The organism is Sphingobium sp. TKS (assembly GCF_001563265.1).
Classification (GTDB): domain Bacteria; phylum Pseudomonadota; class Alphaproteobacteria; order Sphingomonadales; family Sphingomonadaceae; genus Sphingobium.
In genome coordinates, this window is record NZ_CP005083.1 from 4,071,221 (window position 1) to 4,249,857 (window position 178,637).

At 64.4% G+C, this 178,637-nt stretch carries 173 protein-coding genes, 4 tRNA genes, 1 pseudogene and 1 riboswitch (1 of these 179 cut by a window edge); of the genes and pseudogenes, 77 read left to right on the forward strand and 101 right to left on the reverse strand.

The genetic code is table 11. The features are described from left to right. The 8 genes from K426_RS20115 to K426_RS20150 form a co-directional block, all read right to left on the reverse strand. Nucleotides 1-337, reverse strand: the 5' end (the start) of a protein-coding gene (locus K426_RS20115) for a cysteine desulfurase (protein WP_066560751.1). 869 nt of this gene lie to the left of the window's left edge; only the first 337 of its 1,206 coding nucleotides appear in the window; the start codon lies at nucleotides 335-337; the stop codon falls past the left edge of the window. Continuing rightward, nucleotides 334-1,086 carry a SufD family Fe-S cluster assembly protein gene (locus tag K426_RS20120; protein WP_066560754.1) on the reverse strand — a complete coding sequence of 251 codons (753 nt, stop codon included), beginning with the start codon at nucleotides 1,084-1,086 and terminating at the stop codon, nucleotides 334-336. The genes K426_RS20115 and K426_RS20120 overlap by 4 nt, the downstream gene beginning before the upstream one ends. Then, nucleotides 1,083-1,829, reverse strand: coding sequence for a Fe-S cluster assembly ATPase SufC (gene sufC / locus K426_RS20125; RefSeq protein WP_066562063.1), 747 nt, complete (start codon nucleotides 1,827-1,829; stop codon nucleotides 1,083-1,085). Before sufC ends, K426_RS20120 begins: the two co-directional genes overlap by 4 nt. Nucleotides 1,830-1,847: 18 nt before the next feature. Then, a complete protein-coding gene (locus K426_RS20130) occupies nucleotides 1,848-2,303 on the reverse strand; it encodes a hypothetical protein (protein ID WP_066560757.1) in 456 nt (151 codons plus the stop codon). Beyond that, nucleotides 2,300-2,767 carry an endonuclease domain-containing protein gene (locus K426_RS20135; RefSeq protein ID WP_257721802.1) on the reverse strand — a complete coding sequence of 156 codons (468 nt, stop codon included), beginning with the start codon at nucleotides 2,765-2,767 and terminating at the stop codon, nucleotides 2,300-2,302. Before K426_RS20135 ends, K426_RS20130 begins: the two co-directional genes overlap by 4 nt. Nucleotides 2,768-2,799: 32 nt before the next feature. Next, entirely contained in the window at nucleotides 2,800-4,284 is a 1,485-nt protein-coding gene (gene sufB, locus K426_RS20140; RefSeq protein ID WP_066560766.1) for a Fe-S cluster assembly protein SufB, read from the reverse strand. Then, on the reverse strand, nucleotides 4,281-4,691 hold the full coding sequence (locus K426_RS20145; RefSeq protein ID WP_066562065.1) for an RrF2 family transcriptional regulator: 411 nt from the start codon (nucleotides 4,689-4,691) through the stop codon (nucleotides 4,281-4,283). Before K426_RS20145 ends, sufB begins: the two co-directional genes overlap by 4 nt. A gap of 104 nt (nucleotides 4,692-4,795) precedes the next feature. Continuing rightward, on the reverse strand, nucleotides 4,796-5,626 hold the full coding sequence (locus tag K426_RS20150) for a helix-turn-helix domain-containing protein (protein WP_082748951.1): 831 nt from the start codon (nucleotides 5,624-5,626) through the stop codon (nucleotides 4,796-4,798). Between the two features lie 466 nt (nucleotides 5,627-6,092). Between K426_RS20150 and K426_RS20155 the strand changes: the two genes are divergently transcribed. Together K426_RS20155 and ggt are read left to right on the forward strand one after the other, a co-directional pair. Continuing rightward, nucleotides 6,093-7,130, forward strand: a complete 1,038-nt coding sequence (locus K426_RS20155) for a quinone-dependent dihydroorotate dehydrogenase (protein WP_066562066.1) — start codon at nucleotides 6,093-6,095, stop codon at nucleotides 7,128-7,130. A gap of 48 nt (nucleotides 7,131-7,178) precedes the next feature. Next, nucleotides 7,179-8,879 carry a gamma-glutamyltransferase gene (ggt, locus tag K426_RS20160; RefSeq protein ID WP_066560771.1) on the forward strand — a complete coding sequence of 567 codons (1,701 nt, stop codon included), beginning with the start codon at nucleotides 7,179-7,181 and terminating at the stop codon, nucleotides 8,877-8,879. Nucleotides 8,880-8,928: 49 nt separating this feature from the next. Here ggt and K426_RS20165 read toward each other — a convergent pair whose 3' ends face one another. The 7 genes from K426_RS20165 to pspA form a co-directional block, all read right to left on the reverse strand. Beyond that, the gene (locus K426_RS20165) at nucleotides 8,929-9,423 is read right to left on the reverse strand and encodes a hypothetical protein (RefSeq protein WP_066560774.1); all 495 of its coding nucleotides are present in this window, start codon (nucleotides 9,421-9,423) and stop codon (nucleotides 8,929-8,931) included. 67 nt (nucleotides 9,424-9,490) lie between these two features. Beyond that, complete coding sequence (locus K426_RS20170) at nucleotides 9,491-9,928, reverse strand: SufE family protein (RefSeq protein ID WP_443018199.1); 438 nt, start codon at nucleotides 9,926-9,928, stop codon at nucleotides 9,491-9,493. 48 nt (nucleotides 9,929-9,976) lie between these two features. Continuing rightward, a complete protein-coding gene (locus tag K426_RS20175; RefSeq protein ID WP_066560779.1) occupies nucleotides 9,977-10,210 on the reverse strand; it encodes a hypothetical protein in 234 nt (77 codons plus the stop codon). A 36-nt stretch (nucleotides 10,211-10,246) separates the two neighbouring features. Continuing rightward, complete coding sequence (locus K426_RS20180) at nucleotides 10,247-10,498, reverse strand: hypothetical protein (protein ID WP_066560782.1); 252 nt, start codon at nucleotides 10,496-10,498, stop codon at nucleotides 10,247-10,249. A 154-nt stretch (nucleotides 10,499-10,652) separates the two neighbouring features. Further along, a complete protein-coding gene (gene pspC / locus K426_RS20185; protein WP_066560785.1) occupies nucleotides 10,653-11,033 on the reverse strand; it encodes an envelope stress response membrane protein PspC in 381 nt (126 codons plus the stop codon). A gap of 1 nt (nucleotide 11,034) precedes the next feature. Continuing rightward, a complete protein-coding gene (pspB, locus tag K426_RS20190) occupies nucleotides 11,035-11,316 on the reverse strand; it encodes an envelope stress response membrane protein PspB (protein ID WP_066560788.1) in 282 nt (93 codons plus the stop codon). Between the two features lie 3 nt (nucleotides 11,317-11,319). Then, nucleotides 11,320-11,988: a phage shock protein PspA gene (gene pspA, locus K426_RS20195; RefSeq protein WP_066562067.1), complete on the reverse strand. Its 669-nt coding sequence runs from the start codon at nucleotides 11,986-11,988 to the stop codon at nucleotides 11,320-11,322. Between the two features lie 64 nt (nucleotides 11,989-12,052). On the opposite strand from pspA, the gene K426_RS20200 reads away from it, so the two are divergent. Then, nucleotides 12,053-12,817, forward strand: a complete 765-nt coding sequence (locus K426_RS20200; RefSeq protein ID WP_001389365.1) for an IS6-like element IS6100 family transposase — start codon at nucleotides 12,053-12,055, stop codon at nucleotides 12,815-12,817. Between the two features lie 56 nt (nucleotides 12,818-12,873). Further along, nucleotides 12,874-13,128, forward strand: a pseudogene (locus K426_RS20205) (aminotransferase); the annotation flags it as partial. Here K426_RS20205 and K426_RS20210 read toward each other — a convergent pair. From K426_RS20210 to K426_RS20220, 3 genes are all read right to left on the reverse strand, one after another. Next, nucleotides 13,083-13,592: a hypothetical protein gene (locus K426_RS20210; RefSeq protein WP_066560792.1), complete on the reverse strand. Its 510-nt coding sequence runs from the start codon at nucleotides 13,590-13,592 to the stop codon at nucleotides 13,083-13,085. The pseudogene K426_RS20205 and the gene K426_RS20210 overlap by 46 nt on opposite strands. Nucleotides 13,593-13,678: 86 nt before the next feature. After that, entirely contained in the window at nucleotides 13,679-14,473 is a 795-nt protein-coding gene (locus tag K426_RS20215; protein ID WP_066560793.1) for an SDR family NAD(P)-dependent oxidoreductase, read from the reverse strand. A 55-nt stretch (nucleotides 14,474-14,528) separates the two neighbouring features. Next, on the reverse strand, nucleotides 14,529-15,359 hold the full coding sequence (locus K426_RS20220) for an alpha/beta fold hydrolase (protein WP_066562069.1): 831 nt from the start codon (nucleotides 15,357-15,359) through the stop codon (nucleotides 14,529-14,531). 127 nt (nucleotides 15,360-15,486) lie between these two features. On the opposite strand from K426_RS20220, the gene K426_RS20225 reads away from it, so the two are divergent. The 11 genes from K426_RS20225 to gltB all read left to right on the forward strand — a co-directional run bounded on the left by K426_RS20225 (nucleotide 15,487) and on the right by gltB (nucleotide 30,400). Further along, nucleotides 15,487-16,491, forward strand: coding sequence for a GlxA family transcriptional regulator (locus K426_RS20225; RefSeq protein ID WP_145907527.1), 1,005 nt, complete (start codon nucleotides 15,487-15,489; stop codon nucleotides 16,489-16,491). A 62-nt stretch (nucleotides 16,492-16,553) separates the two neighbouring features. Next, a complete protein-coding gene (gene rmuC, locus K426_RS20230) occupies nucleotides 16,554-17,987 on the forward strand; it encodes a DNA recombination protein RmuC (RefSeq protein ID WP_066560798.1) in 1,434 nt (477 codons plus the stop codon). Nucleotides 17,988-18,256: 269 nt separating this feature from the next. Beyond that, on the forward strand, nucleotides 18,257-18,934 hold the full coding sequence (locus tag K426_RS20235; RefSeq protein ID WP_257721803.1) for a nicotinate-nucleotide adenylyltransferase: 678 nt from the start codon (nucleotides 18,257-18,259) through the stop codon (nucleotides 18,932-18,934). Nucleotides 18,935-18,946: 12 nt separating this feature from the next. Beyond that, complete coding sequence (rsfS, locus tag K426_RS20240) at nucleotides 18,947-19,336, forward strand: ribosome silencing factor (protein WP_037462830.1); 390 nt, start codon at nucleotides 18,947-18,949, stop codon at nucleotides 19,334-19,336. A 43-nt stretch (nucleotides 19,337-19,379) separates the two neighbouring features. Then, a complete protein-coding gene (locus K426_RS20245) occupies nucleotides 19,380-19,802 on the forward strand; it encodes a 23S rRNA (pseudouridine(1915)-N(3))-methyltransferase RlmH (protein WP_066560804.1) in 423 nt (140 codons plus the stop codon). A 76-nt stretch (nucleotides 19,803-19,878) separates the two neighbouring features. Further along, nucleotides 19,879-21,114, forward strand: a complete 1,236-nt coding sequence (locus K426_RS20250) for a murein hydrolase activator EnvC family protein (RefSeq protein WP_066560812.1) — start codon at nucleotides 19,879-19,881, stop codon at nucleotides 21,112-21,114. Nucleotides 21,115-21,388: 274 nt separating this feature from the next. After that, nucleotides 21,389-21,582, forward strand: a riboswitch (yybP-ykoY riboswitch). 19 nt (nucleotides 21,583-21,601) lie between these two features. Then, nucleotides 21,602-22,180 (forward strand): TMEM165/GDT1 family protein, encoded by a 579-nt coding sequence (locus K426_RS20255; RefSeq protein WP_066560813.1) that lies wholly within the window; start codon nucleotides 21,602-21,604, stop codon nucleotides 22,178-22,180. Between the two features lie 70 nt (nucleotides 22,181-22,250). After that, nucleotides 22,251-23,189 (forward strand): complex I NDUFA9 subunit family protein, encoded by a 939-nt coding sequence (locus K426_RS20260; RefSeq protein ID WP_066560815.1) that lies wholly within the window; start codon nucleotides 22,251-22,253, stop codon nucleotides 23,187-23,189. A gap of 154 nt (nucleotides 23,190-23,343) precedes the next feature. Continuing rightward, nucleotides 23,344-24,153, forward strand: coding sequence for an undecaprenyl-diphosphate phosphatase (locus K426_RS20265; protein ID WP_066560818.1), 810 nt, complete (start codon nucleotides 23,344-23,346; stop codon nucleotides 24,151-24,153). A gap of 165 nt (nucleotides 24,154-24,318) precedes the next feature. Further along, nucleotides 24,319-25,770: an NAD(P)-dependent oxidoreductase gene (locus K426_RS20270; protein ID WP_066560821.1), complete on the forward strand. Its 1,452-nt coding sequence runs from the start codon at nucleotides 24,319-24,321 to the stop codon at nucleotides 25,768-25,770. 91 nt (nucleotides 25,771-25,861) lie between these two features. Then, on the forward strand, nucleotides 25,862-30,400 hold the full coding sequence (gene gltB / locus K426_RS20275) for a glutamate synthase large subunit (protein ID WP_066560824.1): 4,539 nt from the start codon (nucleotides 25,862-25,864) through the stop codon (nucleotides 30,398-30,400). A gap of 9 nt (nucleotides 30,401-30,409) precedes the next feature. Here the strand turns inward: gltB and K426_RS20280 are convergent, their stop codons facing one another. Next, nucleotides 30,410-30,880, reverse strand: coding sequence for a hypothetical protein (locus K426_RS20280; protein ID WP_066562071.1), 471 nt, complete (start codon nucleotides 30,878-30,880; stop codon nucleotides 30,410-30,412). A gap of 147 nt (nucleotides 30,881-31,027) precedes the next feature. Here K426_RS20280 and K426_RS20285 point away from each other — a divergent pair. From K426_RS20285 to K426_RS20340, 12 genes are all read left to right on the forward strand, one after another. Then, nucleotides 31,028-31,114 (forward strand) — tRNA-Leu (locus tag K426_RS20285). A gap of 336 nt (nucleotides 31,115-31,450) precedes the next feature. Next, nucleotides 31,451-32,236, forward strand: a complete 786-nt coding sequence (lptB, locus tag K426_RS20295; protein ID WP_013847841.1) for an LPS export ABC transporter ATP-binding protein — start codon at nucleotides 31,451-31,453, stop codon at nucleotides 32,234-32,236. Between the two features lie 48 nt (nucleotides 32,237-32,284). Further along, the gene (gene rpoN, locus K426_RS20300) at nucleotides 32,285-33,802 is read left to right on the forward strand and encodes an RNA polymerase factor sigma-54 (protein WP_066560829.1); all 1,518 of its coding nucleotides are present in this window, start codon (nucleotides 32,285-32,287) and stop codon (nucleotides 33,800-33,802) included. A 68-nt stretch (nucleotides 33,803-33,870) separates the two neighbouring features. Next, entirely contained in the window at nucleotides 33,871-34,722 is an 852-nt protein-coding gene (locus K426_RS20305) for a D-amino-acid transaminase (RefSeq protein ID WP_066562073.1), read from the forward strand. Nucleotides 34,723-34,964: 242 nt separating this feature from the next. Further along, complete coding sequence (locus tag K426_RS20310) at nucleotides 34,965-35,969, forward strand: MarR family transcriptional regulator (protein ID WP_082748730.1); 1,005 nt, start codon at nucleotides 34,965-34,967, stop codon at nucleotides 35,967-35,969. Between the two features lie 85 nt (nucleotides 35,970-36,054). Further along, nucleotides 36,055-36,130, forward strand: a tRNA-Val gene (locus K426_RS20315). An 86-nt stretch (nucleotides 36,131-36,216) separates the two neighbouring features. Further along, the gene (locus tag K426_RS32215) at nucleotides 36,217-36,390 is read left to right on the forward strand and encodes a hypothetical protein (protein ID WP_169576168.1); all 174 of its coding nucleotides are present in this window, start codon (nucleotides 36,217-36,219) and stop codon (nucleotides 36,388-36,390) included. Between the two features lie 57 nt (nucleotides 36,391-36,447). Then, nucleotides 36,448-36,675, forward strand: a complete 228-nt coding sequence (locus tag K426_RS20320) for a zinc-finger domain-containing protein (protein ID WP_066560832.1) — start codon at nucleotides 36,448-36,450, stop codon at nucleotides 36,673-36,675. Nucleotides 36,676-36,725: 50 nt separating this feature from the next. Further along, nucleotides 36,726-38,168 carry a metalloprotease TldD gene (tldD, locus tag K426_RS20325; RefSeq protein ID WP_066560833.1) on the forward strand — a complete coding sequence of 481 codons (1,443 nt, stop codon included), beginning with the start codon at nucleotides 36,726-36,728 and terminating at the stop codon, nucleotides 38,166-38,168. Nucleotides 38,169-38,222: 54 nt separating this feature from the next. Then, a complete protein-coding gene (locus K426_RS20330; RefSeq protein ID WP_066560835.1) occupies nucleotides 38,223-38,798 on the forward strand; it encodes a DUF924 family protein in 576 nt (191 codons plus the stop codon). A 153-nt stretch (nucleotides 38,799-38,951) separates the two neighbouring features. Beyond that, nucleotides 38,952-39,290 carry a P-II family nitrogen regulator gene (locus tag K426_RS20335; RefSeq protein WP_013847864.1) on the forward strand — a complete coding sequence of 113 codons (339 nt, stop codon included), beginning with the start codon at nucleotides 38,952-38,954 and terminating at the stop codon, nucleotides 39,288-39,290. A 13-nt stretch (nucleotides 39,291-39,303) separates the two neighbouring features. After that, nucleotides 39,304-40,728, forward strand: coding sequence for an ammonium transporter (locus K426_RS20340; RefSeq protein WP_066560837.1), 1,425 nt, complete (start codon nucleotides 39,304-39,306; stop codon nucleotides 40,726-40,728). A gap of 107 nt (nucleotides 40,729-40,835) precedes the next feature. Here the strand turns inward: K426_RS20340 and K426_RS20345 are convergent, their stop codons facing one another. The 4 genes from K426_RS20345 to crtY form a co-directional block, all read right to left on the reverse strand. Next, on the reverse strand, nucleotides 40,836-41,795 hold the full coding sequence (locus tag K426_RS20345; RefSeq protein ID WP_066560838.1) for a phytoene/squalene synthase family protein: 960 nt from the start codon (nucleotides 41,793-41,795) through the stop codon (nucleotides 40,836-40,838). 80 nt (nucleotides 41,796-41,875) lie between these two features. Next, nucleotides 41,876-42,457, reverse strand: coding sequence for a TIGR00730 family Rossman fold protein (locus K426_RS20350; protein WP_066560840.1), 582 nt, complete (start codon nucleotides 42,455-42,457; stop codon nucleotides 41,876-41,878). An 11-nt stretch (nucleotides 42,458-42,468) separates the two neighbouring features. Continuing rightward, the gene (locus K426_RS20355) at nucleotides 42,469-43,953 is read right to left on the reverse strand and encodes a phytoene desaturase (protein WP_066560843.1); all 1,485 of its coding nucleotides are present in this window, start codon (nucleotides 43,951-43,953) and stop codon (nucleotides 42,469-42,471) included. Between the two features lie 13 nt (nucleotides 43,954-43,966). Next, a complete protein-coding gene (gene crtY, locus K426_RS20360) occupies nucleotides 43,967-45,127 on the reverse strand; it encodes a lycopene beta-cyclase CrtY (RefSeq protein ID WP_066560844.1) in 1,161 nt (386 codons plus the stop codon). 75 nt (nucleotides 45,128-45,202) lie between these two features. Here crtY and K426_RS20365 point away from each other — a divergent pair, with 75 nt between their 5' ends. The 3 genes from K426_RS20365 (at nucleotide 45,203) to K426_RS20375 (ending at nucleotide 46,947) form a co-directional block, all read left to right on the forward strand. Beyond that, nucleotides 45,203-45,475, forward strand: coding sequence for a metal/formaldehyde-sensitive transcriptional repressor (locus tag K426_RS20365; RefSeq protein WP_066560846.1), 273 nt, complete (start codon nucleotides 45,203-45,205; stop codon nucleotides 45,473-45,475). Further along, complete coding sequence (gene dmeF, locus K426_RS20370; RefSeq protein ID WP_066560848.1) at nucleotides 45,472-46,461, forward strand: CDF family Co(II)/Ni(II) efflux transporter DmeF; 990 nt, start codon at nucleotides 45,472-45,474, stop codon at nucleotides 46,459-46,461. Before K426_RS20365 ends, dmeF begins: the two co-directional genes overlap by 4 nt. A gap of 234 nt (nucleotides 46,462-46,695) precedes the next feature. Continuing rightward, nucleotides 46,696-46,947, forward strand: a complete 252-nt coding sequence (locus tag K426_RS20375) for a hypothetical protein (protein WP_145907441.1) — start codon at nucleotides 46,696-46,698, stop codon at nucleotides 46,945-46,947. Between the two features lie 268 nt (nucleotides 46,948-47,215). Here the strand turns inward: K426_RS20375 and K426_RS20380 are convergent, their stop codons facing one another. The 4 genes from K426_RS20380 to K426_RS20395 form a co-directional block, all read right to left on the reverse strand. Beyond that, complete coding sequence (locus K426_RS20380) at nucleotides 47,216-48,400, reverse strand: NAD(P)/FAD-dependent oxidoreductase (RefSeq protein ID WP_066560859.1); 1,185 nt, start codon at nucleotides 48,398-48,400, stop codon at nucleotides 47,216-47,218. After that, nucleotides 48,400-48,828: a TIGR01244 family sulfur transferase gene (locus tag K426_RS20385; RefSeq protein WP_066560861.1), complete on the reverse strand. Its 429-nt coding sequence runs from the start codon at nucleotides 48,826-48,828 to the stop codon at nucleotides 48,400-48,402. Before K426_RS20385 ends, K426_RS20380 begins: the two co-directional genes overlap by 1 nt. Before the next feature lie 98 nt (nucleotides 48,829-48,926). Beyond that, nucleotides 48,927-50,699 carry a DNA helicase RecQ gene (gene recQ / locus K426_RS20390; protein WP_066560863.1) on the reverse strand — a complete coding sequence of 591 codons (1,773 nt, stop codon included), beginning with the start codon at nucleotides 50,697-50,699 and terminating at the stop codon, nucleotides 48,927-48,929. 53 nt (nucleotides 50,700-50,752) lie between these two features. Further along, the gene (locus K426_RS20395; RefSeq protein WP_066560866.1) at nucleotides 50,753-51,067 is read right to left on the reverse strand and encodes a hypothetical protein; all 315 of its coding nucleotides are present in this window, start codon (nucleotides 51,065-51,067) and stop codon (nucleotides 50,753-50,755) included. Nucleotides 51,068-51,105: 38 nt separating this feature from the next. On the opposite strand from K426_RS20395, the gene K426_RS20400 reads away from it, so the two are divergent. Then, a complete protein-coding gene (locus K426_RS20400; RefSeq protein WP_066560867.1) occupies nucleotides 51,106-52,227 on the forward strand; it encodes a serine hydrolase domain-containing protein in 1,122 nt (373 codons plus the stop codon). A 58-nt stretch (nucleotides 52,228-52,285) separates the two neighbouring features. On the opposite strand, the gene K426_RS20405 is transcribed toward K426_RS20400, so the two are convergent. The 6 genes from K426_RS20405 to K426_RS20430 all read right to left on the reverse strand — a co-directional run bounded on the left by K426_RS20405 (nucleotide 52,286) and on the right by K426_RS20430 (nucleotide 57,612). Beyond that, nucleotides 52,286-53,074 carry a PhzF family phenazine biosynthesis protein gene (locus K426_RS20405; protein ID WP_066560869.1) on the reverse strand — a complete coding sequence of 263 codons (789 nt, stop codon included), beginning with the start codon at nucleotides 53,072-53,074 and terminating at the stop codon, nucleotides 52,286-52,288. Nucleotides 53,075-53,428: 354 nt separating this feature from the next. After that, nucleotides 53,429-54,505, reverse strand: coding sequence for a chorismate synthase (gene aroC, locus K426_RS20410; protein ID WP_066560872.1), 1,077 nt, complete (start codon nucleotides 54,503-54,505; stop codon nucleotides 53,429-53,431). Continuing rightward, nucleotides 54,505-54,861: an IS66 family transposase gene (locus K426_RS20415; RefSeq protein WP_140404597.1), complete on the reverse strand. Its 357-nt coding sequence runs from the start codon at nucleotides 54,859-54,861 to the stop codon at nucleotides 54,505-54,507. The genes aroC and K426_RS20415 overlap by 1 nt, the downstream gene beginning before the upstream one ends. A 17-nt stretch (nucleotides 54,862-54,878) precedes the next feature. Beyond that, complete coding sequence (gene fabI / locus K426_RS20420) at nucleotides 54,879-55,685, reverse strand: enoyl-ACP reductase FabI (RefSeq protein WP_066560878.1); 807 nt, start codon at nucleotides 55,683-55,685, stop codon at nucleotides 54,879-54,881. Further along, the gene (locus K426_RS20425) at nucleotides 55,682-56,653 is read right to left on the reverse strand and encodes a YihY/virulence factor BrkB family protein (protein WP_066560885.1); all 972 of its coding nucleotides are present in this window, start codon (nucleotides 56,651-56,653) and stop codon (nucleotides 55,682-55,684) included. Before K426_RS20425 ends, fabI begins: the two co-directional genes overlap by 4 nt. A 14-nt stretch (nucleotides 56,654-56,667) precedes the next feature. After that, nucleotides 56,668-57,612: a DnaJ C-terminal domain-containing protein gene (locus K426_RS20430; RefSeq protein ID WP_066560888.1), complete on the reverse strand. Its 945-nt coding sequence runs from the start codon at nucleotides 57,610-57,612 to the stop codon at nucleotides 56,668-56,670. A gap of 125 nt (nucleotides 57,613-57,737) precedes the next feature. Here K426_RS20430 and pdxH point away from each other — a divergent pair, with 125 nt between their 5' ends. Together pdxH and K426_RS20440 are read left to right on the forward strand one after the other, a co-directional pair. After that, a complete protein-coding gene (gene pdxH, locus K426_RS20435; RefSeq protein ID WP_066560891.1) occupies nucleotides 57,738-58,313 on the forward strand; it encodes a pyridoxamine 5'-phosphate oxidase in 576 nt (191 codons plus the stop codon). Nucleotides 58,314-58,484: 171 nt separating this feature from the next. Continuing rightward, nucleotides 58,485-59,816 (forward strand): dicarboxylate/amino acid:cation symporter, encoded by a 1,332-nt coding sequence (locus tag K426_RS20440; RefSeq protein WP_066560898.1) that lies wholly within the window; start codon nucleotides 58,485-58,487, stop codon nucleotides 59,814-59,816. A 187-nt stretch (nucleotides 59,817-60,003) separates the two neighbouring features. On the opposite strand, the gene K426_RS20445 is transcribed toward K426_RS20440, so the two are convergent. Next, nucleotides 60,004-60,570, reverse strand: coding sequence for an NADPH-dependent FMN reductase (locus K426_RS20445; protein WP_066560900.1), 567 nt, complete (start codon nucleotides 60,568-60,570; stop codon nucleotides 60,004-60,006). 113 nt (nucleotides 60,571-60,683) lie between these two features. After that, nucleotides 60,684-61,568, reverse strand: coding sequence for an aldose 1-epimerase family protein (locus K426_RS20450; protein WP_066560902.1), 885 nt, complete (start codon nucleotides 61,566-61,568; stop codon nucleotides 60,684-60,686). 98 nt (nucleotides 61,569-61,666) lie between these two features. Here K426_RS20450 and K426_RS20455 point away from each other — a divergent pair, with 98 nt between their 5' ends. After that, on the forward strand, nucleotides 61,667-62,194 hold the full coding sequence (locus K426_RS20455; RefSeq protein WP_066560916.1) for a hypothetical protein: 528 nt from the start codon (nucleotides 61,667-61,669) through the stop codon (nucleotides 62,192-62,194). Here K426_RS20455 and K426_RS20460 read toward each other — a convergent pair. From K426_RS20460 to rpmI, 8 genes are all read right to left on the reverse strand, one after another. Then, nucleotides 62,139-62,855, reverse strand: a complete 717-nt coding sequence (locus tag K426_RS20460; RefSeq protein WP_066560919.1) for a DUF4386 domain-containing protein — start codon at nucleotides 62,853-62,855, stop codon at nucleotides 62,139-62,141. The genes K426_RS20455 and K426_RS20460 overlap by 56 nt on opposite strands. A 24-nt stretch (nucleotides 62,856-62,879) precedes the next feature. Beyond that, entirely contained in the window at nucleotides 62,880-63,548 is a 669-nt protein-coding gene (locus K426_RS33135; protein WP_082748732.1) for an energy transducer TonB, read from the reverse strand. A gap of 1 nt (nucleotide 63,549) precedes the next feature. Continuing rightward, a complete protein-coding gene (gene pheT, locus K426_RS20470; protein WP_066560923.1) occupies nucleotides 63,550-65,964 on the reverse strand; it encodes a phenylalanine--tRNA ligase subunit beta in 2,415 nt (804 codons plus the stop codon). Continuing rightward, nucleotides 65,961-67,052: a phenylalanine--tRNA ligase subunit alpha gene (gene pheS, locus K426_RS20475; protein ID WP_066560926.1), complete on the reverse strand. Its 1,092-nt coding sequence runs from the start codon at nucleotides 67,050-67,052 to the stop codon at nucleotides 65,961-65,963. The genes pheT and pheS overlap by 4 nt, the downstream gene beginning before the upstream one ends. 61 nt (nucleotides 67,053-67,113) lie before the next feature. After that, complete coding sequence (locus K426_RS20480; protein ID WP_066560929.1) at nucleotides 67,114-67,440, reverse strand: GIY-YIG nuclease family protein; 327 nt, start codon at nucleotides 67,438-67,440, stop codon at nucleotides 67,114-67,116. Between the two features lie 42 nt (nucleotides 67,441-67,482). Further along, a complete protein-coding gene (locus tag K426_RS20485) occupies nucleotides 67,483-68,103 on the reverse strand; it encodes a LysE family translocator (protein ID WP_066560932.1) in 621 nt (206 codons plus the stop codon). A 92-nt stretch (nucleotides 68,104-68,195) separates the two neighbouring features. After that, complete coding sequence (gene rplT / locus K426_RS20490) at nucleotides 68,196-68,558, reverse strand: 50S ribosomal protein L20 (RefSeq protein WP_007689504.1); 363 nt, start codon at nucleotides 68,556-68,558, stop codon at nucleotides 68,196-68,198. A 13-nt stretch (nucleotides 68,559-68,571) separates the two neighbouring features. Beyond that, nucleotides 68,572-68,775, reverse strand: coding sequence for a 50S ribosomal protein L35 (gene rpmI / locus K426_RS20495; protein ID WP_007689506.1), 204 nt, complete (start codon nucleotides 68,773-68,775; stop codon nucleotides 68,572-68,574). Between the two features lie 157 nt (nucleotides 68,776-68,932). Between rpmI and K426_RS20500 the strand changes: the two genes are divergently transcribed. Next, nucleotides 68,933-71,101 carry an AsmA family protein gene (locus K426_RS20500; RefSeq protein WP_066560940.1) on the forward strand — a complete coding sequence of 723 codons (2,169 nt, stop codon included), beginning with the start codon at nucleotides 68,933-68,935 and terminating at the stop codon, nucleotides 71,099-71,101. A gap of 61 nt (nucleotides 71,102-71,162) precedes the next feature. Further along, nucleotides 71,163-71,609, forward strand: a complete 447-nt coding sequence (locus K426_RS20505; RefSeq protein WP_066560941.1) for a VOC family protein — start codon at nucleotides 71,163-71,165, stop codon at nucleotides 71,607-71,609. A gap of 250 nt (nucleotides 71,610-71,859) precedes the next feature. Here the strand turns inward: K426_RS20505 and ssb are convergent, their stop codons facing one another. From ssb to K426_RS20530, 5 genes are all read right to left on the reverse strand, one after another. After that, nucleotides 71,860-72,414 (reverse strand): single-stranded DNA-binding protein, encoded by a 555-nt coding sequence (ssb, locus tag K426_RS20510; RefSeq protein ID WP_066560943.1) that lies wholly within the window; start codon nucleotides 72,412-72,414, stop codon nucleotides 71,860-71,862. A gap of 58 nt (nucleotides 72,415-72,472) precedes the next feature. Beyond that, nucleotides 72,473-73,024: a hypothetical protein gene (locus K426_RS20515; protein ID WP_082748734.1), complete on the reverse strand. Its 552-nt coding sequence runs from the start codon at nucleotides 73,022-73,024 to the stop codon at nucleotides 72,473-72,475. Between the two features lie 54 nt (nucleotides 73,025-73,078). Further along, complete coding sequence (feoB, locus tag K426_RS20520; RefSeq protein ID WP_066560949.1) at nucleotides 73,079-74,941, reverse strand: ferrous iron transporter B; 1,863 nt, start codon at nucleotides 74,939-74,941, stop codon at nucleotides 73,079-73,081. After that, on the reverse strand, nucleotides 74,938-75,210 hold the full coding sequence (locus K426_RS20525) for a FeoA family protein (RefSeq protein WP_066562076.1): 273 nt from the start codon (nucleotides 75,208-75,210) through the stop codon (nucleotides 74,938-74,940). The genes feoB and K426_RS20525 overlap by 4 nt, the downstream gene beginning before the upstream one ends. A gap of 88 nt (nucleotides 75,211-75,298) precedes the next feature. Next, nucleotides 75,299-75,964: a COQ9 family protein gene (locus tag K426_RS20530; RefSeq protein ID WP_066560952.1), complete on the reverse strand. Its 666-nt coding sequence runs from the start codon at nucleotides 75,962-75,964 to the stop codon at nucleotides 75,299-75,301. A gap of 187 nt (nucleotides 75,965-76,151) precedes the next feature. Between K426_RS20530 and K426_RS20535 the strand changes: the two genes are divergently transcribed. Beyond that, the gene (locus tag K426_RS20535; protein ID WP_066562077.1) at nucleotides 76,152-77,237 is read left to right on the forward strand and encodes an alkene reductase; all 1,086 of its coding nucleotides are present in this window, start codon (nucleotides 76,152-76,154) and stop codon (nucleotides 77,235-77,237) included. A 117-nt stretch (nucleotides 77,238-77,354) separates the two neighbouring features. On the opposite strand, the gene K426_RS20540 is transcribed toward K426_RS20535, so the two are convergent. The 6 genes from K426_RS20540 to yczE all read right to left on the reverse strand — a co-directional run bounded on the left by K426_RS20540 (nucleotide 77,355) and on the right by yczE (nucleotide 83,038). Next, on the reverse strand, nucleotides 77,355-79,151 hold the full coding sequence (locus K426_RS20540; RefSeq protein WP_066560955.1) for a heparinase II/III domain-containing protein: 1,797 nt from the start codon (nucleotides 79,149-79,151) through the stop codon (nucleotides 77,355-77,357). Further along, entirely contained in the window at nucleotides 79,148-79,810 is a 663-nt protein-coding gene (rpe, locus tag K426_RS20545; RefSeq protein WP_066560958.1) for a ribulose-phosphate 3-epimerase, read from the reverse strand. Before rpe ends, K426_RS20540 begins: the two co-directional genes overlap by 4 nt. 103 nt (nucleotides 79,811-79,913) lie before the next feature. Beyond that, nucleotides 79,914-80,399, reverse strand: coding sequence for a diguanylate cyclase (locus tag K426_RS20550; protein WP_066562078.1), 486 nt, complete (start codon nucleotides 80,397-80,399; stop codon nucleotides 79,914-79,916). Between the two features lie 68 nt (nucleotides 80,400-80,467). Continuing rightward, a complete protein-coding gene (locus K426_RS20555; RefSeq protein ID WP_066560961.1) occupies nucleotides 80,468-81,757 on the reverse strand; it encodes an RsmB/NOP family class I SAM-dependent RNA methyltransferase in 1,290 nt (429 codons plus the stop codon). Between the two features lie 65 nt (nucleotides 81,758-81,822). Next, nucleotides 81,823-82,329, reverse strand: a complete 507-nt coding sequence (locus tag K426_RS20560; RefSeq protein WP_066562080.1) for a DUF1993 domain-containing protein — start codon at nucleotides 82,327-82,329, stop codon at nucleotides 81,823-81,825. Between the two features lie 106 nt (nucleotides 82,330-82,435). Further along, a complete protein-coding gene (gene yczE / locus K426_RS20565) occupies nucleotides 82,436-83,038 on the reverse strand; it encodes a membrane protein YczE (RefSeq protein ID WP_066560964.1) in 603 nt (200 codons plus the stop codon). Between the two features lie 90 nt (nucleotides 83,039-83,128). Between yczE and yczR the strand changes: the two genes are divergently transcribed. Beyond that, nucleotides 83,129-84,592, forward strand: a complete 1,464-nt coding sequence (gene yczR / locus K426_RS20570; protein WP_066562082.1) for a MocR-like transcription factor YczR — start codon at nucleotides 83,129-83,131, stop codon at nucleotides 84,590-84,592. 112 nt (nucleotides 84,593-84,704) lie between these two features. On the opposite strand, the gene ribH is transcribed toward yczR, so the two are convergent. From ribH to K426_RS20615, 9 genes are all read right to left on the reverse strand, one after another. After that, nucleotides 84,705-85,127, reverse strand: a complete 423-nt coding sequence (gene ribH, locus K426_RS20575) for a 6,7-dimethyl-8-ribityllumazine synthase (protein WP_066560965.1) — start codon at nucleotides 85,125-85,127, stop codon at nucleotides 84,705-84,707. Between the two features lie 10 nt (nucleotides 85,128-85,137). Then, on the reverse strand, nucleotides 85,138-86,421 hold the full coding sequence (gene ribB, locus K426_RS20580) for a 3,4-dihydroxy-2-butanone-4-phosphate synthase (protein ID WP_066560971.1): 1,284 nt from the start codon (nucleotides 86,419-86,421) through the stop codon (nucleotides 85,138-85,140). A gap of 83 nt (nucleotides 86,422-86,504) precedes the next feature. Further along, nucleotides 86,505-87,119 carry a riboflavin synthase gene (locus K426_RS20585; protein ID WP_066560974.1) on the reverse strand — a complete coding sequence of 205 codons (615 nt, stop codon included), beginning with the start codon at nucleotides 87,117-87,119 and terminating at the stop codon, nucleotides 86,505-86,507. A gap of 67 nt (nucleotides 87,120-87,186) precedes the next feature. Then, a complete protein-coding gene (gene ribD / locus K426_RS20590) occupies nucleotides 87,187-88,200 on the reverse strand; it encodes a bifunctional diaminohydroxyphosphoribosylaminopyrimidine deaminase/5-amino-6-(5-phosphoribosylamino)uracil reductase RibD (protein WP_257721819.1) in 1,014 nt (337 codons plus the stop codon). After that, nucleotides 88,197-88,667 (reverse strand): hypothetical protein, encoded by a 471-nt coding sequence (locus K426_RS20595; RefSeq protein WP_066562084.1) that lies wholly within the window; start codon nucleotides 88,665-88,667, stop codon nucleotides 88,197-88,199. The genes ribD and K426_RS20595 overlap by 4 nt, the downstream gene beginning before the upstream one ends. A gap of 83 nt (nucleotides 88,668-88,750) precedes the next feature. Continuing rightward, nucleotides 88,751-89,437 carry an energy transducer TonB gene (locus K426_RS20600; protein WP_066560979.1) on the reverse strand — a complete coding sequence of 229 codons (687 nt, stop codon included), beginning with the start codon at nucleotides 89,435-89,437 and terminating at the stop codon, nucleotides 88,751-88,753. Nucleotides 89,438-89,621: 184 nt separating this feature from the next. After that, nucleotides 89,622-90,887, reverse strand: coding sequence for a DUF445 domain-containing protein (locus K426_RS20605; protein ID WP_066560982.1), 1,266 nt, complete (start codon nucleotides 90,885-90,887; stop codon nucleotides 89,622-89,624). Between the two features lie 163 nt (nucleotides 90,888-91,050). Next, complete coding sequence (locus tag K426_RS20610) at nucleotides 91,051-94,209, reverse strand: efflux RND transporter permease subunit (RefSeq protein ID WP_066560985.1); 3,159 nt, start codon at nucleotides 94,207-94,209, stop codon at nucleotides 91,051-91,053. A 109-nt stretch (nucleotides 94,210-94,318) separates the two neighbouring features. Continuing rightward, entirely contained in the window at nucleotides 94,319-95,491 is a 1,173-nt protein-coding gene (locus tag K426_RS20615; RefSeq protein WP_066560988.1) for an efflux RND transporter periplasmic adaptor subunit, read from the reverse strand. A 198-nt stretch (nucleotides 95,492-95,689) separates the two neighbouring features. On the opposite strand from K426_RS20615, the gene K426_RS20620 reads away from it, so the two are divergent. Next, nucleotides 95,690-95,938 (forward strand): GlsB/YeaQ/YmgE family stress response membrane protein, encoded by a 249-nt coding sequence (locus K426_RS20620; protein ID WP_066560991.1) that lies wholly within the window; start codon nucleotides 95,690-95,692, stop codon nucleotides 95,936-95,938. 68 nt (nucleotides 95,939-96,006) lie between these two features. Here K426_RS20620 and K426_RS20625 read toward each other — a convergent pair whose 3' ends face one another. From K426_RS20625 to K426_RS20635, 3 genes are all read right to left on the reverse strand, one after another. Further along, nucleotides 96,007-96,261 (reverse strand): GlsB/YeaQ/YmgE family stress response membrane protein, encoded by a 255-nt coding sequence (locus tag K426_RS20625; protein WP_066560993.1) that lies wholly within the window; start codon nucleotides 96,259-96,261, stop codon nucleotides 96,007-96,009. 160 nt (nucleotides 96,262-96,421) lie between these two features. Continuing rightward, nucleotides 96,422-96,721 (reverse strand): CtrA inhibitor SciP, encoded by a 300-nt coding sequence (sciP, locus tag K426_RS20630; RefSeq protein WP_066561002.1) that lies wholly within the window; start codon nucleotides 96,719-96,721, stop codon nucleotides 96,422-96,424. A gap of 109 nt (nucleotides 96,722-96,830) precedes the next feature. Beyond that, nucleotides 96,831-97,127 (reverse strand): hypothetical protein, encoded by a 297-nt coding sequence (locus K426_RS20635; RefSeq protein WP_046762224.1) that lies wholly within the window; start codon nucleotides 97,125-97,127, stop codon nucleotides 96,831-96,833. A 125-nt stretch (nucleotides 97,128-97,252) separates the two neighbouring features. On the opposite strand from K426_RS20635, the gene mnmA reads away from it, so the two are divergent. From mnmA to K426_RS20720, 18 genes are all read left to right on the forward strand, one after another. Continuing rightward, nucleotides 97,253-98,359 (forward strand): tRNA 2-thiouridine(34) synthase MnmA, encoded by a 1,107-nt coding sequence (gene mnmA / locus K426_RS20640; RefSeq protein WP_066561009.1) that lies wholly within the window; start codon nucleotides 97,253-97,255, stop codon nucleotides 98,357-98,359. A gap of 82 nt (nucleotides 98,360-98,441) precedes the next feature. Beyond that, complete coding sequence (gene hisG / locus K426_RS20645; protein ID WP_066561012.1) at nucleotides 98,442-99,104, forward strand: ATP phosphoribosyltransferase; 663 nt, start codon at nucleotides 98,442-98,444, stop codon at nucleotides 99,102-99,104. Further along, nucleotides 99,094-100,383, forward strand: coding sequence for a histidinol dehydrogenase (gene hisD / locus K426_RS20650; RefSeq protein WP_066561015.1), 1,290 nt, complete (start codon nucleotides 99,094-99,096; stop codon nucleotides 100,381-100,383). The genes hisG and hisD overlap by 11 nt, the downstream gene beginning before the upstream one ends. Nucleotides 100,384-100,469: 86 nt before the next feature. Beyond that, nucleotides 100,470-100,916: a transcription antitermination factor NusB gene (gene nusB, locus K426_RS20655; RefSeq protein WP_066562086.1), complete on the forward strand. Its 447-nt coding sequence runs from the start codon at nucleotides 100,470-100,472 to the stop codon at nucleotides 100,914-100,916. A gap of 66 nt (nucleotides 100,917-100,982) precedes the next feature. Beyond that, complete coding sequence (thiL, locus tag K426_RS20660) at nucleotides 100,983-101,897, forward strand: thiamine-phosphate kinase (protein ID WP_066561017.1); 915 nt, start codon at nucleotides 100,983-100,985, stop codon at nucleotides 101,895-101,897. A gap of 239 nt (nucleotides 101,898-102,136) precedes the next feature. Next, entirely contained in the window at nucleotides 102,137-104,260 is a 2,124-nt protein-coding gene (locus K426_RS20665; RefSeq protein ID WP_066561018.1) for a sodium-translocating pyrophosphatase, read from the forward strand. A 230-nt stretch (nucleotides 104,261-104,490) separates the two neighbouring features. Further along, entirely contained in the window at nucleotides 104,491-105,171 is a 681-nt protein-coding gene (locus K426_RS20670) for a DUF2490 domain-containing protein (RefSeq protein ID WP_145907445.1), read from the forward strand. An 86-nt stretch (nucleotides 105,172-105,257) separates the two neighbouring features. Next, nucleotides 105,258-106,382, forward strand: a complete 1,125-nt coding sequence (locus tag K426_RS20675) for an 8-amino-7-oxononanoate synthase (RefSeq protein WP_066561020.1) — start codon at nucleotides 105,258-105,260, stop codon at nucleotides 106,380-106,382. Then, nucleotides 106,379-106,993: a dethiobiotin synthase gene (bioD, locus tag K426_RS20680; RefSeq protein ID WP_066561021.1), complete on the forward strand. Its 615-nt coding sequence runs from the start codon at nucleotides 106,379-106,381 to the stop codon at nucleotides 106,991-106,993. Before K426_RS20675 ends, bioD begins: the two co-directional genes overlap by 4 nt. A gap of 182 nt (nucleotides 106,994-107,175) precedes the next feature. Next, complete coding sequence (locus K426_RS20685; RefSeq protein ID WP_066561024.1) at nucleotides 107,176-109,221, forward strand: M13 family metallopeptidase; 2,046 nt, start codon at nucleotides 107,176-107,178, stop codon at nucleotides 109,219-109,221. 216 nt (nucleotides 109,222-109,437) lie between these two features. Then, complete coding sequence (locus tag K426_RS20690; RefSeq protein WP_066561030.1) at nucleotides 109,438-109,848, forward strand: DUF4168 domain-containing protein; 411 nt, start codon at nucleotides 109,438-109,440, stop codon at nucleotides 109,846-109,848. A 44-nt stretch (nucleotides 109,849-109,892) separates the two neighbouring features. Then, nucleotides 109,893-111,182 (forward strand): adenosylmethionine--8-amino-7-oxononanoate transaminase, encoded by a 1,290-nt coding sequence (locus K426_RS20695; protein WP_066561033.1) that lies wholly within the window; start codon nucleotides 109,893-109,895, stop codon nucleotides 111,180-111,182. Between the two features lie 59 nt (nucleotides 111,183-111,241). Beyond that, nucleotides 111,242-111,460: a translation initiation factor IF-1 gene (gene infA / locus K426_RS20700; protein ID WP_003049127.1), complete on the forward strand. Its 219-nt coding sequence runs from the start codon at nucleotides 111,242-111,244 to the stop codon at nucleotides 111,458-111,460. A gap of 12 nt (nucleotides 111,461-111,472) precedes the next feature. Then, nucleotides 111,473-112,045, forward strand: a complete 573-nt coding sequence (locus K426_RS20705) for a Maf family protein (protein WP_066561036.1) — start codon at nucleotides 111,473-111,475, stop codon at nucleotides 112,043-112,045. 5 nt (nucleotides 112,046-112,050) lie between these two features. After that, nucleotides 112,051-113,040, forward strand: a complete 990-nt coding sequence (locus tag K426_RS20710; RefSeq protein WP_066561038.1) for a ribonuclease — start codon at nucleotides 112,051-112,053, stop codon at nucleotides 113,038-113,040. Next, nucleotides 113,030-113,224 carry a DNA gyrase inhibitor YacG gene (locus K426_RS30480; protein ID WP_082748736.1) on the forward strand — a complete coding sequence of 65 codons (195 nt, stop codon included), beginning with the start codon at nucleotides 113,030-113,032 and terminating at the stop codon, nucleotides 113,222-113,224. The genes K426_RS20710 and K426_RS30480 overlap by 11 nt, the downstream gene beginning before the upstream one ends. A 51-nt stretch (nucleotides 113,225-113,275) precedes the next feature. Next, nucleotides 113,276-113,351 (forward strand) — tRNA-Phe (locus tag K426_RS20715). 292 nt (nucleotides 113,352-113,643) lie between these two features. Next, entirely contained in the window at nucleotides 113,644-114,840 is a 1,197-nt protein-coding gene (locus K426_RS20720) for a tyrosine-type recombinase/integrase (protein ID WP_066562090.1), read from the forward strand. 12 nt (nucleotides 114,841-114,852) lie between these two features. Here K426_RS20720 and K426_RS32870 read toward each other — a convergent pair whose 3' ends face one another. Continuing rightward, entirely contained in the window at nucleotides 114,853-115,086 is a 234-nt protein-coding gene (locus K426_RS32870) for a helix-turn-helix domain-containing protein (protein ID WP_066561042.1), read from the reverse strand. A 100-nt stretch (nucleotides 115,087-115,186) separates the two neighbouring features. Between K426_RS32870 and K426_RS20730 the strand changes: the two genes are divergently transcribed. Next, nucleotides 115,187-115,441, forward strand: a complete 255-nt coding sequence (locus K426_RS20730) for a hypothetical protein (protein WP_145907448.1) — start codon at nucleotides 115,187-115,189, stop codon at nucleotides 115,439-115,441. 397 nt (nucleotides 115,442-115,838) lie between these two features. Here K426_RS20730 and K426_RS20735 read toward each other — a convergent pair. Next, a tRNA-Ser gene (locus K426_RS20735) sits at nucleotides 115,839-115,930 on the reverse strand. A 230-nt stretch (nucleotides 115,931-116,160) separates the two neighbouring features. Between K426_RS20735 and K426_RS20740 the strand changes: the two genes are divergently transcribed. Beyond that, nucleotides 116,161-116,973 carry a DUF1134 domain-containing protein gene (locus K426_RS20740; protein ID WP_066561048.1) on the forward strand — a complete coding sequence of 271 codons (813 nt, stop codon included), beginning with the start codon at nucleotides 116,161-116,163 and terminating at the stop codon, nucleotides 116,971-116,973. 4 nt (nucleotides 116,974-116,977) lie between these two features. Here the strand turns inward: K426_RS20740 and dinB are convergent, their stop codons facing one another. From dinB to K426_RS20755, 3 genes are all read right to left on the reverse strand, one after another. Then, on the reverse strand, nucleotides 116,978-118,060 hold the full coding sequence (gene dinB, locus K426_RS20745) for a DNA polymerase IV (RefSeq protein WP_066561058.1): 1,083 nt from the start codon (nucleotides 118,058-118,060) through the stop codon (nucleotides 116,978-116,980). Between the two features lie 72 nt (nucleotides 118,061-118,132). After that, a complete protein-coding gene (locus K426_RS20750) occupies nucleotides 118,133-118,657 on the reverse strand; it encodes a YceD family protein (RefSeq protein ID WP_066561060.1) in 525 nt (174 codons plus the stop codon). After that, a complete protein-coding gene (locus tag K426_RS20755) occupies nucleotides 118,654-119,169 on the reverse strand; it encodes a ubiquinol-cytochrome C chaperone family protein (protein ID WP_066562093.1) in 516 nt (171 codons plus the stop codon). Before K426_RS20755 ends, K426_RS20750 begins: the two co-directional genes overlap by 4 nt. Nucleotides 119,170-119,257: 88 nt before the next feature. Between K426_RS20755 and K426_RS20760 the strand changes: the two genes are divergently transcribed. Beyond that, a complete protein-coding gene (locus tag K426_RS20760; protein ID WP_066562092.1) occupies nucleotides 119,258-119,827 on the forward strand; it encodes an outer membrane protein assembly factor BamE in 570 nt (189 codons plus the stop codon). A 39-nt stretch (nucleotides 119,828-119,866) separates the two neighbouring features. Here the strand turns inward: K426_RS20760 and K426_RS20765 are convergent, their stop codons facing one another. The 11 genes from K426_RS20765 to K426_RS20815 all read right to left on the reverse strand — a co-directional run bounded on the left by K426_RS20765 (nucleotide 119,867) and on the right by K426_RS20815 (nucleotide 131,909). Continuing rightward, on the reverse strand, nucleotides 119,867-120,781 hold the full coding sequence (locus tag K426_RS20765; protein ID WP_066561062.1) for an NAD-dependent epimerase/dehydratase family protein: 915 nt from the start codon (nucleotides 120,779-120,781) through the stop codon (nucleotides 119,867-119,869). Beyond that, nucleotides 120,778-121,761 (reverse strand): ATP-grasp domain-containing protein, encoded by a 984-nt coding sequence (locus tag K426_RS20770; protein ID WP_066561064.1) that lies wholly within the window; start codon nucleotides 121,759-121,761, stop codon nucleotides 120,778-120,780. Before K426_RS20770 ends, K426_RS20765 begins: the two co-directional genes overlap by 4 nt. Continuing rightward, nucleotides 121,758-122,459, reverse strand: coding sequence for a metallophosphoesterase family protein (locus K426_RS20775; protein WP_237229852.1), 702 nt, complete (start codon nucleotides 122,457-122,459; stop codon nucleotides 121,758-121,760). Before K426_RS20775 ends, K426_RS20770 begins: the two co-directional genes overlap by 4 nt. A gap of 5 nt (nucleotides 122,460-122,464) precedes the next feature. Then, entirely contained in the window at nucleotides 122,465-123,601 is a 1,137-nt protein-coding gene (locus tag K426_RS20780; protein WP_066561069.1) for a glycosyltransferase family 4 protein, read from the reverse strand. 1 nt (nucleotide 123,602) lies between these two features. Continuing rightward, on the reverse strand, nucleotides 123,603-124,460 hold the full coding sequence (locus K426_RS20785; RefSeq protein ID WP_237229853.1) for a sulfotransferase domain-containing protein: 858 nt from the start codon (nucleotides 124,458-124,460) through the stop codon (nucleotides 123,603-123,605). A 2-nt stretch (nucleotides 124,461-124,462) separates the two neighbouring features. Beyond that, on the reverse strand, nucleotides 124,463-125,572 hold the full coding sequence (locus K426_RS20790; protein ID WP_237229854.1) for a glycosyltransferase family 4 protein: 1,110 nt from the start codon (nucleotides 125,570-125,572) through the stop codon (nucleotides 124,463-124,465). A 170-nt stretch (nucleotides 125,573-125,742) separates the two neighbouring features. Then, nucleotides 125,743-126,963 carry an outer membrane beta-barrel protein gene (locus K426_RS20795; protein WP_066561098.1) on the reverse strand — a complete coding sequence of 407 codons (1,221 nt, stop codon included), beginning with the start codon at nucleotides 126,961-126,963 and terminating at the stop codon, nucleotides 125,743-125,745. Beyond that, the gene (locus K426_RS20800) at nucleotides 126,963-127,538 is read right to left on the reverse strand and encodes a polysaccharide biosynthesis/export family protein (protein ID WP_066561101.1); all 576 of its coding nucleotides are present in this window, start codon (nucleotides 127,536-127,538) and stop codon (nucleotides 126,963-126,965) included. The genes K426_RS20795 and K426_RS20800 overlap by 1 nt, the downstream gene beginning before the upstream one ends. A 150-nt stretch (nucleotides 127,539-127,688) precedes the next feature. Continuing rightward, nucleotides 127,689-128,531 (reverse strand): sulfotransferase family protein, encoded by an 843-nt coding sequence (locus K426_RS20805; protein WP_066562094.1) that lies wholly within the window; start codon nucleotides 128,529-128,531, stop codon nucleotides 127,689-127,691. Nucleotides 128,532-128,545: 14 nt separating this feature from the next. Further along, nucleotides 128,546-129,769, reverse strand: a complete 1,224-nt coding sequence (locus K426_RS20810) for a DegT/DnrJ/EryC1/StrS family aminotransferase (RefSeq protein ID WP_066561104.1) — start codon at nucleotides 129,767-129,769, stop codon at nucleotides 128,546-128,548. 16 nt (nucleotides 129,770-129,785) lie between these two features. Beyond that, nucleotides 129,786-131,909 carry a polysaccharide biosynthesis protein gene (locus K426_RS20815; protein WP_066561111.1) on the reverse strand — a complete coding sequence of 708 codons (2,124 nt, stop codon included), beginning with the start codon at nucleotides 131,907-131,909 and terminating at the stop codon, nucleotides 129,786-129,788. Nucleotides 131,910-132,281: 372 nt separating this feature from the next. Between K426_RS20815 and K426_RS20820 the strand changes: the two genes are divergently transcribed. The 6 genes from K426_RS20820 to K426_RS20845 all read left to right on the forward strand — a co-directional run bounded on the left by K426_RS20820 (nucleotide 132,282) and on the right by K426_RS20845 (nucleotide 138,127). Continuing rightward, nucleotides 132,282-133,466: a glycosyltransferase family 4 protein gene (locus K426_RS20820; protein ID WP_066561113.1), complete on the forward strand. Its 1,185-nt coding sequence runs from the start codon at nucleotides 132,282-132,284 to the stop codon at nucleotides 133,464-133,466. Then, nucleotides 133,463-134,059: a sugar transferase gene (locus K426_RS20825; protein ID WP_066561115.1), complete on the forward strand. Its 597-nt coding sequence runs from the start codon at nucleotides 133,463-133,465 to the stop codon at nucleotides 134,057-134,059. Before K426_RS20820 ends, K426_RS20825 begins: the two co-directional genes overlap by 4 nt. After that, nucleotides 134,022-134,936, forward strand: coding sequence for a formyltransferase family protein (locus tag K426_RS20830; RefSeq protein WP_066561116.1), 915 nt, complete (start codon nucleotides 134,022-134,024; stop codon nucleotides 134,934-134,936). Before K426_RS20825 ends, K426_RS20830 begins: the two co-directional genes overlap by 38 nt. 4 nt (nucleotides 134,937-134,940) lie before the next feature. Further along, the gene (locus K426_RS20835; RefSeq protein ID WP_066561117.1) at nucleotides 134,941-135,624 is read left to right on the forward strand and encodes a PIG-L deacetylase family protein; all 684 of its coding nucleotides are present in this window, start codon (nucleotides 134,941-134,943) and stop codon (nucleotides 135,622-135,624) included. Between the two features lie 344 nt (nucleotides 135,625-135,968). After that, nucleotides 135,969-136,721 (forward strand): LuxR C-terminal-related transcriptional regulator, encoded by a 753-nt coding sequence (locus K426_RS20840; RefSeq protein WP_066561118.1) that lies wholly within the window; start codon nucleotides 135,969-135,971, stop codon nucleotides 136,719-136,721. Between the two features lie 26 nt (nucleotides 136,722-136,747). After that, complete coding sequence (locus K426_RS20845) at nucleotides 136,748-138,127, forward strand: lipopolysaccharide biosynthesis protein (RefSeq protein WP_066561120.1); 1,380 nt, start codon at nucleotides 136,748-136,750, stop codon at nucleotides 138,125-138,127. A 59-nt stretch (nucleotides 138,128-138,186) separates the two neighbouring features. Here the strand turns inward: K426_RS20845 and K426_RS20850 are convergent, their stop codons facing one another. Together K426_RS20850 and K426_RS20855 are read right to left on the reverse strand one after the other, a co-directional pair. Then, nucleotides 138,187-138,858 carry a helix-turn-helix transcriptional regulator gene (locus K426_RS20850; protein WP_066562097.1) on the reverse strand — a complete coding sequence of 224 codons (672 nt, stop codon included), beginning with the start codon at nucleotides 138,856-138,858 and terminating at the stop codon, nucleotides 138,187-138,189. Between the two features lie 56 nt (nucleotides 138,859-138,914). Beyond that, the gene (locus tag K426_RS20855) at nucleotides 138,915-141,188 is read right to left on the reverse strand and encodes a GumC family protein (protein WP_066562095.1); all 2,274 of its coding nucleotides are present in this window, start codon (nucleotides 141,186-141,188) and stop codon (nucleotides 138,915-138,917) included. Nucleotides 141,189-141,454: 266 nt separating this feature from the next. Between K426_RS20855 and K426_RS20860 the strand changes: the two genes are divergently transcribed. Further along, on the forward strand, nucleotides 141,455-142,435 hold the full coding sequence (locus K426_RS20860) for a 2OG-Fe(II) oxygenase family protein (RefSeq protein WP_066561122.1): 981 nt from the start codon (nucleotides 141,455-141,457) through the stop codon (nucleotides 142,433-142,435). Nucleotides 142,436-142,456: 21 nt separating this feature from the next. On the opposite strand, the gene K426_RS20865 is transcribed toward K426_RS20860, so the two are convergent. Then, nucleotides 142,457-143,785 carry an O-antigen ligase family protein gene (locus tag K426_RS20865; RefSeq protein ID WP_066561125.1) on the reverse strand — a complete coding sequence of 443 codons (1,329 nt, stop codon included), beginning with the start codon at nucleotides 143,783-143,785 and terminating at the stop codon, nucleotides 142,457-142,459. Between the two features lie 193 nt (nucleotides 143,786-143,978). Between K426_RS20865 and K426_RS20870 the strand changes: the two genes are divergently transcribed. From K426_RS20870 to K426_RS32915, 4 genes are all read left to right on the forward strand, one after another. Then, the gene (locus tag K426_RS20870) at nucleotides 143,979-144,992 is read left to right on the forward strand and encodes a sulfotransferase family protein (protein WP_206377504.1); all 1,014 of its coding nucleotides are present in this window, start codon (nucleotides 143,979-143,981) and stop codon (nucleotides 144,990-144,992) included. Continuing rightward, the gene (locus K426_RS20875; protein ID WP_066561126.1) at nucleotides 144,989-146,323 is read left to right on the forward strand and encodes a pectate lyase family protein; all 1,335 of its coding nucleotides are present in this window, start codon (nucleotides 144,989-144,991) and stop codon (nucleotides 146,321-146,323) included. The genes K426_RS20870 and K426_RS20875 overlap by 4 nt, the downstream gene beginning before the upstream one ends. Continuing rightward, nucleotides 146,320-147,501 (forward strand): glycosyltransferase family 4 protein, encoded by a 1,182-nt coding sequence (locus tag K426_RS20880; RefSeq protein ID WP_066561128.1) that lies wholly within the window; start codon nucleotides 146,320-146,322, stop codon nucleotides 147,499-147,501. Before K426_RS20875 ends, K426_RS20880 begins: the two co-directional genes overlap by 4 nt. Before the next feature lie 175 nt (nucleotides 147,502-147,676). After that, the gene (locus K426_RS32915; protein ID WP_066561130.1) at nucleotides 147,677-151,414 is read left to right on the forward strand and encodes a calcium-binding protein; all 3,738 of its coding nucleotides are present in this window, start codon (nucleotides 147,677-147,679) and stop codon (nucleotides 151,412-151,414) included. Nucleotides 151,415-151,417: 3 nt separating this feature from the next. Here the strand turns inward: K426_RS32915 and K426_RS20890 are convergent, their stop codons facing one another. Beyond that, nucleotides 151,418-151,918 carry a flavin reductase family protein gene (locus K426_RS20890; protein ID WP_066561136.1) on the reverse strand — a complete coding sequence of 167 codons (501 nt, stop codon included), beginning with the start codon at nucleotides 151,916-151,918 and terminating at the stop codon, nucleotides 151,418-151,420. 166 nt (nucleotides 151,919-152,084) lie between these two features. On the opposite strand from K426_RS20890, the gene cofE reads away from it, so the two are divergent. The 3 genes from cofE to cofC are packed head-to-tail and all read left to right on the forward strand — an operon-like array spanning nucleotide 152,085 to nucleotide 154,359. Next, on the forward strand, nucleotides 152,085-152,843 hold the full coding sequence (cofE, locus tag K426_RS20895) for a coenzyme F420-0:L-glutamate ligase (protein ID WP_066561138.1): 759 nt from the start codon (nucleotides 152,085-152,087) through the stop codon (nucleotides 152,841-152,843). Further along, nucleotides 152,840-153,775, forward strand: coding sequence for a 2-phospho-L-lactate transferase (cofD, locus tag K426_RS20900; RefSeq protein WP_066561140.1), 936 nt, complete (start codon nucleotides 152,840-152,842; stop codon nucleotides 153,773-153,775). Before cofE ends, cofD begins: the two co-directional genes overlap by 4 nt. Nucleotides 153,776-153,780: 5 nt before the next feature. After that, nucleotides 153,781-154,359 (forward strand): 2-phospho-L-lactate guanylyltransferase, encoded by a 579-nt coding sequence (cofC, locus tag K426_RS20905; RefSeq protein WP_066562100.1) that lies wholly within the window; start codon nucleotides 153,781-153,783, stop codon nucleotides 154,357-154,359. Nucleotides 154,360-154,474: 115 nt separating this feature from the next. Here the strand turns inward: cofC and K426_RS20910 are convergent, their stop codons facing one another. Continuing rightward, the gene (locus K426_RS20910) at nucleotides 154,475-156,736 is read right to left on the reverse strand and encodes an NADP-dependent malic enzyme (protein ID WP_066561142.1); all 2,262 of its coding nucleotides are present in this window, start codon (nucleotides 156,734-156,736) and stop codon (nucleotides 154,475-154,477) included. 283 nt (nucleotides 156,737-157,019) lie between these two features. On the opposite strand from K426_RS20910, the gene mutS reads away from it, so the two are divergent. After that, the gene (mutS, locus tag K426_RS20915; protein WP_066561145.1) at nucleotides 157,020-159,671 is read left to right on the forward strand and encodes a DNA mismatch repair protein MutS; all 2,652 of its coding nucleotides are present in this window, start codon (nucleotides 157,020-157,022) and stop codon (nucleotides 159,669-159,671) included. Nucleotides 159,672-159,680: 9 nt separating this feature from the next. Then, a complete protein-coding gene (locus K426_RS20920) occupies nucleotides 159,681-162,440 on the forward strand; it encodes a [protein-PII] uridylyltransferase (protein WP_066561147.1) in 2,760 nt (919 codons plus the stop codon). A gap of 42 nt (nucleotides 162,441-162,482) precedes the next feature. Here the strand turns inward: K426_RS20920 and K426_RS20925 are convergent, their stop codons facing one another. From K426_RS20925 to K426_RS20980, 12 genes are all read right to left on the reverse strand, one after another. Beyond that, entirely contained in the window at nucleotides 162,483-162,983 is a 501-nt protein-coding gene (locus K426_RS20925; protein ID WP_066561149.1) for a L,D-transpeptidase family protein, read from the reverse strand. Further along, the gene (gene ribA / locus K426_RS20930) at nucleotides 162,980-164,038 is read right to left on the reverse strand and encodes a GTP cyclohydrolase II (protein ID WP_066561151.1); all 1,059 of its coding nucleotides are present in this window, start codon (nucleotides 164,036-164,038) and stop codon (nucleotides 162,980-162,982) included. The genes K426_RS20925 and ribA overlap by 4 nt, the downstream gene beginning before the upstream one ends. Then, nucleotides 164,038-164,835 carry an exodeoxyribonuclease III gene (xth, locus tag K426_RS20935; protein WP_066561153.1) on the reverse strand — a complete coding sequence of 266 codons (798 nt, stop codon included), beginning with the start codon at nucleotides 164,833-164,835 and terminating at the stop codon, nucleotides 164,038-164,040. The genes ribA and xth overlap by 1 nt, the downstream gene beginning before the upstream one ends. Before the next feature lie 396 nt (nucleotides 164,836-165,231). Then, nucleotides 165,232-165,885, reverse strand: coding sequence for a LolA family protein (locus K426_RS20940; protein WP_066561156.1), 654 nt, complete (start codon nucleotides 165,883-165,885; stop codon nucleotides 165,232-165,234). A 522-nt stretch (nucleotides 165,886-166,407) separates the two neighbouring features. Then, entirely contained in the window at nucleotides 166,408-168,732 is a 2,325-nt protein-coding gene (locus K426_RS20945; RefSeq protein WP_066561159.1) for an FtsK/SpoIIIE family DNA translocase, read from the reverse strand. A 232-nt stretch (nucleotides 168,733-168,964) separates the two neighbouring features. Further along, nucleotides 168,965-169,456 (reverse strand): GNAT family N-acetyltransferase, encoded by a 492-nt coding sequence (locus tag K426_RS20950; protein WP_066561162.1) that lies wholly within the window; start codon nucleotides 169,454-169,456, stop codon nucleotides 168,965-168,967. A 10-nt stretch (nucleotides 169,457-169,466) separates the two neighbouring features. Continuing rightward, entirely contained in the window at nucleotides 169,467-170,375 is a 909-nt protein-coding gene (locus tag K426_RS20955; protein WP_066561163.1) for a DMT family transporter, read from the reverse strand. 14 nt (nucleotides 170,376-170,389) lie between these two features. Continuing rightward, a complete protein-coding gene (ispG, locus tag K426_RS20960; RefSeq protein ID WP_066561168.1) occupies nucleotides 170,390-171,535 on the reverse strand; it encodes a flavodoxin-dependent (E)-4-hydroxy-3-methylbut-2-enyl-diphosphate synthase in 1,146 nt (381 codons plus the stop codon). A 51-nt stretch (nucleotides 171,536-171,586) separates the two neighbouring features. After that, a complete protein-coding gene (locus tag K426_RS20965) occupies nucleotides 171,587-172,891 on the reverse strand; it encodes an OmpP1/FadL family transporter (protein ID WP_066561172.1) in 1,305 nt (434 codons plus the stop codon). 414 nt (nucleotides 172,892-173,305) lie between these two features. Next, nucleotides 173,306-174,685, reverse strand: coding sequence for a phosphoglucomutase/phosphomannomutase PgmG (pgmG, locus tag K426_RS20970; RefSeq protein WP_066561177.1), 1,380 nt, complete (start codon nucleotides 174,683-174,685; stop codon nucleotides 173,306-173,308). Nucleotides 174,686-174,704: 19 nt separating this feature from the next. Continuing rightward, nucleotides 174,705-175,133, reverse strand: coding sequence for a J domain-containing protein (locus K426_RS20975; RefSeq protein WP_066561179.1), 429 nt, complete (start codon nucleotides 175,131-175,133; stop codon nucleotides 174,705-174,707). After that, nucleotides 175,133-175,939: a division plane positioning ATPase MipZ gene (locus tag K426_RS20980; RefSeq protein ID WP_066561181.1), complete on the reverse strand. Its 807-nt coding sequence runs from the start codon at nucleotides 175,937-175,939 to the stop codon at nucleotides 175,133-175,135. The genes K426_RS20975 and K426_RS20980 overlap by 1 nt, the downstream gene beginning before the upstream one ends. A 109-nt stretch (nucleotides 175,940-176,048) precedes the next feature. Here K426_RS20980 and panC point away from each other — a divergent pair, with 109 nt between their 5' ends. Beyond that, complete coding sequence (gene panC / locus K426_RS20985) at nucleotides 176,049-176,894, forward strand: pantoate--beta-alanine ligase (protein WP_066561184.1); 846 nt, start codon at nucleotides 176,049-176,051, stop codon at nucleotides 176,892-176,894. 91 nt (nucleotides 176,895-176,985) lie between these two features. Here panC and K426_RS20990 read toward each other — a convergent pair whose 3' ends face one another. Further along, the gene (locus tag K426_RS20990) at nucleotides 176,986-177,426 is read right to left on the reverse strand and encodes a CopD family protein (RefSeq protein ID WP_066562102.1); all 441 of its coding nucleotides are present in this window, start codon (nucleotides 177,424-177,426) and stop codon (nucleotides 176,986-176,988) included. Then, nucleotides 177,426-178,502, reverse strand: a complete 1,077-nt coding sequence (hemE, locus tag K426_RS20995) for a uroporphyrinogen decarboxylase (protein ID WP_066561187.1) — start codon at nucleotides 178,500-178,502, stop codon at nucleotides 177,426-177,428. Before hemE ends, K426_RS20990 begins: the two co-directional genes overlap by 1 nt. Nucleotides 178,503-178,637 lie beyond the last annotated feature (135 nt).

Here is a 178,637-nt window from a genome sequence, read left to right on the forward strand (position 1 = left end):
GGATGCGGTCGCCGCTTTCAAGCTGCGTACCCGCCCAGCTTTGGGCGACGAGGTTGATGCCCTCGGTCGCGCCGCGGACGTAGACAATCTCGCTGTCCGACGCCGCTCCGATGAAGTTCGCGACCTTGCGGCGCGCCGCCTCATAGGCAAGCGTCATATTGGCCGAGCGCTCATAGACGCCGCGATGGACTGTCGCATAGTCCGGGCCATAGGCGCGGGCGATGGCGTCGATTACAGCGTTGGGCTTCTGCGCGGTGGCGGCGCTGTCGAGATAGTGCCAGCTGCCGACGCCGGGGAAATCATCCCGCAAGCGCAACGCTTGAGCCAGATCGGTCATACCAGCGTCTCCAGCTTGGCGATCGCGGCGGCTTCGAGCCTGTCCTTGACCGCTTCGTCGGCGACATCATCGAACACGCCCGCGACAAAGGCTTTCAAGAGCAGCGTCTTGGCCGTCGCCGGGTCCATGCCGCGCGAGGCCATGTAGAAGAGCGCTTGGCGGTCCAGCTCGCCCACGGTCGCGCCATGGGCGCATTTCACGTCGTCGGCGTAGATTTCCAGCTCCGGCTTGGCATTGGCCGTAGCGGTGCGGTCGAGCAGCATCGCCTTGACCGACTGGAAGGCGTCGGTGCGCTGCGCGTCGCGGGCGACATTGATGCTGCCCAGATAGCTGCCGGTAGCGTGCTGGCCCAAGATTGAGCGGATGGTCTGGCCGCTGGTCGAGTCCGGCTTCGCATGGGTGACGGCGGTGATGATCTCCAGAGTCTGGTCGCCGCCACCGATGATCGCGCCGTTCAGCTCGAAATGCGCGTTGCTTCCCAGCGTGACGGTGAAGGTCGCGCGACCGAATTTACCGCCGATGTTGAGGACATGGAAATCACAGCGCGCGCCGTCGGCGATGGTGATGACATAGTCATGCACCGCCGCCGCGCCTTCGGCCGCGTCCTGCAACAGATGATGGCGCGCCGTTTCCCCAGCGGCCACATAGATGCGCGTCGGCGCGGGCGTCGGCCAGATGGCGGCCAGCGCGTCGAGATCGCTGTAGCGCCATTCTTCAGCCTTGCGCGTGGGAAGGGTGAGCGTGGTCACGCGGCCACCACCTCCGCATAACCCTCGCGCTCCAACTCCAGCGCCAGTTCGGGGCCGCCCGACTTCACGATCCGACCGCCGGCAAGCACATGGACGAAGTCCGGCTTCACATAGTCGAGCAGGCGCTGATAGTGGGTGATGAGCAGCACCGCCTTGTCGGGCTTGCGCATGATGGCGTTGATGCCCGCGCCCACGATCTTGAGCGCGTCGATGTCGAGGCCGGAGTCGGTCTCGTCCAATATCGCCAGCCTGGGGTCGAGAATGCCCATCTGCACCATTTCGGCGCGCTTCTTCTCGCCGCCCGAAAAGCCGACATTCACCGGACGCTTCAGCATCTCCATGTCGAGGCCGAGCAGGGCGGCCTTTTCCTTGGCGAGCTTGATGAATTCGCCGCCGTTCAGTTCCTTCTCGCCCCGCGCGCGGCGCTGCGAATTGAGGCTCTCGCGCAGAAATTGCAGGTTGGAGACGCCCGGAATCTCGACCGGATATTGGAAGCCCAGGAACAGCCCTGCGGCGGCACGCTCATGCGGCTCCAGCTCGAACAGGTCTTGCCCTTCGAAGGTCGCGGTGCCACCGGTCACGTCATAGTTCGGACGGCCGCCCAGCGTATAGGCCAGCGTCGACTTGCCCGCGCCATTCGGCCCCATGATCGCATGGATTTCGCCCGCCTTGATGGAGAGCGACAGTCCTTTCAGGATCGCCTTGCCGTCGATTTCGTTCGAGAGATTATCGATCGTCAGCATCATTCACACCCCAAAAAATCAACGACTCTGCGCGCGCTGGAGCGTCCGCGCGGTCCAGAAAGCCATGTCCCGCACATCGCCCGGCGCCGGGAACAGCGTGTCGATGTGGCGCTTGATCGGCATATAGGGCCACCAGTCGGCGCCGGCTTCGGGCGCGCCCTTTTCCAGCAGGCCGGTCACGAATTCGGTCACCGGACCCATGCGGGCGAGATTGGGCGCCTTGGCCTTGTGGAAGGTCTTGTCGCTGCGCAGCTTCTCGGTGAAGGCGACATCGCCCTGCTCCAGCGCGGCGCGGCATTCGGCCTGATAGGCGTCGAGATCACCAAAATCCTTGGCGGCGCGGGCGGCAAGCTCGCCCTCTTCCAGCTCATAATCCTCGGTCAGGATGCGGATCGCGGCGGTCCATGCCTGGCCATTGCCGACATCCTCCGCAAAATCGGCGAGGGCATCCTGAATATCGTCTTCGTCGCTCAACGTGATTGTCCTTGAGAGTGGGAAAGCCCCTCCCCTTCAGGGGAGGGGTTGGGGTGGGGGCTCGCCCAACGATCCGGCGCCTGTTGGAGCGCGCCAAGGATCGCGGCGCAAACCCCTTCGATATTCTGCCTCACGTCATGGTTGGCGATGCGAATGATGCTGTAGCCCATTGCATTCAACGCCTCATCACGCGCCTTGTTCGATTCCACGCTATGCGTATCGCCATCGACTTCGACGATCAGCGCTTTTTGCGGGCAGAGGAAATCCGCAATGAACGGACCGATCACGGTCTGGCGGCGGAATTTGTAACCGCCGAGTTGTGAGCGGGACAGCTTTGACCAGAGGCGCTTTTCCGGTTCGGTCGGTTCGCGGCGCATTTCGCGAGCGAAAGCCGCTAACTGAGCGAGGCGTCCAGTCGACAGCCCCCACCCCCGGCCCCTCCCCTGAAGGGGAGGGGAGCCCAAGCGCTTTGCCTGATCGAGAGGCGTCAACTCCCTCAACCGACCGACCCTTCCAGCGAAATGCCCAGCAGCTTCTGCGCCTCGACGGCAAACTCCATCGGGAGCTGTTGCAGCACTTCCTTGGCAAAGCCGTTCACGATCAGCGAGACCGCGCTTTCCTGATCCAGCCCGCGCTGCATCGCGTAGAAAAGCTGGTCGTCGCTGATCTTGCTGGTGGTCGCCTCATGCTCGATCTGGGCGGAGGGATTGCGCACTTCGATATAGGGCACGGTATGCGCGCCGCACAGGTCGCCCAGCAGCAGGCTGTCGCACTGGGTGAAGTTGCGCACGCCCTCCGCGCCCGGCGCCACGCGCACCAGGCCGCGATAGGTGTTGTTCGACCGCCCCGCCGAAATACCCTTGGACACGATGGTCGAGCGGCTGCCCTTACCATTGTGGATCATCTTGGTGCCGGTGTCGGCCTGCTGCATGTTGTTGGTCAGCGCCACCGAGTAGAACTCGCCCACGCTGTTCTCGCCGTTCAGCACGCAGCTTGGATATTTCCAGGTGATGGCCGAGCCGGTTTCCACCTGGGTCCAGCTGACCTTGCTGTTGCGGCCCTGGCAGAGCGCCCGCTTGGTCACGAAATTATAGATGCCGCCCTTGCCGTTCTCATCGCCGGGATACCAGTTCTGGACGGTGGAATATTTGATCTCCGCATCGTCCAGCGCGACCAGTTCGACCACGGCGGCGTGGAGCTGATTCTCGTCGCGCATCGGCGCGGTGCAGCCTTCGAGATAGGAGACATACGCCCCCTCGTCCGCAACGATCAAAGTGCGTTCAAACTGCCCCGTATTTTCCGCGTTGATGCGGAAATAGGTGCTGAGTTCCATCGGGCAGCGCACACCCTTGGGAATGTAGACGAAGGTGCCGTCGGAAAAGACCGCGCAATTCAAGGTCGCGAAATAATTGTCGTGCATCGGCACGACCTTGCCCAGCCACTTCTTCACCAGATCGGGATATTCGCGCACCGCCTCACTGATCGAGCGGAAGATGACGCCCGCCTCCTCCAGCTCCTTGCGGAAGGTGGTGGCGACCGAGACGCTGTCGAACACCGCGTCGACCGCGACCTTGCGGCTGCCCTTGACGCCAGCCAGCACTTCCTGCTCGGCAATAGGAATGCCCAGCTTCTGATAGGTCGCCAATATCTCAGGATCGACCTCATCCAGCGAATTCAGCTCCGCCTTCTTCTTCGGCTCGGCGTAATAATAGGCGTCCTGATAGTCGATCGGCGGGATGTTGAGCTTGGCCCACTCCGGCGGGTCCATCGTCTGCCATAGGGCAAAGGCCTTCAGCCGCCATGCCAGCAGCCATTCCGGTTCCTTCTTCTTGGCCGAAATGAAGCGGACCGTATCTTCGTTCAGCCCCTTGGGCGCGAAGTCCTGCTCGATGGCCGAGGACCAGCCATGCTCGTAGGTGGAGGCGCGATCGGCGGCCTCATGCGCTTCGAGATTGCGAACAGTGGTTGCTTCTTCGGTCATGCCATTTCTCTGGTAAGGCTGGCGATCGTCACCCGGGCCAAAGCCGATCGGATCGCATTGTTCGCGACGTTCATATGCGGGCGCACGCGGCAGTCCTGCTCCAGCGAGCAGTCATGCGCGCCATGGTCCGCGCAGGCGGTCATGGCGATGGGGCCTTCCACCGCCTCCACCACATCGGCCAGCGTGATCGCGGCGGGAGGACGGCTGAGACGCACGCCGCCGCCGGTGCCCCGGCTCGATTCGAGCAGGCCGGCGGCAGAAAGACGGCTCACCAGCTTCTGCGCGGTGGGCAGCGGAATGCCGGTTTCGGCGCTCAGCGTGGTCGCGTTCATCTTCGCCGCACCGCAATGGCGAGCGGCGGCCGACATCAGCACCACGGCATAATCTGCGAAACTCGAAAGCCTCATGACCTGCGTCTTGCGAACCATTCTCAAATCGGATCGAATCAATCCGATTGGCATGTGGTCCCGCCAGCGGACGGAATCAAGGCATTTTTGCTTGGGTGAGGGCGCTAGCTGAAACGGTTGATCACAGCCACGTCTCCGCCCAGCGACCGGCGCAGCAAGGTGAGCTGCGCCACGGCGCTCGGTTCAGTCTGCAACTGATGCGGGGTCAGGCCGATGAAATGCTTGATCTCCCGAATGAAATGCGACTGGTCGTAGAAGCGCCCGTCATCGCACAGCGCCTGCCAGCTTTCATGGTCGAGCGCGATCCGCGCGCTGCACCGGAGCGCGCGATATTTCCGCGCCAGCAGCTTGGGCGGGCAGCCATAATATTTGTTGGTGAGCCGGGCGAGCTGGCGCGGCGACAGGCCGGTGATATCGGCCAAGGTCTCGATCCGCGGGGAGCCTTCCCCCATCAGCCAGCCGTCCACCGCCTCCAGCAGCCGCCATGTCGATTCGGGCAGCGGGACCAGCCTTTCCGCCAGGAAGGACCAGCAAAGCGCCGCCATCGCCTCCGCATCGGCGGCGGCGCGCAGCTTTTCCAGCAGATCCCGATATCCCGGAAGATGCCCCATATCCTTTACCCGATCGGTCAGGGCACTGGCATCGCCCCCATGCAGCGCGATCCATCCCGCCGGAAGCAGGGAAATGCCGACCACCCGGCCGGGGCCGTTCAATTCGAACCGGGTCGCGCCCAGGGTCGGACCCAACAGGCAGACTTCAGGGGTCGGCGCGATCTTTCCGTCGTGAAAATGATAGTCGCCGCTATTTTCCAGCATGAAGCGAAGTTGCGGCACGTCGGCGCGGGTCACATCGGAATAATGATCGGCCGTTTCGGTAAAGATATAAAGCGAGCCGAAATAGGCGTTGAGTTGTTCGGGCAGCGCGAAGTAGCGCAAACGCACCGGTCCTTGCGCCGCATCGACGGTATAGGACAATGGCGCCTGACCATCTTTTGCCGTGATATTTGGCGCCCCCCCGGGCGCTTCGCTGTTATGCGACCCCATATCTCACCCCAGCACGCAATATGCGCCATCGCCGCCAAGGTGCAAGGGCTATGCTTAACGGAATATCACTTTCCGTCCTGTCCGGAGACGATGGAACGGGACGTCTCATAAAAATGACCCGGCAGTTTTCACCGCCGGGTCAGGAAAAGGTCTCGTCAGCCAAATGGCCTAGAGCCTTCGGGTCGCAGGACTCTCTTACGTCCGAATCGGGGAAATTTTATTGGATGGATCGGACATTAGCCGGACCAAAACGGGACGAATCCCAATGAATCTTGTTAAGAAATGACGATCCTTCCCCACTGTTGCCGCGTTGCAACAGCGACTCGACGCCGGCCTTCCGCGCTGGCATAGCGCCGCCATGTCCTACAGCCTGATCCGCCCCCTGTTTTTCGCGCTGGAAGCCGAGCGCGCCCATCATCTGTCCATCAAATTGCTGCGCCTGATGCCGGTGCCTCCCGCGCTGGAACCCGATTCGATGCTGGCGCAGACGGTGGCGGGCATCGCCTTTCCCAATCCGGTGGGTCTGGCGGCGGGTTATGACAAGGAAGGGCTGGTCGCGCACAAGATGCACGGGCTGGGCTTCGGCTTTGCCGAACTGGGGACGCTGACACCGCTGCCGCAGCCGGGCAATCCGCTGCCCCGGCTGTTCCGGCTGGTCGAGGATCGGGCGGTGATCAACCGCATGGGCTTCAACAATGGCGGCCAGGCGGCGGCGGCGGAGCGGATCGCGAAGCGCAAGCGGCCAGGCGGTCCGGTCATCGGCATCAATATCGGCGCCAACAAGGATGCCGCCGACCGAATCGCGGATTATGCCACGGGCGTGATCTGCATGGCGCCGCTGGCCGATTATCTGACGGTCAACATCTCCTCCCCCAATACGCCGGGGCTGCGCGCCTTGCAGGATCGGGCCGCGCTGGACCAGTTGCTGGGCGCGGTCATGGCGGCGCGGGGATCGAATCGCACTCCCATTTTCCTGAAGGTCGCCCCCGATCTGGAACCAGCCGATGTCGAGGATATCGCCGCCGCCTGTCTCGACCACCGGATCGACGCGCTGATCGTTTCCAACACCACCATTTCCCGGCCTTCGCTGCGGTCCGCGCAGGCTGGCGAGGCGGGCGGCCTGTCGGGCGCGCCGCTGCACGATCTGGCGCTGCAAAAACTGCGCGACTTCCGCCGGGCGCTAGGCACGCGCCTGCCGCTGATCGGCGTGGGGGGCATCGCCAATGCGGAGCAGGCCTATGCCCGCATCCGCGCCGGGGCGAGCCTGATCCAGCTCTACAGCGCCCTGGTCTATGAGGGGCCTTATCTCGCCAAGCGGATCAATGCGGGCCTGAAAGCGCTGATGGCGCGTGACGGGGTCAGGAATATCAGCGAGATAGTGGGTATCAACGCCTGATCCGTCATATGGGTTGCAGACCGCAACGCAGCGATTAGGGTGCCGGACATGACTTCTCGCCTTTTCGGCCTGCTGGCTCCCTTCGCTCTTTATGCCCTCGTTCCTGCCCCGCTCGCGGCGCGGGAGCCGGTTTCGGTCAACGTCACCGTCTCCGCCGCCGATCCCCGCGCCGCCGAGGCCGGGCAGGAAATATTGCGCAGGGGCGGCAGCGCCACCGACGCCGCCATCGCCATGATGCTGACGCTCAATGTCGTCGAACCGCATAATAGCGGCATCGGCGGCGGCGGCTTCCTGATGCATCATGACGGGCGGACCGGCGTGCTGGAATCGATCGACGGGCGCGAAACCGCCCCGGCGGCAGCGCGGCCCGACCGTTTCATGGGGGCGGACGGCCAACCCCTGCCCTTCCGCCAAGCATGGCCGGGCGGCTATTCCGTCGGGGTGCCCGGCAATTTGCGGCTGGCCTGGGACGCGCATCGCAAATGGGGCAAGCTGCCCTGGGCCGACCTGTTCCAGCCCGCCATCCGCTTTGCCGAACAGGGGTTCGAACTGCGCCAGCGGCTCGACACGGCGATGAAGGCGGTGGCGCCGGTCTGGGCGGACTTTCCCGAAATCCAGAAATATTTCTGGATCGACGGCAAGCCCGCGCCGATGGGGACGATCCTCAAGAACCCGCCGCTCGCCGCATTGTTCAGGCGAATCGCGGCGGAGGGGCCGGACGCCTTCTATCTGGGTGACAATGCCAGGGCGATTGCCGAAACGGTCAGCAACGCGCCCAAAAACCCGGTGCCGATGACGGAGGCCGACCTCGCTGGCTATCAGGCCAAGCCACGCAAGCCGGTTTGTGGTCCTTATCGCATCTATACGGTCTGCGGCATGGGTCCGGCTTCGGCGGGCGGGATCACCGTTTTGCAGGTGCTGGGCATGGTCGAGCGATTCCCGTTGGCGCAATGGGGCAAGGACGATCCCCGGTCCTGGCATGTGATCGGGGAGGCAATGCAACTCGCTTATGCCGATCGCGACACTTATCTGGGCGATCCCGAGTTCGTGTCGGTGCCGATCGCCGGGTTGATCGATCCCGCCTATCTGAAGCAGAGATCGGCGCTGATTTCCATGGGCAAGGCGCTCAATGACTATCGCCCCGGCACGCCGCCTGGCGCGGGGAAGCGCACCGCCGCCCTGCCCCAGCCGGAATCGGGCACCAGCCATTTCGTCGCGGTGGACCGCAATGGCGATATCGCCGCCTGGACCTCCACCATCGAAAGCTTCTTCGGCAGCCAGCTTGTGGCCAATGGCGTGATCCTGAACAATGAGCTGACCGATTTCAGCTTCACGCCCGAAAAGGACGGCGCACCCGTCGCCAACCGGGTCGAGCCGGGCAAGCGACCGCTGTCGTCCATGTCGCCCACCATCGTCTATGACGCGGCGGGGACGCCCATCTTCACCGTCGGCGCGGCGGGGGGAAAGACCATCATCATGCAGGTCGCAAAGGCGCTGATCGCGCATTTCGACTGGGGGCTGTCCGCGCAGGATTCGATCGCGCTGGGGTTCGAATTCTTCGACAAGGACGGGCTAGTGCTGGAACAGGGCACGTCGCTGGAGGCGATGAAGGCGCCGCTGGAGAAGCTGGGGCACAAGGTATCGATCAACCGCTTCGGCCTGAAGGCCAATGCGGCGGAGCGGAGAGCGGACGGCCATTGGGTCGGCGGCGCCGATCCGCGCAGTCCGGGTGTGTCGTTACAGGAGTGAAGCGTCTTGGCGGGTCATGTTCCTGCGAAGGCAGGAACACGGCAATGCTTCACCCCTTCAAATCCAGCCCGGCGACATTGAACTGGAAGGGGAAGCTCTTGTCCTTCGGTCCCACCACCAGATTCACTTTGATCGTCTTACTGTCCTTGATCGCGCCATAGGCTCCGGCTGCGGGCAGGACTTCGATGCCGTCCTTATTATCCGTCATCCGTCCCTTCCATTCATGCGTCTTGCCGTCATCCGTGGTGGCCGTGACGCTGCAATCGGACAGGTCGCAGGTAAAAGGCGCGCCGACCAGCTTGACGGTGACGTCCGCCTCTCCCTTTTCCATCGGCTGGACCAGCAGGACGGAAAAAGTGTCCGCCGCCGTCATGGTCTGGACCGTGTTGGCGCTGCCGATATAGGCGACCTTGACCTTTCCATGCTCGCCGCTCTCATATTTCCAGACCTGCCCGATCTGGTCGCGCTGGGTCGGCGCCTTGTCCTCCGGCGAGGAGCAGGCAGCGACCAGTCCCACGGCGGCCAGTGCCCAGAGGGTGCGCATCTTTTCTCTCCTATCCCGTCGTCATTACGGGAGGAGAACGCATCAGCCGGGCCCGGTTTCCCTCGGTTCAGCTATAGCGCGAGGCGGTTTCCCGGATCAGCGCGATCATGTTGGGAATACCCTGCGTCCGGTTGGAGCTGAGCTGGTTGCGAAGATCGAAGGGCGAAAGCGCAGATTCGATGTCGGTCGCGGCGATCGCGGCGGGCGCCCGGTCCTGCACCGTCAGCAGCACCAGCGCGATAATCCCCTTGGTGATCGCCGCATTGCTGTCCGCCAGGAAATGGAGCCGGCCCCCATCGGCGGAATCGGCGTCCAGCACCGTGGGATAGACCCACACCGCCGCCGAACAGCCCCTGACCAGCGTCGCATCGGTCTTGAGTGCGTCGGGCATGGGTTCCAGAGCCCGGCCAAGATCGATCAGCAGCCGATAGCGGTCGTCGGCATCGAGAAATTCATATTCCTCGTAAAGATCGGCAAGGACGGCGTGATCGGTCATAGCCGCCATATAGGAGGAAAAGCGGCGGAAGAAAGCCGCTTTTCCTCCTTCGAAGCATTAGAGGTCCACGCCCGCGGCAATGGCTTCCAGCTTGCGGATGCGTTCCTTGAGGTCCGCCACCTCGATCCGCGTGGCGGCCGATGGCGGCGCGGTTTCATCCGTCCGCCGCGCCAGTTCCGCGCGCTTGAGATCCAGCCAGCCGTTCCAGCCCCGCAGGGTGGTCATGGCGACGATGACGAGTCCCGACAAACCCGCCACCGCCAATGTCAGAGTGATAAGGGGGTCCTGCATATTGTCCTCCCTAAGGCATGTTTCCTTCAGGCCGCGTCAGTCGCGGTCCCTGAGCTTGTCGAATTCCCGCTCCAGCGCGGTGGAGCCGTCGGTCGCCAGCCGTTCCAGCACGGCGACGCGATCCTTGAGCGCCTTCACCTCCGCCTGCAGCCGTTCCGCTTCCGGATCGGGGCCGCGAGACACGAAGTCTTCGCCCTTGTGCCGGCGCACGACGCCATATTTGGCGCGGACGACGCTGGCGATGGCGGTGATCGCGACGATGGCGACGACCATTTCGAACGGATTCATCTGTCTGTCTCCCTTGCTCCGCTTCGGCGCGCCCAAGGCGGCAAGCTGTGCGGCAACCGATGCGGCGCCTTCAGCTTTTCGTTTTCATGAAGTCACGCAGCCTGGTTTCGACCGGCGCCGCTATCGGTTCGATGAACGGCGTCCCCTTTGCCGCTCAACGCAGGCTGTCGATCTCATCGGCCAGGCGCGTGTTGCGGCTGGTATAATAGGTTTCGATGTCGGCCAGGCGCCGGTCGATGTCGCGGAACTTGGACCGCACATCGCGGGTGGAGCGCGCCGGGTTGGTGCGCACGCCCTGCCAGAATTTCTCGTCATCCCGGTCCGCATAAAGGCCCAGCGGCTTGTTCTCGGCAAAATAGGCGACGACGAAATAAGCGATCAGCGTCCAGGGAAAGGCTCCCATCAGCGTCACCAGCACCGCGCCGACCCGGACCCACAGCACGTCGATCCCCGTATAGTCGGCAATGCCGGCGCACACGCCCATCCACTTGCCATTCTGCTTGTCGAGATAGAATTTGGTACGACGGGCAGCCATCTCAATTCCTCCTGTCGGGATTTTGGCGGTCGAATTCATAGCCATCGTCTTGCGACGGACGGGCGGGACGGAAATCGGGATTGTCGGCGGCGACGATCCGTTCGACCGTCTGCAACCGCTCCTCCAGCCGCCGGGCGAGCAGGTGAAGATCGTCCAGCAGCTTCTCGTCCTCATCGGTGATCTTGGGCGCCTGCTTCCACTTGGTGACATAGTGGAAGATCAGCCAGGGCATGCCGATGAACAGCATGCCGCAGATCATGATGGGCAGGAACACGTCCTCCATGCGTCACTCTCCCTTTTGCATGCTGGCCTTGAGCGCGGCGAGTTCGGCATCGACCTTGTCGGACGCCTTCAGCTCGGCAATCTCTTCTTCCAGCGTCTTGGGCTGCTGGCCCAAAGTTACGGCGTCGGCGCGGCCTTCGGCCATGTCCACGCGGCGCTCCAGCATGTCGAAGCGGGCGAAGGCGTCATTCACTTTTTCACCGGCATAGGCTTCGCGGACGCGCAGCCGATTCTGGGCGCTTTCCATCCGGGTCACAAGGCTGTTCTGACGGGCGCGGGCCTCGCGCAGCTTGGCCTGGAGCTTGGCGATATCCTCTTCCGAGGCACGCAGCGCTTCGTCCAGCACCTCGATCTCGTGGGAAAGCTGTTCCGCCATGTCGGCCGCCTTCTGCTTTTCGACCAGCGCGGCCTTGGCAAGATCCTCGCGATCCTTGCTGAGCGCGAGCTGGGCCTTTTCCGTCCAGCTATCCTGCAAGCCCTGAAGCTTGGCGATATGGCGCCGCATTTCCTTCTGGTCGGCGATGGTGCGGGCGGCGGAGGCGCGCACCTCGACCAGCGTCTCCTCCATTTCGAGGATGATCATGCGGATCATCTTCGCCGGGTCTTCCGCCTTGTCGAGCAGGTCGGTGACATTGGCGGCGATGATGTCGCGGGTGCGGGAGAAAATACCCATTTGGGCTCTGTTGCAAAAATCGTGAAGCTTGAGCATGCTTGGCGGAGATTGGACGGACGGAACGATGACGGATTTCAAGTGGCGCCATTTCCAGGGTGATGTGATCCTGTGGGCGGTGCGCTGGTATTGTCGCTATCCGATCAGCTATCGCGACCTTGAGGAAATGCTGGCGGAACGCGGCATTTCGGTCGACCATACGACGATCTATCGCTGGGTCCAGTGCTACGCCCCGGAGATGGAGAAGCGGCTGCGCTGGTTCTGGCGGCGTGGCTTTGATCCGAGCTGGCGCCTGGATGAAACCTACGTCAAGGTGCGGGGCAAGTGGACCTACCTGTACCGGGCAGTCGACAAGCGGGGCGACACGATCGATTTCTACCTGTCGCCGACCCGCAGCGCCAAGGCAGCGAAGCGGTTCCTGGGCAAGGCCCTGCGAGGCCTGAAGCACTGGGAAAAGCCTGCCACGCTCAATACCGACAAAGCGCCGAGCTATGGTGCAGCGATCACCGAATTGAAGCGCGAAGGAAAGCTGGACCGGGAGACGGCCCACCGGCAGGTGAAGTATCTCAATAACGTGATCGAGGCCGATCACGGAAAGCTCAAGATACTGATCAAGCCGGTGCGCGGTTTCAAATCGATCCCCACGGCCTATGCCACGATCAAGGGATTCGAAGTCATGCGAGCCCTGCGCAAAGGACAGGCTCGCCCCTGGTGCCTGCAGCCCGGCATCAGGGGCGAGGTGCGCCTTGTGGAGAGAGCTTTTGGCATTGGGCCCTCGGCGCTGACGGAGGCCATGGGCATGCTCAACCACCATTTCGCAGCAGCCGCCTGATCGGCGCAGAGCGACAGCCTACCTCTGACTGCCGCCAATCTTTGCAACAGAGCCGGGCGGGCTATGCCGTCAATTCCAGCGCCGCCACCTGGTTCGTGACCATAGACCTGCCCGCTTCGGGCATCGCCATGGACGACGTCACCTTCTGCGAGCGGATCATCGATGAAGCCGGCGTCGCGGCGATCCCGATTTCCGCCTTCTACCCCGCCGATCCGGTGACGCACCTCGTCCGCCTCTGCTTTTCCAAGGCGGACGAGGTTCTGGATCAGGCGGTGGCGCGATTGGCGGCGTTCCGCTCGTCCTTGGCCTGAGCGCGCCGCAGGAGCGCTGCGCCGAGGACCAGCATCGCGATCAGCAGCAGGCTCTGCGCGGCGAGCATGACGCTGGGCGTCAGGGCATCCAGCACCGCCACCTTCTGGAATACCTGCGCCACCAGCACGAACAGGTTAAGCCACAGCGCCACGGTCGCGCTGATCGCATAGGCCGCCCGTGCCCAGCTTGCGCGATCAAGGGCGAAGAGCGCGACGAAGGCCACCACCAGATCGACGGTCGAGATCGCCCCCACCCCGATCGCGGGCGTGAAGCCGTGGAAGGGGAAAAGGAAGCCGGTGAGGCTGGTGAGCAGCGTCGTCACCAGAAACACCGCCTGCGTGCGCGGCACCCACCAGCCTCGCGCCATGGCCGGGAGAGCGACGAGGCCGCTCACGATGCCGATCAGGCTGATGCCGACATGCAGCGCGATGAACTGCGGCAGGGGGATGAGATCGAGGATCATGACATGCCTCCTTTTTAAAACTGCCGCTCTCCTCCCCGTCATTCCCGCTTTTGGGGGGAATGACGGGCAGGAGAGGTGACGACATATTACTCCACTGCTTGCGTAATCCCATAGCGGGGCGCCGCATGGGCGAGCGACAGATTGGGCCGCAACGCCGCCCGGGCGGCCAGATAGGCGTCGAGTTGCGCATTGTCGGGCAGGGCGGGAATGGTGATCGGCTCGCCCATGTCGAAACCGGCGAGCGCGGCATCCACCATCTCGCCCGCTTCCATCACCATGGACGGCGGAAAGTTGGCGAGTTGCTCGTCGCTCCAGATCGCGGTCCGCGTGATTCCGGGCAGCACCGCCTGCACGCGCACGCCCTTGGACCCCAATTGCGCCTGGAGGGCTTCGGTGAAGGCCAGCACGAACGCCTTGGTCGCGGGATAGACGGCACTGAAGCTCTCCGGCATCAGCGCCGTGACCGAGGTGATGTTGATGATCGCCCCCGCTCCCTTTTTCGCGAGGCGCGGCGCGATGGCGGAGGAGAGCCGCGTCACCGCCAGCACGTTGAGGTCGATCATGCCGGTCAGATGGGCGGGATCGGTGTCGACGAAGCTGCTCTCGCCCGCGATCCCGGCATTGTTGACGAGGCCGGTGATGCTGTCGTCATCGCGCAGCCGGGCTTCGATCCGGGCGAGGTCTTCTGGGTCAGCGAGATCGGCCGCCAGCACCTCGACATGCACGCCGGTTTGGGCGTGCAGTTGGTTGGCGAGATCGGCAAGCTTGTCCACGCGCCGGGCGACGAGGATCAGATTGGCGCCGCGCCGGGCGATCCGGTCGGCATAGATCGCGCCGATCCCGTCCGAGGCGCCGGTGATGAGGAATGTTTCCTGAGCCATGGTCGTTTCCTTGCAGTAAGCACAGCGTCGGGGGCGCGAAGTCCCCCTTCGCGGTTCAGCCGTTGATGAAATCCAGCAGGTCGGCGTTGAACCGATCCTGATGCGTCTGCGTCAGTCCATGATCCGCCCCTTCATACACCTTCAGCACAGCATGGGACACGATCTTGACGGTGGAGAGGGCCGAAGCGCCGATCGGCACGATCTGGTCGTCGCCGCCGTGCAGAACGAGCGTCGGCACATCGACCTTCTTCAGATCGGCGGTGAAGTCGCTTTCCGAAAAGGCGCGGATGCTGTCGAGCTGGCCCTTCAAGCCGCCCGCCATGCCCTGCCGCCAGAATTCTTCGCGAAGGCCTTCGGAGATCGCCGCGCCTTTCCGGTTATAGCCGTAAAAGGGGATGGTGAGATCCTTGAAGAACTGGCTGCGATTGTCGAACGTGCCTTTGCGGATACCGTCGAACACCTCGATCGGCAGGCCGCCGGGATTGGCTTCGGTCTTCAGCATCAGCGGCGGGACAGCGCCGATCAGCGCCAGCTTTGCGGCGCGGCTGGTGCCATGGCGGCCGACATAGCGGGTGACTTCGCCGCCGCCGGTCGAATGGCCGACCAATATGACGTCATGCAGGTCCAGCGTCTCGATCAGATCGGCCAGATCGTCAGCATAGCCATCCATATTGTTATTGTCCCACACCTGGTCCGAACGACCATGGCTGCGGCGGTCATGGGCGATGGCACGAAAGCCCTGATTGGCGAAGAAGACGAGCTGCGCGTCCCAGGCATCGGCGCTCAGCGGCCAGCCATGGGAGAAGATGATCGGCTGTCCGTCGCGCGGTCCCCAATCCTTATAGAAGATGCGGGTGCCGTCCTTGGCGGTGATGAAATGGCTCATGATGACTTCCCTTCCGATGAAGGGCGCTTCCGACGCCCTGTGCTTGCGGAAATAGGAGAAGCGGCTCATGGTCAGAATTGGCGGACCCGACATTAAACGGGCCGATTCCGACATGAGGGCGTCGATGATGGCTGACACGATGCTTCCCAGGGCGGAGGTCGGGATACTGCTTTATCCCGGTTGCCAGATGGCGATGGTCCATGGCGTGACCGACCTGCTGACGATCGCCGGGCATTTTTCGGCCGAGCATGGCGGCCCGGTCTTGCGGGTCAGCCATTGGGAACGGGACGAGGAGCACGGCTTCACGCGCAGCTATGACACGCATGAGGCCGAAGCCTTGGGCGGCACGCCCGAGATCCTGCTGATCCCGGGGCGCCTCACCGGCCCGCCGGATGCGGAGGAATCGGCACCCTATGCGCGCTGGCTGCTCGACCGCCATGCGCAGGGGGCGACGCTCGCGTCCAATTGCGGCGGCGCCTTCATGCTGGCCGCCACGGGGTTGCTGAATGGGCGGCCGGCGACGACGCACTGGCTGTTCGCGGACCGCTTTCGCGAACGCTTTCCCAAAGTGCGGCTCGACAGCGACCGGATGGTGATCGACGATGGCGACATCATCACGGCGGGCGGGCTGATGGCCTGGACCGATCTGGGCCTGCGGCTGGTCGACCGGCTGCTGGGGCCGACGGTGATGCTGGATACGGGAAAATTCCTGCTGGTCGATCCGGCAGGCCGCGAGCAGCGCCATTATGCCCGCTTCGTGCCGCGCCTCACCCATGGCGACGAGCCGATATTGAAGGTCCAGCACTGGTTGCAGGCGCGGGAGGCCAAAGTGGTCAGCGTCGGGGAAATGGCCGGGCAAGTGGGCATGGAAGAACGCACCTTCCAGCGCCGTTTCAAGGCCGCGACCGGCATGACCCCGATCGAATATGCCCAGCATCTGCGGATCGCCAAGGCACGCGAGCTTCTGGAATTCACCCGGCGCACGGTCGACCAGATCGCCTGGAGCGTCGGCTATGAGGACGCCGCCGCCTTCCGCAAGCTGTTCCACCGGTTGGTCGGCCTGTCGCCCGGTGATTATCGCCAGCGCTTCGCGGTGCCCCATGCGCAGGCTGTCAGCGCTAGGGCGGCATGAGGAGGCTTGCGGCAATGACGTCACGTCGCTAGGTTCACCTTTCGTTCCATAAAGGGGTATATATGGACAGCCTGGCCGTCATTCTTGTTGTTGTAGCCCTGGTCGCCGGGCTGGGGATCGGCTGGCTGTTGCGGGGCAAGTCCGTGACGCCACTTGTGGCGGAAAAGGCCGATCTGGCGGGCAAGCTCGACATGGCGGCGACCCAGCGCAACGCGGCGCTTCAGGAACTGGTGGTGGCGCAGGAGCGCGCGGCGCAGGCGGCGGATCTGGCGCAAAGGCTGGATGCGGAGCGATCGGCGCGGGAACTGGTGGCGCGGGAGCTGGCGGCGCTGCAATCCGACACACAAGCGCGGGCGGAAGCGTTCGAGGCGCAGATCGCTGCGCTCAAGGACGCCAAGGAGCAGCTTTCGGCCCAGTTCAGCGAGATTGGCGGCAAGCTGCTGCACCAGGCGCAGAGCCATTTCCTCGAACGCGCCGACCAGCGCATGGCGCAGGCACATGAGAAGAGCGAGGCGCAGCTCAAGCAGTTGCTGCATCCAGTCAATGAGACGATCCAGCGCTACGACCAGAAGATCACCCAGATCGAGCAGCAGCGTACCGAGGCCTATGGCATATTGCGCGGCGAGATCGAATCGATGAAGACCGGGCAGGAGGCGGTGCGCGCCGAAGCACAGCGTCTGGTCGATTCGCTGCGCCATGCCCCCAAGGCGCGCGGGCGGTGGGGCGAGCAGCAGTTGCGCAACGTCCTCGAAACCTGCGGCCTTTCCGAATATGTCGATTTCCATACCGAGGTCAGCGTGGAGGGCGAGGATGGCCGCCTGCGCCCCGACGCGATCCTGCGGGTGCCGGGCGGGCGGGCGCTGGTGATTGACGCCAAGGTGTCATTGAACGCCTATCAGGACGCCTATGGGGCGGAGGGCGACGAGGAGAAGAAGCGTTTCCTGTCCGCCCATGCCGCCGCGATGCGCGCCCATGTCGAGACGCTGGGGCGGAAAAGCTATGCCGACCAGTTCGAGGACGCGCCCGACTATGTGATCATGTTCGTGCCGGGCGAACATTTCCTCTCCGCGGCGCTGGAGCATGATCCGCAGCTTTGGGACCATGCCTTCGGCAAACGCGTGCTGCTGGCCACGCCGACCAACCTCATTGCCATCGCCCGAACCGTGGCGGCGGTCTGGCGTCAGGAGAAGATGGCGGACGAGGCCAAGCGAATCGGCATGCTCGGTAAGGAACTTTATGAACGACTGGCGGCGGCGGCGGGCTCGCTCAAGAAGCTTGGCAACCGGCTCACTGGGGCGGTGGCGGATTATAACAGCTTCGTGGGAAGCTTCGAAGGCCGCGTGCTAGTGACGGGACGCAAGCTGCGCGACCTCAATATCGAAACCGGTGGCAAGGAACTGGAAGAACTGGAGCCGGTGGAGGCGCTGGTCCGGGAGCCGGTGTCGGCGGAAGCCGTGCGGGCGTTGCCGGAGGCTCTGCCGAATGCGGCGGAATAGGACAGACAGGCTCGATCAAATATTAGGAAGCTAATTATACTTCCGGTCCATTCCATCTCCCAGCGTTGCATCAAGCGGTTAGGTCAGGAGATGGATCCCCGCCTTCGCGGGGATGACGAACTTCGAAAATGTCCGGAAAGACCAAAACCCGCCTTCCATTTCGCTAATCCGGCGAGAACCATAGATGAATGGCACGCAACCCAGCCTCCCAAAGCCCGGCCTTTGTCGAGACTACGACAATCAGCTTAGCTCGCTAAACATCTATCCACTTGCGCAGGAGATTTGCTCCGAACTCCGCCAACTGGCATGGGCGAATCATGAAACGCATCGGCCTTCTCGGCGGCTCCTTCAATCCAGCGCATGGCGGGCATCGGGCCATTTCCCTGTTCGCGATGGACGCGCTGAAGCTCGATGAAGTCTGGTGGCTGGTGTCTCCCGGAAATCCGCTGAAGCCCAAATCCGGAATGGCGCCCCTCCCCGCACGCCTCGCCCACGCGCAAAAAGTTGCGCGGCGCAACCCTATCCGCCCCACAGCGATCGAAGCGCAGCTTCGCACTCGCTATACCGTCGACACACTGAAATCGCTTCAGAGCCGCTATCCCCGGCACCGCTTTATTTGGCTGATGGGCGCCGACAATCTTGCCCAGTTCGGCCAATGGAAGGACTGGCGCGGCATAGCCCGGATTATGCCCATTGCCGTAATCGCCCGGCCCGGCTATGATGAGGTCGCCCGTGGTTCATCGGCCATGAGCTGGCTGCGGCGCTTCGTCCGGCCCGCACGCCAGAGTGCAGCATGGACGGATTGGAGACCGCCGGCGCTTGTGCTTCTGCGCTTTCGCCCTGATCCAAGATCGGCGACCCTGCTGCGGCAGGCAGACCCCCTCTGGCATCGCGAATATGAACAGAAACGCGTGCGCGACCCGCTCACGCGCCGGTTGATTGTCTAGAATGGAGCCCGTTTGACCAGACCGCATCCCGCCAACGACACGGCCCAGAGCGCCGACAGCGTTGCCGCCCTGCATGACCTTGTCCTCAAGTCGCTTGACGACGACCAGGCGCAGGAAACCATTTCCATCCCCCTCGAAGGCAAGAGCAGCATCGCTGATCATATGGTGATCGCGAGCGGGCGCTCGTCGCGTCAGGTCGCGTCGATGGCGCAGAAGCTGGCCGAGCGGATCAAGCAGGCCACCGGGCGGTCCGCCCGCGTCGAAGGTCTGCCTGTGGCCGACTGGGTGCTGATCGATGCCGGCGACGTGATCGTCCACCTGTTCAGGCCGGAGGTGCGCAGCTTCTACAATCTGGAGCGGATGTGGGGTTTTGTCGACGCGCCGGTGGCGGGAACGGCCTGATCCACCCTTCGACAAGCGCGCGTTGAGCCATTAGGGGGAGGACATGCTCCTCCATATCATCGCGCGCGGAAAGATCGGGCGCTCGCCCGAGGCGGAATTGGTCGACCGCTATGCCAAGCGGCTGACCATGCCGTTCAAGATCACCGAACTGCCGGATCGGGGCGGCAAGCTGCCTCCCGCCCCGCCGGCTTGCGTGACGGTGATGCTGGACGAGAAGGGCCGCCAGCTTAACTCCATGGATTTCGCCAAGCGGATCGAAGGCTGGCGCGATTCCGGAAAGCGGGAATGCCGCTTCCTGATCGGCGCGGCGGATGGCTTCGACGATGCGGAACGCGACAATGCCGACCTGCTGATCGCTTTCGGCGCTATGACCTGGCCCCATATGATGGCCCGCGCCATGCTGGCCGAGCAATTGTGGCGCGCCTGCTCGATCCTGGCCGGGCATCCATACCACAGGGAAGGATAGAGGCGCTTTCCTTCTATCGGAACAGGGCTTAGTTAGGCCCAGTCGGTCCCGAACCCGGAACCGGCAGGGGGCAAAGGTGAAACGGACGGCGATCATCGCGGCATTGCTCGCTGGGGCGGCGGCCCTCGCGTCCTCGCGCCTGCCCGCCGCCGATGGCCAAGCCATCATCATGCCTGGCACCGGCGGCACCAGCCTTGGCGAAGGACAATCCGCCCTCAAGACCGCGCGCCGCCAGTCGGATGAGGCCCGCGACCGCTCCGAACGGCTCGAACGGCAAGCCGCAATGGCCCGCGACGAAGCCGACCAGGCCCGCCGCCGCGCCGCCGCCATGGCCGCCCGCATCCAGCAGGCAGAAGCCGACATCCAGGCCGCCCAGGCCCGCATCGCCATCATCGCCCGGCTTCAGCGCGCCCAGGCCGCCCGCCTCGCCGCGAAACAAGAGCCCGTCGTCCGGCTGACCGCCGCCTTGCAAATGATGGCGCAACGACCGCTGGCTCTCGCCCTGGTCCAGCCCGGATCGATCAGCGACGCCATCCATATGCGCGCCGTGCTGGGCCAGGTACTGCCCGTCATCCGCGAACGCACCGCCGGGTTGCGCGCAGAACTGGACCGCAGCCATGCCCTGCGCGCAACGGCAGAACAGGCAGCGGATTCGCTCGCGCAGAGCCAGCAGGATCTGAAGCAGCGCCAAGCCGCGCTCCAGACGCTGGAAGCGCAAAAGCGGCTCGCCGCGCAGGATTACCGGGCCAATGCCGATCTGGAAAGCGATCGCGCCCTGGCGCTGGGCGAGCGCGCGCGCGATATCGTCGACCTGATGGACAAGCTGGAGGAAGCGGGCGACCTGCGCGACCGATTGGCGGCCTTGCCCGGCCCCTTGCCGCGCCCCGCCCGGCCCGACCAGGCCCGCGCCCCCGCGCCCCAACGCCCACGCGGCCTTGGCGCGGCGCCGCCCTATCGCCTGCCAGTCGTCGGACAGTTGGTGACGGGCATGGGCGAGGTGTCCGAAAGCGGCGTCCGCTCGCGGGGGCTTACCATCGCCACCCGGCCGGAGGCTCTGGCGGTGGCGCCGACCGCGGGGCGCATCGTCTTTGCCGGGCCGTATCGCGGCTATGGGCAGATCGTGATCATCGACCATGGGGGCGGCTGGACGACGCTGATCACCGGCCTGCTGCGCCTCAACGCGGCGGTGGGGGACAGCGTGCGGCAAGGCGATCCGATCGGCAATGCGGGACCGGGGCGGCCGAGCATCACCGTCGAATTGCGGCGCAACGGGCGGCCGGTCGACATCGTGCCGCTGGTAGGTTTGGGCTGATGATGGGCGAGTTCGGATTTAGGTGGAGGGTGGACATTGATGTTCGCCTTGGTTGAACCGTGCTCCTGCGAAGGCAGGAGCCCAGTCTTGCCCTCTGTGGATTATCGGACCGTCTGAACTGGGCTCCTGCTTTCGCAGGAGCGCGGCGCGCTTAACGGCAGCAAATGGCCATCTGCAGTCCTCATTCCATCCATCAAAGGAACGGAGGATAGCCGCAAGCCGTCATTGGGGCCGCGCGTGCGGCTTGCCTTCTTGCCTGATCTATCCTAGATGCCCGTGCGTCATCTGGGGAGTAGCCAGCCGTTCCGCATAAGGAGCGGGCCGTTCGTCAACATATTTGGCCGAGAGGTCATGGCGGGCGGGACGCGAGGGATGCAAATCTTTCGCATCGGGCGAGACCAATGGCATCGCCTTCCCCATCCGGCCGGGTGGGGGGAGGTGGTGACATTGTGTCCTTCATCCTTCGCCCGGCCCGGACAAATCCCCTATGGAAGCAATTTTCACCTCCACCACTCTCGTCGCGCTCGCGGAAATGGGCGACAAGACGCAATTGCTGGCGATGTTGCTCGCCACCCGGTTCCGCAAGCCGGTGCCGATCATCCTGGGCATCCTCTTCGCGACGCTCGCCAACCATTTCCTCGCTGCGCTGGTCGGCCATTCCATCGCCGGCGTGCTGACCCAGCCCTGGTTCCGCTATGCCGTCGCGGCGAGTTTCATCGGCATGGCCGCCTGGACGCTGATCCCCGACAAGTTCGACGAGGACGAGCCGCTGAAGGCCCCTTCCGGGGCAGGCGTGTTCATGACCACGCTTATCGCCTTCTTCCTGGTCGAGATGGGCGACAAGACGCAGGTGGCGACCGTGATGCTGGGCGCGCGGTTCGACAATATCTTTGCCGTCACCGCCGGAACGACTCTGGGCATGATGATCGCCAATGTGCCTGCCGTGCTGTTCGGGGACGTGCTGGCGAAAAAGGTGCCGATGCGCGCGCTTCAGATCGGCGCCGCTCTGCTGTTCCTGGGCCTTGGCCTGTGGATGATTGCTGATTTGCAGGGCTGGATCGGGTAAACCCCGGTAAACCAGTTGTCAGCGGGCAGCGGCTGTTGCAAGGGGATGCGCACCCCTATCAAAAACAGGCATGGGACGCGTGATGAAGGACAGTCTGGTTACGGTGTTCGGCGGCGGCGGCTTTCTGGGCCGACAGGTCGCACAGGCGCTGATGGCGCGCGGCGCGCGGGTGCGCGTGGCGCAGCGCGATCTGGCAACCGCCCTGCGCGTCAAGCCGCTGGGCGGCCTGGGCCAGACCCAGTTCGTCGCGGCGGACATCCGCAAGCCCGAAAGCGTCGCCCGCGCCATCGCCGGCAGCGATATCGTCATCAATCTGGTCGGCGTTCTCTCCGGCGATTTCGAAGGATCGCATCACGACGGCGCGGCCCATGTCGCCAAGGCGGCGGCGGATGCGGGCGTCAAGGCGCTGGTGCATATCTCCGCGATCGGCGCTGACGCGCAAAGCCCGTCCGCCTATGGCCGGTCGAAGGCCGCGGGCGAAGCGGCGGTCAAGGCCGCCTTCCCCAACGCCACCATCATCCGCCCGTCGATCATCTTCGGACCGGAGGACCAGTTCCTCAACCGCTTTGCAGAGATCATCCGCCTTGCCCCGGTCGTGCCGGTGATCGGCGCGAACACCAAATTCCAGCCCGTCTATGTCGCGGACGTAGCGCAGGCCATCGCCAATGCCGCCGAAAAGCCGGGCGCCCATGGCGGCAAGACCTATGATTTGGGCGGGCCGCAGACCTATTCGATGCTGGAACTCAACGCCTGGATCGCCAAGGCCATCGGCCGGAAGCGCAGCCTGTGCGCGGTTCCCGCTTCGCTCGCCTCGCTGCTGGCGATGCTGCCGGGCGGGCCGATCACACGGGACCAATTGGCGATGCTGGGCAAGGACAATGTCGTCGCAGAGGATGCGAACGGGTTGGCCGATCTGGGCGTCGCGGCCACGCCGATGCCGGCCGTCGCGGAAAAATGGCTGGTCCGCTATCGCAAGCATGGTCGCTTTGCCGGGCGGGTTCAGGCCTGATCGGGCAAAGCCGATCAGCCGGACCGACATCGGACCGCGACAGGCCGCCTTGCGCGCGCCTTTCGCTTTTGCACAATAGATATCACGCCTTCGCGTCCTCTCCCGTCTGGGGGAGGGCTTCTTCCCGTTCGCCCTACAAGGATCCGATCCACCCATGGACCTGCATTATCTGACAGTCATCCTGCTTGGCATTGTCGAGGGGCTGACCGAGTTTCTGCCTGTTTCCTCGACCGGCCATCTGATCCTGGCGAGTGAGTTGCTGGGTTATGATTCGTCCACTTGGGCGATGTTCAATGTCATCATCCAATTGGGCGCGATCCTGGCGGTGGTGGTGCTTTACTGGCGGACTTTCTGGGCGGTCGGCATGGGGCTGTTGCGCAACGATCCGACGAGCTGGCGCTTCCTTCGCAATCTGCTGGTCGCGTTCATCCCGGCGGCGGTGATCGGCCTTGCCCTGCACAAATATATCGAGCAACTGCTGGGCGCGCCGAAGGTCGTCGCCTGGGCGCTGATCGTCGGCGGCATCGCGATCCTGGCGATCGAGCGGATGGTGAAGGAAAACCGCTTCCACGGTATAGCCGACATCCCTTTCGTCCGGGTGATCGGCATCGGCCTGATCCAGTGCCTTGCCATGATCCCGGGCATCAGCCGGTCGGGCGCGACGATCATGGGCGCGCTGACGCTGGGGGTCGAGCGGCGCACGGCGGCGGAGTTCAGCTTCTTCCTCGCCATTCCGACCATGTTGGGCGCGACCACGCTGGAACTGCTGAAAAATGGCGACAAGCTGACCTCCGCCACGGTCGGATGGGACAGCATTGCCTTGGGCTTTATCGTATCCTTCATCGTCGCGGTGCTGGTGATCAAATGGTTCGTGGGCCTGGTGTCGCGGCACGGCTTCACCCCCTTCGCCTGGTATCGAATCATTGCGGGAATCACTGCATTGGTGTGGCTCTCCCTACGATAAGGCCGAATCGGACCTAATACGCGCAAGATTATTTCGCCATTTCTTCGCTTCTGCGGAAAACGAGTATAAATTAGGACATATAAGCTGACATAAATTGCAGAATCCACGTGACTCTGCGGGTTTTTCTGCTATGGGCACCCTGCAAATTCATTCTAGGGACTCACCATGGCTGACAATCCAATGCTGAAATTCGTGGGAACGGGCCAAGCCTATCCCGAGAAGCGTTCGGCCGACGATCGCGCCGACGACTTCCTCGAAATCAGTCGCAGCTTCATCTTGGACAAGGCGGAAGAACAGGCGTCGCGCTGCTCGCAATGCGGCGTGCCCTATTGCTCGACCCATTGCCCGCTGCACAACCATATCCCCGACTGGCTGCGCCTGACAGCCGAGGGGCGGTTGCGCGAGGCCTATGAGCTGTCGAACCTGACCAGCACCATGCCGGAAATCTGCGGCCGCATCTGCCCGCAGGATCGCCTGTGCGAAGGCAATTGCGTCATTGAATTTTCGGGCCACGGTTCCGTCACCATCGGCTCGGTGGAAAAGTTCATCACCGACACCGCCTGGAAGGAAGGCTGGGTCGAACCGCTGGCGCCAGGCGCAGCGACCGGCCAGTCGGTCGGCGTCATCGGCGCGGGTCCGGCGGGGCTGACCACAGCGGAATATCTGCGGGTCGCGGGCTATGAAGTGCATGTCTACGACCGTCATGATCGCGCAGGCGGCCTGCTGACCTATGGCATCCCCGGCTTCAAGCTGGAGAAGGACGTCGTCATGCGCCGCATCCAGCGCCTCAAGGACGGCGGCATCACCTTCCATGAAAGCTTCGAGGTCGGCCGCGACGCTACGATGGAGGAACTGCGCAGCCGCCACGATGCGGTGCTGATCGCCACCGGCGTCTACAAGCCCCGCGACATCAAGGCGCCGGGCGTCGGCGCGCCGGGCGTGGTCAAGGCGCTCGACTTCCTGATCGCCTCCAACAAGGCCGGTTTCGGTGACGCCGTGCCGGAGCATGAGGATGGCTCGCTGCACGCCAATGGCAAGAAGGTCGTCGTCATCGGCGGCGGCGACACGGCGATGGACTGTGTCCGCACCGCCGTCCGTCAGGGCGCGACTTCGGTCAAGTGCCTCTACCGCCGCGACCGCGACAATATGCCCGGCTCGCAGCGCGAAGTCGCCAATGCCGAGGAAGAGGGCGTGGAGTTCGTCTGGCTCTCCGCCCCCATCGCCTTCGAAGGCACGGAGCATGTCACCGGCGTCAAGGTCACCAAGATGCGCCTCGGCCAGCCCGACGCATCGGGCCGCCGCGCGCCGGAAGCCGATCCGGGCACGGAGCACACGCTGGAGGCCGATCTCGTGATCAAGGCGCTGGGCTATGATCCGGAAGAACTGCCCAAGCTGTTCGGCGCGGAGGATCTGTCGGTCACCCGCTGGGGCACGCTGCGCGTCGATCACAAAACGATGATGACCAGCATGGACGGCGTGTTCGCCGCTGGCGACATCGTGCGCGGCGCTTCGCTGGTGGTCTGGGCGATCCGCGACGGCCGCGACGTGACCGAGCATATGCACCGCTATCTCAAGGCAAAGGCCAAGGCCTCTGCCGGGGAAAGGCAAGCCGCTTAAGCCATTTCAGCCCGTTCGGTTCGAGCTTGTCGAGAACGTGGCGTGAGATTTGAGACAGGCTCGAACCGACGGATTTGACGAGGAGGCATTCATGGCCAACACCCCCTATATGGCGAGCCCCGAAGAGCGTGCGCGCCTTGCCGCTGAGGGCATGTATCATCCCGAGATGGAAGGCGATGCCTGCGGCGTCGGCCTGGTCGCCGCGACGGATGGCCGCCCGAGCCGCCGTGTGGTCGCCAGCGCGATCGACGCGCTGAAGGCGGTATGGCACCGTGGCGCGGTCGATGCCGACGGCAAGACCGGCGACGGCGCGGGCATCCATGTCGACCTGCCGGTGCGCTTCTTCGACGATGCGATCGCGGATTCGGGCCACAAGCCGCTGCCCAACCGGCTCGCCGTCGGCATGATCTTCCTGCCGCGCACCGACCTGTCGGCGCAGGAAACCTGTCGCACCATCGTCGAGGCCGAGATCATCGACGCGGGCTACACCATCTATGGCTGGCGCCAGGTGCCCGTCGACGTCTCCGTCATCGGGGAGAAGGCGCAGCGCACCCGTCCCGAGATCGAACAGATCATGATCGCCGGGCCGATGCCGGAGGAGCGCGATCAGGCCGAGTTCGAAAAAGACCTCTACCTCATCCGCCGCCGGATCGAGAAGCAGGTCATCGCCGCGCAGATCCAGGACTTCTACGTCTGCTCGCTGTCGTGCCGCTCGATCATCTACAAGGGCCTGTTCCTCGCGGAATCGCTGTCGGTCTTCTATCCCGACCTTCAGGACGAGCGGTTCGAGAGCCGCGTTGCGATCTTCCACCAGCGCTATTCGACCAACACCTTCCCGCAATGGTGGCTGGCCCAGCCCTTCCGCACGCTCGCGCATAATGGCGAGATCAACACGATCCGCGGCAACAAGAACTGGATGAAGAGCCACGAGATCAAAATGGCTTCGCTCGCCTTCGGTGAGCAGTCGGAGGACATCAAGCCCGTGATCCCGGCGGGCGCGTCCGATACCGCCGCGCTTGACGCCGTGTTCGAGGCGATCTGCCGTTCGGGCCGCGATGCGCCGACCGCCAAGCTGATGTTGGTGCCCGAAGCCTATCAGTCGGCCAGCCCCGAACTGCCGCAGTCCCATTCGGACATGTACGAATATCTCGCCTCCGTGATGGAGCCGTGGGACGGTCCCGCCGCGCTGGCGATGACCGACGGCCGCTGGGTCGTGGCGGGCGTCGACCGCAACGCGCTGCGCCCGCTGCGCTATACGCTGACCGGCGACAATCTGCTGATCGTGGGTTCGGAAACCGGCATGGTCGTGGTGCCCGAAACCACCATCGTGCGGAAGGGCCGCATGGGTCCGGGCCAGATGATCGCCGTCGACCTGCAGGAAGGCGTGATCTTCGATGACAAGGAGATCAAGGACCAGATCGCGGGGGAGCGCCCCTATGGCGAGCTGATCAAGGACTTCATGACGGTCAACGATCTGGCCGACGCGCCGAGCGCGCTGCGTAGCTGGGACAAGGCCGAACTGACCCGCCGTCAGGTCGCCGCCAACATGACGCTGGAGGATATGGAGCTGATCCTCGCCCCGATGGTCGAGGATGCGAAGGAAGCCGTCGGCTCGATGGGCGACGACACGCCGCTCGCGGTCATTTCCGACAAGCCGCGCACGGTCAGCCATTTCTTCCGCCAGAATTTCAGCCAGGTCACCAACCCGCCGATCGATCCGCTGCGGGAGCGGTATGTCATGAGCCTGAAGACGCGCTTCTCCAACCTGCACAACATATTGGAGCATGACGCGCAGAACAGCCATGTGCTGGTGCTGGATTCGCCGGTGCTGACCTCGTCCGAATGGGCGAAGCTCCAAGGGCATTTCGGCCCGGCCGTGGCCGAGATCGACTGCACCTTCCCGGCCGAAGGTAACCAGGAGCAGCTCCGCGCCGCCATCGCCCGCATCCGGGAGGAAGCGGAACAGGCCGTGCGCGAGGGCCGCACCGAAATCTTCCTGACCGACGAGCATCTTAATTCTGATAAGATCGCCATTGCCGGGGTGCTGGCGGCGGCGGCTGTGCATACCCATCTCGTCCGCAAGGGGCTGCGCAGCTACGCGTCGATCAACGTGCGCTGTGCCGAAGCGCTCGACACCCATTATTTCGCGGTGCTGATCGGCGTCGGCGCGACCACGGTGAACGCCTATCTGGCCGAGGCCAGCATTGCCGACCGCCATGCACGCGGGCTGTTCGGTGACCTGTCGCTCGACCAGTGCTTCGAACGCTATCGCATCGCCATCAACGAAGGCCTGCTGAAGATCATGTCCAAAATGGGCATCGCGGTCATCAGCTCCTATCGCGGCGGCTATAATTTCGAAGCCGTTGGTCTGTCCCGCGCGCTGGTCAACGATCTCTTCCCCGGCATGCCCGCGAAGATTTCCGGCGAAGGCTATGCTTCGCTTCACTATAGCGCGAAGCTGCGGCACGACACCGCCTATGATAGCGCCGTAGTGCGTCTGCCGGTCGGCGGCTTCTACCGTCAGCGCAATGGTGGCGAGACCCACGCCTATTCGGCGCAACTCATGCACCTGTTGCAGACCTCGGTCGCGACCGACAGCTATTCGACCTATCTGCAATTCTCACGGGGCGTGCGCGATTTGCCGCCGGTCTATCTGCGCGACCTGCTGGAGTTCAACTTCGCCCGCGAAGCCGTGCCGATCGACGAGGTCGAGGCGACCACCGAGATCCGCAAGCGCTTCGTGACGCCGGGCATGTCGCTTGGCGCGCTGTCGCCCGAAGCGCATGAGACGCTGGCCATCGCGATGAACCGCATCGGCGCCAAGGCCGTGTCGGGCGAAGGCGGCGAGGATGCGAACCGCTTCAAGCCCTATGAGAATGGCGACAATGCGAACTCGGTGATCAAGCAGATCGCGTCGGGCCGCTTCGGCGTCCATGCCGAATATCTGGGGTCGGCCGAGGAAATCGAGATCAAGGTCGCGCAGGGCGCCAAGCCCGGCGAGGGTGGCCAGCTCCCCGGTTTCAAGGTGACCGAGTTCATCGCCAAGCTGCGCCATGCGACGCCCGGCGTGACGCTGATCTCGCCGCCGCCGCACCATGACATCTACTCGATCGAGGATCTGGCGCAGCTCATCTACGACTGCAAGATGATCAATCCTCGCGCTCGCGTTTGCGTGAAGCTGGTCAGCCAGGCGGGCATCGGCACCGTGGCTGCGGGCGTGGCTAAGGCCCATGCCGACGTCATCCTGGTCGCGGGCCATGTCGGCGGCACCGGCGCATCACCCCAGACCTCCGTCAAATATGCGGGCACGCCGTGGGAAATGGGCCTGTCGGAAGCCAATCAGGTGCTGACCCTCAACGGTCTGCGTCACCGCGTGAAGCTGCGCACCGACGGCGGCCTCAAGACTGGCCGCGACATCGTGATCGCGGCGATTCTGGGCGCCGAAGAGTTCGGCATCGGCACGCTGTCGCTGGTGGCGATGGGCTGCATCATGGTGCGTCAGTGCCACAGCAACACCTGCCCGGTCGGCGTCTGCGTGCAGGATGAACGCCTGCGCGAGAAGTTCACCGGCACGCCGGAGAAGGTCATCAACCTCATGACCTTCATCGCGGAAGAGGTTCGCGAGATTCTCGCCCGTCTGGGCTATCGCAGCCTGGACGAAGTGATCGGCCGCACCGAACTGCTCAAGCAGGTCAACCGCGGCGCCGAGCATCTGGACGATCTCGACCTGAACCCGATCCTCGCCAAGGTGGACGCACCCGACGATCAGCGCCGTTTCTCGCTGACCGAATGGCGCAATGCCGTTCCCGACAGCCTTGACGCGCAGATGATGCGCGACGCCAAGGCGGTGTTCGAGCGGGGCGAGAAGATGCAGCTCACCTACACGGTGCGCAACACGCATCGCGCCGTGGGCACCCGCCTGTCGGCCGCCGTGACCGAGAAGTTCGGCATGTCTAGCCTGGCGGACGGTCATCTGACCGTGCGTCTGCGCGGCTCGGCTGGCCAGTCGCTGGGCGCCTTCCTCTGCAAGGGCATCAAGCTGGAGATCTTTGGCGACGCCAACGACTATGTCGGCAAGGGTCTGTCGGGCGGCATCATCACGGTGCGCACGACCGTCTCCAGCCCCTTGAGCAGCAAGGACAACACGATCATCGGCAACACCGTGCTCTACGGCGCGACCAGCGGCAAGCTGTTCGCGGCGGGACAGGCCGGGGAACGCTTCGCCGTCCGCAATTCGGGCGCGCAGGTGGTGGTCGAGGGCTGCGGCGCCAATGGCTGCGAATATATGACCGGCGGCACGGCGGTGATCCTGGGCAAGACCGGCGCCAATTTCGGCGCGGGCATGACCGGCGGCATGGCCTTCATCCTGGACGAGGATGGTAGCTTCCCTACGCGCGCCAACCCGGAAAGCATCGTCTGGCAGCGACTGGAAAGCGCCCATTGGGAAGCGGAGCTGAAGGCTCTGATCGCCCAGCATGCGGTGGCGACCGACAGCAAATGGTCGAACACCATCCTGGACGACTGGGACCGCTGGCGCCGTTATTTCTGGCAGATTTGCCCGAAGGAAATGGTGAACCGCCTCGCTCATCCGCTGAGCGACGCTCCGGCGGAAGTGGTCGCCGCCGAATAAGCGGCCGGTTCAGTAGGAAAAAGCAGCGTCCGCCGGGCTATCCTCGGCGGGCGGTTTGCTATTGGGAGCCTGGGCGATCTTCACGGGTTGCAGACTGCCTTCGCTTTCCCCAGCAACGAATCTTTCGATCGATGCAGGCAGGGTTCGCGCTGGCGGAGGCGGCTCGACATCATCGGCCTCGCTCACAACATCCTGCGCGGCGTAATCGCGCACCACGGGATCGTTCATCCCGTCCCAGCCCGCCATGTCCGCAGCCATTTGCCGGTCGGCCAAGGTGGGACCGCAACCCTTGCAATGAATGACCGCAGGGCCGGTCAGCTTTACCGGATCATAGGCGGCATCCTCCGGCAGGACCGCCTCCGGCAACGGCGTTTCGGTTGCGGTCTTGGGCGGTGTCGTGGCGTAAAGGCCAAGCCCATATCCTCCGGTCAGGGCAACCCCTGCACTCACACATGAAAACAACCAGAAGCGCGCGGACATGATCGTCTCCTCCTCCATTCTCGCCCGCTCCCGACTTTCTCTCTCCAAAATAACGCAGATGCAGATAGGTTGTTGCATGGCCCGAAAGCCTTTGCTAAGGGCCGCCTCCTACCAAGGCACCGGCCCCGCCGGTTTCCCTGTTGATGTGCGGTCGTGGCGGAATTGGTAGACGCGCAACGTTGAGGTCGTTGTGGCCGAAAGGCCGTGGAAGTTCGAGTCTTCTCGACCGCACCATTTTTCCTGAAAATCCAATAAGTCCTGTCATCACGCAATCCATGACGCAGCAATGCGTGCGTCGGCAGCAAATTGTTGACTTGTTGGAAAATGTTACTGATATGTTCTCGCCGTTTTGGAACGGAGTGAGATCATCGAAAGGCGGGCGGCTCTTCGCGCCATCGTCATTGAAAGCGGCCCTGTCAGTCCCAATCTTGCCGCGGGTCATGGCCTTCGTGCCGACAAAAACCATTTTCCCCCTTGCCCCGGCGGCGATCCCATGCACAAAGCTTGCCAATTGCCGCGCGGGTCATGGATTTATCCCGCGATCAACCATGCGGCAGCAAGGATAGTGTGATGGACGACGTCATGATGCAGGACCGGACAGCCCCGGCATCGCCCCTTCCCCCGCAGGAAGTGGGTGAAGGCCTGTCCGTCATCTCCATCGCCAAAAGCTATGACAAGCGCGTCGTGCTGGCCGACGTTTCGCTGACCGTCGGCAAGGGCGAGGTGGTGGGCCTGCTCGGCCCCAATGGCGCGGGCAAGACGACCTGCTTCTATTCGGTGATGGGGCTGGTGCGGCCGGACCATGGCCGCATCGTGCTGGACGGGCAGGACATCACCGGCCTGCCGATGTACCGGCGCTCCATATTGGGGCTGGGCTATCTGCCGCAGGAAACCTCGATCTTCCGTGGCCTCACCGTCGCGCAGAATATCGGCGCGGTGCTGGAACTGGCGGAACCGGACAAGGCGGCGCGGCAGGCGCGGCTGGAACAGTTGCTGGAGGAATTCGGCCTGACCCGGCTGCGCGATTCATCGGCCATGGCACTGTCGGGCGGCGAGCGGCGACGCTGCGAGATCGCCCGCGCCCTGGCGGCCAATCCGTCGATCGTGTTGCTGGACGAGCCTTTCGCGGGCATCGATCCACTGTCCATCGCGGATATTCGCGGTCTGGTGAAGCAGTTGAAGACCCGCGGCATCGGCGTGCTCATCACCGACCATAATGTCCGCGAGACGCTGGAGATCGTCGACCGCGCCTGCATCATCTACGACGGCAAGATGCTGTTCGCGGGCAGCCCGACCGAACTGGTGGCCAACGCAGATGTGCGGCGGCTCTATCTGGGCGAGAATTTCTCGCTCTGACATGACCGACAAGCGGCCCCTTCCACACAGCGGCAAGGGGAAGGGCTGATGGCGCTCGCCCCCCGTCTCGACCTGCGGCAGAGCCAATCGCTGGTGATGACGCCGCAGCTTCAGCAGGCGATCAAGCTGCTGGCGCTGTCCAATCTGGAAATCGAGGCGTTCGTTTCGGGCGAATTGGAGAAGAACCCGCTGCTGGAGGCCGGAGCGCCCGGCGATGATTTCGCGCCGCCCGCCGACGGCGTGGACCGGCCGGCGGAACAGCATGACCTGTCCGCGGAGACTGGCGATGCCGACCAGTTGATCGGTCAGGGACTGGGCGTCGCGGATTCGCCGCTGGATGTCGATTATGGCGCGGAAACCTTCATCGACGATGGGCCGGGCGACCGGGTAGCGAGCGCGGCTATCGGCTCCAGCGGCCTGGACATGCTGTCCGGCGGCAGCGGCGAAGCGCCCGATTTCGACAGTTTCGCCAATCCGGAACAGGGTCTTCAGGAACATCTGATGGATCAGGCCCGCAGTGCCCTGTCGGGCATGGACCTGACCATAGCGACCCAGTTGATCGGACAGATTGACGAGGCGGGCTATCTGGAGGCCAATCTACTGGAAACCGCCCATGGCATGGGGGTGCCGCTCTACCAGATCGAACATGTGCTGGCGGTGATCCAGAGCTTCGATCCCACGGGCGTCGGGGCACGATCGCTGGCGGAATGTCTGGCTTTGCAGGCCAAGGAGGCGGATCGCCATGATCCCTGCATGGCGAAGCTGCTCGCCAATCTCGATCTGCTCGCCAGGGGCGCGCTGCCGCAGCTGCGCCGGATCTGCGGCGTGGATGAGGAGGATATGGCGGACATGATCCGCGAACTGCGCGGCTATGATCCCAAGCCCGGCCTGCGCTTTTCCACGGAAAGCGCCGCGCCGGTGACGCCCGACCTGTTCGTGCGGCAGACCCGCGAGGGCTGGTCGATCGAGGTCAACAGCACCACCCTGCCCCGCGTCCTCATCAACCGGAGCTATTATGTCGAGCTGGCTTCCGGACCGCAGGACAGGACATCGAAAGCCTGGCTGGCCGATTGCCTCGCCAGCGCCAACTGGCTGGTGAAGGCGCTGGACCAGCGGCAGAAGACCATCATCAAGGTCGCGAGCGAGATCGTCCGTCAACAGGAAGATTTCTTCCGCAAGGGCGTGGAGCATCTGAAACCGCTGACGCTCAAAGCCGTGGCCGATGCGATCCAGATGCATGAATCAACCGTCAGCCGGGTGACGTCGAACAAATATCTGTCCTGCCCGCGTGGGCTTTACGAACTCAAATATTTCTTCACCAGCGGCGTTTCGGCGGCCAGTGGCGACGGCGCGGTGTCGGCCGAAGCGGTCAAGAGCCATATCAAGGCGCTGATCGCGGCGGAAACGGCCGACGCCATATTGTCCGACGACACGCTGGTCGACCTGCTGCGGGCCAAGGGCATGGATATCGCCCGCCGCACCGTCGCCAAATATCGCGAGGCCATGGGAATCGGATCCTCCGTGCAGCGGCGGCGGCAGAAGGCTTTGCGCGGGCAAGCGGCCTGACGAAACCTATGCTTGACCAGGATGCGCCGCCAAGCCAGATCGGCCGCCCCATATCAAGGAACGCCATCATGTCCGTCGCCTATCTGAACGGCCGTTTCGTGCCGCTGGAGCAAGCCCAGGTCTCCGTGCTGGATCGCGGTTTCCTGTTCGCGGACGGCATCTATGAAGTCGCGGCGGTGATCGACGGCAGGCTGGTCGACAGCGCGTCCCATCTCGCTCGGCTGGAGCGATCTACCGGCGCGATCGGCATCGCCCTGCCACTCTCCCTCGCGGAGATCGAGGCGGCGCAGAAGGAGCTCGTCGCCCGCAATGCGCTCACCGAAGGGTTGGTCTATCTCCAGATCACGCGGGGGGCCGACGCGACCCGCGATTTCCTGCCCTCGCCCGATATCCAGCCGACGCTGGTGATGTTCACCCAAGCCAAGCCTTTTCTCGACGTGCCCGCCGTGCGCAACGGCATAGCGGTCGTTACGATGCCCGACCTGCGCTGGGCGCGGCGCGACATCAAGAGCGTCGGCCTGCTGGCCCAGGCCATGGCCAAGCACGCCGCCGCCGAAGCGGGCGCGCAGGAGGCCTGGATGGTCGAGGATGGCTTCGTGACCGAAGGCGCCTCCTCCACCGCCTTCATCGTCACGCAGGAAGGCATCGTCACCCGGCCCTATAGCCAGGCGGTGCTGGCGGGCTGCACCGGCGCGGCGCTGACCGCGCTGGCGGAAGAAAGCGGCATCGCCATCATCCGCCGCCCCTTCACCGTTGCCGAGGCGTTGGCGGCAAGGGAAGCCTTCATCACCAGCGCCTCGACCCTCTGCCAATCGGTGGTGCGGATCGACGGCCAGCCCATCGGGGACAGCACGCCCGGCCCGGTGGCGATGCGATTGCGCGCACTCTATATCGACTTTGCCCGGCGCACCGCCGTTTGAGCAAAACAACGCGCAAAAGCTGATCCATTTCGGATGGAAAAAGATGCCGCCGTCATTTCCGCCATTTCGGCGGGGATCAAGGCTCCATTTTGGCAGTCCGTTATGGCGTTGCCGGAAAAGACCCGTTTACAGGGCGCTCGATGGACGCAATGGGCGGCACGAATCTCCATAATGGAGAATGGTCTGGCTGCGTAACGACGGCATTGCGATAAGCTGGAACAAACAGGACGGAGATTTTCGGCGTGGGTTTGGATCATGATGAGATCGGTTTCGGCGCATCCCTGGACCAACCCTTTGGCGCGCGGGATGAGCGGCCGGGACTGCTGATCCTGGCGAATGACATCTATCTGGACGATGCCGCGCTGCTGAGCCGGGCCGCGGGCCTTCGCCTGCTGGGCACGGTGCCGCTGGACCAGGCATCGACCCGGCTGGATGTGCAGATCGGCTGCGACATCATCCTGTGCTTCTGCCCGTCGCCCGATGCGATGATCGAGCGGCTGCTGGTGCAGATCGAGACATTGGCGTTGCAGAACGACATGCCGGTCATCCTGGTGGCTGATATGGAAACTGTCGACCTTGCTTATGCCTGCCTGCGCAGCGACCGGACGCAATTGCTTTGCAGGCCGGGCCATACGGACCTGGCCGCCGCCCTTCTGGCCGCCGCCCGCCAGACGCCGTCCGGATCCTTCCACGAAGCCAACCGGGACAATGAGGGTCTGCGGTTGCAGCAATTGAGCGATGAGGTGAGCCGCCTCGCCCGCACGCTGGAGGCGCTGACGCTTCGCCCCCGTCATGCGACGCCGTCCTTCGACCTGGGCCCGCGCATATCGGATGAGCCCAACGACTATATCGGCATGCCGTCGCTGGAGCCGATCGGCAGCGCCGCCAAATCCGCCGACGCCGCGAGCGTGGATGCGGCGCAGGTGCGCGACCTGCTGCGGGCGCGGCGGCTGCGCGACGATTTCCTGCCCGCCGATCTGTTCGCGGACCCCGCCTGGGACATGCTGCTGGACCTGCTGGCGGCGCGGCTGGAGCATGAGCGCGTGTCCGTGTCCAGCCTGTGCATCGCGTCGGCGGTGCCGCCGACCACCGCGCTGCGCTGGATACGGACGCTGACCGAACAGGGCTTTGTCGACCGTCAGGCCGATCCGCATGACGGGCGCCGCGTCTTCATCGCGCTTGCCGATCACACTGCCGAAGCGTTGAGCCGCTGGTTCACCGCCAGCCGCCGTTTCCTGTGTGCATGACGAATATGCCGTCATCCCCGCTTGACCCGCGCCCCGATTGCCGTAGATAGGCGCGCACCGGACGCCTGCGGTCAGGACGGGCATCGGGCGATTAGCTCAGTTGGTAGAGCGTCTCGTTTACACCGAGAATGTCGGCGGTTCGAGCCCGTCATCGCCCACCATGCCTTCCCCGGAGAAATCTGTTCCCGCTTGGGGCGCAATGGCGTAGGGTTCCGGCACCGGAACGCTTTGGTGAGGCAGTTGCATCATGTCTCTCACGCTTCTCTTTGCTGGAACGATAGCGCCCTTTCTGCTGATGGTGTCGCCGGTTTCGCTGGCCGTCACCCGCGATTGCCTGGATTGGAACGCGCCAGCCAAGGCGGTGGACATCGCTGCGGAAAAGCCCTGCCCGAAAAGGAAGCCGCCCTTCCTGCTCATGTAAGGCTCCTTTCGCCACGGATATTGCGGCGCAACGCCAGCGCTGCTAATCGGTGCCGCCATGATCCAGCCGCCTGAAATCATCCGAGTCACCAAGTCCCGCGTCTCCTGCGACGGTTCGGGCGACATTCCCGCAGCGCTCGGCCATCCGCGCGTCTTCCTTGAGATCGATGAGCATGGCTATATCGATTGCGGCTATTGCGACCGCCGGTTCGTGCTGATCGGCAGCGCCGCCGACACGCCGGAAATCGCCGGGTTGCCGGATATTTCCTCGGGCGCCAGCCTTTAAGCCTACGATTTTGATTGGGCTCGCGCCATGCCGCTCCTATATCGGACGGCATGACCGACGCTGCTCCCCAGTTCACTGATGCCCGTGGCCTGCTCTATCGCCCGGGCCTGCTCGATCCCGATGGCGCCCGCCGCCTGACCGCCGAAGCGCTGAAAAGCTGCGACGATGGCGAACTGTACCTGCAATATCGGGCGAGCGAGAGCTTCGGCTTTGATGATGGACGGCTGAAGACCGCCGATTATTCCACCGATGCGGGCTTTGGCCTGCGCGGCGTGTCGGGCGAGATGACCGGCTTCGCCCATGCCAACGACATCAGCGAAGCCGCGATCCGCCGCGCTGCCGAGACGCTGACCTTGCTCGATCCCGCCAAGGGCCAGCCCGCCCCGCCGCCGCAACACACCAACCGTCATCTCTACACCGACGTCAATCCGCTGGAGATCGTGCCCTTTGCCGAGAAGGTGACGCTCTGCGCCGCGATCGACGCCGCTGCCCGCGCCCGCGATCCGCGCGTCGCGCAGGTGTCGGTGAGCCTGGCAGGAAGCTGGTCGGTGGTCGAGATCGTACGCGCCGACGGCTTCACCGCGACCGACATCCGCCCGCTGGTGCGGCTCAACGTCTCCGTCATCCTGGAGGAAAATGGCCGCCGCGAGACGGGCGTGTTCGGGATTGGCGGGCGCTATCTCTATGATGAGGTGATGGACCCTGCGATCTGGAACCGGGCGATTGACGAGGCGCTGGCGCAGGCGCGGGTCAATCTGCGCTCGGTCGCGGCGCCGGCGGGCGAGATGACCGTGCTGCTCGGACCGGGCTGGCCGGGCGTGCTGGTGCACGAGGCGATCGGCCATGGCCTTGAAGGCGACTTCAATCGCAAAGGGACCAGCGCTTTCTCGGGCCGTGTCGGTGAGCGGGTCGCAGCGCCGGGCGTTACCGTGGTCGATGACGGGTCGATCCTGAGCCGGCGCGGCTCGCTCTCCATCGATGACGAGGGAACGCCGACGAAGGAAAATGTGCTGATCGAGGACGGCATTTTGAAGGGCTATATGCAGGATCGTCTGAACGCCCGGCTGATGGGCGTGGAGCCGACCGGCAACGGCCGCCGCGAAAGCTATGCCCATGCGCCGATGCCGCGCATGACCAACACCTTCATCAAGGGCGGCAATGACGATCCGGAAGAGCTGCTTTCCCGCATGAAGTCGGGCATTTTCGCGAAAAGCTTCGGCGGCGGGCAGGTCGACATCGTGTCGGGCAAGTTCGTCTTTTCCTGCACCGAAGCCTATAAGGTCGAAAATGGCAAGCTGGGCGAGCCGATCAAGGGTGCGACGCTGATCGGTGACGGGCCGACGGCGCTTACCAAGGTGATCGGCATCGGCAATGACTGGGCGCTGGACGAAGGGATAGGCATGTGCGGCAAGGCCGGACAGAGCGTGCCCGCGGGCGTGGGCCAGCCGACCCTGCTGATGGAGGGCCTCACTGTCGGCGGCACGGCGACCTGAGGCATCAACGCCACGGACGGAGGAACCAGCGTCACGGTCCGTCTTTATCCTTTCATGAACATGTTGACCGACAGCCATGATGCAGTGACTGCCGACTGGGCGGCCGCTTTGCTGGATTTCTGGTTCAATCAGATAGGCGAGCAGGGTTGGTGGAGTCATGATCCGGCGTTCGATAAAATCTGCCAGGCAAGGTTTCGCGCCTTATGGGAAGAAAAGCGGCAATTGCCCGCCGAGGAATTTCTGGAGCGCGCCGATGACGCGCTGGCGGCGGTGCTGCTGTTCGACCAGTTGCCGCGCAATATGTTCCGGGGTTCGCCGGCCGCCTTCGCCACCGATCCGCTGGCGCGCGATGTGGCACGCGGGGCCATCGCCCATGGCTATGACATTCAGATCGGCGGAGCCGGGCGGTTGTTCTTCTACATGCCGTTCCAGCACAGCGAGGCGCTGGACGATCAGAAATTGTCGATCAGCCTGTTCGAGGGAGCGGGCGATGCCCGGTCCCTAGCGTTCGCGCAGGAACATTATGCCACGATCGAGCGCTTCGGCCGCTTTCCGCATCGCAACGCCCTGCTGGGACGTCCAACCTTGCCCGAAGAGGCCGAGGCGGCGGCACGGGGCGCAGGCTGGTAAAGCTGCCCAATTTTTAGGCAGGCGGGCCTATATGCCTGTTTTTTTGGCGGCGCGTTCTAAGCCGCCGCATGAAAACCCCGCATTAACGCGCCTTTAAGAAACTGGCACGCCTCTTGCTGAGTATGTCGCCGCACACCAGTAACAGGGGGCGACATGAAACTTGTCATGGCTATCATCAAGCCGTTCAAGCTTGACGATGTCCGCGAGGCACTTTCCTCGCTTGGCATCGCCGGCATGACGGTGAGCGAAGTGAAGGGCTTCGGCCGCCAGAAGGGGCAGACCGAAATCTATCGCGGCGCCGAATATTCGACCAACATGGTTCCGAAGATCAAGATCGAGGTGGTCTGCGACGACGACCTTGCGCCGCGCGTCGTGGAAGCCACGCAGGCGGCCGCCAATTCGGGCGCCATCGGTGATGGCAAGATCTTCGTCCTCGATGTCGAGCAGGCGGTGCGCATCCGTACCGGCGAGACCGGCGAAACCGCACTGTAAGAAGGGGGAATTGATGACCTTTTCCAAGAAGCTTTGCGGCGTGATGGGGGCAGTCGGCCTGTCCCTGCTCGCAGCCGCACCGGCGCTGGCCGCGCCGATCAAGGGGCCAGACGCCGCCGCCATGGCCGCTATGGTCAACAAGGGCGACGTCGCCTGGATGCTCGTCTCGGCCGCTCTGGTCCTGATGATGTCGGTTCCCGGCCTCGCCCTGTTCTACGGCGGCCTGGTCCGCACCAAGAACATGCTGAGCATCCTGATGCAGGTGTTCATGATCGTCTCCGTCGCCGGCCTGGTCTGGTGCTGCTGGGGCTATTCGATGGCCTTCACCTCGGGCGGATCGAACCCGTTCTTCGGCGGCCTTTCCAAGGCTTTCCTGATGGGCGTCGACGGCACGACCTATGGCGCGACGTTCAGCAACAACGTCTATCTGCCCGAATTCGTGTTCGTGGTCTTCCAGATGACCTTCGCCATGATCACCCCGGCGCTGATCGTCGGCGCCTTTGCGGAGCGCGTGAAATTCTCTTCGCTGATCGTGTTCGTCGTGCTGTGGCTGACCGTGATCTATTTCCCGATGGCCCACATGGTCTGGTATTGGGCTGGCCCGGACTTCCTGGTTGATGCGCCTACCGACTACGGCCTGCTCTGGGGCTGGGGCGCGCTCGACTTCGCGGGCGGCACCGTGGTGCACATCAACGCCGGTATCGCCGGTCTGGTGGGCGCGCTGATGATCGGCAAGCGCGTCGGCTTCCCCAAGGAACCCATGCCGCCGCACTCGCTGACCATGACCATGATCGGCGCAAGCCTGCTGTGGGTCGGCTGGTTCGGCTTCAACGCCGGCTCCAACCTGGAAGCCAATGCCGTCACCGGCGTCGCCTTCATCAACACCATGGTCGCCACCTGCGCGGCGGCGGTGAGCTGGTCGCTGGTCGAACAGGTCCACCATGGCAAGGCTTCGCTGCTGGGCGCGGTCACGGGCGCCGTGGCCGGTCTGGTCGCGATCACCCCGGCTGCGGGCTTCGCGGCTCCGATGACCTCGATCGCGCTCGGCTTCGTCGTCTCCCCGATCTGCTACATCTTCGTGGCGTTCGTGAAGGGCAAGGTCGGCTATGACGACAGTCTGGACGTGTTCGGCGTGCACTGCATCGGCGGGATCGTCGGCGCCATCGGCACCGGCATCGTCGCGGCTCCCTCGCTGGGCGGTCAGGGCGTGTTCGACTACACGGTCTTCCCGGCGGCCTTCCATCCGGAAGCCTACAGCATCCCGGCCCAGGTCTGGATCCAGGTCAAGGCGGTGGTCTTCACCCTGCTCTTCTCCGGCATCGGCAGCGCGATCCTCTACTTCATCATCGACAAGACCCTGGGTCTGCGTCCGAGCAAGGAAGCCGAAATGGAAGGTCTCGACCTCTCCAGCCACGGCGAACGCGCTTACAACTATTAAGCTTCGGCAGGGCGGGCCGGAAAGAACGGCCCGCCCGCCTCACGATGTTCCTCCTGCGAACATGCCTCGGGACCGGTACGCAAGTATCGGTCCCTTTTTTTTGCCTGTCAGCTTCGGGGGCGGGTCCAGAGCGTGGCCGAACGAAGCGTCGCGGCAGGCCAGCGGTGGGCACGGCCTGGAACCTGGAGACCCGCGCGCAGCACCCAGCCCAGCTTGTCGCTCTTTGGGGTGGTGACACGGTGGTCCCAGGCATGTTCGCCCCGGCGGGCGACTTGGCGGGCGATATCGCCATAAATGCCGGCGGCGGCGAGGACTGCCCAGGCGGAACGGGGGGGCAAGGCTCCGGTGCCGTGGCGGGCGCTTTCCTCATAGGCGGCGGCCATGTCGGCCAGGCGGCGGGCAAGGATCGCCAGGCGCGGGCGGACCCAGGGCTTCATATGCTCACCGGGCGGGATGTCCATTTCGACCAGCCATTCTTCCGGCAGGTAGCAGCGGTCGCCGGCTTCATCCTCGCTGATGTCGCGGGCGATATTGGCGAGCTGAAAGGCCAGACCCAGGTCGCAGGCGCGGTCGAGCGTGGCTTCATCGCCGGGGTCGACGCCCATCAGGATCGCCATCATGCAACCGACTGTGCCCGCAACATGATAGCAATAGCGCAGCATGTCCGCCTCGCTGCGGGGGCGCCATTCGCGGGCGTCGAGGGCAAAGCCTTCGATCAGGTCATGGGCGTAGCGCTCCGGGATCGCGCATTCGCGCATGACGAGGCCGAAGCCGTCGAAGGCTGGATCGCCGGTGGGATCGCCCCGGAGGGCTGTGCTGGTGAGGACGCGGATGGTGGAAAGGCGGGCCTGACCGTCCGCGACCCCGCGCATCGTGCCACCATGGTCCTGGCCGTCGGCTATGTCGTCGCATTTGCGGCACCAGGCGTAGAGCAGCCAGGCCCGCTCCCGGGTCTGGCGGTCGAACAGCTTCGAGGCGAGCGCGAAGGATTTGGAGCCGCGAGCGATGCTCTCGCGGGCTTGAGCAACGAGGGTGGAGCGGTCAGGAAGAGAGGTGAGAGGAGGCATGTTCTGGACATGCCCTCCCCCGACCCTCGCGTCGAGTCACTTGCCTCACCGCGACGCAAGCAGGAGGGGAGGGAAAAAAGTCAGAGACGTCCAGCCTTCATAGCGAAGATCGTCTCATGCGGTTGATAGGCTCCCATCTTGTCCAGCAGCGCTTCGATCGCATCGGCATGGATCAGGATATGGGCATGTTGGGCACGGATGAAACCCGCGCCGACCATATGCTGGTTGAAGGCGATAAGTTGGTCATAGAAGCCCGCGACGTTGAGCAGGCCGACCGGCTTTTGGTGATAACCAAGCTGCGCCCAACTGATCGCTTCCCACAATTCGTCCATCGTGCCGACGCCGCCCGGCAGGGTGACGAAACCATCGGACAGGTCGGTGAAGAGCTGTTTGCGCTGGTGCATGGTCTGGACGACGTGCAGTTCGGTGCAGCCGCGATGGGCGACTTCGGCCCCCACCAGCGCTTCGGGAATAACGCCGATGACTTCGCCACCCGCTTCCAGCGCGGCGTCAGCCACTGCGCCCATCAGGCCGAGGCGGCCGCCGCCATAGACGACGCCGATGCCGCGCCGGGCAAGGACGCGCCCGACATGGCGGGCGGCCTCGACATAGATGGGATCAGCGGGGTTAGCCGAGCCGCAATAGACAGCCAGTCTCTTCATAAATCCTTCGCTTATTGAGCCAGATCTTCCAGCATCAGCGCGGCCGTCGCCTTGGCGCTGCCGACCACGCCGGGGATGCCTGCGCCCGGATGCGTGCCCGCCCCCACCAGATAGAGGTTGGGAATGACGTCGTCGCGATTATGCGCGCGGAACCAGGCGCTTTGGGTGAGCAGCGGCTCCAGGCTGAAGGCGCTGCCGAGATGCGCCGACAGGTCGTGGCGAAAATCAGGCGGCGCATAGTGGAATTGCGTGACGATGCGCGAGCGGATGTCGGGGATCAGGCGGTGCTGGATCTCGTCGAGGATACGTTCAGCATAGACCGGCGCGAACCGTTCCCAGTCGATCGGCAGCTTGCCCAGATGCGGCACTGGCGCAAGCGCGTAGAAGGTCGAATGGCCCTCCGGTGCCATGCTTGGGTCAGTGACGGTCGGGTGGTGCAGATAGAGCGAGAAATCCTGCGGCAGCACGCCATAATCGTAAATGTCGGTCAACAGCCCTTCATAGCGCGGGCCGAACAGGATCATATGGTGCGGGATACCCGGCCAGCTTCCCTTGATGCCGAAATGCAGGACAAACAGGCTGGGCGACCAGCGCTTGCGGGCGAGCTTTTCCGCCTGTTTCTGCCCACGCGGATGGTGGCCGATCAGGTCGCGATAGCTGTGCATCAGGTCGGCATTGGAGGCAACGGCGTCCGCCTCCCCCCGCCAACCCGAAACGGTGCGCACGGCGACGGCGCGGTCGCCATAGGTTTCGATCTGCACCACCGGATCGGCCAGGCGCAGCGTGCCGCCCAAGCGCTCGAAATGCGTCGCCATCCCCTGGACGAGGCGATTGGTGCCTCCTCGAGCGAACCAGACGCCGCCATCCTTCTCCAGCTTGTGGATCAGCGCGTAGATCGAACTGGTCTGCATCGGATTGCCGCCGACCAGCAGCGTGTGGAAGGAGAGCGCCTGACGCAGCTTCTCATTCTTCACATGGGAGGAAACGACCGAATAGACCGATCGCCACGCCTGATGCTTCATCAGCGCGGGTGCGGCCCGGACCATGGAGGCGAAGTCGAGAAAGGCGACCGAACCAAGCTTGCGATAGCCCTCCTCATACACGCCGTCGGCATAGTCGAGGAAGCTTTCATAGCCTGCGATATCTTCGGGATTGAGCTTGGCGATCTGGGCGCGGAGCGCGGTTTCGTCGTTGGAATAGTCGAAATTGGTGCCGTCACGCCAGTTGAGCCGATAGAAAGGCGAGACGGGGACGAGGCTGACATCCTCCGCCATGTCATGGCCGGAAAGGCGCCAAAGCTCGCCCAGGCAATCGGGATCGGTGATGACGGTCGGCCCGGCGTCGAAGACGAAGCCGTCCTTTTCCCACATATAGGCCCGACCGCCCGGCCGGTCCCGCGCTTCGACCAGCGTGGTATCGATTCCGGCGGATTGCAGGCGGATGGCGAGCGCAAGGCCACCAAAGCCCGCGCCGATGACGATCGCTTTCCGGTTCATCGGAGCCTGTGCATCAGGCGGGAGGGTTCAGCAATGCTCGCATGGCGTCCCTTATGGGCACCGGGGGCCGCCCGCACAAGATGCGGATGCGATCCCCGAGCGTGGAGCGCCCCGCATAAAATCGACCGATCAGGGAAGGGCCAAGCCGATAGAAACGCTCGAAGATGCGCCAGCGTTGCCCGGGCCGGGCCGCGCCGAACAGCATGCGGCCGAGCAGCCGGTAATAGCGCCCCTGCCGCCAATGGATGGCGGCCCATTCACGCGTCACATGCGCCAGCAGGCGCCCCTCCATCGGCCATTCGTCCGCCAGGCGCAGCGCGAAGCGCACCGCATCGGGCAGGGAATAGCCGGTCATGGGCTGGAACATGGCCGCCTTCACCCCCAGCCGCGCCACAGGGTCCGCCTCCGGCCAGAAGCGGTCGAAATCGCCGCCATGGACGACCGGCAAGACGCCGTTCTCGCTGTGGATGACCGCCTCGACCTGCCAGCCCTGCGCCTGCGCATAGGCGGCGATCCGGGCATCGAGCGCGGGCCCGTCAACGTCCGGGGTGTCGCTATAATAGGTATCCTCGACGAAGAGGGTTTGCTCATCCCAGGGCAGCAGATAGACGAAGCGATAGCCGTCCAACTGCTCGACGGTGGCGTCCATGATGACCGGGCAGGCAAGGCCGTGCGGGGCATGCAGGCGCAGGGTCTGGCCGACGAACTTCTGCCAGCCGCAGCGCAGGACGGAAAGATCGCCCCCGCCCCTGGCGTCGAGCACCGCCTTGGCGCAGATGATGCTGCCGTCGGACAAGGCGACGGTGGTGGGCGTCAGTTCAGCGGCCTGTGCGCCGGTCAGGACGGCATCGCCAAGAACTTCGCGGACATGGGCGTCGAGCCGTGCCGATGTGATGCTGTTATAAGGCATGGCAAGCCGACGGCTGTGACCAGGGAAGCGAACCTCATAGCCTTCGGGCCAACGATGGGCGATCAGGGGCTCGACAAGCCAGCGATCCCCGGCATCCACATCGCTGTCGAAAAAGGACCAGATATGATTGCCGCCCAGCGTGTCGCCGCTTTCCAGCAGCAGGAGGGAGACATCGGGATGGCGCGCGGCGAAGGCGAGCGCGGTCAGGCTGCCGGCAAGGCCACCGCCCACTATCGCCAGGTCGCAATCGGTCATGGTCGCCATCGCACCCTTGTTAGGGGGTACGCGGGGAAATGCACGGATTGATTTCCGGTAGAATATAGGATAGAGGGGTACCCTATGCATATCATAGCGGATCGGGACAAGCTGCTGGCGCGGGTGCGGCGCATCGCCGGGCAGATCGGCGCCGTCGAACGGCAATTGTCGGGCGATGCGGGCTGTTCGGAAACGCTGCAACTTGTCGCCTCCGTCCGGGGGGCCGTGGGCAGCCTGATGGAAGAACTGATCGAGCAGCATATGCGGGAACATGTCGCCCGCCCAGGCATCAGCGATGAAACGCGACAGGCCGCGGCAGAGGAAATGCTGGCGTTGATCCGGCGTTACGGGAAATGAGCATGCATGACGATCACCGCCATGGCGGCCATCACCATCATGAAGGTCATGACCACGCGCATGACGTCCCGGTGGCCAATATGGAAGATGGCGAGGAAAGCCATTATTTCGACCATATCTACCTGGCCCATGGGCATGACGAAAATGCCCGCAAGACGATGTGGGTGGTGTGGCTGACCGCGGCGACCATGGTGGTCGAAATCGTCTTCGGCTGGCTGACCGGGTCGATGGCCTTGCTGGCCGACGGCTTCCACATGGCGACCCATGCGGGCGCGCTGGCGGTGGCGGCCGCCGCCTATGGCTATGCCCGGCGGCATGCGCGCAATCCGCGCTACACCTTCGGGACCGGCAAGGTCGGGGATTTGTCCGGCTTCGCCTCCGCGCTGATCCTGGCCTTCACCGCTTTGTTCATCGCCGTCGAATCGACCATGCGCTTTTTCGAGCCGGTGAAGGTGGCCTTTGGCGAGGCGACGCTGGTCGCGGTGATCGGCCTGATCATCAACCTGATCAGCGCGTTTCTGCTGGGGCACGATCATAGCCATGACCATGGCCATTCCCACGATCATGATCACAAACCGGGCCATGCCGACAATAATCTTCGCGCCGCCTATGTGCATGTGCTGACCGATGCGCTGACGTCGGTGCTGGCGATCGTGGCCTTGCTGGCCGGACGCTATATGGGCTGGTGGTGGCTCGACCCTGCCGTGGGCCTGCTGGGCGCGGTGGTCATTGCCCGCTGGGCCTGGGGGCTGATGCAGGATACCGCCGCGATCCTGCTCGACACGGCCGAACCGGCGCTGATGGCGCGGATCAAGAGACTGGCCGAGGCGGAAGGGGCGACCATCCACGACCTGCACGTCTGGCGCATCGGGCCGCATGCCCATGCCGCGATCATCAGCCTGGCCCCCGGCGCCGATGTCGCCGCCGTGCGCCGTCAGGTCCACGCCTTGCCGCGCATGGAGCATGTGACGGTGGAGTGCGGATAGGAAGCGCGCCCGACACCCTTACCCCGAAGAGGTAATCCCTAAGGGTTAGGATGCCGAAACTACCGGACACACAGAGAATTTCCTGCGATAGCGGGTTGGGAATGGCTTGACTCGACTCAGGCAGCCATCCAATTTCCCCTACGGAAACAAAGAAAATACCGTCGGAGAGGAGGCCTTATGCCTGTTGCGAAGCCCTTTGCGGGAAGGATTTTCCACGCCCTCCTGATGGAATGTTTGGCCGAACAGCGACGGCCCACCGACGATGAGGTGGACTCGGTCGCTTCCAAGATCTGGCAGGACAGCCATGGATCGATGACCGGGCAGGACTGGCGCGATGTGGCCAAGGGAAGTGATGCGCACCGGCAGATGATCAACGCAGCCCTGATGGCCCTCGGCGCGGCTCCGTCGGCGCGGATGTCGACCCTTTCGAGCGGAAAGCAACGCCGTGAAGAATCCTGTTCGAGAATATTCTCCGTAGCATCTTGAAACGGAAAAAGACTTTCCTATTTCGTTCTTGTCCCGGCTCTCCTCCCCCCTTCCGCCGGGACATCCCTCTTTGTGGCCCCGGCGTCCCCTTGCGCCGGGGCTTTTTTTGGGTGAGCCGGTTTCGCTAGGGCCAATCGACATTCAGATGATGACGTGCCGAAAATGGTGGTTTTTCGTGACCCGGAGCGCAGCGTACTAAAAGTACGTGAGCACCGGAAGCACGGAAAAGCGCCATTTGCAGGCCGTCAGGGCTGAATGTCGATTGGCCCTAAATAAACTGGCCCGCCACCCAGCCGCTTGCCCATGCCCATTGGAAATTATACCCGCCCAGCCAGCCGGTGACGTCGACCGCTTCGCCTATGGCGTAAAGGCCCGGGAGGTGCCGCGCCTCCATCGTCTGCGAAGACAATCCGGCGGTTGAGATGCCCCCGATGGTGACTTCCGCCTTGGCGAAGCCTTCCGTGCCATTGGGGGTGAAGGACCAGGCCGAGAGGCGGCGTTCGGCGTCCTGGAGCTTGCGGTCCGGGATATTGCCGAGATCGCCGGGAAGCGCGAGCCGCTCCGCCAGGGCATCGGCCAGGCGATCGGGCAGGTGACCGCGCAAGGATTGCGTCACCGTGGCGCGGGGTTTGCTCCGCTTCACCTCCGTCAACCAGCCTTGCGGCCGGTCGGGCAGGAAGTCGAGGGTGATGGCTTCCCCATGCCGCCAATAGGAGGAAATCTGCAGAATCGCCGGGCCGGACAGGCCTCGATGGGTGAGCAGCGCGGCTTCGCGGAAGGCGGTCTTCCCATGGCGGGCGATGACTTCGGTCGACACCCCTGAAAGCGAGCGGAAAAGCAGGTCTTCGCCGCCCAGGGTCAAGGGGACGAGCGCCGGTCGGGGTTCGACGACCTTCAACCCAAATTGGCGGGCAAGGTCGTAGGCGAAGGCCGTCGCGCCGATCTTCGGTATGGAAGGGCCGCCGGTGGCGATGACGAGTGCGGGGGCCGTGGCGGTGCTGTCGCCATGGGTGACGCTGTAACGGCCGTCGGCGTGGGTGACGGAGGAAATGGCTTGGTCGAGCCGGATCGCGACGCCGCCCGCTTCGCATTCGGCCAGCAGCATGGCGACGATCTGGCGCGCGCTTTGGTCGCAGAAAAGCTGGCCCAGCGTCTTTTCATGCCAGGCGATGCCATGGCGTTCGACAAGCGTGAGGAAATCCTGCGCGGTGTAACGGCCCAGCGCCGATTTGGCGAAATGAGGATTGGCCGACAGATAGCGGTCGGGCGCGGTGTGGATATTGGTGAAGTTGCAGCGGCCGCCGCCGGAAATCAGGATTTTCTTTCCCGGCTGGTCGGCATGGTCGATGACGAGGACACGCTTGCCCCGCTGGCCCGCCATGGCCGCGCACATGAGGCCGGCGCCGCCAGCGCCCAGGACGATGGCGTCATAGGTTTCCGGTGTTGCGGGCATCAACCGGCGGCGAGCGCGTCCATGATCTGGCGGACCGGCGCGACGTCATAGCCAGCCGACGCGGCCTGTTCGGTGAGGGCGGCGGGGTGATCGCCTGCCTGGGCGCGGGTCAGCGCCCAGAGCAGGGTGCTGCGCGTGCCGGAACGGCAATAGGCCAGCACCTTGCCTTCGCCCGCCTGTTCGAGCGCGGCGGCCATGCCGTCGAGCTGCCAGGGGGCGAAGCCGCCATGGGCGACCGGGACGGCGGCGTAGGCGATTCCGGCGGCCTTGGCGGCGGCTTCGATTTCCGCGCCGTTGGTCTGGCCCGGTTCCTCGTCGTCGGGGCGGTTGTTGACGATCATCGTCACGCCCAGCGCCTTGGCCTCCGCCACCTGATCGACGCTTATCTGCGGGGCAACGTAGAGATTAGGCGTGAGCTGGCGGAACATGGGCGGGACTCCTTCTTCGGACGTGCCATGCTCCTAAGAAGCGAGCGTTTCAAGGGATAAGGCTGTAAAATGCCATGCTCCTATCCCTTGCTTTCCGGTCAAAGATAAGACCGGATCGCGGCGAGAAAAGCGTCGCCATAGGCGTCCAGCTTGCGCTGGCCCACGCCGCTGATGTGGCCCAGTTCGGTGAGCGTGGTGGGCCGCTGCTCCGCCATTTCGCGCAGGGTCGAATCGTGGAAGACGACATAGGGCGGCACGCCCGCTTCCTGCGCCAGTTCGCGACGGCAGGCGCGCAGGGCGTCGAACAGCGGGTCGCCCACGGGGTTCTCGGCACTGCCGTTGCGGGCGTTCTTGCGGCGGCGTTCCTTGCGGGGCGGAAGGACGAGGCTGACCTCTTCCTCGCCGCGCAGGATCGGGCGGGCATTGGGACCGAATTCCAGGCCGCCATGTTCGTTCGTCTGGAGCGCATCGCGAACCAACAGCGCGCGGGAGACGGGACGGAGCAGCGCCGTCTCCTCGCCGTCGACGATGCCATAGACCGAGATCTTGTCATGGCCGCGCTCGCGAATCTTGTCGCTGACGGCACCGGTCAGCACCTGCTCGATATGGCCGACACCGAAGCTCTGGCCGGTGCGATAGACGGCGGACAGGAATTTGCGGGCGGTCTGGGTCGCGTCGATGCTGGGCGGCGGATTGAGGCAATTGTCGCAATTGCCGCAGCCCGGCGGAGGATTCTCGCCAAAATGGCGGAGCAATATGGCGCGGCGGCAGGTGCCGGTTTCGACCAGCCCGCCCAGCGCCGTGATGCGGACGCGCTCGCCCTGCTGGCGGAGAGGGTGGAGTTCCCCAATCCTTTGCCGGGCGCGCGCGAAATCGTCGGCGCCCCAGAAAAGATGCGCTTCGGCGGGTTCGCCGTCGCGGCCTGCGCGGCCGGATTCCTGATAATAGCCTTCGATCGACTTGGGCAGCGCCGCATGGGCGACGAAGCGGACGTCGGGCTTGTCGATACCCATGCCGAAGGCGATGGTCGCGATCATCACCATATCCTCGCTGGCGATGAAGGCGGCCTGATTGGCGGCGCGGAGCTGGGGCTCCAGCCCGGCATGATAGGCGCGGGTCGGGCGGCCCGTCTTGGCGAGAGTCTCGGCCAGTTTCTCGGTCGCGGCACGGGTGGGCGCATAGACGATGCCGGGGCCGGTCCGGCTGGCGATCAGGTCGGAGAGCTGGCGTGGCAAACCGTCGCGGGGGTGGACGGCGTAGCGGATGTTCGGACGGTCGAAGCCCGCGATGATCAGGCCGTCGCGGGGGATTCCCAATTGGACCAGGATATCGTCGCGGGTGTGATGGTCGGCGGTGGCGGTGAGCGCAAGGCGCGGGACATCCGGAAATTCATCCAGCAACGGACGCAGCAGGCGATAGTCTGGGCGGAAATCATGGCCCCATTCGGAGACGCAATGGGCCTCGTCTATGGCGAAGAGAGCGATTTTGGCGCTGCGCAGGAGGTTGCGAAACCCCTCCCCGCTGGCGCGTTCGGGCGCGACATAGAGCAGGTCGAGATCGCCATTGCGCAGCCGGTCCTGCGTCTCGCGCCAGTCGGCGTCGACGCTGGTGAGGCTGGCGGCGCGGATGCCGACTGCCTGCGCGGCGCGAAGCTGGTCGTGCATCAGCGCGATCAAGGGGGACACGACGACGCAGCAGCCGTCGAGCGCGACGGCAGGAAGCTGGTAGCAGAGCGACTTGCCCGCGCCGGTCGGCATGATCGCGAGCGTCGGCTGGCCCGCCATGATGCGGCTGACCACCTGTTCCTGCACGCCCCTGAAGCCGGGAAAACCGAAAACGTCGTGGAGGAGGGTCGGGATGTCGGGACGCATGCGGGATGGCTCTAGCGGCTCAATCGGCAGAGGGCCAGCCCAAGGGTCTGAGTCTAGGGCTCCAGCAAACAGCCCCAGCCCTGGCGATAACGCGCCGTACGGGAGGCAAGCAGGGGAACCGCCGCGTTGACCGATTGCGATTCAGGCAAGTCCTTCAACGACACGGCCCACATGCCGGGTTCCTTGTCGCCCTTGCAGCTCTCCATCGAGCGGCCCTCGACATAGCGGCAGGAGCAGGTGACACGCGCGCCGAAGCCCGCGCCGACCTGGGCATGGGCGCGCAGGTCGCTCCAGTTCCACGCAAACAGCGCCAGCGGCAACAGGGCCACCGCCAAAGCCCCATAAATCCATTTCCGGCGACCGGACATACTCCCCTTTCCCGCGCTCCGTGCTAAGGCCGCGGCTTATGAGGCTTGAGCGGGAAAGCGTAAAGCGCCTTGGCGCGATTGGCGGCATGTTGGCCGCACTGGCGGTGGCCGGCCTGTGGACCGTGCGCGCCGCCGGGCCAGAGCCGGTCGTCCACATAGCAGGCGATTCGGATGTGGATGCGGCGGCGCTGGGTGCAGCCATCGATCCGCTGTTCGACGATTCGGTTGGCGAGACGCGGGCATTGGTCGTCATGCACGATGGGGAGATCGTGGCCGAGCGCTATGCGCCGGGCTATGGGCCGCAGACCCGGCTGCCGTCCTGGTCCACCGCCAAGAGCGTGACGGCGGTGCTGATCGGGCTGATGGTGTCCGACGGGCGGCTGGCGCTCGATTCGCCGGTGCCGGTGGCGGCCTGGGGCCAGCCGGGCGATCCAAGGGGACGAATCACCCTGCGGCAGTTGCTGGCCATGACCTCCGGCCTGGATCATGTCGAGGATGCGGAGCCGGTGGCGCAGGCCGATACGGTGCGGATGCTGTTCACCGACGGCGCGCAGGATATGGGCGCCTTTGCGGAGGCCAAGCCGCTCGCCCATGCGCCGGGGTCGGTCTTCTCCTATTCGACCGGCAGCACGATCATCCTCACCGACCTGATGGCGCGGATGCTGACCAACAGCGCCGACCCCGATGCGCGGCGGCGGGCGATGCAGATGTTCATCGACGGGCGGCTGAAGATTCCGGCGCGCCTCGACAGCCTGACCGTCGAATATGATGCGGCGGGCACGATGATCGGAGGCAGCTTCATGCATATGACGGCGCGGGATTATGCGCGCTTCGGGGAGCTGCTGCGCAACCATGGGCGCGGGGTGGTGGGGCACCAGATCGTGCCGGAAAAGTGGATCGACTTTATGCGCGCGCCATCGCCGCGCAATGCGGCTTATGGGGCGCATCTGTGGCTCAACCGGGATAGCGAGGAAAGCGCGCTGATGCCGGGGCGGGCGCCGCGGAGCCTGTTCGGCTGCGTGGGGCATGATGGGCAATATATTCTTGTGTCGCCTTCGCAGCGCCTGACCGTGGTGCGGCTGGGCATGTCGCCCGGCAAAGAGCAGCGCGATGCCCTGAAGGCGGGGCTGGCGAAGCTAGTCGGACTTTATTCGCGTTGAAGGTGGAGCTTCCGTCCGTCATCCCAGCTTTCGCTGGGATCTCGTGATTGCAGCCACGCTAAAGCAGGAAATTGCCCTCTATCACCGTCCGGCAAGCCCCGGTCAGGATCACCCGGTTGCCGGACAGGCGGCAGGTCAGGCGACCACCGCGCCTGGACGCCTGAAATGCGGTAAGCCCGCTCTTGTCGAGGCGCTTGACCCAATAAGGTGTGAGCAGGCAATGGGCCGAGCCGGTGACGGGATCCTCGTCTATGCCCGCGCCGGGCGCGAAGACCCGGCTGATGATGTCGCTGTCCTCGCTGGGCGCGGTGGCGATGAGGAGGATGTCTCCCGCCTGCTTGAGCGCAGCGAAATCGGGTTGCAGCGCCCGGATCGCAGCGGCGTCGCTATAGACGAAGATCGCATAGCCGCCCTCCCGCCAATGGGTTTCGAGGACATCGCCACCCATGGCCATGGCAAGGTCCGGCAACGGCTTGGGCTCGGTCGTCCAGGCGGGGAGCGAGAGCGCATAGCCGTCGCGGTCGCGCGATACGGTGAGCACCCCCGCATGAGTCGTGCGGAAACGCACGGCGGTGCGGCCGCCCATCAGCACATGGCCGCTCGCCAGCGTGGCGTGGCCGCAAAGCTTGACCTCCACGGCGGGGGTGAACCAGCGCAGCGCGTAATCTGCATCCGGATCATCAGGCGTGGGCATGGTGAAGGCGGTTTCGGAAAGATTGTTTTCCGCCGCGATCGCCTGAAGCGTGTCGTCGTCCAGCCATCGACCGAGCGGCATGACAGCAGCCGGATTGCCGGTGAAGGGGGCGCCGGCAAAAGCGTCGACCTGGATGAAAGGCAGGCTGGTCACGGGCGATCCTTTGGCATTTTCCCGTCATCATGCCGTTGCGATCGGCGCCGGGACAGGGCCGATCGGGCGGAACTGGTCTTGAGTGCCGTGCATGCGCAGACCCATCCGCCCGCAATCGAAAAACGAAATGGGCCAGCCATGCAAGATGGCTGGCCCGTGTTCGCGGCTGAAGGGGACGTTTTGACCGTCAATCCATGCTGAACCCGAAGGTTGCAGAGGAATGGCGCTCCCCAGGCTTACGCACTGCCGCTCGCCCTCCCGCGGGCGATCCATGCCGGGGATGTTACCGTAGATTGGGCGAGTCGTCTCGCGGGAATCGCGCCTTTGCCCGAATTATGGCTCCATTCGACGCGTTCAGTCCTCGCCGCACTGGGCCCGGTGAAGGAGTTTCTGGTCCGCCAGCACCAGCGCCATCATCGCTTCAACCACCGGCACGCCGCGAATGCCGACGCAGGGGTCATGGCGGCCCTTGGTGATGATGTCCGACGCACCCCCTTCGCGGGTGACGGTTTCGACCGGGATCAGGATCGAGCTGGTAGGCTTGAAGGCGATGCGAATCTTGACGGGTTGCCCCGTTGAGATGCCGCCCGCAATGCCGCCCGCATGATTGGCGAGGAAGACCGGATTGCCGTCATTGCCCGGCCGCATCGGATCGGCATTCTGCTCCCCGCGCAGGCGGGCGGCGGCGAAACCGTCACCGATCTCCACACCCTTGACCGCATTGATGCTCATCATCGCGGCGGCGAGTTCGCTGTCGAGCTTGGCATAGAGCGGCGCGCCCCAACCAGCCGGCACGCCGCTGGCGATGCATTCGACCACCGCGCCGAGCGACGAGCCGTCCTTGCGGGCGTCATCGACCAGTTTCTCCCAGCGCTTGGCCGCTTCCGGATCGGGGCAGAAAAAGGGGTTGTTGTCGATCTCGCTCGCGTCAAAGCGGGCAAGGTCGATGGCGTCGCCGCCGATCTCGCTGACATAGGCGAAGATGTCGACATCAGGGATGACGAGCCGGGCGACCGCGCCCGCCGCCACGCGGCTGGCCGTCTCCCGGGCCGAGGAACGCCCGCCGCCGCGATAGTCGCGAAAACCATATTTGGCGTCATAGGCATAGTCGGCATGGCCGGGACGATAGGCCTTGGCGACCTCCGAATAATCCTTGGACCGCTGGTCGGTATTCTCGATCATCAGGCTGATCGGGGTGCCGGTGGTCTTGCCTTCGAACACGCCGGAGAGAATGCGCACCTCGTCCGGTTCGCGGCGCTGGGTGGTGAATTTCGACGTGCCCGGTTTGCGCTTGTCGAGGAAAGGCTGGATGTCGGCTTCGGACAGAGGCAGGCCCGGAGGGCAGCCGTCGACCATCGCGCCAATGGCGGGACCGTGGGATTCGCCCCAGGTCGAGAAGCGGAAGACGCGGCCGAAGCTGTTAAACGACATCAGCCTGGATCCTTTTTGATCTTCAAACGCTCAGCGAGCGCTGCACAGGCGGCAGCCTCTCCATCACAGCGGAAGTCCGTCGTGATCTCGAGACCATCGGTTCCATAATGATAATCATAGCAGGCAATGGCCGGATGCGCCTTGTCCTTTGCGGAGGTCGCCATCCAGATACGGGTCCGGGGCATCGGGATGGACCGCTCATCCAGATTATAGATCCGCAGGCCGGCCTCATCCATGCGCACCATGGATCGCTTCGCCACCGCATCATCCAGTGCCTGGGAAAAGAGCTGGAGAGATATGGCTTCACGCCCGCATAGCGAAACGGGAGCATCCGGCTGAGCAACCGTCATTGCCATGGAGATGAGCAATGGACTCATTTGTCCAGTGCGATGTCGGGCGCATCCTCGGCCTTCATACCGATGACATTGTAGCCCGCATCGACATGGTGGACTTCGCCGGTCACGCCCGATGCCAGATCGGACAGCAGGTACAGGCCCGCGCCGCCCACATCCTCGATCGTCACATTGCGGCGGAGCGGGCTGTTCAGCTCGTTCCACTTCATGATGTAGCGGAAATCCCCGATGCCGCTGGCCGCCAGAGTCTTGATCGGGCCGGCAGAGATGGCGTTGACGCGGATATTTTCCGGACCCAGGTCCATCGCCAGATATTTGACGCTGGTTTCCAGCGCCGCCTTGGCCACGCCCATGACGTTATAATGCGGGATGACCTTTTCCGCGCCATAATAGCTCAGCGTCAGCAGGCTGCCGCCCTCCGCCATCAGTTCGCGCGCGCGCTTGGCGACGGCGACGAAGCTGTAGGCCGAAATGTTCATCGTCAGCAGGAAATTTTCCAGGCTGGTGTCGACATATTTGCCGCGCAGCTCATTCTTGTCGGAAAAACCGATGGCGTGGACCACGAAATCCAGCTTGCCCCAGCGCGCCCTGACCTCGTCGAAGGCGCCATCGAGCTTTTCCATGTCCGACACGTCGCAGTCGATCAGGAAATCGGAACCCAGTTCTTCCGCCAGCGGCCTCACCCGCTTGGCGAGCGCCTCGCCCTGATAGGAGAAGGCCAGTTCCGCACCCTGCGCATGCAGCGCCTTCGAAATACCCCAGGCCAGCGACTTGTCATTCGCCAGCCCCATGATCAGACCGCGTTTTCCCGCCATCAAGCCTGTCATCTCGTCGTCCCATTCCCTTTGTCGACCTGCGCGGCGGCGGCGGCTTCCTCTTCCGGGAACTCCGCCAGCGCCGCATTCAATTCCGCGCCAATTACCACGCCAAGCCCGACAAGGAAGAAGAAAATGAGGGTGATCATCACGCCGGCCAGGCTGCCATAGGTCATGTCATAGCCGCCCAGTAGCGAAAGCGTGGCCGGCAGCAACAATGTGACGCCATACCACCACAGGGCCGTGGCGATGGCGCCGGGCCATTTGGGGAAGCGCGGATCCTTGTACAGGCTGGGAGTCAGCGAGACGTAGAGATAATAGAGCGCGACGCACAATATCGCCATCGGCACCAGCTTGGTGAAGGCGACGATCTGGATCGCCTCGTCGGCAAAGGGCAGGATCTGGTGCAGGAACTGGTCGATGCCGGTGATGATGACCTGCATCGAGAAGGCGAACATCACCGCGAAGACGCTGATCAGGGTGATGCCGATGGCGGTCAGCCGATAATGCCAGAAGGGCCGCGTGCTTTTCGTGCCATAGGCGCGGCGAAGGATATCGCGGATCGTCTCGATCAGGCTGCCGACCGTCCACAGCCCGACCAGCCCGCCCAACCAGAGCAATGGCCCCGTGCGCGCGTTCAGCACGTCGATGATCGGCTGGCGCACCACGTCGGCAACCCCCGGCGGCACGGTTGCCAGAAAGGCGCCGACCGCCGCCAGCCCGTCCTGCGAATGGCCGAAGATGCTCGCCACCGCCGCCGCCACGATGAAGAAGGGGAACAGCGTCATCAGCGAGAGATAGGCGAGGTTCCCGGCATGAATGAAACCGTCGCTATAGGTGCCGACGGCCACGCGCTTGGCGATTTCAAAGGCATGGCTGCCCGGCCGCACCCGATCGATATGGCGGTTGAAATGGGCGCGGGCTTCGTCGGCAAGCCGCTGGCGGCGGGATTCGGGGGAATAAGGCGAAGGCTGCGGCATCCCCCTCTAACACCCTAGACGCCGAGATGGGTCCGCACGGCGCGGCTGTCCTGCCAGCCTTCGACCAGCGCCTTGATCGCCGGATCGTCGGCGGGCACATCGATCAGCAAAGTGACGAGCTGGTCGCCGCGCTGGCCGCCGTTCTTGCCGGTAAACCCCTTGCCGCGCAGGCGCAGCGTCTTGCCGGAGGATGCGCCCGCAGGCACGCCCAGCATCACCGGGCCATCGACCGTGGGCACCTTGACCTTCGCCCCCTTCACCGCCTCGTCGAGCGTGATCGGCAGGTCCAGCAGCACATTGTCGCCGTCGCGGGTGAAGAAGGCGTGCGGCTTGACCTCGATCGTGACGATCGCGTCGCCCGCGCCGCCGGAGCCTTGCTGGCCCTTGCCGGAAAGCCGCATCTGCGTGCCCGTCTCGACCCCCGCGGGCAGTTTCAGGTCGATGGTCTTGCCGTCCTGAAGCGTGATCCGCTGCGGCGCGAGCGTGGCGGCGTCGACGAACTGGACGGCCAGGCGATAGGTGACGTTGGCGCCCTTTTGCGGCGGCGCCCCACGGCCAAAGCCGCCAAAGCCCCCGCCCCCTCCGCCCCGGCGTCCCGCGCCGCCACCGAACAGGCCTTCGAAAATATCCCCGAAATCCCCGCCGCCTTCCTGAAATTCGAAGCCGCCGCCCTGTCCCGGCCGGCCACGGAAGCCCCCTGCCCCCCCGCCGCCGAAGCCGAAGGGCGAGGTCGGATTGCCCTCCCCGTCAATCTCACCCCGGTCGAAGCGCGCGCGCTTGTCCTTGTCCGACAGCAGGTCATAGGCGCTGGTAACGGCGGAAAATTTCTCCGCCGCCTTAGGATTGTCCTTGTTCCGGTCGGGATGCAGTTCCTTGGCCAGCTTGCGATAGGCGGACTTGACCTCTGCCTCGCTCGCGCCGCGCGCGACGCCCAAAATGGAGTAGGGATCAGCAGCCATCGCCGTTCATGCATCCTTGTTCGAAGAAAAACCCGTTCGCATTCTATGTGGCGAAAGGCGCGGGATCGTTCAAGCGTGGTAAAGCCTTATCGACACGGCTTTATGAGGGGGGTACATCACCGCGCATGACCAATCCCTTCGACCTGTTCGATGCCTGGTATGTCGAGGCGCGCGAAACCGAGATCAACGACAGCAACGCCATGGCGCTCGCCACCGCCGACGCGCGCGGTCGGCCCTCGCTGCGGATGGTGCTGCTGAAGGGGCATGGACCCGACGGCTTCATCTTCTACACCAATTTCGAGGGGCGCAAGGCGGAGGAACTGCACGCCAATCCCCATGCGGCGCTGCTGTTCCACTGGAAGTCGTTGCGGCGGCAGGTCCGTATCGAAGGGTCGGTAGGTCCAGTGGACGACGCCACCGCCGACGCCTATTTCGCCACGCGCAGCCGCGACAGCCAATTGGGCGCCTGGGCGTCCGACCAGTCCCGCCCGCTGGAATCGCGCGATGTGTTCATGGCGCGGTATGAGGAAGTCAGCCTGCGGTTCGAAGGCGGGCCGGTGCCGCGTCCGCCCCACTGGTCGGGTTTCCGCGTTGCCCCCGAACGCATCGAATTCTGGCAGGATCGCGAACATCGCCTGCATGAGCGCCGCCTGTTCGAGCGGACCGCCGACGGCTGGCGCGAGGGGCTGCTCTACCCCTGAGGGCATGGATTTGGGCGCGGGATGGGCGCGGAATATGATCCTTCATTCGTTTAATGCGATGACGGCTCGGGGCGCCTCCGATTGCGGGCGCTGCGGGTGCCTGTTAGGTGTGGCAGCCTTGCAGGACAGACCATGAATGCGGCGCGCCCACGCGCCGGTTAAAGGAACGAGATGCGAAATCGACTGACGGCGTTCATCCTGACAGGCATGGTTCTGGGGGTGATCGTGGGCTTCGCCACCAATATCTGGGCGGGCGGCGACAAGAGCTTGGCCAAGGATGTGGCAGGCTATTATCATCTGCTGGCCGACATCTTCCTGCATCTGATCAAGATGATCATCGCGCCGCTGGTCTTTTCCACGCTGGTCGCGGGCATCGCCCATATGGGCGACAGCGCGGCGCTGGGGCGGATCGGCGGGCGCGCGCTTGCCTGGTTCATCATCGCCAGCCTGATCTCGCTGACCCTGGGCCTTATCTTCGTCAATTTCTTCGCGCCGGGCGAGGGACTCAACCTCGTGCGATCGGGCGCGGATGCGGGGGTCAATACCGAAGCGCTCAATTTCCAGGATTTCGTGCTGCATGTCTTCCCGACCTCCATGGTCGGGGCCATGGCGGAAAATTCGATCCTGCAGATCGTCGTCTTTTCCCTGTTCGTGGGCATCGCGCTGACCGCCATCGGGGAGAAGGGCAAGCCGATCATCACCGTGATCGAGGCGATGGTCGAACTGATGTTGCAGGTCACCGGCTATGTCATGCGCGTGGCTCCCTTCGCCGTGTTCGGAGCGCTCGCGTCGGTGGTGACGACCGAGGGTCTGGGCGTGCTCAAGACCTTCGGTGAGCTGGTGGGCGAATTCTACCTGTCGCTGATCGCGCTGTGGGTGCTGCTGTTCGCGGCGGGATCGATCTTCCTGGGCAAGCGGATGGTGAAGCTGATCCGCTATGTCCGCGAGCCGATATTGATCGCCTTCTCGACTGCCTCGTCGGAGGCGGCTTATCCCAAGATGCTGGAGCAGCTCGACCGCTTCGGCGTGCCGCGGCGGATCTACAGCTTCGTGCTGCCGCTGGGCTACAGCTTCAATCTGGACGGGTCGATGATGTATTCGACCTTCGCCACCATCTTCATCGCGCAGGCCTATGGCATCGACCTGCCGATCGCGACGCAGATCACGATCCTGCTGGTGCTGATGGTCACCAGCAAGGGCATCGCCGCCGTTCCCCGCGCTTCACTCGTCGTCGTGGCGGCGACGCTGGGGCAGTTCGACCTGCCGGTGGAGGGCGTGGCCTTCATTCTGGCCGTCGACCATTTCATGGACATGGGCCGCACCGCGACAAACGTGCTGGGCAATGCCATCGCCACCTCCGTCATCACCAAATGGGAAGGCATGCTGGAGGTCGAGGAACCGGAATATGTGGCCCATCCCAAGGCGCCGTCGCACACGCCCGCGCATGGCCGCGCCGGGCTGGAACTGGCGTCGGACATGGTGGAGGAAGAAAAGCGCAGCTAAGACGTCACGCCACTCCCCTTTAGGGCCAATCGACATTCAGATGATGACGTGCCGAAGATGGTGGTTTTTCGTGACCCTTGAAGCGAGTCACGTGCCTCGCTTCAATGCAGCGTACTAAAAGTAGGTGAGCACCGGAAGCTCGGAAAAGCGTCATTTGCAGGCCGTCAGGGCTGAATGTCGATTGGCCCTAAGGCTTCTTCACCGCCTCAGCCCAATAGACCAGGCTCCGGGCGAAACTGGCGAAGCCGCGTTCCAGCGCGGCGCCGCTTTCGCCATGGGGGCGGGCTTCGGCGTCCAGCGTATCCCCGATCTGGCCGACGCTGAGGCGCTCGGGGATGACGGTCATGCCCATGGCGTTCAGCGTCACCGTCCAGGCGGCGTGGCTGTTGACGCCGGCATAGCGGCCCATGGAATAGCTGGCGATGCCCGCGGGCCGGCGATCGAATTCCTTGAGGAAATGGTCGGTCAGGTTCTTGAGCCCCGGCTGGACGCCGCGATTATATTCGCCCGCGACGAAGACGAAGGCGTCCGCAGCCTTGAGGCGCTGCGAGAGCGCCGTCATGGCGGCGGGCGCTTCGCCGGGCGGATAGTCGCTGTAGCGCAGGTCGAGCATCGGCAGACCGATCGCCTTTGCGTCGATGAGTTCGGCTTTGTGATCCAGAGCCTGAAAGCCGTTGATCAGATAATCGGCCAGGCGGATGCCGAGGCGGCCCCGCCGATAGGAGCCGTAAAGGACGAGGATATCGAGCGCCATGGGAGACTCCCTTCCCTGAATGGGTGGAGGGAGTGTCTCACTGACGCTCGATGACGTCCAGTGAGTTGAAGTGGATCGTGCTCCTGCGGAGGCAGGATTACGAAATCCCCAATTCAGCGCTCGACCACCGTCACATCCATCCGGAATGCCCGCTCCGTCCCCGGCCTGAGCCGCATGATCCCCTGCTTTTCCCACACATCGCCGGAAAAGCCGACCGGATCGGCCATCCCCGCCCAGGGCTCAACGCAAAGATAATGCGCGCCCGGCCTCTGCCACAGCCCCAGCCAGGGCGTATCGGGAAAGTCGATCTTCAAACCCGTCCGCCCCGGCACGCCCCAAAACAGGCTGCGGCTCTCCAGCCGGTCCCAGATCAACGCGTCCGCCTCGAACATCGCATGGGTCGGCGCGAGCACATTCCCCTCCACCGGGGTCGCCACATTCTCCAGCGCAATCAGCCCCGGCTCCTCGCCCACTTTGCGGATCGGCGCGGGTTCGGCCTTCTCGAACAGCACCCGATGCTCTTCCACCGCGCCGCCATAGGGCAGCGGCCAGGCGAAGGCCGGATGATAGCCGAAGGAAAAGGGCATGTCGGCCTGACCCTCATTCGATATGATGGCGGCCATCCGCAGCGTCCAACCTTCGATCGCAAAGCGCATGTCCATCCGGAAATCGAAGGGATAGACCGCCCGCGTCTCCGCATCCGCCTCCAGCCGGAAGGTCACGGCATCGGCGCTCCGCTCCACCGCCGCAAAATTTCTCAGCCGCGCAAAGCCATGCTGCAGCATCGGGTAGTCCTGCCCCTCGAAACGATAAACGTCGCCTCGCGATCGCCCGACAAAGGGAAAGAGCAACGGCGCATGCCCCGCCCACCAGCGCGGATCGGCATCGGTCATCAACTCGCGCCCTTGGCTGTCCTTGAGCGACCAAAGCTCCGCGCCGAGGGGATGGACGCTGGCGCTCAGGCCGTCTGAACCGATGGTGATGAATTCGTCCGCCATGCGCCAAGAATCTCCCATTGCCACGCCCCCGCATAGCGGCGAAGCAGGCCGGGAACCACGCCCTATCTTAAAGGTTTGAAAGTCAGGGAGAAAAAGGGATGAAATGGATATTCGTGGCTGCGCCGCTGCTTTTTTCGACTGCCGCTCCGGCGCAGGTGCAGGAGAAGAAGGACGACACCCTCAAAAAAGCCGGCAGCATCGCCACGCAACCGGCGCGGGATGTCGGCATCGACAAGGATAAGATTCCCCAAGTCCTGCAAAGGGCGGTCGAAGACCCTTATGGACGCCCAGCATCGCGTAGCTGCAAGAACCTCAAGGCGGCGCTGGACGAACTGAACGCCGTCCTCGGTCCCGACTTCACTGTCGGTCAAAAGGCCAATGAAAACCGCACCGGCAAGATCGCGGAGGCGGTCGGCAAGACGATCGTCAATTCAATCATCCCCTTTCGCGGCCTGGTGCGGGAGATCAGCGGCGCGGCCCCCGCCGAGCGCCGTCTGGAAGCCGCCGTCACCGCCGGCATAGCCCGGCGCGGCTATCTGCGCGGGATTGCGGCCGAAAGGGGTTGCAAGATCATGAGCCCGCCGCCGACTCCGCAGGAAAATGCCGAGGATGCGCCCCGGAAATAAGCAGCCATAGCGCAAATACCGCTTCGGCCAGCAACGCGACGATGTCCGCCTGGATCACCGTCGCATCGGCCAGGTCAGGCGCGATCAGCGCGACCGATCGCACCGCCATCTGGATGAAACCGCCCAGCGCCAGCCCGACGCCGACGGCTTTGGGCAGCCGCCCCGATCGAAAGGCAAGCAAGCCGATCAGCAGCAGATAAAGCCCGATGAAGATGCGTCCGATCCCCTGCACGGCTTGCCCCAGCGCAAGGAAAATCTGCACCAGCGAATGCACTTCCGCCATGCCGATCCCTGGATGCGGCGCGCTGTCGAGCAGGACCGGCGGCGCCATGGTCATGAGGCTGCTCGCGGCCAATGTGGCAATCCCGGTCAGCGACATCAAAGCCGCCACCCGCGCCAGATTGCGCGCAACAGGCGCGAACAGCGCGTAAAGCAGCGCCGTCGCCACGGCCATCCCGCACAACACGACGACATCGGCGGCTTCCCCGATCCGATAGAGCCAGGGATAATCCGCGATATTGCGCGCCGTCTCCCGCCCATTGCCGGGCACGACCAGCGCCGCCCGCGCCACCGCATCGCCAAGGATGCGGGCAGCCATCGCGCCGAGAATGAAGAGTCCGGCGAGCCGCGCTTTTCCGTCAACCCCGGCGAACAGCTTCATGCGCGGCGTGCCTTTCCAGCCCGTTCACCCAAAAGTGAATCGGATCGTTCCTCTGGTCGGTATGGCGCGGCCTTCGCTGTCGATGGCGGGCAAGAGCAAAGCATGCCTTTCGAGAACGGGGCATAGCTGTTCAGTAAAGAACGAAGCTCTGGCCCTATCTTCGACAAGGCAATTGTGCATCCGACCGGCGGTAGTGACAATGAAGCGAATCAGCACGTCCCTACCCTGGAAAGCCGCCAAAGCCGGTCTTTCTTGATATAATGTGTCAAGCCAATTCTCCGGTGAAATTGGCGTTGCTCCTCCGAAACCCAGAGCATCGGCGCTGTCTTTTGCCGCCGGCCCGTTGCTCATCCTCGCCCATCTCACAACGAGAGGGATATCAACGGATTCCGGTTTTCCGTTCGCGTCCAAAGCAGGCGAAAAGGGCCATCTATGTGCAACGAGAGAGCAACTTGGCTTGCGTAATATTTCCGGTCCTTCGTTGGCCATTACTTCGCACCGCACTTGGCCATCCGGCTCAACCCGCACCCGGATCGGAATATCACCGGCAAGCCCGTTTATCAGTGCTTCTGGAGGATAGTCATTCCTCTGAATCCTCACGACCAGCGCGGATGATGAAGCGCTAACCGCTTGGCCCAAGCAGCATATCGCCCAAAACAGCAGCATGCTTTTACACCAAGCCGACCGATTCATATTACCACCTCAGACTGCCGCCCAGCTTCTCGGCCGCCTTCACCACCGCCGCGCTGATCGCGTCCAGCTCCTCCTGGGAGAAGCTCTTTTCGCCCGGTTGCAGGGTGATTTCGATGGCGAGACTCTTCTTGCCCTCTTCCACGCCTGGGCCCACGAAGACGTCGAACAGCCGCGCATCGACAATGGCTTTCTTGTCCGCGCCCTTGACTGCACGTACCAGCGCATCGGCCTCGACCGCCTGATCGATGACGAAGGCGAAGTCACGCTTCACCGCCTGCAACGCGGGCGGCGCATAGGGCGCGCGCATGAAGCCGCTGTTCCGCTTGGTCGGGATCGCATCGAGGAAGATCTCACCCGCGACCACCGTGCCGGTCAGCCCGAACTGCTTGGCGAGGCTGGGATGCAGCACCCCGAACTCGGCCAGCACGACCTTCGGCCCCAACCGCAGCGTGCCCGACTGGCCCGGATGATAGGCGGCCGAAGCTTCAACAAAGCTCTGCAAATTCGCCACCGGCGCACCGGCAGCAGCCAGCAGCGCGATCACCTCGCTCTTGGCATCGAAGGCGGAGAAGGCCTGCGCCTTGCCCGTCTGCCAGCCCCGCGCAACCTTCTCGCCCGCCAGCACGAAACCGACCGTGGCCCGCTCCTTGTCGGCGAAATAGCGCCGTCCCAGCTCGAACAGCCGCACCGCAGCCGCGCCGCGATCCATGTTCCGCCGCGTGGCCGACAGCAGGCCCGGCAGCAGGGAGGGGCGCATCACCTTCAGATCTTCGGAAATGGGATTGGCGAGCGTCCAGTCGCCGCCACCGACCGAGGCCGCTTCCTTCTCCGAAATGAAGGACCAGTTGATCGCCTCGGCCAGACCCCGCGCCGCCGCCGTCCGGCGCACGCGCCGCTCGACATTCTGCTCGGGTGTGGCGGTCGGCTTGGCGACACCGGGCATGCGGGGCAGGGGGGTGGAGGGCACCTGATCCAGCCCGACGATGCGCACCACTTCCTCGACAATGTCGGGCCAGCCGTCGACGTCCCGCCGCCAGCTCGGTACGCTGACGGTCCAGTTGGCCGGCGTCGTCACCGGCATGCCGTCCTGATATTCGAAGGTGGAATCATTGCCCTGAATGCCGAAGCCAAGGCTTTCAAGGATGCGCTTCTGCTCGCCCTCGGACACATCGACGCCCGCCAGCGCCAGGCATTGTGACGGCTCGTAGGTCACGGTCTTGTTCGCCACGGGCGGCGAACCCGCCCGCGTCGCCTCGCTGGCCGTGCCGCCGCAAAGCTTGACCACCAGATCGGTCGCGATCGACAGGCCGTCATCGAGGAAGGCGGGATCCACCCCGCGCTCGAACCGCCCGCGGGCGTCTGAGGTCAGCGCCAGTTTCTGCCCCGTCACTGCGATCCGCTCCGGCGTGAAATAGGCGCATTCGATCAGCACGTCGGTCGTGCCGTCCTGCGCGCCCGAATGCTCGCCGCCCATGATGCCGCCAATGTCATGCACGGCCTCATCGTCGGCGATGACGGTCATCGTCTCATCGACGGTGTAGCTCTTGCCGTTGAGCGCCAGTATCTCTTCGCCGGCCTTGCCCTTGCGCGCCACGAGCGGACCTTTCAGCGTCGCCATGTCATAGACATGCAGCGGCCGCCCAAGGTCGATCATGATATAGTTGGTGATGTCGACCAGCGCGCTGATCGGCTTCTGCCCGATGGCCTTCAGCCGCTTCGCCATCCATTCGGGCGACGCGCCATTGGTCACGCCGCGAACGGTCCGCGCGAAGAAAGCCGGGCAGCCCTCTTCATCCTCGACCCGTACATCCGGCCCCGGCCCAACGCCCTCGACGGTCGGCACGACAATGGCGTTCAGCGTGCCGAGGCCCGCCGCCGCCAGATCGCGCGCAATGCCGCGCACGCCCATGCAGTCCTGCCTGTTGGGCGTGATCGACACATCGATCACTGGATCGTCCAGCCCAGCCCATTGCGCATAGACTTGCCCGACCGGCGCATCCGGGTTCAGCTCGATGATCCCGTCATGATCCTCGCCCAGTTCCAGCTCCCGGAACGAGCACATCATGCCGTTGGACTCGACCCCGCGAATGGCGGTCTTTTTCAGCACCATGCCGTTGACCGGCACCACCGCGCCCTCGGTCCCGAACACGCCGACCAGACCGGCACGCGCATTGGGTGCGCCGCACACGACCTGCAACGCGCCGTCGCCCGCGTCCACGGTCAGCACCTGCAACTTGTCCGCCTGCGGATGCGGATCGGCGGTCAGCACTCGGGCGATCCGGAAGGGGGCCAGCTTCTCCGCCGGATTTTCGACACCCTCGACCTCAAGCCCGATGTTCGTCAGACCTTTAAGGATCGTCGGCAGGTCGGCATCGGTCTTGAGATGCGTCTTGAGCCAGCTCAGCGTGAACTTCATGCGCCCACTCCTCCGCTGAGCGTCGGAACATCCAGCGCGGAGAAGCCATAATGTTTCAGCCAGCGCAGATCGCCGTCGAAGAAAGCGCGCAAGTCGTTCATCCCATATTTCAGCATCGCCAGCCGGTCGACGCCGGTGCCGAAGGCAAAGCCCTGCCATTCATCCGGGTCCAGTCCGCACGCCTCGATCACGCGGCGGTTGACCATGCCGCTGCCCAGCACTTCCAGCCAGCCGCCACCCGGCGCATCGCCGTCGCCGCCGATCACCCGCTGGCCGTTGGTCAGCGTATAGCCCACGTCCACTTCGACCGAAGGCTCGGTGAAGGGGAAATAGCTCGGCCGCAGCCGCAGCACGATATCGTCGCGCTCGAAGAAAGCCTTCAAGAAGGTTTCCAGCGTCCACTTCAGATGACCGAGCGTGATCCCCTTGTCGATCACCAGCCCCTCGATCTGATGGAACATCGGCGTATGCGTCGCGTCCGAGTCCGAGCGATAGACCCGGCCCGGCGCAATGATACGGATCGGGGGCTCCCCGTTCATCATCGTGCGGATCTGCACCGGGGAGGTGTGGGTGCGCAGCAGCATCTTTTTCCCGTCCTCAGCGTCGGGGAAATAGAAGGTGTCATGCATCGCCCGCGCCGGATGCGTCTCCGGGATGTTGAGCGCGGTGAAATTATGCCAGTCGTCCTCAATCTCCGGCCCGGTCGCCACGGAGAACCCCAGGTCCGCGAAAATCTCCGCCAGTTCGTCCATCACCTGGCTGACGGGATGAACCGACCCCTGCGCACCCAGCTCAGCAGGCAGCGTCATGTCGATCTTCTCGGCGGCCAGCTTCGCATCAAGCGCCGCTTGCTCCAGCGCCGCCTTCTTCTCCGTCAGCGCCGCTGTCACGCTCTCGCGCAAGTCCTGTATCGGCGGGCCTTTCTCCAGCCTCTCTTCCGGACTCATCGGCCCAAGGGTCTTGAGCAGCCCCGTCACCACTCCATTCTTGCCCATGGCGCCCACACGCAGCGCTTCCAGCGCCTCCAGCGTGTCCGCAGCCTCGATGTCGGCGATCAGGCCGGCTTTCAGATTGGCAATCTCACTCATCTTAAAGTCGTTCCCGCGAAGGCGGGAACCCATCTCCCGCACTATCCAAATTCCAAGGCGCTCAATCGATGCGCCGACTCTCCAAAGCCTCAAAACCCAAATCGAGAGCGAAATCACGCCATTCGGGATTATCCCGCTCGATCAGGTCGATCTTCCACTGCGTGTTCCACTTCTTGATCTGCTTCTCGCGCCGGATCGCCTCTTCCATCGAACCGCCGCTCTCGAACCAGACCAGCCGGTGCACGCCGTAGTCTTTTGTGAAGCCATCAATCAAGCCGGAACGATGCTGATGCAGCCGTTGAATGAGGTTTGAAGTGGCTCCGATGTACAGCGTGCCATTCTTATGACTGGCCAAAATGTAGACTGTCGGATCGAAGTCGCGTTGCATGGCCAGTCCGGAGATGGATTCCCGCCTTCGCGGGAATGACGATTAAGCCCGCGCGCCCAGCAGCGCCCCACCGAAACCGATGAACATCAGCCCCGTCCCTCGGTTGAACAGCCGCTGCCGGTTCGCGGGCGTCAGCCAGCGGGCGAGCTTCACCCCGCCCAGCGCATAGACGCACTGCCAGCCGAACTCGATCGCGACGAAGCTCATCACCAATATCGCCAACTGCACCGCAAAGGGCCGGTCCGTATCGATGAACTGCGGAAACAGCGCGGCGGCGAAGATGATGAGCTTGGGGTTGGACAATCCCGTCAACAGCCCGGTCCCATAGAGCGCCCGCAGCGACCGCGCCCGCGTGGCGCCGATCTCGCCCGCTTCGCCCACCGGCGCACACCAAGCCTTGACGCCCAGCCAGAGCAGATAGGCGACCCCCGCATAGCGCAGCCCGTCGAACAGTCGAGGCGAGGCCTTCAGCAACGCTCCCAACCCCAGCGCCGAAGCGATCAGGCAGAGCAGGATCGCGCTCATCAGCCCCGCCATGGTGGCGATGGCCCGTCGCGGCCCATGGTGAATGCTCTGCGTCATCACATGCAGCATGTTCGGTCCCGGCGTGGCCGAGATCAGGAAAACCGCCGTGACGTACAACCACCAGACATGCAACGACATGGGATCAAGCCTCCGAAAAAGGCAGAAACGAAAAAGGGCGCCGAAGGCATCTGCCCCGGCGCCCCTTTGGACGATCTTGCGACCGATCCGGCTCAGGCTGCGGGCAGCGCAGCCTTCGCCTGGGCGATGATGGCGCTAAACGCCTCGCCTTCGTGCATCGCAATGTCGGCCAGAACCTTGCGGTCCAGCTCCACACCGGCCAGCTTCAGGCCGTGCATGAACTGCGAATAGGTCAGGCCTTCAGCGCGGACGCCAGCGTTGATGCGCTGGATCCACAGGCCACGGAAGGTCCGCTTCTTGACCTTGCGGTCGCGATAAGCGTACTGGCCGGCCTTTTCGACGGCCTGGCGAGCGATACGGATCGTGTTCTTGCGACGGCCATAATAGCCCTTCGCCTGATCCAGAATCCTCTTATGCTTCGCCTTGGTGGTCGTACCACGTTTTACGCGTGCCATGTGCCTCTACTCCTTACTTCAGGCCGTAGGGCGCCCAGAGGCGCACATGTGCCACGTCGGCGTCGGACATGACCGAGGTGCCGCGGTTCTGGCGGATATACTTGGCGTTGTGGCTGATCAGGCGGTGACGCTTGCCAGCGACGCCGTGCTTGACCTTGCCGGAAGCGGTGAACTTGAAGCGCTTCTTCACACCGCTCTTGGTCTTGAGCTTGGGCATTTTCGTCTCCTTCTTCAGCGCGACGATTACGGACAGCCACGGCAGCCCTAGTTAGCCGGGCGGTCCTTCCGAATATCGCGAAGGGCGGCCCATAGTCGGAAGATCGCGCCAAAGCAAGCGATTCGGACCCAAAAGCGCTGCCCGGCGTTGAACCGCCATGGCCGACGCCGATCCCCTCCGGCCGGACATGCCGGCGAACGAGGTGCCGCGCCCCGGCGGCGCGCGCTATCACCTGTACCGTGCCCGGGAAAATTGGCGCAAAATCCCGCTGCCCTTCCGCGTCCTGCTCTGGATCGTCGGCATCATCTTCGCGCTGTGGCTGATCCTGTTCGTCACCAAGGGCCGCTTCCTCAAACACCCCTTCGAGCGCTTCCTGACCAGCCGCCTCGAACGCCCCGTCAAGGTCGGCGGCGACTTCCAGCTCTATTTCGATCCCGTCACCATCAAGTTCCGCGCCGAAAAGATGACGGTCGCGAACACTCAATGGGCAAGCCGCCCCGATTTCTTCCGCGCCGACCTGATCGACAGCCGAATCGCGCCTTTAAGCCTCCTCTTCGGAGACAAATATCGCGTCGGCTGGCTCGAACTGCGCAATGCGGCGGCCGACCTCGAATGGTCCCGCGACGGCAAGAGCAATACATGGACTTTCGGCGACCCCAACAGGAAGGGCGAGCCGCTCAACCTTCCCCTGATCCGCCGCGCACTGCTGGCGGGTACGACGCTGCGCTATCGCGATCCCCGGATGCAGCTCGCCACCGATATCGGCTTCGAAACGGTGAAGGCGCAGGACAGCCGCTTTGCCAGCGACGTGCGTTTTTCGGGCACCGGCACGATGCGGCAGCGACCCTTCACCCTGCGCGGCGGCCTGCTCTCGCCCAATGAAACGGTGATGGGCGGCAAAAACAGCTTAGCCCTTCATGCCGAGGCTGGCGCCACCATTCTCGAAGTCAGCGGCACCCTCCCCGGCGCGACCGAGATCAAGGGCGCCGATCTGCGCCTCATCACCCACGGTCCCAATCTCGCCCGGCTGTTCGACTTCCTGGGCGTCGCCATTCCCGAGACCCGGGATTACCGCCTGACCTCCGCACTCACCAGGCAAGGCGGCGAATGGCGATTCACGCACCTCAAGGGCCGCTTTGGCGATAGCGACCTCGCCGGGCGGCTGACCGTCTCGCTCCCCAATAACCGCTTGCTGCTGAAGGCTGCCCTGACGACCCAGACGCTCGACATCCTCGATATCGGTCCCTTCATCGGCTACGACCCGCAGAAGCTGGAGGCCCAGGGCGCGGACGGCGCGATCAGCACCGTGGGCGGCACGCCGCGCATCCTGCCTGACGCGCCGCTTCGGGTTGAAGCGCTGCGCAATTTCGACGCCCGGCTCCAATATGACGTTCGCCGCATCCGCGCGGAACATGTGCCGATCTCCAATATCGGTCTCACTTTGGCGCTCGATCACAGCCTGCTGAAGCTGTCGCCGCTGACCTTCGACATGTCCGGCGGCCATCTGAGTTCCGATATTTCCATCAATGCGCGCGGCCAGCCGGTGCGCACCACCTACGACATCCGCCTGTCTCCCACGCCCATGGGCAAGCTGCTCGCCCGCTGGGGCGTCGAGGAATCCGGCACCACCGGCATGATCAAGGCCCGTGTCCAGATGACCGGCCTGGGCGACACGCTGCACGATTCGCTCAGCACATCCGACGGGCGCATCGCCGTCATCCTGCCCGCCGGATCGATGTGGACCCGCAACATCCAGCTTTCCGAGCTCGATATCGGCACCTTCATCACCAAGATGTTCTCGGGCAAACTCAAGAAGCCGGTCCAGATCAATTGCGGCCTCATCGCCTTCACCGTTCGCAACGGCGTGGCGGCGGCGGACCCGATCATCATCGACACCGAAAAAAATGTGCTGCTGGGCCGAGGCGGCTTTTCCTTCCGCAATGAAAGCCTCGACCTCTCCTTCCGCGCCGACGGCAAGAAGTTCAGCCTCTTCTCCGGCCAGTCCCCGGTCAGCCTCGACGGCACTTTCGTCAAACCCCATATCGACGTCATCAGCCCCGAGCTGATCGCGCGCGGCGGCGCGGCAGCGGCGCTGGGCGTCGCCGCCAGCCCACTCGCTGCCGTTCTCGCCTTTGTCGACATAGGCGACGCGAAGAGCGCGGCCTGCGGTCCGGTCCTTGCCGGTGCGACCGCTACCGCCCAACGCACCAAGGGCGGCAAGCCCCGCGACGATGTCGGCCACGGCACCACGGCCAAGGACGAAGCCGGCAAGGGCAGCCAAAAAGAGAAAAAGAGTCAGGAGAAGAAATTCCTGGGCATCTTCTGATCCGCCTGCAAAGCGCCTATCCTGCGCCGGTCCGACGCTTTTTGAAGAGGGGAAGCCGCACATGACAGAAGCACAAAGCCCCACGGCCATACGTCCCACAGCAGGCGTCGTCCCGCACCTGACCATCGGCAATGACAAGGCGGCCGAAGCCATCGCCTTCTATTCCCGCGCTTTTGGCGCCGCCGAACTGATGCGCCATGTCGCGGAGGGTCGCCAGCGCATCATGCACGCGCATTTGCGCATCAATGGCGGTTCGTTGATGCTGAACGACCATTTCCCTGAAATGAGTGGCGGCACCCCGGCCGAGGCGCCCAGGGGCGTCACTCTACATCTGGCGGTCGACGATGCCGACGCCTGGTGGAAACGCGCGATCGAAGCGGGGGCGGGCGTCCGTTTCCCGATCGAAAACCAATTCTGGGGCGAGCGTTATGGCCAACTGACCGATCCCTATGGCCATGTCTGGTCGATCGGCGGTCCGATCAAGCGGTCCGATCAAGGTGCGTCGTGATGAGCGTTCGCGCCGGGTTTTGAAATATATTCGCTTCAGCGTGGATTACTGTGATCGCCCCCTCCCGGTTCGCGGGAACGCCATATTAGCCAATGGCCGGTTGCCGCCACTAAACGATCACTGCTCCTGCGAGGGCAGGAGCATGGCGCACTAGAATCGACATCAATGTGCGCCCTCCACCCTTAACCGCCAAAGAAAAACGCCCCGGCCGGAAGGTCGGAGCGCGTCTCTCTATCCAAGGTAAAAGCCGTCAGAACGGTACTTCGTCATCCAGGTCATTGTCGAAATTCGGCCCGCCCGCGCTGCCGCGACCGCCACCCGAGGAGCGGCCGGAACCGCTGCCAGAGCCGCCGCCGCCGAAATCATCATAATCACCGCCGCCAAAACCGCTCGATCCGCCGCTCCAGTCGCTGCCGCCCTGCGAGCGGCCACCACCGCCGAAGCCGCCGCCCGGTGCGCCGTCCAGCATGGTCAACACCGCGCCCGGCCCTTGCAGCACGACTTCGGTCGTGTAGCGGTCATTGCCCGACTGGTCCTGCCATTTGCGGGTGCGCAACTGGCCCTCCAGATACACCTTGCTGCCCTTGCGCAGGAAGCGTTCGGCAACGCCAGCCAGGCCTTCGGAGAAGATCGAGACGCTATGCCATTCGGTGCGCTCCTTGCGCTCGCCCGAATTGCGGTCCTTCCAGCTTTCGGAGGTCGCGATCCGCAGGTTGCACACCTTGCCGCCATTCTGAAAGCTCTTCACTTCCGGGTCCGCGCCCAGATTGCCCACCAGAATGACCTTGTTGACCGAACCCGCCATGTTTCCTCCGAAGCGTTAGCAGGCTCTTATAGCGGGCTGTTTCCGGAATGGAACCGGCTCAATGCGCCATCGCGCCAAGGGCCAGGCCTCCCGCGAGCAGCGCCAGCCAGGCAGCCGCGATCCGGGGAAGCCAGCGCACGCGGCCGATTCCGGCGCCGAGTCCCGCCCAAAGCAGGGCTGCGGCAATCACGGACAGAGCCAGGATCAGCAGATCGGACGCGAAGGCAGGGCGGGTTGCGGCGGGGAGGAGAACAAGGCCGATGATCAGCCCCTTGGGGTTGAGCAGGGTCGTGACGAACAGCTGCCGGGCGGTGATGTCGGCGGTTCCGCCGGTTGGCATGGCGGCGCGCCAGAGCTTGAGCGCCAGATGCAGAACCCAGATGGCGGCGCCGAGCTTGATCGCCTGCGAGAGCCAGCTTGCGATGCCATCCTTGCCCAGCATGGCGAGCGGGATCACCACGATCAAATAGGCGCCGAGTTCCGCAGGGATCAGCGATGCCGCGCGGCGCAGACCCTTCTGCCCGCCCACCAGCGCCATCAGGCTGTTGGTGGGACCGGGGGTCAGCAGCAAGGCCCAGAGGGCGAATGTGAAGAGAAGGGGGCTGGCCATGACCGGCGGGCTAGGCTTTTTTGGTTCGCCTCGCCTTGACCGGGCGCAAAATTCTCAACCCAGCCCGATGGCGGTCGCGGTCCAATAAGTGAGGCCCGCCGCGACATAGGCCAGCACGAACAGATAGCCGATCATGAACAGCGGCCATTTCCAGCCATTGGTTTCCCGCTTCGTCACGGCGATGGTCGAGATGCATTGCGGCGCGAACACGAACCAGGCGAGGAAGGCGAGTGCGGTCGGCAGCGGCCACTTATCCTTCAGCCGGTCGCCCAGGCTGCGTTCCAACTTCGCCTCATCCTCGTCCGCGTCGAGCGAATAGACGGTGGCGAGGGCTGAAACGGCGACTTCTCGCGCCGCCATGGCGGGGATCAGGGCCAGCGAAATGTCGCGGTTGAAGCCGATCGGCTCCAGCACGAGGTTGAGGCCGTTGGCGACGCGGCCCGCAATCGAATAATTGACCTGGCTGACGCCGCTATTCTCCGGCGCCTTGGGGAAGCTGAGCAACACCCAGAGGATCACGGTCGAGGTGAAGATGATCGTGCCCGCGCGCTTGAGGAAAATCACCGCGCGCTGCCACAGGCCGAGCAATATGTCCTGCGACCGGGGCCATTGATATTTGGGCATCTCCATCAGGAAACCGCCGCTGGCGCCCTTGGTGACGGTCCGGCGCAGGACCAGCGCGGCCAGCATCGCGCCGACGATGCCGGAAATATAGAGGAAGAAGAGGACCAGCCCTTGCAGGCCGATGCCGAGCGCCACGGTGCGCGCCGGGATGAAGGCGCCGATGATCACCGCATAGACCGGCAGCCGCGCCGAGCAGGTCATCAGCGGCGCGATCAATATGGTGGTCAGCCGATCCTTCGGGTCCGCGATGGTGCGGGTCGCCATGATCCCCGGCACCGCGCAGGCGAAGGAGGAGAGCAGCGGGATGAAGGCGCGGCCCGAAAGGCCGACCTTCGCCATGATGCCATCCATCAGGAAGGCGGCGCGGACCATATAGCCGGTCGCCTCCAGCATCAGGATGAAGAAGAAGAGGATCAGGATCTGCGGCAGGAACACGATGACCGATCCGACGCCGTTCAGCACGCCGTCGACCAGGAAGGAGCGCAGCAGTCCGCCGGGCAGTGCCGCCATCACGGCATCGCTGGCGCTGGCGACAAAGCCCTCGATCATGGCGATCGGTGCTTCGGACCAGGCGTAAACCGCCTGGAACATGATGAAGAGCAGGGCGAGCAGCAGGATCAGCCCCGCTACCGGATGGAGCGCCACCCGGTCGACCGCGGCGGTCAGGCGGCGGGAGGGGGTTTCACGCACGATGGCGGCGCGGGCGATGCGGCGCGCTTCCTGGCGCAGGCCGTCGAAATCGCGTTGTTCGCCTGAAGCGCGGACCCTGCCTACGCTGCCGTCGAGCATCGATTCCAGTTCTGTACGCAGATGGTCCAAGCCACGCTTGCGGACCGCGACGGTGGAGATCACCGGCACGCCCAGCTCGCGGGAGAGGATATTGGCGTCCAGCTCCAGCCCGTCACGGGTGGCGAGGTCGACCATGTTGAGCGCCACGATGGTCGGCAGGCCGAGTCCGATCAGTTCCAGCGCGAAGCGGAGATGATTGTCGAGATTGGAGGCGTCGACCACCACCACCAGTGCATCGGGCAGGCGTTCGCCCGCCTGCTTGCCCAATATGACGTCCCGCGTCACCTGTTCGTCGGGGCTGGTGGGGTTGAGGCTGTAGGTGCCGGGCAGGTCGACCAGTTCGATCGGGCGGCCATCGGACAGGGAAAAGCGGCCCGCCTTGCGCTCCACGGTGACGCCGGGATAATTGCCCAGCTTCTGGCGGGCGCCGGTCAGCGCGTTGAACAGGGCGCTCTTGCCAGCGTTGGGATTGCCGACCAGCGCGATCAGCGGCAGGCCGGTCATGCGCCTTTTTCCGTCGCGATGTCGTCCTGCGGCCCGGTGCGGACCGTGATGGCGGCGGCATGGTTGCGGCGCATGGCGATGGTCATGCGGCCGACCTTGCAGGCGATGGGGCCACGGCCCAGCAGGCCGCCATGGTGCAGCGCCTCCACGCTGGCGCCTTCGCACAGGCCGAATTCCCGCAATCTCTGCCCGTCGGATGCGGACAAGGCTTTCCAGTCGATCAGGTCCACATAAGCGGGTTGGCGCAACGGCAGTTCGGTCAGGCGCAAGGGTAAGGCACTCGTCATTTACTTCTGCGAGTGACTATCAATACCGATTGGAAAAGGCCAGCGCGAATCGGCGCGGCGGCGCGGCAGATTATATGGCGGGGTAACGCAGCCGCCCGATGAAGCGGGCGAAGCTCAGCCGTTCGCCGCCGCCTATGCCCTTCCACTGGGCCTTGGCGCGCTCGAACCGCATCACGCCCTCGATCCGCCGGGCCAGAAAAGCGCGGGTTTCCGTCCAATCCTCGCTCTCGTCATCGACGAAGACCAGCAGGGTCGCGGCATAAACGCCCGCCAGCGTCAGGCGCTTCGTATAGTGGTTGAGGTCGGTCGACTCGTCGCCTGCGGCGCGCCACATGCCGTCGGCGGCGCGCCAGCCGAGCTTGGCGGCGCGGGCGGCGTTGCGCGGCATGGCCAGGGTCGCCTGGGCCCGGCGCAGCGCTTCCCGGTCGCGCGCGAGCAGGGTGAGGCGGGTTTCGACAAGCGCGATGATGCGCTGGCGAATCGAGAGCGCGGCCAGCTTTTCCGGCGGCAGCGCTGCCAGCATCCGCGTGTCGATGCTTTCGAACCACGCATCGATCATGTCCATCGCGCCGTCGGGGAAGGCCAGCGCGGCGATATCGGCATCGATGCCGCATTGCTCCGCCGCCATCGTCACGGCCTCCGGACGCCAGCCGTCGAAGGCGGCGTGACGGGGCAGGATCGGGGCAAGCGCGGCGCGGACTTCGTCCAGCGTCATGTCCTGGTGCGTCGGGGTCATGACAGGCTATTAAGCCCGGCCGGGCAGGCGCACAAGCACCCGCGCCGATTAGCCGGAATCAGCGCGGGGAAAGCAAATCTTGCCCATCTTCTGCGGGAAGAGGGGTTGAAGCGGCCATGGCGGCTTCCTAGTTGGCTTTGGCAGGCACATCCCGTTGCAATCTGCAACTTTGAAGAGGGAATATTTCATGGCCAATCTGTTCGAACCGGTGCAGCTCGGCGCGATCCATGCGCCCAACCGCATGCTGATGGCGCCGTTGACCCGCGGCCGCGCAACCCGCGACCATGTGCCGACGCCGATCATGGCGGACTATTATCGCCAGCGCGCTTCGGCGGGCCTGATCATCAGCGAGGCGACGGGCATTTCCCGGCAGGGGCTGGGCTGGCCCTATGCGCCGGGGCTTTGGTCGGATGAACAGGCGGCGGCGTGGCAGCCGGTGACGGCGGCCGTGCATGAGGCGGGCGGACGGATCGTCGCGCAGCTCTGGCATATGGGCCGGGTGGTGCACAGCAGCGTGACCGGCGAACAGCCGGTGTCGGCCAGCGCCACCACCGGGCCTGGCGATGCCCACACCTATGCGGGCAAGCAGCCCTATGAACCGGCGCGGTCGTTGGCCATCGAGGAAATTCCGGGCGTGATCGCGGACTATGTCCATGCCGCGCGTAACGCCATTGCAGCGGGTTTCGACGGCGTGCAGATCCATGCCGCGAACGGCTATCTGATCGACCAGTTCCTGCGCGACGGCAGCAACCATCGGGACGATAGTTACGGTGGATCGATCGAGAACCGCGTACGCCTGCTGCGGGAGGTGACGCAGGCGGTGGCCGATGCCATAGGCGCCGATCGCGTTTCGGTACGCCTGTCGCCCAATGGGGACTCGCAGGGCGTCGACGACAGCAATCCTTCCGCGCTGTTCGCGGCGGCGGCGGAGGTATTGCAGCAGATCGGCATCGCCTTCCTCGAATTGCGCGAACCGGGACCGGACGGCACCTTCGGCCGGACCGACGTGCCGCGTCAGTCGCCTGTCATCCGCCGGCATTTTTCCGGGCCGCTGATCCTGAACAGCGACTATGACCTGGAACGGGCGCAGCAGGATCTGGACAGCGGTTTGGCGGATGGGGTGAGTTTTGGCCGCGCCTTCCTGGCCAATCCGGACCTGCCGAAGCGTCTGCAGATCGACGCGCCGCTCAACAGCCCGAACATGGCGACGCTCTATAGCCAGGGTGCCGAGGGCTATGTCGATTATCCGGCGTTGGAGGAAGCGGCCGCCTGAGGCGTGGTCTGGGCAGGGCGAACATTCATTCCGTTTGAGTGCACCCTGCTCCTGCATTCGCAGGAGCAGATAAAATGCTTCGGCTGAATATTCACCCCAAACAGCCCTTCTGGCCGGTCAGCCCACCTTCTTGAAAAGCCAGCCTATGGAGGAGCCGCCGGGAAGCGCTTCGCTGGTGACCACCAACTGCCGCGTGCCGTGGGGACGGCCTTCGGCATCGGTCCAGAGGCTTTCCTCGATCGCCAGTTTTCCGGCATTGGCGCGGAATTGCCAGGTGGCGCCCGTGTCGATGCGCAGCAGCGCGCCCATGCCGTCGGCGGTGGACGTGGGTTCGACGCCCGGCGCCAGATGGAAACGGAGCTGGACCGGCAGCTTCACCGGCTTCCGCCTGCGGGCGGCGGGGGTCAGCATGTCCTCGCCCCGGACCTCCTTGCCGTCGCTGCTCATCATCAGCAGGCGGCGGTGGACATAGCCCATGCGGCGGACATAGCCGTCATGGGAAAGATCGAGGCGGCTGCCGCTTTCGCTTTCCTGACGGTTGATCTCGACCTCGGTCACGCCCTTGCCCAGCGTGCCGTCGGGCAACAGGGCAGTGGAATTGCTGTCATCGAGCACCAAAGTGCTGTGCGCGGCGGTGGTGCGCAGACCCTGCGCCAGATCGCGGCCGATCCATGCGCCTACCTGCGCGGCGCCGCCGCAATTGATGACGAGCCGCTGCGGGCCGTCGCTGATCTCGATCGCGCCGGTGGAGGCGCAGCCCGCGTCGGCCAATTGCGCGACCGGCGGCGGGGCGGCGTCGATCTGGACCACTGTGCCGCCGGCGGCAAGGCGCTGATAGCCCCACCCATTGGCCTGCCGCAGCGGACGGGCGCGCACGCGGCTGGCGCGGATCACGGCTTCGATGGTGGCGGGATCGATCGCGCCCGCGCCCTGCCAGTTGCCCAGACCCCCGTCGCCATGGGTGAGGCCGAGCAAAGCCGGAACCGCCTTGCCGAGCGCGTCCTTCAGGAAGGCCGGCGCCTGTTCGCGGCGCACCTCATAGACTGCGGCGACCATGGTCAGCAGCATGATCGTTTCCAACTGGTCGAGCGGGGAACGGGAGATGATGCCGCCATCGGTGTGAAGGCCGCTGTCGAGCGCGCGCTTCAGGCCCGCTTCCCCGAACAGCTTGCGCGCTGCGCCGCCGGGCAGCAGCATCGACGCCGCGACGATGCCGCCCCAGGCGACAAGGCGAGGCAGGCCGATATGCGCCTTGTCAGCGCCGCGATCGAGATGGCGGGCGGTGCGAGCGATGCAGTTCAGCACCAGCGAGCGGTAGACGAGGTCGCTGGACGACAGGATGAGCGGCGCATGGGCCGACCAGAAGAGCAGGCGCCACCCCGCATTGTCGGCGCGCCAGGCGGGTTCGCTGGGCGTCTCTGCATGGGCGTCGAGCCATTTGCGCATCACGCCTTCGGCCAGTGGCGCGGCCTGTTCGCGGGTGGCGACGGTGGCGAGATCGCGCAGCCAGTGAAAGCCGTGCAGATAATCGGTGAAGCCGGGCGACATACCGGAATTTTGGCCCGGATTGGCGAAATCCAATTTGCCCAAGGGCTGTTTCAGACCCCGGAACAGGAAATAGCCGGCCCGGATCGCCTGGCCCGCATGGGCGTTGCCGGGGATTTCGTCATCGGGAACGGCGAGCAGCTTGAGCGGATATTTGCCCTTCAAGCGGCGGCCGTGGATCGGCGTCTTCCAACTGAGCAGGTAGAAGCGGTTGGCGACGCGCTGGGCCAGCGAAAGCCCCTTGTCATCCGCGATTCGGATGAGCCGCTTGCCCTGTTCGATTCCGTCTTCCGGCCGGTCGGTTTCGGCCGCATTCCCCAAAGAATGAGGCGGGACGGATTGAGGGGAAAGGCGGCGGCGGTCGCTCACCCGCCGCGCAGAGTCCGGATATTGCCGGCGTAGGCGGACGCCCCACCCCGGAAGGTCGCGGTGCCCGCCACCAGCACGTCGGCGCCCGCTTCGATGGCAAGGGGCGCGGTGGTGAAGTCGATGCCGCCATCGACTTGCAGGCGGATGTCGCGGCCCGATTTCTCGATCATCTTGCGGATCGCCTCGATCTTGCGAAGCTGGTTGGTGATGAAGCTCTGGCCTCCGAAACCGGGGTTGACGCTCATCACCAGGATCAGGTCGACGTCGTCGATGAGGTAATCCAGCATCTTGGCCGGGGTGCCGGGGTTCAGCACCACGCCCGCCTGCACGCCCAGCGACTTGATATGCTGGACTGAGCGGTGGATGTGCGGCCCGGCTTCCGGATGGACGGTCAATATGTCAGCGCCCGCCTCGGCAAAGGCGTTCAGATATTGGTCCACCGGGGAGATCATCAGGTGGACATCGAACGGCTTCTTCGTGTGCGGGCGCAGCGCCTTCACCACGCCGGGGCCGATGGTGATGTTAGGCACGAAATGGCCGTCCATCACATCGATGTGAATCCAGTCGGCGCCGGCTTCGTCGATGGCGCGGACCTCCTCGCCCAGGCGGGCGAAATCGGCGGACAGGATGGAGGGCGAGATCAGGATGGGGCTGGTCATTTGACCTTCGGCCTTAGCCTTGGCCGTGGTTAAGGGCAACGCCCGATTCGCGCTATCCACAGGCTTTTGATGACGGGGATTTTGGCGGCTGTGGCGATGGTCTTCAGGACAGGACGAACAGCGTGGGGTCCAACCCCTTGGACGGGCCTGCGCCCTTGGGCAGGAATTGCTTAACGCCGTGTAAAGCAACCACTTGATTTTGCTTGACAATGGGAGCGGCGATCAGGCGCATGACGCATTCGCCGCCGTCCGCCGGGCGAATGTCGACGTCCAGCGTGAAGCCGCGCCGGTGGCGGATGGCATAGGCGCGGAGCTGCTCCATGGCGGCACAGCTTTCCGGCGCATAGAGCGACACGGCAAGCGGGCGCGGGACGAGCATGCCCCGCTCCAGCCCGAAAATGTCGTAGACGCCGTCGGTCCAGTTCAGGCTGTTGTCGCTGAGCTCGCAGTGCCATAGACCCAGGCCACGCTCGGCCAGCGCCTCGTCGTCGCGGGCCAGCCGGTCGTCCAGCATGACCGGCGCCAGATGCTCGCGCAGGGCGTAGAGCGGCCAGCTATGGTTCAGGGGAAGAGGCTCGGTCGGGCGCAAAGCGGGTCTTTCCTGGAGCGGCTCGGACAACAACGGCACGGTCTGATCGCACCATAATGGATGCTTGGTTAAGGCTTAGTGGATCGCACGAGCCGCGCAATGAAAAAGCCGTCCGTGCCGCCCCGGTCCGTCAGCGTGTCGGGCAAGGTGCGGACCCAGCCTTGCGCCGTGGGAGTGATGCCGTCGGGCAGTTCGGCGGGGTCGGCGGGGCGTGAAGTGAAATCGGGATGGGCGTTCAGGAATTGCGCGACCTGTTCCTCGCCCTCGGCCTGTTCGAGCGAGCAGGTGGCGTAGATCAGCGTGCCGCCGGGCTTCAGCCAGTCGGCGGCGCGGGCGAGCAGTTCGGTCTGGAGCTCGGCCAGCTCCGCGATCTGGCGCGGGCCGATGCGGTGCAGCACGTCAGGATGGCGGCGGTAGATGCCGGTGGCGGTGCAGGGGGCGTCCAGCAGGATGGCGTCGGCTGGGCTGTCCGGGGTCCAAGTGCGCAGATCTGCTTGCATGACCTCGGCAGACAGGCCGGTGCGGGCGAGGTTTTCCCGGAGGCGATCAAGGCGCTTTTTCGACTGGTCGACGGCGGTGACGCGCCAGCCCGCGGTGGCAAGCTGCATGGTCTTGCCGCCGGGGGCGGCGCAGAGATCGAGGATGTGGCGGCCTTCACCCTTGCCGAACAGGCGGGCGGGGATGGAGGCGGCGAGATCCTGCACCCACCAGGCGCCCTCGGTGAAGCCGGGAAGGTCGGGGATATTGGCGCTTTCCGGCAGGCGGACATGGCCGGGGGCAAAGCTTTGACCGCCCAGATCTTCGGTCCAGCGGGCGGTTTCGCCGGCGTCGCGCAGGCTGAGGTCGATGGGCGGACGTTGGGCATAGGCTCCGGCGGCGGCTTGCGGCATGGCGTCGCCCCATTGCCCGGCCCAGCGGCTGGCGACCTCGGGCGGGAGGGCCGGGGGCGAAGGCAGCGTCGGGTTGGCGCGGGTCAGCGTGCCGAAGACGCCGTGGACCAGCTTGCGCGGGCCGCCGTCGACCAGCGGCAGGGCGGTGGCGATGGCGGCATGAGGAGCCGTGCCAAGCGCGAGGACTTGAATGAGGGCGATGCGCAGGACCATGCGCGCCTTGGCGTCATGCGGGAGCGGCTGGCGCGTGGCGCTGTCGATCAGGGCGTCGAGATCAGGCAGGTGGCGCAGCGTTTCGGCGGCAATGGCATGGACAAGGGCGCGGTCGGCCGGGGCCAGTCCCTGGGCGGCGCCGTGCAGGGCGAGTTCGAGCGGATCGCCCCGGCGCAGCACAGCATCGAGCAGGCGGAGCGCGGCGCGGCGGGCGGGGAGGCCGGGGACGTCTTCGGGGCGGGGGGATTTTGCCATCGCTCGCGCCTAGGGCAAAATGCGCGGGAAAGTAAGTTTTGTTCGTTCAGGCCACGATCCGTCGTTTAGATTCCGCCCAGATAATCGAGCTTGCCGACCGGCACCCCCGCCTGTCGCAGCAGCGCATAAGCGGTCGTCACATGGAAATAGAAATTGGGCAGGGCAAAGCCGAGCGCATGGCTGCGCCCGGTGAAGGCGAAATCGCCCCGCGGGGTCTTGAGGATCACCTCGGCATCCTCCCGTCCGTCGATCCGTTCGCGGGGCACGGATTCCAGGAAGGCGATGGTCTTGGCGATCCGCTCCTGCAAATCGGCAAAGCTCCGTTCGGTGTCGGGCATCGGCGCCGGGTCGAGCGCGCCGATGCGGATGACCGCACCTTTGGCGCTGTCGCTGGCATATTGCACCTGCGCGCTGAGCGGGGCCATGTCCTCGATCAGCCGCGCCAGCGTCAGCGTCAGCGGATCGATCCCCTTTTCGGCGGCATAAGCGGCCCCCTTGTCAAGAATCGCGGACAGATTGCGCAGACCCCGGATGAATAGAGGCACGGTCAGGTCATACAGGTCGGTCGCCACCAAGCTCTCCTCATCATCTTGAGGGGGCATCATATGGCTCCGACCGCCTCTGTCGATACCCGGCCGAAATAAAAGCTCCATGCCGGCGGGTCAGGGGGCAACCAAATCAGGCAAGAGCGGGGCGCTCTGGCGGGGCGATGGTGAAGAAGGGCAAAGCGTGGTGCACGATCCAGCCGATCGTCGCCGCATAGAATATGGTGCCAAGCCCGACCGTGCCGCCCAACAGCCAGCCGATCGCCAGCACACCGATCTCGATCCCGGTCCGCACCCATTTGACCGGCAACCCGGTGCGACGGCAGAATCCGGTCATCAACCCGTCACGCGGCCCCGGCCCCAGTCCCGCGCCGATATAGGCACCGCCCGCAATGCCGTTGAGGACGATCCCGGCCGCCAGCCAGGCAAAGCGCATGGCATAGCTTTCCGGCGTCGGCAGGATCAGGAGGCTCAGGTCCACCGCGGTTCCGATCACCAATATGTTGCAGACCGTACCGATGCCGGGCCGCTGGCGCAGCGGCCACCAGAGCAGCAGCACGATCGCGCCGATCAGATTGACCGTCATGCCGAAGCTGAGCCCCAGGCGCGGTGCCAGTCCCTGATGCAGCACGTCCCAGGGGTCCAGCCCCAGATTGGCGCGCAGCATCAACGCCATGGAAAAGCCGTAGAGGCCAAGACCCCAGAAAAGCTGAAAGAGGCGGCGGTGCATCATCATGACGGTCGAAATCGTCCGAAATGGCCTTTTACAAAACAGCCAATATTGGATAAGTGGCCCCCTTCACCCCTTGGATTGGAACTGATCGCCATGTCCACTTCCCTGCTGCGACCCCCTTCCCTGCTCCGCCTGCTGGGCGCCTGGCGCGCCGGGGACAGCGCCGAGCCTGCCTATCGTCAATTGGCGCAGGCGCTGCGGATGCTGGTGCTGGACGGTCGCATCGGCCTCAATGTCCGCCTGCCGGGGGAACGGGAACTGGCTGCCGCACTGGGCCTCAGCCGCACGACCATCGCTGCCGCCTTCGACCGGCTGCGCGACGAAGGTTTTCTCGAGAGCCGGCAGGGGTCCGGCAGCGTCACGCGTTTGCCGCCCGGCCGGATGGAACAGACTTCGCCGGAGATCGACACGGTCAGCGGCGGCAATATCCTGAACTGGACCCATGCCGCCCTGCCCGCCGCGCCGGGAGTCGGCCGGGCCTATCAGGCGGCGGTGGAGGCACTTCCCACCTTTCTGGGCGAGTTGGGCTATGATCCGCTGGGCCTGCCGCCGCTGCGCCGGGCGATCGCCGCGCATTACGAACGGCGGGGATGCCCGACGAGTCCGGACCAGATCATCGTCACCAACGGCGCGCAGCAGGGATTTTCCCTGCTGCTTCATTGGCTGGCGGGGCCGGGAGACCGGGCAGTGATCGATCACCCGACCTATCATAATGCGATCCAGGCTCTGCAGCGCGCCCATGTCGTGCCGGTGCCGGTCGGCCTGCCCGCGCAGGGATGGGACATCGATGCGATGGAGGCGGCCTTCCGCCAGACAAGCCCACGTTTCGCCTATATCATCGCTGATTTCCACAATCCCACCGGGCGCAGCATGGACCCGGCCACCCGCCGCGCGCTGGTGGCCGCCGCCATCCGATCGCACATGCCGCTGATCATCGACGAGACCATGGTGGCGATGGGGCTGGACAATATGCCTCCGCCGCCGGTCGCGGTGCATGATCCTTCGGGCCGGCAGGTCATCACCCTGGGTTCCGCCAGCAAGATTTTCTGGGGCGGGCTGCGCGTCGGCTGGATTCGCGCCGATCCGCAGACCGTCGCGGCGCTGGGTCGCCTGCGCACCACGATGGACATGGCAAGCCCGGTGGTGGAGCAGCTTGCCGTCGCGCATCTGATCGACGGCGATGAGGGATTGGGCGCGCGGGCGGCCATGCTGCGGGGGCGTCGCGATCATCTTCTCGGGCTGATCGAACGGCACCTTCCTCACTGGCGCGCGGAATCCCCAGCGGGCGGCCTGTCGCTCTGGGCGGAACTGCCGCGTGGGGAGGCGACGGCGCTGGCCGCCATTGCCGAAAGCCATGGCGTGCGCGTGGCACCGGGGCCGCGCTTCGGGGTGAGCGGTGCATTTGAACGTTTCCTGCGCTTGCCTTTCACCCTGTCCGAGGAGCAGTTGACGGCGGGCGTGGAACGGCTGGCCGAAGCCGATGCGCGGCTTCACGCGCGCATGCCACGCGGCCGCGATTCACTGGCCGCCGCGCTGGAGGCGGACCGGCTGATCTGAGCTATGGCGGGAATTGGCTAACTCCAGCCCTTGCCCAATCTCAATATCTGGAACACATGAAAGGGACCGCCCGGCAAGCAGCCCCTTTTTGCTCATTCATATATCCAGCGTCTCAGGCGCTGAATTTCTCGCGCAGGGTGAGCATGGCGATGGCGGCCTTGGCCGCTTCGCCGCCCTTGTCTTTCTCGTCCTTTTTCGCGCGGGTCAGCGCCTGGGCTTCGTTTTCGACCGTCAATATGCCATTGCCGATCGGAATGCCGTCCATGCTGAGCGCCATCAGGCCGCGAGCGCTTTCGTTCGATACCACTTCGAAATGATAGGTTTCGCCGCGGATCACCACGCCGATGGCGATGAAGCCGTCATAGCGGCCGCTTTCCGCCGCCAGCGCCACCGCGCCGGGAATTTCCAGCGCGCCGGGAACCGTCACCACTTCATATTTATGCCCCTCATCCTCCAGCGCCGTGGTGGCGCCTTCGATCAGCAGGTCGTTGAGATGGTCGTAGAAGCGCGCTTCGACGATCAGGAATTTTGCCATGGATGGTTCCTTAAAGCTCGATCGACCGCTGCCCAACCACGGCCAGGTCATAGCCGTCAAGCGCGATCAGGCTGTGATGGGTGTTGCTGATCAGGATCATGTCATGCACGCCGAGTTCGGCCAAAATCTGCGCGCCCACGCCATAGTCGCGCAATTCGTCCATGCCCGTGCCGGGCTGACCGGCATGATGGCGCAGGATGCGGGTGACGACATCGCCCGGCGATTGGGGGGTAAGGGCAACGATGATGCCCGCCCCTTCCTCCGCGATGATCTCCATCGACTTGGCGAGCAGGCCGTTGCGCGGTCCAGTCGATCCGTAGACATCGTCAAGCAAGGAGAGCTGGTGCATGCGGACCAGCGTCGGCTCATCGGACGAGACATTACCTTTTTGCAGCACAAGCTGCTCGGTCTGGGTCGCCTTGTTGTAGAAGCTGATCGCTCTCCAGTCGCCGCCCCACTGGCTGTTGAAGGTGGTTTCGGCGCGACGTTCGACCATATGGTCATGCCGGCGGCGATAGGCGATGAGGTCGCGGATCGTGCCGATCTTCATCTTGTGCTTCTGGGCGAAGGGGATCAGGTCGTCCAGCCGCGCCATGGTGCCGTCATCCTTCATCACCTCGCAGATGACGCCGGAGGGATTGAGGCCGGCAAGGCGGGCGACGTCCACCGCCGCTTCGGTATGGCCGGTGCGGACCAGCACGCCGCCATCCTTGGCCACCAGCGGGAAGACATGGCCGGGGGTGACGATATCGTCGCGGCTCTTGGACCCGTCGATCGCGACGGAAATGGTGCGGGCGCGGTCGGCGGCGCTGATGCCGGTGGTAACGCCCTCGCGCGCCTCGATCGACACGGTGAAGGCGGTTTCATGCCGCGTGCCATTGTTGCGGCTCATCAAACCCAGGCCCAGATGATCGACCCGGTCCTTGGTCAGCGCCAGGCAGATGAGGCCGCGGCCATGGGTGGCCATGAAGTTGATCGCGTCGGGCGTCGCCATCTGCGCGGGGATGACTAGGTCGCCCTCATTTTCCCGGTCCTCGTCATCGACCAGGATGAACATGCGGCCGTTGCGGGCTTCGTTGATGATCTCTTCGGGGGAAGCGAGCGCGGTGCCGCCCTCGCGCTTGATGAGATAGCTTTCCAGCTTACCCAGTGTTTCGGCAGTCGGGTTCCAGTCCGCCTCGCCCAGCTTGCGCAGGGAATTGGCGTGAAGGCCCGCCGCGCGGGCAAGGCCGGATCGCGACATGCCCCCATCGGTGACGAGCGAGCGGACGGTATCGATAAGGGCTGACGACATGCTAACGACTCCTTCCCCGAGGCGGGGTCCGAAACGGAATGGTGTCGCATATCACATCATGATGTGATTATGGCAAGAGATAATCACATTGTGCCGCTGCGAAGGCTCTGCATGCGGTCGAGATAGCGCGCCAGCACGTCGATCTCCAGATTGAAGGCGCGGCCCGGTGTCAGGCTGTCCAGAGTCGTCGCGGCGGCAGTGTGGGGGATGATGTTCAGACCGAAATGGACGGAGCCATCGGCCTGGTCCTCCACCGTGTTGACGGTCAGCGAGATGCCGTCGACCGTGATCGATCCCTTGGCGGCCAGAGCGGGCGCCAGTTTCGCGGGCGCGGCGATCAGAAGGCGGGTCGAATCGCCTTCGCTGGTGGCGGACACCAGCGTGCCTACGCCGTCGACATGGCCGGTCACGATATGGCCGCCCAGTTCGTCCCCGACCTTGAGCGCGCGTTCGAGATTGAGGCGGCCGCCTTGTTCCCACAGGCCCGGCGCGGTGCGGGCGGCGGTTTCGGCCGACAGGTCCACCGCAAACCAGTCCGCGCCCTTTTCGACCACCGTCAGGCAGGCGCCGGAACAGGCGATGGATGCCCCGATGGCAACCGTTTCCATGTCATAGGAACAGCCGATCACCAGGCGCAGGTCGCCGCGCTGCTCATGGGTACGGATGGTGCCGATGTCGGTGATGATGCCGGTGAACATGATCGCTGATCCATTTTTTCCCGTTCGGGCCGAGCCGGACGAACTTATGTTTGAGTTTTGCCGTGATCTAGGCGCTACGCGTGCGAACGTAAACCTCCAGCCGGTCCTCGCCCAGCCGCCGTTCGTCGCTGAGCCGCCAGCGGCCATGGGCGTCGGCAAGATCGGTCAGGCCGATATCGCCTATGCCCGCCAGCCCCGCCCCGATGACGATCGGCGCGCGATAGAGCAGCAGCCGATCGACCAGATCGGCGCGCAGAAAGGCGGCGGCGGTCTGCGCGCCACCCTCGACCAGCAGATGATCGACCTGGGGCAGAGTGGCGATGTCCTCCGGCGCGGCGATGCTTTCCCAGCCTTTGGGCACGGCGGCATGGCTGAGCAGCACGCGTCGCGGCGAGCGATCCTCCAGCCCGGCCAGTCGCACGTCCAGGCGCGGCGCATCGGCGCGTAGCGTCCCGCCGCCGACCAATATGGCGTCATGCCGCGCCCGTTCCATATGGGCATGGGCGCGGGCCGCATCGCCGGTGATCCAGCGGCTGGACCCGTCGGCCAGCGCGATCCGGCCGTCGAGCGACAGCCCAAGCTTGAGCGTGACGGCCGGCCGGCCCAGCGTCTCGCGCAGCACAAAACCGCGCATGGCGGCGGCGGCTTCCTGCGCCATCAGCCCCATCTCGACGGCGATGCCGCGCTTGCGCAGCCAGGCGGCGCCCTGTCCGTCGGTACGCGGATCGGGATCGCGCAGGGCTATGACGACGCGGCGCACGCCCGCCCGCGCCATCAGGTCGGCGCAGCGCGGGCCGCGTGGGGACAGATGGAAGCACGGCTCCAGCGTCACATAGGCGGTGGCGCCGTGGGCGCGGTCCATCGCCTGCTCCAGCGCCTGGGCTTCGGCATGGGGGCGACCGCCCTTTTGCGTCCATCCCCGGCCGACGACATGGCCGTCGCGCACGATCAGGCAGCCGACATTGGGATTGGGGGTGGAAAGCCCGCGCCCGCGTTCCGACAGGGCGATGGCAGCCGCCATGAAACGCCGGTCCTGCGCGGGATCGGCGGGGGATCGGGCGGTTTTGGATCGGGCGCTCAGGGCTGGGCAGCTCCGCTTTGGGCTGATCCGGGGCCGGATCTTTCCGTCGCCTCGGCCTTGGCCAGCCGGGCGTCGAGCTGTGCGTTGATCTGCTTCAGCGCTTCCTTGCGGCGGGCGGTGTTACGCGCTTCGTCCTTCTTCCAGTCGATGCCGAAAATATCAGCGACGCCCTGCATCTCCTTCTGCTTCTTCTCGATCGCCGCCTCGCGCTTGGCGAGGTCGATCTTCTGCTGGAGGATGATCGCCGCGTCGGAACGGCTGGCGTCCCAGCTCTGCACATAGAAGATCTGGTTGCGCGTCGGCATGGTGTTGGTGTTGGCGTCGACGATGAAGGCCCAGATGATGACCCAGGTGAACGCGACGGACAGGCCGAGCAACGGCCATTTATGAGGCCGGTTCTCACGAAAATAGCTCCACAGGTCGCTCATCGCGCTCTTGGGAGACACCGGACGGGGGAATATCGCCATCGCGCCGATATAGGGGAAGGCGGGGCCGGATGCAAAAGCGCTGTTGCCCGATGCGGTGATTTCCGGCCCCCTTCCCTTGGATTTCAAACGTCTGCGAGGCGGAAATGGACGGTCAGCACCTTGGCTGAACTGATCGCCACCCCATCCCGAGTCGCCGGGCGGAAGCGCCATTTGCGCAAGGCGTGGCGCTGGGTGGCGAGCCAGAAGGCTTCGTCGGTGGCGGACAGCCGCTCTATGTCGGTGACGCGGCCATCGGGACCGATGGTGACGCGGACCACGACCTTGCCCTCCATCCCCTGCCGAATCATCGTGCCGGGATAGTCGGGCTGGAAGGCGGCCAGTGCGCGGGGGTCGATGGTGGCGTCGGCCAGCACAGGCTCGAGGCCCGGCGGAATTATGGGTGGCGTGATCGTGCCCGTACCGGGATCGCCAGCGGCAATATGATCGTCGGCCTTCGTCGTGAAGCCGGTCGGCGGCGTGGGGACGGCCGGTTTTTCCACCACGGTCGGATGGGAATGGGGCAGGGGCTTGGCATCGCTTTCCGGCTGGGGCCGTTCCGGCGGAGGCGGCGTGTCAGCGACCGGATAGGTGGTCAGCGGCGGAGGATCGCGAAAGACGTCGATCATCTCCTTGGGCATCAGCAGATAGGCCCCGACCACCAGCGCATGAACGGCGATCGCACCGCCTATGCCGAAAGGGGATCGGGCGCCGCCGCTATAACCGGAAAGCTGAGCCTCGCCACCTGCTGTCCGCAACGTCATCAGTCGCATATCGCACCCTCCTGTCATGCGATCCCTCACGGATCGTCATGACATGTTACAACATAATTTTATGATATGTTGCAACATTAATTTTGATTGATGGAGTGAGCGACGGCATGCGCCAGCGCCTTTCCAACATCGGAAACTGGGTTCCTGCCTGCGCAGAAACACGGCTGGAATTAGCGGGGCAGTTCTACAGCAGGGTGTCGACGGCGTGGATGGCGAGTCCCACCAGCCCACCCACCAGCGTGCCGTTGACGCGGATATATTGCAGGTCGCGCCCGACCGCATGTTCGAGCCGGCTGGTGACAGTGCCCGCATCCCAGCCGCGCACGGTTTCGCTCACCAGCTTGACGATGGAGTCGCCATAGGTCGCCGTCGCCCCAACGGCGGCACGCCGCATGAAGCGGTTGATCAGCAGGCGCAGCCGGGCATCCTCCTGCAAGGTAGCGCCCAGTTGGTGGAGCGCTTCACCCAGACGCCCGGCCATGGCCTTGCCGGGATCGCGCACGGCCCGCAGCAGGCCGCTGCGCGCCTGCTCCCACAAGCCGTCGATCCAGCGCTGCATCGCCGGATTATCGACGATCTCGTCGCGGATGCGGGCGACGCGGGCCTGCATCTCCAGGTCGAACTGGAGGTCGGCGGCAAGCTTCGTCAGGCCTTCCTCCGCCTTCAGCCGCAGGCTGTGTCCGGCGTCCTGCGCCATGTCGGCCAGCAGTCTGCGCAGCCCGTCGATGATCGCGTTGGCAAGATTTTCGTCCAGGCCGGTCCAGCGCAATATCTTGCCCGATCGGTCATGCACCATCTGGCGGATCAGATGGTCATTGGCCTCCAGCGTGCGGTCCGCCCAGAGGATGATGCCGTCCATCACAGGGGCATGGCGGCCGTCGCGCATCGCCGCCTCCAGCGCCTGGCCGATCAGCGGGGCGAGGTTCATCGCCCGCAGCCGCTGGGCGATGGCGCCCTTCACCATGCCGCCCAGCCGTTCCTGGTCGAGCGCCTCCAATATGTCGGCGGCGAGACGGGACGCGCCTTCGCGCAGCCGCCCGTCGCCGCTGGAGGGACTGGCGAGGAAGCGCCCCGCCACGCCCGCCATGTCCAGCCGCTGCATCCGCCGGGCGACGACGGCGGGTGTCAGGAAATTGTCGCGCAGGAACAAGGCGAGCGTGTCTCCGATCCGGTCCTTGTTGCGCGGAATGATCGCGGTGTGCGGGATCGGCAGGCCCAGCGGATGGCGGAACAGGGCGGTGACGGCGAACCAGTCGGCCAGTCCGCCTACCATTGCCGCCTCGGCAAAGGCCTGAACAAAGCCGATGGCGGGGTGGAGGTGTACGGTGGCCCGCGCCGCCAGAAACAGCGCCGCCATGGCGAGCAGCATGCCCGTCGCCACCATCCGCATGCGCCGCGCCGGATGGACAGGACTGACGGCGACGGGGCGGGGCGGGGCAAGCATTTTCATGACCAGCTAACGGTTACGCCGCCGTTTCGTTCAGGCAAGTGCTTCTTTTCAGGGCTGGGGTGGTGGCTGCGATCGACCAAGCCATTAACGCATCGTGCTCCTGCGAAGGCAGGAGCACGACGTATTTCCAGGAAAACGGCGCAAGCCAGACCGCCTTACACTCCTATTCCGCCGGTTGCGCGGCCCCCGCCCGGTTGTCGCCGGGCTTGTAGGTCAGCAGGCGGCGGCCGAGGCGCGGGCCGACCCATTCCTCGATCCCCAGCGCCAGGCTGAAGGTCGCGGGCACGATCACCAGCGTCAGCACGGTCGACAGGATCAGGCCGCCGATCACGGTGATGCCCATCGGGGCGCGCCAGGCACCGTCGCCGCTCAGCGAAGCAGCGGTCGGCACCATGCCAGCGACCATCGCCACGGTGGTCATGACGATCGGCTGGGCACGCTTGTGCCCGGCGTCGATGATCGCCTCCAGCTTGGGCACGCCCTTGCCCATCTCCTCCAGGGCGAAGTCGATGACCAGGATCGAGTTCTTGGCGACGATGCCCAGCAGCATCAGCAAGCCGATCAGCACCGGCATGGACACCGGATTGCCAGTCAGGTGCAGCGCCACCGCCCCGCCCAGCGGCGCCAGCAGCAGCGATCCCAGGTTGACGAAGGGCGGCATCAGCCGCTTGTAGAGCAGCGTCAGCACCGCCAGCACCAGCATGATGCCGGAAATGACCGCGATGACGAAATTCTGGATCATCTCCGCCTGCCACTTGCTGTCGCCGGTGTTCAGCTTCTGCACGCCCGGGATCTGGCCGGCGGTGATCGCCTTCATGGTCGGCAAGGCATTGATCTTGACCATCGCCTGGCTGGTGACGATGCCCGGCGCCAGGTCCGCGCCCACGACGATGCGGCGGATCTGGTTGTAGCGGCGAATCTGCGTCGGTCCCGCGCCGAATTCGATGTCGGCCACGACCTTCAGCGGCACGGAGCCGCCGCTGACCGTGGGCACCGGCATATTCTCGATCGTCGCAAGGTCGCGGCGGCTGTCTTCCGCTATCGCTACGCGGATCGGAATCTGCCGGTCGGACAGGGAGAATTTGGCGCTGTTCTGATCGATATCACCGATCGTCGCGACACGGATGGTCTGGCTGAGCGCGGCGGTGGTGACGCCCAGGCTGGCGGCCAGGTCGAAGCGCGGCTTGATGACGATTTCCGGCCGGTTCATGTCGCCCGCGACCCGCGGCGCGCGGATTTCATGAATCCCCGCCATTTCCGACACCAGCTTGTTGGCGGTCTGCTCCAGCTTCACCGGGTCGTCGCTACCGAACATGATGATGATGTCCCGGCCGAAGCCGCCGCCCGATTGCGATTGGAAATTGACGCGGGCGTCCGCGACCTGCTGGAATTTGGGCGCGATCTTGCGTTCCCATTCGACCGAGGAGATGGGCCGGTCCTTCCTCAGCGTCAGGTAAATGTCGGCGCCGGTCGTCTGGATATCGGCAAAGGCGGCTTCGACCATGTCCTTGTCGGCGGCGAGCATGTCCGCCACCTTGCGGGTGATCGCCGTGGTCTGCTGCAATGTGCTGCCGGGCACGGTTTCGACCTTCACCTGGCTGAAATCCGTGTCGATCGTCGGCTGGAACGACATGGGCAGCGTGCCGAAGGCCGCGATGGTCGCGATGAAGGCCAGAAAGCCGAAGCCCATCGTCCAGATGCGATGGTCGCGAAGCCATGCGGTAAAACGCGCCGCACCGCCGCGGGCGCGATGGGCGACGGCCCGGCGTTCGTCCAGCGACCAGCGCAGCACCGCCATATAGACGTCCATCAGCCAGCCTTCGCCATGGCTTTCCTGGCCATGGGCCTTCAGGAAATAGGCGGCGATCATCGGCGTGATCAGGCGCGCGACCGCCAGGCTGAGCAGCACGGCGACCACCACGGTCATGCCGAACTGGATGAAGAACTGGCCCGAAATACCGGGCATCAGCGCCACCGGCAGGAACACCGCGACGATCGCCATGGTCGTGGCCAACACCGCCAGGCCGATTTCGTCGGCGGCGTCGATGGAGGCCTGATAGGCGCTTTTGCCCATGCGCATGTGGCGCACGATATTCTCGATCTCCACGATGGCGTCGTCCACCAGCACGCCCGCCACCAGGCTCAAGGCCAGCAGCGAGATGCCATTCAGGGTGAAGCCCATCATGTCCATGAACCAGAAGGCCGGAATCGCGGACAGCGGAATGGCGAGCGCCGAGATCAAAGTGGCGCGCCAGTCGCGCAGGAAGAGAAAGACGATGACCACGGCCAGCACCGCGCCCTCGATCATCGCCTGCATGGCGCTGTGATATTGGCCCTTGGTATATTCGACGCTGGTGTAGAGCTGTTTGTACTGGACCTTCGGATTTTCCTTCCGAAGCTGCTCCAGCACCTTCATCGCGTCGTCGAAGACGGTGACGTCGGACGATCCCTTGGCCTTTTCCATGCTGAAGCTGGTCACCTGCCGCCCGTTCATCAGGGACAGCGTGCGCTGTTCGGCATACATGTCGCGCACATCGGCCAGGTCGGCCAGCTTGACGGTGCGGCCGCCGGAAATGGCGATCTGGGTTTGGCCCAGCGCATAGGCGTCGCGGGCGTTGCCCAGCACGCGGATCGCCTGTTCGGCCCCGGCGATTTCGGTGCGGCCGCCCGCCGCGTTCAGGTTCACTTGCTGAAGCTGCTGGTTGACCTGGGACGCGGTGATGCCATGCGATTGCAGCTTGGCGGGGTTCAGGATGACGCGGATTTCGCGGGACACGCCGCCGCCGCGCTTGACCGCCGCCATGCCGGGCACCGCCAGCAGCCGCTTGGCCACGCTATTGTCGACATACCAGGACAGTTCCTCCAACGTCATGTCGGTCGCTTCGGCGCTGAAATAGGCGATCGGCCCGCCGTCAATGTCGACGCGGCTGACCTGCGGTTCCAAAATGCCTTCGGGCAGGTCGCTGCGGATCTGGTCGACGGCGTTTTTCACATCGTTGACGGCGCGGTCGACCGGCGTGCCGATCTGGAACTGCACATTGGTGTTGGACTGGCCCTCCGACACCCAGGAGGTGATCTCGTCCACGCCGCTGATGCCGCGCACCGCCGCCTCGACGCGTTGCGTCACCTGCGTTTCCAGTTCGGTCGGCGCCGCGCCGGGCTGGCGCACGACGACGCTGGCCATGGGGAAGCTGATATCGGGATTCTGATTGACGTCCATCCGGCTGAAGCTGACGATGCCCGCCAGCAGCAGCGCCACGAACAGCACCAGCGGCGACACCGGGTTGCGGATGGCCCAGGCGGAAATATTACGAAAACTCATGACGGCTTCCTCGCCTGCCGGTGGGCGCGCAAGTTTTTGTTGTCGCATCGTTTCAAGCGGAAAACCGGTTCCCACTTTTCCGCACGATGCTTTGGCGCGCCACGCCGCTTCATTTGGACTTGCTGACCTCTGGCTTCACCTTCTGCCCCGGCGTCAGAAAGGCGCCGGCCGAAGCCACGATGCGTTCATTGCCGTTGAGGCCGTTCAGGATCGACACGCCCGCATCCGTCACCTGGCCGATCTTGACGTCGCGCCGCTGCACTTCGTCGCGGCCGTTGACGACAAAGACATAATTGCCCTTCTCGTCGCTCTGCACCGCCGATTCCGGCAGCATCGGCGCGGAGCCGGTGCCGCTGACGATCGCGGCGGAGGCGAAACCGCCCGGACGGATCGCCGGATTATAGGGGATGGCGATCCGGGCAATGCCCTGACGATTCTGATTGTCGACCACCGGCGACACCTGCCAGACGCGTCCGGTAAATTGCTCGGTGCCACCGACCGGGGTGACGGTGGCGCTGTTGCCGGTGCGCAGCGTGGCCAGATCGCCTTCGCTGACCTGGGCCAGCATTTCCATCTCGCCACCCTTGGCCATGCGGAACAGCGTGGCACTGCCCGATCCGACGATCTGGCCCGGTTCCACCGCACGGGTCAGCACCAGCCCGGCGGCGGGCGCGCGGATGTCGAGGCGGCCGGTGCGGGCGCGCTGTTCGGCCAGTTGGGCAATGGCGACATTGACGCGGGCATTGGCGGCATCGCGGGTCGCGGTGCGCTGGTCGATGTCGGCCTGGCTGATGAAGCCGCGCGACACCAGCGCCTTGGCGCGGTCGAGCTGGGCCTGCGCCAGCTTGGCGTCGGCGCGGCTGACCTCCACCTGCGCGGCGAGCGAGCGGATCTGTTCGGTCTGGACGGAGCGCTCGACGGTCGCGAGTATCTGGCCGGCGCGGACCCAGTCGCCCGGCTGCACCAGCACCCGCGTCACCGCACCGCCTTCGCCCACGACGCCCACCGGCATTTCCACCCGCGCGGCGAGCGATCCGGTGGCGCTGATGGTGTGCGACACAGTCGACTGGCCGGGGCTGATCACCGTCACGACCGGCGCCTGCGTGGCGCTGGCGGGGGTTTCCGCGCCCTTGCCGCGCATGCTGACCCAGGTGGCGACAGCGATCAGGATGATGGCGACGACGGCGCCGATCACCAGCCTGCGGCGCCAGATCGAGCGCTCATCCTGATCGCCAAGGACATTTGCCGGCGCATCACCGACCAGCGGGGTTTCGTAATTCATCCTGAATCCATCTTTCGGCCATCAGCGCCGTTCGGGTTGCTGTATTACATGAATACATCACCCGGCTCAAGCCCCCATTATCACGGCCGTGGGAAGGATCGCAAAGCCATTTGGCAGGCGCGGGGCGTCCGCTCGACCGGCCCTTGCCAAAGGCGCCCGACTGTGGCGCTATAGCCCGCATGGCGGCGGGAGGCGGCGATGGAATTGCTGGGATGGATCATTGTCGGCCTGTTCGCCGGGGCGCTCGCCCGGCTGGTCATGCCAGGCCGCGATCCGGGCGGCTGCGTCGTCACCATCCTGCTGGGCATCGCCGGCGCCCTGCTGGCGGGCTATGTCGGGCGACTGCTGGGCGTTTATGAACCCGGCGAGCAGGCGAGCTTCATCGCGGCCGTGCTGGGGTCGATCGGCGTGCTGGCGCTCTATCGATTCTTTGCCGGGCGGGGTTGAACAGCCGCATATGCGCATAAAAGAGGCCGCGCCCCTACGGACACGGCCTCTTTGTTCTTGCCGGGTGTTTAGCGGACCGAACCGCGACGCACCAGATTGACGATCGCGAGCAGGATGACAGCGCCAACCAGCGACACGAGGAAGCTGTAAAGCGTCAGGCCGTCATTGATCGAACCGCCGCTGAAGATCAGGCCACCGATGAACGCGCCGACGATGCCGACGACGATGTTCAGCAGGATGCCCTGTTGCGCGTCGGTCCGCATGACCATGCTGGCAAGCCAGCCGATGACGCCGCCGACAACGAGCCACAAAATGATGCCCATTTCTCACTCTCCTTGGTCCACAGCCCCTTTCGGGTGGGCTGATCTGTTCAACGGAGAAGTCGGCTTTACGTTCCATTTCACCTTGACAAAGCAGAAGGCCGCCGGATGCCAGATCCGGCGGCCTTGCTGTAATGCGACCCTTTTTTCTAGAAACGGATGATCAGTATTTCTGCTGCCGTTCGTAGAGGGACTTGTAATATTGGATGCGCGTCACGCGCAGGCCGTGCATGCCGGAACGGTCGACGGCGCGCTGCCAGCTCGCAAATTCCTCCAGCGTCAGCGAATAGCGGGCGCAGGCTTCATCCACGGTCAGCAGGCCGCCATTGACGGCCGCGACGACTTCAGCCTTGCGGCGCACGACCCAGCGAGTCGTGTCCACGGGCGGCAGGCTATCCAGAGTCAGGGGTTCTCCTAGCGGCCCGACGACCTGTGCAGGTCTGATTTTCTGGTTCTCGATCATTATCACCCTCAATAAGCGGCACTGGCGTTGCCGATTGTTCAGCAGTGCGAACTGTTTGCGCTCCAAGCCCTGAACAGGGCCTAAAGCGCCACGGTAAACGCCCCCTTCATCATCCTTGCCCCACCCTTAATCGGTTCGCGATCAACGGGTTAAAGCTGCCCGCGAGCCCTACGGCCTCGATATTGCCGCCGGAACGTGGCGCGAGGATATCGGCCAGTTCCTGGACCCAGTCGCCTTCGATTTCCTGCCCCCGCAGGACGCCCGCGACCGCCTGCGCGGTCGGGCTGGCCGCCTGCGCCGCCGCCGAAGCGGCCCGCAAGGACGGCCAGACCGGCACGCGCCGCCGGCCCGAAGGCTTGACGAAGCTGGGCTTGAGCCCGCCTGTCCGAAGGAATCCCAGATCCATGGGAGAGGGATTTAGAGCCTAAAGGATAAGGTCCGGTAAACTTGTCCCCCGAAATGGGTACGGCGATGCGACGAAAGATTGAATCCGGCTGGCACCCTGGGACGGGGACGACTATATGCGCGCCCATGCAGCCCCAGTTCCAGCTTACCGAGCCGCTGAATGCGCGGCGCATCGTCGTCGCCATGTCGGGCGGCGTGGATTCGAGCGTCGTCGCCGCGCTTGCCGCGCGCACGGGCGCGGAAACCATTGGCGTGACGCTTCAGCTTTACGATCATGGCGCGGCGGTGGGACGCACCGGAAGCTGCTGCGCGGGACAGGATATTCGCGATGCGCGGGCGGTCGCGGACCGCATCGGCATCGCCCATTATGTCTTTGATTATGAAAGCCGGTTCCGGGATTCGGTGATCGCTGATTTTGCCGATGAATATATGGCCGGGCGCACCCCTATCCCCTGTGTGAAGTGCAATATGGGGGTGAAATTCACCGACCTGTTCCAGATAGCGCGCGACCTTGGCGCCGACTGTCTGGCCACCGGCCATTATGTGCGCCGGATGGAAGGGGCGCGGGGCGCGGAACTGCATCGCGCAGCCGATCCGGCGCGGGACCAGAGCTATTTCCTCTTCGCCACGACTCAGGCGCAGCTCGACTATCTGCGCTTTCCTTTGGGCGGCCTGCCCAAGCCGCAGGTGCGCGAGATCGCAGCGGAACTCGGCCTGTCGGTTGCGCTCAAACCGGACAGCCAGGACATCTGCTTCGTGCCCGATGGCGACTATGCGAAGATCGTGCGCAAGCTGCGACCCGATGCCGATGAGGGCGGGGACATCGTTCATATCGATGGCCGCGTGATGGGCACGCACAAGGGGATGATCCATTATACGGTCGGCCAGCGTAAGGGGCTGGAGATCGGTGGGCAGGCCGAACCGCTTTATGTCATACGTCTGGATGCCGAAGACCGGCGCGTGATCGTCGGGCCGAAGGCGGCGCTGGCGGTGTCGGCGGCGCGGCTCTCCGACATCAATTGGCTGGGCGGGGATTTCGCCGGGCCGCTGACCGCCAAGGTGCGCTCCATGGCCAAGCCGGTCCCGGCGCGGCTGGAGGGCGAGCGGTTGGTCTTTGATGCGCCCGAATATGGAGTGGCGCCGGGACAGGCGGCTGTTCTCTATGCGGGCGACCGGGTGCTGGGCGGCGGCTGGATCGCGGCGACCGAGGCGGCGCTGGCGGAGGCGGCCTGAACCTACCCCCAACCCCTCCCGCAAGCGGGGTGGGCAGCCCGACCTTGCCCTTTCACGCCCCTCCAAGTAAGGCGCGCGGGTCATGACTCGTCCGCTCACCTTCGCCATCCCCAAGGGGCGCATCCTCGATGAAGCGCTGCCCTTGCTCGCCAAAGCCGGTATCGAGCCGGAGGCGGAGTTCCATGACAAGAAAAGCCGCGCTCTCCGCTTCGCCACCAATCGGCCCGAAGTGTCGATCATTCGCGTGCGCGCCTTCGACGTGGCGACCTTTGTGGCGCATGGCGCGGCGCAGATCGGCATCGTCGGTTCGGACGTGCTGGCAGAGTTCGATTATTCCGAGATTTATGCGCCGGTCGACCTCGACATGGGGCATTGCCGCCTGTCGGTCGCGGAACCCGTCGGCTTATCGCAAGAGGACGAGGCCGCGCTCAGCCATGTGCGCGTCGCGACCAAATATCCCTATCTCACGCGCAAATATTATGAAGCGCGGGGCATTCAGGCCGAATGCGTGAAGCTGAACGGAGCGATGGAACTGGCGCCCTCGCTGGGGCTGTCGCGGCGGATCGTGGACCTTGTGTCGTCGGGCGCGACGCTGAAGGCCAATGGGCTGGTCGAGACTAACATCATCATGCAGGTGTCGGCGCGGCTGATTGTCAATCGCGCCGCCTATAAAATGCGCTCGGCCGAACTGGTGCCGCTGGTGGAGGCTTTCCGCAAGGCCGTGGGGACGAAGGATGCCGCTTAGGCTCGACACGGGCGACGCCGATTTCGCTGCTGCGTTCACCGCACTGGTCGATGCCCGGCGCGAGGCCGATGAGGATGTGTCGCGCGATGTGACCGCGATCCTCAAGCGGGTGCGCGCCGAGGGTGATGCGGCGCTGGCCGACTATACCAGCCGTTTCGATCGCCACGATCTGGACGTCAGCGGCTGGGCGGTGGAACCCGCCGAATGCCGCGCGGCGCTGGAGGGTCTTTCCACCGAGCTGCGCGACGCGCTGGAACTCGCGGCGGCGCGGATCGCCGCCTATCATAAAAAGCAGAGGCCGCAGGACAGCGACAGCATTGATGCGGCGGGCGTTCGCCTGGGGGCGCGCTGGAACGCCGTGGACGCGGCGGGGCTTTACGTCCCGGGCGGCCGGGCGGCCTATCCCAGCTCGCTGCTGATGAACGTGATCCCGGCCAAGGTGGCGGGCGTGTCGCGCATCGCCATGGTGACGCCGACCCCCAATGGGGAGATCAATCCGCTGGTCCTCGCCGCCGCGCAGATCGCCGGGATCGAGGAAATCTGGCGCGTCGGCGGGGCGCAGGCTGTGGCGGCGCTTGCTTATGGCACGGATCGGATCAGGCCGGTCGACGTCATCACCGGCCCCGGCAACGCCTGGGTCGCGGAGGCGAAGCGTCAGCTTTACGGCGTGGTCGGCATCGACATGGTCGCGGGACCGTCCGAGATCGTCGTGGTCGCTGACGCAAAGAACAATCCTGACTGGATCGCGGCCGATCTGCTCAGCCAGTCCGAGCATGACCCCACCAGCCAGTCGATCCTGTTCACAGACGATGCGGCCTTTGCCGATGCAGTGGCGGCGGCAGTGAAGCGGCGTTTGCCTTTGCTGTCGACGGAGGTCGTGGCGACCACGAGCTGGAACGCCAATGGCGCGATCATCGTCGTGCGTGATTTCGACGAAGCCATGCCGCTGGTCGACCGCCTGGCCGCCGAGCATCTGGAACTGGCGGTGGACGATCCCGACGCGCTGTTCGCCAATGTGCGCCATGCCGGGTCGGTTTTCCTCGGCCGGATGACGCCCGAGGCGGTGGGCGATTATGTCGCCGGGCCGAACCATGTGCTGCCGACCGGGCGTCGGGCGCGCTTCTCTTCGGGGTTGTCGGTGCTGGACTTCATGAAGCGCACCAGCTTCCTCAGCCTCGATCAGAACAGCATCGATGCCATCGGTCCCGCCGCCGTCGCGCTGGCGGAGGCGGAGGGGCTTCCGGCGCATGCGGCTTCGGTGGCGTTGCGGCTCAAATAATCCGTTGCCCTGCGCATTGCGCGGGGTCATTTTTCTCCCTCGGGCCGGTTTCGACATTTCCGGTTCGAACGGCTATGGACCTGTTGATGAACGATCGCTCCAAATCCCGCTCCGCCGCGCGCCTTGCCGCGGTTCAGGCGCTCTACCAGCTCGAAATGGAGGGCACGCCGCTCCATGTGCTGCTGCATGAGTTCCACCAGCATCGCCTGGGCGCGACCATCGAAGATGTGACCTATGCGCAGGCGGAGGAGAGTTTCTTCGACGATGTCGTGCAGGGCGTGGACCGGCGGCGGGAGGAGATTGATGGGCTGATCGTGGCGCGTCTCTCCAAGGGCTGGAGCCTGGAGCGGCTCGACAAGCCGATGCGGCAGATCCTGCGTGCGGGCACCTATGAACTGCTCGCCCGCAAGGATGTGGCGACCGGCACCGTGATCAGCGAATATGTCGATGTCGCCCACGCCTTTTACGACAAGCGCGAGGCGGGCTTTGTGAATGGCCTGCTCGATGCGGTGGCGAAGGACGTGCGGAAATAACGGTTATGGCCGATTGCGCTCCTGCGAAGGCAGGAGTGCGAGGCGCTAAAGAGGATCGGCCGTGCCATGTCCGCTGAATCGCGCTTCCTGACCCTGCTTCGCCTGCTGGCGAATGACCCCGCCGCGCAGGGCTTGCAGGACGATGTCGCCGTGCTGGAAGTCGGCGGCTCCCGCCTGATCCTCACCAGCGATACGATGGTGGAGGGGGTGCATTATCTTCCCGCCGATCCGCCCGCCGACATCGGCTGGAAGCTGGCGGCAGTGAATCTGTCCGATCTCGCGGCCAAGGGCGCGAAGCCGCTCGGCTGCCTGCTCAACTATGCGCTGTCCGGCGATGATGCGTGGGATGCCGCGTTCCTCGAAGGGTTGGGGGAGGCTCTGGCCCGTCACGCCATGCCTTTGCTGGGCGGTGACACGGTGCAGATGCCGAACAGGGCTCCGCGCAGCTACAGCCTGACCGCGCTGGGCGAGGCGACCGGCCCTGTCCCCTTGCGCGGTGGCGCCAAGGCCGGGGACCGGCTGTACCTGACCGGCCCGGTGGGGGATGCGGGCATCGGCCTTGAGCTGCTGCGAACCATGCCGGGCGCCTCTGGACCTCTGGTCGACGCCTATCGCCGTCCGCGTCCGCGTCTGGCCGAAGGGGCGCTGCTGGCGCCCCTTGTCCATGCCATGATGGATGTATCCGACGGCCTGCTGATCGACGCCTCGCGCATGGCAGCGGCGAGCGGCCTGGCCGTCACCATCGACCATATCCCGCGGTCGCCGGCACTGGAAAGCGCGCGTGGCGCCAGCAATGCGATTCAGATCGCGGCGGCGCGGGCGGGGGATGATTATGAGCTGCTCTTTGCCTTGCCCGCCGCGTTGAAGCCCCCGGTGCGGGCCATTCCGGTCGGGCGGTTTTCGCAAGGGACGGGATTGACGCTGATGATCGACGGGGTGGCCATGCCCTTGCCCGACCGGCTCGGCTGGGAACATGGCTGAACTTTTCTGATTTGCGTCAATGCCGTAACGGGTTGACGCGGCCCGTCCGCCCTGTAGCTTCACCCCCGACCTTTCTCAGCCCCGGTAGGACCGCATGATGTGCGTGAGCCTGTTGCTGATTGACGCGGTGCCCGATGCCGGATGCATGAAATCCGGCCGCCCGCCCTTACGCCCTTCGCCCGCCCGTAATTCCCTGCGGAGTGGCCGATGACAGGCATAACAGGGGGAGAGGAACATTCATGCAGATTGTCACAATTGCCATAGGGTGCGGCCTGCTGGCCGTGCTCTACGGCCTGTTCACCAGTCGACAGGTGCTGGCGGCATCCGCCGGCAATGAAACCATGCAACAGATTGCGGGCGCGATTCAGGAAGGCGCGAAGGCCTATCTCAGCCGTCAATATATGACGATCGGCATGGTCGGCGTCGTCGTCGCGGGGCTGGTCCTCTTCTTCCTGGGCGCGACGTCAGCGATAGGATTTTTGATCGGCGCGATCCTTTCGGGCTCGGCAGGCTTCATCGGCATGAACATCTCGGTCCGTGCCAATGTCCGCACCGCCGAAGCCGCCCGCACGTCCTTGCAAAGCGGCCTGACGGTGGCTTTCCGGGCGGGCGCGATCACCGGCATGCTGGTGGCGGGGCTGGCGCTGCTCGCGATCAGCCTGTTCTTCTGGTATCTGACCGGACCTGCGGGGCATGCGCCCGACGACCGGCTGGTGATCGACTCTCTGGTGGCCCTGGCCTTTGGCGCCAGCCTCATTTCCATCTTCGCGCGTCTGGGCGGCGGCATCTTCACCAAGGCGGCGGACGTCGGCGCGGATCTTGTCGGCAAGGTCGAGGCGGGCATTCCGGAGGATGACCCCCGCAACCCCGCCGTGATCGCAGACAATGTCGGCGACAATGTCGGCGACTGCGCGGGCATGGCGGCCGACCTGTTCGAAACCTATGTGGTGACGGTCGGCGCGACCATGGTGCTGACCGCGCTGTTGGTGAAGGGCGTCGACAATGCGTTCCTGATGCAGCTCATGTCGCTGCCGCTGATCGTCGGCGGCGTGTGCATCATCACCTCGATCATCGGCACCTATATGGTGCGGCTGGGGGCGAGCCAGTCGATCATGGGCGCGCTTTACAAGGGTTTCTGGACCACGGCGATCCTGTCGATCCCGGCGCTCTACGCGGTCACTCAATATACGCTGGGCGATCTCAATGCCCGCTTCGGCACCGATCTGGACGGGTCGGGCGGATATACCGGCATGGCGCTGTTCTGGTCGATGATGGTCGGCCTTGCGGTGACGGGCCTGATCGTCTGGATCACCGAATATTATACCGGCACCAACTACCGCCCGGTGCGCAGCATCGCCCGCGCCTCGGAAACCGGCCACGGCACCAATGTCATCCAGGGCTTGGCCGTCAGCCTGGAGGCGACCGCGCTGCCGACGCTGGTGATCGTGGCCGGCATCATCGTCGCCCATCAGCTTGCGGGCCTGATCGGCATCGCCTTTGCGGCGACGGCCATGCTGGCGCTGGCGGGCATGGTCGTGGCGCTCGACGCCTATGGCCCGGTCACCGACAATGCCGGCGGCATCGCGGAAATGGCGCATATGGACGACAGCGTCCGGGTCAAGACCGACGCGCTCGACGCGGTGGGCAACACCACAAAGGCGGTGACCAAGGGCTATGCCATCGGCTCTGCGGGCCTCGCCGCGCTGGTGCTGTTCGGCGCCTATACGGAGGATCTGAAATTCTACAACTCGGCGCTTGGCCTGACCGAGCCGGTCGATTTCAGCCTGTCCAACCCTTATGTCATCGTTGGCCTGCTGCTTGGCGCGCTGCTGCCCTATCTGTTCGGCGCGATGGGCATGACTGCCGTGGGTCGAGCAGCCGGTGACGTGGTGAAAGACGTGCGCGACCAGTTCGCCACCAACAAGGGCATTATGGAGGGCACGTCGCGGCCCGATTACGCCCGCACCGTGGACCTTGTCACTCGCGCCGCGATCAAGGAGATGATCATCCCCAGCCTGCTGCCGGTGCTGGCGCCGATCGTCGTCTATTTCGCGATCTCGGCGGTGGCGGGCACGCCCAACGGCTTCGCGGCCTTGGGCGCGCTGCTGCTGGGCGTGATCGTCTCGGGCCTGTTCGTCGCCATTTCGATGACCTCGGGCGGCGGCGCCTGGGATAACGCCAAGAAGTTCATCGAAGACGGCAATCATGGCGGCAAGGGCAGCGAAGCCCATAAGGCGGCCGTGACGGGCGACACGGTAGGCGATCCCTACAAGGATACGGCGGGGCCTGCCGTCAATCCGATGATCAAGATCACCAATATCGTCGCCCTGCTGTTGTTGGCTGCGCTCGCGCACGGCGCGTAACTCGCCGCTTGAAAAGGGAAAGACGGGACGATGGCTCCGCCCTGCAAAGTGGCGGGGCCGTTATTTTGCGGGAAGCAGGATGCGGTGCTGAAGGCTCTTCGGCGACGGCACGGCCTTTGGGTCAAGGAGATAGAAATGTCACAAATTAGAAATGATATAGTCACAAGATTGTAACGTAATAGTCATAGTTGGCCCCCGTTCGCCAGGATGGCGAGAGGAGAATCACAATCATGCGACTGACCTGCAAACTGCTGCCTGCGCTCGCCCTGCTGGCCGCTCCGGCCGTGGCGCACGCCAGCGAGGATGAACAGCTCTGGACCGCCGCCAGCGCGACCGTGAAGCTGAGCGATCATTGGCGCTTTTCGCAAGAGGTCATCGCCCGGTTCAGCGATGATCGCGACGGGCTGTACGAGGTCGAAATGAATTCGCTGATCGGCTACAAGGTCAGCAAGAAAGTCACGGTCTGGGCCGGCTATACCCATGACCCGCAATATAATGGCGGCAACTTCACGGTGATGGAGCATCGCGGGCGCCAGCAGGTGACCTTCGACAATATCGTCAAGATCGGCCCCGGTCAGCTCAGCGCGCGCCTGCGGCTGGAGGAACGCTGGCGCGAGGGGGTGGACGGCACCGCCTGGCGGCTGCGCCCCTATGTCAAATATGTGCTGCCGTTCAGGGAAGGCGGCAAGACCGCGCTGCTGTTGAGCCATGAAAGCTTCATCGATCTCAACACCACCAATTTCCAGCGGGTCGAGGGCGAGGAGCGGATGCGCAACCTGATCGCCATCACCACCCCGATCGCGAAGAATGTGAATGCGGAGATCGGCTATCTCCACCAGCACGGCTTCCGCCCGCATGCCGATGATCCCAACGACAATGTCGCTTCCTTCTCGTTGAGCTTCTCCTTCTAAAATTCCTCCCCATCCGTCGACGGGAGAATTGATTCTCCCGTCGACCGGCTTGCCCGGCCCGCCCCTGCGGGCCTATACGCCGCGCCATGACCAGCGAACCTTTCCGTTCCCAACTGGCGGCGTTAGAAAAGCGGGGCCGCCTGCGCCGCCTGATGCCGCGCGCCGGGCGGGACTTTGCCTCCAATGATTATCTCGGCCTCGCCTCCGACCCGATCATCGCGCAGGCCGTGGCCGACGCCGTGGCGCGGGGCGTGCCGGTGGGTTCGGGCGGATCGCGGCTGCTGCGCGGCAATGCGCCCGAACATGAAGGGCTGGAGGCCAAGGCCGCCGATTTCTTCAAGACGCAAGGCGCGCTGTTCATGGCAAACGGCTTCGCCGCCAATCTGGCGCTGTTTTCCACCCTGCCGCAGCGGGGCGACCTGATCGTCGCGGACGAGCTGATCCATGCCAGCGTCCATGACGGCATCCGCATGTCAAAGGCTGTGGCCGTCTTCGCCCGCCATAATGATGTGCAGAGCTTTGCCGACCTGATCGCCGCCTGGCGGCAGGAAGGCGGCAAGGGCCGCGTCTGGATCGCCGTGGAAACGCTCTATTCCATGGATGGGGACATGGCGCCGCTCAGCGATCTGGCGGTGCTGGCGGCAAAGCATGAGGCCATGCTGATCCTGGACGAAGCGCATGGCACCGGCGTTTTCGGGCCGTCGGGGCGGGGTCTGTCGGCGGGTCTGGACGGGCTGCACAATGTCGTGACCTTGCACACCTGTGGCAAGGCGATGGGGGTGGAGGGCGCGCTGATCTGCGGGCCGCGCCTGCTGATCGACTATCTGATCAACCGGGCGCGCGCCTTCATCTTCTCCACCGCGCCCTCGCCATTGATGGCGGTTGCGGTTTCGGCCGCGCTCGACCGGATCGAGCAGGCGAGCGACCTGCGCGACCGTTTGAAGACGCTGCGGGTCGACGCCGGCGAAGCGATTTGCGCGCCGCTCGGCCTGCCCGCGCCGCGCAGCCAGATCATCCCGGTCATTTTGGGCGAGGATCGCCGGGCCATGGCCGCCGCCGCCGCCTTGCAGCAGGCTGGGTTCGACGTGCGCGGCATCCGCCCGCCGACCGTGCCGCCGGGGACCAGCCGCCTGCGGATTTCGCTCACCCTGAATGTCGGCCGCGCCGACATTGCTGCGCTGGGCGAGGCGTTGCGCAAGGTAGTGACATGAGCGTCTTCATCGTCACCGGCACGGATACCGACATCGGCAAGACCGTCTTCGCGGCGGGCCTAGCCGGGGCGCTGGGCGCTTATTATTGGAAGCCGGTCCAGGCGGGCATCGACCCCCAAGGCGACAAGGAGCGGGTCGCCGCGCTTTCCGGCCTGCCCGCGTCGCGCATCCTGCCTGAAGCCTATCGCCTGACCACACCCGCCTCCCCCCACCTGGCGGCGCGGATCGACGGGGTGGAGATCGGCCTCGACCGGCTGGCCTTGCCGCAAGTGGACGGTCCGCTGGTGGTGGAGGGCGCGGGCGGACTGATGGTGCCGGTCAGCGAGACGCTGTTGATGATCGACCTGTTCGCTCATTGGCGCGCGCCGGTCATCCTCTGTGCGCGGACAGGGCTGGGCACGATCAACCATAGCTTGCTTAGCATCGAGGCGTTGCGGGCGCGGGGCATTTCGATAGCGGGGATCGCCTTCATCGGTGAGCCGAATGAAGAGAATGAGCGGATCATTCCGGAACTGGGGAGGGTATCCAGCCTGGGACGGTTGCCATATCTCGATCCGCTGGATGCTGCGACGCTGAAAACGGCTTTTGCGGCATCCGTCACCTTGCCTTAAGGCGCCTCATCCTCTTGCCTTTGCAGCGGCATGATATCCTCTGAGGGAAACAGCCTCCCAAACCCGCAAGCGTCGAAGATTTTTCGACAAACGACATGGACATCCCCGTCTTCGAACGCTCAACTCCCGGCCATCATGGGTGCGTCCACGCGCCCTGACCAGATGAAGCAAGGGAAGCTTTGATGAAATATCTCCTCCTCGGCGCGGCGGCAGTTGCGCTGGTTGCAGGCGCGTCCGTCGCCCAAACCGATCCGGCAAAGTCCGATCCGGTAAAGTCCGATCCGGCAATGAAACCCACTTATGGCAGCTATGGCTTCGACAGCGCTGGCATGGACAAGTCGGTGAAGCCCGGCGACGATTTCTACGATCATGCCAACGGCACCTGGACGAAGAACACGCCGATCCCCGCCGACAAGTCCAATTATGGCGCCTTTAACACGCTGGACGACCTGTCCCGCGAGCGGACCAAGGGCATTCTCGACGCGGCGCAGAACGACCCGAACAGCAAGATCGGAGCCGCCTATGCCAGCTATCTTGACGCCGCCACGGTCGAAGCCAGGGGGCTGAACCCCGCCAAGTCCTGGATCACGAAGATCAAGGCGGTGAAGGACAAGGCATCCTATGCAAAGCTGACCGCCGAAGCCGCGCGCGCAGGGATTGACGGCCCCTTCGGCTTCTACGTCAATCAGGACGACAAGGACCCGGAAACCTACATCCTTGTCCTGCACCAGTCAGGCCTCGGCCTGCCCGACCGCGATTTCTATCTGGAGCCCGATGCGAAGATGGCGGCGATCCGCACCGCCTATGTCGCGCATCTGGAAAAGATGCTGACGCTCGCTGGTGAAGCGGACGCCAAGGCCCGCGCCGCCGCGCTGATGGCCTTCGAGACGGAGGTCGCCAGGGTCCACTGGACCCAGGTCGACAGCCGCGACGCCGACAAGACCTATAACAAGATGACGCTGGCGGAATTGCAGAAGGCCGCGCCGGGCTTTGATTTCACCGCCTATTTCGCCGCCAACAAGCTCCATCCCAAGGATGTTCTGGTGTCGCAACCAAGCGCCGTCACTGGGGAGGCTACGTTGATCGCCAAGACGCCCGTCGGCGTGCTGAAGGACGCGCTGCTGCTGCGCACGCTGCACAGCTTTGCCGACCAACTGCCGGACGCGGTCGCCAATGAGAATTTCGCTTTCTACGGCACCGCCCTGTCAGGCACGCCGGAACGTGAGGCCCGCTGGAAACGCGCCGTGGATTTCCTGAAGGGTTCTATGGGCGAGGAAGTCGGCAAAGCCTATGTCGCCAAATATTTCCCGCCCGAAACCAAGGCGGCGATGGATCAGCTCGTCAAGAATGTGATCGCCGCCATGGGCCGCCGCATCGATGGCCTCACATGGATGAGCGACGCCGCCAAGGCCCGCGCCCATAAGAAGCTGGCCGCCTTCACGCCGAAGATCGGCTATCCCGACAAATGGCGCGACTATACGGGCCTGACCGTCAAACGCGACGACCTGTTCGGCAATGCCCTGCGGTCGAACCAGTTTGAGTTCGACTATCAGATGGGCAAGCTCGGCAAGCCGATCTATCGCTGGGAATGGGGCATGACGCCGATGGAGATCAACGCCTATGCCAATTTCGGCATGGTGGAGATCGTGTTCCCCGCCGCCATATTGCAGCCGCCCTTTTTCGATCCCCATGCCGATCCGGCGGTCAATTATGGCGGCATCGGCGCGGTGATCGGCCATGAACTCAGCCATCATTTCGACGATCAGGGCGCGAAATATGACGAGACGGGCAAGCTCAACCAATGGTGGAGCGACCAGGACGTCGCCAATTTCAAGGCGCTGACCGACAAGCTGGTCAAGCAATATGACGCCTATGAACCCTTCCCCGGCGCGCATGTGAAGGGCGCCTTCACCCTGGGCGAGAATATCGGTGACCTCGCCGGAGTCGCCGTGGCGCTCGACGCCTATCACGCCTCGCTGGGCGGCAAGCCCGCGCCGGTGATCGACGGCACGACCGGCGACCAGCGCTTCTTCCTGGGTTGGGCGCAGGTGTGGCGGCGCAATTATCGCGAGCCCAATTTGCGCCAGCGCCTCGTCACCGATCCGCATTCGCCATCGCAATATCGCGCCGACACGGTGCGCAATTTCGACCAATGGTATTCGGCCTTCAAGCCGGAAGCGGGCGGCAAGATATTTCTTGCGCCGCAAGATCGGGTGAAGATCTGGTGAGAATCAGAAGGAGCCGGACGAGAGAATCCGGCTCCTTTTTCATTCCGGAAAAGCAATGAATTTTCGCGACGGCGAAACGTTTGAGTCATGCGATTAACTGCATTTTATCTGTTGACCGTCTCTTAAATGCAACATTTGGTCGGATGGCTCTTTTCTCCTGACAACCTCTTCCACAGCTTGGCGTTCAAACCATAGGTAAAGTTGAGGAGAAGCAATTTGTCGGGTTTGAATAATATCTTTCTGAAGGCCGGTATGGCGTCGATCGCGCTGGCCGCTGCCGCTCCGGTTCTGGCTCAGGGTGCCGCTGCCCCCGCCGCGCCCGCCCAGTCGGCGCCTGCCGCTCCAGCGGCTGGTGCCAGTAATTTCTCGGACGCCGATATCAAGCAGTTCGCCGCCGCCGCCGTCGAGGTGACGAAGATCCAGCAGGACAGCTCGATCGCCGCCGCCGACAAGCAGCCCAAAATGCTGGCGGCGCTCCAGGCGTCGGGCATCCCGCCGGAAAAATTCAACCAGATCGGCCAGGCCGCTGCCGCTGATCCGGCGCTCCAGCAGAAGATTCAGGCTGCCGCTCCAACGTCCTCGGCTGCGGACGCGAGCGCTGCTCCGGCTACCCCGCCCGCTCAATAAGCGCGGCATTGCACAGAGGGAGGTCATCGGCCTAAGCAACGGCCATGACCTCTCCTGTCTGGCACCCCTTTTTCCAGCACGGCCTGAACGAGCCGATCCCCCATGTCGACCGGGCGGAGGGGGCTTTGCTGCATCTGGCCGACGGCGGCACGCTGATCGACGGCATCTCAAGCTGGTGGGTGACGACCCACGGCCATTGCCATCCCCGGATCTCGGCGGCCATTGCCGAACAGGCGGGGAAGCTCGATCAGCTCATCTTCGCTGGCTACACCCATGAACCGGCGGAAGAGGTTGCGCGCGGACTGGTCGATCTCGCGCCCCGCGCGGCGGATCGCGATCCGCTGGCCCATGTTTTCTTCTCCGACAGCGGCTCCACGGCGGTCGAAGTCGCGCTCAAAATGGCGCTCGGCTATTGGCACAATCTGGCGCTGGATGGCCTCTCCGAACCGCGCCACCGCATCCTCGTGCTCCAGCACAGCTATCATGGCGATACTATCGGCACCATGTCGGTGGGCGAGCGCGGCGTCTACAACGCCGCCTGGTCGCCACTGCTGTTCGATGTGGAGACCATCCCCTTTCCCGCCCCCGGCGCGGAACAGGCGACCCTCGACGCGCTTGAAGCCGCCTGCGCGCAAAAGCCCGCCGCCTTCATTGTCGAGCCGCTGATCCTGGGCGCGGGAGGAATGCTGATCTACCCCGCCTCTGTCCTGCGCGAGATGGCGGCGATCTGCGCCCGTCACGACGTCCTCTTCATCGCGGACGAGGTGATGACCGGCTGGGGCCGCACTGGAACCCTCTTCGCCTGCGAGCAGGCGGGCGTGGTGCCGGACATCATGGCCGTGGCGAAGGGCATTACCGGCGGCACGATTCCCCTCGCCGTGACCCTCGCGACATCGCGCATCTTCGAAGCGCACAAGTCGACGGACCGCGCCCGGCTTTTCTACCATTCGAGCAGCTACACCGCCAACGCCATCGCTTGCGCCGCCGCCGCCGCCAACCTCGCCATCTGGCGCGAGGAGGATGTGCTTGGCCGTATCGCTGCTCTGGCCCAGGGCATGGCGGAGCGACTCGAAAAATTGGCAGGCCATCCCGCCTTCGCCAACTCGCGCCGGATCGGCGCCATCGCCGCGATCGACCTGATCGCGCCTGACGCCGGCTATCTTTCCGACCTCGCGCCGCGCCTGCGTGCCTTTGCGCATGAAAACGGCCTCTTGCTGCGGCCGCTCGGGAACACCATCTATCTCATGCCGCCCTATTGCCTTGACGCGGATCAGCTCGATCACGTCTTTGCGGTCCTTCAAAAAGCCGGTGATGCGTTCGGCGTTTCAGCCTGACTTTCTTTTTCAGCATTTTGGCGCTATGGCGGCGCGATTTTTCGGTTTCCCAGGATATTATGGCAAAAGAAGAACTGCTTGAAATGCGCGGACAGGTTGTGGAGCTTCTCCCCAACGCCATGTTTCGCGTACGGCTTGAAAATGATCACGAGATCCTCGGCCACACTGCCGGCAAGATGCGCAAGAACCGCATCCGCGTGCTGGTGGGCGACGAAGTCCTGGTCGAACTGACTCCCTACGACCTGACCAAGGGTCGGATCACTTACCGCTTCAAATAAGCCGCTGTTCTGATGCGGCTCATTCTTGCTTCGGCTTCTCCCAGACGGCGTGACCTTCTGGGCCAGATCGGCGTGTCTCCCGACGCGGTGGACCCCGCCGACCTTGACGAAACACCCGTGAAAGGCGAACTCCCCTCTGCCTATGCCGCCCGCGTCGCCGCAGACAAGGGCGCCTTGGTCGCTGCACGCCATCCCGGCGCGCTGGTCCTTTCAGGCGATACGGTGGTTGCCGCAGGCCGCCGCATCCTGCCCAAGACAGAGAGCGAAGCGGAAGCACGGGAGTGCCTCCGCATCCTCTCCGGCCGCCGTCATCGCGTGCTGAGCGCGGTCACCCTCATCGACGCGGAGGGCAGGGCGCGCCATCGCCTCTCGACCAATATCGTCACTTTCAAACGCCTCGATCGCGCCGAGATCGACGCCTATATCGCCAGCCAGGAATGGCACGGCAAGGCGGGGGGCTATGCGATCCAGGGTCGCGCCGCCGGCCTTATCCGCGCCATCCAGGGCAGCCATAGCGCGATCATGGGCCTGCCCCTTTACGAAACCCGCGCGCTGCTCAAGGCAGCGGGCTATCCACTGGACTGACCGACATGGCCGAATGGCTCTATGAAGAAGGCATTGGCGAGGCCCGCGCCGCGCTGATCGAAAAGGGCCGGCTGGTCGAAGCGCAGATCGAACGCGAGGGTGACGCCGCCCGCGCCGGCTCGGTGATGCAGGGCAAGCTGATCCGCACCGTCATCCCGAAGAAACGGGGCATCGCTCGCCTGATCTCCGGCGAGGAAGTGCTGGTCGAACCCATCCCGCCGAAAATCGCGGAGGGCGCCACCGTCCTGCTCGAAATCCTGCGCGAAGCCATACCGGAAGAGGGCCGCGCCAAGCTCGCCAAGGCGCGCATCGCCCAGCCCGGCTCCAAGGCTCATCCCGCCCCCAGCCTGCTCCAGCGCCTGCGCGCCACCGGCATTCCGGTCGTGCCCTGCCCGGCGCATGAGGAAGACCGCTTCGAAGCCCATGGCTGGAGCGAACTGATGGAAGAGGCGATCTCCGGCGATATCGGAACGGAGGAAGCGGCGCTGCGCATCTTCCCCACGCCCGCCATGATCCTGATCGACGTCGACGGCTCGATGCCACCCGCCAAGCTGGGCCCCAAGGGCGCGAAACTGGCGGCGCAGGCGATCCGTCGCATGGGCCTGACCGGCTCGATCGGCATCGATCTGCCGACGATGAACAACAAGGACGAGCGCGCCGTCGCTTCGGCGCAGATCGACAAATATCTGCCGCTTCCCTTTGAGCGCACGGCGGTCAACGGCTTCGGTTTCGTCCAGATCATCCGCCGCCGCGAGCGCATGAACCTGATGGAACTGCTCCGCGCCGATCCCGTTGAGACGGCGGCGCTGGCGCTGCTGCGCCGTGCCGAACGCCACGGCAATGGCGGCGCGGCGACGATCACCGCTGCCCCTGCGATCATCGACCGATTGCACAAGGCGACCGACTGGATCGAAACGCTCGCCCGCCGCCGTGGCGGCGCGATCAGCTTGAAGGCGGACGCAACCCTCGCCATATCGGCTGGCCATGTCGCATAAATCCTCTTCCTGCCCGGTCTGCGGCCAGCCCTCGCATCCCGAAACCCGCCCTTTCTGCGGAAAAGCCTGCCGCGACCGCGACCTGTTGCAATGGCTGGGCGAGGGCTATCGCGTCCCCGGCTCACCCGCTTCGGACGAGATGAAAAAAAGTGACGATGATGGGCTAGACAGCACCCCGAACTGATGCCTATAGGCACGCCTCACGAAACGGCCCGCGGTTCTCGCCGGGATCCGTGCCCGGGTAGCTCAGTTGGTAGAGCATGCGACTGAAAATCGCAGTGTCGGCGGTTCGACTCCGTCCCCGGGCACCATTATTTCCCAGTAAAAACAGTAACTTACCGCAAGTCTCGCTCTTTGATTGGGCTGGGGCTAAGCTAGCACAGTGCTAGCACGCGGCTTTTCAACGCTTCAGCAATATCAAGAAGTTAACTTTCTGCGGCTTATGCCGGAAGGGGCTGATCTAGCACATTTCAAGCACAGCCAGCACAGTCCGCAAACCGGCCTGCGCTATGATTTTGGGGCACGTTACGCATGGAAATGAGCCGGGTCGCCGGGAAAGAGCCTTATTCGATATTTCAACGACCAGGCAGCGTAGTCTGGTGGGTGCGGTTCAGCATCCGGGGCGAAGGCCAGATCAGGAAATCCCTGGGCACGTCTGACGAAGCCGAGGCGCAGCGCAAGGCAGCGAAGCTCTGGCATGAGGCGCAGTATCGAAAAGAGAACGGGCTACGCGCCGTCCAGCGCACGTTTCGGACCGTGGCTGAAGAATTTTGCGATCATATGGATCGTCTCTCTGAGCGCGGCGAGGTTCGGCATGATCGTGGCGACCGAATCAGGCCGTTGGTGGAACGCTATTTCGTCCCCTTCTTCGACAAGAAGCCCATCGACGCGATCACGGACGCCGACGCGATTCGCTATATGGAATGGCGTAAGACGTTCTGGACGACTGGCCCCGGCAAGGATCAGACGCATATCGAATATATCCGGGCTGGAAAGAGGGTGAGGCGACCGGCAACGGAAATGCGCCGCGTCCCCAGCCTGAGCAGCCAGCGGGGTGAAGCTGTCGTGCTGCGGCAACTTTTCCGGCAGGCGGCGAAGTGGGGCTATATCAACCAGAGCCAGATACCGGATGTGGACACGCCGCGCGTGCCACCATCGCCCCGGCCCAGCTATTCGTCAGGCGAAATGGACAGGCTGCTCAAGCTTGCCCAAAAGCGGATGCACGATCAGCAGGTCAATGAGGAAGTCCGCCGCGACCGGAGGATTCTCTACGCTTATATCACCATCGCGTGCTGTACCGGGATGCGTCCCACCGAGTTGCGAAATCTGAACTGGGGCGATCTGCTCGGCTATCGCGAAGGCTTGGGCAAGCGGTTGGGTGATCGCGACATTCGAATCAGGGCGCGGGGGAAAGGCAAGTCTCGTGAGTTCATTCCGTTGGAATATGGCCTAGGCGAGTTCGACCGGCTGTGGCGCATGTGGAAATCCCATCATGACGATAATGAGCCGACCGACGGCGATCCGGTGTTTGCTGCGCCGGATGGTCGGCGGCTGACCTCAATCAACAAAAGCCTTAACGCATTGCTGGAAGCAGCCGGATTGAAAGAGGATCATTGCGGCAAGAAGCGCGATGCCTACAGCTTCCGGCATTTCTATATTTCCCAGCAGCTACGCGCCGGGGTGGATGTGTTTGTGCTGGCGCGCAACACCGGCACCAGCCCCGACATGATCGACAAATTTTATGGGCAGGTCAGCGTCGAGCAGTTCAAAGATGCGCTACGACCCGACTGGATTGCATAATCATGGATGGCCTCATTCCATCAATAATCCGAGTTTGACATCCAACGCCTTTGCGATCTTCTCCACGACATCCAGAGACGGGTTGCGTTTCCCGCTTTCGATTTCGCTTATGTAACTGCGCTTCACATCTGCTTCGAAGGCAAGCTGTTCCTGGGTCCAACCTTTTTGCGTTCGAACCCCATATGCGGCAGTCCAACCTTCCGATGGAGTGACGGCAGGTACCTCGAGCGAGAATGCGCAAAGCACATTTGATTCGAATCGTTCAGTCTCCGAATCAAAATCCCTGCTCGATGTAAGGCCCCATACTGGGTTGGCGAATGCGAATGCCGATCAAAGGAAGATTCTTGTGATCGCACTACTCGCTATTTCGGTGGTTTTGTTCTTGATCTTCATTCGGTTGGGTTCAGCGCTGGATTACAGCCGCTCGATGATGATCCTCCCGCTCTCGGAGGTGCCCAATCCCAACGCTTTTCTGCCTTTTCAAAAAGCGACGTATAGCTGGGGTATTGTGGCAAGATATGGCCCTCTGGGCGTTGTGCTCGGGCTCGTTGTGCCGATTACGCTGAGCTTCACCGCGCTTTTTGTTAAGCGGGCGAACTGACTATCAGGACGACGGTTAAGCGGCGGTGCCGAATGTCGCGTTGAATAGGTCGCGCTAATCCCGCCGTTTGTAAAAGGCGTGTGTCAGGAAAAAAGCACACCTTTTGGATAGTCCTTCGAAAAAATCCCAAAAATTCTGCGAGACATCATGAACCCCCGTCCCCCATTGCCGAATCTAAATCCCCCTCCCGGGGGCCTCTAGAAACAAGAATCCCTTCTAGTCCGCTCCGGCGCAGTAGTCCCTTCCCTGCATTGGCGACCAATCACAGATAGGCAAAGGAAGTCAAAGAAGGCTGGACTCGTGGCATCGAACTTTCCGGGTCAGTGTGGGGCCAAATGTGGGGCTTTAAGATCGGGGAACAAAAAATGCCCCGATCTCAAGTGGATAGGGGAAAAGGTGGCGGAGACGGAGGGATTCGAACCCTCGGTAGCCCCTTAAGGCTACGACGGTTTAGCAAACCGCTGGTTTCAGCCACTCACCCACGTCTCCGCACGAATTTGCCCACCGGATGAGGTGAGCAGTGGCTAGATGTCGGCCTATAGCGGCGGCTTTCATGCATGGCAACGGTCCGCAGCGGAGAAAAATCGCGCTTATTTCGAAAAGAGGATTCGGACTGGCGCGGAATCGACTCGGGTCGCCGTTCGTTCATTGTCGTTTCAGCTTGTTCCCCGATAATCTGAAATATGGTTGAAGTGCGGGTTCTTTGGGGAGTAGCGGGCATGATCGGGATTTTGGGGCGGGTATCGGCCCGCGCAGCGCGGGCGGGCGCTCTGGCGGTCGCGCTGGCGGGCATGACGCTGGCGCCGGTCGCCGCACAGGCGCAAGTGCGCACCGTCGATCCCAACAGCGCCATCGATTCCGACCTGGCGCCCGTGCCGCAGCAGAACAGCACGCCCAGCGATCCGGGCATCGATCCCGACGTCCAGTCGGGCAGCAGCGCGCCCGCCGACAGCGGCGCGCCCTATAATCCGCCCCCGGCCGCTTCAGACTCCACGGCGACCGGCGCGCCAGTGACGGCCAACTCTCCCCCCGCGGCGATCGCTCCCGGCGATTCCTATCAGCAGGACGACCTGATCGGCGCGGCCGAGGGAGTGTTCGGCAAGGGCGCGGCAGGGCTGGCCGGCATCATCGAGAAGATCCTGAAGGATCAGGGCCGGCCCAATGCCTATATTGCCGGGCGCGAGGCGTCGGGCGCGTTCGTCGTCGGCCTGCGCTATGGTTCGGGCACGCTCAATCACAAGATCGAGGGCAAGCGCGAGGTCTATTGGACCGGCCCGTCCATCGGCTTCGACGTGGGCGGCAATGCGGCCAATACCTTCGTGCTCGTTTACAATCTCTACGATACCCAGGAACTTTATCACCGCTTCCCGGCAGCCGAGGGCACGGCCTATCTGGTGGGCGGCTTCACCGCCAGCTATCTGCGCTGGGGCAGCGTGGTGCTGATCCCGATCCGGCTGGGCGTGGGTTACCGGCTGGGCGTCAACGCCGGTTACATGAAGTTCACCGAGAAGCGGAACTGGCTGCCCTTCTGAACCGTCAGAGCAGGAGGCGGAGCTGTTCGCCCGCCTCCCCGTCCGGTTCCTCCTGATCGAGATTGTGGACGCCCAGACCCAATAGCCGCGCCCCCATGCGTAGCGGCAATTGGGCGCGCAGCAGCGCCCGGCCCGTCTCCGCCAATATGTCGGGCGAGCGCACCGGGCCGCCGAAGCTTTTCGACCGCGTGATGATCCTGAAATCCGCGAACTTGACCTTGAGCACGACCGTCCGGCCATAGGCGCCGCTCTTTTCGATGCGGCTCCAGAGGTTGACTGCGATCCTGTCGATTTCCGTGATCAGCGCGTCCTCGGTCGTCAGATCGTCGAAGAAAGTATCCTCGACGCTGACCGATTTGCGTTCCTGCCGTTCGTGCACGGGGCGGTCGTCCTCGCCCCGCGAGGCGCGATAATAATAATGGGCGGCGCTGCCGAAATGATGCTGGAGGAAGGCCAGATTGCGAGCGCGCAAATCCGCGCCGGTTTCTATGCCGAGCGCCTGCATCCGCTTCGCCGTGACCGGCCCCACGCCATGGATGCGCCGCACCGGCATGTTCGCGATGAAGGCCGCCCCTTCCTCCGGCCGGACGACGCAGATGCCGTCGGGCTTGTTCTGGTCGGACGCCAGCTTGGCGATCAGCTTGTTATAGGACACTCCAGCCGAAGCGGTGAGCCCGGTTTCCTCCCGGATCAGGCGGCGGATTTCCTCCGCTATGCGCGTGGCCGAAGCGATGCCCGGCTTGTTCAGCGTGACGTCGAGATAGGCTTCGTCCAGCGAAAGCGGCTGGATGATGTCAGTGAAGCGCGAGAAAATCTCCCGCACCTGCGCCGAAACAGCGCGATAGACCTCGAAACGGGGGCGGACGAACAGCAGGTCGGGGCAGAGCCGCCGCGCCCTGGCGCCGGGCATGGCGGAGCGGACGCCATATTTGCGCGCTTCATAGCTGGCCGTCGCGACTACGCCGCGCGGACCGCCGCCGCCGACCGCCAGCGGCTTGCCGCGAAGGCTGGGATCGTCACGCTGCTCGACCGACGCGTAAAAGGCATCCATGTCGATATGGATGATCTTGCGCGGCGGGACTTCCATGGTCCGCGCTTATGCCACAGGGCGGAACGGAAGGGAAACGGAAGCCGCTCCTCAGCACCGCCCGCGCCAACCTCATTTCTTGTCCTTGAGCGACAGCAGCGCGGCGAAGGGACTGGCTTGCTCCTCGCTCAGCACGCCCGCTTCGCGCAGGATGCTGTCAGCTTTAGGCGAGCGCGGGTAGGGCGTCATGGCCAGCGCCACCGTCTCGGCAACCGCTTCGCCCATGTCGATGACCAGGCCGTCGAAACCTATTGTGTCGCAATCCTCCGCGTCCAGTTCCAGCTCGTCCGCTTCGGGCACCTCTGCGCCTTCCTTGACGAAGCGCAGGAGGAAATCGGTATCCACCTTTTCAGGCACCGCCACGCTGGTCGCGACGCAGGGCTGGGCCAGCGCGGCACGCACCCTCCCCTTGGCGAAGATAGCGCCATTTTCTTCGCTCAACGCATAATCCGCCTCCAGCCGGTCGAGAGCGAGCAGATGGAAGCGCTTGGCCAACGCCTCGCGTTCGGCGGCGTCGGCGGTGATGGTCACCGGCTGCGCATGGCGGGCAAGCTGATCGATTCGGACAGGCCGCGAAAATTCGGGAACAGCGTTCATCCAAGGTCTCCCGCCGTCAGGGCATCGCGGCTGAGGCAGCCGAGCCTGACCCAGCGCGAGCGCAGATGCGATTCGACATGAGCCAGCGCATCGGCGGACGGCGCCTCGCCACGATAGAGATTGCGCGCGATCGCTTCGCTGAGTTCCGCTTCGCCCGACAGCGCCGCGCGATAGGCCGCAAGACGCCCGCCCAGCGCGCTCACCATGCGGCCGATATGCTTGCCCACGACGACATCGCCAATGCCCTCCTGCCGGAGCTGGCCGTCCATATCGTCCACGAACAGCTCGGTCAGCCAGACGCTTTCCTGGCGTCCGCCCTGCGCCTCCAGCCGCATCAACGCTTGCGCGAGGATGGCGACGATCATGTCGAACCGCCCGTCCATCGTGTCGGGAACCTGCCCCTCCACATACCAATGGGGCTGCCGACCTTCCGCGACGATGGCGTTATAAAGGGTACGCATCGCGTCCTTGGGGTCGCTCTGTGCGAACAGACGCTGAAAGATGCTGGGCATGACTGTGACTGTTTCCTGGCTGAACCGAACGGCGGCCCCTTGCCGAGGCCCGCGCATTTCCATATTGATCGCCCGGCCGCCCGATGCAATGGCGGCTTTGTTTTTCGGCAAGGTCCGGGGCGTGCCCCCGCAGGAGAAGTTCATGCGCCAGTTCAGCCGCCAATCCCGCACCGGGCGGATTTTGCTTGGCGCAGGCCTTTGCGCGCTGCTTCTGGGCGCGTCGGGCTGCACCCGCATCCGCACCCATCAGGGCTATCAGGTCGACAAGCTGCTGGTCGATTCGGTGCAGCCGGGCATCGACAACCGCGCATCGGTGGAAGGAACGCTGGGCCGGCCGAGCTTTACCGCGCAGTTCGGTGACCAGGACTGGTATTATGTGTCGCGGGACATGCGCTCGCTCGCTTTTTCAAACCCCAAGCCGGTGTCGCAGACCGTGCTGCACGTCCGCTTCGATGCGGCCGGCAATGTCGTGGCTGTGGACCGCATGGGACTGGAGCAAGTCGCGAAGATTTCCCCTGCGGGCGACAAGACGCCGACGCTGGGCCGCCATCGCAGCCTGTTCGATGAGATTTTCGGCAATATCGGCGCGGTCGGCGCCGGCGGCATGGGCGGCGGTGGCGGCGGCAGCAACACCGGCGGCGGCCCGAACGGTAGCTGAAGGGCAGTATAGCATGTCATCCCGGCGGACGTTGGGGTTTCATCCTGCCCTATCACCTGAGATCCTTTGCATCGACGCCTTGAGCATCGTTGCAACGCCCTGCTCCAAGGGCATCGGAGAATAGCCCAACGCCTTCAACCGGTGGATATTGAGGGCAGGAAATCCGCAATCTTCCCTCGCTCCGGCCTCATGCACCACCGATACGCCACTGCGCTCTGCCAACAATTGCGCCAGTTCCGCGATAGTGGTGCATACGCCGCTCCCGACATTGAACGGCCCGGCCCTGTCGCTGGCCAGCAACAGCAGCATCGCCTTCGCCACATCCTCGACATGGACGAGGTCCGAACCGAACGCTCCCGTGCCATGGATGCGGATCGGCCCGCCATTGGCTGCGGCTTGCGCCATAGCGCCAAGCGCGCCGCTCTGCTGACCCGGCCCATAGACCGAAGCCAATCGCAGCGTCTGGAGCAGGACGTCCTCCCCCCGGCAGCGCTCCGCAGCATAGATTTCCTGGCCGACCTTCGAACCGAGATAATAGCCCCTGCTGCGCGGAAAGAGCGGCGCATGCTCATCCGGCGGCTCGGTGGCCGGGGCATAGGCATTGGCGCTGCTCGCCTGCATGATCCGCCCCACGCCCGCCCGCAGCGCTGCATCGACCAGTTTGAGCGTAGCAAGCACATTGATCCGCCAGCAGCGCTCCGCTTCGGCCGGATCGCGATGGTCGGAGGGAATATGCGCGGCAAGATGGACCAGCGCCGTGCAACCGCCCAGCCCCGCGCTCTCGACAGCCGAAAGGTCGAGAAAAGCCCATTCATCCACCGGATCAGCGTCAGGCGGACGGCGACGGGCTAGGTGGCGGATGCGCCAGCCTTTTCGGCGCGCGGCCACCGCGAAATGACGGCCGACAAAGCCCGAACCGCCGGTCAGGGCCAGCAAGGGAGCGTCGCCGCTCATTGCACCGCGTCGATGCGCTCCTGCGGCACGAACATCTCGTCCAGATAGCGCAGGATCACCCCCGACCGCACCGGCGGCTGCACGATCGGCGTGCCATGGAGCAGTTTCCGCACGCACATCTCCACCTCGTTGAAGCCCGCCATGGCGCGCAGCGGCGTCGTGCCGGAAAAGCGGGCATTGATTTCGAACACGCGGGGAGTTCCATCGGGATCGGTGCGGAACTGGAAATTGGCGGGACCATAGGGTTGCAGCGCCCGGCCGAGCGCCCGCACCTGTTCGTTCAATTCGGGATAGTCGGCGGCATAGGCGCGATAGGTGTTTCCGTCGCGCAGGTCGCGGCGCATCACGATCGACGCCTGCACCTCGCCATCGAAGACGAGCGTGCTGGCGGTGAACTCGCAATCGGGGTCGCCGACGCATTGCTGAATGACGAGACCGCTACGCCCTTCCCGCGCCAGCGCCAGTTCGGCGCGATCATGGACGAGCGATACGCCGACCGATCGGGCGCCGATGCGCGGCTTGACCACCAGCGGAAAGCCGACATGGGCGATCAGCGCCTCTACCGCTTCCTCATCCTCGGCGGCGGCCGAAGCGGGGTGAGGCAGGCCCACGCTCGCGAAGAAGCGCGCGGTTTCCAGCTTGTCGTCGGCAATGGCGACGACGCGGGGATCGCTGACCAGCACATGCGTCCCGAACAGCGCCTCCAGCCGGTGCCGTTCCGCCGCGAACCAGGACAGCTCGACATCGGTGCCGACCAGCACGGCATCGGGCCGCTCCCGGTCCAGCAACTGATGGATTCGGTCGCCAAAGGCCGGGTCATTGGCGAAGGGCAGACGATAGGCGCCGTCCGCCCAATAAAGGCCCGCTGACAGCGGATTGGGATCGGCCGCGATCACGCTGCACCCCAATGTCGATTGCCGCAGCGACTTGATGATGCCCTGCCCCAGGACCGCGCCCGCGCCGGTGACGAGAATCTTCATGCGAAGAATCGGCAGAGCCGCTCCTGCGTGGGCGCGGACAGGGTGGTGGCGCGGATGGCGTGCATCTGGTCCTCCGGATCGAAATCGATGTCGCGGCTTTCGATGGTCACAAAATCTCCCCTGATTTCGATCATCGCCCATTTCGGCGTCCGGTCCCGGTCGTCGCGGGGCTGACCGAGCGAGGCGAGGGTGAAGATGGTGGCGGCGTCGCAATCATAGCGGCGATGCCGGTGAACATGGCCGAACAGGCCGTAGCGAAAGCCGCGCACCGCCACCATCGCGGCGGCTTCCTCCGCCTCCTGCGCCGAACGGATATAGCGCCAGTCGCCAAAGTCGAAGGGATTGGCATGAGCAGCGAACAGCGGCCCCTGCGACCAGCTATCCCGCCAGTCGAATGCCTTCATGCAGCCGGGAGGAATATGGGCGTCGGTCCAGTCGATGCTCTCGCGCAGCCAGTCGGGCAGGTCGGCGCGAACGGCCTCCGCCGCGGGCGATTCCTGGTAGAGCAGGTCGTGATTGCCCCGGACCAGGACCGCGCCGTCACGCGCCGCCGCGCCCTGCACCAGTTCCAGCGTCTCCAGCGGCTGCACGCCATAGGTGAGGAGATCGCCCAGGATCAGCATCCGGTCGAATCCTTCCCGCCGCGCAGCGGTAAGGGCCAGTTGCAGCGAATCGCTGGCGGCATGGATATCGGTCAATGCCGCTATTCGCATGGCGAGATGGGCCGGGTCAGCGGGGAAGCGCGAAGGGGAGCGCGACGCGCATCGATCAGCTCCTGATAGAGGGAGAGGTGGGCCGTAGCGCAGTTTTCGATGGAAAAACGCCGGGCGGCTTGGAGAGCGCCCTGCGACAGCGCGGCATAATGAGCATCGTCGCAGAGCGTCTCCAGGATCGCCTCCGCCAGCGCGGCGGGATCGGAGGGCGGGACAAGCTGGCCGTTGACGCCCGGCATGACCATTTCGCGATTGCCCGCCACCGCCGTCGCGACGATCGGCAGGCCGCTCATCGCCGCCTCGATCATCGCAATCGGAAAGCCTTCCCAGAGCGAGCAGTTCACGAACAGGTCCGCCTGCCGCATCAGCGCATCAATATCGTCTCGCACACCCAGCAGTTCGACTGGCTCTCCCACGGCCTGCGCCCGAAGCTGGTCGAACTGGGGGCCCGCACCCGCGATGCAGATGCGGGCCGTGCGCCCCTGGGCCGTCAGCGCGTCGGACAATGGGCGGGCGGCGCGGAGCAGGGTCGGATAGTCCTTTTGTTCCGACACCGTCCCGACGGCGAGGATCATCGGATCATGTCCGGCGGCAGAGCGGGGCTGTTGCGTCTGGAAACGGGCGCTGGCCGCGTTCAGGATCATGCGGATGGGCTTGCGCGCATGGCCGCGCAACAGCGCCTCGCACTGATCGCTGATCGCGACATAGCTGTCGACAATGCGGTCGAAGAGGGCAAACGCCGCCGGAGGGAAGGAAAGGCGGCTGTTATGATGGGTCAGCACCACCGGCACGCCGGGCATGGCAAGCGCGAGAGGAAACAGTGCGCGGGCCGTATGGGCATGGATCACATCGGGCCGGATCGATCGCAGCGCCCGGCGCAGAGCCAGCGCTCCCGCCAGCCAGTTGTTGCGGTTGACGAGGTTGAGGGAAAAGGCCTTCGCGCCACTCTGCCGAATGCGCGCCATCATCGCCGTTTCGATGCCGGGCGCATTGCCGACCTGCGCCGCATCGCTGAGCGAAATGACGGTCGCTTCGTGCCCCGCCCCGGCAAAGGCTTCCGCCAGATTGCAGACCAGCATTTCGGCGCCGCCCGATGTGAAGCTGGTGATGATCGAACAGATGCGCATGTTAGCGGGTCAGGTCGACACCGGTGGCGGCCAGCAGGGCAAGGGCGCGGGGCGACAGGTCGGAACGGCACCGCTCCAGCACCAGATCGGCCTGATCGGGGTTCAGCCACTCACCAAAGGCGCCCGCCTTGCCGCTGCGCATGCGCAGGCTCTGGTCGTCATTGCGGTCATAATCATGGCCGGGAATGCCGCCGCCGCGTTCCTTGTCGCGCATCCGGTCGAACTGGGCGGCGGCGACGGCGCGGGCAAGGATATCGCCCTCAGGCTCGACGCCCAGAAAGGCGAGGATGCCCGCAACGGTGGCGAGCGGCTCGCTAAGCAGATGCTCATAGCTGATCAGATGATGGGGCCGTCCCTCCAGCCCCGCCGACCAGCCGTTCAGATAGCCGGTCAGCGACGCCATTCCATATTTGGGTTCGTCCAGAAAGGCGGCCATATCGCCGGAGAAGCTCTTTTTATGGCGGGTCGCGTGGAAATAGGCGGACACGATCACGTCGCGGGGATCGCGGACCAGGAACAGCACCGGCCGGTCGAGGAACAGGCGATCACGATAGGGCAGATGGCTGACCAGGATCAACGGCAGCGCCGCAGCGCCGCTTCGTCCGACAAAGGCGTCGATGCCGCGCACCGGATCGCGGTCGAAATTGGGCAGGACGCGGAAGGTGCTGGTGAGATCGGGCGCGAATCCCAGCCGGGCGCTCTCCGCGAAATAGCAGGAGAGCAGATAACGCAGCCAGGTGCGCCCGCTCTTGGGATAGGACACCAGGAAGGCGTCGGCCCGCGCGGCGGCCAGGCGGAGATGCGGTTCATCCCGCAACCGCCGCCGCATCGCCCGCGCAAAGCCCTTCAACGACATCATGTTCATGATCCTGCCCCCACGCGATGATGATCGAGAACGCCGGTGATGACCGACTGCCAGCGGGCGAGCACCTGATCATGGCCGAACAGAGCCATCCGATTCTGCGCCTCGGTTCCCAAAGCCTCGCGCCGGGCTTCATCGGTGCAAAGGGAGAGGATCGCTTCCCCCAGCGCAGCCACGTCGCCATTGGGCACCAGCAAGCCGCTTTTGCCATGCCCGATCATCTCGGCCGGACCCCATTGGCAGTCGAAGGCAATGACCGGAAGCCCAGCGCCCATGGCTTCGCCCACGACGATGCCCCAGCCCTCGAAGCGCGACGACAGGACGAACAGGTCGGATTGGGGAATCCACTCACCCGGTTTCTCCGTCACGCCGGGCAGGCTGACCCGTCCCGTCAGGCTGAGGCGGTCGCGCTGGCGTTCCAGCGCCGCCCGCTCCGGCCCCTCGCCCCAGATCGCCAGCTTCCAGTCGGGGATAGCATGCGCAACGCGCGCGAAGGCGTCCAGCAGCAGGTCGAAGCCCTTTTGCGGCACCAGCCGTCCCACCGCGCCGATGGTGCGGCCATCGGGCCTGCGTTCCGCACCCATGATGGCGGGCGGCACGGGATTGGGAATGACCCAGCCCTTTACGTCCATGGCGCTCTTGAACCAGTCCATCGCCCCTTGCGTCATGGTGATGAGGCCCGCGGCCCGCGGATAGGTCATCTGCCGCAACCGGTTCCAGACCGGCCCCACCGTCTGGAGCGCGGGATTGTTGCGTTCCGACACGATCACGGGAATGCCGAGCGACCGGGCGGCAAGCACCGAAAGGATGTTGGTGCGCGTCAGGAAGCTCACCACCAGTTCGGGCCTTACCGCCTTCAGCGCTTGCCTCAGCAGCCTCTGTCGTCGCAGCATCGCCAGCGCGCCGGTCGCGGCGGCGCGGCGGCGTGACTTCATGCCCAGCTGGATGATCCGCACCTCCGGATGATAGGCATAGTAAGAGGGCGCCGACGGCTCCTCAAAGGCGATCAGCGTGATCGCCCAGCCCTGCGCCGCGAAATGGTTGCAAAGCAGGCTGACGATATGTTCCGATCCGCCCGCGCCCAGCCCCGGAAGGACGAACGCGAGCATGGGTGGCCTGGACGCTCTTACCAGCATGGCGGCGGAGTCCTGTAATAATAATCACGCTGTTACGCGGGCCAGTGTCCTTGCCGGGGCAGCCCAAGTCCATTGCGCGAAGGGGTTAGGCGCTGCCTCTTTGGGTGGCGGCGTCAATTAAGCCGATATCAATAATGCCAGCCTCAATAATGGACGCGCAGTTCCAGCCCGATGCGGGTGCGGTCATAATCGTCCAGTGGGTCGGTGCTGTCGCGCTTGGAAAAGCGGGCTTGGGCCGCCAGCGCCATGCGGCGGTTGAGCGCATATTCCAGTTCCCCGGTCACGCCGTAGATCTTCTCCGTCAGGCCGGTGCCGAAATATTTGCTGCGGCGATAGACCAGCCCAATCTCGCCGCGCAGATTGTGGCGTATTTCCTGGGCAACCCCCAGGCGTAAGCGCATGTCCTCCCGCGATTGCACGCCAGTCCGGTAGGTGGCGACATTGCCGATGAAACCGTCCAGCGTGATCGCGGTGCGCGGCCGGGGAGCATAGACCAGCCCGACCTGCGCGGACAGGCGGGTGCGCGGCTCGATCCGCTTATCCTGGGGGTCGAAGCGATAGACGCCGATCGCCGCCTCCCCCCGGATCGTTCCGCCCGGATCTATCGCCACCCCCGCGCGCGCGCCATAGGTCTTCGAATCCCGGTCGATTTCCCCCAGTTGCGGTGTGCGGCGAAAATCGCGCTTCGACGCGAATCCCTCGACGAAACCGTTCATCAGCGGCGACACGCGCAGCATGACCCGCGCCAGCGCGCCAGCATTGTCGAGATCGCGGTTGTCGTCGATCGCCTTGGTATAGCGGAAGCGCGACGCCGTGCCCCTCACCATGAAGCCGAGGCGCGCACCCTGATGGGTATAAGCCAAATCCCCCTCCAGCGCATTCAATTCACGCGGGCCGATGGATGGCGCGCTATTGCCCTCCGGCTCGCCCCGATCCTCGATGATATGCTGCCAGCTTGCCGCCGCCGCCAGCTTGTCCGAAGCGGAAGGGGTCCAGTTGAGGACCGCCGCAACCTTGCCGCCTGCCGCATCCTCGCTGTCATATTGGAAATATTTGCGGAAATCCCCTTCGGCTCGGGCGTTGAGTTCGATCGCGCCGCCCTTGCGGTTGATCTCCACATAAGGGCGGAAGACGGCGCGGACATCATCCTTCTCGCCAAAGGCCTGGGCATAGATATTGCTGTCATATTCGATCCGCGCCGTGCCGCCGATCTCCACCGTCGCGCTGCCCAGCGTCAGGGGGGTGGGTATGAACAGCGCCTCGGGCGCATCGAGCGCCGTCGTGGGGGATTGCAGTTCCTGCGCCGAGACAGGCATGGCGAGGCCAAGCGCGAGAGCCGCGCCGCTCGAAACCAGACCGCGCATCAGAACCACTTCTCGTAGATGCGCACCGTGTCGCCCGGCTGGATCATGTCCCGCTCGCCCGCGCGGCCGACGACTTGTCGGCCATCGACCATGCGGGTGATGGCGACGCTGCCCTGCTCCGCCCGGAAGGTATAACCGCCCGCGACGGACACAGCCGCCAGCACCGACATGCCCGCGCGATATTGATATTCGCCGGGGCTCTTCACTTCGCCCAGCACATAGAAGGGGCGCAGCTTCACCGGCTGGACGCTGACCGTGGGCGCGTTGAGCAACTGGCGTTGCGTCAGTTGCTGAGCGATATTGGCCTGCAATTCCGGCACCGTCTTGCCGCCCGCGTCAACATCGCCCAGCACCGGCAGGGAAATCTGGCCGCGATCGTTGATCACATAGCTGCTGTTGCCCGGATCGGTGGCGCTGAGGCCCGGTATCGCCACCCGCACCTCATCGCCCGCGCCCAGCCGATAGGCGACGGTCGGTGCCGGCGGCAGGTTGGCGAGCCCGGAAAGCCCGCCCGAACAGGCCGTGGTCAGAGCAAAAAGGCCGAGGAAAAGACCATGATAAAGCCGTTTGCGCATCTGCGTCCCCTCTCAATTGGATGAGCGGAAGTTTAAGCCCCTCGGCTGATTCAGGGGTGGGCAATAACGGGTCGGCGCCAGGCAAAAAGGGCGAGCGAGGCGACGCTTTGGGAGTGGTTCAAAGGAGGCGTCCGAGAGATTTCGGTGCCGTTAAGCCGCCAGCTGATGATCCTGTTTCCAATGGCCGAGATCCCGCCCGATCAGATTCTCCAGATCGGCAATGTCCCGCGCATAATAGTCGACCATGCGCTGGCGCAATTCGGGGGGCAGCGGCGGATAGGCGATCTGCCGGGCGAACACCCCACGCACCCGTTCGAAAACCGCATGACCGCGCAGGGGACGAACCGCTTCCTTCAGCGGAGCGAGCGCGGTGCGCACCGGCAAGGGCAGGAAACGTTCGCTGCTGTCGTTTCGCGGATCGGACCCCACCTGCGTCGAATAATGGCAGGGCGCGCCGATATGGTCGCTGACGATGGCGACGGTGGCTTCGGGCGCGGCCTTCACATCCTCGAACAGAATCACCTTGATCTGTTCCGCGTTGAAATGGTCGAGCCAGCGGCGCAAATGCTTCGCATAAAGGCCGTCTTCCAGAAAGCGCGGCTGGCCGCTCGGGCGACCGTCCAGATAATGCTCCGGCCCCCTGGTCACGGTGCCCCGGCGAAACAACATCTTGTAATCGGAATAGGCGCGGTCGACCGGGTTGCGCACCTGCACAACCAGCCGCGCCTTGGGCAAGGCAACGGCAAGACGCTCCGCAGCGTCCGGATGGGCGAGATAGTCGGCGGACTTTTCCCCCAGCATCTGATCGGGCCGCGCCCCATCGAAGAAGCGCCGATAATGATCGAGGCCGAGATGATGATCCTGGCTGAAGAAATGCGGTTCCGGCGCGGGCAGGTAGATGGCGGGATTGTCCTGAAGCTGGTTGTGAATCCAGGTCGTCGCGCCCTTGACGGCGCCGATGATGACGAAGTGCGGCAGGCGGTCGTTGGTCATCATGGCTTGTCCCTTCACGATTCCAGCTCAACCATCGCGATTTCAAGGCAGTTGGCGAGGCGGTGCATGTCCTCATCGTCGAGCAGATGGTCTACGGGGAAGGCGATGCTGCGGCGCCCCAAATCCTGCGCCACGGGCAGCGAGCCGTCGCGGCGCACATCAAGTCCCACAAAGGCCGCCTCCCGCGTCATGTCGGAGCAGGAGCCGCTGCCGACCGGCATGCCCATACGCACCATCCGGTCGATGATCGGCGCTGCCTCGCTTTCGCCCAGCCGATCGGCGGCGATCGTGACATAGAGCCGGTAGAAGGCGTGGCCGACATGATCCGGAATCACCGGCACCTCCACGGCTGGATCGGCTTGCAGCAACCGCATCAGCAGTTCCGCATTGCGGCGACGGCGGGCCAGCCAACCGGGCAGCTTGGCGAGCTGCGCCCGGCCGATCGCGGCCTGCATTTCGGTCATCCGTCCGTTGCTGCCAAAGCTGTCGTGCAGATAGCGGAAGCCGCCGGTTGTGGCGGGGGCGAAGAATTTGTCCGGATTTTTGCCATGATCCTTATAGGCCCAGGCCCGCTTCCAATGCGCCTCATCGCGCAGCAGGAGCATGCCCCCTTCCCCGCCCGTCGACATGATCTTGTCGGTGCAGAAGGAAAAGGCGGCAGCATCACCGAAGCTGCCGGCCGGGCGGCCATGGAAGGTCGCCCCATGCGCCTGCGCGCAATCCTCGACCAGCCAAAGCCCTTTTTCGTCAGCCAAATCCCGCAACGCATGCAGTTCGCAGGGCCATCCCGCGAGATGCACACACAGAATCGCGCGAGTGCGGCTAGTGAGCATCCGGCGGACAGATTCCGGCGCGATCGTGTTGCTGACGGGATCGATGTCGGCAAAGACCGGCGTTGCGCCGACTGCCACGATGCAGGCCGCACTGGCGAAGAAACTGCGCGAGGGCAGGATCACTTCATCCCCCGGCCCGATGCCCAAGGCCCGCAGCGCCAGTTCCAGCGCGACCGTGCCATTGCTGACGGCGACGCCATGAGGCATGCCGCAGAAAGCAGCGAATTCCGCCTCGAACTGGCGGTTCTGTTCGCCATGGACCATCGAATTGACCCGGCCACTCTCCAGCACGTGCATGACCGCCGCAATCTCATCCGCCTCATGCTGCGGCCAGCGCAGCGCGGGATGGTCGAGCGGGCTGAGGCGCGGAGGGAGGGCGGCTGGGGCAGGTACGGCTTGCATCATGATTCCCTCAAAAAAGTCAGGCGACGTCGCGCGGCAAATGGGTCTGCAAGGCAGCGGGAATCTCGGCGGGGTGCGGCATCATGAACAGCGTGTCGGCGCTTTCGGCCGCCAGACGCCGCAATATCTCCGCCCAGCGTGAGCTGGCCGAGGCAGCAACCATCTCATGGGCCAGCCGGATCAGCTCGTCCGAATCGCCCGCCGCGATCAGCCGGGCGAGCTGACCGAAGCCCTCCACCAGCATTTCCAGCGGAATGGGCGAGGGCATGGCCTCGAAAATGCCGGGAATGGCGCTTTCGATCTTGTCCTCACTGCTGTCGAACAGCTCCTCGAACAGCTTTTCGCCGGGGCGCAGGCCGATGAACCTGATCGGCACGTCGATGTCCGGGCGCAGCCCCGCCATGCGGATGACCCGGCGGGCGATCTCCACGATCTTCACCGGCTCGCCCATGTCGAGGACGAAGATGGTGCCGCGTTCCGAATCCGTCTCCAGCGCGCGGGCGCTGCTTTGGAGGATCAGCAGCACCGCCTCCTGCACCGTCATGAAGAAGCGTTCGATATCCGGATGGGTGACGGTCAGCGGTTTGCCGTTCGCCAGTTGCTGCTGGAACAGCGGGATCAGCGATCCGCTCGACCCCAGCACATTGCCGAAGCGCACGGTCAAGAAACGCGGGCTGTCCGGATCGCAACTGCCGATCAGGTCGAGCGCCTGACAATAGAGTTCGCCCAGCCGCTTGGTCGCGCCCATCAGGCCAACGGGGTTCACCGCCTTGTCGGTGGAGATCTGGATCATCGCCCGCGCCTCAAACTCGCAGACGGCATCGGCCACATTGCGGGTGCCCAACACGTTCGTATGCACCCCGGCACAGGGATTGGCCTCCACCATCGGCACATGCTTGAGCGCGGCGGCGTGGAACACGATCTCCGGCCGCCGCCGCTCGAACACCTGCCAGAGCGCGGGACGCTGGCGGATCGAGCAGAGTTCGGCGTGGAAGCGGACATGGGGGAATTTCTCCCGCGCCTCCATTTCGATCGCGTAGAGATTAAATTCGCTGTGATCGAGCAGCACAATCTCGACCGGCGCATAATAAGCGAGCTGGCGCACCAGTTCGCCGCCGATCGTCCCCCCCGCCCCTGTCACCATGATCCGCGCGCCGGTGACGACGCGCTCCAGATAGCTGTGCTGGACCGTGATTTCCGGCCGCCCGAGCAGTTCGGCCAGCGGCATCTTCTCGATCGCCATGCGGTCGCCGTCCAGAGACTGAGCGCTGGTCCAGGGATTGCGGAAACGCGAGACGACCAGATTTTCCTGCTCCGCCAGGCTGGCGATGCGCAATATCTGCTGCCGGTCGAGCCGCTCGCTGCTTTCCTGCACCACCAGGCTGACCGGGCGCTTTCCCGCCCGGTCGAGGTCCGCGACGATCCGGGGCAGCATCTCCGGCGATCCCAATATCGGCAGGCCGCCGACCTGCAACCGCCGATCATGCCCATCGAAGGAAATGACGCCGACGATTTCCAGTCCCGAACCGGCATCGGTGGGGACTAGGTCCGCCATAACCCGCGCCCAGTCGAGCTCGCCCAACAGCAATATGCGGCGGCGGGCCTGCACGGTCCGGCGCAGGCGGGCGGAGCGGACATGTTTGAAGAACAGCCGGCGGAGCGCGCGCGCCGCCAGCAGCGCCGCGACGGTCAGCGGCACGTCAACCGTCAGGAAGACGGTCATCACGCCGCGCATCATCTTCTGCGGCGCGATCAGCCCGGCGGTCATCATCCAGATGAGCCAACTGCTGGCGAGCAGGCTGACCGCCAGCGACAGCGCGTCCCCGATCGACAGGAAACGCCAGCTCTGCCGATAGGTGCCGATGACGAACAGCACGGTCAGGTTGGCGCCGACGAACAGGCCCATGAACCATGGGTCGAACAGCGTCTGCGGCATGGGCAGGTCGGACAGGATCAGGCGCGAGAGCATGAAGCTGCCCAGCATGATCAGCGCGTCCAGCAACAGGATGATGGCCAGCCTGATCGCCTGGAATCGCGTCGCCCCCCCCGCCGCGAAAGCGCGGACGGCGGCATCCAGTCGCAGGAGCGACGTCTGCGCGATGGCTTGCGTTCCGTCCTGCCCGGCTGGTGCGATATTCGGCATCCGCTTGTCTCCGATCCCTTGGTCCGCCGGTTGCGGGGAAGAGGGTTGCCTGGAGGCGTCACCCCGCAGTCCCGCCGCAACCGACGGTAGGGATAAGGCTATCGAAACAGGTGCTTCCCGGTAATCGGTCGACCGGACACTATCCTTTATCCCATGCGCGACCCGTCCGGCGCGGCTGCGCGCCCATTGGGGCTAGATGCGGGCGCGATGGTGCCCGGGAGCGTGCCAGGGCGGCGGTTCTGCCTCAAAGGGGTAATCTACCGATGCACCGCCAGGGCGCGGCGCTGCCTGTGATACCTCCGGTCCAGGACTTGGTGCGATGAAGGCGCGATCAAATCAATCGGGACAGAGCAACAGGGAAAGCAGTGCACAATGAAAGTCGTGATCCTTTCCAGCCTGTCCTGGTCGCTGATCAATTTCCGCGGGGCGCTGATCGCCCGGATGATCGAAGAAGGGCATGAGGTCGTCGCCTGCGCCCCCGACGAAGAGCCGGAGGTGCTGGCAAGGCTGGCGGATATGGGGGTGCGCTTCTGTCGGACGCCGATGGCGCGGGCGGGCACCAACCCGCTGCACGACGCCCGCACCCTGCTCCATTACCGCCGCCTGATGCGCAGCGAACGACCCGATGTGGTCGTTGCTTATACGCAAAAGCCGATCATCTATGGCGGCCTGGCGGCGCGGCTTTGGAGCCAGGCGCGCTATTTCGCGATCATGAGCGGCCTTGGCTATGTCTTCAGTGAGGAGGCAGACAGCCGCCGCTGGCTGCGGACCATCGTGTCGCGGCTCTACCGGACCGGCATCGCCAGGGCGCGGTGCATCTTCGTGTTCAATGGCGACGATCATCGCCTCATGCGCGACAGCGGGATCGTCTCAGCCGGACAGAGAGTGATGCAGGTGCCCGGCTCAGGGATCGACGTCCGGCACTTTGCCGAGCAGGCGCTGCCCCAAGGTTCTTTCACCTTCCTGATGATGGGCCGCCTGATGCGCGACAAGGGCGTGGGCGAATATGTGGAGGCGGCGCGGATCATCCGCACGCGATACCCGGACGTGCGCTTCCTGCTGCTGACCCGGCCCGAGACCGAGAATCCGACCGGCTATACCGCCGCCGATCTGGAGCAATGGCGCGAGGCCGGGCTGATCGAGTTCCTGCCCGAAACCCGCGACGTGCGGCCCTTCATCGCGTCGACCCATGCCTTCGTGTTGCCTTCCTTCTATCGCGAGGGGCTGCCGCGTACGATATTGGAGGCGCTGGCGATCGGGCGGCCGGTGATCACCACCGACATGCCGGGCTGCCGCGAGCCGATTCGCGACGGGGTCAACGGCCTGCTGGTGCCGCCGCGCGACGGGCCTGCGCTGGCCGCCGCGATGGAGCGGTTGATCACCGATCCGCTGCGCCTGACCGCCATGGCCAAAGCAGCGCGGCAAATAGCGGTCGACATCTATGACGTCGACAAGGTGAACGCAATGATGCTGGATGTCATGCAATTGCGCGGCACCGCCATGCCGACCTCCATTGCGGCGCCTTCGCCCGCCCTGCTGGTGGCGGAGCGCGCATGATCGCCTGTCTCCGCCCGGCGGGTTTGCTGGCGATCGGCCTCCTCGCCCTGCTCTCCCCCCTTTTGCTGCTGCTGTCGGCGTTGGTGCTGCTCGGCCTGGGACGGCCGGTGCTGTTCCGCCAGGTCCGAAGCGGCCTGGGAGGGTCGCCCTTTGCCATGATCAAGTTCCGCAGCATGCGAGAGCTGCACGACGCTCAGGGGGGCTTGCTGCCCGACGCGCACAGGATCACGGCGCTGGGACAGTTCCTTCGCCGGTCGCGGCTGGATGAGCTGCCCGAACTGATCAACATCGCGCGCGGCGACATGGATTTCGTCGGCCCCCGCCCGCTATTGCCGCATAGCATCAGCGCCATGGGACGCGACGGCGTGGAACGGGGGCGAGTGCGTCCCGGCCTCACCGGCTTGGCCCAGGTCAGCGGCAACACGCTGCTGACGGTGGAGGAAAAGCTGCGCTTTGACCTCTGGTATGTGCGCCATCGCAGCCACCGCTTAGACGCGCAGATCATCGCCCGCACGCTGCTGGTCGTAACCAGGGGCGAAAAAAGGATCGACTGGCATGCCGACGAAGCGCGCCCTCCTCATTGGGGCAGTTGAAACCACCCGGATCGCTCTCGACGCGATCGCCCGGCATCCCGGATGGGAGATCGCCGCCGTCGTCACGCTCGATCCCGCCCTGGCCGACCGGCATTCGGATTTTGTCGACCTGGAGCCGGCGGCGCGGGAACAAGGCTGCCCGGTCATCCATGTGGACAATATCAACCGGGAGGAAACCCTGTCCGCCATCGGAGACATGGGCGCCGACATCGCCTTCGTCATGGGCTGGTCGCAGATTTGCGGGCAGGCCTTTCGTGATCTCTTCCTTGACCGGGTCGTTGGCTATCATCCCGCCGCCCTGCCCCGGCTGCGCGGACGCGCCGCCATTCCCTGGACGATCCTGCAACAGGAGCCGATCACGGCCGGGACGCTGTTCTGGATCGATGCGGGCACGGATACGGGCGCCATACTCGACCAGCAATATTTCCATGTCGCGCCGATGGAAACGGCGGCGACGCTCTATGCCAAGCATATGCGGGCACTGGCGATCATGCTCGACCGATCGCTGGGGCGGATCGCGGCGGGGGAGATGCCGCGCATGGTCCAGGACGAAAGCTGTGCGACCTGGGCGGCGCGGCGGACGCCGATGGACGGGCTGATCGACTGGCGGCAATCCGCTGCGGACGTGCTGCGGCTGATCCGGGCGACGGGCCATCCCTATCCGGGAGCCTTTACCCGGTCGAGCGGTGCGGATCTCCACATCTGGGAGGCGGCGTTGTCGGACGTCGGAGAACGCCATGCCGCCTCCGCCGGGCAGGTGATCGCGCGGACGGCGGAGAGCTTCACCCTATATTGCGGCCAGGCGACCGCGCTGACCGTCACCCAATGGAGCGGCCTCGACAAGCCGCCGAAACTCCACGCCATTTTAGGGGACTAAGCCCATGCCACTGCCTTTCAACGCCCGCCGAATCGCGGTGGTCGCCCCCCATCCAGACGACGAGATATTGGGATGCGGCGGCACCATGGCGCGGGCCGCGGCGGCGGGCGCGGAGGTGCATGTGGTCGTCGTCACCCGCGGCCAACCGCCCCTTTTCGAGGAAGAACTGGTGGGGCGGATTCGCGCGGAAACCTTGCGTGCCCATGGCATTATCGGCGTGGCCGACACGCAATTCCTGGATTTCCCCGCCGCCGGGCTGGACCAGATCAGGCGGAGCGACCTCAATCAAGCCTTGTCATCGGCTCTGTCGCGGATCGAGCCCGACCTGCTGCTGATCCCCTTCATTGGTGACATTCATCTGGACCACCAGATCGTCTTCAATGCCGCATTAGTCTATGCGCGGCCCCGCGGCAGCGGCGGTCCCGGCTGCGTCCTGGCCTATGAGACGCTGTCGGAAACCAACTGGCTGGCGCCCGGCGTGACCCCGGCGTTCATTCCCAACATGTTCGTGGACATCAGCGAAACCCTGGAACGGAAGGTCGCCGCCTTCCAGGCCTTCCAGAGCCAGGTGAAGCCCCAGCCCGACGAACGATCGGTCGAGGCCATCCGCGCCCTGGCGACGCTGAGGGGCGCGACGGCCTATCGTTACGCTGCCGAAGCCTTTGTTCTGGTTCGACAAATTCATTAACCTGTGTTAACTCGCCAGCGAATCGCCTGGGCGATGAATCAGCGCGATTCTGCCATGACTACACCGTTTGAAATACCACCAAAGTTGTAATTTTGGCTGTTGCAACCGCAGCATCTCCCATCAGACCCAAGAAAAATTCGGAAAATTAACAGTGCGTTAACGCGCTATTGCGTGCACTCAAAATTTCCATTGTACATTCCGGGACTCTCGCGGCAAAAATATGGTACTGATAAGTTGTTGAAAGAAAAAGAAAGGGTCGCACTACAGGCATTTGATTACTGGTCTTCTACATTCCGTTTGGGGCCTGCTTACGGAGGTGGAAGAGATCATGAGGGGACCACCCAATGTCTTACCCAGTTAATGTGCGTCTGTTGTGCGGTAATGCGATCGTTCGGGAGGGGCTTAGCCGCATCCTGATGGAAAGGGATTTCCGCGTAACCCAATATCCGAATGTCACTACGGTGCTTCAGCAAGTAGAGGTGCCGGAAGAGGATACGGGACCATCCCTGTTGTTGATCGACGATGGAACCGAAGCGATCGACGTCGAGACGCTCTCGATTCTGCAAAAACGTTTTCCCTGTTCCTATCTTGTCCTGCTGTCGGACAGATTTGATTTCCAGATCATGTTGAAGGCGTTCCGGCTGGGAGCGCTAGCTTATATCGTCAAGGAAATTTCCTGCGACAGGCTGGTGGCGACTCTGCGGCTGGTGGCCATGGGCGAACGCGTACTTCCGCCGCAACTGGCGGACGAACTGCAATCGCGGCCAAGCCTGACCGACGCGATGGAAGTCGAACGCCCGGTCGATGCGGCCTGCCTGTCCGACCGGGAACTGGAAATCCTGCGCTGGCTGATCATGGGATGCCCGAACAAGGTCATTTCCAAGCGGATGGACATCAGCGAGGCGACCGTGAAGGTCCATGTGAAGGCCGTGCTGCGCAAGCTGCGCGTCAAGAACCGGACCCAGGCGGCGATCTGGGCGGCCAATCACGGTATGCGCGGACGCGTGGCGGAGGTCGAACCCGAACTGCCCGTCGCCATCCCCCACCCGGCGCGATTGCCGGTTCTGGAATTGGCCGGCGTCGCAAGCCGCGTCTGATCTTCACGTCCCCAGGGGGGATCGTCATGGCATATGATATCAAGGGCGTGCTGACCGCACGTGCCTTGCCGATGCTGCGCGGCCGGTTCGGGGATTTCCTGATCAAGGGAACCCGCGGCCGGCTGATCGCGGTGGGACATTTGCTGTCGGGCAATTTCCTCAATGCGCTGATCATGCTGGTCAGCGTGGCGATGGCGGCCCGATCCCTGGGACCGGCGACCTATGGCGTCATGGTGCTGGTCCTGTCCTATAATCGCGTCGTCGAGCGAATCCTGCGCTTCGAATCCTGGCAGCCGCTGATCCGGTTCGCCGTGGAGGAAGAAGCGAAGGGTTCGCCCCGGCGCTTGCAACGACTTTACTGCTACGGCCTGATGCTGGATATCGGCGCGGCGGCGCTGGCCGCCGTCAGCGCGATCGGCCTGGCATTGCTGTTCGGACCGCTCTTTGGCCTGAAGCCCCTTCATGTGGAACTGGTGGCGATCTATTCGGTCGCGACCTTGTTCAACATCGCGGGCGTGCCGACCGCCGCGCTGCGCCTGTCCGGCCAGTTCAAGATGCTGGCCTATGCGCAGGTCGCGGGCAATGTGTTGCGCATCCTGCTCGCCTTCCTCTGCATGGTCACTCATGCGGGGGTGATCGGCTTCATGCTCGCCTGGACGGCATCGCAGGCGCTGGGGTCCGTGCTGGTCTTCTGGGTCGGCTTCCGCGCCCTGCGGCAGATGGGGATACCCAATCCGTTTCATGCCCGGCTGAAGGGGCTGGTGAAGGATTTCCCCGGCTTTTTCGGCTTCGCCTGCTCGACCAACCTGTCGCTGACCCTGCGCGTCATCACGACGGAAGCGGACTCGCTGTTCGTCGGCGCGGTGGCGGGGAGTTCGGCGGCGGGGGTCTATTATCTCGCCAAGCGCATCGCCAAGGTCGCGACACAGGTCGGCGCGCAGGTGCAGGCCGTGGTCTATCCCGACGTCGCGCGGATGTGGGCGAACGGCAATATCCGCAATTTCCGGACGGCCACGCTGCAGGTGCAGATAGCGCTGGCGGGGGTGGGCTTTGCGATGCTGGCGGGCGCCTGGTTGTTCGGGCCGCTGCTCATTCGGGTGGGACCGGGCGTGGCCTATTCGGAAACCTATGTCCTGCTGCTGACCCAATTGGTGGCGGTGATCCTGATGCTGCATGCCGCGCCGTCGCGATCGGCCATGCTGGCAATGAACCAGAGCTGGAAGGTGCTTACGATCTCCGGCTTCGGCACGGCGCTGTTCGTGGCGGTCGCAGCCTATGCCGTGCCGCGCTACGGACCTATCGGCGGGAATATCGCTCATGTCGTGTTGGGCGTGGTGACGGCGGTGCTGCTGGATGTGAGCTGGTTACGGCGGGCCAGGGTTCGGCCGGTGGTGGCGCGCGTATAAGACGGGATGGAAATGGACCATTTGCAGATGCCAAATTTGAATGGCAGTTCCCCGCTCCGCTAATCCTCGCTGCCGCCTTTCAACAGATGCGCGACGATCTGGGTACGGTTGGACGCGCCGTTCACCGCCATGATCGCCCGGACATGGACCTTCACCGTGCTTTCGCTGATGTTCAGCCCCTGGGCGATGTCCTTGTTCGAGGCGCCCTGAGCGAGCAGGCGCAGCACATCGCGTTGCCGTTTGGTCAGCAGCTTGGACTTGTCCACCGCCAGCGCGATCCGTTCGCTGAGGCCATCCGGGGCACCTTGCAGGCGCGCGCGCAAGGCTGCGGCGAGGGGAGCGGGATAGACCGCCAACCCCTCCCTGAGCAGGAAAAGCACGCGCTGCATGGTGGCGATATCGGTGCTGGAGCGCAGCAGAGCCTGCGCCCCGGCCGCGATGGCGGTCTGCATCAGCGCTTCATTGCCATGGTCGGCAACCACAAGGACCGAGGCGGTGGGCCATAGCCGCTTCGCCTGAGCGATGTGCAACGGCAGGGCAGCGCTTTCCAGTTCGGAATCGCCGGTCTGGAACAGGATGATGTCGGGCGGAACGCCCCCTTCGGGCTGGTCGAGGCTGGATTGCTGCAATATCCGGGTGCCCGCCGTCTCCAGCGCGACGGCGATGCAGGCACGGCGAAGCGGGCTTCCGTCGAGAATCAACAAATTGAGACGGGGCGCATCCTCTTTCACTATTGCGCTTTCGAAACGAACAGAAGGCGAAACCGCCTGCTGCAAAGGCGGCGGGCTCACGCGGCTTTGCGCGTGAAGGCGTGGCGGACCCGGTTCACCCAGCTCTGCCGGACCGGGAAGCTGTCGGAATAATAAGCGGCCGACCCCATGTAGAACTGGACGGCATCGCCATAGCCGCGACGGGCATGGTCCTCATAATCGACCTGATTGAACACGGCTCCGACCACCTGATTGTTCACCATCTGGAGCGAGGCGCGCAATTGTTCGACCGTCGTATGCCCCCAACGCACGACCATCAGGGTCGAGTCTGCCAATGTCGAAAGCGTCCGCGCATCGCGCACGGCGAGAATGGCGGGCGCGTTGATGACGATCAGATCGAAGCGGTCGCGCAGATCGTCGAGCAACCGGCCGACCTGCCAGCCCTGCACCACGGCGGCCGGATTGCGGATCTGTTCGCGGGTGCTGAGCACGACGGGCATCAAAGCGGTCGGCGCCGCGCCCTCAGCCGCGTCATGCTCCACATGACGTTCGGCCTGGGGAATGAGCCTGCGGCTTTCGCCTGCATGGGTCAGCACTTCGATGAGGTCAGGCGTGTCGGAACTGTCCTGGATCGAACGCAATATGCTGGGGCCGGGGCGGCGCAGGTCCAGATCGACCACGATGGCGCGGCGGCCCATGGAGGCGGCGGCGGCGGCCAGAGTCAGCGCGACGCTGGACTTGCCGTCGCCCGGCAGCGGCGATGTGACCAGCACCCGCTGGCTGGTGCCCTGATGCGGCAGTTCCCCGATCTCGCTGGCGAGGTTGCGGGCGACTTCGGTGAAGAGCGACTGCGGCTGAGTGGTCACCGGATTGTCCTCGATCGTGGTGCCGATCGACTCCTCCAGCTTCGGCAGCATCGCCAGCGTCCGCAGGCCGAAGAGGCGGCGGAGCTGGTCCCCGCTGCGCAGCCGGTTGTCGAACATCTCGATTCCCAGCACGATCAGGAAGGCCAGCACCGAGGAGCCGACAAAGGCGGCCAGCGCCATTTTCTTGGGCGCGGGCGCCACCGGTTGCAGCGGCACGGCGGCAGCCGACACCATGGAGGAGTTGACACCGGTGGTCTGCAGTTCGGACTGCACCGTCTGGGCGCGCTGCGCCGTGGTGAGATAGGCCTGGCGCGCCACCTCCGCCCGGCGATCGAGGATCGAGAGATCGACCAGATTGGCATTGTTGCGGAAGGCCGCGCCGGTCATGGCGTTGAGCTTCGACTGAAGTTGCCCTGCCCGGGCCGAGGCCGCGCTCGCCTCCGCCAGCGCCATTGCCCGCTCACGCCCGGCATCGGTGTCGTTTTTCGTCTGCTGGGTCGTGACGACCGCGCCGCGTTCCTGGATGAGCGCCTTGCTCACCTGCGCGATCTGCGCGGAGAGCGCCTGCATTTGCGGATGGTTGGCGCCCATCTGGACGGAGATTTCGGAACGCTGGCGGATCAGGTCGTCATATTGCTTCTGCAGATTGTCGAGCGCGGGTGAAGTCGCGCCCGCCACCGTCCGCAGGGTGGCGGCCCGGCTGACGCCGGCGGCCTGCGCCTGCATCGCGCTGCTCATCGCGGCGGTGGACGCGGCTTCCACGGCGATGCGATTCATCTGCTGATAATCCTCCGCACTGCCCGCGCCTATCGGCATCAGGTGCTGGCGGCGGAAATCAGCGACGGCGCGCTCGGCCAGTTCAACCTCATGGGCGAGACGGGCGGTTTCCTTGTCCAGCGCGGTGCTGAGGCCGTTGCGCCAGCTCTGGCGCCGCTGCGAGCGCATCTTCTGCAGGCTGTCGACGAAACGGTTGGCGATGCGCGATGCCAGTTCCGCCTTGCGCGACTGGACGGTGATGTCGATGAAGTCGGAATCGGTCGAACTGGCGACGCGGGTGGTCTTGGCAAGTTGCGCGGCGGCCTGTTGCACCGTCATCGGCACATTATGGGTGAAGGCCGGATTGCGGTTGAGATTGAGGTCGCGCACCACTTGCTCGGCCAGCGCCTGCGAGCGGTATATGCGCGCTTCATTGGCGACGCGCTGCTGATTGCGGGTGGCGTCGGCCTGGTTAGATCCAGTCGAATCGTTGAGCTCCACCTGCACCGTCGCGGTCGCCTCATAACGGTTGGGCAGTTGCAACTGGACGATCAGCACGACCACCACGCAAGCGATGACGATGCTTGCCACCAGCTTCATGTGCCGGCGCAGCAGGAACCATATCTGGCGCGCCGACATTTGCTGCAATTCGAAGGACAGATCGCGCGGCTTTTCCCCGCCGCCGCCAGCCGCGGCGCCATCGATCAGAGTGAGCTGTGCAGAAGCCATGATAGTCTCCCAGTCGCATCCGGCGTGCGCGCCCGCCCCGCCGTGAGGGCTGCCCTCATCGCGGGGATAGTGCGGGTTGTGGCGGGAGAGAGCAAAAGCGCATCGGGGCTTGCCGATGCGCATAGGTGCTAACCCTTCGGATCAAGGGGAGACCTCTGCTCTGGCTAGACATTTCTGATGTGTGTCTGACTATTCCGGGTCGCCCATTCCGCGCCATTGTGCCGAACTTGATCGAGGATAAGAACGCTCCGCACAGGGGAGCGCCGATGATCGCGGAACTGGCATATCAGGATCTGGAGCCGGGTTCGCTGGCCCGGCTGTTCGGCGCGGGCCATGCGGCGGTGCTGGTGCGCTGTCCGGAGATCGTGGCCGAACTGTGGCGCGGGCTGCTGGAGGATTCGGCCGAACAGATGCCGTGGGAAGCGCCGCTGATCGACATTGCGCGCAACTATCATGGCAGCGGCGACATCACCGCCAGCCTGGGCGACCTCTTCTATTTCCAGCCGGGACGGCACGGTTATATTGCGCGGAAAATGGCGTTGTCGCGGGACGATCGGAAGAATCAAGTCACCGTTTGCCCCGCCTATTTCGTGCAGGGGGGGCACCATTATACCCCCCGTCAGGCGGTGCTGGACCAATGCTGGGCCATCGGCCGGCGGCTGATGGCGGCGCTGGCGCCCGAAGGCGCGCCATCCAGAGATTTCCAGATCGTGGTGCAGCGGCTGAAATATCAGGAGAGCATGCGCGATTTCGACCGGCTGGACGCTTTGGCCCGCAATTCGCTGGGGCGATGGGGACGAACGGGCTGTGCGCTGGACGAAAGGCGGTGGCAGGCGGCGGGGATGCTCAGCCCGCGCGGGCTGTCCGATCTTTACGGGCTGCTCGCTGACATGCCCCTCATCGGACGGCTGCTCCGGGGCATCAACCGCATGGCGCTGCGCCGCGACCGCAGCCGGGACATCGCGCCGGGGCAAAGGCTGATCGAAGGGGCGCATTTCGACTATCGCTATTTTTCGGCGCTCTGTGGTCAGCGGGACCAGATACTGACCCAGGTCTTTGCCAATGGGCGGTGGGTCGACCTGCCGATCGACCGCGCGACACTGGCGGTCTTTCCGGGCAGCATGGCGACGCAGGCTTATGGCGTGCGGCATGTGCTGCATCGCGTGCTGCATGTGGAAAGGGACGGGCAGAGCCGGGCGGGCAATCCGCGCACGGACAATGTGACGTTGCTGATCGGGTCGGTTTGACCGAGGATTATCGGATCGTCCCTAAAATTCCGGCAAAGGCTGCGGCCCCACGGGCCGGGCGTAGATCAGCCGGGCGGCGTCGGACTGGACCGGGCGGCGCTGCGCATAGGTGGCGGCGAGCGCGACCATGACCGGCATCACCCACATGCGCGAATACATGTGCGGATAGGACAGGGTGTAGATCAGGAACACCAGCACCACCGCCGCCGCCATCGCGCCCTTGTCACGGCTGATGCGCAGGCCGTTCGCCGCCAGCAGGATGATGAGCGCCAGCAGGATGATGAGGCCACAAAAGGCGATCGCCCCGCCCTCGTTCCAGATCAGCAGGAAGAGATTGTGCACCGGATTGTCATAGGCGGACAGTTCGCGATAGCGGTCGACGCCCATGCCGATGATCGTGTTGTCCTCGGCAAAGCCCCAGGCTTCCTCGATAAGCTGGGACCGGTTGATGAAGGTGCCGGCCTGCCCGATATCGCCGCTTTCCACCGCATTGCCGACGCGTTCCTGAAAAGCCTTGGGCAAGGGGGCGCCGCTGGCGAGGAACAGGCCGGCGGCCACGCCCGCGACAAGCCCAAGACGGAATATATAGCGCACGCCCATCAGCATCAGCGTCGTGGAGATCGCCAGCAGCGAAGCGGCGAAGCCAGTGAAGGAGGCGCTGAGCATCAGACCCCAGAGCAGCAGGATCAGGCAGGCGAAACCGCCAAGGCTGCCGATCAGCCGGTGGCGCATCGAATAGAGCAGCATGGGCAGCGAAAAGGCGACGACCGCGCCGTTGGGATTGGGCTGGCCCGCCATGGATCCGAGGCGGCCATTGCCGGTGATGAAGCCGTCGCCCAGCCAATGCAGCGTATCGTGGAAGGTGAGGAAGAAGCTGGCGGCGATGCCGATGACTTCGGAACAGGTGATGCCCAGCATGAAGATCAGCGGGGCGATGCGGACCGTCTTTTCCTCCTGCTGCATCAGCAGGATCGGGATGAAGAGGAAAGCCACCGTATATTGCAGGGCTATGTTCACCCAGCGCAGGGGATCGCCGTTGAACACCGATCCAACGAACAGCCCGCCCAGCATCATGACCAGGCCCGTAAGCCAGAAGGGGGTGAGCGAGCGGAACGGCGTGACGCTGAGCCGCCCGCGCAGGCCGGAAATGGCGAAGCTGATCAGGAAGAAGAAATCGGAAAAGGTGAGGTTGATCTGCCCAACCCGCAACAGACCCCAGCCGCTGAGGAAAATCGCGATAAGCAGGCAGTAGCGGGCGATCCTGTCCCAGATCTGCTCATGGGCCAGGATATCGGGCCAAATGGCCGTCGCTGAAGGGGCATGGGGGGCAGGGCTGGCGAGAGTCGTCACGGGGCGAAAGGCTGCGCCCGGCGCGGGCGGCGCGCAAACGCCCTTCGGGGCAGGGCGAAAGACGATTTCAGCCAGCCGGACTATCCGAATTTGCCGGCGGATCAGCCTTGTGATCCGTTGAAATGCGTGGGGGACTGACGGGATAAGTGCGCCTGAGCGCCGCCGGACCGGCAGGGCGCTTCGTGCGACAAGGATGACCTTGGTGACGGATGCGATCCTGCCCCTGCGCGATGCCGAAACGCCCTTGAGGACGGAGCCGACCGTCAAAGCCGCATCCCGCACCGCGGAACGGGCCACGGTCAAGCTGATCTATGTCGCGGGCTATGGGCGGAGCGGCACGACGCTGATCGACATCGCGCTGGGCGAGCATCCGGCGATCATGGGCGCGGGCGAGGTGACGACTCTGGCGCGGCATGTGTGGGACAAGGACGAATATTGCGCCTGCGGAGCGCGGGTGCGGGACTGCCCGGAGTGGAAAGCAATCGTGACGCGCTGGACGCAGGGCGAGCCGGAGGGCTTTCTGGCGGGCTATCGCCGGACGCAGAAATGGACCGAGGCGCTGGTCGCGCCGGGGCGGCTGTTCAGGCTGCCGGGATGGCAGGATCACAGGCGCCGGACGGTGAAATTGCTGCGCGGCATGGCGATGGTGTCGGGGCGGCCGATCCTAGTGGATTCGTCAAAACTGCCGGGGCGGGCCTTTGCGTTGGCGGCGATGCCGGGGATCGACCTGCATGTCGTGCATGTGGTGCGCGACGGGCGCGGCGTCGCCTGGTCGCTGATGAAGGGGCACAGACAGAGCGTCGAGAAGGGCGTGCAGCGGGAATTGCGGCCCAAACCGCTGCTCTACACGGCGCTGCGATGGTCGATGGTGAATCTGGCGGCGGAATGGCTGTGCCGCCGGGTCGGGCCGGGGCGCAGCATTCGCGTGCGCTACGAGGATTTCGTGGACGATCCGCGTGGGGAGATCGGGCGGATCGTGGCGCTGGTCGGGGAAACGCCGCATCTGCCCGCCGCCGACCTTGCCCCCTTCGAACCGCAGCATCAGGTCGCGGGCAGCCGTCACCGGATGCAGAAATCGCTCACCATCCGGGGCGACGACAAGTGGAAGCGGGAAATGCCGGGTTGGAAGCAGCGGCTTTTCGCCTTTTTGTGCGGGCCTTTGCTGCGGCGCTACGGCTATGCGCTGCGCAGCGGGGACGCGTCATGAGGCGGCTTTTGATAGGAGTCCTGCTGCCCGTCGTGATGGCGGGCTGTTCGGGCGCGGGCAGCGAATCGCGGGCGCAGCCGGTGAAGGGCGAGCCGGCCTTTGCGGGCGCGGTCGGCTATGGCGCGGCGGCGAAGGGCGGGCGCGGCGGGCGGGTCATCGCCGTCGATACGCTGGCGGACAGCGGGCCGGGCTCCTTGCGCGCCTGCATCGACGCTTCAGGGCCGCGTGTGTGCGTGTTTCGGGTGAGCGGGGTGATTCGCTTCGCCACCCGGCCGCCGGTGATCGCCAACCCCTATCTCACCATAGCCGGGCAGACGGCGCCGGGCGGCGGCATCGTCATCGCCCATGCGGGGGGCGAAGTAGGGCGCACGCCAATCCTGATCAAGAACAGCCACGACATCGTCATCCGCCATATCCGCGTGCGCAACGACCGCACCGGCACCCATCGCGGCTCGGAGGACAGCTTCACCATCGAAAACAGCCGCCAGGTCATCATCGATCATGTGAGCGCAAGCTGGGCGCGGGACGAACTGATCAACGGCTATGGCGACAATGACTGGATCACCATCAGCAACAGCATCTTTGCCGAAGGGATTCCGCGCCACGACAAATGCGCGCTGCTGGCGAGCGATCCCAAGGGGCCGCAGCATCTGAGCTTCATCGGCAATATCTGCGCCCATAATGGCGACCGCAATCCGGACCTGAATTTCCCGCCCGGCTCCTGCGCGGAGGTGATCAACAACATCCTCTATAACGGCCAGTCGGAATTTGCCGAGATCTGGGAGAGTTTCGGCGGCGTGCCCGTCTCGCTGATCGGCAACAGCTTCATTGCGGGGAAGAACACCCGGCCCGACACGGTCGGCGTGGCGCGCAACGTCATGGGATCGAAGGGGGTCGCCAGGGTCTATCTGGCCGACAACCGCTTCGACGGGGATTTCGTGCATCTCTCCCCGCTGCTCAAGGAGGCGGAGGTGGATAAGCCCCCCTGCCCCGCCACCATCGCGGCGGAACCGGCGGACGCAGCCTATGAGGCGGTGCTGAGCGACGCCGGCGCCTTCCCCCGCGATCCGTTCGACCGGCGGATCGCCCATCAGGTGCGCGAACGCAAGGGCCATATCGTCAAGCAGCCCGGCATCATCGACGAGCCCGCGCCCGGAACGCCCTATCCTGACGCGGATGGCGACGGCATGGACGACCTTTGGGAAGCGCAGCATGGCGCCGATCCGCGCAAGGCCGATCCCTGGGGCGATGGGGATAGGGACGGCGTGGCCAATCTCGGCCAGTTCCTCGACCAGCGCTCCCGCGATCTGATGGACGGGAGGGCGGGATGAACGCGCCTTTGCCCCGGCTTACCTCTGCCGACGCGGCGGGGGACAAGCGCCTGCGCATCTGCTTTCCCTTCTCCGGGGACAGTATCGGCGGCAGCCATATTTCGGTGCGCGGGCTGATGGAGCATCTCGACCCGGCGCTCTACCGGCCGATCGTCGTCACCGAAGTCCTCGGCGGCATGATCGCCAATTTCTTCGCTGGGTATGAGCAGTTGGACGATCCCGCTGCCCACGGCCTGTTCGTGCCGGGCGAGGCCTTCACCCTGCGCAAGTTCGGGCGGACGCTGGCCGGGTTGCTGCCACGGGCGCGCTTCCTGCGGCGCAACCGGATCGACATCGTCCATGTCAATGACGGGCGGAGCAGCGCCAATTGGGCGCTGGCGGCGCGGATGGCGGGCGCGAAACTGGTCTGGCATCATCGCGGCGATCCCGGAGCGCTGGGTCTGCGCCTCCTCGCGCCCGCGCTCGCCAGTCGCGTTCTGGCGGTGTCATCCTTTGCGCTGCCGCCCAAGGGTCTCTGGTCGGCGCGGGACCGGGCGTCGGTGGTGCACAGCCCGTTCGACACCAGCCTGGAGGTCGATCGGGCCAAGGCCCGCGACGCGCTGATCCGCGAATTGGGGGTAGCGCCCGACACGCTGCTGCTGGGCTATTTCGGCGCCTTCGTTCCCCGGAAGCGGCCCTTGCTGTTCGTCGATATGATCGCGCGGCTGAAGGGGTTGAGTGGGCGTCCCGTCATGGGCCTGATGTTCGGGGAGGCGCGCCTGCCCGTCATGGATGTCGCCCTGCGCAGGCGGATTGCGGAAAAAGGCGTCGGGGATCGGGTGAAGTTGATGGGCTATCGCACGCCCGGCCCCTTCTGGATCGCCGCCTGCGACCAACTCGTCGTGCCCGCCGTGGGGGAACCGTTCGGGCGGACGCTGGTGGAGGCGATGCTGGTCGGCACGCCCATCGTTGCGGCACGCTCCGGCGGCAATATCGAAGCGCTGGAGGGAGGCGTCGGGATATTGGTCGAACCCGACGACGCGGAAGCTCTGGCGCGGGCCTGCGAAGGTCTGGGTGACGCCCGTCCGATGGCGCTGGCGGCGCAGGCCGATGCGCGCAGCCGCTTCAGCGAAGCTGCCCATGCTACGAAGGTCAGCGCGATCTACGAAGCGTTGCGGCTGTGTGCTAAGGAGCAATAAAGTGTCGCCGTGTTCCTGCGAAGGCAGGAACACGATTCAAAACCGGATGAACGCCCCTACACCCATCGGCGCACTCCCGATGGAGTAAGCCTTATCCCTATGCCCCCACCGCGCCCGCGCCATTTGAAGCTACAGCTTTGCGACCTTTCATGAGGACGCTGGATAGGGGGCGAGCATGGCGAATTTTTTCAATGTGGTGGGCAGCCAGACCATCATGGCGGGCAGCGAAAAGGATCAGTTCTTCGCTTTCACCCGACTCGCCAATCTGGACATGGTGCGCCCCGACGCGGTGCTGACGCAGCTCGTCTGGAACTCCGCGATCCTCACCGGCAGCGGCACGGCCTATCAATTGACCGCGACGAATATCCAGATTTCCATGGACATGCTGATGGGCGGCAGCGGCACGGACGTCATCTACGGGTCCAACCTGTCCGACGCGATCTTCTACAATAATGGCGTGATTTCCGGCGGCTTCGGCAGCTTCGACAATATCGAGCAGTTCTGGCTGGGCGACGGCGACGACATCATCGACCTGACGGCGCACGGCGCGGGCGGCATCGATTATGCCAAGGACGTGCTGATCCAGGCAGGACTGGGCAACGACGTCATCATCGGTGGCGCGGGCAAGGACAATCTGCAGGGCGATGGCGGCAACGACATCATCTTCGGCTGGCGCGGCAGCGACACCGTCTCCGGCGGGGCGGGCGACGACCTGCTCTATGGTGACGATCTGGGCTTCAACGGCATCGCCGGGGACGACAATATCGACGGCGGCGCGGGCAACGACATCCTCTATGGCGGCCGCGGCAGCGACAAGATGACCGGCGGCGATGATGACGACATCCTCTACGGTCAGGCCGGGGGCGACAATCTGTCGGGCGGGACCGGCAATGACACGCTCTATGGCGACGATGCCGACACCAACAGCAACGACATGCTGAACGGCGATGCCGGCAACGATGCGCTCTATGGCGGCGCGGGCAATGACGAGCTCTACGGCGGCACGGGCGACGATCTGCTCCATGGAGGCGACGGCAACGACTATATGCATGGCGGCGCGGGCAACGACACGATCCTCGCGGGCGCGGGCAACGACGTGATCGACGGCAGCGCCGATATCGACACCATCGTCTTTTCCGGCAACCGGATCGACTATGCCTTCACGCTGCAGACCGACGGCAGCTTCATCGCGGTCGACCAGCGCGCCGGATCGCCCGAGGGCAGCAAGACGATCCGCAATGTCGAATATTTCCAGTTCGCGGACATGACGAGCCCATCGGCGGCATTGAACGCCCCGCCGGTCATAACCTCCAATGGCGGCGGCGCGAGCGCGGCGCTGGCCATCGATGAGAATGGCACGGCGGTCACCATCGTCACCGCGACCGATCCCGATGCGGGGCAGACGGTCGGATTCTCCATCGTCGGCGGCGACGATGCCGCCCTGTTCGCCATCGATGCCGTGACGGGCGAGCTGCGCTTCATCGCCCCGCCCAATTTCGAAAGTCCCGCCGATGCCGATGGCGACAATGTCTATCAACTGATCGTTGCCGCCAATGACGGCAATGGCGGGGTCGACACGCAGACGCTGTCCGTGACCGTGCGCGACGTGCCGGACGGCTTTGCGCCGATCATCACCTCCAATGGCGGCGGGGCTTCAGCGGCAATTGCGGTCAATGAGAATGCGATCGCCGTTACCAGCGTGACGGCGACGGACGCGGACGGGCCGTCGATCAGCTATGCCATAATCGGCGGAGCGGATGCCGCGCTGTTCACCATCGATGCGGCAACCGGCGCTCTCGTCTTCAAGACAGCGCCCGATTATGAATCGCCCGCCGACGCCGATCACAATAATGTCTATGACCTGATCGTACAGGCCAGCGACGGCACCAACAGCGACCAGCAGGCGCTGGCCGTCACGGTCGCCAATCTCAACGACAATGCGCCGGTGCTGACGTCCTTTGGCGGGGCGGCTTCGGCGGCCTTGTCGGTGGCGGAAAACAGCCTGCTTGCCGCCACGGTGCAGGCCAGCGATGCCGATGGAACCGCACTCAGCTACAGCATCAGCGGCGGAGTGGACGCGGCGCTTTTCACCATCGACGCGGCGACCGGCGCGCTGAGCTTCAAGACCGCGCCCGATTATGAAGCGCCCGATGACGGCGATGGCGACCGCATCTACAATGTCATCGTCAGCGCCAGCGACGGCGCCAACAGCGTCGCGCAGACGCTGGCGATCACCGTCACCAACCTCAATGACAATGCGCCGGTCATCACCTCCAATGGCGGCGGCGCTTCGGCGGCGATCAGCATGGCGGAAAATGCCGGTGCCGTGACGGTCGTGGCCGCCACCGACGCCGACGGCACGATGCCCGGCTTTGCCATATCGGGCGGAGCGGACGCGGCGCTGTTCGCCATAGACGCGGTGACGGGTGCGCTGTCCTTCATCAATCCGCCCGATTATGAAAACCGGCTCGATGCCGATGGCGACGGCGTCTATCAGGTGACGGTGCGCGCGACCGACGGCAGCCATGTCGACGACCAGTCGCTCTCCATCATCATCACCGACGTCGCGGAAGGCGGCAAGACGATCACCGGCTCCTCGGGCAACAACCTCATCAGCCCGACGACGACCGTGCTCGCCTATCAGACGACCGCGCTCAACGACACGATCTACGGCCTTGCCGGCAACGACACGATCGATGGCGGCGCGGGCGCCGATTATATGGACGGCGGCGCGGGCAACGACATTTTCACCGTCGACATCTTTTCGGACGACGGCTTTGCCGGGAATGACGATCAGGTGATCGAGCTGGCGGGCGGCGGCAGCGATCTTGTCTATGCCTCGGTCAGCTATCGCCTGGCCGCCAATGTCGAGAAGCTGACGCTGACCGGCGCGGCGGCGATCAACGGCTTTGGCAATGAACTGGCCAACAGCATCACCGGCAATGACGCGGCGAACCTGCTTTCAGGCGGGCTGGGCGCGGACATCCTCTATGGCATGGGCGGCGCCGACATGCTGGACGGCGGGGACGACAATGACAAACTGTTCGGCGGCGACGGCAATGATGCGCTGGTCGGCGGCCTGGGCGACGATTATCTGGACGGCGGTGCGGGCGCCGACAGCATGACCGGGGGGCTGGGCAATGACAGCTATATCATCGACAGCTGGTCCGACGACGGCAACAGCGCCAATGACGACATGATCTTCGAACTGGCGGGCGAAGGCACCGATCAGGTCAACGCCTCCGTCAGCTACAAGCTGGCGGCCGAGATCGAGAAGCTGGTGCTGACCGGCGCCGACAATATCGACGGCATCGGCAATGAGCTGGCCAACAGCATCACCGGCAATGGCGGCCATAACGGCCTTTGGGGCGGCCTGGGCAACGACACCATGCTGGGCAATGGCGGCGACGACCGGCTGTATGGCGAGGATGGGCAGGACAGCCTGGACGGCGGATCAGGCAACGACCTGCTGGACGGCGGCGCAGCAGGCGACACGCTGAAGGGCGGCGCGGGCAGCGACATGCTGATCGGCGGCGCGGGCAAAGATACGCTCACCGGCGGGACCGAGGCGGATATGTTCATCTTCAACCGCGGCGACACGACGCTCAACAGCGCGAGCTATGACCGCATCACCGACTTCAGAGCCAGCGAGGGCGACCGCATCGACCTCGATTTCCTGAACGGCAGCCTGCCCGCCGCCGACTATGCCGAAAGAACGATCCTCACCAATAATTTCAGCGATGCGCTGGCGGCCGCCAACCCGACCGCCGGGGTCAATCATGTGACCTTCGTCGCGGGGACGACCGACGGCTGGATCTTCTACGACGCCAATGGCGACGGGGCGTTCGAACAGAGCGTTCTGCTGGTCGGGGTCAACACATTGGCGGGGGTGGATTCGATCAGCTTCTTCTGACCGTCAGCCCAGATGGGCGAACTCGCCATAGCCGCCCTGGAAGAAGAGCAGCGGCTTGCCGGGCGTTTCCACCTCCAGCGCGATCACCCGGCCCAGCACGATATAATGGTCGCCCGCCTCATGCACGGCTTCGAGCTGGCAATCGATCCAGGCCACCACCCCGTCCAGGATCGGGGAGCCATTGGCCGAGACGCGATGCGTCACGCCTGCGAATTTGTCCTCCCCGCCCTTGACCGAAAATTGCTGGCAGAGCGGTTTCTGATCGCTGGCGAGGATGTTGACGCAGAATTTCCCCACTTTTTCGATCCGGGGCCAGCTCTGCGAATTTTTCGCTGGGAAAAAGGCCACAAGGGGCGGATCGAGCGAAACCGAGGTGAAGGAGCCGACTACCATGCCGGTCGGCGTCTGACTGTCCTCGACCGCCGTCACCACGCACACTCCGGTGGGATAATGGCCCAGCACGCGGCGGAAGGTGCCGCTGTCAAAAGTGCCCGCCTCGCTCATGCGCGCGCGCCTTGAAGGGGAAAGGCATAGTCTCTGGTCTTCATCATTGTCCCTTTTCTCGACTTCGCGCGCTATGGCAAGCAAATCCCGCTGATAAGCTCATGAGTTTCCCTTTCCGGGAAATCGGGGTGCTACCTTAACAGGCCATTGCACGCTACAGCACGGCATGATTGCGATTCATCCCCTGGGCGACATTCCTGAAATTCGAGCCGGCGACGATCTGGCGGCGTTGCTGCGCGAGAGTCTGACAAGGGCGGGCCTGTGGCCGCTGAAGACCGGCGACGTGCTGGTCGTGACGCAAAAGATCCTGTCCAAGGCGGAAGGGAGGATGGTCGATCTGGCCACCATCGAGCCGGGGCAGGAAGCGCTGAAACTGGCCGCGACAACGCACAAGGATCCCCGGTTGGTCGAACTGGTGCTGCGCGAAAGCAGTACGGTGGTGCGGGCGGTGCCCCATGTGCTGATCACCCGTCATCGGCTGGGCCATGTGATGGCGAACAGCGGCATCGACCGGTCGAATATCGGGCCGGGCGAGGAGGAGCGGGCGCTGCTGCTGCCGGTCGATCCGGACCGGTCGGCGCGCAGCCTGCTGAATGTGCTGGCGGGGTCTGAGGCGGCTGGGATCGGCATCGTCATTTCGGACAGTTTCGGGCGGCCCTGGCGCCATGGCGTGGTGGGCGTCGCGATCGGCGCGGCAGGATTGCCTGCGCTGGTGGACCGACGCGGTGAAGAGGATCGCGACGGGCGGCGGCTGGAGGTGACTCAGATCGCGCTGGCCGATCAGATCGCCACCGCCGCGACTCTGGTGACGGGCGAAGGCGCGGAAAGCGTGCCGGCGGCATTGCTGCGCGGTTTGGCTCTGCCCACCGGCGATGCAGGCGCGGGCGCACTGGTCCGCCCGCTGGAAGAGGATTTGTTCCGGTGAGCGGCCGTATTGTCGTCCTGACCGGAGGCGTGGGCGGCGCCAAGCTCGTGCTGGGGCTGATGCAGGTCTGCCCACCGCAGGACATCACCGCCATCGTCAACACCGCGGACGATTTCCGGCATCTGGGCCTGGCGATCTCTCCCGATATCGACACGCTGCTCTACACCCTGTCGGGCAAGGCCAATGCCGCGCAGGGCTGGGGCAGGGAGGGCGAGACGTGGAGCTTCATGGACGCGCTCAAGTCGCTGGGCGGGGAAGACTGGTTCCTGCTGGGCGATGGCGACATGGCGCTGCACGTGCTGCGATCGCATATGCTGGCGTCGGGCGAGACGTTGAGCCGGGTGACGGCGCATTTCGCGGCGGCCTGGAGCCTCAGCCTCAAGATACTGCCGATGAGCGACGATTCCGTCGCCACTCATGTCTCGACCGACGCGGGCGATCTTCCATTCCAGCGCTATTTCGTCGAGCAGCGCTGTGCGCCTGCGGTTCAGGCGATCCGCTTCGAGGGTGCGGAGCGCGCGCGCCCTGCCCCCGGCGTGATCGAGGCGATCAATGATCCCGAAACGCGCGCCATCCTGATCGCCCCGTCCAATCCCTGGCTGAGCGTCGACCCGATATTGGCGGTGCCGGGCATCAGCGAGGCGCTGGCGGCGGCGAGCGCGCCCGTCGTCGCCGTTTCCCCGATCGTCGGCGGACAGGCGGTCAAGGGACCGACGGCCAAGCTGATGGGCGAGTTGGGGCTGGCCGTCACCAACCGGGCCATTGCCGCCCATTATGACGGAATCATCGACGGGTTGCTGGTTGACGTCCGCGACGGGGGCGAAGGCCTGGACATTCCCCATGCCATTACCGATACGCTGATGAAGACGCTGGACGACCGCGCCAAGGTGGCGCAGGCGGCGCTGGATCTGGCGGCGCGGATCGCCGGTTGAAGACGATGAACTGCTGGATCGTCATTCCGGTCAAGGCGCCCGCCGCCTGCAAGACGCGGCTGACGCCTGTGCTCGATGAAGCGGGGCGGCGCGATCTGGTGGCGGAGATGCTGCACCGGACGGTGGAAGCTGCGGCGGAGCTGGTCGGGATGGAGCGGCTGCGGCTGCTTGGGCCTTCGCGCCATGGATTGCCTGAGACGGTCGGCCTGCTCGATGATCCGGGCGGCGGCCTCAACCCCGCTCTCGCGAGCGCCCGCGATGCGGCGCTGGCCGCGGGCGTCGAACGGCTGCTGTTCCTCTCGGCCGATTTGCCGCTGGTGGAGGCTGAAGATGTCGCCGCGCTGCTGGATGTTTCCGGCATTGCGGCCGCGCCCGATCTCCACGGGCAAGGGACCAACGCATTGTCAATGCCGCTGCCCAAAGCGGCCGACTTCCGGTTCCATTATGGCGAAGGCAGCTTCGCGGCGCATCGGGCAGAAGCGGAACGGCTTGATCTGCCTTTCTCGGCAATCGTCCGGCAGGGTCTGGGTTTCGACATCGACCAGCCGGGCGATCTGGCTGACTGGAAATGGCGTGCGACTTAGGGTGGAAGGCGGACGCTTCCTGTTTGTCATTCCCGCGAAGGCGGGGATGACGAACTTCGAAAATGTCCGGAAATGGCCACCTCCGGCCAAAGCCGCACAGCCTGACGCACGCGCGTCAGACCGCGACGCCCGCCGAAGCCAGCACCGCCAGCGTCAGCAATTCCGACGCATTGGATGCCATGGTGGCGATCTGCACCGACTTGTCCATGCCGACGAGCATCGGCCCGATCATCGTCGCGCCACCCACTTCGCGCAGCAGCTTGGCCGAGATATTGGCCGACTGCAGCCCCGGCATCACCAGCACATTGGCCGGGCCGGACAGGCGGCTGAAGGGATAATTCTTCATCACCGTCGGGTTGAGTGCCGCATCGACGGTCATTTCGCCTTCATATTCGAAATCGACGTCGCGTTCGTCCAGCACCTTCACCGCGTCGCGCACATTTTCGAGAAAGCCGCCCGGGGGATTGCCGAAGTTGGAATAGGACAGGAAGGCGACGCGCGGGTCATGGCCCATGCGGCGGGCGACCGCCACAGTCCCCTCTGCAATATCCGCCAGTTCATGCGCCGAGGGACGCTCATTGACCGTGGTGTCGGCCAGGAACACCGTCTTGTCCTTGGTCACCAGCACATGGATGCCGAAAGGAGTGCGGCCCGCCGCCGGGTCCATCACCCGCTTCACCTCGCGCAGGGTCTGGGCGAAGGGCCGGGTCATGCCCGTGATCATCGCATCGGCATGACCCATCGTCACCAGCAGCGATCCGAAGATGTTGCGGTCGCGATTGACCATCCGCTCGCAATCGCGGCGCAGATAGCCGCGGCGCTGCAACCGCTTGTAGAGCGTGTCGACCATTTCCGGCACCAGCGGCGAGTTGACGCTGTTGTGCAGTTCGAAGCTCTCCGGATCCTGCACGCCCAGTTCCTTGAGCTTGTCATAGACATGGGCGCGGCCCACCAGCACGGGAATGCCATAGCCAAGGGTACGGAACTGGATCGCGGCGCGCAGCACCACTTCCTCTTCCGCTTCGGCGAAGACGACGCGCTTCGGGTTCGCCTTGGCCACCTCATAGGCGGTGGTGAGGACCGAGGTGGTCGGGTTGAGCCGGGCTTTGAGCGACTGGCGATAGGCGGCCATGTCCGCGATCGGCTTTTGCGCGACGCCGGTTTCCATCGCCGCCTGCGCCACGGCGGAGGGCACGACTTCCATCAGGCGCGGGTCGAAGGGCGCGGGGATGATGTAATCCGGCCCGAAGCTGTGCGAGCGGCCATAGGCCTTGGCCACTTCCTCCGGCACCTGCTCGCGCGCGAGGTTAGCGATCGCCTTGGCGGCGGCGAGCTTCATCGGCTCGTTGATCCCGGTCGCCCGCACGTCGAGCGCGCCGCGGAAGATGAAGGGGAAACCCAAGACATTGTTGACCTGGTTGGGATAGTCCGACCGGCCGGTGGCGACGATGGCGTCGGGGCGCACCGCATGCGCTTCGGGCGGCGAGATTTCCGGGTCGGGATTGGCCATGGCGAAGATGATCGGCTTGTCGGCCATCGACTTCACCATGTCCTGGCTCATGGCGCCCGCGACGGACAGACCCAGGAACACATCGGCGCCCTTCACCGCTTCGGCCAAAGTGCGGGCGTCGGTCTTCACCGCATGGGCCGACTTCCACTGGTTCATGCCCTCGGTGCGACCCTGGTAGATCACGCCCTTGCTGTCGCACATGGTGACATTGCCGTGCGGCACGCCCAGCGCCTTGATCAGTTCGGTGCAGGAAATCGACGCCGCGCCCGCGCCGTTCACCACCACCTTCATGTCCTTCATCTCGCGGCCGGTCAGCATCGCCGCGTTGATGACGCCCGCCGCCGCGATGATCGCGGTGCCGTGCTGGTCGTCATGGAAGACCGGAATGTTCATCCGCTCTTTCAGCGTCTGTTCGATGATGAAGCATTCGGGCGCCTTGATATCCTCAAGGTTGATGCCGCCGAAGGTCGGCTCCATCAGCTCGACCGCGTCGATGAACTTGTCGACATCCTCGGTCTTGAGCTCGATGTCGATGCTGTCGACGTCGGCGAAGCGCTTGAACAGCACCGCCTTGCCCTCCATCACCGGCTTGGATGCCAACGCACCCAGATTGCCCATGCCAAGGATCGCCGTGCCGTTGGTGATTACCGCGACCAGATTGCCCTTTGCGGTATAGTCATAGGCGGTCGCCGGGTCATCCGCGATGGCGCGCACCGGCACCGCGACGCCGGGCGAATAGGCGAGGCTGAGGTCGCGCTGGGTCGCCATCGGCTTCGACGCGATGATCTCGATCTTGCCGGGGCGTCCCGTCGAGTGGAAGAACAGCGCCTCGCGCTCGGAAAATTCCACATTCGACTTATCGGTCATGGCTGCACCCACCCCTTGTTTGAAACAATAAGCTCGCCCTTAGGGCGGTCCGACATTCAGTTCAGGCGAAGCCGAAAAGGGTGATTTTCGAGCATCGGAGCGCAGCGTACTCAAGTACGTGAGCACCGAAGCGCAGGAAATCGCGCTTTGCAGGCCCGCATGGGCTGAATGTCGGACCGCCCTAGCGGCAAGAATATCTTGTGGGCAAGTGCGAGAAGCGCAATTTTCCCGCTGTTTCTTGCAGCACTGGCATGACGCCGGGCTTCACGCTATCCGCTGTGCCATGGCGCGAACGATCGACACATCCACGCAACAAGCCACGCCTATGATGACGCAATATCTTGCGCTCAAGGCGGAGGCGCAGGACTGTCTGCTTTTTTACCGCATGGGCGACTTTTTCGAGCTGTTCTTCGAGGATGCGAAGGCGGCGGCGGCGACGCTCGACATTGCGCTCACCAGCCGGGGCGAGCATGGCGGCGTGCCGATCCCGATGTGCGGCGTGCCAGTGCACAGTGCGGAAACTTATCTTGCACGTCTGATCAAGGCGGGCCACCGCGTCGCCATTGCGGAGCAGACCGAGACACCTGCGCAGGCCAAGGCACGGGGCAGCAAATCCCTCGTGGCCCGCGCCATCGTCCGCTATGTGACGGCGGGCACGCTGACCGAAGAGACGCTGCTCGACAGCCGACGCGACAATATGCTGGTGGCGCTGGCGCAGGTCGGGGGCGAGGATAGGCAGGAATATGGCCTTGCCGCCGCCGATATCTCGACCGGGCGGTTCGAAACACTGACGTTGCGGGCCAGCGATCTGGCGGCAGAACTGGCGCGCCTGCGGCCGAGCGAGATCGTGTTGCCGGACGGGCTGGAACTGGATCTGCCCGATTCCCATCCCTTCGATCGCGCCGCCTTTTCCAGCAGCCGGGCCGAGGCGGCGCTGAAGCGCGTCTTCGGCGTCGCCACGCTCGACGGATTCGGCCAGTTCAGCCGCGCCGAATTGGCGGCCATGGGCGGATTGCTGAGCTATCTCGATCATGCGGGCAAGGGCACCCTGCCCTTCCTTGCCCCGCCGATGCGCAAGACCAGCAGCGCGCATGTCGCCATCGATGCGGCGACGCGCGAGAGCCTGGAGATCACCGCTACCATGAACGGCACGCGGGCGGGCAGCCTGCTGGGCGCGGTCGACCGGACCGTGACGGGCGCCGGGGCGCGATTGCTGGGGCAGGATCTGTCCGCACCCTTGATGGATCAGGCGGCCATCGAAGCGCGGCTGGGCCTGGTGCAACTATTCCATGACGACGGCATGCTGCGCGACCAGTTGCGCGTGGCTTTGCGCGCCCTGCCGGATATCGGGCGCGCTCTGGGTCGCCTTGCCATCAGCAGGGGCAGTCCGCGTGATCTGGGTCAGTTGCGGGACGGGCTTGGCGAAGCGCGGCTGCTGCGCGAACGGTTGGGACGCCTGCCCGACCAGCCGTTGCTGCTGGCGCAATTGCTCCCCTCGCTCGACGGACATGGCGCGCTGGTCGACAGCCTGTCCCGCGCCCTCGTCCCCAGCCCGCCGACCGAAACCGCCAATGGCGGCTATATCGCGGACGGCTATGACCCGGCGCTGGATGAGCTGCGCCGCCTCGCCGGAGACGGCCGCCGCGCCATCGCCGCGCTGGAGGCGAAATATCGCGAGCAGACCGGCATCGCCTCACTCAAGATCCGGCATAATGGCGTACTGGGCTATCATGTCGAGGTGCCCGCCCGCGCCGCCGACCGGTTGATGCAGCCCGACAGCGGCTTCACCCATCGCCAGACGCTGGCCGGGGTGGTTCGCTTCAATTCGGTCGACCTGCATGAGCAGGCGAGCCGCGTCGCGCAGGCGGGCGCCCATGCGCTGGTCGCCGAAGCCGCGCATCTGGAAGAGCTGATCGAAGCCACCCTCGCCCGCAAGGCGGAGATCGCCCGCGCCGCCGATGCCCTCGCCCGGCTCGACGTGGCGGCGGCGCTGGCCGAACGGGCGGCCGAAGGCGGCTGGCAACGGCCCCATTTCCTGCCCGAAGATGGCGAAGGACCGAGCCTCGAAATCACCGGCGGACGCCATCCGGTGGTCGAGGATGCGCTGCGTCGCGAAGGCCAACCCTTTGTCGCCAATGATTGCCGGTTGGTGGCCAGTGACCGGCTCTGGCTGGTCACGGGTCCGAACATGGGCGGTAAATCCACCTTCCTGCGACAGAACGCGATCATCGTCATTCTCGCCCAAGCAGGCGCCTATGTGCCCGCGCAGTCCGCGACCCTCACACTGGTCGACCGCCTGTTCAGCCGCGTCGGCGCATCGGACAATCTGGCGAAGGGCCGTTCGACCTTCATGGTCGAGATGGTGGAAACCGCAGCCATTCTCGCGCAAGCGACCGAACGCAGTTTCGTCATCCTCGATGAAGTCGGACGCGGCACGTCCACCTATGACGGGCTGGCGCTGGCTTGGGCGGTGGTCGAGGCGGTACATGAGGTCAATCGCTGCCGCTGCCTGTTCGCCACCCATTATCATGAGCTGACGCGGCTGGCGGAAACCCTATCCTCGCTCTCGCTCCACCATGTCCGGGCGCGGGAGTGGAAGGGCGATCTGGTGCTGCTGCACGAGGTGGCGGAGGGTCCGGCGGATCGCAGCTATGGTCTGGCCGTGGCGCGGCTGGCGGGACTGCCGCCTGCCGTTCTCAAGCGGGCGAAGGACGTTCTGGCGCGCCTCGAAGCGGGCAAGGCCAAGACCGGCGGCATCGCGGCGGGGCTGGACGACCTGCCTCTGTTCGCCGCCGCCACCGCGCAGGTCGAGGAGAAGGTCGATCCTCTTCGCGCCGCGCTGGTGGCGATCGACGCCGACGCGCTGTCCCCCCGCGAGGCGCTCGATCAACTCTATCGCCTCAAGCAACTGGCGGCAGCCGGTCAGGAAGACTAGGTTAGCTTTATGGTCATGCAATTTCCAAAATTGGGGTCCAGGCGGGCGATCATCGACCGGCGCGCCATTTCCGACCGCATCAATACGCTGGCGCAGGAGCATCGGGGCGATCAGATCAAACTGCGCGGCCTGATCGTGAAGCTATTGAAGGACGCTCTGGATGCGGGGCGCGAGGATGTCGCCCACCGCCTCAACCAGAAACCGACGCGCGGGCGGGAAGCGGTGACCGCCTTCGCCTTCCTGGTCGATCAGATATTGCGGCTGCTCTACGACGCCACCACGCACCATCTCTATCCGGCAGGCAATCGCAGCACCGGCGAGCGGATCGTGCTGATCGCGGTGGGCGGCTATGGCCGGGGCGAGATGGCGCCGCACAGCGATGTCGACATCGGCTTCATCACCCCCTGGAAACCCACCGGCTGGACCGAGCAGGTCATCGAATCCATGCTCTATTCGCTGTGGGACTTGGGGCTGAAAGTTGGCCATAGCAGCCGGTCGATCGATGAAACCGTGCGCATGGCGAAGGCGGACCTCACCGTCCGCACGGCTTTGCTGGAGGCGCGTTACATCTGGGGCGACCGCGCCCTTTATGAGGAAGTCAGCACCCGTTTCGACGCCGATGTGATGCAGGGCACCGCCCGCGCCTTTGTGACCGAAAAGCTGGTGGAGCGCGACGAACGGCACAAACGCATGGGCGACAGCCGCTATGTCGTCGAACCTAATGTGAAGGAAGGCAAGGGCGGGCTGCGCGACCTGCATACGCTGTTCTGGATCGGCAAATATGTGAACCGGGTGAAGTCAGTCGCGGAACTGGTCGATGTCGGCCTGCTGACCGAAAGCGAGCTGCGGCAGTTCCAGAAAGCGGAGGATTTCCTCTGGGCGGTGCGCTGCCACCTGCACATGATCACGGGCCGCGCCGAGGATCGGCTGACCTTCGACCTCCAGCTCGAAACCGCCACCCGCATGCACTTTATCGGGCGCGCCGGGCGGTCGGGTGTCGAGCGGTTCATGCGCTATTATTTCCTGAACGCGAAGACCGTGGGCGACCTGACCGCCGTGTTCCTCGCCCATCTGGACGACCAGATGGCCGAGCGTGGACGGCGCTATATCCCCAGCTTCTTCCGGCGCCCGAAGAAACTGGACGGCTTCGTGCTGGATCGCGGGCGGCTGGCCTTGCCCAATGACCAGTTTTTCCAGGATGATCCGGTCCGGCTGCTGGAGATCTTCGCGCTGGCCGACAAGCATGGCCTGGCCATCCATCCCAGCGCCATGCGCGCCGCCAGCCGCGACGCGAGCCTGATCACCGCCAAGGTGCGCCGCGATCCGCGCGCCAACGCCGCCTTCATGGAGGTGCTGACCTCTCCGCGCGATCCCGAAACGGTGCTGCGCTGGATGAACGAGTCGACCGTCTTCGGCCGCTTCATCCCCGATTTCCGCCGCGTCGTGGCGCAGATGCAGTTCGACATGTATCACCACTATACGGTGGACGAACATACGATCCGCGCCGTCGGTCTGCTGGCGCGGATCGAAAAGGGCGAGCTGAATCAGGATCATCCGCTGGCGGCGGACCTGATGGGCAAGCTGCTGTCGCGCCGCGTCCTCTATGTCGCGGTGCTGCTGCACGACATCGCCAAGGGACGCGGCGGCGACCACAGCATATTGGGCGCGGAAGTGGCGGAGCATCTCTGCCCGCGCCTGGGCCTGACCCCGGCGGAGACGGAAACCGTGTCCTGGCTGGTGCTGCATCACCTGCTGATGTCGGCCACCGCCTTCAAGCGCGATCTGGCCGATTACAAGACCATCCTCGATTTCGTCGAGGTGGTGCAGAGTCCGGAGCGGTTGAGGCTGCTGCTATGCCTGACCGTGGTCGACATCCGCGCCGTGGGCCCCGGCGTCTGGAATAGCTGGAAACGCCAGTTGCTGGGCGATCTTTATGAGTCCGCCGAAGAGCTGCTGCGCCTTGGCCACAAGCAGAAGGGCCGAAGCGAGCGGGTTACGGTCAAGCAGCAGGCGCTGCGCCAGGCACTCGGCCTCTCCGAAGCGGATTTCGAGAAACTGCGCAAGCGTCTGCCCGAAAGCTACTGGATCGCGGAACCCGACGATATCCTGTTCCACAATGCCCAGCATATATTGGAGGCGGGCGACTCCCCCCTCTCCATCGCCGCGCAATATTATCCGCAGCGCGGCGCGACGCTGGTGACGGTCTATGCCGCCGACCATCCGGGACTGTTCTACCGGATCGCGGGCGCCATTCATCTGGCGGGCGGCAACATCATCGACGCGCGCATCCACACCACGCGCGACGGCGTCGCGATCGACAATTTCCTGGTGCAGGATCCGCTGGGCGGCGCGTTCCACAGCCCCGAGCAACTTGTGCGCATCCGCAAGGCGATCGAGGATTCGCTCGCCAACCGGCACCGCATGATCACCAAGCTGGAAGCGCGCCCCCTGCCCCGCACCCGCGCCGAGGCCTTTCGCATCGAGCCCAATGTGCTGATCGACAACAAGGCGTCGAACCGCTTCACTGTGATCGAAGTGAATGCGCGGGACCGCCCGGCGCTGCTGTTCAGCCTGGCCAATGCGCTGTTCCAGTCGAAGGTGACGGTACACAGCGCCCATGTCGCCACCTATGGCGAGCGCGCCGTCGACACCTTCTACGTCACCGACCTCCTGGCCGGGAAGATCGAGAGCAAGGCGCGGCTGCAAACGCTGGAGCGGCGGCTGCTGGAAGCGGCAGGTGGCGAAGTGACGGAGCTGGAGAAAGCATAAAATCGTCATTCCCGCGAAGGGGGGAATGACGAAAATTCAACTTCAAACGATTTCCATCAAATCGCCCGGCACCAACAACGGCAGCAAACGCAGCATATCCGCCCGCTCCACCGCCACGCACCCGGCGGTGGGACGGCCTTCGGACAGGTGGAAGAAGATCGCGCTCCCCTGCCCCGGCACCGGCGGCGCATCATTGTGCCCCAGCACCACGATCACATCATAGGCATCGTCGTCGCGCAGCAGATTTTCAGCCGAAAAGGGACGCGGCAGGTGCACGGGCCGATTATAGGCCGGATCGGCCACATCATCGGACCAGCCATCCCCTTCCCGTACCCAGCGCCAAGGCAGGCGGATGCCCGTCGCATCCCCCTTGCCCGGCCGCAGCAACACGCCCCGGATTGGCCAGACTCCCAGCGGCGTGCAGCCATCCCCTTCCCGCTTGTCCGCCGCCGCGCAAGCGCCGCCGCGCCCGATGGTGCAGGGAATGTCGATCGCGCCGAAGGACAGGCGACCCGCGCCCGTATCGACGCGGGCGACGCTCATAGCTGGTGCCCGGTCCGGTCGCGCTTGGTGGCAAGATAGCGCTCATTATGCGGATTGGTGGGCAGGATGATCGGCAACCGTTCCGCCACCTTGATTCCCGCCTTTTCCAGCCCCGTCACCTTGTTCGGATTGTTGGTGAGCAACCTGACTTCACCCACGCCCAGCAAGTCCAGCATCCGCGCCGCGACCGAAAAATCGCGCGCGTCTATGGCGAAACCCAGCCGCACATTGGCGTCGACCGTGTCGAAACCCTGATCCTGCAAGGCATAGGCGCGCAGCTTGTTGACCAGACCGATGCCCCGCCCTTCCTGCCGCAGATAAAGCAGGATGCCCCAGTTCGAATCCGCGATCCGGTGCAGCGCCTCATGCAATTGCGGGCCACAGTCGCATTTCAGCGACCCCAGCACGTCGCCGGTCAGGCATTCGCTGTGCAGCCGGATCACCGGCGGCGAGGCATCCCGCTGGCCGACGATCAGCGCCACATGCTCGCGTGGTTCGTCGGGGCTGCGGAAAGCGACGATCTCGGCGGTTTCGCTGGCCGATACCGGCAGTCTTGCCCGGGTCGCGATATCCAGATGCACCGCATCGTCATAGGCGTCCACATCGGCGGCGCTGACCTCCGCCTCCGCTTCGCCTTCCACCGTGGCGAAATAGGCCGGCAATATCCCTGCAAGCCGCGCCAGCCGCAGCGCTGCCTTGGCCGCCACCGGCGCCGCCAGCGGCTTCGCCATGAACGGACCCTTGAGCGGCGAGGCGAGATCGAGAACCGGATCGGAAATCGCCGTCGCCACGTCGACATCGATCCACGGCGCCCGCGCCACCAGCACCGGCATGTCGGGATCAGCCGCCGCCAACTGGTTGGCGAGCTTCAGCGTCTGCGCCCGTGCGGCAGAAATCAGGATGTCGGCTTCAGCGCCCGGATCGAATCCGGCGAGCGTCACCGCGTCGGCGCCCTCAATGGCCATCAGCCGCAATGCGCCATCGGCGGCCTGCACCCGCACCGGCCAGCCCCGGCGTAGCGCGTCGATGGCGCGGGCGGCGGCGCGCGCGCCCATCAGAACGCGAATTCCGTGATGATCGGGATATGGTCGGACGGCTTGCCCCAGTTGCGCGCCGGTTCGACCACGCGATGGCTGAGCGCCTTGCCCGCCACGTCTCTGGTCATCCACATATGGTCGAGCCGCCGCCCGCGATCCGATTCCGCCCAGTCCTTCGCGCGATAGCTCCACCAGGTGTAGAGCCGCTGCGGCGCGGGATGGAAATGGCGGCCGATATCGACCCAGTCGTTCGACGCCTGCAACCGCGCCAATATCTCGCACTCGACTGGCGTATGGCTGACCACATTCAGCAATTGCTTGTGGCTCCAAACATCGCATTCCATCGGCGCGATGTTGAAATCACCGGTCAATATGGTCGGCTTGTCCTCCAACCCAGAGGACCATTCGATCATCCGCTCCAGAAAATCGAGCTTCTGCCCGAATTTCGGATTCACCTCCCGATCTGCCACATCGCCACCGGCAGGCACATAGACATTCTCGATCCTGACGCCATTGTCGAGCCGCACGCCGACATGGCGCGCTTCGCCGTTGGCCTGCCAGTCGAACCGGTCGTCCTCATGGATCGGCACCTTGGACATGATCGCCACGCCATGGTGCATCCGCTGGCCGTTCAGCACCTGATAGACATAGCCCAGTTGCCGGAACATCGCGGTGGGGAAAATCTCGTTCACCACCTTGGTTTCCTGAAGACACAGAATGTCGGGCGCTTCCTCTGTCAGAAAGCGCTCCACGATATCGAGCCGGGCACGAACGCTGTTGATGTTCCAGGAAGCGATACTGAGTGTCTGAGGCATGGTGATCCACTAAGACCCTCCGCCGTCCTGCGCAAGGGCGACAAGGACGGCACCGTTTGGGCCGGGATTTGGCTCGGGGTGGAGCGAAAATAGTGGATTTCGAGAACCGGCGCGCAGCGACCTTAAAGGTCGTGAGCACCGGAAGCGCAGAAAGCCGCTATTTGCAGCCCTCCCTGGGCCAAATCCCGGCCCAAACAAAAAGACCCCCGCTCCGGGGGCATGGAACGGGGGTCTCGATCGCGCCCTTGAAGCGCTTTGCGACGGGAGCGGAGTGCCGGGTAACAGGGGGGAAATCCCGGTTTCGTCTCTCGCCGTGGAGTTCTTTTTAGGAGGCGGGATATGAGCGTCAGATGAACGATTCTGAAAAGTTTTCGGCCCGTCGCGCCTGTGGCCCGCTTAACCGCCCGCTGCGCGTCCCTTGGGCCGCGGATCGGTCCAGCGGAAGGCGGAATCGGCCACCGGCACGCCATAACGCTGGTTGCTGAGCTTCACCGCCGTCCGGTTATTCTGCGAATCCAGCGCCACCCAGCCGTAAAGCTGCAAGCCCGCGGGGCTCACCGCGTCCCGTTTGAAGATCATGGTGATGGTGCCATATTCCGGCCGCTTGGGATCGCGTGCCTGGACGGACAATATGGTCGGATCGCCAGTCTGGATCACCTTGCCGAATTTCGACAGATCCTTGTTGGGGTCGATGAGCGCGCCCAGCGGCGAATTGCCGATCGGCCAGCGCTGCACCTGCCGCACTTCATAGTCGATCATCGTCAGCGCCCTGCCGTCGCCCACGATCAGCAGCGGTACGCCCTTTTGATATTGGAAACGGATCTTGCCCGGCTGCTTGATGATGAGCTGGCCGGTCAGCGTCTGCCCATTGCGGTCGGTCTGGGAGAAATTGGCGGTCATGGTGGTGACGGCGCGAATATAGGCGTTGACCTTCGACAGGTCCGATTGGTCCTCCTGCGCCGCCGCCGGCATCATCGGCACCGCGAAAGGCGCAATAGCCAGCGTCAGGGCAGCCAGCGTCAGGGTGGGGGACGCAAGGATGCGCTTCATGCAATCATCTCCGGTTGTTCAGGGTGAGGAGTGTAGGGGGCAGGGCTTGAACCCGTTGTGAACCCATTCGTTCCATGAGCGCAATGGATCGGATCGCTGGAACGGGAAGGGGGAGAGCGGCATGGCCACTCAATCCCCCTCTGCTCCCGCTTCGCCAGTGCCGGTTTTTCCGGCGGCCCCTCTCCCAATTATTTTTTAGGCGCTGCGGTGAGCGGCCTCTGCTTAGACCGGCGCGATGACAAAAAAAAGGCTGATCCGAAGACCAGCCTGAAAGTTTTTAGGAGAGGATGCCTGAAAGGCAGGCTCCTCTTCGGCCAAATCGCGTTTCGCTGCAAATGCGAAGAACCAAAGGACGATTGCACAAAACGCAATCATGCCCGGAAATCAGGGATTTCTGCGGATCGGATCATGCTTTACAAGCCCGCAACAGCCGAAACAGCCACGCAAAATCCCGTTTCAGAGCGAAATGGGCAGTGACTTTTTCGCATCAGGCCAAATGAAAATTTTTCACGGCCGACAGGATCAGAGCGGATTGCCGCCCTCGTCGCGCAGCACTTCGCGGCGGCCGACATGGTTGGGCGGACCCACCAATCCCTGTTCCTCCATCTGCTCGATCAGGCGGGCCGCGCTGTTGTAGCCGATGCGCAATTGCCGCTGGAGCCAACTGGTCGAGGCCTTCTGATTTTCGAAGACAAGCTGGCAAGCCTTGCGGAAGAGCTGCGCGTCGGGGCTGTCGTCGCCCAGGTCGACGCCGTCGAGCGCGAAGCTGCCTTCCTCCGGCTCCTCGGTAACGGCGGCGATATAGTCGGGCTGGCCCTGGGCGCGCCAGTGATCCGCCACCACGCGCACTTCGTCGTCCGACACGAAGGGACCATGGACACGCATCAGCCCCTTGCCGCCATGCATGTAGAGCATGTCGCCCTTGCCCAATAGCTGCTCGGCGCCCTGTTCGCCCAGGATCGTGCGGCTGTCGATCTTCGAGGTCACGAAGAAGCTGATGCGGGTCGGCAGGTTCGCCTTGATGACGCCGGTAATGACGTCGACCGACGGACGCTGCGTGGCGAGGATCAAGTGGATGCCCGCCGCACGGGCTTTCTGGGCAAGGCGCTGGATCAGGAATTCGACTTCCTTGCCCGCCGTCATCATCAGGTCGGCCAGCTCGTCGACCACTACCACGATCTGCGGCAGCGGCTGGAAATCGAGCTGCTCCTCCTCATAGATCGGCTTGCCATTTTCGGGGTCGTAGCCGGTCTGGACGCGGCGGCCCAAGGGCTTGCCCTTGGCCTTCGCGGCGCGGACCTTCTCGTTGTAATTGGCGAGGTTGCGAACGGAGATCGACGCCATCATGCGATAGCGGTCCTCCATCTGCTCCACCGCCCATTTGAGCGCGCGGATCGCCTTGCTCGGCTCGGTGACAACCGGGGAAAGGAGATGCGGGATGTCGTCATAGGTCGACAGTTCCAGCATCTTGGGATCGATCATGATCAGGCGCAACTGATCCGGCGTCATGCGGTAGAGCAGCGACAGGATCATGGCGTTGAGGCCCACCGACTTACCCGAACCCGTCGTACCCGCGATCAGCAGATGCGGCATGGGCGCCAGGTCAGCGATGATCGGCTCGCCCGAGATATTCTTGCCCAGGATGATCGGCAGCGTCGCTTCCTGCATGAACTGCTCGGAGGTGATGAGTTCGCGGAAGGACACGCCCTCGCGATTGGCGTTGGGCAGTTCGATGCCGATCACCGTGCGCCCCGGTATCGTCGCCACGCGGGCGGAGAGCGCCGACATGTTGCGCGCAATATCGTCGGCCAGTGCGATCACGCGGCTCGCCTTGATGCCCGGCGCGGGTTCCAGCTCATACATGGTGACGACCGGACCGGGTCGAACCTCAACGATATTGCCCTTCACATGGAAGTCGTCGAGCACCGATTCCAGCAGCCGCGCATTGCGTTCCAGCGCGGCCTTGTCGATCTTCGCGCCCTGACTGGCGGGAATCGGATTCAGCAGGTCGGGCGAGGGCAGGGAACTATTGCCGAACAGGTCGTCTTGGCTGACCGGCGCCATGGGGCGCTGCACCGGGGCGGGCTTGGGCGTCTGGATGTTGATCGGCGGCTTGGGTTCGTTGGTGACGGTCTTGCGCGGCGCGGCGATGCGCTCGACGACCTCATCCTCATCATCGAAGGGATCGGCCACGGCTCCCCCGCCGGGCAGCGCGAAAGCGGGCTTGGGCAGGCTGAGCCGCGGCAGCGATGGCCGACGCAGCGCGATGATCGGCTTTTCCAGCGCCAGACTGCGATACCAGAGGATAGCGCCCGCGATCAGCGTCAGCACGATCAGGATTCCAGTGATCCAGCCCTGCGCAACGGGAGCCTGCGCGGTCAGGCTCAGGACGCCTCGCGCCGTCACCAGCGCGATGATGCCGCCCCATCCGGCGGGCAGGCCGACCAGCGGATTGGTCTGGAACAGCGCCAGCGCTATGCCGAGCAACACGATCCCGGCGAAGCATTTGCCGAACTGCGCCTTCCACCCGCTCATGTCCTGATCGCCCCACAGGCGCCGGGCGGTGATTGCCATCAGCGGCAGCACCAGCGCCACCGGCACGCCGAACAACCAGAGCAGGAAATCGGCAATCCAGGCGCCGGGCGCCTGCATGATATTCTGCACATGATCGCCCGCCACCGTATTCATCGACGGGTCGCTCGGTTGATAGCTGAGCAGCGCCAGAGCGAGGAACAGGGTCGCCAGGATCAACGCGATCGATCCGATCAGCGCGCCGCTGCGGATCAGGCTGCGTTTCAGCATTTCGCGCCACTCTGGCGTGCGCTTGGCTCCGCGGCTAACAGCCATGGTAAGTCCTTGTCCCCTAAATGTTCCGTCCGGCACAATGCGCCGGGCGGGGAGTCCCCGTCAAGAGTCCGGCCCCTCGGCTCGTCTCGTGGACTCCGTAACAATCCTTATGTCGGCGGCGAGCGGGGCAGCGCAAAAAGCCTCCCGAAAGGAGACTTTGCCATGATCGCCACCTTCTATCCCGTCCTTGTCGTCGTCGCCTTGGGCGCCTTCACCGCCGTCCTGCTGGGCGTCAGCGTGCAGGATGCGCTGACGCGAGGGCGCTGAGCGCTTCGCCGTCGACGCGCTGCACCGTCCATTCGTCCATCGCCCGCGCACCGAGCGAGCGGTAGAAGGCGATGGACGGTTCGTTCCAGTCCAGCACCCACCATTCCAGCCGCGCGCAATCCCGCTCCAGCGCCAGTTGCGCGAGGCGGGAGAGCAGCGCTTTGCCCGCGCCCAGACCCCGCGCTTCGGGGATGACGAACAGATCCTCCAGATAGAGGCCCGGTCGCCCCTCGAAGGTCGAGAAATTGTGGAAGAAGAGCGCGAAGCCGATGGCCCGCCCCTCATTTTCCGCGATCAGCACTTCGGCCATGGGGCGCTGACCGAAGAGATATTTCTCCAGGCTGGCGCGGTCGGCCCTCACCTCATGCGACAGTTTTTCATAGTCGGCCAGAGCTAGGATGAAGTCGTGAATCGCCCCGATGTCGGAAGGAACGGCCTCGCGGACGGTGACGGACATGCTTTTCCTTTCAGGCGATGGACGATTCGACATGCGGCGGCTCGGCCGATCCCGTGCGAGACGCGATCAGGCAGCCGACCACGATCAGCAGCGCGCCGACCACCGTCGTCAGGGTCAGCCGATCGCCAAAGGCCAGCCATCCAATGATCGCCGCCCAGACGAAGGCGGTATATTCCACCGGAATCAGAACCTGCGCCTCCGCCCGCGCATAGGCCCAGGCGAGCGCGGCCAGCGACGTGAAGGCAAGGGTCGCGGCAAGGACGACCAGCGCCCAGGACGGCGCCGTTGGCAGGACCGGCATCCATCGGGCAGCCAAGGCAAAGAGAGCGAATAGGCCGAACATCACGATATGTTGGAAGAAGGCGACTTCGATGGGCGAAGCCAACTGCGCCTGTTGCCGCTGGAGGATGAGATTCCAGGCGAACAGCACCGCCGAAATCAGGACCGCGCCCGCGCCCAGCAGCGCATTCGCGTCATAATCGCCCCGCAACCGCCCGGACAGGATGACCGCAACCCCGACCAGCCCCAGCAGCGACGCGCCGATGGCCTGCCGCCCGATCTTTTCCTTCAGCAGCAACGCGGCGAGATAAAGCGCGACCAGCGGCGCGATGAAGGACAGGGCGATGGCTTCAGCCAGCGGCAACCGCATGATCGCCCAGAAGAACAGGCTGGCCATCACCGCCACGACCGCGCCACGCAGCAGGTGCAGCCGCAGCACGGCCCGGTTCGGCCAGCGCTGCCGCGTCAGCAGCATCAGCGCCAGCCCCAGCAGGCTGCCCGTCAGCGCGCGCCAAAACAGCGCGTTGAACAGGCCGATGGAGAGGCTGAGCCCCTTCATCGCCGCATCCATCACGGAAAACAGCGCAACCCCCACGCAGCAGACCGCAAAGGGGAGGGCAAGGGAATGGCGCGCATTCATGGACGGAAGTCGGCTTATTCCGCCGCTTCCGCCTTGCCGGCGTCGGTGGTGGCCGCCTCGATCTCCGCCGCCTTGGCTTCGACAAGGTTCACGATATGGTCGATCATGCCTTCATCCTGAATCGTGTGATCGGTGAGGCCGGAGAGATAGACCATATGCTTGCCCGCGCCGCCGCCGGTCAGGCCGATGTCGGTTTCCCGCGCTTCGCCGGGGCCGTTCACCACGCAGCCGAGTACAGAGAGCGAGAGCGGCGTGTGGATATGCTGGAGCCGTTCCTCCAGCGCCTGCACCGTGCGGATCACGTCAAAGCCCTGACGGGCGCAACTCGGGCAGGAAATAACCTTCACGCCGCGGGTGCGGATGCCGAGCGACTTCAATATCTCATAGCCGACGCGCACTTCCTCTTCCGGTTCGGCGGAGAGCGAGACGCGGATCGTGTCGCCAATCCCGGCCCAGAGCAGGTTGCCGATGCCGATGGCGCTCTTCACCGTGCCGCCGATCAGGCCGCCCGCCTCGGTAATGCCCAGGTGCAGCGGGCAATCCACCGCTTCGGCCAGTTGCATATAGGCGGCGACCGCCAGGAAGACGTCGCTGGCCTTCACCGCCACCTTATAGTCGTGGAAATCCTGGTCCTGGAGCAGCTTGATATGATCGAGCGCGCTTTCGACCAGCGCTTCGGGACAAGGCTCGCCATATTTTTCGAGCAAGTCCTTTTCGAGCGACCCGGCATTGACGCCGATGCGGATCGAGCAGCCATTGGCCTTGGCCGCGTCGACCACTTCCTTCACCCGCGCCTCGCTGCCGATATTGCCCGGATTGATGCGCAGACAGGCCGCACCCGCATCGGCGGCTTCCAGCGCCCGCTTATAGTGGAAATGAATGTCCGCTACGATCGGCACGCGGGCGGCGCGGACGATCTGCTTGAGCGCGGCGGTCGATGCCTCGTCGGGGCAGGAGACGCGGATAATGTCCACGCCCACTTCCTCGCAGCGGCGGATCTGGTCGACGGTCGCCTTGACGTCATGGGTCGGCGTGTTGGTCATGGTCTGCACCGTGACCGGGGCGCCGCCGCCGACGGGAACATTGCCGACCATGATCTGGCGACACTCTCGACGAGCGATGTCGCGCCAGGGGCGCAGGCCGGGATTATGGTCGGACATGAAAAAGGGGCTCCGTGGTGATGGAGCCCCTATAGGGATTTATTGCGTCGGTTAGAAGCGCGCCGTCAGCGAAGCGCCGATCTGGTCCGCATTGCCGCTGGTTTGCGACAGGGTGGTCGCCGTCACCGTCGCGGGCGCGGGATAATAGCTGTCCGGGCGGATGATATTCGCCTTTTCCACGAAATTATGGGCGTAGCTGAGGTTCAGCGCGAAGGCGGGCGAGAAATTGTAGGTCGCGCCGGCCGACAACCAGGTGCGGTCGCCATCGGGCACGCGGGTCGTCAGATGCTGCGGATTGGTGGGCGAGCGGTCGAACATCGTGCCAGCGCGCAGGGTCAGAGCCGGGCTGACGTCAACTTCGCCGCCCAGGCTGACGCTGTAGCTGTCCTTGTAATCCAGTTCCTTGTTGCTGGTGCCGGCAGCGGAGGTGATGGCGATGCCCCTGAACTTCGACCAATTGTACCAGCGGGCGCTGATCATGGCGCGCAGCTTCGGCGTCAGGCGATGCATGAAGCCGACCGTCACGATGTCGGGCAGGTTGAGCGGCGCGGACGCGTCCAGCTCGCCATTGGCGGCGGCGATCGGACCCAGAAGGCCGGAAATGGTCTGCGTGCCGGTCAGCTTGTGCTTGATGCCCGAACGGTAGGAAACGCCGACATTGGTGGCGCCATTGGTATAGAACAGGCCCGCATTCCAGCCGACGGTCCAATCGTCGCCCTTCAGTCCCGCAAAACCATCGGTCGGGATCAAGGGCGAAAGCTGCGGCAGCGCGTTGGTCAGCGTCGCCTTCACATATTGCACGTCGACACCGCCGCCGATCGAGAAATTGTCGTTCAGCTTATAGGCGGCGCTTGGCTGGATATTATAGGTTTTGAGATTGGTGTAGAGCGAGTCATAGCGGCCGAAAAAGCCGTCATCATAATCCAGCTTCAACCCGAACGGCGCGTTGACGCCCAGACCCAGCCACAGCCGGTCCGTAGCCTGCGCCGTCACATAGAAGCTGGGGATGGGAATGACCTTTTCGAACGGCTGGCCGCCATCATTGCCCGTCACCGGCACCCGAGCGCCGGGCAGGGTGGGAACGGTGCGATAGGTGCCGCGATTGGCCTGATGCGCCGACGCCATCAGCGCGATGCCGCCGATCGAGGTTTGAACGCCCGACAATTCCGTCATGGCGGCAGGATTGAAATAGATGGTGGACGGATCGTCCGCCGCCGCACCCGCCCCGGCGAGCGCGCGGCCGGTTTCCTTGGGCGACTGTTCCTGCAGGTAAAATCCACCCGCAAAAGCCGGAACTGGCATTGCCAATACGCCTGACAGCAAGAGACTGGCGATAATGGGGCGGCGCAAAGACATATGATTCCTCTCCTGAAACTCGACCAAGGCAAAATGGCTTTCGCCAGAGAATGATCCCCTGTGAGCCATGCTGTTATAAGCATTATGGTTAAATAATCGTTCGAAAAGCCCTAATTTGCACGGATTTCCGCCGCTATCTCCTCGGATTGCGCAACGACGCTACGGCAAGAGGCGAAAATCGCGCTCCGCGACAGGGCAAAAAAAAAGCCGCCCCGAAGGACGGCTTGAAAGTTTTAGGAGAGGATGCCTGAAAGGCCCGTTCCTTTTGCGGTGCAGCGACATTTTCCGCAAATGCGAAAAGCTGATGCTCGATTGCGTTTCATGCAATCGTCATGTTTTTTCCTGATTTCCGTAAAGGAAATCTGCACAAGACCATGTCAATTTTTCCCTGTTAGGCCGGTCATAATCGGCTGTTCAAGGCCGAATCACATCCGAATCGGCCAATTGCGCGTCGATATCCGCGATCAGACGCGCCAGTCCCTCCGCATCCTTCGCTTCGGCCCGCGTAACCAGCGAATCCTGTGTGTTGGAGGCCCGCAACAACCACCAGCCATCGGCCGTATTGACCCTAAGACCATCGGTTTCATCGACGCTCGCACCTGCGGCCAGCAGCCGGGCGCGCACCTCCTCCACCACGGCGAATTTGCGGCTCTCCTCAACCGGAAAGCGGATTTCCGGCGTGTTGGCCATGTCGGGCATCTCGTCGCGCAGGGCCGTGACGCTGCGGCGGAGCCGAGTCAGGCTCCGGATAAGCCGCACCGCGGCATAAAGCCCGTCATCGAAACCATAATAATCGTCCGCAAAGAAGATGTGGCCGGTCATCTCCCCGCCCAGCGGAGCAGCAATCTCCTTCATTTTGGACTTGATGAGGCTGTGGCCGGTCTTCCACATCAGCGGCTGGCCGCCCAAGGCCGAGATGCGGTCGAACAGGGTCTGGCTGGCTTTCACATCCGCGACGATCGTGGCGTTCGGGCGGTCTTTCAACACCAGTTCGGCAAAGATGCCGAGCAACTGATCGCCCCAGATCACCCGGCCCTTGCCGTCGATCACGCCGATCCGGTCGCCATCCCCGTCGAAAGCCACTCCGAAATCGAGCTTCTTCGAGCGGACAAGCGCTTTCAGGTCCGCCAGATTCGCCTCGACAGTAGGATCGGGGTGATGATGGGGAAAATGTCCGTCTATCTGGGTGAACAGCACATGATGCTCACCTGGCAGGAGCTTGACGAGCTTGTCCACCACCGGGCCGGCGGCGCCATTGCCCGCATCCCAGCCAATGCGCCAGGCGGCGCCGTCGAACCCCTCCATGAGACGCGCGACATAGCGGTCCATAATGGCGATGGTCTCGACCCCGCCGCCACTTTCGCTCCTGGCCTCGCTCCAGTCGCCCGCCGCGGCCATGGCCCCCAGATTCGCGATGTCCGACCCAAAAAAGGCGTTATGCGCAAGCACCAGCTTGAAGCCATTATGATCGGTGGGATTATGGCTGCCGGTTATCTGAATGCCGCCGTCCACATCGAGAACCGCTTCGGCATAATAGAGCATGGGCGTCGGGCCGAGGCCTATGCGGACGACATCCGTGCCCGAGTCCTGAAGACCGTGGACGACCGCCTGTTCCAGCGCCGGGGAACTCAGCCGCCCGTCATAGCCGACCGCGACTCTTGATCCGCCCGCCCGTTTGATGATCGTGCCGAAGCTGCGACCTACCGCATAGCCATCCGCCTCGCTGAGCGTCTGGCCGACCACCCCACGAATGTCATATTCGCGCAGGAGCGTGGGATGAATGCGATGGGCCATGGCATGCTCTCCCTTGGTTTCAGTCGCGCTGGGCCATGTCCCTGATCAGAAGGTCGCGCGCCGCGTTGATCTGGGCAGCGAGCGCTTCCGTGCCACCCTTGTCCGGATGAACCGAGGCGATGAGGCGGCGATGTGCCGAGCGAATGGCGCGGGCGTCGGCATCCGGCCCGATGCCCAGCAGCTTGCGTGCATCGATCACCGCCTGAGGCGAAGCGGGTTGCGGGGCGGGCGTGCCCTTCGTCTTGCCCGGCCGGCTCCTGGCGAAGAAGAACAGGGTCGCGCCGACCAGCAGCGGCGCGCCGATCAACGGCTTACCCTTCGCCGCCATCACCGCGCCGACCAGAGCGGCACCCAATGCCATGCCATCCTTCGCGCTCATGCTTTGCAGTCGTCCCGTCCAGATCAGCCAGGCCGCAAGCCCGATCAAAAGCAGGGCAAGCAGACCCATCAGGCCGCGCCGAGCAGATCCAGCGGAGCGACCTCATCGCGTGAGGGAAGGGCAAGGCCGGACACCATCTCGCGCAGTTCCTGCCGCGCGGCGATATGGCTGACGCCCAGTTCGCCCAGATGCCCCTTGTCGAGCAAGGTAAGCCCCGAGGGGAAGAGTTCGCGGAAGACCACACGTTCGGAAAGACCCGGAATCACGCGGAATCCGACGCGGCGGGAGAGTTCCATCAGCGCATCGCCCACACGCTTCTTGTTGCGGGCGTCATGATGCTGGACGCGGTTGCGCAGCACCACCCAGTCGATGGTCACGCCATCGGCCTTGGCGCGGGTCTTGCGTGCCTCGAAAATCAGTTCGGAATAGAAGGAGAGCCGCTTCACCTTGAAGGTTTCGGCGTCCACCTGACCAATCAGGTCGAAATCGACGAAGCTGTCGTTCATCGGCGTCACCAGCGTATTGGCGCGAGCGGCCATGTGGCGGGCATAATCATCGTCGCGGCCGGGGGTATCGATGACCAGGAAATCCTTGCCCTCGGCCATGGCGGCGGCTTGTTCCTCCAGCGCCTGGACATTGTCGCCCTTGAACACGGCAAAGTCCGGAGTCGGCAGGTCGATGCCGCGACGGCGCGCGGTATCGGCGCGGTTTTCCATATAGCGGGTGATGGTGCGCTGGCGCGGATCGAGGTCGATCATGCCGACGCGATGACCCAATACCGTCAGCGCGATGGCCGTATGCACGGCTGTCGTGGACTTGCCGGTTCCGCCTTTCTCATTGGCGAAGACGATATGGTGCGTTTGGGCGTTCGCCATCGGACCTTGATAACCCCGTTGATTGTCGCATTGTCGGTTGACCGTTTGAACCGGCCATGCCTTAGCAGGATGTACCCCTGTTGATGCCCTTATCGGAGCCACTCCCGTCGTGCAAATCCTCCGTGATCTCGCTTCGCTCAGAACCGCCATCGAAGCGCTGAAAAGCGACGGAAAACCGTTGGCGCTGGTGCCCACCATGGGCGCGCTGCATGACGGGCATATGGCGCTGGTGGAGGAAGCGCGGCGCCATGCCGGGCATGTAGTCGTGTCGATCTTCGTCAACCCGCGCCAATTCGGCGTGAACGAGGATCTGGACGCCTATCCACGGCGCGAAGCCAAGGACGCGCAGATGTTGCAGGCGGCCGGAGTCGATATGCTCTGGGCGCCGACGGTCGATGTCATGTATCCGGCGGGCTATGCCACCAACATCTCCGTGTCGGGCGTGACCGAAGGGCTGGATGGCGCGGCGCGGCCGGGGCATTTCGACGGCGTGGCGACGGTGGTGACGAAGCTGTTCAATCAAGTCCGGCCGGATGTCGCGCTGTTTGGAGAGAAGGATTATCAGCAGCTCGCCGTGATCCGGCAGATGGTGCGCGATCTGGATGTGCCGATCGAGATTATCGGCGTGCCGACCCAGCGGGCCGAGGATGGATTGGCGCTCTCTTCCCGTAATGCCTATCTGACCGAGGAGGAGCGCAAGGACGCGCTCGCTCTGCCCCGCGCTTTGGGTGAAGCGGCGCGGCAGATGGAAAAGGGCGCGACCGTCGAGGCTGCCATCGCCAAGGCGATCGCGATGCTGGCCACGCACGGCTTTGATCCGATCGACTATGTGACGCTGTGCGATGCGGTGACGCTGGAGCCAATGACCGTGCTGGACCGCCCAGCGCGGCTGCTGGGCGCGGCGAAGCTCGGAAAGACGCGGCTGATCGATAATATCGCGGTCGATCCGATTTAAATTCCGTCATCCCAGCGAAAGCTGGGATCTCGTGAGGCTATTCTGTGCCCCATCGCCTGAGATCCCAGCTTTCGCTGGGATGACGGCTTTATCAAAACGGCTTCACGATCACCGCAATCACGATCACTGCGGCAGCGATTCCCGGAACCTCGTTCAGCAACCGCAATTGCTTCTCCGTCAACGGGCGCAGCCCCCTGGCGAGCTTCTTCGTATAGCCCGCGATCCAGCCATGATAGCCCGACAGGCCCAGCACGAAGAGCAGCTTCAGGTGGAACCAGCCGAAATGCCAGGCGCCGATCTCCACCATCAGCATGAGACCGAAGACCCAGACCAGAACCAGCGACGGGTTGAGGATGATCTTGAGCAGCCGCCGTTCCCGGTCGATCCACTTCCTGTCCTCTTCGGACCCCACCGGGCATTGCTGGTGATAGACGAAGAAACGCGGCATCATGAACAGCCCCGCCATCAGGAAGATGACGAAGATGACATGCGCGGCTTTGACCCACAAATAGGCTGCTCCCAGATAAGGCATCATCGACTCTCCGGCTGCGTCCGATTCTGGCGCACATGGCGGATCAGCGCTTCGACATGATCAATAGGCGTATCGGGGAGAATCCCATGGCCCAGGTTGAAGATATGTGGCCGCCCGGCAAAGGCTGCGCGGATATTGTCGACCGCCTCTTCCACTGCCTTGCCGCCGGCGATCAGCGCCAGCGGATCGAGATTCCCCTGCACCGGCAGTCCCTCCGGCAGTTCACGATCGGCCCAATGCGGATCGACCGTTTCATCGACGCCGATTGCATCGACTCCGGTCCCGACCGCATAATCGACCAGCTTCGCGCCTGCGCCCTTGGGAAAGCCGATGACCGGAATCTCTGGGTGGATCGCCTTCAACTTCTCCATGATCCTCTTATTTGGCTGAATCACCCAGCGCTCGAACTCCAGCGGGGCAAGGCTGCCCGCCCAACTGTCAAAAAGCTGGACCGCCTCCACCCCGGCCTCGATCTGGCCGGAGAGATAGATAACCGTCGCATCGATGAGCGCATCGATGAGCGCACCGAATTTTTCGGGCTGCTGATAGGCAAGACGGCGGGCCGCGCCCTGATCCTTGCTGCCCTGACCCGCGACCATATAGGTGGCGATGGTCCAGGGGCTGCCTGCGAAGCCCAGGAAGGTCACTTCTGGGTCCAGCGCGGCCCTGACCTGCCGGACCGTCTCATAGACCGCCTCATAACGGCTGAAATCGGGTTTGAGGGCCGACAACTCCGTCTCGGCCAGGATGGGCGCCAGACGCGGGCCTTCCCCGGCCTCGAACCAAAGATCCTGCCCCATGGCATAGGGCACGATCAAAATGTCGGAAAACAGGATCGCGCCGTCGAAAGCGAAACGGCGCAAGGGCTGCAGGGTCACTTCCGCCGCCGCCCCGCTATCATAGACCAGTTCGAGGAATCCGCCCTTTTCCGCCCGCAATGCACGATATTCGGGGAGATAACGGCCCGCCTGCCGCATCAGCCACATGGGCGGCACATCAGGGCACGCCCCTTTCAGGACCGAAAGCAATGGCTTGGCGGATGGCCTGTTCGAAAGGCCGGCATCAGATCCCGTCATATACTCTCTTATATTTAGATTCAAAAAGGATGATGGAGATAGTTGGGCGGTTGGCAGCGGGGTTTATGCGCTGTGCCCGGATTTGCCAACAACTTGACTCCTGGGTGCCGCCGATTCCGGTCCGAGTCAGTCCGC

Bases quoted from the DNA above. Each gene is read 5' to 3' on its own strand.
- K426_RS20320 (WP_066560832.1), top strand. From the start codon at position 36,448: ATGATCCAGCCGCCTGAAATCATCCGAGTCACCAAGTCCCGCGTCTCC.
- rmuC (WP_066560798.1), top strand. From the start codon at position 16,554: ATGGACAGCCTGGCCGTCATTCTTGTTGTTGTAGCCCTGGTCGCCGGG.
- K426_RS20210 (WP_066560792.1), bottom strand. From the start codon at position 13,592: ATGATCCTCGATCTCATCCCCCTGCCGCAGTTCATCGCGCTGCATGTC.
- ribH (WP_066560965.1), bottom strand. From the start codon at position 85,127: ATGGCAAAATTCCTGATCGTCGAAGCGCGCTTCTACGACCATCTCAAC.
- K426_RS20245 (WP_066560804.1), top strand. From the start codon at position 19,380: ATGCTCCTCCATATCATCGCGCGCGGAAAGATCGGGCGCTCGCCCGAG.
- K426_RS20925 (WP_066561149.1), bottom strand. From the start codon at position 162,983: ATGAGCGTCGCCCGCGTCGATACGGGCGCGGGTCGCCTGTCCTTCGGC.
- sciP (WP_066561002.1), bottom strand. From the start codon at position 96,721: ATGATCGAGAACCAGAAAATCAGACCTGCACAGGTCGTCGGGCCGCTA.
- K426_RS20890 (WP_066561136.1), bottom strand. From the start codon at position 151,918: ATGAGCGAGGCGGGCACTTTTGACAGCGGCACCTTCCGCCGCGTGCTG.
- K426_RS20340 (WP_066560837.1), top strand. From the start codon at position 39,304: ATGACCTTTTCCAAGAAGCTTTGCGGCGTGATGGGGGCAGTCGGCCTG.
- K426_RS20400 (WP_066560867.1), top strand. From the start codon at position 51,106: ATGAGGCTTGAGCGGGAAAGCGTAAAGCGCCTTGGCGCGATTGGCGGC.
- K426_RS20785 (WP_237229853.1), bottom strand. From the start codon at position 124,460: ATGATGTCGTTGAAGGGCTTTGCGCGGGCGATGCGGCGGCGGTTGCGG.
- K426_RS20840 (WP_066561118.1), top strand. From the start codon at position 135,969: ATGTCTTACCCAGTTAATGTGCGTCTGTTGTGCGGTAATGCGATCGTT.
- K426_RS20940 (WP_066561156.1), bottom strand. From the start codon at position 165,885: ATGAAGCGCATCCTTGCGTCCCCCACCCTGACGCTGGCTGCCCTGACG.
- mnmA (WP_066561009.1), top strand. From the start codon at position 97,253: ATGCAGCCCCAGTTCCAGCTTACCGAGCCGCTGAATGCGCGGCGCATC.
- K426_RS20920 (WP_066561147.1), top strand. From the start codon at position 159,681: ATGGTCATGCAATTTCCAAAATTGGGGTCCAGGCGGGCGATCATCGAC.
- K426_RS20740 (WP_066561048.1), top strand. From the start codon at position 116,161: ATGATCGGGATTTTGGGGCGGGTATCGGCCCGCGCAGCGCGGGCGGGC.
- K426_RS20675 (WP_066561020.1), top strand. From the start codon at position 105,258: ATGACCAGCGAACCTTTCCGTTCCCAACTGGCGGCGTTAGAAAAGCGG.
- recQ (WP_066560863.1), bottom strand. From the start codon at position 50,699: ATGCGTCCCGACATCCCGACCCTCCTCCACGACGTTTTCGGTTTTCCC.
- K426_RS20705 (WP_066561036.1), top strand. From the start codon at position 111,473: ATGCGGCTCATTCTTGCTTCGGCTTCTCCCAGACGGCGTGACCTTCTG.
- K426_RS20385 (WP_066560861.1), bottom strand. From the start codon at position 48,828: ATGTTCCGCCAGCTCACGCCTAATCTCTACGTTGCCCCGCAGATAAGC.
- K426_RS20515 (WP_082748734.1), bottom strand. From the start codon at position 73,024: ATGGCCAGCCCCCTTCTCTTCACATTCGCCCTCTGGGCCTTGCTGCTG.
- K426_RS20855 (WP_066562095.1), bottom strand. From the start codon at position 141,188: ATGGCTTCTGCACAGCTCACTCTGATCGATGGCGCCGCGGCTGGCGGC.
- K426_RS20430 (WP_066560888.1), bottom strand. From the start codon at position 57,612: ATGGCTGCTGATCCCTACTCCATTTTGGGCGTCGCGCGCGGCGCGAGC.
- K426_RS20990 (WP_066562102.1), bottom strand. From the start codon at position 177,426: ATGCCTTATCTGGGAGCAGCCTATTTGTGGGTCAAAGCCGCGCATGTC.
- K426_RS20945 (WP_066561159.1), bottom strand. From the start codon at position 168,732: ATGGCTGTTAGCCGCGGAGCCAAGCGCACGCCAGAGTGGCGCGAAATG.
- K426_RS20445 (WP_066560900.1), bottom strand. From the start codon at position 60,570: ATGGCGCTCGATATCCTCGTCCTTTACGGCTCCTATCGGCGGGGCCGC.
- rpoN (WP_066560829.1), top strand. From the start codon at position 32,285: ATGGCGCTCGCCCCCCGTCTCGACCTGCGGCAGAGCCAATCGCTGGTG.
- K426_RS20345 (WP_066560838.1), bottom strand. From the start codon at position 41,795: ATGCCTCCTCTCACCTCTCTTCCTGACCGCTCCACCCTCGTTGCTCAA.
- K426_RS20870 (WP_206377504.1), top strand. From the start codon at position 143,979: ATGACCTTGGTGACGGATGCGATCCTGCCCCTGCGCGATGCCGAAACG.
- sufC (WP_066562063.1), bottom strand. From the start codon at position 1,829: ATGCTGACGATCGATAATCTCTCGAACGAAATCGACGGCAAGGCGATC.
- K426_RS20910 (WP_066561142.1), bottom strand. From the start codon at position 156,736: ATGACCGATAAGTCGAATGTGGAATTTTCCGAGCGCGAGGCGCTGTTC.
- bioD (WP_066561021.1), top strand. From the start codon at position 106,379: ATGAGCGTCTTCATCGTCACCGGCACGGATACCGACATCGGCAAGACC.
- gltB (WP_066560824.1), top strand. From the start codon at position 25,862: ATGGCCAACACCCCCTATATGGCGAGCCCCGAAGAGCGTGCGCGCCTT.
- K426_RS20770 (WP_066561064.1), bottom strand. From the start codon at position 121,761: ATGAAGATTCTCGTCACCGGCGCGGGCGCGGTCCTGGGGCAGGGCATC.
- feoB (WP_066560949.1), bottom strand. From the start codon at position 74,941: ATGACCGGCCTGCCGCTGATCGCGCTGGTCGGCAATCCCAACGCTGGC.
- K426_RS20615 (WP_066560988.1), bottom strand. From the start codon at position 95,491: ATGAATTACGAAACCCCGCTGGTCGGTGATGCGCCGGCAAATGTCCTT.
- K426_RS20815 (WP_066561111.1), bottom strand. From the start codon at position 131,909: ATGCCGAATATCGCACCAGCCGGGCAGGACGGAACGCAAGCCATCGCG.
- K426_RS33135 (WP_082748732.1), bottom strand. From the start codon at position 63,548: ATGAATCGGTCGGCTTGGTGTAAAAGCATGCTGCTGTTTTGGGCGATA.
- cofC (WP_066562100.1), top strand. From the start codon at position 153,781: ATGAACTGCTGGATCGTCATTCCGGTCAAGGCGCCCGCCGCCTGCAAG.
- K426_RS20820 (WP_066561113.1), top strand. From the start codon at position 132,282: ATGAAAGTCGTGATCCTTTCCAGCCTGTCCTGGTCGCTGATCAATTTC.
- K426_RS20750 (WP_066561060.1), bottom strand. From the start codon at position 118,657: ATGAACGCTGTTCCCGAATTTTCGCGGCCTGTCCGAATCGATCAGCTT.
- hisG (WP_066561012.1), top strand. From the start codon at position 98,442: ATGACTCGTCCGCTCACCTTCGCCATCCCCAAGGGGCGCATCCTCGAT.
- K426_RS20780 (WP_066561069.1), bottom strand. From the start codon at position 123,601: ATGCGCATCTGTTCGATCATCACCAGCTTCACATCGGGCGGCGCCGAA.
- K426_RS20765 (WP_066561062.1), bottom strand. From the start codon at position 120,781: ATGAGCGGCGACGCTCCCTTGCTGGCCCTGACCGGCGGTTCGGGCTTT.
- ggt (WP_066560771.1), top strand. From the start codon at position 7,179: ATGACTTCTCGCCTTTTCGGCCTGCTGGCTCCCTTCGCTCTTTATGCC.
- rpmI (WP_007689506.1), bottom strand. From the start codon at position 68,775: ATGCCCAAGCTCAAGACCAAGAGCGGTGTGAAGAAGCGCTTCAAGTTC.
- K426_RS20215 (WP_066560793.1), bottom strand. From the start codon at position 14,473: ATGGCTCAGGAAACATTCCTCATCACCGGCGCCTCGGACGGGATCGGC.
- K426_RS20880 (WP_066561128.1), top strand. From the start codon at position 146,320: ATGAACGCGCCTTTGCCCCGGCTTACCTCTGCCGACGCGGCGGGGGAC.
- K426_RS20805 (WP_066562094.1), bottom strand. From the start codon at position 128,531: ATGACCAACGACCGCCTGCCGCACTTCGTCATCATCGGCGCCGTCAAG.
- K426_RS20535 (WP_066562077.1), top strand. From the start codon at position 76,152: ATGGCCAATCTGTTCGAACCGGTGCAGCTCGGCGCGATCCATGCGCCC.
- K426_RS32215 (WP_169576168.1), top strand. From the start codon at position 36,217: ATGTCTCTCACGCTTCTCTTTGCTGGAACGATAGCGCCCTTTCTGCTG.
- K426_RS20860 (WP_066561122.1), top strand. From the start codon at position 141,455: ATGATCGCGGAACTGGCATATCAGGATCTGGAGCCGGGTTCGCTGGCC.
- tldD (WP_066560833.1), top strand. From the start codon at position 36,726: ATGACCGACGCTGCTCCCCAGTTCACTGATGCCCGTGGCCTGCTCTAT.
- K426_RS20485 (WP_066560932.1), bottom strand. From the start codon at position 68,103: ATGTCGTTGCATGTCTGGTGGTTGTACGTCACGGCGGTTTTCCTGATC.
- dinB (WP_066561058.1), bottom strand. From the start codon at position 118,060: ATGGAAGTCCCGCCGCGCAAGATCATCCATATCGACATGGATGCCTTT.
- K426_RS20980 (WP_066561181.1), bottom strand. From the start codon at position 175,939: ATGGCGAACGCCCAAACGCACCATATCGTCTTCGCCAATGAGAAAGGC.
- pheT (WP_066560923.1), bottom strand. From the start codon at position 65,964: ATGAAGTTCACGCTGAGCTGGCTCAAGACGCATCTCAAGACCGATGCC.
- K426_RS20255 (WP_066560813.1), top strand. From the start codon at position 21,602: ATGGAAGCAATTTTCACCTCCACCACTCTCGTCGCGCTCGCGGAAATG.
- pheS (WP_066560926.1), bottom strand. From the start codon at position 67,052: ATGAGTGAGATTGCCAATCTGAAAGCCGGCCTGATCGCCGACATCGAG.
- K426_RS20595 (WP_066562084.1), bottom strand. From the start codon at position 88,667: ATGGCGATATTCCCCCGTCCGGTGTCTCCCAAGAGCGCGATGAGCGAC.
- K426_RS20260 (WP_066560815.1), top strand. From the start codon at position 22,251: ATGGGACGCGTGATGAAGGACAGTCTGGTTACGGTGTTCGGCGGCGGC.
- K426_RS20395 (WP_066560866.1), bottom strand. From the start codon at position 51,067: ATGTCCGGTCGCCGGAAATGGATTTATGGGGCTTTGGCGGTGGCCCTG.
- infA (WP_003049127.1), top strand. From the start codon at position 111,242: ATGGCAAAAGAAGAACTGCTTGAAATGCGCGGACAGGTTGTGGAGCTT.
- pgmG (WP_066561177.1), bottom strand. From the start codon at position 174,685: ATGGCCCATCGCATTCATCCCACGCTCCTGCGCGAATATGACATTCGT.
- K426_RS20440 (WP_066560898.1), top strand. From the start codon at position 58,485: ATGCGAAATCGACTGACGGCGTTCATCCTGACAGGCATGGTTCTGGGG.
- pspB (WP_066560788.1), bottom strand. From the start codon at position 11,316: ATGGAGGACGTGTTCCTGCCCATCATGATCTGCGGCATGCTGTTCATC.
- K426_RS20355 (WP_066560843.1), bottom strand. From the start codon at position 43,953: ATGAACCGGAAAGCGATCGTCATCGGCGCGGGCTTTGGTGGCCTTGCG.
- hisD (WP_066561015.1), top strand. From the start codon at position 99,094: ATGCCGCTTAGGCTCGACACGGGCGACGCCGATTTCGCTGCTGCGTTC.
- K426_RS20800 (WP_066561101.1), bottom strand. From the start codon at position 127,538: ATGCGCAAACGGCTTTATCATGGTCTTTTCCTCGGCCTTTTTGCTCTG.
- ispG (WP_066561168.1), bottom strand. From the start codon at position 171,535: ATGTCCGACCATAATCCCGGCCTGCGCCCCTGGCGCGACATCGCTCGT.
- K426_RS20305 (WP_066562073.1), top strand. From the start codon at position 33,871: ATGTCCGTCGCCTATCTGAACGGCCGTTTCGTGCCGCTGGAGCAAGCC.
- K426_RS20685 (WP_066561024.1), top strand. From the start codon at position 107,176: ATGAAATATCTCCTCCTCGGCGCGGCGGCAGTTGCGCTGGTTGCAGGC.
- K426_RS20350 (WP_066560840.1), bottom strand. From the start codon at position 42,457: ATGAAGAGACTGGCTGTCTATTGCGGCTCGGCTAACCCCGCTGATCCC.
- K426_RS20795 (WP_066561098.1), bottom strand. From the start codon at position 126,963: ATGCGCGGTCTGGTTTCGAGCGGCGCGGCTCTCGCGCTTGGCCTCGCC.
- K426_RS30480 (WP_082748736.1), top strand. From the start codon at position 113,030: ATGTCGCATAAATCCTCTTCCTGCCCGGTCTGCGGCCAGCCCTCGCAT.
- K426_RS20265 (WP_066560818.1), top strand. From the start codon at position 23,344: ATGGACCTGCATTATCTGACAGTCATCCTGCTTGGCATTGTCGAGGGG.
- nusB (WP_066562086.1), top strand. From the start codon at position 100,470: ATGAACGATCGCTCCAAATCCCGCTCCGCCGCGCGCCTTGCCGCGGTT.
- crtY (WP_066560844.1), bottom strand. From the start codon at position 45,127: ATGGCGACCATGACCGATTGCGACCTGGCGATAGTGGGCGGTGGCCTT.
- mutS (WP_066561145.1), top strand. From the start codon at position 157,020: ATGGCGCGAACGATCGACACATCCACGCAACAAGCCACGCCTATGATG.
- K426_RS20620 (WP_066560991.1), top strand. From the start codon at position 95,690: ATGGAATTGCTGGGATGGATCATTGTCGGCCTGTTCGCCGGGGCGCTC.
- K426_RS20605 (WP_066560982.1), bottom strand. From the start codon at position 90,887: ATGAAAATGCTTGCCCCGCCCCGCCCCGTCGCCGTCAGTCCTGTCCAT.
- hemE (WP_066561187.1), bottom strand. From the start codon at position 178,502: ATGACGGGATCTGATGCCGGCCTTTCGAACAGGCCATCCGCCAAGCCA.
- K426_RS20835 (WP_066561117.1), top strand. From the start codon at position 134,941: ATGCCACTGCCTTTCAACGCCCGCCGAATCGCGGTGGTCGCCCCCCAT.
- K426_RS20965 (WP_066561172.1), bottom strand. From the start codon at position 172,891: ATGTCTTTGCGCCGCCCCATTATCGCCAGTCTCTTGCTGTCAGGCGTA.
- K426_RS20825 (WP_066561115.1), top strand. From the start codon at position 133,463: ATGATCGCCTGTCTCCGCCCGGCGGGTTTGCTGGCGATCGGCCTCCTC.
- ssb (WP_066560943.1), bottom strand. From the start codon at position 72,414: ATGGCGGGTTCGGTCAACAAGGTCATTCTGGTGGGCAATCTGGGCGCG.
- pspC (WP_066560785.1), bottom strand. From the start codon at position 11,033: ATGGCTGCCCGTCGTACCAAATTCTATCTCGACAAGCAGAATGGCAAG.
- K426_RS20455 (WP_066560916.1), top strand. From the start codon at position 61,667: ATGAAATGGATATTCGTGGCTGCGCCGCTGCTTTTTTCGACTGCCGCT.
- K426_RS20170 (WP_443018199.1), bottom strand. From the start codon at position 9,928: ATGGCGGCTATGACCGATCACGCCGTCCTTGCCGATCTTTACGAGGAA.
- K426_RS20830 (WP_066561116.1), top strand. From the start codon at position 134,022: ATGCCGACGAAGCGCGCCCTCCTCATTGGGGCAGTTGAAACCACCCGG.
- yczE (WP_066560964.1), bottom strand. From the start codon at position 83,038: ATGATGATGCACCGCCGCCTCTTTCAGCTTTTCTGGGGTCTTGGCCTC.
- aroC (WP_066560872.1), bottom strand. From the start codon at position 54,505: ATGTCGTTTAACAGCTTCGGCCGCGTCTTCCGCTTCTCGACCTGGGGC.
- thiL (WP_066561017.1), top strand. From the start codon at position 100,983: ATGTCCGCTGAATCGCGCTTCCTGACCCTGCTTCGCCTGCTGGCGAAT.
- K426_RS20225 (WP_145907527.1), top strand. From the start codon at position 15,487: ATGGCTGACACGATGCTTCCCAGGGCGGAGGTCGGGATACTGCTTTAT.
- K426_RS20165 (WP_066560774.1), bottom strand. From the start codon at position 9,423: ATGCGCACCCTCTGGGCACTGGCCGCCGTGGGACTGGTCGCTGCCTGC.
- K426_RS20460 (WP_066560919.1), bottom strand. From the start codon at position 62,855: ATGAAGCTGTTCGCCGGGGTTGACGGAAAAGCGCGGCTCGCCGGACTC.
- K426_RS20330 (WP_066560835.1), top strand. From the start codon at position 38,223: ATGAACATGTTGACCGACAGCCATGATGCAGTGACTGCCGACTGGGCG.
- K426_RS20600 (WP_066560979.1), bottom strand. From the start codon at position 89,437: ATGCGACTGATGACGTTGCGGACAGCAGGTGGCGAGGCTCAGCTTTCC.
- K426_RS32915 (WP_066561130.1), top strand. From the start codon at position 147,677: ATGGCGAATTTTTTCAATGTGGTGGGCAGCCAGACCATCATGGCGGGC.
- K426_RS20505 (WP_066560941.1), top strand. From the start codon at position 71,163: ATGACAGAAGCACAAAGCCCCACGGCCATACGTCCCACAGCAGGCGTC.
- K426_RS20755 (WP_066562093.1), bottom strand. From the start codon at position 119,169: ATGCCCAGCATCTTTCAGCGTCTGTTCGCACAGAGCGACCCCAAGGAC.
- K426_RS20480 (WP_066560929.1), bottom strand. From the start codon at position 67,440: ATGCAACGCGACTTCGATCCGACAGTCTACATTTTGGCCAGTCATAAG.
- K426_RS20270 (WP_066560821.1), top strand. From the start codon at position 24,319: ATGGCTGACAATCCAATGCTGAAATTCGTGGGAACGGGCCAAGCCTAT.
- K426_RS20200 (WP_001389365.1), top strand. From the start codon at position 12,053: ATGACGGATTTCAAGTGGCGCCATTTCCAGGGTGATGTGATCCTGTGG.
- K426_RS20875 (WP_066561126.1), top strand. From the start codon at position 144,989: ATGAGGCGGCTTTTGATAGGAGTCCTGCTGCCCGTCGTGATGGCGGGC.
- K426_RS20845 (WP_066561120.1), top strand. From the start codon at position 136,748: ATGGCATATGATATCAAGGGCGTGCTGACCGCACGTGCCTTGCCGATG.
- pdxH (WP_066560891.1), top strand. From the start codon at position 57,738: ATGACCAATCCCTTCGACCTGTTCGATGCCTGGTATGTCGAGGCGCGC.
- K426_RS20280 (WP_066562071.1), bottom strand. From the start codon at position 30,880: ATGTCCGCGCGCTTCTGGTTGTTTTCATGTGTGAGTGCAGGGGTTGCC.
- K426_RS20145 (WP_066562065.1), bottom strand. From the start codon at position 4,691: ATGAGGCTTTCGAGTTTCGCAGATTATGCCGTGGTGCTGATGTCGGCC.
- K426_RS20670 (WP_145907445.1), top strand. From the start codon at position 104,491: ATGCGACTGACCTGCAAACTGCTGCCTGCGCTCGCCCTGCTGGCCGCT.
- K426_RS20635 (WP_046762224.1), bottom strand. From the start codon at position 97,127: ATGGATCTGGGATTCCTTCGGACAGGCGGGCTCAAGCCCAGCTTCGTC.
- K426_RS20950 (WP_066561162.1), bottom strand. From the start codon at position 169,456: ATGTCCGTCACCGTCCGCGAGGCCGTTCCTTCCGACATCGGGGCGATT.
- K426_RS20380 (WP_066560859.1), bottom strand. From the start codon at position 48,400: ATGCCCGCAACACCGGAAACCTATGACGCCATCGTCCTGGGCGCTGGC.
- K426_RS20155 (WP_066562066.1), top strand. From the start codon at position 6,093: ATGTCCTACAGCCTGATCCGCCCCCTGTTTTTCGCGCTGGAAGCCGAG.
- K426_RS20175 (WP_066560779.1), bottom strand. From the start codon at position 10,210: ATGCAGGACCCCCTTATCACTCTGACATTGGCGGTGGCGGGTTTGTCG.
- K426_RS20665 (WP_066561018.1), top strand. From the start codon at position 102,137: ATGCAGATTGTCACAATTGCCATAGGGTGCGGCCTGCTGGCCGTGCTC.
- rplT (WP_007689504.1), bottom strand. From the start codon at position 68,558: ATGGCACGCGTAAAACGTGGTACGACCACCAAGGCGAAGCATAAGAGG.
- dmeF (WP_066560848.1), top strand. From the start codon at position 45,472: ATGAGCATGCATGACGATCACCGCCATGGCGGCCATCACCATCATGAA.
- K426_RS20450 (WP_066560902.1), bottom strand. From the start codon at position 61,568: ATGGCGGACGAATTCATCACCATCGGTTCAGACGGCCTGAGCGCCAGC.
- K426_RS20335 (WP_013847864.1), top strand. From the start codon at position 38,952: ATGAAACTTGTCATGGCTATCATCAAGCCGTTCAAGCTTGACGATGTC.
- K426_RS20220 (WP_066562069.1), bottom strand. From the start codon at position 15,359: ATGAGCCATTTCATCACCGCCAAGGACGGCACCCGCATCTTCTATAAG.
- K426_RS20530 (WP_066560952.1), bottom strand. From the start codon at position 75,964: ATGACCCCGACGCACCAGGACATGACGCTGGACGAAGTCCGCGCCGCG.
- K426_RS20585 (WP_066560974.1), bottom strand. From the start codon at position 87,119: ATGTTCACCGGCATCATCACCGACATCGGCACCATCCGTACCCATGAG.
- K426_RS20810 (WP_066561104.1), bottom strand. From the start codon at position 129,769: ATGATGCAAGCCGTACCTGCCCCAGCCGCCCTCCCTCCGCGCCTCAGC.
- K426_RS20500 (WP_066560940.1), top strand. From the start codon at position 68,933: ATGGCCGACGCCGATCCCCTCCGGCCGGACATGCCGGCGAACGAGGTG.
- K426_RS20975 (WP_066561179.1), bottom strand. From the start codon at position 175,133: ATGGGTCTGCTTGCCCTGCTTTTGATCGGGCTTGCGGCCTGGCTGATC.
- ribA (WP_066561151.1), bottom strand. From the start codon at position 164,038: ATGGGCGCGCGCGCCGCCGCCCGCGCCATCGACGCGCTACGCCGGGGC.
- K426_RS20625 (WP_066560993.1), bottom strand. From the start codon at position 96,261: ATGGGCATCATTTTGTGGCTCGTTGTCGGCGGCGTCATCGGCTGGCTT.
- K426_RS20790 (WP_237229854.1), bottom strand. From the start codon at position 125,572: ATGCTCGCGTTCGTCCTTCCGGGGCTGGGCGCGGGCGGATCGGAACAT.
- K426_RS20415 (WP_140404597.1), bottom strand. From the start codon at position 54,861: ATGGCAATGACGGTTGCTCAGCCGGATGCTCCCGTTTCGCTATGCGGG.
- K426_RS20695 (WP_066561033.1), top strand. From the start codon at position 109,893: ATGACCTCTCCTGTCTGGCACCCCTTTTTCCAGCACGGCCTGAACGAG.
- K426_RS20365 (WP_066560846.1), top strand. From the start codon at position 45,203: ATGCATATCATAGCGGATCGGGACAAGCTGCTGGCGCGGGTGCGGCGC.
- ribB (WP_066560971.1), bottom strand. From the start codon at position 86,421: ATGTCGTCAGCCCTTATCGATACCGTCCGCTCGCTCGTCACCGATGGG.
- K426_RS20760 (WP_066562092.1), top strand. From the start codon at position 119,258: ATGGCGGCTTTGTTTTTCGGCAAGGTCCGGGGCGTGCCCCCGCAGGAG.
- K426_RS20555 (WP_066560961.1), bottom strand. From the start codon at position 81,757: ATGGCAAAATCCCCCCGCCCCGAAGACGTCCCCGGCCTCCCCGCCCGC.
- xth (WP_066561153.1), bottom strand. From the start codon at position 164,835: ATGCCTCAGACACTCAGTATCGCTTCCTGGAACATCAACAGCGTTCGT.
- lptB (WP_013847841.1), top strand. From the start codon at position 31,451: ATGGACGACGTCATGATGCAGGACCGGACAGCCCCGGCATCGCCCCTT.
- K426_RS20610 (WP_066560985.1), bottom strand. From the start codon at position 94,209: ATGAGTTTTCGTAATATTTCCGCCTGGGCCATCCGCAACCCGGTGTCG.
- cofE (WP_066561138.1), top strand. From the start codon at position 152,085: ATGATTGCGATTCATCCCCTGGGCGACATTCCTGAAATTCGAGCCGGC.
- K426_RS20955 (WP_066561163.1), bottom strand. From the start codon at position 170,375: ATGAATGCGCGCCATTCCCTTGCCCTCCCCTTTGCGGTCTGCTGCGTG.
- K426_RS20710 (WP_066561038.1), top strand. From the start codon at position 112,051: ATGGCCGAATGGCTCTATGAAGAAGGCATTGGCGAGGCCCGCGCCGCG.
- K426_RS20180 (WP_066560782.1), bottom strand. From the start codon at position 10,498: ATGAATCCGTTCGAAATGGTCGTCGCCATCGTCGCGATCACCGCCATC.
- sufB (WP_066560766.1), bottom strand. From the start codon at position 4,284: ATGACCGAAGAAGCAACCACTGTTCGCAATCTCGAAGCGCATGAGGCC.
- fabI (WP_066560878.1), bottom strand. From the start codon at position 55,685: ATGACAGGCTTGATGGCGGGAAAACGCGGTCTGATCATGGGGCTGGCG.
- pspA (WP_066562067.1), bottom strand. From the start codon at position 11,988: ATGGGTATTTTCTCCCGCACCCGCGACATCATCGCCGCCAATGTCACC.
- rpe (WP_066560958.1), bottom strand. From the start codon at position 79,810: ATGACCAGCCCCATCCTGATCTCGCCCTCCATCCTGTCCGCCGATTTC.
- yczR (WP_066562082.1), top strand. From the start codon at position 83,129: ATGTCCACTTCCCTGCTGCGACCCCCTTCCCTGCTCCGCCTGCTGGGC.
- K426_RS20425 (WP_066560885.1), bottom strand. From the start codon at position 56,653: ATGCCGCAGCCTTCGCCTTATTCCCCCGAATCCCGCCGCCAGCGGCTT.